226 protein-coding genes, 3 tRNA genes, 2 pseudogenes and 1 riboswitch (2 of these 232 cut by a window edge) are annotated in these 228006 nt (G+C 52.6%); of the genes and pseudogenes, 108 read left to right on the top strand and 123 right to left on the bottom strand.

Going from position 1 to position 228006, the window contains the following annotated elements; translation table 11 throughout:
• The 4 genes in view from HUN04_05480 to HUN04_05465 are tightly spaced (at most 13 nt apart) and all read right to left on the bottom strand, a layout consistent with a single transcriptional unit that may run on beyond the window.
• Positions 1–211 carry the start of an ABC transporter ATP-binding protein gene (locus HUN04_05480; protein WDP89209.1) on the bottom strand. Its footprint begins 578 nt before the window's first position, so the window shows 211 of its 789 coding nt (coding positions 1–211); it begins with the start codon at positions 209–211; the stop codon falls past the left edge of the window.
• Positions 208–1161 (bottom strand): branched-chain amino acid ABC transporter permease, encoded by a 954-nt coding sequence (locus HUN04_05475; protein ID WDP89208.1) that lies wholly within the window; start codon positions 1159–1161, stop codon positions 208–210. The genes HUN04_05480 and HUN04_05475 overlap by 4 nt, the downstream gene beginning before the upstream one ends.
• Positions 1162–1174: 13 nt before the next feature.
• On the bottom strand, positions 1175–2050 hold the full coding sequence (locus HUN04_05470) for a branched-chain amino acid ABC transporter permease (GenBank protein WDP89207.1): 876 nt from the start codon (positions 2048–2050) through the stop codon (positions 1175–1177).
• Positions 2051–2059: 9 nt separating this feature from the next.
• Positions 2060–3199 (bottom strand): ABC transporter substrate-binding protein, encoded by a 1140-nt coding sequence (locus tag HUN04_05465; GenBank protein WDP89206.1) that lies wholly within the window; start codon positions 3197–3199, stop codon positions 2060–2062.
• 460 nt (positions 3200–3659) lie between these two features.
• Here HUN04_05465 and HUN04_05460 point away from each other — a divergent pair, with 460 nt between their 5' ends.
• The 11 genes from HUN04_05460 to HUN04_05410 all read left to right on the top strand — a co-directional run bounded on the left by HUN04_05460 (position 3660) and on the right by HUN04_05410 (position 11574).
• Complete coding sequence (locus HUN04_05460; protein WDP89205.1) at positions 3660–4448, top strand: carbon-nitrogen family hydrolase; 789 nt, start codon at positions 3660–3662, stop codon at positions 4446–4448.
• On the top strand, positions 4441–4929 hold the full coding sequence (gene rfaE2, locus HUN04_05455) for a D-glycero-beta-D-manno-heptose 1-phosphate adenylyltransferase (protein WDP89204.1): 489 nt from the start codon (positions 4441–4443) through the stop codon (positions 4927–4929). Before HUN04_05460 ends, rfaE2 begins: the two co-directional genes overlap by 8 nt.
• Positions 4916–5704 carry a peptidoglycan editing factor PgeF gene (gene pgeF / locus HUN04_05450; protein ID WDP89203.1) on the top strand — a complete coding sequence of 263 codons (789 nt, stop codon included), beginning with the start codon at positions 4916–4918 and terminating at the stop codon, positions 5702–5704. The genes rfaE2 and pgeF overlap by 14 nt, the downstream gene beginning before the upstream one ends.
• 173 nt (positions 5705–5877) lie before the next feature.
• Positions 5878–6126 (top strand): AtpZ/AtpI family protein, encoded by a 249-nt coding sequence (locus tag HUN04_05445; GenBank protein WDP89202.1) that lies wholly within the window; start codon positions 5878–5880, stop codon positions 6124–6126.
• A 14-nt stretch (positions 6127–6140) separates the two neighbouring features.
• Positions 6141–6542, top strand: a complete 402-nt coding sequence (locus HUN04_05440; protein ID WDP89201.1) for an ATP synthase subunit I — start codon at positions 6141–6143, stop codon at positions 6540–6542.
• A 1-nt stretch (position 6543) separates the two neighbouring features.
• Positions 6544–7239, top strand: a complete 696-nt coding sequence (gene atpB / locus HUN04_05435; GenBank protein ID WDP89200.1) for a F0F1 ATP synthase subunit A — start codon at positions 6544–6546, stop codon at positions 7237–7239.
• An 82-nt stretch (positions 7240–7321) separates the two neighbouring features.
• Positions 7322–7591 (top strand): ATP synthase F0 subunit C, encoded by a 270-nt coding sequence (gene atpE / locus HUN04_05430; GenBank protein ID WDP89199.1) that lies wholly within the window; start codon positions 7322–7324, stop codon positions 7589–7591.
• 179 nt (positions 7592–7770) lie between these two features.
• Complete coding sequence (locus tag HUN04_05425) at positions 7771–8169, top strand: PilZ domain-containing protein (GenBank protein WDP89198.1); 399 nt, start codon at positions 7771–7773, stop codon at positions 8167–8169.
• Between the two features lie 39 nt (positions 8170–8208).
• Entirely contained in the window at positions 8209–8526 is a 318-nt protein-coding gene (locus HUN04_05420) for a hypothetical protein (GenBank protein ID WDP89197.1), read from the top strand.
• Positions 8523–9482: an AAA family ATPase gene (locus HUN04_05415; GenBank protein ID WDP89196.1), complete on the top strand. Its 960-nt coding sequence runs from the start codon at positions 8523–8525 to the stop codon at positions 9480–9482. Before HUN04_05420 ends, HUN04_05415 begins: the two co-directional genes overlap by 4 nt.
• A gap of 64 nt (positions 9483–9546) precedes the next feature.
• On the top strand, positions 9547–11574 hold the full coding sequence (locus tag HUN04_05410) for a HAMP domain-containing protein (protein ID WDP89195.1): 2028 nt from the start codon (positions 9547–9549) through the stop codon (positions 11572–11574).
• A 123-nt stretch (positions 11575–11697) separates the two neighbouring features.
• On the opposite strand, the gene HUN04_05405 is transcribed toward HUN04_05410, so the two are convergent.
• From HUN04_05405 to HUN04_05360, 10 genes are all read right to left on the bottom strand, one after another.
• The gene (locus tag HUN04_05405) at positions 11698–12129 is read right to left on the bottom strand and encodes an amino acid-binding protein (GenBank protein WDP93171.1); all 432 of its coding nucleotides are present in this window, start codon (positions 12127–12129) and stop codon (positions 11698–11700) included.
• A gap of 10 nt (positions 12130–12139) precedes the next feature.
• The gene (locus HUN04_05400) at positions 12140–13444 is read right to left on the bottom strand and encodes a phenylacetate--CoA ligase (protein WDP89194.1); all 1305 of its coding nucleotides are present in this window, start codon (positions 13442–13444) and stop codon (positions 12140–12142) included.
• 87 nt (positions 13445–13531) lie between these two features.
• Positions 13532–14320, bottom strand: a complete 789-nt coding sequence (locus HUN04_05395; protein ID WDP89193.1) for an enoyl-CoA hydratase/isomerase family protein — start codon at positions 14318–14320, stop codon at positions 13532–13534.
• A gap of 19 nt (positions 14321–14339) precedes the next feature.
• The gene (locus HUN04_05390) at positions 14340–16151 is read right to left on the bottom strand and encodes an N-acetylmuramoyl-L-alanine amidase (protein WDP89192.1); all 1812 of its coding nucleotides are present in this window, start codon (positions 16149–16151) and stop codon (positions 14340–14342) included.
• Positions 16148–18823, bottom strand: a complete 2676-nt coding sequence (gene mutS / locus HUN04_05385) for a DNA mismatch repair protein MutS (GenBank protein ID WDP89191.1) — start codon at positions 18821–18823, stop codon at positions 16148–16150. The genes HUN04_05390 and mutS overlap by 4 nt, the downstream gene beginning before the upstream one ends.
• Before the next feature lie 15 nt (positions 18824–18838).
• Complete coding sequence (locus tag HUN04_05380) at positions 18839–19306, bottom strand: hypothetical protein (protein WDP89190.1); 468 nt, start codon at positions 19304–19306, stop codon at positions 18839–18841.
• 112 nt (positions 19307–19418) lie between these two features.
• On the bottom strand, positions 19419–19985 hold the full coding sequence (locus HUN04_05375) for a hypothetical protein (protein ID WDP89189.1): 567 nt from the start codon (positions 19983–19985) through the stop codon (positions 19419–19421).
• Positions 19985–20176, bottom strand: coding sequence for a CooT family nickel-binding protein (locus tag HUN04_05370; protein ID WDP89188.1), 192 nt, complete (start codon positions 20174–20176; stop codon positions 19985–19987). The genes HUN04_05375 and HUN04_05370 overlap by 1 nt, the downstream gene beginning before the upstream one ends.
• Positions 20177–20224: 48 nt before the next feature.
• A complete protein-coding gene (locus tag HUN04_05365; GenBank protein ID WDP89187.1) occupies positions 20225–20878 on the bottom strand; it encodes a metallophosphoesterase family protein in 654 nt (217 codons plus the stop codon).
• 37 nt (positions 20879–20915) lie between these two features.
• Positions 20916–22157 (bottom strand): imidazolonepropionase, encoded by a 1242-nt coding sequence (locus HUN04_05360; GenBank protein WDP89186.1) that lies wholly within the window; start codon positions 22155–22157, stop codon positions 20916–20918.
• Positions 22158–22265: 108 nt separating this feature from the next.
• Between HUN04_05360 and hutC the strand changes: the two genes are divergently transcribed.
• The gene (hutC, locus tag HUN04_05355; GenBank protein ID WDP89185.1) at positions 22266–22985 is read left to right on the top strand and encodes a histidine utilization repressor; all 720 of its coding nucleotides are present in this window, start codon (positions 22266–22268) and stop codon (positions 22983–22985) included.
• A 22-nt stretch (positions 22986–23007) separates the two neighbouring features.
• Positions 23008–24540, top strand: a complete 1533-nt coding sequence (gene hutH, locus HUN04_05350) for a histidine ammonia-lyase (protein ID WDP89184.1) — start codon at positions 23008–23010, stop codon at positions 24538–24540.
• A 39-nt stretch (positions 24541–24579) separates the two neighbouring features.
• On the opposite strand, the gene HUN04_05345 is transcribed toward hutH, so the two are convergent.
• The 6 genes from HUN04_05345 to HUN04_05320 are packed head-to-tail and all read right to left on the bottom strand — an operon-like array spanning position 24580 to position 30951.
• A complete protein-coding gene (locus HUN04_05345) occupies positions 24580–25305 on the bottom strand; it encodes a UPF0280 family protein (protein ID WDP89183.1) in 726 nt (241 codons plus the stop codon).
• A gap of 5 nt (positions 25306–25310) precedes the next feature.
• Entirely contained in the window at positions 25311–26486 is a 1176-nt protein-coding gene (locus tag HUN04_05340) for an HD domain-containing protein (GenBank protein ID WDP89182.1), read from the bottom strand.
• 9 nt (positions 26487–26495) lie between these two features.
• Positions 26496–27374: an Mrp/NBP35 family ATP-binding protein gene (locus HUN04_05335; protein ID WDP89181.1), complete on the bottom strand. Its 879-nt coding sequence runs from the start codon at positions 27372–27374 to the stop codon at positions 26496–26498.
• 57 nt (positions 27375–27431) lie between these two features.
• The gene (locus HUN04_05330; protein WDP89180.1) at positions 27432–28220 is read right to left on the bottom strand and encodes a hypothetical protein; all 789 of its coding nucleotides are present in this window, start codon (positions 28218–28220) and stop codon (positions 27432–27434) included.
• Positions 28207–29970 carry a tetratricopeptide repeat protein gene (locus HUN04_05325; protein ID WDP89179.1) on the bottom strand — a complete coding sequence of 588 codons (1764 nt, stop codon included), beginning with the start codon at positions 29968–29970 and terminating at the stop codon, positions 28207–28209. The genes HUN04_05330 and HUN04_05325 overlap by 14 nt, the downstream gene beginning before the upstream one ends.
• 18 nt (positions 29971–29988) lie before the next feature.
• Positions 29989–30951 carry an RNA polymerase factor sigma-32 gene (locus HUN04_05320; GenBank protein ID WDP89178.1) on the bottom strand — a complete coding sequence of 321 codons (963 nt, stop codon included), beginning with the start codon at positions 30949–30951 and terminating at the stop codon, positions 29989–29991.
• A 141-nt stretch (positions 30952–31092) separates the two neighbouring features.
• On the opposite strand from HUN04_05320, the gene HUN04_05315 reads away from it, so the two are divergent.
• Positions 31093–31169: transfer RNA gene (locus HUN04_05315), tRNA-Arg, on the top strand.
• Between the two features lie 167 nt (positions 31170–31336).
• On the opposite strand, the gene HUN04_05310 is transcribed toward HUN04_05315, so the two are convergent.
• The 3 genes from HUN04_05310 to HUN04_05300 are packed head-to-tail and all read right to left on the bottom strand — an operon-like array spanning position 31337 to position 32489.
• Positions 31337–31783, bottom strand: coding sequence for a YaiI/YqxD family protein (locus HUN04_05310; GenBank protein ID WDP89177.1), 447 nt, complete (start codon positions 31781–31783; stop codon positions 31337–31339).
• 27 nt (positions 31784–31810) lie between these two features.
• Positions 31811–32164, bottom strand: coding sequence for a TraR/DksA family transcriptional regulator (locus HUN04_05305; protein ID WDP89176.1), 354 nt, complete (start codon positions 32162–32164; stop codon positions 31811–31813).
• Positions 32165–32180: 16 nt separating this feature from the next.
• Positions 32181–32489 carry a hypothetical protein gene (locus HUN04_05300; GenBank protein WDP89175.1) on the bottom strand — a complete coding sequence of 103 codons (309 nt, stop codon included), beginning with the start codon at positions 32487–32489 and terminating at the stop codon, positions 32181–32183.
• A 577-nt stretch (positions 32490–33066) separates the two neighbouring features.
• On the opposite strand from HUN04_05300, the gene HUN04_05295 reads away from it, so the two are divergent.
• Entirely contained in the window at positions 33067–33525 is a 459-nt protein-coding gene (locus HUN04_05295) for a DUF1499 domain-containing protein (GenBank protein WDP89174.1), read from the top strand.
• An 85-nt stretch (positions 33526–33610) separates the two neighbouring features.
• Here HUN04_05295 and HUN04_05290 read toward each other — a convergent pair whose 3' ends face one another.
• The 3 genes from HUN04_05290 to HUN04_05280 all read right to left on the bottom strand — a co-directional run bounded on the left by HUN04_05290 (position 33611) and on the right by HUN04_05280 (position 35674).
• A complete protein-coding gene (locus tag HUN04_05290; protein ID WDP93170.1) occupies positions 33611–34426 on the bottom strand; it encodes an alpha/beta hydrolase in 816 nt (271 codons plus the stop codon).
• A 139-nt stretch (positions 34427–34565) separates the two neighbouring features.
• Entirely contained in the window at positions 34566–34928 is a 363-nt protein-coding gene (locus HUN04_05285) for a DUF721 domain-containing protein (GenBank protein ID WDP89173.1), read from the bottom strand.
• Positions 34929–35098: 170 nt separating this feature from the next.
• Positions 35099–35674, bottom strand: a complete 576-nt coding sequence (locus tag HUN04_05280; protein WDP89172.1) for a flavodoxin family protein — start codon at positions 35672–35674, stop codon at positions 35099–35101.
• 152 nt (positions 35675–35826) lie between these two features.
• Here HUN04_05280 and HUN04_05275 point away from each other — a divergent pair, with 152 nt between their 5' ends.
• Positions 35827–36834 carry an AraC family transcriptional regulator gene (locus HUN04_05275; GenBank protein WDP89171.1) on the top strand — a complete coding sequence of 336 codons (1008 nt, stop codon included), beginning with the start codon at positions 35827–35829 and terminating at the stop codon, positions 36832–36834.
• Between the two features lie 674 nt (positions 36835–37508).
• A complete protein-coding gene (locus HUN04_05270; GenBank protein ID WDP89170.1) occupies positions 37509–38048 on the top strand; it encodes a hypothetical protein in 540 nt (179 codons plus the stop codon).
• Positions 38049–38102: 54 nt separating this feature from the next.
• On the opposite strand, the gene HUN04_05265 is transcribed toward HUN04_05270, so the two are convergent.
• Positions 38103–38789: a DUF2293 domain-containing protein gene (locus HUN04_05265; GenBank protein ID WDP89169.1), complete on the bottom strand. Its 687-nt coding sequence runs from the start codon at positions 38787–38789 to the stop codon at positions 38103–38105.
• A 407-nt stretch (positions 38790–39196) separates the two neighbouring features.
• On the opposite strand from HUN04_05265, the gene HUN04_05260 reads away from it, so the two are divergent.
• Entirely contained in the window at positions 39197–39412 is a 216-nt protein-coding gene (locus HUN04_05260) for a hypothetical protein (GenBank protein WDP89168.1), read from the top strand.
• Between the two features lie 181 nt (positions 39413–39593).
• Here HUN04_05260 and HUN04_05255 read toward each other — a convergent pair whose 3' ends face one another.
• Positions 39594–40556, bottom strand: coding sequence for a hypothetical protein (locus HUN04_05255; GenBank protein ID WDP89167.1), 963 nt, complete (start codon positions 40554–40556; stop codon positions 39594–39596).
• Between the two features lie 119 nt (positions 40557–40675).
• Complete coding sequence (locus HUN04_05250) at positions 40676–42346, bottom strand: D-aminoacylase (GenBank protein ID WDP89166.1); 1671 nt, start codon at positions 42344–42346, stop codon at positions 40676–40678.
• Between the two features lie 208 nt (positions 42347–42554).
• Here HUN04_05250 and HUN04_05245 point away from each other — a divergent pair, with 208 nt between their 5' ends.
• Positions 42555–42899 carry a hypothetical protein gene (locus HUN04_05245; protein WDP89165.1) on the top strand — a complete coding sequence of 115 codons (345 nt, stop codon included), beginning with the start codon at positions 42555–42557 and terminating at the stop codon, positions 42897–42899.
• A gap of 45 nt (positions 42900–42944) precedes the next feature.
• On the opposite strand, the gene HUN04_05240 is transcribed toward HUN04_05245, so the two are convergent.
• Complete coding sequence (locus HUN04_05240) at positions 42945–44132, bottom strand: cystathionine gamma-synthase family protein (protein WDP89164.1); 1188 nt, start codon at positions 44130–44132, stop codon at positions 42945–42947.
• Positions 44129–44632 (bottom strand): Lrp/AsnC family transcriptional regulator, encoded by a 504-nt coding sequence (locus tag HUN04_05235; protein ID WDP89163.1) that lies wholly within the window; start codon positions 44630–44632, stop codon positions 44129–44131. The genes HUN04_05240 and HUN04_05235 overlap by 4 nt, the downstream gene beginning before the upstream one ends.
• Before the next feature lie 262 nt (positions 44633–44894).
• Between HUN04_05235 and HUN04_05230 the strand changes: the two genes are divergently transcribed.
• A complete protein-coding gene (locus HUN04_05230) occupies positions 44895–45587 on the top strand; it encodes an AzlC family ABC transporter permease (GenBank protein WDP89162.1) in 693 nt (230 codons plus the stop codon).
• Entirely contained in the window at positions 45571–45882 is a 312-nt protein-coding gene (locus tag HUN04_05225) for an AzlD domain-containing protein (protein WDP89161.1), read from the top strand. The genes HUN04_05230 and HUN04_05225 overlap by 17 nt, the downstream gene beginning before the upstream one ends.
• A gap of 58 nt (positions 45883–45940) precedes the next feature.
• Here HUN04_05225 and HUN04_05220 read toward each other — a convergent pair whose 3' ends face one another.
• The 4 genes from HUN04_05220 to HUN04_05205 form a co-directional block, all read right to left on the bottom strand.
• Positions 45941–47695, bottom strand: a complete 1755-nt coding sequence (locus tag HUN04_05220; GenBank protein ID WDP89160.1) for a penicillin-binding protein activator — start codon at positions 47693–47695, stop codon at positions 45941–45943.
• Between the two features lie 20 nt (positions 47696–47715).
• Positions 47716–48432, bottom strand: coding sequence for a PAS domain-containing protein (locus tag HUN04_05215; GenBank protein WDP89159.1), 717 nt, complete (start codon positions 48430–48432; stop codon positions 47716–47718).
• Positions 48433–48578: 146 nt separating this feature from the next.
• Positions 48579–49280, bottom strand: coding sequence for a ribonuclease HI (gene rnhA, locus HUN04_05210; GenBank protein ID WDP89158.1), 702 nt, complete (start codon positions 49278–49280; stop codon positions 48579–48581).
• Between the two features lie 182 nt (positions 49281–49462).
• Positions 49463–50458 (bottom strand): aldo/keto reductase, encoded by a 996-nt coding sequence (locus tag HUN04_05205; GenBank protein ID WDP89157.1) that lies wholly within the window; start codon positions 50456–50458, stop codon positions 49463–49465.
• 289 nt (positions 50459–50747) lie between these two features.
• Between HUN04_05205 and ybaK the strand changes: the two genes are divergently transcribed.
• Together ybaK and HUN04_05195 are read left to right on the top strand one after the other, a co-directional pair.
• Entirely contained in the window at positions 50748–51221 is a 474-nt protein-coding gene (ybaK, locus tag HUN04_05200) for a Cys-tRNA(Pro) deacylase (GenBank protein ID WDP89156.1), read from the top strand.
• A 209-nt stretch (positions 51222–51430) separates the two neighbouring features.
• Entirely contained in the window at positions 51431–51982 is a 552-nt protein-coding gene (locus HUN04_05195) for a hypothetical protein (GenBank protein ID WDP89155.1), read from the top strand.
• Positions 51983–51986: 4 nt separating this feature from the next.
• On the opposite strand, the gene HUN04_05190 is transcribed toward HUN04_05195, so the two are convergent.
• Positions 51987–52400 carry an ATP-binding protein gene (locus HUN04_05190; protein WDP89154.1) on the bottom strand — a complete coding sequence of 138 codons (414 nt, stop codon included), beginning with the start codon at positions 52398–52400 and terminating at the stop codon, positions 51987–51989.
• A gap of 142 nt (positions 52401–52542) precedes the next feature.
• On the opposite strand from HUN04_05190, the gene HUN04_05185 reads away from it, so the two are divergent.
• The 14 genes from HUN04_05185 to xth all read left to right on the top strand — a co-directional run bounded on the left by HUN04_05185 (position 52543) and on the right by xth (position 65925).
• Entirely contained in the window at positions 52543–53349 is an 807-nt protein-coding gene (locus HUN04_05185; GenBank protein WDP89153.1) for an ABC transporter ATP-binding protein, read from the top strand.
• Positions 53336–54112, top strand: a complete 777-nt coding sequence (locus HUN04_05180) for an ABC transporter permease (protein WDP89152.1) — start codon at positions 53336–53338, stop codon at positions 54110–54112. The genes HUN04_05185 and HUN04_05180 overlap by 14 nt, the downstream gene beginning before the upstream one ends.
• A gap of 18 nt (positions 54113–54130) precedes the next feature.
• Positions 54131–54568, top strand: coding sequence for an outer membrane lipid asymmetry maintenance protein MlaD (mlaD, locus tag HUN04_05175; protein WDP89151.1), 438 nt, complete (start codon positions 54131–54133; stop codon positions 54566–54568).
• A 4-nt stretch (positions 54569–54572) separates the two neighbouring features.
• Complete coding sequence (locus tag HUN04_05170) at positions 54573–54923, top strand: STAS domain-containing protein (protein ID WDP89150.1); 351 nt, start codon at positions 54573–54575, stop codon at positions 54921–54923.
• Positions 54924–54929: 6 nt separating this feature from the next.
• Positions 54930–55562, top strand: coding sequence for an ABC transporter substrate-binding protein (locus HUN04_05165; GenBank protein ID WDP89149.1), 633 nt, complete (start codon positions 54930–54932; stop codon positions 55560–55562).
• 186 nt (positions 55563–55748) lie between these two features.
• Complete coding sequence (locus HUN04_05160) at positions 55749–57665, top strand: hypothetical protein (GenBank protein WDP89148.1); 1917 nt, start codon at positions 55749–55751, stop codon at positions 57663–57665.
• An 85-nt stretch (positions 57666–57750) separates the two neighbouring features.
• A complete protein-coding gene (pstC, locus tag HUN04_05155; GenBank protein ID WDP89147.1) occupies positions 57751–59139 on the top strand; it encodes a phosphate ABC transporter permease subunit PstC in 1389 nt (462 codons plus the stop codon).
• Positions 59132–60448 carry a phosphate ABC transporter permease PstA gene (pstA, locus tag HUN04_05150; protein ID WDP89146.1) on the top strand — a complete coding sequence of 439 codons (1317 nt, stop codon included), beginning with the start codon at positions 59132–59134 and terminating at the stop codon, positions 60446–60448. Before pstC ends, pstA begins: the two co-directional genes overlap by 8 nt.
• 61 nt (positions 60449–60509) lie before the next feature.
• Complete coding sequence (locus tag HUN04_05145) at positions 60510–61571, top strand: PstS family phosphate ABC transporter substrate-binding protein (protein ID WDP89145.1); 1062 nt, start codon at positions 60510–60512, stop codon at positions 61569–61571.
• 87 nt (positions 61572–61658) lie between these two features.
• Positions 61659–62558, top strand: a complete 900-nt coding sequence (locus tag HUN04_05140; GenBank protein ID WDP89144.1) for a phosphate ABC transporter ATP-binding protein — start codon at positions 61659–61661, stop codon at positions 62556–62558.
• Positions 62559–62570: 12 nt separating this feature from the next.
• Positions 62571–63248, top strand: a complete 678-nt coding sequence (gene phoU, locus HUN04_05135; GenBank protein ID WDP89143.1) for a phosphate signaling complex protein PhoU — start codon at positions 62571–62573, stop codon at positions 63246–63248.
• Positions 63249–63351: 103 nt separating this feature from the next.
• The gene (locus HUN04_05130; protein ID WDP89142.1) at positions 63352–64293 is read left to right on the top strand and encodes a TIGR01777 family protein; all 942 of its coding nucleotides are present in this window, start codon (positions 63352–63354) and stop codon (positions 64291–64293) included.
• A gap of 165 nt (positions 64294–64458) precedes the next feature.
• Positions 64459–64920 carry a ferritin family protein gene (locus tag HUN04_05125; protein ID WDP89141.1) on the top strand — a complete coding sequence of 154 codons (462 nt, stop codon included), beginning with the start codon at positions 64459–64461 and terminating at the stop codon, positions 64918–64920.
• Between the two features lie 213 nt (positions 64921–65133).
• Positions 65134–65925, top strand: a complete 792-nt coding sequence (gene xth, locus HUN04_05120) for an exodeoxyribonuclease III (protein WDP89140.1) — start codon at positions 65134–65136, stop codon at positions 65923–65925.
• 63 nt (positions 65926–65988) lie between these two features.
• On the opposite strand, the gene HUN04_05115 is transcribed toward xth, so the two are convergent.
• From HUN04_05115 to HUN04_05100, 4 genes are read right to left on the bottom strand one after another with little or no spacing between them, the layout of a single operon-like run.
• Positions 65989–66642, bottom strand: a complete 654-nt coding sequence (locus tag HUN04_05115; protein ID WDP89139.1) for a rubredoxin — start codon at positions 66640–66642, stop codon at positions 65989–65991.
• Between the two features lie 43 nt (positions 66643–66685).
• The gene (locus HUN04_05110) at positions 66686–67870 is read right to left on the bottom strand and encodes a citrate (Si)-synthase (protein ID WDP89138.1); all 1185 of its coding nucleotides are present in this window, start codon (positions 67868–67870) and stop codon (positions 66686–66688) included.
• Positions 67871–67896: 26 nt separating this feature from the next.
• Positions 67897–68226, bottom strand: coding sequence for a ferredoxin:thioredoxin reductase (locus HUN04_05105; GenBank protein WDP89137.1), 330 nt, complete (start codon positions 68224–68226; stop codon positions 67897–67899).
• Positions 68216–68482, bottom strand: a complete 267-nt coding sequence (locus tag HUN04_05100) for a glutaredoxin family protein (protein ID WDP89136.1) — start codon at positions 68480–68482, stop codon at positions 68216–68218. Before HUN04_05100 ends, HUN04_05105 begins: the two co-directional genes overlap by 11 nt.
• 283 nt (positions 68483–68765) lie before the next feature.
• On the opposite strand from HUN04_05100, the gene HUN04_05095 reads away from it, so the two are divergent.
• From HUN04_05095 to HUN04_05075, 5 genes are all read left to right on the top strand, one after another.
• Entirely contained in the window at positions 68766–69917 is a 1152-nt protein-coding gene (locus HUN04_05095; GenBank protein ID WDP89135.1) for an alpha-hydroxy-acid oxidizing protein, read from the top strand.
• A 10-nt stretch (positions 69918–69927) separates the two neighbouring features.
• The gene (locus HUN04_05090; protein WDP89134.1) at positions 69928–70362 is read left to right on the top strand and encodes an FprA family A-type flavoprotein; all 435 of its coding nucleotides are present in this window, start codon (positions 69928–69930) and stop codon (positions 70360–70362) included.
• A 12-nt stretch (positions 70363–70374) separates the two neighbouring features.
• The gene (locus HUN04_05085) at positions 70375–71355 is read left to right on the top strand and encodes an aminoglycoside phosphotransferase family protein (GenBank protein ID WDP89133.1); all 981 of its coding nucleotides are present in this window, start codon (positions 70375–70377) and stop codon (positions 71353–71355) included.
• Between the two features lie 325 nt (positions 71356–71680).
• Positions 71681–71893 (top strand): hypothetical protein, encoded by a 213-nt coding sequence (locus tag HUN04_05080; GenBank protein WDP89132.1) that lies wholly within the window; start codon positions 71681–71683, stop codon positions 71891–71893.
• A gap of 78 nt (positions 71894–71971) precedes the next feature.
• The gene (locus tag HUN04_05075; protein WDP89131.1) at positions 71972–72352 is read left to right on the top strand and encodes a desulfoferrodoxin; all 381 of its coding nucleotides are present in this window, start codon (positions 71972–71974) and stop codon (positions 72350–72352) included.
• 105 nt (positions 72353–72457) lie between these two features.
• Here HUN04_05075 and HUN04_05070 read toward each other — a convergent pair whose 3' ends face one another.
• Genes HUN04_05070 through HUN04_05060 form a run of 3 tightly spaced genes read right to left on the bottom strand, consistent with a single transcriptional unit; the run spans position 72458 to position 74322 of the window.
• Positions 72458–72931: a ferritin family protein gene (locus tag HUN04_05070; GenBank protein ID WDP89130.1), complete on the bottom strand. Its 474-nt coding sequence runs from the start codon at positions 72929–72931 to the stop codon at positions 72458–72460.
• An 11-nt stretch (positions 72932–72942) separates the two neighbouring features.
• Positions 72943–74142, bottom strand: a complete 1200-nt coding sequence (locus tag HUN04_05065; protein WDP89129.1) for an FprA family A-type flavoprotein — start codon at positions 74140–74142, stop codon at positions 72943–72945.
• An 18-nt stretch (positions 74143–74160) separates the two neighbouring features.
• Positions 74161–74322 carry a rubredoxin gene (locus HUN04_05060; GenBank protein ID WDP89128.1) on the bottom strand — a complete coding sequence of 54 codons (162 nt, stop codon included), beginning with the start codon at positions 74320–74322 and terminating at the stop codon, positions 74161–74163.
• Between the two features lie 212 nt (positions 74323–74534).
• On the opposite strand from HUN04_05060, the gene HUN04_05055 reads away from it, so the two are divergent.
• Genes HUN04_05055 through HUN04_05045 form a run of 3 tightly spaced genes read left to right on the top strand, consistent with a single transcriptional unit; the run spans position 74535 to position 78024 of the window.
• Positions 74535–75917 (top strand): TIGR01777 family protein, encoded by a 1383-nt coding sequence (locus tag HUN04_05055; GenBank protein WDP89127.1) that lies wholly within the window; start codon positions 74535–74537, stop codon positions 75915–75917.
• 21 nt (positions 75918–75938) lie between these two features.
• On the top strand, positions 75939–77042 hold the full coding sequence (locus HUN04_05050; GenBank protein ID WDP89126.1) for a hypothetical protein: 1104 nt from the start codon (positions 75939–75941) through the stop codon (positions 77040–77042).
• A complete protein-coding gene (locus HUN04_05045; GenBank protein ID WDP89125.1) occupies positions 77032–78024 on the top strand; it encodes a DHH family phosphoesterase in 993 nt (330 codons plus the stop codon). Before HUN04_05050 ends, HUN04_05045 begins: the two co-directional genes overlap by 11 nt.
• 251 nt (positions 78025–78275) lie before the next feature.
• Here the strand turns inward: HUN04_05045 and HUN04_05040 are convergent.
• The 10 genes and pseudogenes from HUN04_05040 to HUN04_04995 form a co-directional block, all read right to left on the bottom strand.
• Positions 78276–79090, bottom strand: a pseudogene (locus HUN04_05040) (DUF3786 domain-containing protein).
• Positions 79091–79166: 76 nt separating this feature from the next.
• On the bottom strand, positions 79167–79325 hold the full coding sequence (locus HUN04_05035; protein ID WDP89124.1) for a rubredoxin: 159 nt from the start codon (positions 79323–79325) through the stop codon (positions 79167–79169).
• 94 nt (positions 79326–79419) lie between these two features.
• Positions 79420–80448, bottom strand: coding sequence for a cytochrome d ubiquinol oxidase subunit II (gene cydB, locus HUN04_05030; protein WDP89123.1), 1029 nt, complete (start codon positions 80446–80448; stop codon positions 79420–79422).
• A gap of 14 nt (positions 80449–80462) precedes the next feature.
• Positions 80463–81773, bottom strand: a complete 1311-nt coding sequence (locus HUN04_05025; GenBank protein WDP89122.1) for a cytochrome ubiquinol oxidase subunit I — start codon at positions 81771–81773, stop codon at positions 80463–80465.
• 80 nt (positions 81774–81853) lie between these two features.
• Complete coding sequence (locus tag HUN04_05020) at positions 81854–82024, bottom strand: HTH domain-containing protein (protein ID WDP89121.1); 171 nt, start codon at positions 82022–82024, stop codon at positions 81854–81856.
• 251 nt (positions 82025–82275) lie between these two features.
• Positions 82276–83493 (bottom strand): transporter substrate-binding domain-containing protein, encoded by a 1218-nt coding sequence (locus HUN04_05015; GenBank protein ID WDP89120.1) that lies wholly within the window; start codon positions 83491–83493, stop codon positions 82276–82278.
• Positions 83494–83690: 197 nt separating this feature from the next.
• Positions 83691–84335, bottom strand: coding sequence for a cytochrome b/b6 domain-containing protein (locus HUN04_05010; GenBank protein ID WDP89119.1), 645 nt, complete (start codon positions 84333–84335; stop codon positions 83691–83693).
• A 3-nt stretch (positions 84336–84338) separates the two neighbouring features.
• Positions 84339–85976, bottom strand: coding sequence for a tetrathionate reductase family octaheme c-type cytochrome (locus HUN04_05005; protein WDP89118.1), 1638 nt, complete (start codon positions 85974–85976; stop codon positions 84339–84341).
• A gap of 64 nt (positions 85977–86040) precedes the next feature.
• Entirely contained in the window at positions 86041–86391 is a 351-nt protein-coding gene (locus tag HUN04_05000; protein WDP89117.1) for a cytochrome c family protein, read from the bottom strand.
• A 45-nt stretch (positions 86392–86436) separates the two neighbouring features.
• Complete coding sequence (locus HUN04_04995; GenBank protein ID WDP89116.1) at positions 86437–87537, bottom strand: sulfurtransferase; 1101 nt, start codon at positions 87535–87537, stop codon at positions 86437–86439.
• Positions 87538–87816: 279 nt separating this feature from the next.
• Here HUN04_04995 and HUN04_04990 point away from each other — a divergent pair, with 279 nt between their 5' ends.
• Positions 87817–89232, top strand: a complete 1416-nt coding sequence (locus HUN04_04990) for a sigma 54-interacting transcriptional regulator (GenBank protein ID WDP89115.1) — start codon at positions 87817–87819, stop codon at positions 89230–89232.
• A gap of 46 nt (positions 89233–89278) precedes the next feature.
• On the opposite strand, the gene HUN04_04985 is transcribed toward HUN04_04990, so the two are convergent.
• Complete coding sequence (locus tag HUN04_04985) at positions 89279–89638, bottom strand: DsrE family protein (protein WDP89114.1); 360 nt, start codon at positions 89636–89638, stop codon at positions 89279–89281.
• 251 nt (positions 89639–89889) lie between these two features.
• Here HUN04_04985 and HUN04_04980 point away from each other — a divergent pair, with 251 nt between their 5' ends.
• From HUN04_04980 to recD, 10 genes are all read left to right on the top strand, one after another.
• Positions 89890–90450 carry a thioredoxin fold domain-containing protein gene (locus HUN04_04980; protein ID WDP89113.1) on the top strand — a complete coding sequence of 187 codons (561 nt, stop codon included), beginning with the start codon at positions 89890–89892 and terminating at the stop codon, positions 90448–90450.
• 28 nt (positions 90451–90478) lie between these two features.
• Positions 90479–91441 (top strand): 4Fe-4S dicluster domain-containing protein, encoded by a 963-nt coding sequence (locus HUN04_04975; GenBank protein ID WDP89112.1) that lies wholly within the window; start codon positions 90479–90481, stop codon positions 91439–91441.
• A gap of 35 nt (positions 91442–91476) precedes the next feature.
• On the top strand, positions 91477–91896 hold the full coding sequence (locus HUN04_04970) for a hypothetical protein (protein ID WDP93169.1): 420 nt from the start codon (positions 91477–91479) through the stop codon (positions 91894–91896).
• A 12-nt stretch (positions 91897–91908) separates the two neighbouring features.
• A complete protein-coding gene (locus tag HUN04_04965; GenBank protein ID WDP89111.1) occupies positions 91909–92703 on the top strand; it encodes an SAM-dependent chlorinase/fluorinase in 795 nt (264 codons plus the stop codon).
• Between the two features lie 352 nt (positions 92704–93055).
• Positions 93056–93802, top strand: a complete 747-nt coding sequence (gene mtnP / locus HUN04_04960; protein WDP93168.1) for an S-methyl-5'-thioadenosine phosphorylase — start codon at positions 93056–93058, stop codon at positions 93800–93802.
• 66 nt (positions 93803–93868) lie between these two features.
• Positions 93869–94390, top strand: a complete 522-nt coding sequence (locus HUN04_04955; protein WDP89110.1) for an adenine phosphoribosyltransferase — start codon at positions 93869–93871, stop codon at positions 94388–94390.
• A 102-nt stretch (positions 94391–94492) separates the two neighbouring features.
• Entirely contained in the window at positions 94493–94954 is a 462-nt protein-coding gene (locus HUN04_04950) for a hypothetical protein (GenBank protein ID WDP89109.1), read from the top strand.
• Positions 94955–95037: 83 nt separating this feature from the next.
• Complete coding sequence (gene recC, locus HUN04_04945; protein WDP89108.1) at positions 95038–98523, top strand: exodeoxyribonuclease V subunit gamma; 3486 nt, start codon at positions 95038–95040, stop codon at positions 98521–98523.
• 33 nt (positions 98524–98556) lie between these two features.
• Positions 98557–102255, top strand: coding sequence for an exodeoxyribonuclease V subunit beta (gene recB / locus HUN04_04940; GenBank protein ID WDP89107.1), 3699 nt, complete (start codon positions 98557–98559; stop codon positions 102253–102255).
• The gene (recD, locus tag HUN04_04935; GenBank protein WDP89106.1) at positions 102252–104255 is read left to right on the top strand and encodes an exodeoxyribonuclease V subunit alpha; all 2004 of its coding nucleotides are present in this window, start codon (positions 102252–102254) and stop codon (positions 104253–104255) included. The genes recB and recD overlap by 4 nt, the downstream gene beginning before the upstream one ends.
• A gap of 47 nt (positions 104256–104302) precedes the next feature.
• On the opposite strand, the gene HUN04_04930 is transcribed toward recD, so the two are convergent.
• The 12 genes from HUN04_04930 to HUN04_04875 form a co-directional block, all read right to left on the bottom strand.
• On the bottom strand, positions 104303–105607 hold the full coding sequence (locus HUN04_04930) for an AarF/ABC1/UbiB kinase family protein (GenBank protein ID WDP89105.1): 1305 nt from the start codon (positions 105605–105607) through the stop codon (positions 104303–104305).
• Positions 105600–106337, bottom strand: a complete 738-nt coding sequence (locus HUN04_04925) for a TetR family transcriptional regulator (GenBank protein ID WDP89104.1) — start codon at positions 106335–106337, stop codon at positions 105600–105602. The genes HUN04_04930 and HUN04_04925 overlap by 8 nt, the downstream gene beginning before the upstream one ends.
• A gap of 166 nt (positions 106338–106503) precedes the next feature.
• The gene (locus HUN04_04920; GenBank protein ID WDP89103.1) at positions 106504–106926 is read right to left on the bottom strand and encodes a hypothetical protein; all 423 of its coding nucleotides are present in this window, start codon (positions 106924–106926) and stop codon (positions 106504–106506) included.
• A 78-nt stretch (positions 106927–107004) separates the two neighbouring features.
• On the bottom strand, positions 107005–107661 hold the full coding sequence (locus tag HUN04_04915; GenBank protein ID WDP89102.1) for a penicillin-insensitive murein endopeptidase: 657 nt from the start codon (positions 107659–107661) through the stop codon (positions 107005–107007).
• Positions 107662–107798: 137 nt separating this feature from the next.
• Entirely contained in the window at positions 107799–108251 is a 453-nt protein-coding gene (locus tag HUN04_04910; GenBank protein WDP89101.1) for a GNAT family acetyltransferase, read from the bottom strand.
• Positions 108252–108383: 132 nt separating this feature from the next.
• Positions 108384–108950 carry a helix-turn-helix transcriptional regulator gene (locus tag HUN04_04905; protein WDP89100.1) on the bottom strand — a complete coding sequence of 189 codons (567 nt, stop codon included), beginning with the start codon at positions 108948–108950 and terminating at the stop codon, positions 108384–108386.
• Between the two features lie 13 nt (positions 108951–108963).
• Entirely contained in the window at positions 108964–110232 is a 1269-nt protein-coding gene (larA, locus tag HUN04_04900) for a nickel-dependent lactate racemase (protein WDP89099.1), read from the bottom strand.
• Positions 110229–111497: a (Fe-S)-binding protein gene (locus HUN04_04895; GenBank protein WDP89098.1), complete on the bottom strand. Its 1269-nt coding sequence runs from the start codon at positions 111495–111497 to the stop codon at positions 110229–110231. Before HUN04_04895 ends, larA begins: the two co-directional genes overlap by 4 nt.
• Positions 111494–112873, bottom strand: coding sequence for an FAD-binding protein (locus HUN04_04890; protein ID WDP89097.1), 1380 nt, complete (start codon positions 112871–112873; stop codon positions 111494–111496). The genes HUN04_04895 and HUN04_04890 overlap by 4 nt, the downstream gene beginning before the upstream one ends.
• Before the next feature lie 8 nt (positions 112874–112881).
• Positions 112882–114159 carry a TRAP transporter large permease subunit gene (locus HUN04_04885; GenBank protein ID WDP89096.1) on the bottom strand — a complete coding sequence of 426 codons (1278 nt, stop codon included), beginning with the start codon at positions 114157–114159 and terminating at the stop codon, positions 112882–112884.
• A complete protein-coding gene (locus tag HUN04_04880; GenBank protein ID WDP89095.1) occupies positions 114156–114647 on the bottom strand; it encodes a TRAP transporter small permease in 492 nt (163 codons plus the stop codon). The genes HUN04_04885 and HUN04_04880 overlap by 4 nt, the downstream gene beginning before the upstream one ends.
• Before the next feature lie 68 nt (positions 114648–114715).
• Positions 114716–115747: a DctP family TRAP transporter solute-binding subunit gene (locus tag HUN04_04875; protein ID WDP89094.1), complete on the bottom strand. Its 1032-nt coding sequence runs from the start codon at positions 115745–115747 to the stop codon at positions 114716–114718.
• 373 nt (positions 115748–116120) lie between these two features.
• Here HUN04_04875 and HUN04_04870 point away from each other — a divergent pair, with 373 nt between their 5' ends.
• Genes HUN04_04870 through HUN04_04855 form a run of 4 tightly spaced genes read left to right on the top strand, consistent with a single transcriptional unit; the run spans position 116121 to position 119387 of the window.
• Positions 116121–116951 carry a phosphate ABC transporter substrate-binding protein gene (locus HUN04_04870; protein WDP89093.1) on the top strand — a complete coding sequence of 277 codons (831 nt, stop codon included), beginning with the start codon at positions 116121–116123 and terminating at the stop codon, positions 116949–116951.
• Entirely contained in the window at positions 116951–117799 is an 849-nt protein-coding gene (locus HUN04_04865) for an ABC transporter permease subunit (protein WDP93167.1), read from the top strand. Before HUN04_04870 ends, HUN04_04865 begins: the two co-directional genes overlap by 1 nt.
• On the top strand, positions 117778–118683 hold the full coding sequence (locus HUN04_04860; protein ID WDP89092.1) for an ABC transporter permease subunit: 906 nt from the start codon (positions 117778–117780) through the stop codon (positions 118681–118683). Before HUN04_04865 ends, HUN04_04860 begins: the two co-directional genes overlap by 22 nt.
• Positions 118684–118685: 2 nt before the next feature.
• Complete coding sequence (locus HUN04_04855; GenBank protein ID WDP89091.1) at positions 118686–119387, top strand: ATP-binding cassette domain-containing protein; 702 nt, start codon at positions 118686–118688, stop codon at positions 119385–119387.
• Here HUN04_04855 and HUN04_04850 read toward each other — a convergent pair.
• The gene (locus HUN04_04850) at positions 119345–122593 is read right to left on the bottom strand and encodes a PAS domain S-box protein (GenBank protein ID WDP89090.1); all 3249 of its coding nucleotides are present in this window, start codon (positions 122591–122593) and stop codon (positions 119345–119347) included. The genes HUN04_04855 and HUN04_04850 overlap by 43 nt on opposite strands.
• A gap of 395 nt (positions 122594–122988) precedes the next feature.
• Here HUN04_04850 and HUN04_04845 point away from each other — a divergent pair, with 395 nt between their 5' ends.
• On the top strand, positions 122989–123375 hold the full coding sequence (locus HUN04_04845) for a YccF domain-containing protein (GenBank protein ID WDP89089.1): 387 nt from the start codon (positions 122989–122991) through the stop codon (positions 123373–123375).
• Positions 123376–123484: 109 nt separating this feature from the next.
• Here HUN04_04845 and HUN04_04840 read toward each other — a convergent pair whose 3' ends face one another.
• On the bottom strand, positions 123485–124810 hold the full coding sequence (locus HUN04_04840; protein WDP89088.1) for a (Fe-S)-binding protein: 1326 nt from the start codon (positions 124808–124810) through the stop codon (positions 123485–123487).
• A 52-nt stretch (positions 124811–124862) separates the two neighbouring features.
• On the bottom strand, positions 124863–125207 hold the full coding sequence (locus tag HUN04_04835) for a CGGC domain-containing protein (GenBank protein WDP89087.1): 345 nt from the start codon (positions 125205–125207) through the stop codon (positions 124863–124865).
• Between the two features lie 332 nt (positions 125208–125539).
• On the opposite strand from HUN04_04835, the gene HUN04_04830 reads away from it, so the two are divergent.
• The 4 genes from HUN04_04830 (at position 125540) to HUN04_04815 (ending at position 129275) form a co-directional block, all read left to right on the top strand.
• A complete protein-coding gene (locus HUN04_04830; protein ID WDP93166.1) occupies positions 125540–126400 on the top strand; it encodes a D-alanyl-D-alanine carboxypeptidase family protein in 861 nt (286 codons plus the stop codon).
• A 34-nt stretch (positions 126401–126434) separates the two neighbouring features.
• Positions 126435–127826: a succinylglutamate desuccinylase/aspartoacylase family protein gene (locus HUN04_04825; GenBank protein ID WDP89086.1), complete on the top strand. Its 1392-nt coding sequence runs from the start codon at positions 126435–126437 to the stop codon at positions 127824–127826.
• Between the two features lie 100 nt (positions 127827–127926).
• Entirely contained in the window at positions 127927–128556 is a 630-nt protein-coding gene (locus tag HUN04_04820) for a tetratricopeptide repeat protein (protein WDP89085.1), read from the top strand.
• Entirely contained in the window at positions 128556–129275 is a 720-nt protein-coding gene (locus HUN04_04815) for a M48 family metallopeptidase (protein WDP89084.1), read from the top strand. The genes HUN04_04820 and HUN04_04815 overlap by 1 nt, the downstream gene beginning before the upstream one ends.
• Positions 129276–129289: 14 nt before the next feature.
• On the opposite strand, the gene HUN04_04810 is transcribed toward HUN04_04815, so the two are convergent.
• The 4 genes from HUN04_04810 to HUN04_04795 form a co-directional block, all read right to left on the bottom strand.
• Entirely contained in the window at positions 129290–130129 is an 840-nt protein-coding gene (locus tag HUN04_04810) for a lysophospholipase (protein WDP89083.1), read from the bottom strand.
• 11 nt (positions 130130–130140) lie between these two features.
• A complete protein-coding gene (locus tag HUN04_04805; protein ID WDP89082.1) occupies positions 130141–132549 on the bottom strand; it encodes an HDOD domain-containing protein in 2409 nt (802 codons plus the stop codon).
• A 91-nt stretch (positions 132550–132640) separates the two neighbouring features.
• On the bottom strand, positions 132641–133888 hold the full coding sequence (locus HUN04_04800) for a 2-hydroxyacyl-CoA dehydratase (protein ID WDP89081.1): 1248 nt from the start codon (positions 133886–133888) through the stop codon (positions 132641–132643).
• Positions 133889–133901: 13 nt separating this feature from the next.
• Positions 133902–135023, bottom strand: a complete 1122-nt coding sequence (locus tag HUN04_04795; protein WDP93165.1) for a 2-hydroxyacyl-CoA dehydratase — start codon at positions 135021–135023, stop codon at positions 133902–133904.
• Between the two features lie 156 nt (positions 135024–135179).
• Between HUN04_04795 and HUN04_04790 the strand changes: the two genes are divergently transcribed.
• From HUN04_04790 to amt, 5 genes are all read left to right on the top strand, one after another.
• Positions 135180–135803: a TetR/AcrR family transcriptional regulator gene (locus tag HUN04_04790; GenBank protein ID WDP89080.1), complete on the top strand. Its 624-nt coding sequence runs from the start codon at positions 135180–135182 to the stop codon at positions 135801–135803.
• 36 nt (positions 135804–135839) lie between these two features.
• Entirely contained in the window at positions 135840–136280 is a 441-nt protein-coding gene (locus HUN04_04785) for a hypothetical protein (protein WDP89079.1), read from the top strand.
• Between the two features lie 2 nt (positions 136281–136282).
• Positions 136283–137386, top strand: a complete 1104-nt coding sequence (locus tag HUN04_04780; protein WDP89078.1) for a geranylgeranyl reductase family protein — start codon at positions 136283–136285, stop codon at positions 137384–137386.
• Positions 137387–137630: 244 nt separating this feature from the next.
• Positions 137631–137969 carry a P-II family nitrogen regulator gene (locus tag HUN04_04775; GenBank protein WDP89077.1) on the top strand — a complete coding sequence of 113 codons (339 nt, stop codon included), beginning with the start codon at positions 137631–137633 and terminating at the stop codon, positions 137967–137969.
• A 29-nt stretch (positions 137970–137998) separates the two neighbouring features.
• Complete coding sequence (amt, locus tag HUN04_04770) at positions 137999–139402, top strand: ammonium transporter (GenBank protein WDP89076.1); 1404 nt, start codon at positions 137999–138001, stop codon at positions 139400–139402.
• A gap of 288 nt (positions 139403–139690) precedes the next feature.
• Here the strand turns inward: amt and HUN04_04765 are convergent, their stop codons facing one another.
• Complete coding sequence (locus HUN04_04765) at positions 139691–140359, bottom strand: TetR/AcrR family transcriptional regulator (protein ID WDP89075.1); 669 nt, start codon at positions 140357–140359, stop codon at positions 139691–139693.
• A gap of 112 nt (positions 140360–140471) precedes the next feature.
• Here HUN04_04765 and HUN04_04760 point away from each other — a divergent pair, with 112 nt between their 5' ends.
• The 3 genes from HUN04_04760 (at position 140472) to HUN04_04750 (ending at position 144136) form a co-directional block, all read left to right on the top strand.
• Positions 140472–141233: a sulfite exporter TauE/SafE family protein gene (locus HUN04_04760; protein ID WDP89074.1), complete on the top strand. Its 762-nt coding sequence runs from the start codon at positions 140472–140474 to the stop codon at positions 141231–141233.
• Positions 141234–141258: 25 nt separating this feature from the next.
• Positions 141259–142695, top strand: coding sequence for an aspartate aminotransferase family protein (locus tag HUN04_04755; GenBank protein WDP89073.1), 1437 nt, complete (start codon positions 141259–141261; stop codon positions 142693–142695).
• Positions 142696–142765: 70 nt separating this feature from the next.
• Complete coding sequence (locus HUN04_04750; protein ID WDP89072.1) at positions 142766–144136, top strand: hypothetical protein; 1371 nt, start codon at positions 142766–142768, stop codon at positions 144134–144136.
• Positions 144137–144341: 205 nt separating this feature from the next.
• Here the strand turns inward: HUN04_04750 and HUN04_04745 are convergent, their stop codons facing one another.
• The 3 genes from HUN04_04745 to HUN04_04735 all read right to left on the bottom strand — a co-directional run bounded on the left by HUN04_04745 (position 144342) and on the right by HUN04_04735 (position 149869).
• A complete protein-coding gene (locus tag HUN04_04745) occupies positions 144342–144935 on the bottom strand; it encodes a DUF1573 domain-containing protein (GenBank protein WDP89071.1) in 594 nt (197 codons plus the stop codon).
• 213 nt (positions 144936–145148) lie between these two features.
• Entirely contained in the window at positions 145149–147908 is a 2760-nt protein-coding gene (gene fdhF, locus HUN04_04740) for a formate dehydrogenase subunit alpha (protein WDP89070.1), read from the bottom strand.
• 41 nt (positions 147909–147949) lie between these two features.
• Positions 147950–149869, bottom strand: a complete 1920-nt coding sequence (locus HUN04_04735) for an FAD-dependent oxidoreductase (GenBank protein ID WDP89069.1) — start codon at positions 149867–149869, stop codon at positions 147950–147952.
• 737 nt (positions 149870–150606) lie between these two features.
• On the opposite strand from HUN04_04735, the gene HUN04_04730 reads away from it, so the two are divergent.
• From HUN04_04730 to HUN04_04705, 6 genes are all read left to right on the top strand, one after another.
• Complete coding sequence (locus HUN04_04730) at positions 150607–151377, top strand: amino acid ABC transporter permease (GenBank protein WDP89068.1); 771 nt, start codon at positions 150607–150609, stop codon at positions 151375–151377.
• A 34-nt stretch (positions 151378–151411) separates the two neighbouring features.
• Positions 151412–152227 carry a transporter substrate-binding domain-containing protein gene (locus tag HUN04_04725; GenBank protein ID WDP89067.1) on the top strand — a complete coding sequence of 272 codons (816 nt, stop codon included), beginning with the start codon at positions 151412–151414 and terminating at the stop codon, positions 152225–152227.
• Positions 152217–153101, top strand: a complete 885-nt coding sequence (locus tag HUN04_04720; protein WDP89066.1) for an amino acid ABC transporter permease — start codon at positions 152217–152219, stop codon at positions 153099–153101. Before HUN04_04725 ends, HUN04_04720 begins: the two co-directional genes overlap by 11 nt.
• 4 nt (positions 153102–153105) lie before the next feature.
• Positions 153106–153435, top strand: a complete 330-nt coding sequence (locus HUN04_04715) for an MGMT family protein (protein ID WDP93164.1) — start codon at positions 153106–153108, stop codon at positions 153433–153435.
• Between the two features lie 262 nt (positions 153436–153697).
• Positions 153698–154462 carry a hypothetical protein gene (locus tag HUN04_04710; protein WDP89065.1) on the top strand — a complete coding sequence of 255 codons (765 nt, stop codon included), beginning with the start codon at positions 153698–153700 and terminating at the stop codon, positions 154460–154462.
• 41 nt (positions 154463–154503) lie between these two features.
• A complete protein-coding gene (locus HUN04_04705; GenBank protein WDP89064.1) occupies positions 154504–156474 on the top strand; it encodes a cyclic nucleotide-binding domain-containing protein in 1971 nt (656 codons plus the stop codon).
• A gap of 10 nt (positions 156475–156484) precedes the next feature.
• On the opposite strand, the gene HUN04_04700 is transcribed toward HUN04_04705, so the two are convergent.
• The 9 genes from HUN04_04700 to HUN04_04660 all read right to left on the bottom strand — a co-directional run bounded on the left by HUN04_04700 (position 156485) and on the right by HUN04_04660 (position 165668).
• The gene (locus HUN04_04700) at positions 156485–157219 is read right to left on the bottom strand and encodes a PEP-CTERM/exosortase system-associated acyltransferase (protein WDP89063.1); all 735 of its coding nucleotides are present in this window, start codon (positions 157217–157219) and stop codon (positions 156485–156487) included.
• 124 nt (positions 157220–157343) lie between these two features.
• Entirely contained in the window at positions 157344–158945 is a 1602-nt protein-coding gene (locus HUN04_04695; protein WDP89062.1) for an FAD-binding oxidoreductase, read from the bottom strand.
• A gap of 121 nt (positions 158946–159066) precedes the next feature.
• A complete protein-coding gene (gene zupT / locus HUN04_04690; protein WDP89061.1) occupies positions 159067–159888 on the bottom strand; it encodes a zinc transporter ZupT in 822 nt (273 codons plus the stop codon).
• A gap of 148 nt (positions 159889–160036) precedes the next feature.
• The gene (locus HUN04_04685; GenBank protein ID WDP89060.1) at positions 160037–160399 is read right to left on the bottom strand and encodes a dinitrogenase iron-molybdenum cofactor biosynthesis domain-containing protein; all 363 of its coding nucleotides are present in this window, start codon (positions 160397–160399) and stop codon (positions 160037–160039) included.
• Between the two features lie 259 nt (positions 160400–160658).
• Entirely contained in the window at positions 160659–162002 is a 1344-nt protein-coding gene (locus HUN04_04680) for a sigma 54-interacting transcriptional regulator (GenBank protein ID WDP89059.1), read from the bottom strand.
• Positions 162003–162280: 278 nt separating this feature from the next.
• Entirely contained in the window at positions 162281–163177 is an 897-nt protein-coding gene (locus HUN04_04675) for a 1,4-dihydroxy-2-naphthoate polyprenyltransferase (GenBank protein WDP89058.1), read from the bottom strand.
• Between the two features lie 3 nt (positions 163178–163180).
• Positions 163181–163933: an ABC transporter permease subunit gene (locus tag HUN04_04670; GenBank protein WDP89057.1), complete on the bottom strand. Its 753-nt coding sequence runs from the start codon at positions 163931–163933 to the stop codon at positions 163181–163183.
• Positions 163930–164709 carry an ATP-binding cassette domain-containing protein gene (locus tag HUN04_04665; protein WDP89056.1) on the bottom strand — a complete coding sequence of 260 codons (780 nt, stop codon included), beginning with the start codon at positions 164707–164709 and terminating at the stop codon, positions 163930–163932. The genes HUN04_04670 and HUN04_04665 overlap by 4 nt, the downstream gene beginning before the upstream one ends.
• Positions 164706–165668, bottom strand: coding sequence for an ABC transporter substrate-binding protein (locus tag HUN04_04660; protein ID WDP89055.1), 963 nt, complete (start codon positions 165666–165668; stop codon positions 164706–164708). The genes HUN04_04665 and HUN04_04660 overlap by 4 nt, the downstream gene beginning before the upstream one ends.
• Before the next feature lie 668 nt (positions 165669–166336).
• Between HUN04_04660 and HUN04_04655 the strand changes: the two genes are divergently transcribed.
• The 4 genes and pseudogenes from HUN04_04655 (at position 166337) to HUN04_04640 (ending at position 168196) form a co-directional block, all read left to right on the top strand.
• A complete protein-coding gene (locus HUN04_04655; GenBank protein ID WDP89054.1) occupies positions 166337–166711 on the top strand; it encodes a GNAT family N-acetyltransferase in 375 nt (124 codons plus the stop codon).
• Between the two features lie 106 nt (positions 166712–166817).
• A complete protein-coding gene (locus HUN04_04650) occupies positions 166818–167315 on the top strand; it encodes a protein tyrosine phosphatase family protein (protein ID WDP89053.1) in 498 nt (165 codons plus the stop codon).
• 190 nt (positions 167316–167505) lie between these two features.
• Positions 167506–167628: pseudogene (locus HUN04_04645) on the top strand (tRNA-binding protein).
• A gap of 19 nt (positions 167629–167647) precedes the next feature.
• Positions 167648–168196 (top strand): hypothetical protein, encoded by a 549-nt coding sequence (locus HUN04_04640; protein WDP89052.1) that lies wholly within the window; start codon positions 167648–167650, stop codon positions 168194–168196.
• A 70-nt stretch (positions 168197–168266) separates the two neighbouring features.
• On the opposite strand, the gene HUN04_04635 is transcribed toward HUN04_04640, so the two are convergent.
• A complete protein-coding gene (locus HUN04_04635) occupies positions 168267–169991 on the bottom strand; it encodes an NAD-dependent malic enzyme (GenBank protein ID WDP89051.1) in 1725 nt (574 codons plus the stop codon).
• Between the two features lie 389 nt (positions 169992–170380).
• Positions 170381–173035: an aconitate hydratase AcnA gene (acnA, locus tag HUN04_04630; protein WDP89050.1), complete on the bottom strand. Its 2655-nt coding sequence runs from the start codon at positions 173033–173035 to the stop codon at positions 170381–170383.
• A 198-nt stretch (positions 173036–173233) separates the two neighbouring features.
• Between acnA and HUN04_04625 the strand changes: the two genes are divergently transcribed.
• Positions 173234–174904, top strand: a complete 1671-nt coding sequence (locus HUN04_04625) for a response regulator (protein ID WDP89049.1) — start codon at positions 173234–173236, stop codon at positions 174902–174904.
• A 16-nt stretch (positions 174905–174920) separates the two neighbouring features.
• Here the strand turns inward: HUN04_04625 and HUN04_04620 are convergent, their stop codons facing one another.
• Positions 174921–176609 (bottom strand): long-chain fatty acid--CoA ligase, encoded by a 1689-nt coding sequence (locus tag HUN04_04620; GenBank protein WDP89048.1) that lies wholly within the window; start codon positions 176607–176609, stop codon positions 174921–174923.
• Positions 176610–176822: 213 nt separating this feature from the next.
• Between HUN04_04620 and HUN04_04615 the strand changes: the two genes are divergently transcribed.
• Positions 176823–178193, top strand: a complete 1371-nt coding sequence (locus HUN04_04615; protein WDP93163.1) for an aspartate kinase — start codon at positions 176823–176825, stop codon at positions 178191–178193.
• Between the two features lie 74 nt (positions 178194–178267).
• Here HUN04_04615 and HUN04_04610 read toward each other — a convergent pair whose 3' ends face one another.
• Entirely contained in the window at positions 178268–178954 is a 687-nt protein-coding gene (locus HUN04_04610; GenBank protein ID WDP93162.1) for a TIGR04211 family SH3 domain-containing protein, read from the bottom strand.
• A gap of 204 nt (positions 178955–179158) precedes the next feature.
• Here HUN04_04610 and HUN04_04605 point away from each other — a divergent pair, with 204 nt between their 5' ends.
• The 3 genes from HUN04_04605 (at position 179159) to nagZ (ending at position 181930) form a co-directional block, all read left to right on the top strand.
• A complete protein-coding gene (locus tag HUN04_04605) occupies positions 179159–180604 on the top strand; it encodes a DNA integrity scanning protein DisA nucleotide-binding domain protein (GenBank protein ID WDP89047.1) in 1446 nt (481 codons plus the stop codon).
• Positions 180601–180900, top strand: a complete 300-nt coding sequence (locus HUN04_04600; protein ID WDP89046.1) for a zinc transporter — start codon at positions 180601–180603, stop codon at positions 180898–180900. The genes HUN04_04605 and HUN04_04600 overlap by 4 nt, the downstream gene beginning before the upstream one ends.
• Before the next feature lie 64 nt (positions 180901–180964).
• Positions 180965–181930 carry a beta-N-acetylhexosaminidase gene (nagZ, locus tag HUN04_04595; protein WDP93161.1) on the top strand — a complete coding sequence of 322 codons (966 nt, stop codon included), beginning with the start codon at positions 180965–180967 and terminating at the stop codon, positions 181928–181930.
• A 1-nt stretch (position 181931) separates the two neighbouring features.
• On the opposite strand, the gene tsaD is transcribed toward nagZ, so the two are convergent.
• Positions 181932–182930 (bottom strand): tRNA (adenosine(37)-N6)-threonylcarbamoyltransferase complex transferase subunit TsaD, encoded by a 999-nt coding sequence (gene tsaD, locus HUN04_04590; GenBank protein WDP89045.1) that lies wholly within the window; start codon positions 182928–182930, stop codon positions 181932–181934.
• A 15-nt stretch (positions 182931–182945) separates the two neighbouring features.
• Positions 182946–183989, bottom strand: a complete 1044-nt coding sequence (locus HUN04_04585) for a phosphoribosylformylglycinamidine cyclo-ligase (protein ID WDP89044.1) — start codon at positions 183987–183989, stop codon at positions 182946–182948.
• Positions 183990–184163: 174 nt separating this feature from the next.
• Here HUN04_04585 and HUN04_04580 point away from each other — a divergent pair, with 174 nt between their 5' ends.
• The 4 genes from HUN04_04580 to HUN04_04565 all read left to right on the top strand — a co-directional run bounded on the left by HUN04_04580 (position 184164) and on the right by HUN04_04565 (position 187248).
• Positions 184164–185477: a homoserine dehydrogenase gene (locus tag HUN04_04580; GenBank protein WDP89043.1), complete on the top strand. Its 1314-nt coding sequence runs from the start codon at positions 184164–184166 to the stop codon at positions 185475–185477.
• A 31-nt stretch (positions 185478–185508) separates the two neighbouring features.
• Positions 185509–186117, top strand: a complete 609-nt coding sequence (gene thrH / locus HUN04_04575) for a bifunctional phosphoserine phosphatase/homoserine phosphotransferase ThrH (protein ID WDP89042.1) — start codon at positions 185509–185511, stop codon at positions 186115–186117.
• Between the two features lie 29 nt (positions 186118–186146).
• Entirely contained in the window at positions 186147–187112 is a 966-nt protein-coding gene (rfaE1, locus tag HUN04_04570; protein ID WDP89041.1) for a D-glycero-beta-D-manno-heptose-7-phosphate kinase, read from the top strand.
• Between the two features lie 59 nt (positions 187113–187171).
• A tRNA-Met gene (locus HUN04_04565) sits at positions 187172–187248 on the top strand.
• Positions 187249–187332: 84 nt separating this feature from the next.
• On the opposite strand, the gene HUN04_04560 is transcribed toward HUN04_04565, so the two are convergent.
• The 3 genes from HUN04_04560 to HUN04_04550 all read right to left on the bottom strand — a co-directional run bounded on the left by HUN04_04560 (position 187333) and on the right by HUN04_04550 (position 189368).
• Entirely contained in the window at positions 187333–188460 is a 1128-nt protein-coding gene (locus HUN04_04560) for a site-specific integrase (protein ID WDP89040.1), read from the bottom strand.
• A gap of 1 nt (position 188461) precedes the next feature.
• Positions 188462–188734: a helix-turn-helix domain-containing protein gene (locus tag HUN04_04555; GenBank protein ID WDP89039.1), complete on the bottom strand. Its 273-nt coding sequence runs from the start codon at positions 188732–188734 to the stop codon at positions 188462–188464.
• A 127-nt stretch (positions 188735–188861) separates the two neighbouring features.
• The gene (locus tag HUN04_04550) at positions 188862–189368 is read right to left on the bottom strand and encodes a hypothetical protein (protein ID WDP89038.1); all 507 of its coding nucleotides are present in this window, start codon (positions 189366–189368) and stop codon (positions 188862–188864) included.
• 116 nt (positions 189369–189484) lie between these two features.
• Between HUN04_04550 and HUN04_04545 the strand changes: the two genes are divergently transcribed.
• Complete coding sequence (locus HUN04_04545; protein WDP89037.1) at positions 189485–190159, top strand: CGNR zinc finger domain-containing protein; 675 nt, start codon at positions 189485–189487, stop codon at positions 190157–190159.
• 1 nt (position 190160) lies between these two features.
• On the opposite strand, the gene HUN04_04540 is transcribed toward HUN04_04545, so the two are convergent.
• Positions 190161–190742, bottom strand: a complete 582-nt coding sequence (locus tag HUN04_04540) for a tyrosine-type recombinase/integrase (protein WDP89036.1) — start codon at positions 190740–190742, stop codon at positions 190161–190163.
• A 321-nt stretch (positions 190743–191063) separates the two neighbouring features.
• Between HUN04_04540 and HUN04_04535 the strand changes: the two genes are divergently transcribed.
• Complete coding sequence (locus tag HUN04_04535) at positions 191064–192260, top strand: DUF3365 domain-containing protein (protein ID WDP89035.1); 1197 nt, start codon at positions 191064–191066, stop codon at positions 192258–192260.
• A 125-nt stretch (positions 192261–192385) separates the two neighbouring features.
• Positions 192386–192661: an integration host factor subunit beta gene (locus tag HUN04_04530; GenBank protein WDP89034.1), complete on the top strand. Its 276-nt coding sequence runs from the start codon at positions 192386–192388 to the stop codon at positions 192659–192661.
• Between the two features lie 148 nt (positions 192662–192809).
• On the opposite strand, the gene HUN04_04525 is transcribed toward HUN04_04530, so the two are convergent.
• Both HUN04_04525 and HUN04_04520 read right to left on the bottom strand, forming a co-directional pair.
• Positions 192810–193181 carry a hypothetical protein gene (locus HUN04_04525; GenBank protein ID WDP89033.1) on the bottom strand — a complete coding sequence of 124 codons (372 nt, stop codon included), beginning with the start codon at positions 193179–193181 and terminating at the stop codon, positions 192810–192812.
• Positions 193182–193662: 481 nt separating this feature from the next.
• Positions 193663–194226 carry a hypothetical protein gene (locus HUN04_04520; protein ID WDP89032.1) on the bottom strand — a complete coding sequence of 188 codons (564 nt, stop codon included), beginning with the start codon at positions 194224–194226 and terminating at the stop codon, positions 193663–193665.
• 392 nt (positions 194227–194618) lie between these two features.
• Between HUN04_04520 and HUN04_04515 the strand changes: the two genes are divergently transcribed.
• Positions 194619–195224: a hypothetical protein gene (locus HUN04_04515; protein ID WDP93160.1), complete on the top strand. Its 606-nt coding sequence runs from the start codon at positions 194619–194621 to the stop codon at positions 195222–195224.
• Positions 195225–195625: 401 nt separating this feature from the next.
• On the opposite strand, the gene HUN04_04510 is transcribed toward HUN04_04515, so the two are convergent.
• The 14 genes from HUN04_04510 to HUN04_04445 form a co-directional block, all read right to left on the bottom strand.
• Complete coding sequence (locus HUN04_04510) at positions 195626–196573, bottom strand: hypothetical protein (GenBank protein WDP89031.1); 948 nt, start codon at positions 196571–196573, stop codon at positions 195626–195628.
• Between the two features lie 11 nt (positions 196574–196584).
• On the bottom strand, positions 196585–196902 hold the full coding sequence (locus HUN04_04505) for a hypothetical protein (GenBank protein ID WDP89030.1): 318 nt from the start codon (positions 196900–196902) through the stop codon (positions 196585–196587).
• A gap of 557 nt (positions 196903–197459) precedes the next feature.
• Positions 197460–197726: a MerR family transcriptional regulator gene (locus tag HUN04_04500; protein WDP89029.1), complete on the bottom strand. Its 267-nt coding sequence runs from the start codon at positions 197724–197726 to the stop codon at positions 197460–197462.
• Positions 197727–197854: 128 nt separating this feature from the next.
• Positions 197855–197998 carry a hypothetical protein gene (locus HUN04_04495; protein WDP89028.1) on the bottom strand — a complete coding sequence of 48 codons (144 nt, stop codon included), beginning with the start codon at positions 197996–197998 and terminating at the stop codon, positions 197855–197857.
• A 10-nt stretch (positions 197999–198008) separates the two neighbouring features.
• Positions 198009–198392, bottom strand: coding sequence for a hypothetical protein (locus tag HUN04_04490; GenBank protein WDP93159.1), 384 nt, complete (start codon positions 198390–198392; stop codon positions 198009–198011).
• Entirely contained in the window at positions 198385–198573 is a 189-nt protein-coding gene (locus HUN04_04485; protein ID WDP89027.1) for a hypothetical protein, read from the bottom strand. The genes HUN04_04490 and HUN04_04485 overlap by 8 nt, the downstream gene beginning before the upstream one ends.
• A gap of 69 nt (positions 198574–198642) precedes the next feature.
• Positions 198643–199593 carry a DUF932 domain-containing protein gene (locus HUN04_04480; protein WDP89026.1) on the bottom strand — a complete coding sequence of 317 codons (951 nt, stop codon included), beginning with the start codon at positions 199591–199593 and terminating at the stop codon, positions 198643–198645.
• 56 nt (positions 199594–199649) lie between these two features.
• Positions 199650–199838 (bottom strand): hypothetical protein, encoded by a 189-nt coding sequence (locus HUN04_04475; GenBank protein ID WDP89025.1) that lies wholly within the window; start codon positions 199836–199838, stop codon positions 199650–199652.
• A 79-nt stretch (positions 199839–199917) separates the two neighbouring features.
• Positions 199918–200289: a hypothetical protein gene (locus HUN04_04470; protein ID WDP89024.1), complete on the bottom strand. Its 372-nt coding sequence runs from the start codon at positions 200287–200289 to the stop codon at positions 199918–199920.
• Positions 200290–200383: 94 nt separating this feature from the next.
• Entirely contained in the window at positions 200384–200731 is a 348-nt protein-coding gene (locus HUN04_04465; protein ID WDP93158.1) for a hypothetical protein, read from the bottom strand.
• Positions 200724–201053, bottom strand: coding sequence for a DUF2958 domain-containing protein (locus HUN04_04460; protein WDP89023.1), 330 nt, complete (start codon positions 201051–201053; stop codon positions 200724–200726). The genes HUN04_04465 and HUN04_04460 overlap by 8 nt, the downstream gene beginning before the upstream one ends.
• A 29-nt stretch (positions 201054–201082) precedes the next feature.
• A complete protein-coding gene (locus tag HUN04_04455) occupies positions 201083–201940 on the bottom strand; it encodes a hypothetical protein (GenBank protein WDP89022.1) in 858 nt (285 codons plus the stop codon).
• A gap of 526 nt (positions 201941–202466) precedes the next feature.
• On the bottom strand, positions 202467–203261 hold the full coding sequence (locus tag HUN04_04450; protein WDP89021.1) for a transporter substrate-binding domain-containing protein: 795 nt from the start codon (positions 203259–203261) through the stop codon (positions 202467–202469).
• A 291-nt stretch (positions 203262–203552) separates the two neighbouring features.
• On the bottom strand, positions 203553–205700 hold the full coding sequence (locus HUN04_04445; protein WDP89020.1) for a HAMP domain-containing protein: 2148 nt from the start codon (positions 205698–205700) through the stop codon (positions 203553–203555).
• Positions 205701–206179: 479 nt separating this feature from the next.
• Between HUN04_04445 and HUN04_04440 the strand changes: the two genes are divergently transcribed.
• Positions 206180–206512, top strand: a complete 333-nt coding sequence (locus tag HUN04_04440; GenBank protein ID WDP93157.1) for a M48 family metallopeptidase — start codon at positions 206180–206182, stop codon at positions 206510–206512.
• On the opposite strand, the gene HUN04_04435 is transcribed toward HUN04_04440, so the two are convergent.
• The 6 genes from HUN04_04435 to HUN04_04410 all read right to left on the bottom strand — a co-directional run bounded on the left by HUN04_04435 (position 206507) and on the right by HUN04_04410 (position 212632).
• On the bottom strand, positions 206507–207769 hold the full coding sequence (locus HUN04_04435) for a pentapeptide repeat-containing protein (protein ID WDP89019.1): 1263 nt from the start codon (positions 207767–207769) through the stop codon (positions 206507–206509). The genes HUN04_04440 and HUN04_04435 overlap by 6 nt on opposite strands.
• Before the next feature lie 165 nt (positions 207770–207934).
• The gene (locus tag HUN04_04430) at positions 207935–208381 is read right to left on the bottom strand and encodes a hypothetical protein (GenBank protein ID WDP89018.1); all 447 of its coding nucleotides are present in this window, start codon (positions 208379–208381) and stop codon (positions 207935–207937) included.
• A gap of 399 nt (positions 208382–208780) precedes the next feature.
• A complete protein-coding gene (locus HUN04_04425; GenBank protein ID WDP89017.1) occupies positions 208781–208999 on the bottom strand; it encodes a hypothetical protein in 219 nt (72 codons plus the stop codon).
• Complete coding sequence (locus tag HUN04_04420; GenBank protein ID WDP89016.1) at positions 208999–209748, bottom strand: ATP-binding protein; 750 nt, start codon at positions 209746–209748, stop codon at positions 208999–209001. The genes HUN04_04425 and HUN04_04420 overlap by 1 nt, the downstream gene beginning before the upstream one ends.
• Positions 209745–211184 carry an IS21 family transposase gene (locus HUN04_04415; GenBank protein ID WDP93156.1) on the bottom strand — a complete coding sequence of 480 codons (1440 nt, stop codon included), beginning with the start codon at positions 211182–211184 and terminating at the stop codon, positions 209745–209747. The genes HUN04_04420 and HUN04_04415 overlap by 4 nt, the downstream gene beginning before the upstream one ends.
• A gap of 128 nt (positions 211185–211312) precedes the next feature.
• Positions 211313–212632: a hypothetical protein gene (locus tag HUN04_04410; protein WDP89015.1), complete on the bottom strand. Its 1320-nt coding sequence runs from the start codon at positions 212630–212632 to the stop codon at positions 211313–211315.
• 606 nt (positions 212633–213238) lie between these two features.
• Here HUN04_04410 and HUN04_04405 point away from each other — a divergent pair.
• Positions 213239–213315, top strand: a tRNA-Met gene (locus HUN04_04405).
• Between the two features lie 120 nt (positions 213316–213435).
• On the opposite strand, the gene HUN04_04400 is transcribed toward HUN04_04405, so the two are convergent.
• The 3 genes from HUN04_04400 to HUN04_04390 all read right to left on the bottom strand — a co-directional run bounded on the left by HUN04_04400 (position 213436) and on the right by HUN04_04390 (position 216912).
• Complete coding sequence (locus tag HUN04_04400; protein ID WDP89014.1) at positions 213436–214188, bottom strand: transporter substrate-binding domain-containing protein; 753 nt, start codon at positions 214186–214188, stop codon at positions 213436–213438.
• 206 nt (positions 214189–214394) lie between these two features.
• Positions 214395–215282, bottom strand: coding sequence for a sirohydrochlorin cobaltochelatase (locus HUN04_04395; protein ID WDP89013.1), 888 nt, complete (start codon positions 215280–215282; stop codon positions 214395–214397).
• A 126-nt stretch (positions 215283–215408) separates the two neighbouring features.
• A riboswitch (cobalamin riboswitch) is annotated at positions 215409–215599 on the bottom strand.
• Between the two features lie 29 nt (positions 215600–215628).
• Positions 215629–216912: a 3-deoxy-D-manno-octulosonic acid transferase gene (locus HUN04_04390; protein ID WDP89012.1), complete on the bottom strand. Its 1284-nt coding sequence runs from the start codon at positions 216910–216912 to the stop codon at positions 215629–215631.
• Between the two features lie 60 nt (positions 216913–216972).
• On the opposite strand from HUN04_04390, the gene HUN04_04385 reads away from it, so the two are divergent.
• From HUN04_04385 to HUN04_04340, 10 genes are all read left to right on the top strand, one after another.
• A complete protein-coding gene (locus tag HUN04_04385) occupies positions 216973–218739 on the top strand; it encodes an ABC transporter ATP-binding protein (protein WDP89011.1) in 1767 nt (588 codons plus the stop codon).
• A 15-nt stretch (positions 218740–218754) separates the two neighbouring features.
• Positions 218755–218922 (top strand): Trm112 family protein, encoded by a 168-nt coding sequence (locus HUN04_04380; GenBank protein ID WDP89010.1) that lies wholly within the window; start codon positions 218755–218757, stop codon positions 218920–218922.
• 2 nt (positions 218923–218924) lie between these two features.
• Positions 218925–219458 carry a DUF4416 family protein gene (locus HUN04_04375; protein WDP89009.1) on the top strand — a complete coding sequence of 178 codons (534 nt, stop codon included), beginning with the start codon at positions 218925–218927 and terminating at the stop codon, positions 219456–219458.
• A 37-nt stretch (positions 219459–219495) separates the two neighbouring features.
• Complete coding sequence (locus tag HUN04_04370; GenBank protein ID WDP89008.1) at positions 219496–220377, top strand: YicC family protein; 882 nt, start codon at positions 219496–219498, stop codon at positions 220375–220377.
• Positions 220378–220386: 9 nt separating this feature from the next.
• Positions 220387–220683: a DUF370 domain-containing protein gene (locus HUN04_04365; protein ID WDP89007.1), complete on the top strand. Its 297-nt coding sequence runs from the start codon at positions 220387–220389 to the stop codon at positions 220681–220683.
• 50 nt (positions 220684–220733) lie between these two features.
• The gene (gene gmk / locus HUN04_04360; protein WDP89006.1) at positions 220734–221303 is read left to right on the top strand and encodes a guanylate kinase; all 570 of its coding nucleotides are present in this window, start codon (positions 220734–220736) and stop codon (positions 221301–221303) included.
• Complete coding sequence (rlmB, locus tag HUN04_04355) at positions 221303–222112, top strand: 23S rRNA (guanosine(2251)-2'-O)-methyltransferase RlmB (protein ID WDP89005.1); 810 nt, start codon at positions 221303–221305, stop codon at positions 222110–222112. The genes gmk and rlmB overlap by 1 nt, the downstream gene beginning before the upstream one ends.
• 218 nt (positions 222113–222330) lie before the next feature.
• Positions 222331–223254, top strand: a complete 924-nt coding sequence (locus HUN04_04350) for a phosphate/phosphite/phosphonate ABC transporter substrate-binding protein (protein WDP89004.1) — start codon at positions 222331–222333, stop codon at positions 223252–223254.
• On the top strand, positions 223251–225245 hold the full coding sequence (locus HUN04_04345; protein ID WDP89003.1) for a PAS domain-containing protein: 1995 nt from the start codon (positions 223251–223253) through the stop codon (positions 225243–225245). The genes HUN04_04350 and HUN04_04345 overlap by 4 nt, the downstream gene beginning before the upstream one ends.
• Positions 225246–225259: 14 nt before the next feature.
• Complete coding sequence (locus HUN04_04340) at positions 225260–225619, top strand: response regulator (protein WDP89002.1); 360 nt, start codon at positions 225260–225262, stop codon at positions 225617–225619.
• An 18-nt stretch (positions 225620–225637) separates the two neighbouring features.
• Here the strand turns inward: HUN04_04340 and HUN04_04335 are convergent, their stop codons facing one another.
• Together HUN04_04335 and HUN04_04330 are read right to left on the bottom strand one after the other, a co-directional pair.
• Positions 225638–226624, bottom strand: a complete 987-nt coding sequence (locus HUN04_04335; GenBank protein ID WDP89001.1) for a dual specificity protein phosphatase family protein — start codon at positions 226622–226624, stop codon at positions 225638–225640.
• Positions 226625–226633: 9 nt separating this feature from the next.
• Positions 226634–228006: the 3' portion of a hypothetical protein gene (locus HUN04_04330; protein WDP89000.1), read on the bottom strand. It continues 1189 nt past the right edge of the window; only the last 1373 of its 2562 coding nucleotides appear in the window; its start codon lies off the right edge, out of view; the stop codon is at positions 226634–226636.

Genomic DNA, 228006 nt, shown 5'->3' with positions numbered 1-228006 from the left:
CCACACGCCCCCTGTCGGGGGGGTAGATGCCCGTGATCATGTTGAACAAAGTGGTCTTGCCCGCCCCGTTGGGGCCGATGAGGCCGCAGACGATTCCAGGTTCAATGGAGAAGGAAATATCGTCCTGGGCCCGGACCCCGCCGAACATCTTGGTCAGGGAGTCCACCGCCAGCAGGGCATGGATGTCAGGGTTCAGTTCAGGCCGTTTCATTGTTTTTTCCTTGCTGCCTGGTACATATCCAGAAATCCCCGGGTAAGGCCCTGGGGCAGAAATATCATGACCACCATGAGAATGAGGCCGAAGATGATCATCTCATATTCGGCAAACCCGTGGAGGACCTCGGGGAGCAGGGTGAGCAGGGAGGCGCCCAACAATGCCCCCCAGACGCTGGCCATGCCTCCGATGACCACCATGGTCACCATCTTCACCGATACCATGAATCCAAAGGACTCCGGGCTGATGAACAGCACAAAATGGGCATAAAGAAATCCCGCCACCGCCCCCAGGGCCGCTGAAAACATGAAAATCTGGAGTTTGAGAAAATGGGTGTTCACCCCCACGGCCAGGGCTGCCTTTTCACCGTCGTGGATGGAACGCAACGCCCGTCCCATGCGGGAGGAGAGAATCCTGCGACAGATGAGCAGGGCAATGAGCACCGTTCCCCAGACCAGGAAGTAATAATTTCTGCCCGACATAAAGGAGACAGGGCCCGCTTCAAGAACGGGAATGCCGACGAATCCGGAGGCGCCGCCGGTCACCGAACTCCATTCACGGAATAGTATGGTGATGATCATGCCAAAGCCCAGGGTGCCCATGCCCAGGTAGTACCCCTCCAGGCGGAGGGTGGGCAGGCCCACCACAAAGGCCACGGCCACGGCAAGGCCCACGGAAAGGCACAGCGCCGTCCATGGGGAAAACCCGTAGGTGGTGGAGAGGATGGCCGTGGTGTAGGCGCCGATACCGTAAAATGCCGCATGGCCCAGGGAAATCTGGCCGGCATAGCCCATGAGCATGTTTAATCCCAAGGTCAGCAGGGTGTTGATGCCGATGAAGGTCATGATCTGCAGGTAGTAGGTGTTGTCCGTAAGCAGTCCCAGGGCCAGAACCACGGCGATGAAAATGCCGTTTTCCAACCGGATTTTATTTTTATTGTCATCCATAATTTCTTACCGGTTAAAACCGTTTTGCCTCTTTTGCGGAAAAAAGTCCGCCCGGGCGGACGTAGAGAATCAGCAGCAGTAAAATAAATGCAATGGCATCTTTCAGTCCCGAAGAGATCAGGCCCGCACCTAGGGATTCCAGAACGCCCAGAAGAATGCCGCCGGCAAAGGCGCCCCACAGGCTGCCCAGGCCGCCGATCATGGCGGCACAGAATCCCTTGAGCCCCAGGATGGTGCCCATGTCGTAGGAGCTCATGGTGATGGGGGCGATGAAAATACCGGCAACCGCCCCGCAGCCCGTGCTGATGGCAAAGGCCAGTACCGCCATTCTTTCCGATGGGATACCCGTAAGCCAGGCCGCTTTTTTGTTCACGGCGCAGGCCACCATGGCCTTGCCCGTAAGGCTTTTTTTCAGGAAAAAATGGATTCCCCCTGCCAAAGCAACGGCCGCCGCTACGATCCACAGCGACTGGGGCAGCAGTGCAGCACCCAGGATCTCAATGGAGTCATGGCTGGAAAAGGGGGGGACGCTGAAAGGGTCCTTGCCCCAGGCAATCATGCCTAGACCCCGCAGAAATATGGAGGCGCCCACTGTGATGATCACCAGCACAATGGGCTGGGGGCTTCTGGCGGTGCGGATGGCAAAGCGCTCAAAGAGCAGGCCCAGGGCGCAGCCCAGGGCGATGGTGCCGGCAATGGCCAGGGGCAGGGGCCAGGCCAGGTGGACCCAGAGGGTGACCAGGCCCATGGCCCCGACCATGACGAACTCCCCGTGGGCAAAGTTGATGAGCTCCGTGGAGCTGTACAGCATGGACAGCCCCACGGCGATCACCGCATAAATGGCCCCGGTGGTAATGCCGGAAAAGAGGTATTGGATGATTTCCTCCATGGATTCCCTTTACTTAATCAGTTTCCAGGTACCGTCTTTGATTTCAACCATAACAAAGGCTTCCGGGGAGAGGCCGTTGTGGTCCTTGTCCGAGAAGTTGAATTCGCCGGTGGCGCCCACATGGCTCTGGGTGGCTTCCAGGGCGGCCCGGATCTTGTTTTTGTCTCCGCCGCTGCCTTTCAACGCCCCGGCCAGGATATTCACGGCATCATAGGCATAACCGCCGAAGCCGGATACATTGCCCTTGTATTTGCCCTGGTAGTCGGCCTGGTAGCCTTCCAGGATACCCTTCTGGGCGTCGGAATCATCCAGCAGCCCGGTCACCAGGATTTTGCCGGTGGGCAGGATAATGCCTTCGGCCGCATCGCCGGCCAGTTCGATGAATTTTGGAGAGGCCACTCCGTGGCTCTGGTAGAGGGGGATATCAATTTTAAGCTGCTTGGCGTTTTTGGCCACAACAGCCGGGCCGGGGTTGGTGCCCCAGCAGACAATGGCATCGGGGCCGGCCGCCTTGATTTTAGTGAGCTGGGCGGTCATGTCCGTGTCCTTGGCGCCGAAGCTTTCCGCCTTTACGACCTCAATGCCGTTTTCCTTTGCCTGGGTCAGCAACTGGTTTTTGCCGCTCTCTCCAAAGGAATTGGCCACGGTGAGGATACCGATTTTTTTAATGCCGGCGGCCTTTATGTGCTGGTAGACGGCGGCTACGGCCAGAAGATCGCTCTGGGCGGTTTTAAATACCCAGGGCTTGACCGGCGAGGTGATCTTCACGCCGGCAGCGCAGGAGATCAGGGGAACCTGGGCCCGTTCCACAAAGTTGACAATGGCCAGGGTGGTGGGGGTGGTTGAGGGGCCGATGATGGCCAGAACCTTATCCTTGTGCAACAGCTTGTTCACGGCGGAGACCGCCTTGGCCGGATCCCCTTCGGAATCGTAAATCACTGCTTCGAGCATGTGGCCGTCAATGCCGCCGGCGGCGTTGATTTTGTCCACCATCATTTCCATTGTCTTTTTTTCAGGGTCGCCCAGGAAAGAGGCCCTGCCCGTGGATGAGAAAATCCCGCCGATCTTATAGACGGGCGCCGCCACGGCGCCGGTGGCCGGCAATAGGGCGAGAGTAAGGATCAACAATGCGATTGTCATTTTTTTCATGATTTGTTCTCCTTTATAAAAATTTAAAGTGGCCCATGAAGCCGGCCGGCTGCCCGCCTAAAAAAAGGGCTGGGGGGTGGCCCACAGTCCTTAAAATATAAAAAACCATGGGTCCCTGTGTCGGTCTGCCCATGGTTTTGAGTCTGCGTTGTCTTTTCCGTTGATTTACATCGACTCTTCCCGGGCAGACTTCATAAAAAAGAAGCCGCGGAAGCATCTAAATATAAAAAAATAACGGAAGTACATTGCACCCTCAAATTAATTGTTCACGATAATCATCTTACCTAATGGAGGCGGATAGCGGTGTCAAGGCTTTTTAAAAACAGCGGGTTAGGGGGGATCCTGGGTTTCATAGGCCAGGAGGTTGAAACGCTTCTTATTGTTTTGCGAAACTATTTTTTTGTGCTACAAAATTAACGGATTAAGGAAAACCACCTAATTAAAAAAAAGTCGGATAACCATGGAAAAGAGAGGATTTCGGGCGGCAGCCGTCCAGTTTGACATTGTCAACGGAAATATTGAGGCCAATCTGGGTACGGCCTTTTCCTATCTTGAAGAACTGGCAGACCGGGGAGCGGACCTGGCGGTGCTGCCGGAACTGTTTTCCTGCGGGTTTGACAATGAAAATATCGCAGTCCATGCCCGTCGTACCCCGCAGACCCTGGCGCGGATGGCACAATTTGCCGGCTCGCGGTCCATGGCACTGGCCGGCACCCTGCCCGAGGCGGAAGGTGACCGGGTATACAATACCTTATATTACATTGACCGGGACGGGCAGGTTAAGGGCGGCTACCGAAAGCTTCACCTGTTCCGGCTGACCGCTGAGCATGAGTTCTATGCCCCGGGAGATGAGGTTGTATTTGTTGACACCGGTTTCGGCCGCATTGGGCTGATGATCTGTTACGACCTGCGGTTTCCTGAGCTTGCCCGGCAGCTTTTCCTTGACGGGGCAAGGCTTTTCATTGTATCTGCCCAGTGGCCTGCTCCCAGGGTGGCCCACTGGCAGACCCTGCTCCGGGCCCGGGCCATTGAAAACCAGAGTTATATGCTCTGCTGCAACCGGACCGGAAGTGACGGGGCGCTTGAATTCCCGGGATCTTCCGCCATTGTGGGGCCTTCCGGGGAAACAATGGGCCAGGCCGGTTCCGATGCCGGTTTTATTACCGCTGACATAGATACGGATGCGCCGGCCCGGGCCGCAGCCCAGATCCCGGTCGCAGAAGACAGACGAAAGGATATATATGGATAATAAAATAGTCACCCTGGACGATATGTGCAGGCTTTCCAGCGATTACCGGACTGCCGGCAAAACTGTGGTCTTTACCAACGGCTGCTTTGATATCCTCCATGCCGGCCATGTTTCTTACCTGGCCCGGGCCAAGGCCTGCGGGGATGTCCTGGTGCTCGGGCTGAATTCCGATGCCTCCGTCCGGAAGATAAAGGGAGAGGACCGCCCGGTGGTGCCGGAGGGACAGCGGGCCTGTGTGGTGGCGGCCCTTGAATGCGTGGACCATGTGGTGCTCTTTGATGCCCCCGACCCCGGGGACATGATCCGTATCATCGTCCCCCATGTTCTGGTCAAGGGAGCCGATTGGCCGGAAGACAAGATTATCGGCGGGGATTTTGTAAAATCCGCCGGCGGCCGTGTGGAACGGATTCCCTTTGAACAGGAGGTTTCCACCACAAAAATCATTGAGCGGATCGGAAAACGGTTTTATGGCGCCTCCTGATGTGCTGACATTTGATCATTTGTCCGCCTGTCCCGGCCTGGTACACGGCGTTTTTTCCCGGGCCGGTGGAAACAGCACCGGCCCTTTTGCCGCCATGAATATCGGCATGGGCTGCGGCGACCGCCGGGAGATTGTGGCTGAAAACCGTTCCAGGATGCTGGACAGGCTGGGCCTGGACCGGGCGGTATTCCTTAATCAGGTCCACGGGGATGAGATTCTGGTGGTTAAACAGGGAATGGATTTCCGGGAATGGGTTTGGGACAGAGAAACCCGGGAGACCCTGAGGCCGGCTGCGGCCGATGCCGTGGTCACGGACGTGGCGGATCTCGGGCTGGTGATCCAGACCGCCGACTGCCAGGCCGTGGTTCTTTTTGATCCGGTGAACCGGGTCCTTGCCAATGTCCATGCCGGATGGCGGGGCAGCGTTGCAAATATTCTCGGCAAGTGCATCTCCGCCATGTCAGCTAATTTTGGCTGCCGGCCGGAAAATGTCTTGGCCGGCATATCCCCGTCCCTGGGGCCCTGCTGCGCCGAATTTGTCAATTACCGGACAGAGATTCCCAGGCCGCTGTGGCAGTACCGGACAAATAGGCCCCATTATTTTGATTTCTGGGCAATTTCCAGGGCGCAACTGGTTGAAATGGGAGTGAAACCCTCCCATATCCTTGCCATGGAGATCTGTACAAAATGCAATGCAAACCGTTTTTTTTCCTACCGTGCCCAAAAAGAGACCGGCAGGTTCGGGACGGTAATCGGATTCAAAAAAGATGAGTAAAACAAGGTGGTTCCGGATATGGGAGAGGCGGGTTAAAGCTATGAATGGCAAGGGATTTCATCTTAGATCCCAAAGTTTTTTTTCACGTTGACTTCACCCTGCGCATATGGTATTTGCTCTCAAGATATTTGATAATTTAAGAGCAAAACACGTTAAGGAGAGATAGACCTGATATGAATGAGGATAAAGGCAAAACCTTTCGGGAACTGGGGTATTTTGCAAGCCTCGGCATCTCGGTGGCCCTGTCCATCGTCATCGGTCTGGCCTTGGGGTGGTGGCTCGACAAGCAATTCGACACACAGCCTGTTCTACTGCTGGTTGGCCTGGCATTCGGCATTGCCGCCGGTTTTTCCAATATCATCCGGGCGGGGCAGAAGGGCAGGGAGATCGATAAGCGTGAAGAAGAAAAGAAAAATAAGTAATTAAAGATAAATAAATGGCGGATCTTGAAAAGATAATAAATTTCATCACACGGACCAACTGGCTGCTCTTTTTTGCAAGCAGCCTGGTTGCCCTGTTCCTGGCCTCCCAGAAAATGTATCTGGGGGTCTTTCTGGGCGGTCTGGTAGTCACGGTGAATTTCCATCTCCTCAAGAAGACCGTCAGCAACAATATCAACAGGGAAGCTGTGATGGAAAAGGGGAAATCCTTGGTGGGGAGTCTCCTTTTTAAGTATTACATCCGGTTTACGGTGACGGGTGCCATTATCTTCCTCTTGATATCAACCCATAGTGTTCATCCGTTAGGGCTACTGGCGGGCCTTTCGGTTGTTGTTGCAAGTACCTTTATTGCAGCGGGGATCGAATTGACAAGGATCTTATTCAAGGAGGCGGTTTAAGGTGGAACATCCATATTTGTTTCTTACTTCAGTGTTCGGTTTGTTCGGAAAAAATGCGGAAGCGTGGGCTGCTGCGCATCCCCATGTTACTTACATGTGGCTGGCCATGATTGTTTTAGTTGTTCTGGGCTGGCTCGGCGGCAAAGGGGTTGCAATGGTCCCCAAAACCGCTCAGAATGTTTTTGAGGTCATTATCTCAGGTCTTGAAGAGTTTATGGTGGGCATCACCGGTGAAGAGGGCAGAAAGTCCTTTCCCCTGCTGCTGACCGTTTTCCTTTTTGTTCTACTGGGCAACCTGTTCGGCCTGGTTCCCACCCTTTATCCGCCCACTGCAAATATTAATACCACTGTGGCGCTGGCCATTATCGTTGTTTCCTGGAGCCATGTTATCGGTATCCAGAAACACGGCGCCAAATATATCAAACATTTTCTGGGACCTGTACCTGCCCTGATGCCCCTGTTCTTCGTCATTGAAGTCATCGGCCACCTGGCAAGGGTACTCTCCCTCACCCTCCGTCTCTTCGGCAACATGATGGGCCACGAACTGGTTGTGGGTATTCTGCTGATGCTGGCAGGACCTTTCCTGGTTCCCCTTCCCATCATGGCAATGGGCATCCTGGTATCCCTGATCCAGGCCATTGTATTTTTCCTCCTGCCCACCATGTACATCGCCGGTGCCATTGAGGAAGCTCATTAAGCGGAACTTTATTTAAGCGTATACGGGATTTTTGGAAGAAGCCCCGTTAGTATTAATCATATATAATTTTAAGGAGTAAAACATGGAATTTCTAGTTGGTAGTGTATGGGCTGCAGGTCTGGCAATCGGTATTGCTGCATTCGGTTGCGGTATTGGTCAGGGTCTTGGTTTGAACGGCGCAATGGCCGGTATCTCCAGAAACCCCGAAGCCGCCGGTAAAATCCAGGTTAACATGCTCATCGGTCTGGCACTGATCGAATCTCTGTGTATCTACGCACTGGTTGTTGCTATGATCCTGCTGTTCGTTCATCCTGCAATCGCTCCCGCAGTTCAGGCCCTTGGCGGACATTAAGCCGTACAGCTTGAATTAGAAGTGTTTTAAAAAGGGTATCCCCCACAAGGGGGATACCCTTTTTATATGCAGGGAAAGCGTTTTTTCTTGCATGGTTTACGGGGACCTGCTATGTTTTTCAGATCAGATAGTAATGAATATAAAATTTCTCGATTTAAATTGCTGGCAGGAGGATGCGAATGACTGATAACTCACTGGAATTTCAGCCCATGCCCGGCATTGATTCCGGGGAAGACAAGGTCCGAAATTCATTCAGGGTGCCGGCGTCGGACAAGGACAATGTGCTGGCAGTTTTCTATCAAAAAACCTTCACGGTAGTTAATATATCCAGCATCGGGATCGCAATTCGTGCGGACAGTTGTCTCGAATTCGAAGCCGGCCAAATCATTGAAGATGCCGAACTTGTGCTGGGCAGCCAGCGTATGGAAGGGCTTACTGCCAAAGTTGTCCATTGTTCCGTCCATGATACCGGAGACCTTCAGTTCGGGCTGGCCTGGGTCAACATGACCGCAGAAGAAAAAGAACGTATTGATGGCGTGATTGAACGGATCAAGGCAAGATTTTTAAGTAAAGAATGATTTTCTGAACATATGGCGTACGAAACCAGGAGCGGCATAGTGGGAAAGAAAAAAGACGTAATCGAAGAAATCCTTGACACCGACGACAAGGAATTTGAATCAGACACCCGTGAATTGGACTGCCTGATATATAAGGCAAGCACCCTTGAAGAGTTGGAAGGCGAATCCGGCGGGAAGCATCCGGCGAAATGGAAAGCCTCCGTGGAAAACGTTTCCGTGGAAATTTGGGAAAGTAGAGCGAAAATTAAAGTTAAGGTCGGTTCCAGGGGCGCCGCAACCCGGGTTTCTATGCGGAAACTGGCCAATATTGCAGTCGATGCCATTGTGGCGGAGTTAAAAAAGGAGGGGGCAAAGTGATTATCACCTGTCCGAAATGCGCCAGAAAACACAAGGTCAAACCTGATAGCTTTAAAGCATTTGTTGAGAGCAAAAAAAAGAACATTCTGGCTACATGCCGGTCCTGCAAATTTAAGTTTCCAGTGGCCATTGACAGCTTGACCGGGGCAACCGAGGAAGAAAAAACCGCTGGCGGGAAAGAAACCTTTACCCCTCCGGAGGCAAGGAAAATCTGTATCACCCTGAGCAAGGGCGGTGTCGGTAAAACCACCACCAGCGTCAATCTCGGGGCCGGACTTGCGCTGGCCGGCTATAAGGTACTTCTGGTGGATACAGACACCCAGGGCCAGTCTTCCTATATTCTGGGCAAACGGCCCAGTGCCGGGCTTACGGAATTGCTGACCAAGGAACTGCCCATGGAAGAGTGCCTGGTGGAGGCCCGTAAAGACCTATGGCTGCTGGGCGGCGGCAGATCCCTTGCCGGGGTAAAGCGGATCATTGACCGTAAAAGCTTTGGTGCCGAATATACCCTGGCCGAGGTACTCAAGCCCCTGGACCAGCAGTTTGATTTTATTCTCATCGATACCGCACCCGGTTGGGATCAGCTCATTGTAAACGTGCTTTTTTACGCAACGGAAGTGCTGGTGCCTGTGGCCCTTGAGGTCATGCCCCTCCAAGGCCTTTCCGAGTTTATCAAGAGCCTGGGTGCCATCCAGAAATACAGAAAAGAGATCCAGCTCAAATATATCGTGCCAACATTTATGGATGCCCGGATAAAGGGACCTCAGACCCTGTATGAGCAGCTTCAAAAGCTATATCCAAAGCATCTGTGTTTCCCCATCCGATATAACGAAAGCCTGGCAGAGGCCCCGTCCTACGGAAAGACCATATTTGAATATGCCCCTGGGTCAAACGGATCCGAGGATTATAGGAAGCTGGTAAAGCGGATTACCATGGAGCAGACTTCCCTTGTTTAATGCAGGGAACTGTGAGACTATGAAGGTCAATCGCTGACATTTCATTTCACAGGAAAGAATAAAGATGGGTCTGAGATCGCGAATTATCACGGTTGTGGTTATTGCTTCAAGTATAATCAGCCTTTTCCTCTGTTTTTATATTACCGAACAGGTCAGAAAACTTGAATTGACCAGTTTGAGGATGAAAATCGACAAAGCCGCCTATGTGATGCGGCTGGTAAATACCAGGCCCCTGTACAATGTCGATCTTGAGACCCTTAAAGTCAATATGGAGACCTTTTTCGACGACGAGAATATGAAGAGCATCGCCATTCTTGAGTCTGACATTGATATTGACATTCATCTCCAGCGGGAGTTCGATCCCGGCGGGATGGACATTCACAAGAATTTTTACATCTATTACAACGGCCTGAAACTGGGCAAAATCGCGGTGGTATATTCCACCAGCCTCATTGAGAAAAAACTGGCCGGATTCAGAACCAAAATGCTCTGGTTCACATTCTCCGTTATCCTGATCATGACCATCGTCCTCGTTTTCCTGATCAATACCCTGATGCGGCCGGTCACAAAGCTGGCCGATGTGGCGTCGGAAATTGCCGCAGGCAATCTGGACAAGGATATAGAGGAAAACGGGGTCGGGGAAGTCGGGATTCTGTCCAGGAATTTTGCCATCATGCGCGATGCCATCAAGGATAAGATCGAAGATCTTGCCCATACCAATGAAAACCTGGAAGGGGAGATCCGCCAGAAAATTCTAAAGGAGAAAAAGATTCTCCACCAGAGCATGGTTATTTCTTCGGTCAACACGTTTTTCCAGCGTTCAATGGTGGCCGGTTCCTATCAGAAAATTGCTGAATTATTCATTCCCATTGCCCAGAATGTGATCCCAAGCACCTATTGCTTTGTGGCTGAACTCAATGAGCAAAAGAACGGCATGGACATTCTGGCCGTCTCCAGGCTGGTTCAAACCGGCTGTCCCGCAGGCGAAGGCGATATGACGGCCATGGGCGAATGCCTGCGGGGGGTACGGGCCCGGGTGCTTATCGATAAGGAGGTGGTCATTACCAACGATCCCGCCTCCCATCCTGATTTTTCCCTGTTGCCTGAAGTCCATTTCCCCATTAAGAACTTCATGGGAATTCCCCTGGTTTTAGGATCGGATGTGCTGGGTATGGTCGCCTTTGCGGACAAGGACAAGGGGTTTTTCTCGGAAGATAAAGATGCCGCACAGATGCTCTCCGTGGCCCTGGTTGAAGCCCTGAGCCTGAAAAGACAGCAGGACGAGAAATCCAGGCTGGAGGAGATGATTGTCCAGTCGGAAAAAATGGTCTCTTTAGGTGGGCTTGCCGCTGGTATGGCCCATGAAATCAATAATCCCCTGGCCGGGATACTCCAGAATACCCAGGTCATCCGCAACCGGATCGAAAAACCCATTCCAGCCAACCTTAAGGCCGCAGAAGAACTTGGGATTGATTTTTCAAGCATGGATGCCTATATGCAGCACCGGGGCATCCATAAAATGCTGGATTCGGTCATGGATGCCGGGAAACGGGCCGCCGCCATTGTTTCCAACATGCTTTCTTTTTCCAGGAAGAGTGCCTCGGGCTTTGTACCAGAAGACCTTTCCCTGCTCCTGGACCAGACCCTGGAGCTGGCGGCCAGCGACTACAACCTTAAAAAGAAGTTTGATTTCAAGCAGATTCATATCAACCGGGAATACGATCCTGAGCTTCCCAAGGTGAAATGCAAGTCCAGTGAAATCCAGCAGGTCTTTTTCAATATTCTCTCCAACGGTGCCCAGGCCATGTTCGGGCTCGGCGAAGACCAGCATCCTGCCTTTACCATGCGCACCAGCATGGAAAAGGGCCAGGTGTGTGTTGAAATCAGTGATAATGGACCGGGTATGGAAGAAGAGGTCAGAAAACGGATTTTTGAGCCTTTTTTCACCACCAAGGCGGTGGGGGACGGCACCGGACTGGGCCTGGCCGTATCCTATTTTATCATTACGGAAAACCACAAGGGGCATATTGAGGTGGAGTCCGCTCCGGGGCGGGGGACAACATTCAGGGTCAGCCTGCCAGCCACGGATTAAACCATCTGAGATCCCAGATATAAGATCCCGAATAAAATAACCCCGGCCGGTTTTTTGGAGAACCGGTCCGGGGTTTTCTGCGTTTAGCCGATCAGTGCTGCTGTTTCTGGTTTCCTGGGAGGACTATAGATTGCAGATCTCCTGTCCGTCAATGACTTTAATGCTGTTTTCGGCCAGGATTTCCTTTGCCTTTTCAAGGTCGTCGAATCTGAAAATCATGATGGCATTTTTGCATTGGGGATTGGCAAATGCGTACATGTATTCCACATTGACATTCTGTTCGCTCAAGGGGTCCAGCACCCGGTTCAGCCCGCCGGGTTCATCGCTGACCTCAACGGCCAGGACCTGGGTTTTGCCCACGGTGAACCCCTGATTCTTCAGGGCAGCGGTGGCCTTGTCGTTGTCATTGACAATGAGGCGCAATACGCCGAAATCCGTTGTATCGGCCAGGGAGAGGGCCCTGATATTGACCTGGGCATCCCTTAAAATAGCCGTCACTTCAGCCAGTCGGCCTTCCTTGTTTTCAATGAATATGGATATCTGTTCAGCCATTATATATTCTCCTTTATAATTTGCGGTTATCCACTACCCGGACAGCCTTGCCCTGGCTTCGTGCAATGGTTTTGGGTTCAACGAGCGCCACTTTGGCGGAAACGCCCAGGTGCTCTTTGATGTCATGGGAGATTTTGGTTTCCATGGCCTGCAGCCCCTTGATGTCGTCGCTGAACATGGTGTCGTCGATCTCCACCTTGACGGTGAGGGTGTCCAGGTTGTCCACCCGGTCCACCTCAAGCTGGTAGTGGGGGGTAATCTGCCGGGTTTCCATGAGCACGCTTTCTATCTGTGAGGGGAAGACATTGACGCCCCTGATGATGAGCATGTCGTCGGTCCGCCCTGTAGGCTTGTTCATGCGGATATGGGTCCTGCCGCAGGTGCAGGGAACGGGATTCAGGGAGGTGATGTCCTTGGTCCTATACCGGATGACCGGAAAGGCCTCCTTGGTGAGGGAGGTGAATACCAGTTCCCCGGATTCGCCGTGGGGAACCGGTTCCAGGGTGTCGGGATCCACGACTTCCACGATGAAATGGTCTTCAAATACGTGGAGGCCGGCCTGTTCTTCGTAGCATTCCACAGAGACCCCAGGGCCGATGACTTCGGAGAGGCCGTAGATGTCGATGGCCTTGAGGTTGAGCTTTTCTTCCAGTTCCTGGCGCATTTCCTCGGTCCAAGGCTCGGCGCCGAAGATGCCGGATTTAAAATGGAGATCCCTGAAATCAACGCCCATCTCATCAGCCACTTCCGCCAGGTGCAGGATATAGGAAGGGGTGCCGCAGAGGATGGTGGGTTTAAAATCCTGCATGATGGTGATCTGCCGTTTGGTGTTGCCCCCGGAAACCGGGATCACCGATGCGCCAAGACGTTCGGCACCGTAGTGGGCGCCCAGGCCGCCGGTAAACAGGCCGTAGCCCCAGGCGTTATGGATAATATCCCCGTTGGTGGCGCCGGCGGCGGACATGGATCTTGCCATGAGGTCTGCCCAGGTGCTGATATCCCGTTTGGTATAGCCGACAACCGTGGGCTTGCCGGTGGTGCCGGAGCTGGCATGGATTCTGACAACCTGTTCCATGGGGACGGCAAACATATCATAGGGATAGTTGTCCCTCAAATCCTGTTTCGTGGTAAAGGGCAGCCGCCTTAAATCATCCAGGCTTTTGATGTCAGCAGGATTGATGCCGGCTTTTTTATAGGTTTCCTTATAAAAGGGAACCGTTGCATAAATCCGTTCAATGGTGGTCTGGAGCCTGCGGAGCTGGATGGCTTCCAGACCCTCCCTGGGCATGGTTTCAAAATCAATGTCGTAGATAGGCATGGTCGTTCTTCTCCCCTGATTGCTATTTAGCGTCTGGGCGAAAGACTCTGGGTTCTCAGATTTTCGCCCACACACTAATCCATTTGTTTATTTTAGCCTGCCTTTGAATTCAGGCTTGCGTTTTTCCATGAATGCGGTGGTGCCTTCCCTGGCATCTTCACTTGCCATGGTCATGCCGAAACCGTCGTTTTCAATAATGCAGCCGGTTTCGAGGTCTGCGGCGGTACCGGCCTGGATCACTTCTTTTGCAGCCCTCAGGGCCACACACCCTTTTGATGCGATCAATTTTGCGGTTTTCATCACCTCTTCCATGAGGGACTCATGGGGGCAGACCTGGTTTACCATACCATATTCCAGGGCTTTGTCAGCAGGAATATTTTTTCCTGTGAAAACCATTTCTTTGGCCCGGTTGTTCCCCACCAGACGTGCCAGGCGCTGGGTACCGCCGAAGCCCGGGATCAGGCCCAGGTTGATTTCCGGCAGCCCGAAAACGGCCTTTTCCGAGGCATAGATGAAATCGCAGGCCATGGCCGCTTCGCTGCCCCCTCCCAGCGCGAATCCGTTGACGGCGGCGATGGCCGGGATGGACAGGGATTCGATTTTGGAGAACACCTTCTGGCCTTTCCGGGAAAAGTTTTTGGCCTGGAGGGGATCCATTTTTGCCAGTTCAGAAATGTCGGCGCCGGCAACAAAGGCCTTGTTCCCTGTTCCCGTGAGGATGAGCACCCGGACATCGTCGTTGTCCATGATCTGGTCAAGGGCGGTATCCAGCTCGTCGAACAGGGCATTATTCAATGCGTTCAGCGCTTTGGGCCGGTTGAAAAAGATGGTGGCAATGCTGTTTTCAACTTCAAGAATAATGTTTTCAAAAGACATGTCTACTCCTTTCCTCGCGTTACAGATGTTTTGGGTTTGTGGCGTTGATGTATTTCTCAACCCCGTCGGCGATGGCGGTGCAGATGGCATCCCGATAGGATTTGGTCATGAGCCGGTTGCATTCTACCTTATTGGAGATAAACGAGGATTCAATGAGAATGGAGGGCATGCGGGCGCCCAGCAGCACGTAGAAGGGGGCCTGCTTTACTCCCAGGTCATTGACCTTCGGATATTTATGCTTCATGCCGGTGACCATTGACTTGTGAACATCGTTGGCCAGGCGGGTGGATTCCTCAATTTTGGCGTGTTTCATCAGATCGCTGAGGATATATTCCAGGTCTGAGATGTTTTTTTCCGAGGTGGCATTTTCCCGGGCGGCCACGGCAATGGCCTGGTCGTCGGTGGCCAGGTTCAATATATAGGTTTCGATGCCGGAAAGCCGTTTATTGCGTGCGGCATTGCAGTGCATGGAGATAAACAGGTCGGCCCGCTCCGTATTGGCAATGGCGGTCCGTTCCTCAAGGGAAAGCTTTTTATCGGTGGTACGGGTGAGCATCACCTCGCAGTTAAGACGGTCACGCAGCTTGTCCGCCAGGTTTTTGGACAATTTGAGAACGATATCCTTTTCCCATACCCCTTTGAGGTAACCTGGGGCACCCGGGTCTTTTCCGCCGTGTCCCGGGTCGATGACAATCTTTCTCACCCCAAGGGCCAACTGGCGGGCGATGTCCGAGGATTTGAGGTTATCCGTGGTGATCCGGTCTGTTTTTTCAGGTGTGCCAGAAGGCGCGCCTGCGCCTTTTTTATCCTTTTGATCCGGCCGGGCGGCAAGGGCCGCGGCCTTTCCGTTTTTGCCCCATACATCAATGACAATGCGGAACGGGTCTTTCAGGGAAAATATTTTATAGTTTTCAAAGGCCTTGATGTCCACCACAACCCTGACCGTGTGGGGCAGGTATTGTCCGGCCCTGGCCTGTTTTAAGAGATCATCGTTGATGGGGGTGTGTTCGGCCACCCCCTGGCCCAGCCGGGCCTTTTCAATGTCGATGTAGAGCCGCTGGAAGGGCACATTGAGTTTGGGGTCTTTTTTTAAAAGCCTGTGGGAATAGGGCCGCTCTCCGTCGGCATTGACCACGATCCGGGTGTATTCGGGATTCGACCAGAACCTGAGATCGGTGACCCGGGTGTCATCTCCAGGTATGGCGGGCTGGGGAAGAGGCGGAGCCGTTGTTTTCGCCGGGGCCGGTTCCGGGGGAAGTTCTTTTATGGTTTTGGCCGCTTTGGTCTGTATCCGCTGGCTTTTTTTCTCAAGCTTGTCCAGCTTATACCGGGCGATGGCGGCATCGTCCCTTGTTTCCGCCTTTTTAGCGGTAAGGGTTTTGACCGGTGCCGTTTCACGGCCGGCCGATGACTTTTTAATGGATTTGATCAGGATTTTGGCCCGGCCGCTGTATGCACTGCCGGGATACTTTCTGGTGATCCTGACGGCCAGGTCACGGGCCAGTTCGTTGTAATCACCGTTTCCGGCTCTTTTGTAGAGCTGGAAGTAGAGTTCCGCCGCCTTGAACATGCCTGCCGGCGCCCAGGAATCATCGGGGTAACGGCGGTAAACGGTTTTATACTTTTCAATGCAGGTCAGCCAGGCGGATATTTTCTGTTGCTGGACCGGGGATTTTTTCAGCTTCTGGTGAAAGGCATCTGCGGTCATATAAATGGATTTGGCCCTTCGCCCGGCCTGGGCCGTTCCGGCACAGGGCAGGGCCCAGGTCAGCACCGCCCCTGCAAGGAGCAGGCAGATCAAGGACAGGGCGTTTGGCCGGAACCGTTTCATGAACAGGCCTTCTGCTTGAGTTCGTTCAGGAAATTCAAGGCGTCAAGGGGGGTCATCAGGGCGATGTCCACCTTGTCCAGCATTTTTTTCAGCTCGGTGTCGGGCCCGGCAAAAAGATCCATCTGCCCGTCATCTCTGGCCTTTCTGGTTTTTTTCTTCTTTTTGGCGGGCTTGGAATCTACAGGGCCGGGCATTACCTCCGGCTGGGGGGCCTGGTGGGTTTCCACCGATGCCAATACCCCTTTTGCCATATCGATAATCCGGTCGGGGACACCGGCCAGCCGGGCCACCTGGATGCCGTAGCTTTTGTTGGTTCCCCCCTCAACCAGGCGGCGGAGGAAGACGATATTGTCGTTGAACTCCTTTACGGCAATATTGTAGTTTTTGATCCTTGGCTTGGTTGCCTCCAGCCGGGTCAGCTCATGGTAATGGGTGGCAAACAGGGTTTTCACCCCTTTGGCATTGAGGTCATGGAGGTATTCGGCCACGGCCCAGGCAATGCTCATGCCGTCGTAGGTTGAGGTGCCTCTGCCGATTTCATCTAAAATGACCAGGGAGTTTTCCGTGGCGTTGTTGACGATGTTGGCGGTTTCCTCCATCTCCACCATAAAGGTGGACTGGCCCGAGGAGAGGTTGTCCAGGGCGCCGACCCGGGTAAAGATCCGGTCGGTGATGCAGACCGAGGCTTTCACTGCCGGTACAAAGGAGCCCATCTGGGCCATGAGCACGGTCAGGGCCACCTGGCGCAGCACCGTTGACTTGCCGGCCATGTTGGGACCGGTGATGAGCATCTGCTGGCAGGTTGCATCGTCCATGGCAATGGAGTTGGGAACGTAACGTTCCCCCTGGATCAGTTTTTCAACAACGGGGTGGCGGCCCTCTTCAATGACAATGCAATGGTCGTCACGGATCTCAGGCTTTACATAATTGTTTTCCAGGGCCACCCGGGCCAGGCTCTGGAGGACATCGATACGGGCGATGAATCCGGCCATGGTAAGGATGTCCCGGGCCCGCTCGACTACCTGCTCGCGCACGGTGCAGAAAATTTCATATTCAAGGGCGTTGCGGCGGTCCTGGGCGTTGAAGATGGTGGTCTCCACCTCCTTCATCTCCTGGGTGATGAACCGTTCGGCATTGACCAGGGTCTGTTTTCGAATATAGTGTTCCGGCACCTGGGCGGACTGGGCCTTGGATACTTCAATGAAATAACCGAAGACCTTATTATATTTTATTTTCAGGGAGGAAAGCTTTGTCTTTTCCTTTTCCCTGGCCTCGGTCTTTGCGATCCATGATTTACCGTCCCGGGTGATGGCCAGCAGTTCGTCCAGTTCCTCGCTGTATCCGTCATTGATGATATTGCCCTCGTTGAGGGTGTGGACGGCATCTTCCCGGATGGCCCGGGTGATCAGGCCGGTAAGCCCGTCAAGACGCTCCATGATGTCCCGGCGGCCTTCCATCCGGCTGCCGTTGAGCATGGGGTGGGAGAAAGCTGAGAGGTCCTCAAAGAGCCGCGGCAGGTTGGACAGGGAATTTTTCAGGGAAATCATATCCCTGGCATTGCCCTGGCCCATGGAAATTTTGGATCCCAGCCGCTCCATGTCATAGACGGATTTAAGCCGGGTCCCGATGGACTGGTGGGCCTGGGGGGCGTTTATCAGTTCCTCCAGACAGTCCAGGCGCATCTGGATTTTGTCCGGATCCACCAGGGGATACCGGATCCACTGCTTGATCAGGCGCCCTCCCATGGCGGTGACGGTCCTGTCCAGCACATGGATGAGGGTTCCCTTTTTGTCCTGGGTCTGGATATTGGAAAGCAGTTCCAGGTTCTTACAGGATCTGTCGTCGATGACCAGGAAGTCCTCCAGGTCATAGGGGGCAATCTTGAAGATGTGCCGGGTGGCCTGCATCTGGGTCTCTTCCACATAGGCCATGACGGCGCCGGCTGCGGATATGGAGGCGGGCATCCGTTCGATGCCGAACCCTTCCAGGCTCCGGGTGGCGAATTTTTCCTTGAGCCGCTCCCTGGCATCTTCAAGGTGAAAGTCCCGGTTGGCCAGATAGGTGGTTTCAAGGTGGGAAAAGGCTTTTCTTATGCTTGCATAGGCCGGGTCTGTTCTGAAATTTTCCGGCAGCAGGATTTCCCTGGGGTCCAGTTTCCTGGCCTCGTCGATGAGGGCCGCAGGGATCGCCCCGGAGGTGCGCGCCTCCTGGCAGGTGGTGAAGGTGCCCGTTGAAATATCCAGGCAGGCCAGGCCTGCATACTCTTTTACCCTGGAAATGGCCACCAGGAAGTTGTTACTTCCCTTGTCCAGCAGGGATTCGTTGAGAATCATCCCCGGGGTGATGACCCGGACCACTTCCCGTTTCACCAGGCCCTTTGCCTGTGCCGGGTCTTCCACCTGCTCGCAGACGGCCACCTTGCATCCTTTTTCGATGAGCTTGGCGATATAGACGTCTGCCGCCTTGTAGGGCACCCCGCACATGGGGATGGGCTCGGTATCGTTCTTGTTCCTGGATGTCAGGGCGATTTCCAGGATGCCGGCCGCCTTAACCGCATCGTCCAGGAACATTTCATAGAAATCCCCCATGCGGTAAAAGAGTATGGCATCCCGGTATGTCTCTTTGATGGCCAGGTACTGGGCCATCATGGGCGTTTGCTTCTTGTTGCTCATGGATGGTAAAGGGTGTTACGCCTTGGCTTCCTCTGCCTCTTTTTCTTCTTCTTTTGTTTCTTCTATTTTTTCAGCCACAGGATTGTTGGCGGCTTCTTTAGCGGCCTCGGCTTCTGCAGCCTTGTTTGCCAGGTGTTTTTTGATATAGGGATCGTGGATATAAACGTCCAGCTCGGTTTTCAGGGTATTGATTTCTCCCTTGAGCTTGTCGATCCGAAGATTTTTGGCCTTTATTTCACGGCCCAGGCGGAAGGCTTTGACCATGCCGCGAATGGAGGCGATGAGCAGGCCCAGAACAAAGCAGATGCCCCAATAGGCCCAGTTGGGCAGTTCCCTGGCCGTGTACTGGAGGAATGTTTTTTTAAAAATGGTGATATCGATGTGCAGCCCCATGTTGGTCAGAAAATACTCCTGGTTCTGGTAGCCGATGGTTCCCAGGGTGCCCAGGATAATGAGAAAAAACAGAACTTTAATAATCTTCATTCATCCTCTCCGTGTTAGATTAGCTGGTGCGTTACAAATTGAAGGTGATCATAGATCAAATTTTCTTTTTTTTCAATTCTTCTTTTACCTAATAGACGCGCCTTTCAGCGGGTTAGAGAAATACGGGATTAATATAAGTCACCCGCTCTCTGTCCGCAAAAAGCCCCCAGTCCAGCGCTCCCTTATCCACAGCGGCGGGAATAAGCACGCAGGAAAGATGGAGGTGGGAGAGCAGCCGGGATTTTATGGTCCTGGCATCAAAGGTGGCGGCCAAGATATCTCCTTTTGAGATCCGGTCCCCCGGGGCAAGGCCCGGATCGGGGGAAAGATGGGAATAGACTAAAACGGGCTGGTCTTCGTCGCGGCCTGCCCCGCCTTCAGCAGCGTTATCCAGCGAGACCACAAGGCTTTTGCCCATGAGATCACTGGAAATGTTCAGAAGGGTGCCGGAGGCTGCGGCAGGCACCCGGGCACCGGGGGGCAGGGCGCTGGTGCCTTTGCCGTTTCTGTAGAAACAGATATCAATGCCTTCGTGGGCCGCATGGCGGGTGCCGAAGTCGGCCCACCACATTCCTGTGCTGTCCTGGAGCATACCCGGGTAAAAGAGCCAGTCCAAAGGCAGATTGCCCAGGCCGTTGGCCCGGGCAATACTGTCCAGATACTCTGAAAAAAAGGTCATTATACGGCTTTTAGAATGATTTTATGTCCCATGAGGTTGATGTCTTCGATGACGCCGGCAATTTCCTTTTGTTCTCCCAGCAGTCCCCTGAGGATGAATTTACTTTCCCCGGCAGGGGTGATGGTTGCCACGTTTTCCATGACCAGGGTTTCCTGGTCCCCATCCTTTAAATATACATTGGATTCACACATATTTGCTTCCTTTACCTTATGGGTTGCGCATGCCTTATTTCTTTAACACTACAGGTCGCCCCGGTGCAAGAAATTTACATGGGGGGAACGTCCTTTTTCCATGTCAATGAGGGCGCCGATACCGGACCGGCCCATGGCGCAGTTCACCACTATGGTTCTGCCGATGCGGCCCTTGCCGGGCTGTTCATGGATATGGCCGCAGAGCGCCAGGGCGGGCTGTGCCGTCCGGATGAATCCGGCCAGGTTTTTGCTGCCCACGGAAAATTTTCCGGCCACCCGGTCGCAGATTCCCTTGGGCGGGGGGTGGGCCACCAGCACTGAGTCTTCGTCCATGGGGCAGGGCAGGGTGGTGAGCAGTTTGTTCTCCCCCAGGCAGATCCTGGAGGCCAGGGGCAGGACCAGGGTGCCTGAGACACCGGAAAAGGAAAGGCCCCCCGCATGGTAGGGGGCCGGGGTGAGCAGGTGCAGGTTCCGGGCCTTTCCAATGCGGCTTTCAATGCGTTTGAGGTCGGTATTTCCCCGAACGGCAAGCACCGGAACCGGGAGGCAGTCCAGTTGGGAAAGGCAGGTGCGGTATTTGAGGTGACTGGTCAGGTCCCCGGCCGCCACAATGATATCGGGGGCATACTTATCCAATACCCCGTAGATGGCGGCCAGGTGTCTTTTTTTTCCGTGGATGTCGGCAACGGCGTAGATGCGCATGGTTCCTCCGCTAAAAAATAAATCACCCCCCAGCGTGTCAGTCCGCTTTAAATGCGGTGCGGCCCGAGATTACCACCCGGTCCACAGGGGTGTTATCCATCAGGTAGCAGAGATCGGCCGGGGAATCAATATCCCAGACCACGAAATCCGCATCTTTTCCGGCTTCAAGGCTTCCTTTGCGCCGGGAAAGTCCCAGGGCATTGGCGCCGTTGACGGTGGCACCGGCCAGGGCCTCTTCACAGGTCATGCCAAAGAGCAGGCATCCCATGTTCAGCACCGGAGTCATGCCGAATACCGGGCTGGTGCCCGGGTTCAGGTCCGTGGCAAGGGCCATGGGGATTCCTAAATCCCGCATCAGGCCCATGGGCGGCTTCTGGGTCTCTTTGAGCATGTGAAAGGCACCGGGCAGAAGCACTGCCGTTACCCCATGGGTGGCCATGGCCCGGGCCCCTTTTTCAGACAGGTATTCCAGGTGGTCGCAGGAGAGGGCGTCAAATTCAGAGGCCAGGCCGGCCCCGTCGGAGTCGGAAAGCTGCTCCGCATGGAGTTTGACCTTGAACCCCAGGTCTGCGGCCGCCCGAAACAACGATTCGGTCTGGTCCCTGGGAAAGGCAATGGTTTCGCAGAAGGCGTCCACGGCGGTTGCAATCCCCTGGTCCTTTACCCGGGGCAGCATTTCTTGGATGACCAGGTCCATATACTCCCCGGACCTGCCGGAAAATTCCGGGGGCAGGGCATGGGCGCCCAGAAAGGTGGCTTCAATATGAACGGGCAGTTCAGCATTGAGTCGGCCGGCCACGGAAAGCATTTTCAGTTCGTTTTCAATATCCAGACCGTAGCCGGACTTGATTTCCACACAGGTGATGCCCCGGGAAATAAAATGGCGGATGCGCCGGGCGGCAATTTCGAACAGTTCATTTTCAGAGGCCTCCCGCACGGCCCGGACCGTTGAGAATATGCCCCCGCCCTGTCTGGAAATCTCTTCGTAGGTGGCGCCTGCCAGGCGCATTTCAAATTCTCTGGCCCGGGAACCGGCCCAGATCAGATGCGTATGGCAGTCCACAAAGCCGGGAAGGAGCCATTTGCCTTGGCAGTCAATGACCTGTTCCGCCAGTGTGTCTGCCGGGCCTGTCAGGTCTGCCATGGCACCTGTCCATGCAATTTTACCGTCGGCCACGGCCAGTGCTCCGCTGGGAACGGCGCCGTATCCCGGACCGGCCATGGTGGCCAGGTGAGCGTTAATATAAAGGGTGTTCCAGGAAGAGATGGTATCAGCCACGTTTTTTCTCCTTATATTGACATTTGGACATAAATTATATACTACTTGTCTATACAAGTATAGATATGAAGTCAACCGATTAAATTTAAACTGGAACCCGATACCTCCATGGAAAAAAAACAAGACCAGCCCCTTGCTTTGTACCAGAGAATCAAACTCAGCGTAATCCGGGATATTGAATCGGGAAAACTCAAGCCCGATGACCGGGTGCCCTCGGAAACAAGGCTTGCCAAAGAGTTCAATGCCTCAAGAATGACGGCCAACCGTGCCCTGAAGGAACTTACCGAGGAACACCGCATCGTCCGCATCCAGGGGGTGGGGACCTTTGTTGCCCGGCCCAAGCCCGAGGCCGCCCTTCTGGAGATTAAAAGTATATCAAAGGAAATAACGGCCTGGGGCGGGATTCCGGGGTCCCGTGTGCTGCTGCTTCAAGAGGAAGCGGCCCACCCGGAGATTGCAGCAAAGCTGAAACTATCCGCCGGGGACAGGATATTTCACTCTATTCTTCTGCACCTGGACCGGGAGGTTCCGGTACAGTATTCGGAGCGGTTTATCAATCCGGCCATTGCCCCAAAATATCTGGAGCAGGATTTCACCCGGATGACCCCGAGCGATTATCTTCTGGACACGGCGCCGGTGCAGGAGGCGGAACATGAGATCGAAGCTATGTGTCCAAACGGAGAAATTGCGACCCTTCTGGAAATTGAACCGGATACCCCCTGCCTCTGTCTGACACGGCGGACCTGGTCCTTTGACCGGGTGGCCACTTACTCCAGGCTTATTTCTCCGGGCAGCCGTTATGCGCTCAAGGGTCGGTTTAAACGATAACAGATAAACGGAAAGGGACGATATGAAAAAGACCATTAAATTAAACGGGGAAAATTTTCAGTTGGAAGAACTGGTATCCATTGCCAGGGAGGGGGTCAATGCCGCCATTTCCGTTGAATCCGTGGCCAGGATCAATAAGGCCCGGGCCCTGGTGGACAAATGGGTGAGGGAAGGGGAACGAATCTACGGGGTGACCACTGGATTCGGGGCCCTCTCCGATGTGACGATTTCCTTTGAGGATACCCGGGCGCTCCAGAAAAAAATTCTGCTTTCCCATGCTGCCGGAATGGGAAAGCCCATGGCAGAGGATGTGGTCCGGGCCATGATCGCCCTGCGTATCAATGATTTTTGCCGGGGGAATTCCGGACTGCGCCTGGAAACCATTCAAAAGCTGGCCGACCTGCTTAACACCGGTATCGTCCCTGTGGTGCCGGAGAAGGGCTCCGTGGGGGCCAGCGGTGACCTGGTGCCCATGGCCCACCTGGCATTGGTGCTCATCGGCGAAGGCGAGGCCTTTGTGGATGGTGTGCGGATGTCCGGGGCCAAAGCCCTGGAAACAAAAGGGATCGCTCCCCTGGAACTGGCCGCCGGGGAGGGGCTGGCCCTGATCAACGGCACCCAGTTCATGATCGCCCTGGGATGCCTGGCCCTCCATGACGCTTTGAATCTATGCAAGCATGCGGACATTGCCGCATCCATGAGCCTTGAAACCCTGATGGGCACCCGGGCGGCCTTTGATCCCCGGATTCACCGGGCCCGGCCCCACACCGGCCAGATGAAGGCGGCCCAGAATATGCTCAACATCACCGAGGATTCGGAAATCATTTCCTCCCACAGGGACTGTTCACGGGTTCAGGATGCCTATACCCTCCGTTGTTCCCCCCAGGTCCACGGGGCTTCCTGGGATGCCTTCGGCTATGTGGACCGGGTGATACGGGTGGAGATGAATGCCTCCACTGAAAACCCCCTTATTTTTCCGGAGTCCGGCGAGTTTCTATCCGGGGGGAATTTCCACGGCCAGCCCCTGGCCCTGGCCTGTGATTTCCTGGGCATTGCCATCGCCGAACTGGCCAATATTTCAGAGCGGCGCATCGAACGCCTGGTGAACCCCCAGCTATCCGGTTTACCCGCCTTTCTGGTGGAGGACGGGGGACTCAATTCAGGGTTTATGATCGCCCAGTATGCGGCGGCCTCCCTGGTGTCGGAAAACAAGGTCATTGCCCATCCCGCCTCGGTGGATTCCATTCCCACCTCGGCCAACAAGGAAGATCATGTCTCCATGGGGGCGGTGGCCGCCCGGAAGTGCCGGGACATTGTGGAAAATGTGGAGGAGGTCATTGCCATTGAACTGCTCTGCGGGGCTCAGGCCATCGACCTGTTCACCAATCTAAAGGCCGGGAAAGGCACCATGGCCGCCTATGAAATCATCCGCAGGGAGGTGGATTACATGACCGAAGACCGGTTCTTGTCTGCGGATATTGCCAAGGTCAAGGCGCTGCTGCGCAGCGGTGCCATCGTCGGGGCGGTGGAAGCAAAAATCGGGGAGTTGTACTAGAACCAGGGATGCTGCCGGCTGCCCGGCGCTGGAAATGCATTAAAGCCGGACCAGCTGGAGATCCCCCCAGAGGCCGATCTGTTTGCCGACAATGATCACGATGCCCCGGATGCCGTTCATGGCACGGCCTGCGGCAATGGCCGGTTCGATGTCCTGGGGGCCCTGTATCCGGTTGCCCAGGGCGGTGGCCGCGGCGTCGGCCAGGGCGCAGGAATCCGCCAGGACCGTGGCGGCGTCGGCTTGGCCGAAACTTTTGGAATGGCCCAGGGTGCCCGAAGAGGTGCACATGGCAAAGGGGTGGTCCTGACGGGCCACCTGTATGCCGGCCTTCATGCTCAGGGGGGAGTCGCCGGCATAGATGGTGAAGACCATATCGGTATGGGAGCTTACAAAAATATCCCCCCCGTTTTCCACCACCACTTCCGTGGAGTATTCAAGGAGTTCTCGGCCTGTAAATTCAGCCATTGCCCCGGCCACGGCGGCCATGGGGCCCACGCCTGCAACCCGTCCGGCACCAATCATCTCCGTGATAATGGCCGGTGCCGGACCCGGATCGGGCAGGGGGGCCAGGCTGGCGGCAAATTCCGGGTGGGCGGAAATATGGGCTTCGATGTGCTGCCTGTAGGTAAGGATGGCCCTCACCGCCTCCCTGGACAGGTCGGTTGCGGCCTGGATGTTTAGATTGGTTTCCTTTACCGTGGCATTAAAGGCGGTCAGCCCTTGTTTATTGTGGCGGCTGCGGTAGGTCTCCCGGTTGTCAAACATGGGGCTCACCTGACTTGATCAATGGTTTTGGGCCTGAGGCGGGGCGGGGCCTGTCTGATAAAATAGGAGTCGGTCATACCCGCGATGAAATCCCGGACAATTTCACCGGCACTGTGGTTATTCCTGTAGCCCTGGTCCAACCCTTCCAGAAATTCAGTAAAAATAACCGATTCCCGGTTCTCTTTTTCAAGGTCGGTCAGATACCTGTCAAATAGATATTTAAAGATATCTTCAATGCCGGTGAGATGTCCCTTGATCACCGGATTTTGATAAATGAATTCATAGTTGAATCGCTTCAGCTTTTCAAGGGCCGTTGAAATTTTCGGGGAGAATCCGATAAATTCACGATCCAGGCTGGTCCGGATGATATCCGTGACCAGGTTGAAGACAATGGTACCCTGGGTGGTGCCCAGCAGCTCAGCACAGGGGCGGGGCACCTGGTCGCGGGTGACCAGCTTTAAGCGGACGGCGTCCTCCAGGTCACGGCCGATATAGGAGATGGTGTCGGCCATGCGCACCACGCAGCCTTCCAGGGTCATGGGCAGGGCATCCTTTTTTTTTCCTGATTTCAGGGCAGCGGTCAGGTCGTCCAGCGCTTGAAATCCACTGCGGGATTCGGGCCGTATCTGCCTGGCGTGGACTTCGCCGTTGTGGCAGAGGATGGCGTCCATGGTCTGCAGGGTGAGGTTCCAGCCCTTTCCGCCCCGTTCAATCCGGTCCAGGAACTGGAGGCTCTGTATATTGTGGTGAAAACTACCGGCTCCGTTGGCCTGGGTGAGCCTGGATAAAAACCGTTCTCCGTCATGTCCGAAGGGGGGATGGCCGATGTCGTGGCCCAGGCTGGCCGCCTCAATGAGGTCGGTGTTCAGCCCCAGGTAGCGGCCGATGGTTCTGGCCACCCGGGAGACCATCTGGACGTGGAGGACCCGGTGGGTGAGGTGGTCATTGTTGATCAGGGAAAAGACCTGGGTTTTATCCGGATACCGGCTGAAGGCCATGGAGTTGAGGATGCGGTCGGCATCGGCGGAAAAAGCCAGGCGGTAGTCGGTATGGGATCTGGGTTCGGCGTGCCGTCTGACGGCGGTGTGGGAAAAACAGGCCGGGGCACTGAAGCAGGCCTTTTCCCTTGAGGAAAGGCGGGCCTTCAGTGCCCCGGCTAGGATATTTGAATCAGGCGTCATGCCCGGGGGTTACACCCCTTCGAGGATATTGTCCACCACCTTGGCAAAGGCCAGGGTGAATGCGCTGTCTTCCTCGCCCATGGTTACGGGAACCCCTTCGTCGCCGGAAGCAACCACCCGGGTGTCAAAGGGAATGGCTCCGAGGAAGTTCAGTCCCTGGGCCTTGGCGGTCTTTTCGCCGCCGCCGTTTTTGAACAGGTCGATGTGCTCATTGCAGTGGGGGCAGGTGAAGCCGGACATGTTTTCAACAATGCCAAGGGTTTTCATCTTCACGGTTTTGCAGAATGAGATGGACTTTCTGATATCAGCCAGTGCCACTTCCTGGGGGGTGGTCACAATGATGCCCTGGGCTTCGGGGATGGTCTGGATGACGGTGAGGGGCTCGTCGCCGGTGCCCGGAGGGGCGTCAATCACCAGGAAATCCAGTTCGCCCCATTCCACGGAACCCACAAACTGCTGGATCATGCCGGTTTTGGCGGGGCCGCGCCAGATAATGGCCTGGTCCTTGTCCTGCATCAGGGCCTGAACGGAAACCACTTTCAGGTTTTCATTGATCTGCTTGGGCATGAGCAGTTTCTGGTCCGGGCTCAGATCCAGCAGTTCGGTCATGCCGAACATTCCTGCAATGGAGGGACCGTGAACGTCCACATCCATGAGGCCGGTCTTGTAGCCTTTTTTGGCCAGGCTGGCGGCCAGGTTGGCGGAAACAGAGCTTTTGCCCACCCCGCCCTTGCCGGAGAGAACGAATAATTTATGTTTGATCTTGGCCAGGTTGGCCTTGATCATGGCCTGCTGTTCCTGCTGTTTTCTTGCTGCATCATTGCCGCCCTGCTGGGAAGGGCAGCCCTGGCTTTTCTTTTTTGCCTGCTCTACATTGTCGTGGATCATGATATGTATGTCTCCCTATGAGATAATGGTATTAATAAAAATCCACATACATAATGGTCATGATCCCGGGCCTGTCAATATGAACATTGATTCTTTTACCGGCGCATTGGGAATCATTCCGGAGAGGGAAATATAAAGGGTGCGGCCGGTGGCGTCATATACGGACAGGGAGGCGGGGATACGGAATCCTGTTTTTTGGGTCCAGGCCTCAATGTCCATGCCGAAGATCTCTGCCCTGTGGGCATCAAGACGCCTGAAACAGGTGAGCTGCCCATTGCTGTCCGTTGTGAGTTCCTGGATCTGAGTTGAATAGTTTTTATTGGCATGAATGGCCCCGGTGCGTCCCGGCACCATCCAGGCCCGGTCAAATTCCCTTACCGGTATTTGGCCCAGCAGAATGGCAACCATTTCCGAGAGGCGGACCGGTACGCCGATATAGGTGTCCAGGTCAGGGTCTGCGGACGGGGTGGTATGGGGGCGGTGCCTGCCGGTGTGGGAGACGAATGTCACCTGTTTCCCATTGGCTGCAATGGTTTCAACGGGGTGGCCGGAGACCATCAGAGTCAGGCGGAGTCGGTTTGGGGTCCGGGCAGCCCAGGCCATTTTAAAGGACTCTCTCTGGCCGCCGCCGGTGACCACCAGCCTGCCAACGCCCTTGGAACTGGTAATGGACCGGTTGAATTCCCGGATTTTGAGGACGGCGGCCCGGGCCTCTTTGTCCTGTGCCGGGTCTGTTACCGGTTTTTTTAAGGTACAGCCGGCCAGCCCGCCTGCGATCAGGGCAGCGGCAATCAAGAGCCGGGCGGACCGGAACAGGGACGACGGAAGGCTGTTATTGGGTTTCATCTGGTCGTTGTTCAAGCGCTTTGACTTTGGCCTTGATCTTTTTGATCAGGTCCTGCTGGTCTTCTTGGGCATTGGCCAGGGCTTTTTTGTATGTGGCCAGGGCCTTTTGGGGCTGTCCGTTTTTGGCATAGGCATCTGCCAGGTGATCGGCGATGATGGTTTCGTATTTTGAGATTTCGGCTGCCTTTTCAAGGTGAAGGATGGCCTGGTCGTATGCCTCTTTTTTAAAAAAGATCCAGCCCAGGCTGTCGGTGATATAGCCGTCTCCGGGCTTGATTTTAAGGGCCCGCTGCACCAGGTCCAGGGCCTCGTCCAGGAAGATGCCCATCTCGGCATAGGTATAGCCGAGATAGTTCAGGGCCCCGGCATGGTCCGGGTCAACCCGGAGCAGGGCCTTCATCGTTTTGATACAGTCATCCCTGAGGCCGGCCTTGTCCTGGGTCGCCCCCAGCTTGAACATCAGCGCCGTGTTTTCCGGGCTCTGCTTGAGGCCGGTCTGGAGCAGTGTCATGGCTTCTTCATAACGCTGCTCTTCGTCGTAAAACGAGGCCAGGTAGGAGAGGATGTCAATGTCCGCCGGGTTCTGGCTGTGGTGGTATTCAAGGAATTTCACCGCTTCATCCATGCGGTCCTGATCCCGGTGCAGGAATGCGATGCTGAGCATGGCCTTTTTGTACTGGGGGTGCTCCGGGGGAACCTTGAGGTAGTATTCAATGGCTTCATCCCTGTGATCCAGGGCCTCGTGGGCCATGGCCAGGAAAAAATTCAGACCGGTGTTGGCAGGGGCTGCCTCCCGGAGCCGGGAAAAGACGATTACAGCATCTTCATACCGTTTCCGGCTGATGAAGGCGTCCACGGCGGCCATGGCCAGCCTGGGATTCTCTTTAAGTTCCTGTCCCAGCCGGCCAAAGAGTTCGTCCGCCTTTTTTTTCGCCTTGTTTTTATAGTGGAACAGGGCCAGTTCCAGCAGTGCCCTGTCGTTGCCCGGTTCCATTTTCAGGATTTCCGTGTACTGGGCTAGTATTTTTTTTCGTGCTTTTTTAGTATTCCCTTCCCGGTAAATGTCAATGAGCCTGAACCTGGGTTCTACCAGTTCCGGTTCCAGCTCCAGGGTTTTGAGAAAAGAGGTTTGGGCCTGTTTTTTGGCGCCGGTGAGAAGTTGTGCCTCCCCCAGGTAAAAATGGGCGACATAATAATCGGGGAACACATTCACCATCTTGGTGAACAGTTCCAGGGCCTCTGAGGGCTTCTCCCCGTCCATATAGATTTTGCCCAGGCGCAAATAGGTTTCCCTGTTGTCCGGAGCCAGCTTGAGTATCTGCTTGAAAAGGGCGGTCAGCTCGCTGTCGCTGCCTTTTTTCAGCCGGGCCAGGAGCAGCAGGTTGTCCACATTGTCCGGAAACTGCTCAGCCAGTTTTTCGGCCATATCAAGGGCCATGTCCGTTTTCTTCTGGCCTTGGAGCAGGCGGATCATTTCCCGTTTCAGGAAAGATGATTCCTGGTCTTTTTCAATGGCAGCCCCCAGGGCGGCTTCAGCCAGTTCCAGTTCGCCCTTATTTAAATGGCGGCGGGCCGCCAGGTAATAATATGGGGCTGCCAGAACCGTGTCATCGGCCGGTGCAGCGTCGTCGGGCTCCGGAGCCCGGGTGTTCAGGTTCTGGGGGTGGGTGGTTGCCGTGCCCTGGACGCATCCGTTAATAAAAGAAAGGGGCAACAGGGTGAGCAGGGCCCAGAGAATGGCTTTTTTCATGGAGTGGTCACCTTGGTATTATTGGGTGTGGTCGTACATGTCAAAGTCCGGCATATCCTTTTTAAAATAAGCCTTCATTTTTTTGAGAATATTATTTTCAATCTGTCTGACACGCTCCCTGGAAATGGAATAGACTTCCCCGATTTCCTGAAGGGTCTGGGGGCTGTCAGAAAAAATCCTGCGCTCGAAGATATCCAGTTCCCGTTCGTTCAGGGTGGTCTTGAATTCCGCCACCTTTTTATGAAGAATGTCTTCGATCTCCTTTTTGGCCACCTGGTCTTCCGAGGAGTCCGATTCCACATTAATGAATTCGATGCGCTCGGTGTTGGAATCGTTTTTCAGGGGTTCGTCCAGTGAAAGATCCCAGTTGGCCAGGCGTTGGTCCATGTCCACAACTTCTTTCTCAGAAACCCCCAGCCGCTCGGACAACAGTTTGGGCTTGGGATCGAATCCCTGTTCAATGAGGCGCTGTTTTTCCTTTTTCAGTCTGAAAAAGAGTTTGCGCTGGCCCTGGGTGGTGCCGATTTTCACCATTCGCCAGTTGTCCATGATGAATTTCAGAATATAGGCCTTGATCCAAAAGGAGGCGTAATAGGAGAATTTAACATTTTTATATGGGTTGAATTTTTTCACGGCCTGGACAAGGCCGATATTTCCTTCCTGGATCAGGTCCAGGAGATTCTGCATCCATATCCGCTGGAACTCCAGTGCTATTTTTACCACCAGCCTGAGATTGGAGGTGGTCATGATATAGGCGGCCTCCTGGTCATTTTCTTCCTGGATCCGCTTGCCCAGTTCAACCTCCTGTTCGCGGGTCAACAGTTTGTAGCGGTTTATTTCATTGAGATAACTCTGGATGGGATCGGACTTGACCAGGGCCTTGCTGTTACTTGCCCTTGCTTTGCCTGCGGGTACCAGAAAGTCTTTTTTGGTCAGTCGCTTTTTATCTTTGGAATCCGTCTTATCGTCAGTATTTTTCATTCAATGAGCCTTAGGTTGAATTAAAAAGTAAGTATATCATTATCATACTTTCCACGAAAGCAATATATTTTGAAAATTATCACTTGATCATCATTTTTTACTGGACAAAGAGGGAGAGTTTTGGTAAAAGATCCTCCTGTTGCGCCCGTAGCTCAGCTGGATAGAGCAACGGACTTCTAATCCGTAGGCCGCGTGTTCGAATCGCGCCGGGCGCGCCACTGACTATCAAGGCTTTCAGCGTTTTTGCTGAGAGCCTTTTTTAGTTTGGTCTTGCGCCCAAGTCTTGCGCTTTTGATTCTATCCGATTTAAACGGCTCAATGACAGTTCCGAGAAGTAAGTGGAACTGAAAAAATGATTTGAAAATTTAACAGATGTTTCCCCAATTTATCTTTTGGCAAATAAAAATCTATCCAGACTGTTGGAAAAATTCTGGCAATCCTTTGGGGTCATAGGCGGTGGGCCTTTGGTTTCCATTCCACTGGATCGCAAGTTTTCCATGAGATCCCTAACATAGAGCCGAGAGGTGATATTATCCTGAGTGTAAAGTTCTCCCCTTGGATTCAGTGCTGTCCCGCCTTTGGCAATGACCTCTGAGGCCAGAGGGATGTCTGCGGTTATCACCAGATCCCCTGGCTTCATCCTTTTGATAATTTCATTGTCGGCAATATCAAACCCGGAGGCCACCTGTAGAAATTTTACATAAGGGGATTTGGGAATCCGTAAATTCTGGTTGGCCACCAATGTCACCTGAATTTTTGTCCGGTTCGCCGCCCTGTACAGCAAATCCTTTATCCTTACCGGACAAGCATCCGCATCTACCCAGATCGCCATTGAATTTCCTATGGAACCCTCCACCATTTAAGCTTGGCCTTTACTGAGTTTCTCAGCACATTCCACGCAAAGTGAGGCTTCAGGCATGATCACAAGTCGTTTAATGGCAATCGGTTCTTCGCAGTGCAGACATAATCCAAAATCAGGAGTCTCAATGGAATCAAGAGCCTTTTTAAGAGCGTTGAGGGTCTGTTTTGATTTTGCCAGTGACGCCTCATTAATACTTCTGCTGTTAATGGCTTCCATTCTTGTCAGCCTGCCAATAGCACTATCCGGGGACACAGGCTTGGATAGACCGTGAAAGGTTTCAATATTCTTTTCCAGGGTGTTTATTTTTTTAACGATTGCCTGTTTGATTTTTTGTTTTTGGCTTGGATTCATAGGTGTTCAGTAGCTCCTATTCTTCCCTTGATTCGTATGCAGCAATTTCATCCCAGATAACCTCGTGACTTGCTTCAGCTTCCTTTGCCAGGCTGTCATACAAAGCCTGGTCTTCTCCAATGGCCCAGGGGCTTTGTTCATAAGGCGCTATGAACTCTATGGCGTTCAGCCTCAGGTCCTCTTCTTCAAGTGATTCTTGAATTTTTGGAATCGCATCCAGAACATCTCCGGCCTTAAAAAACATATAAACAAAACCGCCCACACAATTTTCGTAGGCAGCCGGATTTTTAATATCAAACTCAACGTTTGCCCAATAAACTTCCATTTCCCCCCCCCCTCTCTTTCGGTAATAAAATAAAGGCCGGACCGAACTATTTATTTTCTTTTCCCATTGGTGGTCCTTTGGATGATGCCTGGCATTCAGATGATCAATCCCCTATAAACCACAATACCGGAGTATTTTTACCATGCTTATTAAAAAAAGTCCCGTACCAGACCTTATGAAAGGTTATTGATTGCCACTTTTATATCACCAGTGGATGTTTCGGTACATGTTTCTGATCGAGACAAACATGGTATGTCTCCGGTGTTTTTTGAACTCAAACCCGACGAGTAAAAACAGATCAAAGGAATACCCTGTAGAAAAAATATAGGAATTCAAATCCCCCTTGCTATCTATGCTACAGTCTGCTTATTCTTCAATAATTTTATGAATCAACTGTGAAAAATGCCTAAGGATATTCAGAAAACAACGGTCATGATTCAACTGGCTGCATCATTTGCTATAGGGTGTTATCCATGAATGGCGCATTTTGGAGTTGCGAAGGAAAATGGACTCACTGATGGAGAAATTGATTACAGCTTTTTTCTAATCGGAACCAAGAAAAAGGAAGGGGGAGGGAATGAATAATTTTTCAGTTGTTATGTTGAGTTTGATAGTGCTGGCAGGTTGCTCGGGCACCCGACCGGATTTGGGGATAAGCAACGGTAGATTGATGCCATGCCCGAAAACTCCAAATTGTGTGAGTAGTCAGGCCGTTGATGAGAAACATCATATAGAACCGATTCGGTTTATGGGAACACAAGAAAAAGCCCAAAACCGTCTCCTGAAAATTCTTGAATCTGAACCAAGAGCAAAAGTCGTTGAAATTAGAGATGACTATATTCGGGCAGAGTTTACATCTGCTTTGTTTGGATTTACAGATGACCTTGAATTTTATTTTCCTGAAAAGCAGAGAGGTGAAATGCTCATTCATATCCGTTCAGCTTCCCGTCTCGGATACTCCGATCTTGGTGTGAATCAAGAGAGAGTTGAACAGATCCGGAATAAGTTTAAAAACATCCCTAACCCGGAAATTTAGAAACTTATAGTCGAGTAAACATGGATTATTTTTTTTAGAACCAGATAATAAGCTCGCCCATTCCTGTATCATACATGGCTCAAAATCAAAAATAATATTGGTCAATAAATAATTTAATAGCAGCCTCATATCCAGGCGCCTGGCTCGAATTGCTATGCCCGGCATCCTTTGCGATATACAGGGACACAGCATCGTGTTTAAAGCTATTTTTTAATTCCTTGGCAAAATCAAGTGGAAACCGCCGGTCCTTTTCGCCGTGGATCATCATTACAGGCATATTAATGTTCTGAGCAATTCGAGCTGGGCTGTAATGATCCAATTTCCCTTTATAATAAATATTTAGCCAGAAGAGTATTGTCGGGCCGAATAAATATCCGAAAAGCTTATTTGCCCATCTGTAGAGGCTGAGCAGTGCTTTTTGGGTTCGGGCATATGATGCTTCAAGAAAAAGTAATTTGATTTTTTCAGCATGGTTGGCGGCTGCCATGATTGCTCCTGCCGATCCGGCAGAATGCCCATAGAGGGAAACCGGTTCTCCCACCCAGTTTATAACGGTTTCAATATCTTCAGCAAATCGGACGGCGTTCATCATACGTTTCGGGCTCGAATTCCCATGATCTCTTGCACTGTGAATCACAGTGCTGAAGCCCCACTTGGCGAATATCCTTGCTCTTCCCACCATCCTGTCCCGATTTCTCCCCCATCCGTGAGCAAATACAATAATCCCTTTTGGAGTCTCTGGCGGATCTATTCTCCACACCTCAATAAAACCACCGTCAACAGCAGGGATAGTGATGTCGGTAATTTTACCCCAGTCCGGCGGATCTTCCACAGGATTTCGAGGAAACTGACTTACAGCATAGGCGAACATAATTGACAAAAGCAGATAGATAAAAACCATTGCGCAGACAGTGATAAACACAGGCCGGTTCCTTTTTAAATATTTTCAAAAACCAATAACAGACACCATAAAATTAAGCTGTTTTAAACATGCGTTATAGTTGCAAACAAGGTCGTATGTGCATGAAACGTTTGTCAGATCAGTCCACCCTTCCCACTTTCATATTTATTTTCCGTATCTGAACACTATCCAGGATGGCGTTCAAATTTTTTATCATCTCAGCTTCTAAAAATCGGAACTGCATCATGTGACTTGAACTGGCGACCCGGACGATCAGAACACCGTCTTTATAGGCCTGGGGTTTGGCAGAATCGGCAATGAACGGCCCTACAGCATCTTTCCAGCAACTCCATATTTGATCCATGGCTTGATTCTGTTTCGGGCGCATTTTGGGAAGAAGCCTATTTAAGATGTCTCCTACAGACCTTGGAGCTAAGGTGCTTTCTTTTCTCAAATCCCGGCCCAAATGATAGCGCATTTCTTTGCGGTATTTGTTGCTCATTTTAGATGCCTGCTTTTCCTTTTAAAAACTTGATCCTCATGTCATCCCAAAAATTATTTCCCGGATAATACTCCATGGCTTGGGGGCGCCGCAACTCTATTTCCATGAAAACCCACTAAGTATTTATCAGAACAATTTAAAAATGATAGTGAAAGCTGTCAGCCACAGGTTTAATGGCTTAAAATCAACTCAGCGGTGCGGGCCGCTTTTTCAAATGCCCTTGTCTCATTTTTGATATCTCCTTCATCCATCACACCACAGGCCCGGACCAGGTGATTGTCCGTGAAATTGTGGCGTCTGAAAAAGGCGTCATACTTGGGAAAGATGTCGCTGAACAGCGCTTCGTCCGGATGGGCCTGGGTAAGCACCATGATCAGCTTTTTTCCGGGAGTGAGCCGGGTGATCAATGGATTGGTGATAAAATCGGGACGGTAATACGAATAGGTTCGGTCAATGAATGCCTTGGCCTGGGAGGTGACATCTCCGTAGTAGACAGGGGATGAGATGACGAGCACATCGGTCTGTCTAACCGTTTCAAGGACCGTGGCCATATCATCTTTGAGGATGCATTTGTCCGAAAGGGTGAGACATTTTCGACAGCCCTGGCATCCCCGGTAGTTCAGCGTGTTTAAATAATAGGTCGCGATCGAGTTTTCAGGTGTTGCAAGTTTTTGTAACAGGTGATCGGCAAGGGTTGAGCTGTTGCCGTTTTTTCTCGGGCTTCCTTTTAAACAGGTGATTTTCATTTTTTCTTCTCCTTGTTCATCACAATGTTTGGGTATATCTGCTGTTGGGCTCTATGGTATGATGAATCCGTTTTTAGCCCAATGACCGGAGATGTGGATTAATTGATAAATCACGCAGCAATGGGGATGGTGTGAAATCAAAAGGAGGAAGAATGGACTTTGAAGTGTCCATGTCGATAGTGATTCAGTTGTTGCGGTATGCCTCGGCTAAAGGGATCGATTCAGCAGAGATTCTCAGGGCTGCCGGTCTTAACCCCGGCCTGGCAGAATCTCCGGATCAAATGATAGGTATCCGTGATTACAACCGGATCCAGGAGGCGGCAGCCGGGATGACGGCTGATGATTATTTCGGTCTGCATATGGGCGAATATGCAGTGCCGGCCAGTTGGAATATGGTGGGGTATATCATGATGAATTGCCCAACCCTGGGCAGGGCAATTGAAAAATCATCCGAATATCATGAAATAGTGGGGAGCATGATCCGGGTGGACTGCCGGGTGAAGGATGGCCTGTGTTTTCTGGATATCGTTCCCACTCAGGGCGCTTATGGTCATACGCAACATTGCTATGAGGCGATCATGTCAAGCACGGTCAGAATTATCCGATCCCTGATCGGAGACCGCTTTTCGCTGGACCGCGCCGGTTTTGGCATTGAACGGCCGGAGGATACCAGCGAATACAGCAGGGTATTCGACTGTGATCTGGAATTTGGCGCTTTGGTTTACTATTTAGCCTTTGATAAAGCGTTTCTTGAACAACCGGTGATCCAGTCGAATTCGGGAATACTGTCCATTCTGGAACAGCATGCCGGACGGTATCTGGGTGAATTGAAGCAGTCAAATGCCGTGACCCGGAAAGTCAGCCGGCTGATCGTTGAGAAGATGCAGGGCTCAGATTTTGGGATCGATTCCGTAGCCGGAGAGCTTGCCATGAGCGTACGAAGCCTGCAGGAAAAACTTAAGGCGGAAAACACGACTTATTCCGGGATCTTACGGGATGTTCGTGAAACTCTTTCAAAAGAGTATCTCAGCCACAGTCCCTGTTCGGTTTCCGAAATTGCTTATATGATGGGGTTTTCCGAGCCCGGTGTTTTTGTCCGCAGTTTTAAGAAGTGGACCGGCACTACTCCCGGGGCTTACCGAAATTCTTTTCGCTCTTAAGACGGCTGAGGTTCAACCCTGTGTTTGGTGGGGCGGGGTTGACCCACTGGTTGAATTAAGTGGGAATCACTTTTGAAAAGATTCCATTTTTTGCCTGTATGTCCCAAAAGAGCGATATAGAAAAGAAAACGAAAAATAAACCAGCCTGCCGCTCAGATTAAAACTCAATACATGAGGATATCAACTCCCTAAAGCCGATCAGGCTATATAATAAAATCGTCGTAATTGCCCCGTATCAGCTTTGTTCTGTTTTCCTGAAAGGGAAATTTTAGAACCCTCTCGACTAGCTAATTGACATTAATTAATAATGTCGTATTTTCTGATTAGGGCCTCTTACTTTCCACCACCTGAAAGTTCGAGTCCCCCCGCCAGTACTGCCCCTTTTGTGTAACATCAGGGGCGGTATCCTGTTGTACCGATGTTAATTTGCTTTCAGGCATAGAGGACGGCCCATAATTAGACAGACCTTTCTTGCATCCCGGGCGCAATAATTCCATTATGTTTTTCATTGTCTGGATTCAGCCCGTATGCGAAGGCCCGGTTGTTGATACCACAAGTTTGAGAAAAATAGGGTAACACTCCCTAAACCCGTTGATATTTCCGGTCTGCTTTTTTATTTTGTACCGCGGATATTGCTGGTCGTTGAATTTGTCGGAGAAGGAGGGGAAAAAATTATGACCCATGAAATATATTTTCTTTCCATCCATGATCAGTATCTCACAAAGATAATAGAGGGGACTAAACTATGGGAATTCAGGGTGAATCCCCGGTTCGGCGTGCTGACAGAAGGGGAGCTTCAAAAGGGGGACCTGGTGTTTTGTCTCGGGACCTTTCCCGGGAATGTGCCGGCCCCGAAGATCAGGTGCCTTTGCCGGGTGCTGGATATTTTGCGAAATGAGGAAGTAAAGGCCTACTTTGGAGAGGAGCACTCTGGTAATTGGAGGGCGTCCGGTTGCCAGGGGGGATGGGAATATTTTAAGGAGAATATTCTGGGAATCTATTCGACAGCGATCCGGGTTGAGGCATTTGAAATTCGGCCTGCTTTGGATGTATCTATTATCCGCCATCGAATCAAGCAACAACGGGTCTGGAAGGGCAGGGGGGTTACGCCTGCCAGGGCGTTATACCGATATGCAGTGGACGGAGTTTGTGTCCAGGAGTATTTTCGGGCCATTGCAGACGGGGTACTGAAAACGGGGCGGGACGCCCCGTAGCCGTTCTATTGACTCCGCCTTGAAGGCCGAACCCGGGCCGGTTGGCGTTTGAGCTTACACACAGTGATTTTTATCCAATGCCTGTTTCAGTGGGCAGTTTGCGTCAAGGGCCTGTCCCCGGCGGTATACTTTCAAAATTTCCATTGATTTTTCAGCCAGATGTTTTCTTATTTCCCGCCTTTTCCCCTTTACCCGCGGCACTTTCATTGAATCATAGGCGGTTGTCTTGTGGCGCATCCAGGCAATGACGGCCGCCCGGGCCCGTTTTTCAATGGGGATGCGCTGGGTTCTGGCAACTGTTCCGCTGCCCACAGGAGTTGCATGGGCCGTGATGATTTCCCCAAGGTGTTTTGCCTCTTTTTCATACCTGGGATGGAAATCCAAAAATTTGACAACCTGGTCGTAAAAGTCACGTACATAGGCCTCCTGTCTGGCCTGGCGCCGGGATAGAGCCCGTTCCCGTTCCTTGGCATATGCCGGTGCTGCCCTCCGGGCTTCAACTTCCCGTTGTGATGACAGGATGTGGTCTGCGGGGGCCCATACCCCTTTTGATATCAGTCGTCTGCGCTGTTTTATCTGGACCACCCACACCGGTCCCTTTGATTTTACCCGTCTGGTGACAGCGGCATCTCCTGCGGGCAGAAACGCCCACCCCTCAGGTGGTGTCAGTTTTTCCCCGGACGCTGACTGCAGCGTTCCCTCTGCCTGACCCGGTGAAACATTTATATGGTCATGCGCCATGGCATCTGCCTTTCCCTTCAATTCGATCTCTTTAATACTGGTCCCCGCTGGACTCGCTAAAACCAGCTTACCATGTCAGTATCTTCCTGTTTGGTCAACCCTGCGGGGTCTATGACCTTGACTCTTTATGTCCATTGCCTCGGTCGTTTGGTGCAAAATGAATCCATTGTTTTTAACCGGGAAAATTTTGCCCGGGTGGTAATACATACTTGGGATGTCATAAAACTGACGGTTATTTGCTCTGAAAAATAAAGAATAATATCTTCTTTCCTTTCCTTATAATTGTTGTGATTCCAATGGGTTGCGGCGGCCGTCTGGGTGTTGATGATGCAGGCCCATTATAATGGCACCTTTCATGCAGCTTATATTCTTATTTTATTTATCAGGAATCAATAAACGGGGGAAAATTGGGAACAATATCCAAGGCATTAGAAAAATCTGGGCAGCATTTTGAGTCGGGCTATACAGCCATGGATGGCAAGAACACAGTAGATGATATGCCACATCATGATTGCACTCTTGTCATTGAAACGGGCCTTGGGTATCTATCGGGTGGCGCAGAACAGTCCCCGTCCTTTAGCGGCTTTTATTTCCCAGAGGAATACCAGAAGAAAATTTCCTAGAAATCACAGCACAAAGCGTCTGCGAAAAGGGCATTGCAGACCAAGAAAACGGCCTGAGATGCACCTATGAGGTTCCAGCCGCTTGAAGCACGACTGTCCCCCATGAAATAAAGAAAGTGTGCGCGCCGCCTGCTTTGGCGCACACGGCCGGGATAGAAGGGGTGAACCGGATTATTATTTGCTAATAAATTTTTGTCCTGACAATGAGTTTGGGAAATATTTTTTTCTTGAAAAAGGTTCTGACTTCCTTGGCGCTCTCTTGAAACAAATACCATTCAGACTGCTCAAATTTTCCGGGATTAAGTTTTATATATTTGTTTTCCTTGGAGTGGACAGGCCTCAGTGTTAATTCCTTCCAATGTTTATAGGAAAGGTCTGCTGCAGGATTCGCTGTTCTGGAAATGGCATCAAAATCGTCCCCGTGCCCTTTTTCCTTTGCTAGTATGGCCTTGTATTTTGCCGCTTTTTCATCATCAATCTGTCCCGCATCAATCCCCAGCTGGCCAAGGATCCTGGGGATTTGCCTGATGGCGGTCAGAAAAACTTTTTGATTGTTCCGTGCCACATTTTTATCCTGGGCATCCGTATAACTCCAGGTGCGCCACATGTCATCCGGATAGGTTAAGGCCTCTCCATGGCCGATCGCAGGCAGGACATTGGCCAATACCCCCAAGTCGAATTCGTTTTTGCTATCAAGATCTGAGATGTCGTTATGCCTGCAATAAAGCCCCATGAACCCTTCATGGGTGTAGGTGTCAACGAGGATGTGCAGAAGAATGCCAACCAGAATATTCTTTTTTGTTTCAGAGCAGTCAGGGGCTTTAATCTGTCTGCCTACAAATTTGATCAGTGCATTAACATTGTCTGTTTCCGGTCTGCACACCCCATCGTCATCCGGGAAAAAGTGAAACGGCATCCAGATATTTGACGCATCCCTGCTGTCAATATTGTCCGGGTCTAAATGTTCGTGTGCCGTGACAATGGGGTAAAAGAGGCGGCCATCATCAAAAACGATCAGCTTATCTTCCTTGAAATCGTCGACTGCTTGGGAGGCGGTGGCGATCATGTTCGCCTGGCCTGAAGGGATGCCAATATCGGTTAGTACTGCCTGAACACCGTTAAAGTGGAAAGATTTCCCAGCCATGATCGCCTCCTTGCCTTAATGTTGAAAATAGATTCTTACTCCATACCAGACAGAAATAGATGATGTAAATCAGGGAATCCCTGATTTTTCAGCATTTTTTATATTGGTAATTTAAAAAATCAGGATCTAATGGTCCTCCCTGACCGGTCTCCTGTAAATTCATTATCCTTCAGGGCAAATTTGCCGTTGACCATGACGTGGGTGATGCCGGCAGCATATTGGTGAGGGGCAAGGTAGGTTGCCCTGTCCATCACCTTCTCCATGTCAATCGTCACAAGGTCCGCATAAAAACCGGATTTAATCTCCCCCCTGTCTTTCATGCAGAAGGTTTTGGCCGGCAGCGATGTCATGGACCGGATACAGGCGGAGGCATCAATGAGTTTGTCTTCCCGGCAGAATTTCCCCAATTTTCTTGGAAAGGTGCCATAGGTCCTGGGGTGGGGGGTGGTCATGCCCTTGGGCACTGTCCAGCCGTCTGATCCGGTCAATATATAGTCCCTGGTCATAATCTCTTTAACCACGCTCATATCCTGCGCAAAGAACACCCCTATGGGCACGCTGTCCCCACTTACCAGATCGGTATAGATATCGGCCGGGGATTTGTTTTCCATTTCGCCGATTTCAGCCAGGGTTTTTCCTTCATAGGCCTGATTCTCATTGCACATGGTGATCAGTATTTTATCCGCTCCCATATACGAGAAGACCTCCAGAATGGCTTTTTTTACCTGACTCCTGCCTTGTCTGGTTTTGTATTGATCTTTTATCCCCTGGGCCGCCCTAAAGGCCGGGGGCATGAGAATGGAAATAATGGTTGAGCCCGCAGCATAAGGATATTGGTCCGCCGTTATTTTCAGTCCCTGGGCCCTGGCCCTTTCGATGGGATCCAGGATCAGGGCGGCTGAGTTGCCGTTGAAGGGGGCTGCCAGTTTAAGGTGGGAGATTTCGACCCGTACGCCGGTTTGCCGCCCGACCTCTATTGCCTCCTCAATGGCCTGTTCGACCCAGATTCTGCCTGTAGCAGGGTTCAGGGCACCGGATTCATTCCGGATATGGGTGGCATATACCCTTCCGTACCTGGCCACGATCCGGTTGAGTTCGATCAGTTCTTCGGGCGGGGTTAGCAGGCCCGGCGCATATTCGAGGCCGGTGGACACCCCTATGGCCCCTTTTTCCAGTTCCGCTTCAATTCGTTTCTTCATCAATGCCATCTGGGACCGGTTCAGTTCGGCGGGCTGGTTCGGGCCGAAGAGTGCCTCCCGGATGACGCCGTGGGGGGCCAGGTGGTAGACATTGGTGCCAAACCCGAGGCGGTCGAGACTGCCATACCATTGGTCGATATCCCCGAATCCCCAGCCGCAGTTGCCTGTGACCACCGTGGTTACGCCTTGCCCTATATAGTTGCGGTTGCCCTTCCAGCTTGGCATGATCCAGGACAGGTGGCGCTTCCATCCGGATTTGATGAATGTAAGATCACAGTGGGTGTGGACATCAATGAAGCCCGGCATGACAGCCAGTCCCTCTGCGTCAATGACCTGGCCGGCGGGGGCGTCAATGGATCCTGTTTGAATAATTTTGTCCCCCTTTATGCCGATATCGGTGATCACCGGCGCGTTGCCGGTACCGTCGAATACCAGTCCCCCTTTTAACACCGTGTCGTAGGGGAAGCTGCCGGATTCCCCGCAGCCGGACAGGCCTGTCGATAGAAGCGGAGCCGTAGCAATGCCAACAGAGGTTTTAATTGATGTTTCAAGAAATTGCCGCCTGTTTATCCGCTTTCTGACATCCGTCATTGAATTGCTCCTTTCGCTGACCGGTTAATAGGGAATTCTTTACGTTTTCCATCTTTCTTGCTATGCTTTTTCCGCCCCCTTTGATGGCCTCCTTTACCCAATCGGCCTGGGTTTGAGTCCTCAGGATCATTGAAAAAGGGCGGCTTTTTTATGGTAGTCTGAAATCCTCAGTGCAGGGTCCGGGCCGCCGCTACGCAGGAGATTAAAAATGAAGATGGTGTATGTCAATAAAAAACATCAATGCCGAAGGGTGACGTTAGATGAAACCGAGAACCGGTTCTGGGTAAAGCCGAATCTCAGAGAGCGGTTGATAGAGAAACGGATGGTTGGTTTTGATTTAAATCAGCTTGAATCCATAAAAGAAATGCCGGCCATTGCCGGTAAAATTTCTTCACCCCTTCCCCTGGTTTATCTGTTAATGGTGTTCAAAGATAAGCGTCAGGTGGCCATCGGCGTGGATGAAAAGGGGCTCGGCGCCATTACAGCGGCGTTGGAACTCGCCGGGCAAAGAGGGGATGACGCTTCGAATTCTTTGGTTTACACACCGCTGTAAAGGAGGGCGGGTAACCCCCTTTTGCTGCCGATGGAACCGAGCCGGTTATAGTTTGCCCAGGGCCTGATCCAGATCTGCAATCAGGTCTTGTGCATCCTCTATGCCGGTGGAATAACGGATCAGACTCTCGGGAATTCCCATGGCTGCCCGCTCTTTTTGGGAGCATTCCACGTGGCTGGTGGTTGCCGGGGGGCCGACAATGGTTTCAACCGCCCCCAGGTTGGCGGCCGCATGAGCAAAATTCAAATTGGGCAAAAAACGTTTAACCGCATCGAAATCATTTTTTCTAAGCATGAAACTGAGCATGCCTCCGAAGCCTTTCATCTGCTTTTTAGCGATGTCATGGCCGGGGAAGGATTCAAGGCCGGGGTAAAAGACCTGTTCTACTTTGGGATGGGAAGATAGGAATTGTGCGATTTCCATGGCATTGGCGTTTTGGCGTTCCACCCGCAGTGCCAGGGTTTTCAACCCCCGGATCATGAGATAGGCGGCCATGGGGTGGAGGGTGGCCCCGTTAATTTCCCTGAAATGGTAGATCTGTTTTACCAGGTCTTTTCTGCCGCAGGCCACGCCGCCTAAGGCATCGGCATGGCCGCCGATGAATTTGGTGGCCGAGTGGAGGACCAGATCTGCGCCAAGGGCGATGGGGTTCTGGTTAATTGGGGTGGCGAAGGTGTTGTCCACCATCACAATGGCCCCGGCTGCCTTACCTGCCGCTGACAGTCGGGCAATATCGACAATTTTCACCGTGGGGTTGGTGGGGCTTTCAAGGTAGAGAATCTTGCAGCCCCTGGCCACTTCCCGTTCAACCGCTTCATGGTCCGTGGTGTCGCAAAGGGAGACCTCGATATTGAACCGGGGTAAAAATTCCTGGAAAATTCGGTTTGTCCCCCCGTAGGTGTCTTTCACGGACACGACGCGGTCCCCGGGGGAGAGCAGGCCAAACAGGGTTGAACTGATGATGCCCATACCCGTGGCTGCCGAGGTGGCGGCCTCGGCTCCCTCAAGCTGCCGCATTTTTTCCTCAAATACGGCCACCGTGGGATTGGTATTCCGCCCGTAAATATGGCCGGGTTTCTTCTCAAGGGCCACCTGCTGCCATTCATCCACATCCCTGTAGCCGAAGGATACGCTGTGAACGACGGGCACCTGGGTGGCACCCTGCATGAGGTATTCTTCTTCTCCGGCCCATATGCATTGGGTGGATTTTTTTATCTTGTTTTTATCTGTCATTTGTCATCTCCTTTTCTATCATGGGTCAGTGAAAGCGCGTTACCGGTTTTGATTTCGGAGAGCACCAGGCTGGTGACAATCTGGGCCACCCCCGGGATGGCGGACAGCCGGTTCCGCATGAAATGCTCAAGGGCCCTCCGGCTCTGGAATACGGCCTTGATCAGGTAGTCCCATTCCCCGGTCAGGTAATGGCATTCCATGACGTCCGGGAACGCGGCCACCTTTTTTTCAAATCCTTCGATATCCGATTCTGCATGGTCCCGCAGGCGGATATGGAAAAAGCAGGCGAGTTCATATCCCAGTTCCTCATAATCCAGCCGCACGGTAAATCCCTGGATCACACCGGCCGACTGCAGCCGCCTGAGCCGGGCATGGGCCGCCGGCTGGGAAAGATTGATCCGCCTTGCCAGCTCATTGTTGCTGATCCGGCCGTCCTGGAGGACTTCCCTGAGGATCGCCCGATCTGTCTCGTCTAATTTGTTTAATTTTTTTTTCAGCATGGCCACCTCAAATTTTATATACTATATTTTATATATACTTAAATATTTTTTGTATATCATATTAAATTAAGAATAATTCAAATTTATTTTTAGAAAGTTATTAAATTATTCATAATGGTGCCCGGGCGGGCAAAAAAAATGGAAATTTTACAATCCAACGGCGTCGGGAGCAGGCTGTTTTAATGAAACGTTCAATTTTACTAGAGTGAAAGCAGGCAGTTGTGGTATGGTATTTTCCCTGTAACCTTGAAAGGAATGGAAAATGAAAAAAGAAATTCTTGCCGGATGGACAGCAAACCTGCCCGTGGCGGTGAGCGTCATGTCATACGGCAGCGTGTTGGGGGTGCTGGCGGCCCAGAAGGGCATTCTCTGGACCCAGCTGCTTTTCATGAATATCACCGTATTTGCCGGCTCTGCCCAGTTTGTCATGGTGGACATGTGGACCGCTTCCCTGCCCGTGGCGGAGATTACGGCAGCGGTTCTGATCATGAACCTGCGGTATCTGCTTATCGGGGCGTCCCTGCGGCCTGTATTTTCCGGGCACCGTCTGTTCCATAAAATGGCGGTGATGCATTTTGTGGCAGATGAGAACTGGGCCGTGACCATGGCGGCCCATCGGAAAGGGGGGACCAATACCCTGTTCCTTTTTGGGGGCGGTATCTGCCTGATGGCGGCCTGGTCTGCCGGCACCCTTCTGGGGCACAGGCTGGGCGCCACGATACAGAACCCCGAAGTCTACGCCCTGGACTTCGCCTTTATTGCTGTGTTCACGGCCCTGGCGTTTTCCATGTGGCAGGGCCGGCGCAATCTTCTGCCCTGGCTGGCTGCGGCCGGTCTGGCCGTTGGCGCTGAAGCCTGGCTGCCCGGCAAATGGTATATTCTCATCGGGGGGATGGGCGGCGCTTTGGTACAGGCATTGATGTACAGGGAGGCGGACCATGGATGCACTGAATAGGGAAACCCTGGTATTTATCACCATTGTCTGCGCCGCCCTGGTGACTTACGGCCTTCGCATCGGCGGGCTGCTGCTCTCCGAGCGCCTTCCTTCCACCGGCCGGTTCAAGATTTTTATGGATGCCCTGCCCGGAACCCTGCTGCTCTCTCTGATCGCCCCGGGCATTGCCGCAGCGGGCATGCTTGGCGGAATAGCCGCCCTGGCCACGGCAGTATGCACCCACAGGACAGGGAATGTTTTTCTGTCCATGGTGGTGGGAATGGGCATTGTGGCAGGGGGGCGGGCCCTGTTCTGAATCCATGGCCGCCTAAACGTTTTTAGGGTGGCCGTAACGCCCGGATTACACCGGGCATTCACCTGTGGGTGCATGGACGGACAAGGGTGATGGCCCCACCCCTGATTTGGAAAATATCAAGGGAATCCAGCGGTTCCCCCCGGGGGTCAAATCCGGTGGTGCACGTCAGGGCGGAGAAGCGGTTGACGCGGCTGATTTCTTCGGCCAGCTGCCTGCCTGAGGCCTTGCTCTCGGCAATGATCGGGGCAATGGACGATACGGCTTCGTATGCGGCGGCCTGGATGTAGCCGGGAGGAGAGCCGGTCTCTTCCGTGAATTGCCTGATGAATTCCGCCGTCTTTTCCTTTTCCGGGTGGAAACCGTCTGTGAACACCGCATTTTTCAGGTAGGCGGCAGCCTGGAGCAGCTTGTCCGTATGCCAGAGGTTGGTGCCCATGAGAATGACATCTGAAATGCCGTGATACTTCAGCTGTGGGGCGATCATGGCAGCGGTGTCCGGACTGTCCGGAATGAATAATACATTGAAATCTGTTTTGGCCCGGTATATTTTGTTCCGCTCTTTTCTGGGGCGGGAGGAGATGTCCCTGAACCGGCCGTCCTTTCCCTTTGCCCGGTAGCCTTTGATCAGCGATTTGATTTGGGGTGAAAAATCCGTCTGGCCGGGGCTGTACCGCTGGATATCCGTTATACGGCCGCCCATGTCCGGGATCTGTTTTTTGAGCGCGGAGACAAAGGCGCTGCCGTAATCGTCATCGGGGTAGAGGGCGGCAAATTCACGGCGGCCGTATTTTTCCATGATAAAGGCGGCACTGCTTCTGATCTGCTGCTCGGGAAAAAGAAAATGCCGGAAGATCATGGGCGAAATTTCCGGGATATCAGGGGCCTGGGAGAGGAGAATCATTGGGATTTCCAGGTCCCGTGCCTGTTCCGCCGCCGCCCTGGCGGTGACCATGGGGCCGATGATGCAGGCAGCGCCTTTTATTTTTAATTCTTTCACGGCCCTGGCCGCCTGACCGGGATCCGATGCCGTGTCCATGATGATGAACCTGAGATCATCCCTGCCGCTGATTTGCCTGTAATAATTGATTCCGCCTAGGGCCCTGCTGCCGCCGGTTTTATAATATCCGGTCAGGGGCAGCAGGATACCGACGGCCGGGGTCAGGGTCTCCGGCCGGCGGTTCAGGTCCGCCGTGATGGATCTGGCCGCTGGCGTATATGTGTCCTCGGGGAATTTCTTGATAAAGGATTGGTACAGGGCTCGGGCCTCCCTGGGGTTGCCTGCGTTGGCCTTTGCCGCTGCAGACTGAAAGAGAAGTGCCTTTTGTATACGGGGCGGGGCTGTTTTTTCCAAGATAAAGATAATATTGTCGGCGGACATATGGGCCACAGATGATACGGCTTTTGAAAGAATCCGGGAAAAATCTTTGCGGGGGCCGGCTTTTTCGCCTGCCCGGACAAAGAAATAAAAGGCGTTCACTTCTTTACCTTCCGCCATATATATATCGCCGATCAGTTCCAGGGCCTTTGATTGCCGGTCCCGGGAGCAGGGAAACTCGGCGATGTGTGACGCAATGGCCAGGGCGGCGCTGAATCGTTTTTTCAAGACCAGGGCCTCTGCCCGGTCAAATTTTCGGTCCTGGAGGGCGCAAGGGGCGCTTGATGGAACAATTGCCGGGGCGGGGGGCGTGTGGTGTTCCGGCGGCCGGTGGGCGGGGCGGATGCCTGAACTGCAGGAGGCCACGATAAATGCCAGAAAAATTAAGGCGGTACCTGCGGCTGTCCGGGGGGGCAGGAGAGGGCAGGTACAGTGCATGGGCTCCGGTTCCGGACGGGTTAAACGCTCCCGTCCGAAGACTCCTTTATATCTAAAATCTGTTTTTTCAGATAGGGCTTGGTCCGGTATTCGGTCAGGGTCATCAGCTGTTTGGTAATGTCCCCCAAACGGTCCGCCTGGATTTTGATTTCAGTCAACTGGGCATGCCGGGGATCGTCACTCGGGATATCTTCCAATAGGATTTCAGCCATGCCCATGATGACCATCAGCGGCTGGTTTATTTCGTGGCAGACGGCGCCGGCGGTTTGAACGGCCGCCGCCATTTTTTCTTTCTCCATCCGGGTCTGCTCATGGGCCTTGATATCGGTGATATCTTCAATGGAAAGAAGGACGACATCTTCCTGGTTCAATACCAGGGGCAGGGTGGAAATCCTCAGGTGGCATTCGTTGCCGCCCTTAAATGCCATGGTTGTTTCCACCATGCTCAGGGGTTCTTTTGTTTCCAGTGTGGTTTCTAGGGATTGCCTCAGCCGGCACTTGACGCAATCGGGGCCGAAACCGCAGCCCAGGGGAGAATCATCTTTGTGGATACAGCCCAGGGCCTCTCCTCCCACCTTCCCCAGCAGTTCTTCATTTTTTTTGTTGGTTAACCGGGCGATGGCCCTGTTGGCCAGTACGACTCTCCGGTTTCCGTTAATGACGGAAACGGCCACGGGCAGGGTGTCTATGACCTTGAGCAGGCCTTGTATTGTGTTTATGTCGGAAACCATATCCATATGAGTATGTTAAATAAATCCGATGGATTGAACGCGTGTTAAGAGATGTACCAGTTCCGGGCCTGATTTGCAATCCGTCTTTAATATATCCGGGGGGCGGTTGATGGGGCGCCCCGGGTCCGTTCACAGACGGTTCTTTTCATGGGCTACCCCCGTGAGGTCGCTTTGAGGTATTCTGTATCGTCTGGCAGGCCGGATTTCCGGGCCGTGGAATTGGCCAGGTGGTCGCAGGCTTCATTCAGGGGGTTGCCTGCATGGCCCTTCACCCATTTGAATTTGATATCCAGTCCGGGCAGAAGATCCAGGAGCCTGGCCCAGAGATCCGGGTTCAGCGCCGGTTCTCCGTTGGATTTTTTCCATCCCCGTTTTTTCCATCCCCTGGCCCAGCCTTTGGTGATGCCGTTTATGACATATCTGGAATCGGAATGGAGTACAATGGGGGCAATGGTCCCTTCCAGGGCCTCCAGGGCTTTGATGACGGCCAAGAGTTCCATGCGGTTGTTGGTGGTTCTGTTGAATCCGCCGCATAATTCTTTCCCGTCTTTAAACACCACACCGTAGCCCCCCGGGCCGGGGTTGCCGATGGCGCCGCCGTCGGTGTAGACCACAATGGTGTCATCGGAATAGGTTTCCGGGGCGGCCGGCGCTTTCGGTTTGGCCGGCTTTTGGGGCTGCCCGGCTTTCCTGCCCCCGCCGTAAACGGGGTTGTCCAGAAAGGCCAGGGCCTCTTTTTCGGTTTTAAAACTTTTGAACCTTGCGCCTGCAAAGCCCTTTACCTGGCGCTCGGCTTCGGCCCAGGTGGTGAATATTCCGGTTTGTCTTCCTTTGGCAACAGCATAAAATTTCATGGGGGAAATATACGTTGAAACCGGCCTTCTGTAAACGCCATAAATTGAATTGTCCGGGGCCAACACATGTGGCCATCAAGGCAGCAGGAAGAATGCAAATACCCCTGCCCCGTCCCCGGGCAGGGGGGACCCGGTTCGGTGGAATACTGCGGCCCCCAGGCAGGGCATGGGGGCCGCAGGGACTATTGGTTGACAGCCGCCATTTCCCCAGGCAGGTACCGATCCCCGAGCACCTGATCTGCCAGTTCATTGAGCCGGGCCCGGTTCTCCGCTGTGAGGCGGCAGTCGAGTGACCCCAGGTTGGTTTGTAGGTGGGCTGGCTTGGTCGTGCCCGGAATGGCTAGAATATGATCGCCCTGGCCCAGCACCCAGGCCAAAGCAACCTGGGCTGCCACGCATCCCGTTTGGGCGGCAATCTCCTTGATGGCCTCCACCAGTTTGAGGTTGGACTCGATATTCCCCGGCTGGAACCTTGGCTGCATCTGTGTCCTGAAATCAGTCTCGCTGGTGGGGCGGTCGCTGGTTGAGGTGTATCGGCCGGTCAGCATTCCCCTGCCCAGGGGGGAGTAGGCCACCAGGCTGACGCCGAGTTTCACGCATGCGGGGAGTATTTCCTTTTCAATATCACGGCTGAATATAGAGTACTCGGTCTGAAGGGCGGCAATGGGATGAACAGCATGTGCCCGTTCAATGGTCCTGGCTGAAGCCTCTGACAGGCCAACGGCCCCTATCTTGCCTTCCTGGACCAGCTTGGCCATCTCTCCCACAGTTTCCTCGATCTGCGTCGCCGGATCAATACGGTGGAGATAATACAGGTCAATCCTTTCGGCCCCCAGACGCTTCAGGCTCTTCTCGCAGGAGTGCCGGACATTGGCCGGAGAGCCGTCCACCCCCACAAAGGCGCCCGTGGCCGGGTCCCGCTGGGGGCCAAACTTGGTGGCAATAACAATTTGGTCCCAACGTCCGGCAAAAGCCCTGCCCAGCAACTGCTCATTCTGCCCCTGGCCGTAGAGTTCCGCCGTATCAAAATGGGTGATACCCAGATCGACGGCCCGGTGGAGCAGATGAATGGCCTCCGACTCTTGTGTGGGTTCCCCGTAAAATTCGGAAAGCCCCATACATCCAAGCCCGATTGCCGATACTGACAGTCCTGACTGGCCGATATTCCGTGATAACATACCCCCTCCTTTTTCCTATGTTTTCCAGCCCCTTATTCAGTATCAGGAATTGACTCGGTTGCCTGTTGATCCTTCCGTTTTTAAGGGCGAACCGCAGATTTTTAATGCGCAGCAAATAGACAGGTTGGGCTGTAAGTGAGAATTAGTTTAATGGAGAATAAACTGACTCCGGGAATTTTGGCAAGTCATTTTCCTCATCCTTTTTTCAAAGGCCTCCTGTTTGGAAATACCTGCCCCTTGAATGGCCAGGCCTGTTGCCTGCCGGCGCCGGCAGTGTTATAAGGAGTGCATGACACCTGCAGTTGCAACAGCCAAAAAGGCCAAAATCAAGTTTAGTCTCCATGAATACGATCATGATCCCGCCGTCCGGTCCTACGGCATGGAAGCGGCCCAGAAACTGGGCGTGGCGCCGGACCACCTGTTTAAAACCCTTGTGGTTTCCCTGGGGGGACGGGATCTTGCCGTGGCCGTCGTACCGGTGGCCTGCCATCTGGACCTCAAAGCCTTTGCCAAGGCCCTGGGGGTGAAAAAAACGGCCATGGCCGATAAAAAGGTGGTGGAAAAGACCACCGGCTACCTCACCGGCGGGGTGAGTCCCATGGGGCAGAAAAAGGCCTTGCCCACCCTTATCGACTATTCAGCCCGGGATCTGGCCCAGGTCTATGTCAGCGCCGGAAGGCGGGGACTACAGATATGTCTGTCTCCCGGGGACCTGGCCCGGCTGGCCCGGGCAGAATTTGCCCCCATCGCCCGTGCCGATTGACGGCCCGGGCTCCATTTTTTTCTTGGCCTTGAAATAAAGGTTCAGGCAGTGTAGGATTCTTTGAATGATTAAGGATGTTTAACTGCAGCAATTAAATCACGGGAGATCATTGCCGACTGCCCAGATGCTTGTTTCTTTAGATCCGGCCTTCCCATTCTTCTGCCTGGTGGTTTAAAGGTGTGCGTGACCGATAAGCAGAAGGAGGAATAATGGAACCCAACAAATTCCGCGAATCCAGACAGGCCATCAACCGGATGTGCGAACATATTGATCTACTCATTGAAAAGAAAGCGGTGGAGGAATCCAAGACCAGTTTTGAGGAGGTCAACTCAGAGCTGGAGAATCTTAGGCCCCAGGCCGAGGGGGAGATTCAGGAGCGTTCGGTAAAAAATCTGGGCATGAAACTGAATATACTGGCCGGCAGGATTTCCAAACTCAAAGAGAAAAAAGCCACCCGTCAGCGGTCTTCCGGCGGTAAACAGAATATCCAATGGGACGAGAACCGGGTGGGGCAGCTTGCCGAGGCCTTTCTGGTGAAACTCACGGACAATATGGCCGGCGACAAGGAGGCCAAGGTCTTTTTCGGTACAACGGGAAAGGGCATCCGGCCCAACTACCGCATTGAGTTCGGTGACGGCCGGGTTGTCGGCTTTACAGGCTCCGGGCACAAGCCCCAGGATCCCCTCCCGGCTACGGGGGCGGGCAACCTGTCTGACCCTTTCCCTTTTGAGGTAATTCAGTCCATCCTGGAAAATAAATAACGCCTTACAGATATTTAACCATACGGATGATATTCTTGCCGCTGTTTGCGCGGCTGAAATCTATCCGGTCCATGACCCGGCGGATGATGAGCAAACCTAATCCGCCGGGTTTTAGTTTGTTTAGGCTTTCCTTATTAAGGTCTTTGGCCGGAGGATTCCATTTTTTCCCGCTGTCCGAGATGGCGATGGTCAGAGCCGCTTTCCCCAATGTAATGGAAAACTCTATGGTTTTGTCAACGCGTCCCATATAGCTGTGGCGGATGATATTTGAGCAGGCCTCGTCAACGGCCAGGATGATTCCGTCGGCCCGGTCGCCTGTAATCCCCAGGGACTTTGCCGCATTCCTCATTACGTCCCGCACCAGCTTCAGGAATTTGGGATGGGATGGAACGGCCAATTCGATTGTGGGATCTGCCACGTTTGCCTGCCTTTGGAATTTTTATATTTATTATTATTTTCATATTAGATCCCCGGCCCCTTTGTCAATCTCTGATTATCGTTGACAGGGCTCAAGGCCATGGGGTATCAATGATGGTCAACCTGATTGGGGCGTTATATCCATGATCATTGTAAAAGACCTCGAAAAAAAATACGGTGATGTGACTGCGTCAAACCACATCAACTGTCGGTTTCAAAAGAATAAAGTGACCGTGATCCTGGGCGGTTCCGGATCCGGGAAAAGCACCCTGCTGCGCCAGGTGACGGGACTGGAACGGCCCGATGCCGGCCAGGTCCTCTTCGACGGCCTTGACCTGGCAGCGGCAACCCGGTCACAGCTTTTTGAAGAACGCAAAAAAATGGGAATGCTCTTCCAGGGGTCCGCCCTGTTCAACTATATGAATATCTACGAAAACATTGCATTCCCCCTGCGTGAGAACACCCGGATTGCAGAGAATGTCATCAAAACCCTGGTCACCATGAAACTGGAGATGGTGGGGTTGCGGGGGACAGAGAAAATGATGCCCTCCCAGCTCTCCGGTGGGATGATGAAACGGGTGGGGCTGGCCCGGGCCATTGTCATGGATCCCAAGATAATTTTTTACGACGAGCCCACCTCGGGCCTGGATCCCATTTCAACCGGGGTCATCGATAAGCTGATCCGGGATTTGAATCAAAAGCTGAGCATCACCTCGGTGGTGGTCTCCCACGATATTGAATCCTGTTTCAGGATCGCCGACCATATTATCATCCTTTATTACGGGGAAATCATTGCCGAAGGCAGTGTGGATGAAATACGCAACAGCAAAGATCCCCGGGTGGTGCAGTTCGTAACGGGAAATCCGGAGGGGCCCATCCCCTTCACCCGGACCCATAAGGATTATCTGGAGGATATCCTTATGGAAGGAGGGACCTATGCCAGGCCTTGATTTTGCCGCTGCATTGGGGCGGGCCACTTTGGACCGGGTGCGGATACTGGGGCGGGGCGGGATTTTTCTATTCCTGGCCATGTTGCGGTTTTTTCTTCCCCCGTTCCGGTTGTTCCGGCTGGTCAAGGAAATGGAATTCATCGGGTCAAAATCCATCCTTATTATATTTGTCACCGGCCTGTTCACCGGCATGGTCCTCGGGCTGCAGGGCCACCATACCCTGGTCCAGTTCGGGGCCGAGGCCCTGCTGGGGTCGGCGGTTGCCCTGTCCATAATCCGGGAGCTGGGGCCGGTGCTTTGCGCCCTCATGGTGACGGGCCGGGCCGGTTCGGCCATCACCGCCGAGATCGGCATCATGAAAATCACGGACCAGTTCCCGGCCCTGGAGATGATGGCCGTGGACCCCCTCAAGTATGTGGTCAGCCCCAAGGTGGTGGCCGGTATTTTGTCGCTGCCGCTGCTCACCGGCTTTTTCGATGTGGTGGGGATCTTCGGCGGGTATCTTGTGGGGGTGAAGCTGCTGGGCGTGAACGAGGGGGCCTATTTCGGCAAGATGGCGGCGTCTGTCACGTTTACGGATATCTGGGGAGGGGTGGTGAAATCCCTGTGCTTCGGCCTGCTCATCGCCTGGATTTCTTCCTTTATGGGATATACGGCAAGGGCGGATACAGAAGGGGTGAGCCGGGCCACCACCCGGGCTGTGGTCATTTGTTCCCTGACCATTCTTATCATGGATTATATATTGACATCTTTACTGCTATAGGATTTAAATTAGAAAACCATGTATTCAAAAACAACGGAAATTTCAGTGGGCCTTTTCATGATCATGGGCATGGCCTGCCTGGTCTACCTGTCGGTGAACCTGGGATCTGTTGAATTCTTCGGTTCCGGCAATTATACCATTACGGCGGTATTCGGATCCGTGGAGGGGCTTGAGCCGGGGGCATCGGTGGAAATCGCAGGGGTGCCCGTGGGCAAGGTGGCCGCCATCACCCTGGAGGAAAACAACGCCATGGTGAAAATGGAAATCAAAAAGGGAACTGAAATCACCGACGATACCATTGCCTCCATCCGGACCAAGGGGGTGATCGGCGACAAGTTCGTCAAGCTTTCCCCGGGCGGTTCAGAAGACTTTCTCGAAGACAAGGGGGAGTTGATGGATACGGAATCGGCCATCAGCCTGGAAGAGCTGATCAGCAAGTATATATTTGAGAAGTAAGCCCATGGAATTCAGTATTAAAAAGAAAATCAACGGCAATGCCGCCCTGATCCGGGTGGAAGGGGAGGTGGACATGTTTACCTCACCGAATCTTCGGGATGCACTTTTGCCCTGCTTTAACGCCGCCACCGTCGGTATTGTGGTGGATCTTTCCGGCGTTTCTTTTATGGACAGTTCCGGGATCGCCACCCTGGTGGAAGGGCTGCAGTGGAGCAGACAGCAAGACCGGCAGTTTATTTTAAGCGGCTTGGGAAAGACGGTTTTCAACGCCCTCAGCCTGACCAAGCTGGATAATGTCTTTTCCATTGAACCCGACCCGGATGCGGCACTGGCCGGCCTTCTGGAAAAAGGATGATGACGGATGATACGGCACAATAGGATGATTTACAAAAGAATAATGATGGCCTTGCTGGCCGCCGGCCTGGTGCTGGCGGCCCTTTCCCCCTGCACGGCCGGCACTGAATCGGCAACGGACCAGCTTAAGGCCAGTATTGACCAAATCCTTGACGTGCTAAGGGACCAGGCACTCAAGGCCCAGGAACAAAAGGAGATCCGCCGTGCAAAACTTCGCCGTATAGCCGGGGAGCGGTTCGACTACCGGCGCATGTCCCAGCTGAGTCTGGCCAGGCACTGGCGGGGCAGAAGCGATGAGGAAAAGGATGAGTTTACCCGGCTGTTCAGCACCCTGCTTGAGGATTCATATATGTCAAAGATTGAATCCTACACCGATGAAAAGGTGGTGTACCTGACGGAACGGATCAAAAAGAAAAAATCCAAGGAATACGCAAAAATTAATACCAAAATCATCACACAGACCGCTGAAATCCCCATCAATTATATGATGTACAGGGCTGGCGCCGGTCCGTGGCGGGTGTATGACATGGTCATCGAAGGGGTGAGCATGGTGAATAATTACAGGTCACAGTTCGGACAGATTCTTGAGAAAAAATCCTTTGGGGAACTGATAGAACAATTGAAAGAAAAAAAAGAATAGCCACCCTTCCCACCCAAATAAACATCTGAAATTCACAACGCCCTGGCGGTCAAAAAAAGACCGCCAGGGCGTTGTGGGTTTTAGGCGGTTTGCTCATATTTCTCTAATCAAAGCCTAATAATGGGTTGTTAATCTTGCCCCTCTTTTTGGGGAACCTAGTAAAACAACTAAGTTAGGATCTGATGAATGAAATTGAATTATTTTTCCGGGAGAACCAAAGGACCGGCCTTTCCTCCCCGGAGAAAATCAGGCAGTACAGACCGCCCGGTGAGCAGCGCCCGGCATGTCCCGCCAGTTGAAAGGCCGCTTGAAAACAAGGTGCCCGCGACGTGGCTGACCGTGGGGATGAAACTTATTCTAGGTGTCGGTCTGGTGTCCAACCTCTGTATGGGGGTATTGGTTTTTTCCGGCTTCACTGCCTCCGGGGAAATGGCCCGGCAGACGGATCAGCTCTTGGCCCTCCATGGAGAGATGAATGCCGATCTGAGGTCCCGCATCTCCGTACTTCTGGAAAAATACCTTAAAATACCTGAATTCCTGGATGTGAAACCGGCCGGAAAAATTGAGAATGCCATCCGGTCCGGGTTTACGGTGGCACGCGAGGAAGTGCTCACGGGCAGGGCGGCCTACGGCTCTTTTTTTAAACGGAAACAGCGCAGGGACCTGTCAAAGGGGCGGTTTGTTGTCCTGGGCGGAAACGGGGGCCTTGTCCTTGCCCGGGGCATTATTGAGGATGATACCTTTACCGATGCTGTCCGTATGATCCACCTGGCAACTACCGATCCCCTGGGGGACAAAGAGAAGATAACAGCGATCATCCGTGAAAATGAATCCGGAGCCGGGGGAGAAGCTGCGTTAAAGCAGAAGATTGCCGAACTGGGCGCGCTGCTTGCCGACGAGGGCATTGCCGCAGAAAAGGATCGTACGGAGATCCTTTACCATGTGGACCGGATCAGCGCCGAGGAAAAGGCGCTGGCCGATACCCGGGCGGTGAGGAATAAGAATATGCTGTTCATTGCAGGCGGTACTATTGCACTGAATCTTCTGGTGCTCTATGTGATGACATTCCTGAATGTGGAGCGGCCGTTAAAACGTTTGACGCGTACGGTTTCACTTATCAATTCCGGCGAATCCATAAAAATTCCCTATCAGAGGCGCAGGGATAAAATAGGCGCCCTGGCAGGCACCTTGGGGGCCTTTCAGCAGGCCCTGCAAAATCTGAGGGCAGCAGACCTGAGAAAACAGCAGGAACGGGAACTGGTTCAGGAACTGATCCGGACCACCACCGGACTGATTGAGGATTTGATCATAAAATCCCAGGCCATGAGGGCGGCCAGCTTTGAGTTGAACGAGCTTGCCGGAGAGACGCGTGACCAGAGCGATACCGCAGCCACGGCCATCGGCCGGACCGGTGAAAACACCGACGGGGTCACCCGGGCCGCCGCCAGCCTCAAGGAGGGGGTCCAGGATATCGGCGACCAGGTGAAAAGACAGGGGGGCGTGGTTTCGGATATGAATAAGACCACAGGCCGGTCCCTGGAAAATATCGAAAAACTGAACGCGGCCTCACAGGAAATTGAAGAGATTACAAAAATTGTAAGCCACATCGCCGGTCAGACCAAGCTGCTTGCCCTGAATGCCAGGATTGAGGCCAGCCGGGCCGGAACGGCGGGGAAGGGGTTTGCCGTGGTCGCCAATGAGGTCCGGGATCTTTCCCTGCAGACCGAAGCGGCCAACCAGGAGATTGCCGCCAAAATTTCGGCCATCCAGGGTGCCTGCCTGCAGATGGCTGAATCCACCCAGGGGATGGAGGCACTGATGCAGAACCTGTCGGAATCGGGGGGACGCATAGGAAAATCCATCCGGAATCAGCAGGGGTTATCCGATCGTATTGCCTTGAATGCCGATGCCACCAGCCAGGACGTCAGCGACCTTTCCACGGTGGTCTCAAACGTGAAAACAGCGGCAGGGGAGACCCGGAATTTATCGGAGCGTGTCAGGAACCATTCAAAGGAGATGGAATCCTCCCTGAAGGCCCTTTTAACAGGGGTTCAGGATAAATTGGAACAGATTAGCGAAAATACAAATCTAACAATTACCTAATATTAGATTAAATTAAATCTAATAAAAGAGGCGTATTTTCCAGACAACGTAAATTTGACGCCTTTAATACTTTTAGGGAAATAGAATGTCTCCTACAAATCTGCTTTTAACCCTGCTCATGCTCACCGCCTGCGGGTACTATCTGGGCCGGAAACGGGCATTTGCCGTGTCCGCGCCATCGGGCGGGCCCAAGGCGCTGCACTCAAGGCCGGCCTATTACGGATCGCTTACGGCCCTGTGGTGTGCGGTGCCGGCGCTTTTGGTCTTTTCTTTCTGGCTGGCCTTTGAGTCTTCTGTGCTTACGGACATGATGGTTGCAGGGCTGCCCGAGGAAATCAGGACCCTGCCGGCGGACCGGCTTAATCTGGTGATCAATGATATCAGGAATCTGGTAAGCGGAAATATCGTCGGCGGTGAAATCAGCCCGGCCATCCAGGCGGCGGCCGACCATTACAGCAGCCTTAGCAGCATAAGTCATGCGGCCTTAAGTGTACTGGTGGCGGCCATGGCAATTGCCGCCTTACTCTGGGTGCGAAGCAGGATTACGCCGCAACTGAGGGCCAGGAACCATGTTGAAACCGTGATCAAGATTTTGCTCATTGCCTGTTCAACCATTGCGATTTTCACCACCATTGGCATTGTGCTTTCCGTATTGTACGAAGCCATCCGGTTTTTCAAGGTGATTCCCTTAACCGAGTTTTTGTTCGGCCTGGAGTGGAGTCCGCAGATGGCCATCCGCTCGGACCAGGTGGGGTCATCCGGGGCCTTCGGTGCCATACCGGTTGTTCTGGGCACCATGCTGGTGTCAGCCATTGCCATGTGTGTGGCCGTGCCCATCGGTCTCATGTCAGCCATTTATCTGTCGGAATATGCCAATAAACAGTTCCGGAACATTGCCAAACCCCTGCTTGAAATCCTGGCAGGCATTCCCACGGTGGTTTATGGCTTTTTTGCAGCCCTGATTGTGGCGCCGGCCATCCGTAATGCCGGGGCGTCCCTGGGAATGGAGGTGTCATCTGAGAGTGCCCTGGCCGCCGGCCTGGTCATGGGGATCATGATCATCCCCTTTGTCTCTTCATTATCCGACGATGTGATCAATGCCGTTCCCCAGTCCCTGAGGGACGGTGCCTACGGTCTGGGATCCACCCAATCGGAGACCATTACAAAGGTGGTCCTGCCCGCTGCCCTTCCCGGCATCGTGGGCGGGGTGCTTCTGGCCGTATCCCGGGCCATCGGCGAGACCATGATTGTGGTCATGGCCGCCGGCCTTTCGGCCAACCTTACGGTGAATCCTTTGAAAACCGTCACCACGGTGACGGTGCAGATCGTCACCCTGCTGGTGGGGGACCAGGAATTTGACAGCCCAAAGACCCTGGCGGCATTCGCCTTGGGGCTCATGCTGTTCATCGTTACCTTGATCCTGAACGTGATCGCCCTGGTGGTGGTCCGCAAATACAGGGAGCAATATGAATAATTCATCCTCTGCCCAGGGCGCGGCACCGGAAAATACACGCCGGCCCCGTAAAATCCGGACCATGGATATTGTTAGCCAGGGGCTGGCCAAACGGTATAAAAAAGAGCGGCTCTTCCGCCGCTGCGGTCTGGCTGCCATCGTGATGAGCCTGGCGTTTCTCTCCATCCTTTTTGTCAGTATCTTTGCCAACGGATATTCGGCATTCCAGCGGACGGTGGTGCAGCTGGATGTCTTCCTGGATCCCCAGGAAATCGACAAGGAAAATCTGGCCGCCGCCAATTACCTGGGCATGGTGCGCAGGTCGCTGAAAAATACTTTCCCGGAGGTGACAAACCGGCGGGACAAGCGGAAACTCTATAATCTTGTCAGTACCGGCGCCTCTTATATGCTCCAGGATTTTGTGGCCAGAAACCGTCATGAAATCGGGAATACCATCCGCATCTGGGTGCCTGCGGACGACGATGTGGACATGCTCATGAAAGGGCATATCCAGCGGGATGTGCCGGAAAGCGAACGGCGGATGAATGACATGCAGCTTTCCTGGGTGGACCTGCTCATTGAAAAGGGACAGATAAAAAAACAGTTCAATACCACCTTTTTCACGGCGGGGGATTCCAGGGAGCCGGAGCTTGCCGGCATCTGGGGCGCGGCCTGCGGGTCATTCTATACCCTGCTGGTGACCCTGGCCCTTTCCTTTCCCATCGGGGTGGCTGCGGCCGTCTACCTTGAGGAGTTTGCCCCCACCAATAGATGGACGGATGTCATCGAGGTGAACATCAACAATCTGGCCGCTGTGCCCTCCATCGTATTCGGACTGTTGGGCCTGGCCGTGTTCCTGAACTTTTTCGGTCTGCCCCGGTCCGCTCCCCTGGTGGGCGGTCTGGTCCTGACCCTGATGACCCTGCCCACCATTATCATCGCCAGCCGGGCGGCACTGAAGTCTGTTCCGCCCTCCATCCGGGAGGCGGCCTTGGGGGTCGGCGCTTCCAAAACCCAGATGGTCACCCACCATGTCCTGCCCCTGGCCCTGCCGGGTATGCTCACCGGCACCATTATCGGCATGGCCCAGGCCCTGGGGGAAACAGCGCCCCTGCTCATGATCGGCATGGTGGCCTTTATTGTGGATATCCCCGGGGGATTCACCGACCCGTCCACGGTGCTTCCGGTACAGATCTTTTTATGGGCGGACAGCCCTGAAAGAGCCTTTCTAGAGAAAACGTCCGCTGCCATCATGGTGCTCCTTGCCTTTCTGGTCACCATGAACGCCCTGGCTGTTTTCCTGAGGAAAAAATTCGAAAGAAGATGGTAAGTTTTAACCCTTTAACCTTAGATAAATGCAGTAAATTTTAACCTTATCAGGAGTAAGCGAAATGAAAAAATTTTTTGTTACCTTGACCGCCCTGGCCGCCGTTGTGACCCTGGGACTTTCCACCGCCAATGCCGGTTCCTCCCGGGATTACATCTCCATCGTAGGTTCTTCTACGGTATACCCCTTTGCAACGGTTGTTGCCGAGCAGTTCGGTAAAACCACCTCTTTTAAAACCCCGAAAATCGAATCCACCGGTTCCGGCGGGGGGCACAAGCTTTTCGGTGCAGGTGTGGGCGTTCAGCATCCCGACATCACCAACTCCTCCAGACGGATTAAAAAGAGCGAACTTGAAAAGGCCATGAAAAACGGTGTGAAAGACATCGTTGAAGTGAAGATCGGCTATGACGGCATCGTTGTGGCCAATTCCAAAAAAGCCGTTTCCATGAAATTGTCCAGAAAGGACCTGTTCCTGGCCCTGGCCAAAGATGTGCCTGCAGGCAACGTGGCCGGCAAACTTCAGCCCAACCCCTATAAAACCTGGAAAGACGTGAATCCTTCTTTGCCCGCCATCAAAATCGAAGTGCTTGGCCCCCCGCCCACCTCAGGTACCCGTGACGCCTTTGTTGAACTGGCCATGGAAGGCGGCGCCAAAAAATTCGACTGGATCAAGGCCCTGAAGAAAAAAGACAAAAAAGCCTACAAAGCCCTCTGCCATACCATCCGTGAAGATGGTGCCTACATCGAAGCCGGTGAAAATGATAACCTCATCGTGCAGAAACTGGAAGCCAACCCCAATGCACTGGGCATCTTCGGCTTTTCTTTCCTCGACCAGAATACCGATAAAATCCAGGGCTCCTTCATCGACGGCGTACAGCCCACCTTTGAAGCCATTGCCGACGGTTCCTACCCGGTTTCCCGTCCCCTGTTCTTCTACGTGAAAAAAGCCCACGTGGACACCATCCCCGGTATGAAAGAATACCTGGCCGAGTTCACCAGCGAAAAAGCCTGGGGTGACGAAGGATACCTGACTGACAAAGGACTGATTCCCATGCCTGCCGCTGAAAGAAAGCTTTTCAAAGAAGCTGTTAAAAACCTGAAACCGCTGACGCTTGCTGACCTCTAATCCTCACCCGACACTCTCAAGCCGGACCGTTTCCGGTCCGGCTTGAGATGTGTTTTACAGGTTGCGTCAAAAGGGGGAAAAATGCAAATGACAGCAGTTAAAGAAACCCATACAGATATGACACAGGAAAATAACACAAGGGTCAGTCCTCAGCCCCATAGATCCGGCAAACGCCAGCTGGTAGACCGTGAAAACCGTTCGACGGTGGGGGAAATGGCGGTTGAAAATCCACGGATGAGCTGCCGGAATGTGGATGTGTATTATAATTTCGGCGAGAAAAAAGCCATCAATAATATCTCCCTTGATATCGGCTGCAATGAGGTCATTGCCATGATCGGGCCTTCGGGATGCGGGAAATCCACATTTCTGCGCTGCCTGAACCGGATGAACGATACCATTGAAGGTTGCCAGGTCAGGGGCGAAATTTCCATGGACGGGAAAAACATCTATGACAAGGACGTGGATGTGGTGCCCCTGAGGGCCCAGGTGGGCATGGTCTTCCAGAAACCCAACCCCTTTCCCAAATCCATTTATGACAATATTGCCTATGGCCCGAAAATCCACGGCCTGGTACGGCATAGGGATGAAACCGACGAGCTGGTGGAAAAATCCCTGAAACGGGCCGGCCTTTGGAATGAGGTCAAGGACCGTCTGGACCAGCCCGGTACGGGCCTTTCCGGGGGGCAGCAGCAGCGGCTGTGCATTGCCAGAACCATTGCCGTGAATCCTGAGGTCATCCTGATGGACGAACCCTGTTCCGCCCTGGATCCCATTGCCACGGCCATTATCGAAGATCTTATTGATGAACTTAAACAGGAATACACCATTGCCATTGTAACGCATTCCATGCAGCAGGCCTCCCGGGTATCCCAGCGCACCGCGTATTTTCATCTGGGCGACCTCATTGAAATAGGCCCCACGGACCAGATCTTTTTAAATCCGCTTCACCAGCTCACCGAAGATTATATCACCGGCCGGTTCGGTTAATACGGAGACCCCATGGAAAAGCATATTGTTAAATCTTTTGACGAAGACATTGAATCCTTAAATTCATGGATTTCCGCCATGGGCACCAGTTGTGAATGGCAGTTGTCAAAGGCGATAAAAGCCCTGGAAACAAAAGATGTCCGTCTTGCCGAAGAGGTGGTGAAAGAGGACCGGAATCTCAATATCCTGTACCGGGAGATTGAGGAAAACGGTGTGAAATATATCGCCAAACGGACCCCCCTGGCCGGGGATTTGAGATTTATTATCACAGCCATGCGCACCGGTTCCGAACTGGAGCGGGTCGGGGATTATGCTGCGGGTATTGCCCGGCGGGTGATCGAACTGAACGGAGAAAATAAGGGGCTCCAGGCCCCGGTCCAATTAATCGGAGAAATCGGCAAGATCTGCCGGAAAATGATTGCCGATATCGTGACCGCGTTTATCCAACAGAATATTGATGATGCCATTGAGGTCTGGCACAGGGACGACGTGGTGGACCGGAAATTTGCCCGGCTGATGACCGGTCTCAGGGAACGGATGCAGAAGGACAGCGGTATGATTGACAGCTGCACCCAGCTGATTTTCATTGGCCGGTGCCTGGAGCGCATTGGGGACCACATCACCAATATATCCGAAGGTATCTATTATATCGAAACAGGGGAAACCTATATCGGTGTCCTGGAATCTTAATCCGGTCGTTTTCAACATTCCCTGCCTATAGTCCTATTTGTGGAATTCCATATCGTGATTATATATGAATATATTCCTTCACCGATACTAGAGGAGACTTTCCATGGACAAAATTATGATCACCGGCGCCTCGGGTTTTGTGGGCAGATACCTGGCCCTGGCGCTCCTGGAACAGGGCCATCACGTTACAGGCCTGGGCACCTCATCCCGCCATCCTTTTGAGCAAAAATACGACGAATTTAAATGGGTTTGTGCCGATACCTCCCTGCCCGGACCGTGGCAGGAGGGGGTTGCCGGCGCTGATATTATTATCAATCTTGCGGGCAGAAGCATTTTTCACCCCTGGACAAAGGCCTATAAACAGGCCATCTACGATTCCCGGGTGCTGACCACCCGGAATTTGGTTTCCGCCATGGGAGAAGAATGGTCCGGTCTCCTGCTTTCTGCCTCTGCCGCAGGGTTTTACGGAGACAGGGGCGATACACTTGTGTCTGAGACAGAACCGTGCGGAGAAGATTTTCTGGCACGGGTGTGCAGGGATTGGGAGGCAGCGGCAGCCCGGGCAGAAAAAAAAGGTGCAAAGGTGGCCCTGATGCGCTTCGGCGTTGTTCTGGGCCGGGGAGGGGCCCTGAATGTCATGGGCAAAGCCTTTAAATTCTTTGTGGGCGGCCCCCTGGGATCAGGCCGGCAGTGGTTTCCCTGGATTCATATTGAGGATCTTGGCCGGGCCGTGGCCTTTTTGATGGCCGAAGGGGCTGGCGGAACCTTCAATTTTACCGGTCCGCAGCCGCTGCGGCAGAAGGAGTTTGCCAGGGCTTTGGGGCGCGCCATGAACCGGCCCGCCTTTATGCCCGCCCCTTCCTTTATGGTCAAACTGGTGATGGGGGAACTTGGCGCCTCCCTGCTCCAGAGTCAGAAAGTCCTTCCCACCGCACTTGAATCGGCCGGGTTTTCATTTCGTTACCATGCGGCAGAAAAGGCCTTGGGCCGGATCTACCAGGCCGGTGGCCCATCCGTCCCCAAAAAAGGACCGGAGAATGAATAGGGTGTCTATATTCTCATTAATCTGGTATACAAATTGCTGATAATAACAGGAGAATAAGGATAAATTCCCGATTGGATATTGATATTTAGGGTAAAAATGGTATAGCAGGTAGTACTATAGATATCAGTCAGAATATAAAAACTCATTAAAAGGAGGTAGACGAATATGAATTTCGGATCCGTAGATGAAATACTGCAATTTGCCATTGACAGAGAAAAAGAAGCGGTTGCCTTTTATGCGTCCCTGGCAAAAGAAGCCACCCGGGAATCTTTGAAAGAGACCTTTGTGAATTTTTCAAAGGAAGAAGAAAAGCATGTGGCGCTTCTTTCGGATATCTCCGGCAACAAGGAAAAGATTGAGTCCTATGAGTTTAAACCGGTTACCGATCTGAAGATCAGCGATTATATGGTAGAGACCGAGTATGAAGAAGGCATGCCCATGCCCGAAATCCTCAAACTGGCCATGAAACGGGAAGAAAAGGCCGTCAAGCTCTACAGCTCACTGGCGGGCCAGACCGACAATGCCGATGCCAAAAAGGTTTTTGAAATCCTGGTCCAGGAGGAATCCAAGCATAAGCTGGCCCTGGAATCCATGTATGACGACTATCTGGCAGACCAGGACGGCTAATTTTTGTAATGAAGGTTCACCCATCTGCTTTGTTGGGCCACAATTGTAAACTCCCCGCGTACGTTGGTACGCTCCGGGTTTAAAATTGCTTGCGCCTTGCATCCGGGCGAACCTTCATTCAAGAATAAAAATAATAAGTTCGGATTGCGGGGGAATTGATGCACCATCAATTCCCCCGCAGTTTTTTTGCGATAAACTGACAGGCAGGTGGGTATGGCAGATAAAAAGAGACTCAGGCTGGTATCATGGAATGTCAACGGCTTCAGGGCGGTCCTGAAAAAGGATTTTTTTGATTCAGTGGAACGGATGGACCCGGATATTCTCATGCTCCAGGAGACCAAACTCCAGGAAAACCAGAGAACCGAAGAAATGATCCGGTTTTCTCCCTATGAGGATTTCTGGGCCTATTCAACGGTGAAAAAGGGGTACTCCGGGGTGGCGGCCTATTGCAAGCCCAAACCCAATGGGGTAAAGACCGAGTTCGGCGTTCCTGAATATGATGGGGAAGGGCGGGTCATCCAGATGGATTTTGACGGGTTTACCCTGTTCAATATCTATTTCCCCAACGGGCAGATGAGCGAGGAGCGGCTGGCGTACAAGCTGAATTTCTACGACTGGTTTCTGGATTACGCCCAGGGTCTCCGGGATGAGGGTAAGAGCCTGATCGTCACCGGGGATTTCAATACGGCCCACAATGAAATCGACCTGAAGAATCCCAAACCCAATTCCAAGCGCTCCGGATTCCTCCGCATTGAACGGGATGTGCTGGACCGGATGGTGGACATGGGGTATGTGGATACCTTCCGCCATTTTCATCCCGAAGCGGTGAAGTATTCCTGGTGGTCCTATCGGTTCAACGCCCGGAAAAACAATGCAGGATGGCGCATTGATTATTTTTTCGTGACAGAGGATCTCATTGAAAAGGGTGTTGTGAAAGAGGCCTTTATTGACAATGACATTTTCGGGTCTGACCATTGCCCCGTGGGGCTGGTGATCGAGATATGATAAAACAAAGGGCCGGAACGCCATAACTTCCGGCCCCCATGTTCTCATGCCCCTGGTGGCGCATTAATCCTTAAATACCAGTTTCCCTCCGATATGGCCGGCAATGCCTGCGGCGGCCAGCATGACCAGGTTCAGGAGGATGAAGACCCAGGCCTTGGGGGATTCCAGCACCTTTGGGTCAGCCAGGTACCAGATCACGGATATGGCGCAGGAGGTGGCCGTGACGGCGGCTGCCAGTATTTTTGTTTTAAACAGGCTGCTCATGGCGCCCATGTACTTTTTCTGCCATTCCAGAATGCCTGTAAAAAGGACGACGGGCAGGGCCAGGATCACAAAGATGAGATTGATGAATCCCGCCTTGACCAGCAGGGTGGAGTCAAAGAGCCAGGCCAGGATAAAGAGGATCACGGCTGCCGGCAGAATCCCGTTGGGGGTGTGGACGGTGACGGGGTGGGCATGGTGTTTGACCATCAGGGCCGTCAGTTTCCCGTAAAGGGTGGCCGGTTCCGGCTCGCTCTCCGGTTCAGGGACAGGTTGTTCCGGCCCGGGTTCCGGTGCCGCCTTCTTGGGTTCCGGGGGCTTTTCTTCAGCTTTTGCCTCCTCCGGATCTTCCAGGAGGACGAATTTACTTGCCGGCACGCCGCAGACCGGGCATTTTTCAGGGGGTTCATCCCCTTCATGGATGTATTTACATACCGAACACTGCCATTTTTTCATGTTTTGTCCTTATTGATTTCTCTGTTTGCAGGTTATTTTCAAGTTATCTGTCATCAATCTCAGTGTATGAACATTCATCCGGGCCGCAGTAATCGCCCACATATGCGGCGCCGGGCCGGTAAAGGGAGGGCTTGGGGGCTGCCATGGCAAACTGCTCCTCAATCACGTGGGCAGTCCATCCGCTGACCCGGGATACGGCAAAGAGCGGGGTAAACAGGTCCATGGCAATACCCATGGAATAAAAGAGGGAGGCGGAATAAAAATCCACATTGCAGAAGATCTCCCGCTGCTTTCTTTCCTTAAAAGCGGCCTTGCCCCTGACTTCCAGGGCCTTTGACAATTCGTACCATTTGGTATCCCCGGCCAGTTCGCCCATCCGTCTGCTCATGGGGGCCAGGATAATGGCCCGGGGATCATCGGTCTGGTACACGGCATGGCCCAGACCCATGATCAGGCCGCCGGAGTCCAAAACGCCGTTGATATAATTGTCTATATTATCCACTGATCCGATTTCCTTGAGCATTTTCATCACCCTGACGTTTGCCCCGCCGTGCAGCGGCCCTGACAAGGAACCCAGGGCTGCAGTGATGGCCGCATAAATATGGGCCTTGGTAGAAGCCACCTGGCGGGCCGTAAAGGTGGAGGCGTTGAAAGAGTGCTCGGCATGGAGCACAAGTCCTGTATCAAAGAAATGGGCGGACTCGTCGTCGGGTTTTTCCCCATTGAGCATATAGAGAAAATTGGCGGCATGGGAGAGGGACGGGTCCGGGGCCACCGGTTCTTTTCTGTTTCGGATCCGGTCCCAGGCTGCCGTTGCCGTTGCCATGCCCGCGATGAGGTTCTCCGCGCTGTACAGTGTGTTCTCCATCCCTTCTTTTCCGGCATTGGGGTCGTTTTGCAGCAGCATGGGCGTAACGGTCTGGAGGACGTCCATGGGGGTCATATCCGCCGGCAGTGACGCCATGAGGGTGAAAATATTCTCGGGAATATTTCGCTTGGCTGCCAGGCTTCGGGTAAAATCGGCCAGTTCCTCCTTTGAAGGGAGGCGCTCATAGAGCAGCAGAAAGCAGGTTTCCTCAAAATTGGCCTTTTCCGCCAGGTCCTGGATCAGGTATCCCCTGTAAATGAGTTTGCCTTCCTTGCCCTGGACATCGCAGATTTTTGAGCTTGCGACATCCACACCCCTCAAGCCGGTGTTTAATACAGGTGTGCATTCATTCTCATTCATGGTCGTCTCCTTTGTTGGTGTACCCCTTAAAAGATCTTTTCAGGCGGCCGCCGCTCAGGAACATACTCGGATTCGATTTCGTTATTGTGCAGGGCGGTGGAAATATACAGCCCGCAGAAGCAGGCGCCGAATTCTTCAAGGTCCGGTGCCCGGTAATCACAGGGGCAGATGATGTCCTTGTCGTGATCCCTGTCCCCGCAGGCCAGCCGGCAGGGGCAGGCCATGTATCCGTATCTTTCCTTGTTCAGGAGCAGGGCCTCCAGCAGTTCAAAGACCAGGTCCCTGTCTTTGTTAAAATAGATGCCTTTGGCTTCCTGTGATTTTTTCAGTGCCTCGTAAAGCTGTTCAACCTTCATCTTTAATCCCCAGTGCCTCCTTGATTTGTTTTTCCTTGTACCCCACAATAACGGTGTCGTTTATTTTAATGGTGGGAAAAGAGCAGCGGGGATTCAATTCTTTAATGTCCGCCAGTATGGCTTTCCGTTCCTCCCCTTCCAGATCGTCCACCTCCACATAATCGTATTCAACCTTACACTGGCTGAATAGTTTTTTGGTTGATTTGCAATGACTGCAGGTACTCAATGCGTATAATTTGGGTTTTTCCGTGTCCATGGAATTGTCTCCTTGACAGGTTTTGATGTGGCTTGATCATTAGATACTGTTCAACTTTGTTGCATATTTCGTGCCTTTTTGGCAAGGTAAAACTCATAAAATGGCTTGGCCTGTTTATTGCAAAAATCTGTATCGATTTATTTTGATGGCAATGCGCGGGCATTGCAAGGATGTGGTTAATACTTGTGTTTCGAGCTGGAATCAGGGTAAGGTGGTGTTAACATTCCAAGATTCAAAGATCCGAACCGCCGGCGTTATCGTTAATAAATAAGGAGATATGTCCATGAGTTCCTGGTATTGTTCTGTGTGCCATCGTGAATATAACGAACCTGAAAAGCCTGCCGTATGCAGCAACTGCCGGTCTGACCAGCGCATGATCCTTTTAAAGGATGAGCTGCCGGGCACCCTGGAAGAGGTCCGGGACCTGGCCAGGAAAAAGATGAAGGGGATCTGTGCGGCTTACCCGTCCTGCGACGGAAGCGGCGATAAGATTTGCCAGCGTGAGAGCTACGGCAAACCCATCGGACTGGGCGGGGCCGGAAAGGGGCTTTCCTTCAGGAATAATGTCTTTGCCCTAGACAATATCCGGTTTAATATGTCCGTGGTCGGAGCGCACTTCCAACCGGATACCCGAACCCGGTTTCTGGGTATGGACCTGGATTTTCCCATTCTCCCTTCGTCTACGGCCGGGGCGGAAAAATACAACAACGCCCTGGATGAAACCGATTTTTGCAAAGCCGTACTCATGGGGGCCAGGGATGCCGGCACCATTGCCTTGAGGGGCGATACCTGGTTTTACACCCCGCAGAAAAATCCCAGCCTTGATGCCATGGACGCCTGCAATGGACAGGGGATCGCTATTTTTAAACCCCGGTCCCAGGATGTTCTTAAAGCGCTGATTGAACGGGCGGAAGGTTCGGGGTGCCGGGCCGTGGGCGTTGACCTGGACGGCGCCGGCTCCACCATCATGGCCCGCCACGGACAGCCGGTATTCAGAAAGAGCGTCAAGGATTTACGGGAGCTGGTGGGATTTTCTTCCCTGCCGTTCATTGCCAAAGGGGTGATGCGGCCGGATGAGGCGGAAAAGTGCGCTGAAGCCGGAGTGGCCGCCGTTGGCGTTTCCAACCACGGGGGGCGGGTTCTGGACAGCACCCCGGGAACCGCCGAGGTCCTGCCACTGATCCGGGCCCGTGTGGGAGACCGGGTGGCCCTGACCGTGGACGGCGGGGTGAGGACGGGGTACGATGTGCTTAAAATGCTTGCCCTGGGAGCGGATGCTGTGCTCCTGGGCCGGGATATTATCCGGGCGGCAGTGGGCGGCGGCGCCTACGGGGTCCGCCTTCACCTTGAACATGTGGCCAAAATTCTGAAAAAGGCCATGTTCATGACCGGTGTTAAATCCATTGAAGAGATTAATTCAACCATTCTATTCTAAGGAGGGAACGATGGGAAGCGTATTGATCGTCTATGCCACAAGGTCCGAAGAGACAAAGGGAATTGCCGACCTCATTGCCGAGGGCGTAAGGATTTCCGGCCATGACGCGGTGATCCGGCGGGTCAGCGAAATTAAAAGCGAAGAGGATCTTAACGGTTATGACGCCTATATTTTCGGCTCCCCCACCTACCACGGGGAAATGATCACTTCCATGAAGCAATTGCTTTTTATCGCCGAGCGGGCGGAGATGGAAGGGAAACCCGGCGGGGCCTTTGGCTCCTACGGCTGGAGCGGCGAGGCTGCCGGCAGGATATTTGATACCATGGAGCATATCTTCAAGATGAAGATGGCTTCCGGCGGCCCCCTGATGCTCAAGGCCGGCTGGGTGGGCGGCGGGATTCAGGCGGCCCAGGAATACGGCAAGGCCCTTTGTGCCATGATTTAGGCGGTGCCGGATTTGGAAATCATAACAGCGCTGGCCCGGCAGGAATTCCAGGACCGGGTCAGCCAACTCTGGGACATGGGCATCAAATCGGTGTGCAGCGATGCACAGATAGAAGGCAGCCCTGAAAGGTCTTTGTCCAGGGCCGTGTTTGAAGACTTCTCCGGCAGGCGCTTTCTCATTGAAATGTTTGCCGGTGCAAAGTACCGGCAACGGGACCGGGTGGCCCGGACCCTGGCCCTGTTGAACCGCAGTGGCCTGGGGGCCGCCCTGGCGCCGGAACCGGCAGTCACCGGTGAATATCTGCCCTTTATCGGGGAAGACTGCTTTCAGATTACCCGGTATCTGTATTCCACGGGGATTGACCGGCCCGGATGGCTTTCTTCCCCGGATATGGGGGCGGCCATGGCCGGATTCCTCGTTGATATGCACCGGGCTGCCCCAGGCCTTTCAACCTCTATTTCCTTCCCCTTTTTTTCCATTAAAGACTATATTTATAAGCTATTCCGGGACATGGAGATTCGTCATCCGGATTATTTTAATCAATACCTGCCCGTCCTTAAATTCCTTGAGAAGGGCTTTATGGCCGCCCACGACGGCCTGCCTGCAGGCTTTTGCCACGGAGATTTCCACCCCCTGAATGTGATCTGGAGAGACCATGGACTCAAAGCGGTGATCGACTGGGAATTTTCAGGGCTTAAGCCGGATTGTTATGATGCGGCAAACCTTGTCGGGTGTGCAGGTATCGAACATCCTGAAGGGCTGGCCATGCCCATGGTCACCACCTTTTTATCCCGTCTCAAAGATGCCGGGATCATGGGGGCTGCATCTTTAAACTGGTTTCCCGAATATGTCCTGGCACTGAGGTTTGCCTGGCTGTCCGAATGGCTGCGCAAAGAGGACCGGGAGATGCTGGAAACAGAATTGGCCTTTATGAACATCCTGATGGGCCACATGGATGAGTTAAAGGATATCTGGGGATTGATTAATAAATAGTAATTTTTTTCTTGATTTTTTCCCGGTGGCTTTGATAAGGTTGACCATACCCCTTAAATTTACCATTGAATTCCCGCGATATTAACCTGCCGACTGAGATGTTTTTGTCTTGGCGATTGATACGATAATAGAGACATTCTTGTTTCCTGTCATGGGTTGTATTGTATCGAGGGGACAGTCCGTTTGAATATACAACGGAGTGCCGGCCCGGATTTTGGAACAGAATCCGTTCTGGTACGGACTTTGCTAAAACCATTAATGTACAACGAGGTAAGAAATGTAAAAGCAAGTAAATAAAACAACCAACTTCCAGGAGGGATTGAGAATGGCTGAATCAACGAAGCACCGGAAGAAAAAAAGAACCGGCGTCCCTTTTTACGTTGCCGTAAAATCCAAAAACGAAGTCTATTACCAGATGGCCTCCCTGTTTCAGGAAGCCACCCGGGGCAAGGGTGAACTTTCGGGGAAATGGATGGATTGGATACTCAGGTCACGCGGCGTAAATAACCCTGGAAAAAAATTTGTCGATAACATATAAAACAACAGTCCGGCCTATCTTTTCCAGGCCGGGTCACAGGTTCTGAAAACGATCATCACATCCTTAAGGAGGAAATCAATGGCTGAGCAACTAGGTATCTATAAATGCGAAAAATGCGGTAATATTGTGCAGGTTCTTCATGGGGAGAAACCGCCGGTGACCTGCTGCGGAAAACCCATGGAACGACTGGTGGAGAACACGGTTGACGCGGCCGTTGAGAAACATGTGCCCGTGATTGAAAAGATTGACGGCGGCTATAAAGTCTGTGTGGGGTCAGTCGCCCATCCCATGACCCCGGACCATTGGATCGAATGGATCGAACTGGTCTCCTGCGACGGTAAATATGTGCAGCGCATGATGCTGGAACCCTCCAATATTCCCGAAGCGACCTTTAAATGTGATGCTGACAAGGTGACGGCCCTGGCTTACTGCAACCTCCATGGATTGTGGAAGTCCTAGGATTTTTGAAATAAAAAACTCACTGTCCGTCAAGACAGTGAGTTTTTTTATGCGCTAAATCTAAAGGCCGGCGGGAGAAAGATTTCTTCCGCCGGCTTTTATTTTTTATTTGAAGTCGACCAGTTTGGCGGCCAGCATCTTGATATGGCTCATCTCTTCTTTGATGATATCGTTCAGCCTGGCTTTGCCGGCTTTTTCGGATACCAGTTCCTTCATGCCCAGGTAAAATGCAATGGAATCCTTTTCAGCGGCAATGGCCGAGGTCAGGATGCCTTTCATGGATGCTTCGGGCTGATCCTTTTCAAAGAATACCCGGGTGTCGGCCAGGGCTTTGAGATAGAGGGCATTTTCATCTTCAGGATCAAATGCGGTGGCTGCGGTTTCGGTGTCGCCCAGTTCCTTTTGCATGCCGGCAAAAATCTGCTCATGGCTGTCTTCCATTTCTGCAAGGCCGGTCAGGAACTGCTTGTGGGCATCCTCGTCCACCCGGTTGGCGGCATCTCTGTAGAATTTGGCGCCGTTGATTTCTATCTGCTTGGCAATTTCAAAAATATCATTTGCATTAAAGTCGTTGCCCATTATCTCCTCCGTTAGTTTGAGAGTTTATCTTTCAACGCTGAGGCCAGTTTTACGCCCAGTTCAAAGCATCTGTCAAGGTCTGCATCATCCGGTACATATTGTACCTTCACACCGGGGTCGATGATCTCCAGTTTCATTTCCTCAAATTCCTTGTTGAGGATCTTTACCGCCTCACCGCTCCAGCCATAGGAGCCGAAGGCAACAGCAAGCTTGTTCTGGGGGCGCAGCCCCTTGATATAGGTCATCACGTCCGCGATCACCGGAAATATACTATTGTTCAGGGTGGGGGAACCGACGGCAATGGCGCCGGCATCAATGATTTCGGTCATGATGTCCGACCTGTGGCATTTCCGGGTGTTCATCAGCCGCACATTGACATCTTCCGATTCAATGCCGTTGGTAATGGCCCGGGCCATCTTGGTGGTGCTTTCCCACATAGAATCGAACATCACCACAACTTTTTTCTGGGGTTCCTGCCTGGACCACCTGTCATAGGCCTCGATGATCTTTGAGGGATTGTCCCGCCAGATGATGCCGTGGTCCGGACAGATCATGTCTATCTTCAGGTTCATCTTGGCCACATCCTTGAGCAGGGCCTGTACCCTTGGAGAAAAGTGGAGCAGGATGTTGGCATAGTATTTCCGGGCATGGGGCATGATTTCATCCCCGATTTCATCATCAAAAAACATGTCGCCGGCATAGTGCTGGCCAAAGGCATCGCTGGAAAAGAGGATGGCCTCGTCGGGCAGGTAGGTGAACATGGAGTCCGGCCAGTGGAGCATTCTTGTCTCAAGGAATGAGAAGGTTCTGTTTCCCAGTGTCAGAGTGTCTCCGGTACCCACCACCTGAAAATTAAAGTCCCGGTTGAAATGGCTTTTCAGGTTTTTGGCCCCCATTTTGGAGCAATAGACCGGCTTGTCCCGTCCGATTTTGTGGAGTACTTTGGGAATGGCGCCGGAATGGTCCATTTCCGTATGGTTGGAGATGATGGCGTCGATTTTTTTGGGATCAATGATCCTGGAAATGTTTGCCAGAAGCTCATCACCGAATTTTTCTTTGACCGTGTCTATGAGGATGTTCTGTTCCCCCAGCACCAGAAAGGCGTTGTAGGTGGTGCCCTCGTAGGTGGAATAGCCGTGGAAATCTCGAATATCCCAGTCCCGGCATCCCACGGAATAGATATTTTCTGCTATTTCAATGGGTTTGTACATGGGTGTGTCTCCTAAGATCTAATCCTCAAGTTTCTCAAAGTCTTCCTGGGCGGCGCCGCAGAGGGGGCATACCCAGTCCTCGGGAAGGGCGTCCCAGGCAGTACCGGGTTCCACGCCGTTTTCAGGGTCGCCATTGGCAGGGTCATATACATATCCGCAGGGGCATTCATATTTATCCATTTTTTATCCTCCGTATATTGAAATTTGGGTCTGATTCCCGTGCTTCCGGGAACGTTTGTCTCTGCAAAGATAAAGCAAGGGGCGTGCCATCCTTTCAAATTGAAAAGGGCAGGAAAGCACAGATAAAGGTTTAAACTTGATTGACATTCATATAATATAACCCCTGTAAAATCAATAAATCATTTAACCTGCAGGCAGGAACGGCGAAAAATATGGCGGAAAAGATATTCAGCAAAAAGACCCGGATCAATGTTCCTGTGGCGGATCTTTTTGCCTGGCACGCCCGGGAGGGGGCCATCAACCGGCTGACTCCGCCCTGGGCGCCCCTGAGCCTGATTTCCCGAAGGGGAAAGGGGATCGACAAGGGCGTACAGGTCAAATTTAAAATGAAGGTCTTCGGCATTCCCATGATCTGGGAGGCCGAGCATATTGACTACGAGGAGAACAGGCTGTTCCGCGACCGGCAGGTGAAGGGGCCCTTCGGCCTCTGGGAGCACACCCATCTTTTCCACGAAGGCGGCTCAAATACCGCTGTCATGGAGGACCGGGTGAAATTCAAACTGCCCCTGGAGCCTTTGAGCGCTCCCTTCTGCGGCCATGCCATGAAGGAGCTGGATCGGATTTTTACCTACCGCCACAGGGTGCTGAAGGCTGACATGGAAAGCCGTGTGGGGAAAATAAAGAAACAGCGGATTCTCGTTTCCGGGGCCTCCGGCACCATCGGTCAGGCCCTGGTGCCTTTCCTGCGGACCTGCGGCCATGAGGTGGTCCGACTGGTCAGGGATCCGGACTCCGATGCGCCGGATGCCCTGTACTGGGATCCCTATAAAAATGTCCTGGATATGGAGGCGGCAGGCCCCATTGATGCGGTGATCAGCCTCAACGGGGTGGATATCTCCCGGGGCAAGTGGACGGAGAACCAGAAAAAGCTGATCATGGACTCCAGGGTCATCCCCACCCGGGTGCTTGTGGAGAAGATGCGGGCCATGGACCGCCCGCCGTCAACCTTTATTTCCTCATCGGCCATCGGGCTTTACGGTGAAGGCGGGGACAGGGTCCTCACCGAAGGGAGCCCCATGGGGAACTCTTTTATATCCGAGGTCTGCAACCGGTGGGAAACCGCTTCCCTGGGAGCTGCCCGGGGCGGTATCCGCACGGTTCAGCTTCGGATCGGCGTGGTATTGACCCCTGCAGGGGGTGCCCTTGAACGGATGTTTATCCCCTTTGCCCTGGGGCTGGGGACAAGGCTCTCCCACGGGGGGCAGTATATGAGCTGGATCAGCATGGATGATGCCCTGGGCGGCATCCTCCACCTCCTTGAAAACGAGACCGTCCACGGGCCTGTGAACCTGACGGCCCCTGAGCCCGTAACCAACAAGGCCTTTACCAAAACCCTGGGCCGGGTATTGTCACGGCCTGCTTTTTTTGCAATGCCTGCACCAGTGGCCGGATTCCTCTGGGGGGATATGGGTAGAGAGACCCTGCTGACCTCGGCCCGGGTCATGCCGGAAAAACTGCTGGACAGCGGATATATGTTTACCCATACCGGCCTGGAGCCGGCCCTGCGCCACCTGCTTGGGCGGGAATCCAATTGACATCCCTTTTAGGAAAGATAAATGAATAACAAGCTGAAGTTCCTGTTTTCCTTTCTCATGATCACCGCCCTGATTTTCGGGTTTGTTCATATTTATTTTCCGGCAAACCATTACAGCTTTGAACGGCTGCATATTTTTTTGTTCAACTTATGCTCCGGCGGCACCATCCTGCTTTACTACACCCAGCGCAGGCCGCGTATGTCCGGAACGGTGCGGCTTTTTTTCTTTTTTTCACTGATCTATGCCTTTTCAGCATTTTTTGAGGCTTACCCGTTGACCCTGGCCATCTCAGTCATCCTCTGGTTCCTGGTGGAAAAGGTAAGGGTTGAAAAGTTTTCCCTGGTGCCCCTGCAGTTTTTGCAGGCACGGGTGCCGGTGACGGAAAAATTCCACCAGGCCAGCCTATGGTGCCTTTCCATCGGTATTGCCATGGCCTCCCTGGTCATTATCAACAACCAGTACACCCATTGGGTCCATATGGAAAAGCTGACCCTGAACACCTTTTTTCTGGGATATTCATTTCCCCTCTCCCTGGTGACCTTGTCCCTGATTTTCGGGATGCTCAGGAAAATTGAGGGCAGGGAACGGAAAACCATCATGGAAGCCTGCTTCTGGACCATTACCCTGGGGGTGATCATCTTTTTCATCTTTATCCTTTTTGAGCGGTTCATTCCCCAGGTTTTTGTCACGGCAGCCCTGTTCACGGCCGTGGTCATGGTTTTTCTTCTTTATTATACCTTTGCGGACAGGGTTCAACAGAAACTCTTTTTGACCTCGGGCATCGGCTTTCTTATTGTCACGGCTGTCACCGGCATCGCCTATATCTCCTTTCAGATGCAGGAGGGGTACGATCCCATGCAGACCAAGTGGCTGCTCCACATCCATGTTTTTGCCTCCCTTTACGGATGGAACCTCTGCGGGCTCTCCGTGATCTGCCGGTTTGACGATTTCCCCATACGCCTTCATTCCCCCACGGTGATTGCCGCCCACTGGCTGACGGCCCTGGTTCTGGCACCCCTGGGGGTATTTTACGGCTGGGCCGCTGTCCTGGCCATTGCCGGATATGCCTTTATCACCCTGACCCTCTTTTTTTCAGGCAACACCCGGGTGACCCATGGCCAGTAACAGGGAAAGAGTCAAACAGATGCTGGCCCTGTTTTCAGGGGCGGACAGGGTATTGGTGGTGATCAATGCGGATCCGGATGCCATTGGTTCGGCCATGGCGGTGAAGCGGATTCTCTGGCGCAGGGTCTCAGAGGTGGTCATCACCTATTTCAACCGGATTACCCGGCCGGACAACCTGGCCATGATCGAATACACAGATTCGGGCCTGGTGCCCCTTGCCGATGTGGACCGGTCTCAGTTTGATAAGTTTATCATTGTGGATTCCCAGCCCGACCATAATGAATGCTTCAAGGGGTTTGACTTTGACCTGGTCATCGACCACCATCCCGTTTCATGCCCGGATGCCCCTTTTTCCGATGTGCGGCCGGAATACGGGGCCTGCTCCACCATGCTCACCGAATATATGAAGAGCATGAAGATACGCCCTTCGGCCAAGCTGGCTGCCGCATTGATGCTGGGCATCAAGACCGATACGGCGGATTTCACCCGCCAGGCCACATTAAAGGATATCCGGGCCTTTCAGCATCTCTACCAGTTTGCCGACATGAATATTGTCACCAAGGTGGAGCGGGCCCTGATGACGGAGTCGGACCTTGATTTTCTGGGGCAGGCCATAAAAAAAAGGCGGATTGTAAATAACCGGGCCTTTTACCATGCCGGCAATATGTCAAAGCCGGACGAGCTGGTGGTGGCCGCGGATTTCTTTCTGGCCATTAACCGGGTGAATTGGAGCATCCTTTCCGGGGTGGTGGATGGGAAGCTCATCGTTGTCCTGCGCAACGACGGGTTGCGAAAAGGGGCGGGAAAGACTGCGGCAGAGGCTTTCGGAAAATTCGGTTCAGCAGGCGGCCACAAGACCATGGCCCGGGCGGAACTGGACCTGAAACTGATCCGCAGGGAGATCAAACGCGTCAGCCAGAAGGCCCTGGCGGCCTGGGTCCTGGAACGGATAACCCTGACCGCCGGAAAGAAAATAGAATAACACCCCCTTCAGGGGCAAAGGAGATGAAATGAAATCAACTGTCAGTTTTCTTGTAATCGCCTTGATGCTGGGAACCATTGCCATTGCCGTGGGAGAACTATTCTTCCGTTAGTGTTTGAGCAAAAATTGACCCATCTGCCGCCTTGCTTCAAAAATTTGAAAGCCTCAGGTACTTTAGTACGCTCCGGTTTCAAATTTTCGCGCCCTGGATATGTGTTAATTTTAATTTAAACACCGGCGGCGGGAGTTACTTATTGTTCTTCAATAAGCAGGTTCGCCAGATGCTCACTCATGAACATGACGGCTTCAATGTCCATGTGATCCATGACCGTTTCGTCAAACATGAGTTTGGCATCGGGTTCAAACCCCTCCTCCGCATCCCAGAAGAGCAGGGTGATATATACCTTGGGAAAAACCCTGAACTGGAAGGCCAGGTCCGGTGAGTCGTATCTGCCGCTGACATCTGTGCCGCCGCAGGCCCGGCATTTTTGCTTCAATGCGTCAGCATTGCCGGCAAACCTTTTTTTTATGGGGGCCTCCACATGGTCGTTCATGGATACGATTTTGGAGACCGTGTTGGGAAATTCCTTCAGGCTTTTCATGTTGCCGGTGGGTGAAGAGGTGCCGCCGGATGCCATGTGGATGAATACAAAGGTTTGTTCGTTCCGGGTCAGCTCCCCCCCGGTTTCATCGGTAACCTGATCCAGGGTCACCAGGAGGTTTTTGTCAAAATAGGGCAGGCGGATATGGGGAGTGCCTGCAAGGGGGCGATCCCCCCGGTCCTTGCGGCCATCTCTTTTAGATTCATGGATGCGGCCTTTTCCCTGGCCAGTGACAGTGCTTCGGCCGCCATATCCTTTTTCAGCCATTTCCCTGCCTTGTACTGCTCCTCCAGTTCGGCCTGGGCCGGCCCCAGAATATCAGGATCAATGTGGGGGCAGTTCTTCAACGGCAGTTTTTCAGAAACCACTTTTCCGGCAAAGGCAATGCAGGTGGGAAACCCGCAGTCCTTGCAATTGGTCCGGGGCAGTACTTTTGCATAAAGGTCCACAACCGAGAGCGCCATCTCCTTGTCCTCCATAAAAAATGCCGGCCGGGACATAAGGATCCCAGCCGGCATGTCATGATTCGGGTTTCCTAGGTTACTCTTTTTCGAATTCGTCCTTTGCTGCACCGCAGATGGGGCAACACCAGTCTTCGGGAAGATCTTCGAATGCAGTGCCGGGATCAATACCGTTGTCCGGATCACCTTCCGCCGGATCGTACACATAGCCGCAGGGGCCGCAAACATATTTGTCCATGAATTATTCTCCTTAATTTACTTGGGTTAATTTAAATTCTACATTCATCCGCCTTCCGGCCGGGGCAGGGCCTGCCCGGGAGGCGGTAATTCGGCTAATAGGCTTCGTCCATGCCCAGCTCTTCGTCTGTGACGGGATCTTTAAACAGGGTGTATGCCCAGATCTGGTACCCAATGACGATGGGGATGAATACCAGGACCACCCCCAGCATGATTTTCAGGGTCAGGGGGCTTGAGGAGGCATTGAATGCCGTCAGATGCCATTCCGGATCCAGGCTTGAGGGGAACAGCGCCGGAAACAGCCCGATCACCCCGTAAAATGTGCAGAGCACAATGGTCAGCCCGGAAGCAAACCAGGCCTTGAACCATGCCTTTTTAGACAGGAACAGCTTGATAGCAAACAGGGCGGCCACATCCAGGATAATGACCAGGAAGAGGATGGGATATTTAAAATAGTTGGCATAGAGGTCGGTTGCAAAATAGGATGCAATCAGGAAAATCACGGCCACGGGCACCAGGATTTTCCAGGTGGTCCCCGCGATGCCGGCGGCTCTTTCCCGCAGGTCTCCGGTGGATTTCACGGCGGTCCAGTTGGCGCCGTGGAGGATAAAAAGCAGCACAAAGAGCAGGCCGCCCAGCAGTCCGTAAGGGTTGAGCAGCTTTAAGGTGTTGCCGTGGTAGATGCCGTCTCCGTCAAAGGGGATGCCCTGGAAAATATTGGCAAAGGCCACGCCGAAGAGCAGGGCCGGCAGGAAGGAACCGATGAAGATCAGGCCGTCCCATACCGCTTTCCAGGCAGGCGTATCGATTTTGCCCCTGAAATGGAGGGCAACCCCCCTCAGGATCAGGGCAAAGAGGATCAGCATCAGCGGGGTGTACAGGGAGGAGAACATGGTGGCATAGACCTGGGGGAATGCAGCAAAAGTCACACCGCCGGCGGTGATCAGCCAGACCTCGTTGCCGTCCCACAGGGGCCCCATGGCGTTGAGCATCACCCGTTTGTCCCGTTCCGTTTTTCCGGCAAAGGGGTAGATGGTCCCCACACCGAAGTCAAATCCGTCGGTGAGAAAAAATACGGCCCAGAGCAGCCCCCACAGGAAAAACCATATTGATTGAAGTAGCATAATTTTTAGTCTCCTTAGTTGGTGTCGGCCTCAGGGCCTTCTTTTACGGATTTTGCGATGAGGAAGAATCCCACGGCACCCAGGATGCCGTATACCAGGATAAAACCGATGAGGGAAATGGCCACCTGCTCGAATCCCACGGGGGAGCCGGCATCATTGGTTCTCATCAGGCCGTAGACAATCCAGGGCTGGCGTCCCACTTCCGTCACCATCCAGCCCGCTTCCATGGCGATGTAAGGCAGGGGGATGGCAAACATCATGATTTTCAGGAATAGCGGATTTTCCATGAGCTGGTTCCGTTTCAGCCATCCGTATACCATGAGCAGGATCATCAGCGTCCCGATGCCCACCATGGTCCTGAATCCCACAAAGGTAAGGAAAACCGGGGGCCGGTCATCCTCGGGGATATCTTTGAGCCCGGTCACTTCTGCGTTGAAGTCGTGGAATCCTAAAAAGCTGAGGATTCCGGGAATGGACCCGATTTCAATAATATTTTCCTCCCGGTGTGCCGCGGGCAGGGCAAAAAGAACGATGGGAGCCTGTTTCTGGGTCTCCCAATGGGCTTCCATGGCCGCCAGTTTTGCCGGCTGGGTCTTGGCCACGTTCACCCCGTGCATGTCGCCGGTGAGGGCGACGGTGAGGGAGCAGACCAGGCCCACGGTGAGGGCGATTTTAAATGACCGCTGGAATACCTCAAGGTGCTGTTTTTTCAGCAGGTGGTAGGCAGATATGCCCATGATGAAGAAGGATCCCAGAAGCAGGGATGCGGGAACTACATGGATAATCTCAAGAAGGCCGTGCTTGTTGAACATGACGGCAAAAAAGTTCTCAAGCTCCGCTCTTCCGTTTACCAGGGTATAGCCCACGGGGTGCTGCATGAACCCGTTGGCCAGAAGAATCCAGATGGCGGAAAAATTGCCGGCAAGGGCCACCAGCCACATCACTGTGGCATGGGCCTTGGCGGATAGTTTTTTCCAGCCGAAAATCCAGATTCCGATGAAGGTGGATTCCAGGAAAAAGGCCACAGAGGCTTCGATGGCCAGAAGGGAACCGAAGATATCGCCGACATATTCAGAATACCTGGACCAGTTGGTGCCGAACTGGAATTCCAGGGTGATGCCGGTGACAACTCCCAGTGCAAAGTTGATCAAAAACAGTTTGCCCCAGAACTTGGTCATTCTCAGGTAAACCCTGTCGCCGGTTCTGGCGTACCTGGTTTCCATGTAGGCAATGAGAATGGACAAGCCCAGTGTGAGGGGAACAAACAGAAAATGGAACATGGTGGCTGCTGCAAACTGCAGTCTGGATAGAAAAACCGGATCCATAAACTCCTCCTGCATTTAGGTGTTAAGCAATTATAAGGATTAAACCTGTTTATTTAGGTCGTAATTAGCTTGCTTCTTTTTTACGGAAGTGAATAATAACAGCGTTTGGGAGAAATGACTTTTCCTTTTTCCTTTAGGGTTTTGATGGCTTTGGAGACGTCTTTGCTTTCAACATCCAGCACCTTTGCTATTTCTCCTGGACGAACCGGTTTTCCTGCTTCCTTCATGGCGTTTAATACTTTTTCTTCCATTTTTTACTCCTTTTAAATTCATTGGTTGATTGTATCTTTTAAATGGAGTCAGCAACTAATGTGCCACAGGTTGATTCGATACGGTTGAAAAATATAGGTACTGCGAAATCAGGGTCAGCATATCGAATTGCCACGGGGTTTTCAAGGCTGTTTTGAGTCGGGGGAGGCCGGAGCGGGGGAAAACAGCTGTATCGGGAAAATGGATGTGATACAAGAGTGTGTTGGTTGTTTTGATACAACTTTGTGAAAAACTATTGTCCCGCGCCTTTTTTTTCTGCAGTCCTCCGTTTGATATACCAGTCTTCCTTCCCGTAGGCCTTTTGGGTACATTCCGGGCACATGCTGTGGCTGAACGAGGCTTGGGAATGTTTTTCAATATAAGCCTCCAGGCGGTTCCAATATCCTTTGTCATCCCTGATTTTCTTACAGGATGAGCAGATGGGGACAATGCCCTCCAGGGTTTTGATTTCAGCAGCAGCCTCCTCCAATTCCGCCATGGCCTTTTTCCTTGCCCCAATTTCCTTTTTAAGTTTGGCATTTGCACTCAGGATCACCGCCAGGATGGCACCGCAGACCGCGGTTACCGCCAATATCCATTTTATGATATCGGCAGGCCTCAGGCCGTGTTCATATCTGAGAGAGAGCCACTTGTTCCGGATTGTTATCTTTTGTTCCGGCGTAATCTGTTCCATCACCTTGTTGATGATGCCCAGCAGTTCGGGCCTGTTCTTGCCCACGGCCATGTAAAGGTTGTAGTTGCCGTAGGGGGTGGGGGCGGCAATTTTAATATTGGTCAGCCCGTATCTCTGGATGATGTAGGTCGCTGCAGCCAGGTTTTCGATACCGGCTTCGGCCCGGCCCAGGGAAACGGCTTCCAGGCGCTGCCGGGGGGATGCTACGGGATAGGGGATATAATCAACGCTGTCCCGCTTCAGCCAGGTCTGGGTGACGTTTTTTTCTATCACTGCCAGGGTCCGGCCGTGGAGGTCCTCGATCCCGCCGATGAAGGGGGCGTCTTTTAGGCTGAAAATCACCAGGGGAAAGGAGAGAAAGGGATGGGAAAAATCCAGATAGCTCTTTCGGTCTTCGGATATGGCGATACAGGGGATCAGATCGATTTCATCGGATTTTGCCTTTTCCAGCACCTGGTCCCAGGGGATGGGACCGGTGGCCGTGGACCGGATACCCAGCCGGTCCATGATGGTGAAAAGGTAATCTGCGGCGATTCCTTTTAGCTTGCCCTGTTCGTCATAGTAGTGAAACGGAGGAAATGCCTTGGGTCCGGCGACGATTATTTTTTCATGGGATTTCACCCAGGCCATCTCCCCGGGGGTGAGATGCAGACTGTCAGGGAACAGCGTTAAGGACTGGCTTTCCCCTTTGCATGGAAATACCGCGATACCCAGTGTAACCAGGGCCAGGCACAGGGCCCGATGTATGGTGCTCAGCGATTTGTATAAATCATGCATCTTTGTATGGAAATATTGGTGGTTTTAAACGCGTTAACAGGAACTGCAACCTTTGATTTGAATAATTATAGAATAAATACAGGTGTTCTACAAATTAATTGTTCTTTTATTTCCAATATGAAAAAACCGCCGCCTCCCATGCGGGAGACAGCGGTTTTAAAACGTAATTTTCGGAGGATGCTAATAGGATGCAGTGCTCAGTTTTTTTTGGTGGCTTTGTTTTCCCATTCCTGAATCTTGGTGGTTTCGTAAATTTCTTCCCACCCTGTTATCATCCCTGAAATATGGCTGAACAGGGAATGGCCGGTTGTGGTCATGTACAGGTGGATGATCAGAAAATTGACCAACAGGAAGGCCACAAGGGTATGGACCACGGCCAGGATGGAAAGGTCCAGGCCGCCGGGTACCACATTATACAGATAGTAAAGCAGGCCCGTGGCCATCTGCACCGGGAGAAGCATGGCCGAAATCCCAAGATAGGCAATGCGCTGCAGGGGGTTGTGTTTTGCCCCCTTGGATTTTTGCACCGGGTGGCTCTGCCCCTTGAAAATGCCGTAGGCATAGTAGAGGACCACATCAAACAGCTTTTTGGTGGTGGGAATATACTGTTTCCATTCGCCGGTGGTCAAAAGCCAGAATACAAAGAAGGCAAAGAGAATCAGCCAGGAAAGCCCCACAAAGTTGTGGACGGTTACCGCGGTTTTAAACCCAAGGAGGGTGTATGTCCCGTGAACCTCAAAGCCTGTGATGAGCAAAATGAAGATCATCAGGGCCTGGAACCAGTGCCAGAGACGCTCAAACCGGGTATAAAGGTATACTTTTATCAGGTTGCGGTCGTTCATGTTTTAATCCTCCTTTCCGTTCCGGGTGAAAAACCGCCCCAGGCCGTGGAGGGCCACTCCGCCGAAGGCGCCGAGAACGGCGATGATACCGATGCCGTCAATGAAATTGTTTTTATCCCTTCCCGGCAGGTAGATACCTGTGATTTTGGCCAGCCGCGAGTTGTCACGGATGTGGCACTCCTTGCAGGCCATGGCCTTTTCGGCAGGGGCCACCATGTGGGTGATGGGAAAGGCATAGGTGGTTTCCACATAATCGAACTCTCCTGAAAAGGGAACATCCAATGCCTTGTTGCCCCGGGTGATGGCATCTTTCATGTCAAAGGTGGTCCAGAATCCATTGGGCCCTGATAGCATAGGGGCCACAAGCTGTTTGTTGATCTTGTCGTAGGGCTGTTTGCCCCGGTGGACCTTGAATGGGTGGATTCTGGAATCGGGATCCAGCCGGCTGCCCATGGGCTGGCTGACTTTGACGATCTGGGCCGGATCGATTTTATCCTTGATGCCGGTGTTGGAAAAGGACCCGTTGTACCAGAAGTATTCTGGCTTGACGTTCTTTTCCCATTTGAATTCGCCCTTGATGGATTTATAGGTGGGCTTGCCGAATTCTCCCTTTACCACGTAAGGCTTCCCGTCCCTGAGGTCTCCGGCCTTGGTCCAGTCCCACCACATTTTGGTGGGGTTGACCCGGGCGTATTCGGGGATATGGCAGGACTGGCAGGCCACCTTGTCCACGTGGTCATTCATTTTTGATTCGGTTTTGTGGGGCAGGGTGCCGTGGCAGGACTCGCAGGTGATTTTGGTGGCCATGTCATCCTGGATCAGGCTTTTGCGTTCCGCCGAGGCCGGCCGGGTGTAAAGTCGGCCGGCAATGTTGTGCCTCACCGTGGTGTGGCATCTGGCGCAGGTGAAATCCGCCCCTTCGGCCGCCATGTGGACATCCAGCATCTTATTGGGTTTGGCCAGTGAGGTGTCCAGGTCGCCGTGTTTGACCCCGTCGCCGCCGCCGCCTTTGAAATGGCACTCCCCGCAATGGTTCCGCTGGGGCATGGTGATGTTTTTGACAGCATTTTTAATCTCGCCCTGGAGCTCCTTGACAATTTCCTGGGTTTCAGGATCGTCATCTTCCATAAACGCCTGGATGTCGGAGAAGGCTTCCTTGTAGTTGAATTTTTCTCCGCCGTGGCAGTTCAGGCAGTTCACCTCTTCTTTTATGCCGTTCCAGCCGACGTGGCAGCCCAGGCAGCCCTTGTCTTCCATTGCGTTGCCTGAAATGCAGAAGTTGTTTACGGCATGGCCGGCCTTGCCGTTCATTATCCCCGGCTTTTCCGACTCCACCTTCCAGGTCCAGTGGATGGTTTTTTCAAACTGCATGGATGCATCGGTGTGACAGGACAAGCAGGCCTGGGTGATCTGGCTGCCCGAGGTGAAGTCCTGGTCCAGTGCTTTAATTTTGGAATGATCCGTGGTCGTCCAGTGCTTGTTGGCCTTTACGGCCTGTTTTGCCAGTTTTGCCAATTTGATGCCCAGCGCCTCATCCTTGGTCCGGGGCTGGTTTGCCGCCGGGGCGACGGTGGCCTGGCCCATGACCAGAGCAAGGCCCGTAATCAGTGCCAGGAATAATCCGGCTGTCTTGTTTCCCATTGCGCCTTCCTTATAGATAATCGCCGCCCTGTGCTGCGGTGCAGCACAGGGCAATTAATCCAGTTTATTTACACGTCGCCGGGGTGGGGGAGTCTGCCGCAAAGGAGTAAAAATAGGAGTAGATATCCAGAATATCCTTGTCAGAGGCATTGGCCCATTCTTCATCGCAGCCGAAGGCGGAAAAGTCTTTGCCTTCAAAAATGGTTTTCCATTCGGCCATTTTTTTATCGGCCGGGCTCACCTTGGGGGAAGCCGAATCTACGGCCCCACGCTCAAAGCAGGCCTTGACCAGTTTCCGGTAGGTATATTTCCCTTTTCTTTTATTCCCCCCCGGCCCCTCACCGGCAAAGGTTAGGGCAACAGACCCAAGGGTGAAAAATACCAGAGCGGCAGTGATAATCGTTTTCTTAAACATTTAAGTTCTCCTTATGGTTGATTCAGTATGGTTTATTCAATTGCTTTAATTTTTCTTGATGGTGTATGATCCGTCTTTTTTGAAATCAATGGTGGCCTCCACATAGTAGACTTCCAGTTCAGGCCGGACATCTTTCACCATGTAGTAGGCTTCCCCGCTTCTGGCACCGGTGGAGCAGACAAATACAATGGGTTTGTCAGAGGGAAGGTCCTTGATTTTGGGCTCCAGTTTTTCCGTGGGAATGTTGACGGCGGTTTTAAACCTGCCCTTGGCGAATTCATCCGGGTCCCGGGCGTCTATGAGAAGGATGGAGGAGGGGGACTCGGCAATGATTTTTTTAAACCGGTCAAGGTCAATGGAGCCTTCCACGTCTCCGGCCTTGACTGCCACGGCAGCGGCATCCTGGCCGAACATCTTTTTCCAGTTGGGATACCCCCGGGTGAATACGGCAACGTTTTTATAGCCCATGACCTTGGCCTTGGCCGCTGATTTGTGGCTCAGTTTGCATTTGAGGCCGCCGCAGTAGAAAATAATGGGGGTTTCAAGATCCCTGGGCAGCTTTCCTTTGAGTTCTTCAAACTGGGACCAGGGAATATTGATGGCCGTGGGAATATGGCCTTTATTGAATTTTGCCTTCTGGGGCCGGGCATCAACGATCAGGGTTTTGTTTTCTGCAATTTGGGCGGCCACATATTCTGCGGTCACCGCCGGATACGCACCGGGCTGCTTTTTATATTCAGGAAACCCCTTGGCAAAGACTTTTACATTTGTATAACCCAGGGCCACCGCTTTTTTCGCTGATTTGTGGCTCAGTTTGCACTTGAGGCCGCCGCAGTAGAAAATAAGCAGGGCATTTTTGTTTTCAGGCAGCATGTCCTTTTTTTTATCGAATTCTGAAAAGGGGATGCTCACGGCACCGGGAATGAAGCCTTTGACGTATTTCGGCTTATAGGGCCTGGCGTCAATGATCATCACATCCTCGTCCATGGGCACTGAGATTTTCGAGATGAGGAAATCCACCTCTACGATATCGTCGAACATCCAGGGTTCCTTGGCCTGGGCCGGGGGCGCCGTAAGCATCCAGGCCAGGGCGAAAACAAGCGCAGCCAGGGCTAAGGCCAATGATCTGTTTTTTTTCGTTTCCATGTTAACTCCTTAATATAGGGTTTATTATGTGCAGGGATATGCGCCATCCCTTTTAACCGCAATTATATCCGGCCGTTTTCAGCAGCCGGCTATTAGATAATAGCAAGGGGTATGCCAAGTGAATGTAAGATAACGGGGTTGAAGATAACGCGCTTATATTAAAGGATATATGCTTGTTGCGCAATCTTTTTCTGGGGCGGGAAGGGGGGATGAGTTGCTTTTGTGTTAACCATGTGTTAAATTCTTGTATACTTAGGTTAACTACAGGGAAACAGAATTATGGATATCGGTTCACAATGGCGGGAGATAATTGATTCGGTCCAGGAGGGAATCATTATTGTGGATGCCCACGGTGATTTTATCGCGGCAAACCATTCGGCCCAGTTGCTCACCGGGTATTCCGAGGAGGAACTGCGGGGGCGGTCCTGCCGCCTGCTCAATTGCACGGGGTGTAACATTGTGGGGCTGGGCCCGGGTAAAAACTGGTGCGGGCTCTTTTCAGCCGGCCGGGTCAGGGATAAAAAATGTGTTATCACCTCGGCTTCCAACCGAACCATTCCCATTGTGAAAACCGCCAGGGTCCTTTACGGGGCGGACGGGGAGATTCTAGGGGCCGTGGAAACCCTTAAGGATATTTCCGAGAACATCAATTATAAAAACGAGCTGGCCTCCATCCGCCGGATGTACCATGTTGACGACGGATTCCACGGGATCGTGGGGCGGACCCAGGTGATGATGAATCTCCACGAACACATTGAGAGCGTGGCTGTTCTGGATACCCCGGTGATGATTTTAGGGGAGAGCGGAACGGGCAAGGAGATGGTTGCCAAAGCCCTCCACGAAACCGGAAAGCGGGCCGGAAAACCCTTTATAAAGGTGAACTGCGCGGCCCTGAGCGAAAGTATTCTGGAAAGCGAGCTTTTCGGCCATGTCAAGGGAGCCTATACCGGTGCGGAGAGCGACCGTGCCGGCCGGTTTGAAGCGGCACACCGGGGGACGATTTTTCTTGATGAAATCGGCGACATACCCCTGGCCGTTCAGGTGAAGCTGCTCAGGGTGTTGGAGGACCGGACCATACAGCGGGTGGGAGAGAACCGGTCCATTCCCATTGATGTCCGGATCATCACCGCCACCAATAAAAATCTGGAACAGATGATTGACCAGGGACGGTTCAGGGAGGACCTGTTTTTCAGGATCAACGTTTTTCCCCTGACCTGTCCGCCGTTGCGAAAGCGCCGGGACGATATCACCCTGCTGATTCAGCACTTTATAACCATCCATGCCGAAAAAACAGGAAAGGATATCCTGGGGTTCACCCCAGAGGCCATGCGTCTCATGGTTTCCTATCCCTGGCCGGGCAATATCCGGGAATTGAGGAATACGGTTGAATATGCCTTTGTCCTTGCCCGGGGAAAGGGAGTCCGGCCGGAACACCTTCCGGAAAAGATCCTCAACCATGGCAGGGGGGATGCCGGGCCGGGAACACAGGGAGGCATGGAACCCGCCGTCCCTGCAGCCATGGCAGATCAAAGCAGCACCACCGTGGTCATCCGGGACAGCCGGCGCAGCGAACTTATTGCCGCCCTCCAGCAGGCCGGGGGGAATCAGACCCGGGCGGCGAAATTGCTGGGGGTCTCAAGGATTACGGTGTGGAAGCGGATGAAGAAGTATAACGTTACCATTCAACCCGGGTAACGGCGGCGGGAACGGTTCCGCCGCCGTTCAAAGGGGACCGCCGGGATTACAGGCTGATGCAGGTGGCCTCGCAGGCCGCATCAATGAGTTCGGCTGCCGTGGCCATGCGGCAGGAGTCGGCCAGGTCTTCTTCCTCAATGAACCTGGCCTTGGCGCAGGGGGTGCAGACCAGGATGGGAACCCCGTGGGCCTGGAGGTGGGCCAGGGAATCGTCTGCAGAATCGCCGGTGGCCGCCCTGATAAATTCGCAGGCGCCCTGCCTGGCCAGGTACACCCCGTCATCCAGGAGAAATACGGTTACGTTTTTCCCCTTTTTTTGGGCAACGGCGGCCAGGAAAAGGCCGCGGGTGGCCCGGTTGGGGTTGTCGGTTCCGCAGGCAATGGTAATGACTACATTGTCGCTCATGGTTTTCTCCTTTTTTGTAGGGCCGCGGAAAGCGGCGGTTTGGGAAACGTCCTACCCTCATAAGACAGTTTTGATCAATCTGTAAATCCACATTGTGGTACTCTCTTTTTAAACGGATGGTTTTATGATAATCTATAACCTGTTTTGGATATTGGCATCTTTTTTGCTGCCTATGTCATTGATGCTGTTTAGCATGCCCATGGTTGCGTTCCCCGGGGAACGGTTTGAAAGGAAGGATTAAAGGAAAGATAATGAGAAAAGAAAATGTGCTGGTTGCCGTATTGATTGTGATGATTGCGGGTGGGATTTACGGTTACAACGCTAACAAATCAAAAGAAACGGCCCGGCCAGAACATGCGTCACAGACCCGGCAGGCTGTTTTTGAAGGCTCTGCCCCGGTCCAGGCGGCAACCGGCCAGGAAATCCAGACGGGGGGCATCCAGTGGAAGGATTTTACCCCGGGAATGGCCAGGGCCAGGGAGGAGAACAAAAGCATCTTCCTTTATTTCCATGCCCCCTGGTGTACCTATTGCACCAAGCTGAAAAAGACCACCTTCAGGGATGCAAAGGTTCAATCCTATCTGAATGAAAACTTTGTCAGCATCAGTGTCAATACCGATGTAAACCAGGCCCTTGCCCAGGAATGGCGGGTGCGCGGGCTGCCCACCATGTGGTTCCTGGCGCCCGACGGCAAAAAGATCAACCAGATGCCGGGGTTTGTGGAGGCCGGGCAGCTGCTCAAGATCCTGGAATACATCCACACCAAAAGCTATACCACCATGGACTTTAGAGAATTTATGAAAAACGGGTAATTTCCCAAACAAAAAAGGCCAAGAAAAAATGTCCAAAACAATGTCACGGCGTGCCTTTTTAAAGGGTTCGCTTTCGGCAGCCGGTGTTGCCGCCGGCTCCCTTCCCCTGGCAAAAGCCGCACAGGCGGCCGCAGCCGATGCTGTTGAGCCCCTGGTCACGGTGATTGATATCAGCAAATGCGTTGGATGCGAGGAGTGTGTATATGCCTGCAGGGAATCCAATGCAGAAAAATTCCCCGAACCTGAGAAACCCTTTCCCAGAATGTATCCGGATCGGGTGCCGGTTCAGGACTGGTCGGACCGCAGGGAGGTCACGGACCGGCTCACCCCCTATAACTGGCTCTTCATCCAGCATGCCTCAGCAGAGGTGGACGGCGAAGAGATGGAGTTGACCATCCCCAGAAGATGCATGCACTGCAATAATCCCCCCTGCGTCAAGCTCTGCCCCTGGGGGGCGGCCAAGCAGGAAGCCAACGGCCTTTCCAGGATTGATTCGGATATCTGCCTGGGCGGTTCCAAATGCAAGGCGGTCTGCCCCTGGGATGTGCCCCAGCGCCAGACCGGGGTGGGCCTCTATCTGGATATCCTGCCCAGCCTGGCCGGCAACGGCGTCATGTACAAGTGCGACCGCTGTTACCAGAAACTGGAGAAGGGGGAGCAACCCGCCTGTATCGAGGCCTGCCCCGAAGAGGTCCAGACCATCGGCCCCAGATCCGAGATGGTTGAACTGGCAAAAAAACGGGCCAAGGAAATGAACGGATATTTGTACGGGTTGGCAGAAAACGGGGGGACAAACACCATTTATATCTCTCCGGTGCCCTTTGACCGGTTGACATTTGAAACCGGCAAGGGCAAACCCCATATGAAGCCGGTGAAAGACAAGATGGCCCAGGGGAGCAATCTGGCCCGGGCCATGGTTATCGCCCCCATTGCCGGGGCCGCCGCTGCCTTTGGAAAGTACTATAAGCGGATCAAGGAGGACCGGTCATGAAAAAGGAAAGGGCCGCAGCATCCAGGCTGCCGGGGATGATTTACGGACTGACCCTGCTCTTTATCACCTTGAGCGGATTTGCCCAGATGCCCATATTCAAACGCTATTATATCGCCGATATCCCGGGGCTGGGCTGGCTTGCCAAATTTTACATCACCCACAGTCTCCATTATATCATGGCTTCGGTGCTCCTGGCCCTGGGGGGATATGCCGTTACCCGGCTGGCCGTTAGTGGAAAGGGCCTGTCAAGCCTGACTTTCTGGGGCCGGGCAAAGGGGGCGATTATCCTGGGGCTGGTCATATCCGGCGCCATCATGGTGGTCCGGAATCTGCCCGGCATCCATTTTTCCCATATGGCCATTTATGTGATGAACCTTACCCATCTGGGATTGTGCATGGCGCTGCTGGCCGTATCTGCATTCACCCTGGTGGCCCGGAAACCTTGGATGCATTAACAGGGCAGGGTAATGGATAACCAACGGCCTCCCATTGTCCTGCTCACCGATTTCGGATACCGGGACCCTTTTGTGGGCATCATGAAGGGGGTGGTAGCGGGGATTGCACCCAATGCCCACATCATTGACCTGACCCATGAGCTCCGCCCCCAGGATGTTTTCCAGGGTGCCTTTGCCCTGTATCGGTCCGCGGCCTATTTCCCCAGGGGCACGGTGTTCTGCGCCGTGGTGGACCCGGGGGTGGGAACGGACCGAAGCCCCTTGGCCATCAGCACCCGTGATTTTTATTTTGTGGGCCCGGACAACGGCCTGCTCTGGCCGTCTGCTGCGGCCAGCGGCATTGAGAACTGCGTCTGCCTTGACAATCCGGATTATCATCTGCCCCGGGTTTCTCAAACCTTCCATGCCAGGGATATTTTTGCCCCTGCCGCCGCCCATTTGTGGCGGGGCCGTTCCATGGCCGACATGGGCACTACCCTGTCCCGGCCGGCGGCCCTGGAGATTCCCCGGGTCGAACCGGAAAAAGGCGGGCTCAGGCTTACGGTGCTGGATGAAGACCGCTTCGGCAACCTCACCCTGAACCTGACCCCCGAGGAATTCAAGGCCTTCTGCAAAAAGGGGTTTTTCCTTGAAGCAGGGGGGATCTGCATCACCGATGCCTATCCGGCCTATGGTGAGGCGCCGGACGATGCCCCTTTCCTTCTCGCCGGTTCTTCGGGATACATGGAAGTTGCCGTGAAAAACGGCAGTGCGGCCCGCTCTCTGGATGCCGGCGTCATGGACCGGTTTCTGCTGTGCCGGGAGTGATACTGCCCGGCCGTCCGAATCATCCGTGAATTCCTTGTTTCTTCCGTTTTTTTCTCAGGTGCCGCCGGGCGGATTTTTGTGTTCATGGAATATGAGTTTGATTCGTATATCCTTGGCGTCGAACCCTTTTCAGGTATTGGGAGGTCAGAAGGTCTGAAACGGGCAGGATCCGGTACGAAGGGGGATATACCAACATGGTCGAGCCTGAAAACGATTTCCACATGGGGGGATTCGCCTCTATATAAAATTTTGGACTGCCATCTTATGCTTGATAAGCGTGATGGTTTGTGGTAGCGGATGGAATTTAGTATAAAGATGTGCTGTTTATAGTATATAAATGCAAGGAGATAAGATAATGCGGGTCGGTATCATCGGCGGATCGGGACTGGATGATCCTGATATTCTGAAGAATCCAAAGGAAGTAGAGGTCAATACGCCCTATGGGCCTCCCTCGTCAACATTGATGACGGGCAGCATCGGGGAGACCGAAGTGCTGCTTTTGGCAAGGCACGGCCGCAGCCATCAGTACAGCCCCACCCAGGTGAACAACCGGGCCAATATTCAAGCCCTGAAAGCGGCCGGCGCCACCCATATTCTGGCGACAACGGCCTGCGGAAGCCTTCGGCGCAAAATCGACCGGGGCCATTTTGTCATTCTGGACCAGTTCATTGATTTTACAAGGTTCAGGAAAAATACCTTTGCCGACACCTTTGAAAACGGTGCCGTGCACACGGCCATGGCCCATCCCTTTGACAATGATCTGAGGATGAACCTCTATGAATCGGCCCAGGCGCTAGAACTGGTTGCCCATAAAACAGGCTGTGTGGTCACCATTGAAGGCCCGAGGTTTTCCACGGTGGCTGAATCCAAGATGTTCCGGCTCTGGGGGGCGGATGTGATCAATATGTCCACGGCCCCGGAGGCCATGCTGGCCAATGAGGCGGGCATTCCCTACGCTGCCGTGGCCATGTCCACGGACTACGACTGCTGGAAGGAAGATGAGGCCCCGGTGACCTGGGACGAAATCCTCGAGGTTTTTAACAAGAACGCCGACAATGTAAAGGATCTGCTTGTCAGGACCGTTAAATATTTAAAGTAGACCAGATTGTGAGCCGCGTTTTTAAGAACAGAGCGGCTAATTTTTTACAGGAGACGAGTATAATTCATGGATTTAAAAGAAACCATCAGAAGCATTCCGGGCTGGCCCATAGAAGGGGTGATTTTCAGGGATCTAACCACATTAATGCAGGATGCCGACGCCTTCAGGGAGGCCTGCGACATCCTTTTTGACCGTTACAGGACCTCGGGCCTGGACAAGATCGTGGGTATTGACGCCCGGGGTTTTGTATTCGGTGCGGTGCTGGCCTATCAACTGGGTATCGGGTTTGTGCCGGTGCGCAAGAAGGGCAAACTGCCCCACAAGACCATCCAGGAAGGCTACAGCCTGGAATACGGGGAAGATATCCTGGAGATCCATGAAGACGCCCTCCGGGAAGGAGATAAGGTGGTAATCGTGGATGATCTCATTGCCACCGGCGGCACCGTTGGGGCTACGGTGAAACTGGTTGAAAAACTGGGGGCCGACCTGGTGGAGTGCGCCTTTATCGTGGAACTCCCCGATCTCAACGGGCGTGAAAGAATTCCCGGAGTACCGGTGTTCAGCATCACCGAATTCGACGGGGAGTAATCAATCGTCCCATGCCTGAGGGGCGGAGATGATCCGGCCCTCATCCGTTTGCAACCGAATCAGACCCGGCTGGGACAGAATCGCGCGTATGGGGGGGGAGCAATGTTGAAAATAATGATGCACAGATGGATTGCTGTTGCTGTCCTCTGTCTGTGCCTGGCAGGCTGCTTCGCTGCCGGCTGGGGGCGCCTGGTCCACAGCAACCGCCTCATGGACCTGTACCGGGACGGCAATCTGGCCGGAAACCACGCCTATTATTATTGCGGCCGGGAAGGACTTCCCTATGCCGTGGTGGGCATTGACCCGTCCTATACCTTTACCGGCCGGTTCTGGTTCAGAATAGAATCCCGGGAAGAGCTTTACCGCAAGATAGGGCACTTGAGCAATCTTGAGCCCTGGCACACCGCCATGCACGCCAAGGAGATCATCAGTGCCTCGGGCCGGGTGGTGGGCACCTGGTTTTCCTACTACAATACCACTTCGATTGAAATCGATGAGGCCGCCCGAAAGGTGAATGTCCATAACCCTTATAAGCCGGAAACCCGATTCCCATTAGGCGGGTAACCGCCGGGTGGACAGCCGCCGGGGATGGTTTCCGGGGGCCTTTCCCGTTACAATTCCAATTAGACGCTTTTCAGGAGAGCACCATGGCATCCAGGAATACAGGGCAGCGTCCGGGGCTCACTCCCGGCCTGTCCATCATCCATTCCAATCATCTTGAGCACCTGCGCCAGGTGGTGGTGGAATGGATAAAATCACATCCCCTTGATGTGCTGGAGACAGAGCAGTTCCTCGTCCAGAGTAACGGCATGGCCCAATGGCTCAAGCTGGCCCTGGCCGACGACAGCGGCTGCGGCATCAGTGCCGGGCTGGAGGTGAACCTGCCGGGACGGTACGTGTGGACCGCCTACCGGGCGGTGCTGGGGGATAATATCCCGGAAAATTCCCCCTATGACAAGGAGCGGATCAAATGGCGGCTGTTCCGCCTGCTGCCCGGTTTAAGGGATGAACCGGTTTTTGCCCCCCTGAACCGGTTTCTTGAAGGGGATAAGGGCCGGGAGAGCGATCGGCGCCTCAGCCAGCTGGCCGCCCACCTGGCCGATCTTTTTGACCAGTACCAGGTCTACCGGGCGGACTGGCTGGAGGACTGGGGAAAAGGCCGGGACCAGCTGGCCCGCATCGCAGGCCCGCCCATGGCCCTGCCCCGGGACCAGCTCTGGCAGGCGGAACTGTGGCGGCGGATCAGGACGGATATCCCTGAACATCTCAGGCAGATCAGCCGTTCCGATCTCCACCAGAATTTTATGAAGGCGGCCCTGGCCCTTGGGGACGCACGGCCCTCCCCACTGCCCCCCCGGGTGATGGTATTCGGCATCTCCTCCCTTCCCCGGCAGGTCATTGAGACCCTCCACGCCGTTTCCGGCCTCTGCCAGGTGCTGCTTTTTGTCCAGAATCCCTGCCGCCATTTCTGGGCCGATATTATTGAAGACCGGGACCTGCTGCGCATTTCCAATGCCCGCCACCCGGCCAAGGCCGACATGCCGGACCCCCTGAGCCCGGACCAGCTCCACCAGCACGCCAATCCCCTGCTGGCGGCCTGGGGCAAGCAGGGCAGGGATTATATCGGCCTGCTTTACGGCTATGACGCCCCTGAAACCTATGAAAAGGAATTTCCCCAGATCGATCTGTTTGAGGATTTTGTACGGGATGGCGAGCAGGCCCCGCTCCTCAACCAGGTCCAGCAGGCGGTCCTGGATTTGACCCCTCTGCCGCCGGCCCCCGACCATCGGCCCATGGTGGCGGCCGATGACCCGTCCATCCGGTTTGCCGCAGCCCACAGCCGCCAGCGGGAGGTGGAAATCCTCCAGGATATGCTGTTGCACTATTTTGAAACCCTTGAGGGCCTGAAACCCGGTGATATCATGGTCATGGCTGCGGATATAGATGCCTACGCCCCCCATATTGAGGCGGTATTCGGCAATATGCCCGCCGATGACGATAGGTTTATTCCCTTTACCATTGCGGACAAGCCTGACCGGGAAAGCCTGCCCCTGGTTACGGCCGTTGAAAAACTGTTTTTTATTCCCGATTCCCGCATGGGGGTAAGCGAAATTATTGACCTGCTTGAGGTGCCGGCCTTCAGGGCCGGTTTCGGGCTTGGTGCCGAGGACCTGCCCCGCCTTGTCCGCTGGATTGAGGGGGCCGGGATTTCCTGGGGGCTGACCCCGGACCAGCGGGAGGATTTCGGCATGCCCCGGGGGCTGGACCAGAACACCTGGGCCTTCGGCCTGGACCGGATGCTGCTGGGCTATGCCGTGGGGCAGGGCGAGGCCTGGGCGGACATTGAACCCTACGATGAGGTGGGGGGGCTGGACGCGGCCCTGGTGGGGCCCCTATCCGACCTGGTCCGGGAAATGGAGCACCTGAGGCAGATTCTGGGAAGGCCGGCGGCACCGGCACAATGGTGCACCCGTATCAGGGAAATGGTGCAGACCTGTTTTAGGGCGTCCGAGGACCGGGATTTGATTACCCTCAACCGCCTGGAAGAGGTGCTGGATGACTGGCTGGACGCCTGCACCCAGGCTGAACTGGACCAGGATATCTCCCTTGAAGTGGTCCGGGAACTGGTCATGGAAAAGATGGCGGCAGCAGGGGTGTCCCAACGGTTTCTGGCCGGCATGGTCAATTTCGGGACCCTGATGCCCATGCGGGCCATTCCATTCCGGGTGGTCTGCCTTTTGGGAATGAACGACGGTGAGTTCCCCAGAAGCCATCCCCCCCTTGATTTCGACCTCATGGCCGGCAGGGGAATGTACCGGCCCGGAGACCGGTCCCGGCGGGAAGACGACCGCTACCTGTTTCTTGAGGCATTGCTTTCGGCCCGGGACCGGCTCTATATTTCCTATGTGGGCCGGAATATCCGGGACAACAGCGAGCGAATGCCCTCTGTGCTGGTGGGGCAGCTTCGGGATTACCTGGAAGCGGGCTGGCAGATGGCGGGGGACCCGGCGGTGCCCCTTGGGGACAGCCTTACCACCATCTATCCCCTCCAGCCGTTCGGCAAGGAATATTTCAACGGGGCGGCACCGCAGGTGTTTACCTATGCCCATGAGTGGCGCAAGGCCCTGGATACCGGGGGGGAGCAAAAATCACCTGTTGTCCCCCTGGAAGCGCCGGGCGAAATTGCCGGCCCGGGGCTTGCCGACCTGGTCCGGTTCATGAAAAATCCCGTCCGTTATTTTTTTGGCCGCCGGCTTTCCGTCCGGTTTGATGAGGGCGGTGACCGCTGCAGCGATCTGGAACCCTTTGCCCTGGACGGCCTTGCCCCCTTTAATCTGGGGGAACGGCTGCTGCGCGCTGGCCTGGCCGTCCCGGACAGGGATGCCCGGGAGGCTATGGCAGGGGCGGCCCGGCGCATGATGCGTACGGGGGAACTGCCCATGGCCGGGTTCGGCAGGCTGGCGGCAAAGGAACTGCTGCGGCCGGTAAACCGGATGCTCGACCACCACCATGAACTCAGGGACCAATGGCCCCATGCCTGCGACCCCTTGGAGATTTCACTGGCCCTGGCGACCGGGGACGGCCGGACCGTGGCCCTGGACGACTGGCTGGACCGGATTCATGGTGCCGGCGACAAGATATGCCGGGGCCGGTGGGAATTTTACCCCAAACCCGTTTCGGGCCGGGGAATGAAACCGGAGCAACTCCACACCCTGGTGGGGCTGTGGATCAGGCACCTGGCGGGCTCTGCCGCGGGTGCCCCCCTGGAAAGCGTTCTGGTCACCCCGGAGGACAGGATTGTGCTGCCGCCCCTGCCGGGGCCCGAGGCCCTGGGCTATCTTAGCGATATTGCCCGGGAATGGCTCCGGGGGCTGACACTGCCCCTCCCCATTACCGCCAAAACCGGGCTGGCCTATGCCGCCCGCCTGGACGCGGACGGGGAAAAGGCCCGTATGGCCGCCCTCAAAGCCTATGAGGGGGACGGGTTTAATTTTTCCGGGGAACTGGGGTATGATCCGTGTCTTCGGCGGGTATACCCGGGATTTGAGGAACTTTGGGCGGCATTTGATAATGAGTTTACTCGTCTTTGCAGGGTCCTTTACGCCCCCCTGGCCCGGGCGGTGAGCAATTGAATAACGATTTTTGTTGAGGCAGGAGCGCTGAACATGGTCCATCCCCTGAATCCCATGACCTTTCCCCTACACGGCACCCGGCTCATCGAAGCCAGTGCCGGCACCGGTAAAACCTATACCATTGCCGCCCTTTACCTGCGCCTGGTCCTGGGCCACGGCACAGATGAAAACCGGTTTCCCCGTGCCCTGACCCCGCCCGAGATCCTGGTGGTGACCTTTACCAATGCCGCCACCGAGGAGCTGCGGGAGCGGATCCGCAGCCGCCTCACCCAGGCCGCCGCCTTTTTTAGGGGAGTAGGGCAGGGCGATCCCTTTCTTGAGGCCTTGCGCGGCGACTATGGGCCTGAAAGCCGTCCGGCCATGGCCCTGCGCCTGGAGCGGGCCGCCCAGTGGATGGACGAGGCCGCCGTCCACACCATCCACGGCTGGTGCCAGCGCATGCTCCGCCAGCATGCCTTTGACAGCCTCTGCCTCTTTGACCTGGAATTGGCCCCGGGCGACGATGACCTTCTGGAGTCCGCGGCATGCGATTATTGGCGGTCACATTTTTATCCGCTGGATGGCCGGACGCTTTCCGAATTCATGTCCGTGGCAGGCATTTCTACCCCCCAGGACCTTCTGGCACGGGTACGCCCCCTGGTCAATGATGAGGGAGGCGGGCAGGCCGGGGAGGGGCAACGACATTTGGGGGCGGACCCCTTCGGGATGATGGAACAACGCTGCGCCGCCATTGACCGGGCCAGGCAGGCATGGGCAGAGGATTTTGAAAGGGCGGCCGCCCAGGTGGAGGCGGCCAGGGCGAAAAAGGAGTTAAATAACAACAAGTACCGGAAGCCCTCCCTGGAAAAGTGGACTCGTGCCATGGAACTGTGGGTGAATGACAACGGCCCATTGCCCGAGGCCCAGGCCCTGGAAAAGTTTTCCTCGGCTGGGCTGGCTGCCGGGGCCGCCAAGGGAAAGGTGCCGCCGGCCCATCCGGCCTATGATGCCCTGGATCTGCTGATTGAAACCCTTGGGGGCCTGGATATCAGGACGGCCCTGGTCTGCCATGCCGCGGCAGGCATCCGGCGCCGGGTGGATGAACAAAAAGAACGGCTGTCCCGGATGGGATTCAACGATCTGCTCACCCGCCTGGACCAGGCCCTTTCCCTGGGCGGCTCCCAGGGACTTGCCCGGGTGATCCGGGAGCAGTTCCCAGTGGCCATGATCGATGAATTCCAGGATACCGATCCGGTCCAATATCATACCTTTTCCACGGTTTATCCAAACCAGCCGGAAACCGGCCTTTTCATGATCGGGGATCCCAAGCAGGCCATCTACGCCTTCAGGGGGGCGGATATCCATACCTATCTCACAGCCAGGACAGATACCCGGGGCCGCCGGTTTACCCTGGATACCAATTACCGGTCAGCCACGGGCATGGTGGGGGCGGTGAACCGGCTGTTCCGGCGGGCCACCGGATTCGAGGACGGTGCCTTTTTATTTAAGGATCAGATTCCCTTTGAACAGGTGGCGGTACAGGGCCGGTCCGAGGTCTTTGTGGCCCGGGACACCGTCCAGACGCCCATGACCCTGTGGCTGATGGACCAGGACGGGCCTGTGGCCAAGACCGGGCCCGAGGGGTATGTGACACGGATGGCCCGGGCCGCCGCTATCGAAATTTCAGGGCTGATCCGCCAGGGGGCCCAGCAGCCCTGCCGCACCGGGTTCCGTCAGGCGGACGGCACCGTGGCGCCCCTCCGGCCTTCGGATATTGCCGTACTGGTCCGGGACGGGCGTGAGGCGGCGGCGGTCCGGACGGCCCTGGCCGCCTGCACGGTTCGGTCTGTCTATCTGTCTGACAGCGAGTCGGTGTTCGCCACTTCCGAGGCGCTGTCGCTGCTCCATTTGCTCCGGGCCTGTGCCCGGCCGGGGGATGACCGGCTGCTGCGGGCGGCCCTGGCCGTTCCCCTGCTCAATCTCCCCCTTGAGCGGCTGGACCTGCTGAACCGGGATGAAACCGTATGGGAGGAGGAGCTTGACCGGTTCAAAACCTTAAGCCATATCTGGCACACCCGGGGGGTACTGCCCATGGTCCGGGCCCTGCTGGCCGGTTTCAATGTGGGTATCCATTCCCGGGGCGGCAGTTCCGGGGAACGGCAGATGACCAATGTCCTCCACCTGGCCGAACTGCTCCAGGCCGCAGCCGCCACCCTGGACGGTGAGCAGGGGCTGCTCCGCTGGCTTGCCGATAGGATTGAGACCCCCACGGCCGGTGCAGACGAACAGATCATTCGCCTGGAAAGCGACGAAGAACTGGTGCAGGTGGTGACCATCCACAAATCCAAGGGCCTGGAATATCCCCTGGTCTTTCTTCCCTTTATCTGCAGCTTCAGGAAAACCACCGCCCGGAACACGGCCGTGGCAAGGTTTCATGACGATGGGGGACGGCTGCAGAAAATGGTGAATCCCGACGGCGATGCCCTGGCCCGGGCCGACCGGGAACGGCTGGCCGAAGATTTAAGAATGCTGTATGTGGCCCTGACCCGTGCCTGCCACGCCTGCTGGCTGGGGATGGGTGTCATGGGCAAAACCACCAAAAAAGGGGAAACCACCGACCTTCACCAGTCCGCCGTGGGCCACCTGCTGGCCGGCGGCCAGATGATAAAAACAGATGATCTTGCCGGCCTGCTGGCCGATGCCAGGGGGGAGTGCCGGGATATCGAGGTGTCGCCCTTGCCCGATGTCCCGGATGATATTGCCGGCGGAGGGGGACCGGAGCCGGTGCCCGGACCGGCCAGGAAATTTACCGGCCGGATTCCCCGTAACTGGCGGATTACCTCCTATTCCGGAATCCTTGCCGGGGCGGCCATGGAAAGCCATGGCCCGGCGCCCGTGGCCGGGGACGCCCCTTCCCCGGATACCCCTTCCCAGGACCAGCTCATGGAAACCGGCGGTGAGGCCGGGACGGCCGTGGCCGTGGCCGCCGGCGCCCGGTCCATCCACACCTTTCCCAGGGGGCCGGAACCGGGGACATTTCTCCATGATATTCTGGAATGGGCGGCGGCAAGCGGCTTTGACAGGGTGTCCCGGGACCGGCCCATGGTGCTGGATGAAATTACCCGCCGCTGCACCCGGCGGGGCTGGGAAGACTGGTCCGGGGTACTCACGGACTGGTTCATGGCGCTGCTGGATTTTGACATGGGAGAAGGATTTCCCGCCGGAGAAGGGGGCGGGGCCGGTATCCGCCTGGCGGATTTCACCCGGGCGCTGTGCCGGGCGGAAATGGAGTTCATGTTCCCGGCCCACGGGGTGGAGATCCACAGACTGGACCGGCTGGTTACCGGCACCGTGCTGCCCGGCATTCCGCGGCCGGCCCTGAGGCGGGACCGGGTAAACGGTATGCTCAAAGGGTTTATTGACCTGGTCTTCTGTTCCCAGGGCCGTTATTTTGTCCTGGATTACAAATCCAATCACCTGGGAGATACCGGGGCCGCCTATGACGGTCCTGCCATGGCCCATGCCATGGCGGGGCACCGGTACGACCTGCAGTATCTGCTGTATATCCTGGCCCTTCACCGGCTGCTGACTGCCCGGCTGCCGGATTACGATTATGACCGGGATGTGGGCGGGGCTGTCTACCTGTTTCTCCGGGGCGTGGGAAGGGGAGGCCAGGGCATTTACGCCCACAAGCCGCCGAAGGATGCGATAATTGAGCTGGACCGGATGTTCAGAAAAGGGGTGAGGCCATGATTGAGGTGGATGCATTGACAGAATTGATCCGGACCTGGACGGCCAGGGGATGGCTGAGGCCCCTGGACCGGGCCTTTGCCGGTTTTTTGCACCGGCAGGAGCCCGGGGCCTGCGCCCTGGTACTCATGGCCGCGGCCCTGGCCAGCCACCAGCTGGGCCGGGGCCATATCTGCCTGGATATAGAGGTGGCCCTGGCCGACCCCGACGGCACCCTTTCCCTTCCCCCGGAGGGAGAGACCGGGGAGCAGATGCCGCCCAAGCCCTCCCAGATCCTGGCCGGGGTGACCCGAAGGCAATGGGTCAGGGCCCTCGAGGACTCGGCCCTGGTGGGCAAAGACGGGGATGCCGCCCCCCTGGTGCTGAACCGGGACCGGCTCTATCTGCGCCGGTTCTGGGGGTACACCCGGCAGGTGTCCGAAGCTGTCCTGGCCCGTATCTGCAACCGCCTGCCCCTTCCCGACGATATGGCGGGCCGTTTGGACCGGCTCTTTTCAGGGCTGAGAACAAAGGCTGAAAAAGAAAAAGCAGAGATCCACTGGCAGACCATTGCCGCTGCCGTGGCCGCATCCTCCACCTTCTGCGTCATCTCCGGGGGGCCGGGGACGGGCAAAACCACCACCGTGGTTCAGATTCTGGCCCTGCTTCAGTCCATGGCTTTAGAGGAAATGCGGCCCCTGCGTATCCGTCTGGCCGCCCCCACGGGAAAGGCCGCCGCAAGGCTCACCGAATCCATGGGCGCTGCCCTGGACCGGCTGCCGGCGGATATCCGGGGACAGATGACCTCGGAGGTTTCCACCCTCCACCGCCTGCTGGGGGCCCGGCCCGATTCCAGGCATTTCATCCATAATAGGGAAAATCCCCTGCATCTGGACCTGCTGGTGGTGGACGAGGCCTCCATGATTGACCTTGAAATGATGGACGCCCTGCTGGGGGCACTGCCCCGGGGCGCCCGCCTCATCCTCCTGGGTGACAAGGACCAGCTGGCCTCGGTGGAGGCGGGATCGGTGCTGGGGGATATTTGCGCCACGGCGGGGAAACCGGGGTACAGGAAGGAAACAACGGCGCTGGTTAAAAAGGCCACCGGATATGATATTTCGGGCTTTTCCGGGCCCGGCACAGGCCTTGACCAGCATATCGTACTCTTGAGAAAAAGCCACCGTTTCCATGATGACAGCGGCATCGGGGCCCTGGCCCGGGCCGTGAACCGGGGCGACGAAACCGGGGTGGACCGGACCTGGGAGAAGGGATTTGAAGATATTTCAAAGCTGGCAATGCCCTCATCCGGGGCTGCGGTTTTCAGCCGTCTGGTACTGGACGGCAACCCCGGGGCCTTTGCCAGCCAATCGCCGGGGCCGGCCGGATACCGGGCCTATCTTGACACCATGGCCAAAGGGCCGGCCGGGTTTGATTCTCAAACGGACTGGCTCAACGCCGTGCTGGACCAATTTAACCGCTTCAGGCTGCTCACCCCCCTTCGAAAAGGAGAGTTTGGGGTGGACGGGCTGAACCGTGCAACTGCGGATATCCTTTTTGAAGCCGGCGGTATCCCGGCTGTACGGGGCTGGTACCCCGGTCGCCCGGTGATGGTAACCCGCAACGATTACAGCCTGGGCTTGATGAACGGGGATATCGGCATTGCCCTTGAGGTAAAGGATGAACGGTATCCCGGTGCCCGGGTGCTGCGGGTGGTCTTTCCCACGGCCGGCAGCGAACCAAAACTTGTGCTTCCCTCCCGGCTTGAAGCGGTGGAAACGGTATTTGCCATGACCGTGCACAAGTCCCAGGGCTCGGAGTTTGACCATACCGCCCTGGTGCTGCCCGGCAGCATGGGCCCGGTGATGACACGGGAGCTGGTCTATACCGGCATTACCCGGGCCCGCTCCTTTTTCACCCTGGCCGGGCCAAATCCTGAGATCCTCTCCCGGGCCGTGGCCCAGCGGACCCACCGGGCCTCGGGGCTGGGGGATCTGCTCAGGGCAGGTGCACCGGCCCCACAATAGACGGGGCACCGCCAAGGCGCATCAGCCGGGAAGGCTGCGGCATCGGATTAAGCGCAGAATTCATGGGGGTTCTGCATTTTCAGGCAGACCCCCATTTTTTCGAACAGCCGGATCAGTCCGTAGCGGGTCCGGTCCAGGAAGATGAATTCAGGGTTGATCCGGTGGATGTGCTTGGAAAAATGGTGCATGCGCAGGCCCAGTTTCTTCCCCTTTTCCATGAAGTCCGGGTGGGCCCCGAAATCAAAGGTTTCTTCCATGAACAACCGGCCGTACCAGCCGGCCATGTCCCGGAAGAGGCCGGCCATTTCATCCTGGATGGCCCGGTCCAGATCCGGAGAGATGAAATTCAGCTCCATGAGCAGGCTGCGGAAGGTTTCCAAGTCCTTGTGGCCGGCCATGCGCACCAGTTTTTTGTACAGGCGGATGAACCGCGGTTCAAAGGCCCGGACACACCCGAAATCCAGCAGCCCGATCGCAAGGTCGTCCGTGATCAGGAAATTCCCCGGATTGGGATCGGCATGGATGAGGTTCAACTCGTAAAATCCTTTGACAAAGATATTGTTGAGGGTCTGGCCCACCCGGGTTTTGCTCTCCCTGTCAGGGCCGGTTTCCAGCCAGTCGCTGAGAACCCGTCCCTGAAGCCGTGACATGGTCAGCACCTGGTCGGTGGAAAGGGACGGGTAGACTTTGGGGATACGCACCCCCGGAATGTCCAGGTGCTGCCTGAAAAATTCCAGGTGTTCCGCCTCCTGTGTATAATCGGTTTCCCGTACCAATACGGTTTCGATCTCATCCAGGGCGGTTTTCAGGATTTCATATTCCGTCATGGGGTAGACCAGGGTTTTCAGCATCCGGATGTCATTGGAAATGGTATCCCGGATCCCCGGGTACTGGATTTTTACGGCCAGGGCGCTGCCTTCACCGGCGGCCCGGGCGCTGTGCACCTGGCCCAGGCTGGCCGCTGCAAAGGCGGTTGAATCAAAGGAATCAAACAGGGCTTCCGGGGGCCGGCCGAAATTGTTCTGGATGATTTTCCGTGCCAGGGCCCGGTTGATGGGGGGGACCTGGTGATAGGATTTTTCCAGTTCCTTTTGAAATTCTTTGGGGAAAAACTCAGTTTCCAGGCTGAGCATCTGGGCGGCCTTCAGGGCCGTTCCCCTGAGCATGGCCAGGCCGTCAAAAAGGGTTCTGGCGTTGTCCGCCGCCAGGTCCTGTTTGGCCCTGTCCGTATCCGTCCCGTTGAGGAAGGGTTTTTTCAGCCAGTACTTCACCTGGTTTTTTCCCATTTTTGCGGCGATCCTGCCCGAGGAGAGGGTCCGGGAGAGCTTGCCCCGGGGGATGTCGCTATTCACGGCTCTTCTCCATGAATTTGCGTTTAATGCCGTGGAGGGCCTCCACCCGGTCTCCGAACCGGTCCATGCGGGAGAGCACATGGTTTTTGAACAGGAAAAGACCGATGTCAAAGACCTTGTTGGCGATCCCGGCCCGGATGGCGGAACAGGAGAGGTCAAGGCTCTTGTCCATGAGGACGCTGGTCCGGTGGAACCCGTCTGAGTCATCCCCCAGCCAGTAGATGATAAGCCCCAGGTAAAACTCCCAGTAAACCTGGATGATGATGTCCATGAAGACCTGGTCCGGGATCTCATCTGCCTCCACGGCGGCCTCGAAAATATCCCTGACCACGGCCGTATACTTGTCCTTCACCGGGCGGAGCCGTTTTTGCTGCTGGCTCAGGGTGAAAAAGGCGGATTTAAAGGTTTTATCCAGAAATTCCCGGTCCGCTGTATAGAGGGTGAGCAGGGTTTCGAAAAAGGTCTGGAGCTGCTCCTGGAAGGTGAATTCATTGAAATCCGGGATGGCCTTCAACCCTGAAACGGCTTCTTCCAGTTTATCTTCGTAATACCCGTAGACGATGGCCTCTTTCGTGGGGAAGTAATTATAAATGGTGGCGTCCCCCAGGCCGGCCTTCCGGGCCGCATCCCTCATGGTTGCGGTTTTCAGGTCCTTTTCTATGACCAGGTCGGCAAAGGCCTGGATGATATTGCTCCTGTTTTCCTGTTTCTTGGCTTTTGAAATCTTCATGGCCGCCCTCCCTGAGTTAATGGGATTATATATCTATAAAATAAAGATATTTTTAATTTAAAGTATAGTCGTTATGTATAAAAGTCAAATAAAAAAATCCCATTGGGTAGTTCCAGGGACAGCGTCGTTAAGGGGGCGGCCGGTCTTCGTCCAAATAACGGCCGGGTCAGTGATCTGTACCTGGCTTTTTGGGGGGCTTTTGACGATGTTTCGCGATGAAATAGAAGGATGCCATGGCTGACAGGCAAATGGGGACAAATATACCGAGAATAAATGCCTCATGGATAATTGAGGGTTTATTGCCCAACAAGCCGGTGTAGTACGCTGTGACGGTCATGATGACTGCCATGGCAATGGATGATGCAGTTCCGGCTGCCGGACTCGGTGTCAGCCGGGTTAATCCCATACATAGGGGAACAATGATAATGGCATTTGCCAGGCCGTAAGCCAGATAGCCCACGCCGAAAAAGAGAAGTTCAAAAAGAACAGGGATATAGATCATATCCGGCCGGTGCAGCATATGGTAAGACTCGTAAAGTGTGAATACGACTGCCGGAAGTATGGGTGATAAAAAAATGGCATTTAACATATCTCCCCCCTTATTTACTACACTTATTTACTACACTTATTGGCAACCCATTGGTGGCCCAATTACCCCGCCCAATCATTATTTGGCCATGGGGTTGCACGGGATGTCAAAATCGACATGGTAATGGTCATCATGCCGGACCCAGGACCGTTTTTTTGAAAAAGATACCTTTCCCTTTATCAATGCCCAGCCCTTTGCCTTTTGAAGGTGGGGCTGGAGATCCGGGGCAAAAATTACCCGCCATATTCTGACCTTATGTGAATCGGCTACCTGTTTTAATGATAAAATGTGGGCGTTAACTGCGTCAAAATCAATGGAGAGTCCAAGTTCTTTGCAAAACCCATTTGCGTTGAAATCAATGCCGTAACCGTATTTGTTCAGGGCATGGGTGGGCAGCGGCACGGATTTTCCGGATTTATTTTTGACCGGCACCATAAAATCAACGGATAATCCGTTTTGGTGGGTCTTGTGCGGCTTGAACCGGCCCCCGGAGGCCCACCCCGTTTCTCCGTATACAAAAACCGTTTCCGGATGCTTCCGGCTTAATGACTTGTAGGAGGCCAGGATAATTTCCGATACCTTGCAGTGAACGTATGTCCGTCCCAGGACTGGGCCGATCCGGCTGTAAGCCTTAAAATTCTGTCCCGAATAGGGCAGCCTGCATCCGTTTTCAAGCCTGCCATTTGAGGTCGTGCCAAAGCAGGTTGACTCTTCTGCAATTATTGCAGGCGGCATTGAAAGGACCAGGAAAAGCGTTGTGATAAATAGTGCTTTTAATGGGTTTACCAAATTCTTATTTGCATCCGGCTCCTGGTTTACGGAAGTGGTGCGCCAGATGTTTTCAAAAAAACGCAACCTAACCCAAGCCCCTTTCAAACCTTTGGTTCTGTGGTTTTTATATTTTGCGGCAACCGCTTTCCCATACTGATTCTCTTTTCGGTTTGATAACCATTGGAAAGGTAGAATTTTTCCACAGATTCATTGCCTTCCATGATCTGCAGATTAATTTTCATGCAGCCCTTTTTTAAGAGCATTTTTTCCGCATGGGAGAGCAGTGCAGACCCCAAACCTTTATTTTGATGGGCCGGCGACACTGCAATGGAATATATCCAGCCCCGGTGCCCGTCATAGCCGGCCATAACGGTGCCGATCACATCCCGGCCATCCCCTGCAACAAAGAACAGGCCGTCACCAAAATTTATTTTTTTGTCGATTACCAGATCCGGTGCATTATGGGCGGCTTCGTAGCCAAACACCTCTTTCCACAAAGAAATGACCTGATCCCTGTGTTTTGAATTATCGAATTCTGTGATTTCGTATTTCATCTTTTAATCCCTGATCGGAATGCTGCACATGACTGGTTAGCGGGTATTCACTATAAAAAATGATAATATGAAAAATAAAATAAAATCAAGGTGTTTAAAAACGCCACTCTAAAGTTGGTTCTATGTCATTGTTCAATGGTGGCGTTTGTAAAAATAGATGACCACCAGGAGTTTTGCCTTCGTTTTGCCGACGCTTTTTCCCACATGGGGGACGATGGAGTCGAAGTAGATATTGTCCCCGGCATTGAGAACTATCACCTCCTCCCCGTAGTGGAATTCCAACTGGCCTTCCATGACGTAGATGGTCTCCTCTCCCTCGTGGGTGTATGTCCGGGTGATCTCCCAGGGGGCGTGGATGATGAAGGGCTCCATGTTTTTGCCGGCCTTGCCTTCGGCCAGGATTTCGTAGTCGTATCCGGCGAACTGGTCGGTTTCCCGGATGATTTCCCGGTCGGATTTCCGGCTTAAAAAGAGCCGGACATCTCTGGGCGGGGCGCCGCCGGCCAGAAGGGTGGTGATTTCCACGCCTAGGCCGGTGGCAATTTTGGTCAGGGTGGAATAGGGGGGGGCTTTTTGGGCCCGCTCCACCTTGGAGAGGTAGCCCTTGGTCAGCCCGGTTCGGTCGGCCAGGTCCTGGAGGGTCATCCCTTTTTGGGTTCTCAATTTTTTAATGTTCCGGGAAATGCTTTTTTCATCCATGGGGCGGCCTTCCTTATTGGGGTGGCATTACTTTTGGGAGGATATTTTCCGCAAAGGGGATGATATAGCCCCTGCCCTCCAGGCGGTGGACCAGTTTGTTCACATCATGGGCATGGGAGAAGCCCAGCTCCCGGGTAGCGGCTTGGTCCAGGTCCGATACCAGCACCACATTGAACCGGTGGAGCATGTCCATGACCCGCAGGGCCACATAGGCGGGCATGTTAAACTCTGCGGCCAGTTTTCTGCCCAGTTCCCCGGGGCAGGTTTTATAATGGTTCAGGGCGTCTGCAAAATCCCCATTGCCCACGCCGGCGGCGCAGCCGGCCACAAAGACCAGGGTGGCCCCCTCCTTTGCCGCGGCCACGGCGTTGAACAGGGCCTTGGTGGCCTGGTAAAGCTGGGCATCGGTGCGGTGGCCCCCGGCGGAGAAGATGATAAAATCCGCTTTTTGGTCAATATCCACGCAGCAGGCCCGGTCCACCTCCCGGCAGCCCCGGTCAAATACCTCGCCGAGGCCGCCGGCCTCTGCATGGAAAATCTCTCCCCGGCCGTTGGCGGCCACCGCCGCATAGGTGCAGGTTCTGCCCTTTAAAAAAAGGTTGGCCCCGGCGGCCATGTCCTCGCTGACCGGGTTCCCCCGGCAGATTCCCTGGGCAACCCGGGGGTGGGGGATGCCTTTGCCGTCCATGGCCAGGGAATGGTTGGCCTGGATGGCGTCGTTGCCGGCGATCCCCGGCAGGATATATTTACGGCCCCCGCCGAATCCGGCCAGCATGTGGTGGAGGACGCCCCCGAAAATAACGATGTGATCGGCCTGTGCCGCCTCACAGGTGACGGTGAGGGGGGTGCCGGCCGGGGTGGTCCCCATGGCGGCCAGGCGGCCGGGGTCCAGGCCGGCGGCGTTGACCACCTTCACCCGTTCCTTTGTATCCTTCCCGCAGAGGAGATCAAACTGGGATTCAGGAATGGCTTTGTGGGTGCCCAGGGCAATGATCACGGTGATTTTTTCAAGATTTGCCCCGGCATCTGCCAAAGCATCGATGATCACCGGCACAAAGCGGTCCCCCCTGGCCCAGAGACGGGTGTCGTCGGGAATGATGAGGGCGATCCGTTTGCCGGCCAGGTCTTGGGGGGCATGGGAGCGGATGCCATCGCCAATGATCCGGGCGACCCGGTCATGGCCCAGGGCCGGTATATCCTTTCCTTCAAGGATGCCTAGGATCTTTTCGTCGGCAATCTCCAGGTCCAGGGCGGTATGGCCGGTTTCCAGGGAAAATTTCATTGGGCGTCCTTTTTCATGGCGCTGAAGATGGGAACTGCCGGGTGGCAGACCGCCACCCGCTCCTGGCTGCCGGCCAGGTTGATACGGCAGACCGGGCAGTCCGTTAGCCAGAGGTCCGCCCGGGTGCCGGTGATCTGTGTCATTTTCTTTTCCATCATCTGACCGGCAACGTCGGGGTGTTCGTAGAAAAAGGTGCCCCCGCCCCCGCAGCATTGGTCTTCTTCGGGGGTGGGAATGTATTCCAGGTTGGGCAGGCGGGTGAGCAGGTCCCGGACCATTTCATGGGTTGAAAAGCTGTTCCTGGAATGGCAGGGGGCGTGGTAGACGGCACGGCCGAGTCCCGGCGCTTCATTATCGAGGTTGAGATCATGACCGGACAGAAAGCTTAAAATATCTTTTGTCTTTAGGGCTATTTCTTCGGCCTTGGCGGCCAGGGCGGGGTCCTGACGGCTCTGCCGGGCCAAAAAGGCAGGGTATTCGTCCTTGAGGGCGGCCCCGCAGGTGGTGCAGTCCACGATGATATGATGGCAGTCCAGGTCTGAAAAGGCCTCGATATTGGTCCGGATATTGGCTGCGGCCCGGTCTGCGGCTCCGTGGTAGAGCAGTGGGATGGCGCAGCATGTCTGGGATTTGGGGATAACCACCTCATAGCCCAGCCGGGTGAGGATGCCGGTCACGGCCTGGCCCGTATCTTCAAACATATAATTGGTGGCGCAGCCGGTGAAATAAAGGATGCGCCCTCTGGATTCACGTCCCGTCGACGGGGGCAGTTTTTCCGGCACCGACTCTCTGAAGGGCCGGTGGTTAAGTTTGGGAAAGCGGGATACCGGGATATTGCCGAGCCTGTATTTGTCCGCCAGAAATTTCGGAGTGAGGCGCTGGCCGATTCGTCCCATGCCGGCCCCGGCCCGGAGCCGGTACTCTTTGGAGAGCAGGTAGATCAGTCCCCGGATGGCCGGGGTTTCCCCCAGTTCCTCCACCATTTTCTGGCGCATGGCCATGAACCGTTCATAGTGGTTGATGCCCGAGGGGCAGGTGACGGCGCAGGCTCCGCACATCAGGCATTTGGAAATGATCTCCTTGAGCAGGGGGGAGGATTCAAGACTGTTGTGCTCGTGGGCCTTGATGAGCTGGAGCCGTGCCCGGGGCGAGGCCTGTTCTTCCTTGAGGGTCTGGTACACCGGGCAGACCGAGAGGCAGAGCCCGCATTTTCCGCAATTGGCCAACACCTTATTGCCTTGGTTTAATCGGTGTGAATCGCTCATAGGATTTTCCCCGGATTGAGGATGCCGGCCGGGTCAAGGGCCTGTTTGACCCGGGCCATGACCTCCATGGAATCCTGGTTCATGACCAGGGGCATGTATTTGGTCTTGGCCAGGCCGATGCCGTGCTCTCCGGAGAGGGTGCCCCCCAGGTCTGCAGCGGCCTCAAATATTTCGTCAAAGGCCTTGACCACCCGTTCCCACTCTTCCTTATTGTTACGGTCCGCCGGAATCATGGGGTGCATGTTGCCGTCCCCGGCATGGGCCAGTACCCCTGTGGTGAGCCTGTATTTTTTTCCGATGGCCACAATGCGCCGGGTCATCTCCGGGACCTGGCTGACGGGCACGGTGACATCCTCGGAGAGGATATCCGGGGCCAGTTTGGCAAATACCCCGTAGGCCGACCGCCGGGCCGCCCATAGCCTTGCCTGGTCCCGGGGGGTGGCGGCCTCCTCGATGTGGGCGGCATGGTTGGCCTTGAGGTGGGTGATGATCTTTTGAACCTCCTTCTCGCAGGCTTCGGCCACCCCGTCCACTTCAATGAGCAGGGAGCCCGCCGCCTCCCGGTCCAGTCCCAGGTGGGCGCTGTCCTCGATGCAGTTGAGGGTGAACTGGTCCATGAGTTCCATGGCCGCCGGGAGGATGCCGGAGCCGATGATGTCGGAAACGGCTTTGGCCGAATCGTCCAGATCCGAGAAATTGACCAGCAGGGTCCGTGTGGTTTCCGGCTTGGGCACAACCTTGACTATGGCCTCTGTGACCAGGCCAAGAGTCCCTTCTGAACCGCAGAGAAGTGCCGCCATCTTATAGCCGGTGACATCCTTCACGTTTTTGGAGCCGAACCGGACGATGCGGCCGTCGGCCATGACCGCCTCCATGCCCAGGATATAATCCATGGTCACCCCGTATTTAAGGCAGCGGGGGCCGCCGGCATTCTGGGCGATATTGCCCCCCAGGGTGGCGGTGGCCATGGATCCGGGGTCTGGGGGATAGAAAAAGCCATGTGGGGCCAGGGCCTTTTGGAGATCCCCGTTGACCACCCCGGGCTGGACCACGGCGTACCGGTCCCGGGTGTTGATTTCCAGGATTTTGTCCATCTTGGTAAAGCAGAGCACAATGCCCCCCTGCAGGGGAATGGGGGCCCCGCAGACCGAGGTGCCCGCCCCCCGGGCCGTGACCGGAATTTTGCGGGCATGGGCGATCTCCATTACATGGGAGACCTCCTGGGCGGTTTTGGGGAAGAGGACCAGCTCGGGCAGGGCCTCTTCCAGAAAGGCGTCATAGGCATGGGCGGCCAGTTCCTCGGGCTGGTCCAGGACCCGGTCAGGCCCGAGGATTTTTGTTAGATTTGCTTTTATTTCCGGGGTGATTCGATTCATAGTTAACCTTAATTTAAGAGCCAGTTGGGCAGGGCCAGGGATATCCAGGGGATATAGGTGACCAGCATGAGGCAGATGAGCATGATCCCTAAAAAGGGCAATACGCCCCGGGCGATTTTTACCAGGGGAGCCCGGGTGATCCCCGAGGCCACGAAAAGGTTGAGGCCGAAGGGCGGGGTGAGCATGCCCATCTGGATGTTCAGCACCATGACCACCCCGAAGTGGACCAGGTCGATGCCGTAGCGGTTCAGGGTCTCCAGAAAGATGGGGGCCAGGATGAGCATGGCCGAAACATCGTCCATGAAGCAGCCCAGGATGAGAAAGAGCAGGTTCACCGTGAGCAGGAACATCCATGGGCTGTGGATATGTTCGATGATGATGTCCGCCAGCTGGTGGGGGATCTGCTCCGCCGTGAGCAGCCAGATAAAGGTCATGGCCGTGGACAGGATAAAGAGCAGGCAGGCCGAAAGCACGGCCGCCTCCTTGCAGATTGAGGTGATCTCCCGGATTTTGAATTCCCTGTAGATGAAGATTTCCACGAACAGGGCGTAGACCACGGAGACGGCGGCGGCTTCCGTGGGGGTAAACATCCCCGAATAGATGCCCCCCAGCACGATAAACGGCAGGAGCAGGGCCCAGATCCCCTCCCTGGCCGTCCGGGCCAGTTCGGCCAGGGAGGCCTTTGTTTCCACCCGCCAGTCGTTCTTTTTGGCCACAAAAAAGGTGTAGGCCATGAGGGCCGCGCCGATGAGCAGCCCCGGCAGGATGCCTGCCATGAATATTTTTGTCACCGAGACATTCATCACCAGACAATAGAGGATCATGGGGATGGATGGGGGGATGACGATGCCCAGGGAGCCGGAGACGGTGATCAGGCCCAGGGAGAATTTTTCCCCGTACCCGGCCTTGATCAGGGCCGGGATCATGATGGAGCCGATGGCCACCACCGTGGCCGGGGAAGATCCCGAGATGGCGGCAAAAAAGATGCAGGCCAGAATCCCTGCCATGGCCAGGCCCCCGGGGAACCAGCCCACCAGTGCGTTGACAAAGGCCACCAGTTTCCGGGCGATGCCCCCCCGGGTCATGATGGCCCCGGCCAGGATAAAAAAGGGGATGGCCAGGAGAACGAATTTATCCAGGGCGTTGAAGAGCTGCTGGGTGATGATGTGCAACGGGGTGGCCGTAAAAAAGACCAGGCAGACCAGGGTGGTGATGCCCAGGATCACGGCGATGGGCACCCCCAGCAGCAGGAGGGCTCCAAAGCAGATGCAGATGGTGAGAATCATTGTGCCCCTCCCTGGGAAAGCGGCTGTTTAACCGATTCCACCGCCTTGATAATAAACCGGATGCCGATGATCACCGAAAAAAAGGGGATGGGCAGGTAGACCAGGTACATGGGAATTTCCATGGTGGGGGAGGTGGTCTCGTATCCGTACATCCGGGTGACGATCTTCCATGAATAGACGGCCACGGTGAAAAAAAAGAGGGCGGACAGGGTGTTGGTAAAGGCCTTAACCCGGCCCTGCCAGGGGTTTTTAAGCTTTGACACCATGAGGTCCATGGTAAAATGGCTGCCGGTTTTCACTCCGGTGGCCGCCCCGAGAAAGGCGATGAACACCCCCAGGTAGCGGCCCAGTTCCTCAAACCAGGTAAAGGAATAGTTGAATACATACCGGGTGATCACCTGGATAAAGCCGATGAGGGCCAGACCCAGGATGGTCCAGACCAGGGTGAAATTTTCCACCCGGTCCAGGAAGTTGATGATCTGCTTCACGATTGGTCTCCGAAAGAAAAATGCCCGTCCCCGGCGGGCTGCCGGGGACGGGCCTGGATAGGGTCGTTTTATTGCTGGTGGGCGTTTATTTTGTCCAGCATAAAGTCGAAAATATCGTCACCGATTTTTTTGCGGTATTTATTCCATACCGGCACCATGGCCTGTCTGAATGCTTCCCGTTCCTGGGTGGTCAGGTCTATGATTTCGATATTATTCTGTTTGGCAAAGTCGGCAATGGAGATATTGAGCTTGGGCAGGGACTCATGGATCTTTGCATTCTGGGTGCGGTTGGTCTCAATGGCCAGCTTGGCCGCTTCCCGGAAGATCTGCTGTTCGGCCTTGGACAGGCTTTCCCAGTAGTCCACCCCCACCACGATGATGCACTCGGTGAGGCAGTGCTGGGTCCGGGTCACATATTTGGTCACCTCGGTGAATTTCATGAGCACCGTGGTCATGAGGGGGTTTTCCTGGGCGTCAATCACCCCGGTCTGCAGGGCGTTGTAGATCTCCGGAAAGGGGATGCCCACCGGGGAGGCCCCCAGCTGCTTGAAGGTGTCCAGGTAGGCCGGGGAATTCATCACCCGGACCTTGAGGCCCTTGACGTCTTCGGGGGTGCGGACGGGCCGTTTGTTGTTGGTGAAATCACGGATTTCATTTTCCGTCCATCCGATGGCGATAAACCCTTTTTTGGGGAAATAGGAGAAGATCTTTTCCTGAACCCCGGCATCGTCCAGGGTGGCGTAGGCAGTGGCCCGGTCGGGAAAGATAAAGGGCATGTCCAGTATGGCGCACTGGGGCACAAAGTTCTGCAGCACGGCCGTGGTCAGTGCGGCCATCTGGAGGGTGCCGGACTGTACCTGCTCGGCCATGGACCGTTCCCCGCCCAGCTGGCCGGAGGGAAAGGTGGCGATGTCGATTTTTCCATTGGTCTTTTCCTTTACATAGGCGGCAAAGGCGTCAACGCCCTTGGCCTGGCCGTGGAAGGGCGGGGCCACATGGCCGAATTTAACTTTCCCGGCAAAGGCGGGAAGGGCCGCCCCTGTGGTGATCAATGCGGTGATGCCCAGAATCAGGCCGGCTTTGAGGATGATATGTTTCATTGTCAGCTCCTTAAAATAGATTTAGGTACTGATGTACCAGAACAATTCTGGGAGGATTTAGCCTGAAAGTTTTCTGGTTGTCAACTTGAATATGGGCATGACCGGTGCGGTGATTTGAGGGTGTTTTTAATAAGATTTTGTATATCGTTTTGTTGGCCTGTGTATTTTAGGGTGTTTTTGAGATATGCCCAATTTTCTTAAGTTATTGGAGAGTTTTGCTTAATTTGAATTTTTTTCATTTCAGGAAACTTTTCGTATCGATATTTTCTATTTTTATCCTGGTGTTGAATAGGAAAAATCAATTTGATAGGTTGCGCCCTATGGATTACAAATTCTCCCAGTAGAATAATCCCCCAAAAATAAGGAGAAAAAAATGAAATCGAGAATCAAGGTATGGCTGGTTCTGTTTGTCCTGGCAGCGGTTTTTCCCGGGATGGCATTGGCCTCTGGTCTTGCCCCCTTTAAAGGCGACAGCGGGGTGCTCAGGATCGCCGGGGGCACCGCCCATATTCCGGTGATGAAGGCAGCGGCCAAGCAGGTCATGTCCTTTAATCCTGACATTCAGATCACCATTGCCGGAGGCGGTTCCGGTGCAGGGATCAAACAGGTCGGAGAAGGCCTTGTCAATATCGGCAATTCCGGCCGGAAACCCAGTGACCAGGAGGTCGAAAAATACAATCTCTCCATGTATAAATGGGCCATTGACGGGGTCTGCCCCGTGGTGAGCCCCGGTAACCCAGTAAAAGCCCTGACTGCCGGCCAACTGAAGGATATCTATGCCGGAAAAATTGAAAACTGGAAAACCCTGGGCGGACCGGACCGGGACATCAACCTTTATACCCGTGATGCCTCCTCGGGCACCCGGGCCGTGTTCTGGAAAAAGGCATTGGCCAAGGGGGATATCTCCGGAAAGGCCAATTTCGTTTCCTCCAACGGGGCCATGAAGTCTGCCATTGCCGGCGATCCTTACGGCATCGGCTATATCTCTGTGGGATACCTGGATGACGGGGTGGCACCGGTGGCACTGGACGGGGTGATGCCCAGCCTTGAAACCGTTAAAAGCGGTGCGTACAAAGTGGCCCGGGGGCTCTATTCCAATACCAAGGGCGAGGCCCAGGGGCTGGCCAAAAAATTCATCGAGTATATCATGGGGCCTGAAGGCCAGAAAATCGCAGCAGATAAGGGATTCATTCCCGTTAATTGATGGCGGGACGGATTAAACCGGCCCCGGCCGTCTTTGCCGGGGCCGCTGTTCTCAGTGCCGGGGTAACCCTGGCCGTCATGGGATTCATGCTGTCGCTCAGCCTGCCTGTGATCCGGTCCGGCCAGCTTTGGTCCATTCTTTCGGGGCCCTGGGCCCCCGGCAGCGGCCAGTTCGGCATTACAGCCATGATCGTGGGGACGGTATATATCGCCGGACTCAGCCTCATCTTCAGCATTCCCTTAAGTTTGGGGTGCGCCTTTTTCACTGACATTGTAAAGCCTAAGGGGGCACGGAAGGTTCTGGCCGTTCTGGTCCGGATCATGACGGCGGTGCCCACAGTGATTTACGGGTTCGTGGGGGTATTCCTCCTGGTGCCCCAGATGCGGGCCATCGCCGGCCGGGGATCCGGAATGACTATCCTTACGGCGGCCCTCATGCTGGCCCTCCTCATCGCCCCCACCATGATCCTCTTTTTTTCCCAGAGTTTTGCCAGGGTGCCCAAGGCCGATGTCCTCGGGGCAGAGGCGCTGGGGGCCACCCCTTTCCAGAAACTGATCTATGTGATCCTGCCCGGTGCCTGGCCCGGAATGCTCACCGGGATCATCCTGGCCTTCGGCCGGGCCATGGGGGACACCCTCATCGCCCTGATGCTCAGCGGGAATTCGGTGATGGTGCCTGCAATGCCCCTGGACCCGGGCAGGAGCCTGACGGCCCATATCGCTTTAATCCTGGCGGCTGATTTTGACAGTTTGGAGTTCAGAACCATTTTTGTCTGCGGCAGCCTGCTCTATCTGGCCACGGGCACGGCAGTGCTGGCGGCGCGGGTATGGGAAAGGCGGCAGCCGTGAACGGGCAGGGATGGGGGGACAGGTTTCTGACGGCCTTTTCCTGGGCCTGCGCCGCCGTACTGGTGACGGCCCTGACCCTGATTATCGGGTTTCTGGTGGTCAAGGGGGGCGGGCGGCTGAACGGGGAACTGGTCTTCGGCTCCACCCCGGTGGTTGATGCCCTTTTGCTCAGGCGGCAGGTATTTGACGGGCTTTTTCCGGCCATGGCCGGCACCCTGATGCTGGTCTGCCTGGCCATGGCAGTGGCGCTGCCCCTGGGGCTTGCCACGGGGATTTACCTGGCCGAGTATGCCCGGGGAACTGTAAAGCTGATATTCAGCCTCATGGTGGACATATTGGCCGGCATCCCCTCCATTGTAGTCGGGCTGTTCGGGTTTTCCATTACCATATCCCTCCACCATTTTTTCAATGCCCGGATTTTTCCCTGCCTGATGATCTCCGGGCTTGCCCTGGGGTTCCTGGTGCTGCCCTATATTGTGAAAACCACCCAGGCCGCCCTTGAGGGACTGCCGCTCCAGGTCCGCCTCACGGCACCGGGACTAGGGGCCTCCCGCCTGGAAAATCTGTTTTATGTGCTGCTGCCCGCCGCCCTTTCCGATATCGTATCCGGAATTGTCCTGGCCCTGGGGCGGTGTGCCGAAGATACGGCGGTGATTATGCTCACGGGGGTGGTGGCCACGGCCGGTGTCCCCAAATCCCTGTTTTCAGGTTTTGAGGCCCTGCCCTTTTACATCTACTATATCGCATCGGAATATACGGATCCTTCGGAACTTGGGACCGGATACGGGGCTGCTTTAATACTGCTGATTCTATGTACGGGATTATTCGTGCTGGCCCACTGGATCCGTTACCATATCGAACAAAAGATGAAATACCGGTATTAATTATGACCGACAGAATAAAAATTCAAATCAGAAGTTTGGAGTTCCACTACCGGAAGATGCCGGTGCTGGAAGATATCAGCCTGGATATTCCCGACCGGGCCGTCACCTCTGTCACCGGACCATCGGGGCAGGGCAAGTCCACCTTTCTCATCTGCCTTAACCGGCTCTGGCAGGAGATTGAGGGGGCCCGTGCGAAAGGGTCGGTCTGCATCGATTTCGGACAGGGCTTTGAAGAGATCAACCGGCCGGACTATCCCCTTTCCCTGCTGCGCCGCCGGGTGGGCATGGTCTTCCAGACCCCCAACCCGCTTCCCATGAGTATCTATAATAATATGGCCTTCCCCTTGAAACTGGTCCGGGAAAAGGACAGGGAACGCATCGCCCGGAAGGTGGAAACCGCACTCCGGCAGGCCTTTTTATGGGATGAGGTGAAAGATCGGCTCAATGAGGATGCCCGGCTGCTGTCCGGCGGTCAGCAGCAGCGGCTCTGTATTGCCCGGGCCCTGGTCCTGGCCCCCCAGGTCCTGCTTCTGGACGAGCCCACCTCATCTTTGGATCCGGCTTCGGTGGCGGTGATTGAAGAACTGCTGGTTTCCCTGAAACAGGACCGCAGTATCATCCTGGTCTCCCATTACGCCGACCAGGTAAAGCGCATCGCCGATCATGAGCTGGCCATGTCCGGACGGGCCCTGGTGCCCGTGTGAGCCGCAGCCTCATCCAGAATTTTTCTGACCATTTTCATCATATCCGATATTACAACGGGTTTCATTAAAAAGCCTTTTATCCCCATTTCCCTTGCCTGGTCTTCGTTTATCCGTTCACTGAACCCGGTGCAGGTAATCACCGGCATATCCGGCCTGATGGATATGATTTTTTGGGCGAGCTGGTCTCCTGTCATCTCCGGCATGGTCATGTCCGTTATCACAAGATCAAAGGCGTCGGGATCTTTGCGGAATGTGTCAAGGGCCGTCATGCTCCCGGTGAAGGCGGTAACGGCATATCCCGCCCGTTCAAGCATGAGGGTTTCAAGTTTTACAATGGCCTTTTCGTCATCAATTAACAAAAGCCTTTCATCCCCTTTGGGCAGAATACCATGATCGGCACTTGTGGTGCTGCCGGAAATCTGGTGGATCAGAGGGAAATATATCCGGAAGGTTGTGCCCCGGCCCGCAGTGGTGTCCAGGATGATCTCACCGCCGTGTTCCTTAACGATCCCGTAGACCACGGCAAGGCCGAGGCCGGTTCCCTTTCCCTTTTCCTTGGTTGTAAAATAGGGTTCAAATATTTTCTCCTTGATGGCAGGATCAATGCCGCAGCCGGTATCGGAAATTTCCAGCAGGGCATATTTGCCGGGGCGGATGGGGTGACCGTCAATGTCTTTTTGGGAGACAGTCTCTTCTCCAAGAAAAATGCCGATATTTCCGCCGGATTGTTCCATGGAATGGTAGGCATTGGTGATCAGGTTCATGGCAATTTGTTGGATCTGGGTCGCATCCCCCAGAATCATTCCGCAATTTTGCTGGATATCGTGGCTGATCTCTATATCCGCTGGTATGGCTGAACGGCTCAGATGGATGGCATCCTTTAATACCGATTGAATCCGCAGGGGTTCTTTTTTTATTTCCGACTGGCGGCTGAATGCCAGAATCTGCTTCACCAGGTCCGCTCCCCTCAATCCGGCTTTCAGGATTTCCTTGAGGTTTTGATGTTCCGGGCTATTGTCCGGCAGGTCCTCCATCATCAGTTCAGACATCCCGATGATGGGGAAGAGCAGATTGTTAAAATCATGGGCAATGCCGCCGGCCAGGTTACCGATGGATTCCATTTTCTGGGCTTTATGGAGCTGGGCCTCCAGCTTTCTTTTTTCCGTTATGTCTTCTCCGGCGCTGAGTACGCTGACAATGGCTCCTTTTTCATCCGTGAGGTAGGTGTTGTGCCAGGCCACGGTTTTTTCCCTGCCGGTTTTCGTCAATACATTATTTTCATAGTACTCCACCGGTTCAATGACCCCGTTCACCAATTGGTTAAACACATGGCGGACCTCATCCCTGACGGCTTCCGGAATAAAATTGTCGAACCAGTTCCGGTGGACCAGATCTTTTTCTTCACATTCAAGAACATTGCAGGCATGCTGGTTGGCAAGGTTGACCCTGCCCTTGAGGTCGATGCCGATAAACATCACCCCTGCCAGGTTCAGATACCGTTCCGCCTTTTGTTTCTGCTCGATAATTTCTTTTTCTGCCCGCTTCCGTTCGGTGATATCCATATGGGTGCCCAGCATTCGCAGCGCTTTCCCATTTGCGTCTTTTTCAACGGTTTTGCCCCTGGCCAGGATCCATTTCCATTGATTCTGCTTGGTGCGCATCCGGAATTCAATTTCAAATGCACGGCCCGATTTAAGGTGATTAAAAACGGTTTTTTCCGATAGGGGCAGGTCATCGGGATGAAGAAGATTTCTCCATGTTTCAAAGGTCTGGGGCAGCTCGCAGGGGGGATAACCCAACATGCTATACCATTTGGTGCTGAAATAGACCTGGTCTTTGTCTATCCGCCAGTCCCATACGGCATCGGATACTGAGTCCAGTGCGAGTTTCAGGCGTTCTTCGCTTCTTGCCACTGCCTGTTCCGCCGCTTTGCTTTCTGAGATGTCCTTGGTTATGCCGACAAGCTCGACGATTTTTCCGCCGGCGTTCTTGATGGTCATCAGGGAGAGGAGAATGTAAACATCTCTGCCGTCTTTATTAACGCAAACCACTTCAATGTTGGGGATATCATTTCCGTTGAGCAGTTCGCTGATCATACCGTTCAGAACATGGAGGTCTTCTTCTTTGTATAAAAGGGTGATGGATCTGCCAAGCACCTCCTTTCTATTGTACCCGTATATCCTCTGGGCCCCTTTGTTCCAGAACAGAATGGTGCCGTTTACATCGGTGGTAATCACTGCATCTGAGGTGGAATCGATAATGAAAGCGGCCTTGTTGAGCTCTTTTTGGATTTTTAACCGATTCAGAATACTGGCAATGGATATGAGAAAGGCCAGGGATAGAACCGCGATGGTGGTCGCAATGGCCCAGATTATTTTTTTATTCTTTTTATAAAAGGAATCCGGTTCATTGACAATGATGCGCTCTTTGGGGAGTCGTGAAAAATCAATCTTGTTTCTTTTTAATTCGGCATAATCAAAGACGTATTTATTGGGGCTGATATGTTTAACGGCTATTTTAGAAACAGGGGTGCCCGATAGGATCTCCAGGGTGATACCGGCTGCGGTTTTCCCCTGTTCAAAGTGGCTGATCACCTTTCCACCGAAAAGCCCCTCACCGATACCATGGTACCACAAATGGAAAATCGGCAGTTGTAATACGGTTTTTATTTTTCTTAAGCTTTCTTCAAACAGATAGGCTTTATTGTTTTTGTCATTATAGGCAGAAAGAAGCAGCACGGCATCCTCTGGTTCAATTGTCCCCAGAGCGGACAAAAAGTGCGGCCAATCCATTTGGGCAAGAGAAATCTCTTCAAAGCGATGGGAGGTAAACCGGTCGGCCATCCCATAAAATTTTTTTAAATCGGCCTGCCCGGATTTGGTGTTATCGACAATGGCAACAATCCGTTTTGACTTTGGGCGGAGTTTAATCATCAATTCAATGGTTTCTGCCATGGAAACGGCTTCAACGACCCCCGTGATCTGTGGGGTGTCATTCTGGGCAAGGGCTTTTTCAATATTGTTAACCCCCATGAAAATAAGGGGTATATGTTTAAATAACCGGTTCTGCTGTTCAATGGCAAAGCTGAGGGCATTGTCATCGGCAACAATGATTGCATCATATGGGGCCAATCTGCCCAATTTATAGCTTAAATCGTTCTCAAACCGGGTCCACTGCGCCTTTCCGGGAAATCTTTTGGTATCCATATACTCTATATCAAGCCGTATTTTTTCCCTTTTAAAAACGGAATTGATACCATTGATTTGCTGGAAAAATGTCGGGAAACCCGGATGGTAGGAACTGATATACAATACTTTTTTCTGTTCGCCTGCAAAAGAGGAGGCCGCAAGAAGGAGCATTCCCCATAAGATGATTGCCCGGGCATATCCTTTCCATGATAGAAGCTTGGCCATAATAATGTGAATTCTCTAAATCATGTTTTTGCCCGTTTTCAGACCGGACAATTCGTTGGATTTAATTTTAATACGATTAGATTGATTATAGACGACTCTTAAATATTAAAGAAAAGAATTTAAAAATCAAGCTAGATGATGGTATTAGAGTTCAGATTGCTTTATTTAAACTTGAAATGGAGGACGCTATGGCGTTTTTGTTGAACATTCTCTGGTTCGTTCTGGGCGGCGGATGGGCTGCCGGGCTGTTGTGGCTTCTGACCGGTTGCCTTCTTATGATTACTGTGGTGGGGATTCCCTTTGGATGGGCGGCATTCAGGATTGCCGGTTTTGCGGCCTTTCCCTTTGGCAAGGAGCTGGTGGATGCAAGGGAGCTGGGCGAGGAGCGGCTGGCGGGAACAGGGCTGGCCAATATTCTCTGGATTGTCCTGGCCGGCATCTGGCTGGCCATTTCCCATGTGCTGGCCGGGGTCAGCCTTTGTGTGACCATCATCGGCATCCCCTTCGGGTTTGCCCATTTCAGGCTGGCATCTGTATGTTTTGCCCCCCTGGGAAAGCGAACCGTGGATAAATAGGATGTGGATAAATAGGATTTAGATAAGAATAGAAAAACAGCCGGGAGATGCTTTGAGCATCTCCCGGCTGCTTTTATGGCACTAAGTAAAAATAGCTGATTTAATTTACTTAGAGAGCTGTCTCCGGATGGAAAACATTGACCTCTTTGAGGTCGTCGCCCAGGTACTCCCGTTCATTGGGACCGAGGATACCCAGAGAGAGGCAGATCAGGGTCCACAGGTGGACCACCCCGTACTCCCCGCCGTAGTGCTCGGAAAGTTCATGGATCTGGGCGTGGCAGTTATGACAGGCGGCGATGCAGTAATCTGCGCCTGTGGCCTGGACCTGCTGGTCCTTGATCTTGCCGTACTGCAGCCGTTCCTCCTTGAAGCCTGACTGCAGGAAACCACCGCCGCCGCCGCAGCAGTAGTTGTTGGATTTGTTGGGCTGCATGTCGATGAAGTTCTCTTCGCCGACGATGGACTTGACAACAAACCTCAGATCGTCGGCAATGGGGTCCCCATAGCTTTTTCTGACGATCTGGCAGGGATCCTGTACGGTGAATTTGATGCCCAGGTCCTTATTCCAGTCGGAATTGACCTTGAGCCGCCCTTCACGGATCCATTTTGCATAATATTCGTAAATGTTTTTGATTTCCAAGTTTTCAGTGTCGATACCAAATTTTTTCGCTCCGGCCCGGACCGAGAAAGTGACGTGCCCTCACTCGGTGTTGAGGTAGGTTTTACACCCCAGTTTCCTGGCCTGGCCGATGGTGGTGGATGCCAGATGTTCCCAGGACTTGTCGTCCGCCAGGAACATGCAATAGTTTTCTCCGCCCCATCCCTTGGATCCGTATGTCCAGTTGATTCCGGCCGTGTGGAGAATTTTCCACAGGGGGACCATTTCATCAGGTTCTGTAACCGGTTCCCTGGAGTTCTGGTTGAGGAAGAATTCCGCCCCTTCCTTATCAATGGGTGCTTCCATTTCGGCAAATTCCGGCTGGGATTCCTGATACTCTTCCAGGACGTCTTCAACAACAAATTCAAAGTCTTCTTCGGAGGCCGCCATGGCTGATCCGGTATCGTGTTTCAGGGCTGCGTCACAGGAGCCCAGAATACCCCTGGGCCGCTCTTCTCTGGGCCGTAGAGTCCGGGCGTTGAATACGAGCTGGGGAATATCTATTTTCATGGGGCAGACATAGATGCAGCGCATGCACATGGTGCACATCCAGGGCCAGTCTGAAGCAGCAATTTCTTCATCCATGCCCAGGGCAGCCATGCGGAGGAATTTTCTGGGGTCCATATCTGCCAGGCCTGTTGCCGGACACCCGGATGAACAGGCGCCACAGGTGAGGCAGGCATTCAGATTTCCGCCCTCGGGCAGGATTTCTTTTACCTTGTCTAAAAATGTTGAGGCCTTTTTCTTGCGGCCCAGTTTGATGACAGCTTCTGCCATGTTGATTCCTTTCCTGATATTAAAGGTCCTGGTATTAAAAAGCTCGGGTCGTTTAGTGGTAATCGTGGGTTCCCATTACGACTTCGATCCCCGTTTTTTCCTTGATAATGCCGGCCAGATCTTCGGGGCTGGTATAGGGACATTTGGGAACTGCATTGGCCAGGCAGGAACTCAGATAAATTTTATCCGGTTTGATTTCGGATAATTTGGCCGCCATGCCAATGCTGGGTACAACCGTTCTGCCCGGACACTGGCATTTGACAAAAGAGACTACTGCGGAGGGGGATTCGAATTTTCCTTCCCCGGTGGCAGCAGCTTTAAGGCAACGCCATTCCCCGGGACAGCCGTATCCCTGGTCGATGTATGCGCCGCAACCTACAATTGCAACTTTTTCCATGGTGCTCTCCTTAAAATCCTAAAGGTCCTATCTAAAAGGGCCTGTTCCCCTTATTATACGCGGGTATAAGCTCACCCTGTGATAATGCAGCATAATGCATGCCAGAGTTAGGCGTTTCAATGGTTTGTTTAAAAAACAACTTTTAATTCAGTAGATTATCCCGGCGGCCGATTTTACGGAAGATTAACAGGCGGTTGCAAATATGCTACTTTGGCCCGGTTTTTAGTTTCAATACTGCGACTATCGTGGCGCCGGTGGAAAAAACACTTTTCATCGGTCCTGTGATCGGGTTACAATGCCGGATCTTTAGTTGAACTGTGCAAAAAGAAATGATGAATCGACGGGAATTCCTTAAATCGGCGGGCAGTGCAGCCGCATTTGGACTGGCGGCCAGAATGCTGGCCTTTCCGGCAGGTACGGCCCATGCCCTGGAGGACCATCCGGACATCCGCCGGCATAAAATACCGGACCCGGCCATTAAGGACCGGCTCATGAAAAGCCGGCTCTATGACCGGCATTTCAAGGACGATATTTTGCTGGCGCCAGCTGAACTGCCGGTGTTCAAATCCAGCCTGGGACGGCTGAACCGGATCCAGAGACTGGTGGGCTATGGCAACTTCTGCCTGCTGGGGTTTGACGAGGCCATGGCCTGCGGCAAATCCTATGCCCGTGTGGGAAGGTTTACCAGGGAGGAACTGCAATTCCTGGAAAAGATATTCCACAGTTCTGCCGCCTGTTACGGTTTCATGGGAGAAAAACCCATAACAGCCCTCACCGCCGTCATCAACCGCAAAAAAGTGCGCAAGATTCCCAGGACCGGCAATTACCTGTTCAAGGGTAAGCCGGAAAAGATGTACAGCGACATCCGCAAACAGGTCGGGAAGGATGTGGTGCTGACATCCGGGGTACGCGGGGTGATGAAACAATTTGTGCTGTTCCTCAATAAAACCGCTGCCAGCGGCGGCAACCTCTCTATGGCCTCCAGGTCCCTGGCTCCCCCCGGATATTCATTCCACGGCGTCGGGGATTTCGATGTGGGCAAAAGGGGGTTCGGCGTGGATAATTTTACAGAAAAATTTACCCGGACCCGGATCTATAGCCGGCTGTCGGACCTGGGATACATAAAATTCAGATATGACCGGAAAAATGAACTTGGTGTACGATTTGAGCCCTGGCATGTTGAAGTGGTGTGACAGGGGCGGGCGGGGCGCCCGCCTGGGAAACTTGGTGGCTGCCTTTTGTATCTTCCTGGCGGGAATGGGGGGGATTCCGTCTGTCCGGGCGGCCGCACCGGACCCCCGGCTTGATTTTTCCGTACATACGCTGTCTTCAAACGCGTCCGGCCCCACCGCATTGGTGGTCGGCGGCATCCAGGGGGACGAGCCCGGCGGCTTCAATGCCGCGGCCCTCATTGTCACGGATTATACAATTTTATCCGGCCGGGTGATTGTGGTGCCCAACCTCAATTTTTCCAGCATTGTCAGACGGTCCAGGGGAATTCACGGGGACATGAACAGGAAGTTCGACCGCCTGAGCGCCGGTGACCCGGAGCGGCAGGCCGTCGACCGGATAAAGAAACTGATCCTGGACCCCCAGGTGGATTTTATTTTGAACCTCCATGACGGCAGCGGGTTTTATTCCCCTGCCCGGGTGGACGCCCAGCGCCGGCCGCAACGGTGGGGCCAGAGCATTATCGTGGATCAGGCCAGGATGCCCGCCGGCGGCGGTGACTTCCCGGTTTTTAACGACCTTGCCGGGACCGCGGCCCAATGCGTCGGAACCGTCAATACCCGGCTGCTGGATCCCGGTCATGCCATGCATGTGAAAAATACCCGTACGGCAGAGGGCAACCGGGAGATGGCAAAAACCCTGACCTATTTTGCCCTGAAACACCATAAACCCGCCTTCGGCATAGAGGCCAGCAAAGCCTTTTTAACCCCGGCACGGGTTTATTACCACCTGCTGGCCATTGAGGCCTTTTTGGACCGGGCCGGCATCCGCTTTAAGCGGGGCTTTTTAATGGACCGGGCTGGTATTGCGGCCGCCATTAAAAAGGATATCGCCTTTAGCCTGGGCCGCCGCCGGATTTTGCTTTATGCGGAAAATATCCGGAACAGAATCAATTATCTTCCCATGGAAAAGGATAAAGGAATTGATTTTAACGCCAACCATCCTTTGCTGGCCCTTGTGCCCTCGGGTGATGTCTACAGCCTGTTCCATGGCAACCGCAGACTGGCCCGCCTTTCTCCCCAGTATTTTGAATATGATTACGGGCTAGACAGGATCGGGATGCTGGTGGACGGGGTGCAGCGGTTTGCTCCTTTTGGCTCCCTGGTCCGGGTAAAGGGACGGTTTCTGGTCCAGGATATTCCCGGCCACCGGGTTAATGTCATCGGGTTTTCCTCCCCTGACCGTCACAGTGAATCCGGAATTGAAATTCGTAAACAGAGTTTTGTCCGGAAGTTTTCCATTGACCGGGAAGGGGATATCTACAGAATCGAGGTCTACAAAGGGGATAAGTTCAGCGGGATGGTCCTGGTGGATTTCAGTGAACCGGCAAATGATTTTAAGCTGGCTGGTGCCGGCACAGACGGCATGACGCCGCCCCCGGGAAAATAAACTGCCCGTGGGAAATGGTGTCCATTGGCATGCCATTGATCCGCCCCGGAGGGTGATTATATTGGCTGGACTTGAATAATGAAAATAAAAGGCGGGTAAAATGGCAAAAGAAAAAGAGGTCACCCATGTGGTTCAGAAACAGACATTGTATATCGCTGTGCTGGTGGCCGTTACATTGGGGTTTTTGGCCGGTGCGTCATATACATCCTTTAAACTGGCAGGGGCGGGCGGCCGGGGTCAGGCCGCAGTGAAAGATCCCCATGCCGGCAGCCAGGCGGATGCCCAGGCCAGAGCCGAAGCCAGCGTCGGGGCTGAGATTTTGAAGCTGGAGACCTTTTTAAAGGAAAATCCGGAAAATGCCGGGGCCTGGGTCCGGCTGGGCAACCTGTTTTTCGACACCAACCGGTTCGGCGATGCCATTGATGCCTATGAGAAATCCCTGACCATTGCCCCGGGGGATCCCAACGTGCTGACGGACCTGGGGGTGATGTATCGTCGGAATAAATTGCCGGAAAAGGCCGTCGGGGCATTTGACAGGGCCATTGCCGCCCGGCCGGATTTCGAAACGGCCCGGTTCAACAAGGGGATTGTGCTCATGCACGATCTCAACGACCTGCCCGGTGCAACCCAGGCCTGGAAAGAACTGGTAAAGATTAATCCCCTGGCCCAGGCCCCGGGCGGCAGGATGGTCGCCGACCTGGTCCGGGATCTGGAACGCAAAGCCAAGTGATGGCAGAGCTGAAATCCGTGGTTGCCGGGGCGCCCCGGGACTGGCGCCTGGAGATTGTCCGCAAAGCTGTCCGCCATATCTATTTCAGGGTTTATCCGGAACAGAAGCTGGTAAAGATCAGTGCGCCGCGCAGGGTCAGCCGTGATGATCTGGATACCGCCATCCGGGATCGGTCTCCCTGGATGCTGAAACAGATCAAGAAATCCCGGCCGGCCCCCCGGCCTGGCGCATTATTGCCGGACCATGGAAAACTTCGTTTCCGGGGGCGGCAGTATCCCCTTAATTTTATTGACGGCCAACCGCCCCGGGTGGGGTTTGATCCGGACAAGGGCGTTGTGGTGCAGACCCGCCCCGGCGCAGCCCGGGATAAAAAGGCGGCGGTGCTGGAGGGCTGGCTGCGGCAATGCCTCAAGGGGGATATCAGGGAACTGCTGGATAAGTGGGAACCGGTAATGGGGGTGAGGGCCTCCGATTTCGGGGTGAAGAAGATGAAAACCCGGTGGGGCAGCTGCAATACCCGGGTGGGCCGCATCTGGATCAATTTCGCCCTGATCCGCCTGGCTCCCTGGCTGCTGGAATATGTGCTGGTCCACGAATTGTCCCACCTGCTGGAACCCTCCCACAACCGGAGGTTCTATGGGATTATGGACCAATTCCTTCCTGGTTGGAAGAACTGCAGGGCAGAACTGGATCAATATTCCCCAAGGGCCATGGGCTGAAAGGCTGCGGCCGTTTATCCCTCAAGTCTTTTTTCCAGCCAGTCCGCCATATCCTTAAAGACGGTTTCATGGTCCGGATCATTGAAAATTTCGTGGAATCTATCCGGATAGAGGATGAATTTTTTATCTGTAGACCCTGCGGCTTCGTGGAATTCTGCCGTGCCGTCGGGGTCAACCAATGCATCTCCTCCCCCCTGGAGTACCAGCAGGGGCAGGGAAATGCCGCCGGCACCCTCCATTGCCCGGTCACATGCGTCAAGCATCTGGGAGGCCAGGCGGGCCGTGATTTTGCCCGTGGATACCAGGGGGTCGTTGATATAGGCCGCGACCACCTCGGGATCCCGGCTGATATCGGTGGCGTCCAGGCGTCGGATTCCCAGGGTTGGCGCCACCCGTGAGAATAGACCGGCGGCTGTCCGGGTAAGGGGGGTGACATGGCCGGGGACTTTGACAGCCGGGCCTGAGAGTAATGCCCCGTCCACCTTGTGCTGGCGGGCCTGGAGATAGGCCGCAACGATCAGCCCGCCCATGGAATGGCCCACCAGAAAGACCGGCCTGCCTGGTTCCCAGTCCTTTACCTTGTCCACAAACAGATCAAGCGCCTGGGTGAATACATTGAAATCCGGAACAAAAAGCCGTCTGCCCCCTGACTTGCCGTGGCCGTAGTGGTCCGGGGCATAGACGGCAAAGCCCCTGGGCACCATGCTGTTTACCAGGTTCATATACCTTCCGCCGTGTTCGGCCAGGCCGTGGACCACGATAAGTGCTGCCCGGGGCGATGATTCCGGCAGCCAGCACTGGTAGAAATAATCAATGCCTTCCGGGCCTTTGAAATATCCGTTTTCCGCGGCCATCGGGCCTCCTTTCAGCTGAAAATGTAGAATCCCAGGTTTTTGGCATAGGGGGGCGGATTGTAAAAATCCGCGTAAATATAGTTGCCTTTTATTTCCCTGACCACGATGCGCCGTTTGATCAGGGAGCGTTTGATGTCGTCCAGGTTGAACTGGATATCCAGAAAATCATTGACCCGTATACGGTGGGATTTTGAAATCCTGAAGCCGATGGCGGACAAAGATACCTGTTCCACACGGATCCGGCCGAACTCCCCTGTTTTCAGCCGCTTGAAGCTGCCGCCCAAAGAGACCATCTTGCCGAAGTTCCCGGTACTGCCCGGGGTCTGGCTTTTCATCCGGTCTTCCTCCTCTTTGGCCTTGGTCTGTTCCTCTTCCAACAGGGGCTGGAGGTTTTCCTGGAGGTCCATGATCTCTTCGGCCTGGCCGGGGGTTGACTTGGATTTTGCAAGGGCTTCGGCCACCAGGGCCTTGAGATTGACTGCATCCTCGCTGTCCAGGGTATGGGGCTGGATGATCATGGGCAGGGGGTGGAGTTTTTCTTCCGCAAACCCAAGGTTCAGGGCCTTTTCAATCCGCTGTTTGGCATGTTCCGCACCGTCGGAGTATGTCATGGGCAGCATGGCGATGAAACTGTCGTCCCCGTATCGGTAGAGGGTGTCGTCCCGCCGCTTTGTCTGCTTAAGAATACCGGCCAGGAGCATGATGCCTTTTTCGCAGGTCTCCTCCCCCTGTTCGGCTTTGATCCGGTCCAGGCCGTTGATGACGATGATCAGCATGGAAAAAACATTGCCGAATTTGGCCTTGAAATCCCGTTTGCCGGAAACGGCGCGTTCAAAGCTCCAGCGGTTTTTCAGGCCGGTGACTGCATCCTTGGTGGCCAGGTTGGTCAGGGCCTGGGTATAGTATGAGCGCTCAATGGCAATGGCCGCGTATTCTGCAATATCAGAGAGGAGCCTGAGATCCTGGTCTGAAAAATTATTGTTGTCAATACGGTTGATAAGTTCGATGACACCGAAAATTTTTCCCTCGGTTTTCAGGGGGGTGCCGATGATGGACTGGGTCTTGAACCGCGTGTGTTTGTCCACCCGGTCGCTGAACCGGCTGTCCCTTGACACATCTTCTATGATCAGGGCTTCCCCGGTTTCCATGATGTGCCCTGCGATGCCTTCGCCCCTGTTGAGTTTCACCCCCTGGAGCTTATCCTTGTTCGCCCCCACCACCACTGAAAAGACAAGGTCATCGCTTTTGGAATCCTTGAGCAGTATGGACCAGTGGCAGGGCTGGAAAATACATCCCACCTGGAACATAACGATATCCAGGACTTCTTTTATGTTTTTGGCCCTGGCCAGGGCCTTTCCCATTTCAAGTCCCAGATCCTGGACCATGGATTCGGCGGAGCCGGGGTGGTTTTCCTGGGGGAGGGACTGAAGGGATGACTGGGGATCGGCCTGGAAATAGTATTTGGTGTTGGCCTTGGAGAGCTTGATGTTGGCCCAGAGCAGGTTTTCCTTGAGTTCGTTCACCGAAGGAAATACAAATTTGTAGAATTCGGAAATATTCTCCACCTCTTTATTCATGGCCAGGATGCACTGGATCACATCCACTTTTTCGGGATCCACGGCCACTTCGACCTCCGGGGCCAGGATGGGGGGACGGATGAAATCAAAGGAGCCAATGCCCTGGGTCCAGCAGAGGAAGTCGGCCATGGAAACAATGGCGATGAGGTGTTTTTCATCATCTGAAAGTTTCTGGTGCTCAAAGGGCTGGTGGTGGTATTTCACGGCCAGCACCAGCTTTTCCGGCAACTGCCACTGGGCGCAGAAATAGGCGCCGATATCGTCGTGTCCCAGGCCGATGACGCTGCGTTCCTTTTCAATAACCAGATCCGTGGAGGCGGACAATTGTTGTATAAAATTGCCATAGTCGGTCCTGCCCTGGAGGTCCAGAAATATTTTGCCCACATCGTGGAGCAGACCTGCGATATAGGCTTCCTCTGGGTCCGCATTCTTGGTGGCTTTTGCCAGTTCCATGCTCAAAACAGCCACGGCCAGGCTGTGGCGCCAGAAGAGCAGCCGGTTGAATTCGTCGGACTTTCCCTTTTTGAACATGTTTTCAAAGATGGTCATGCCCAGGGCCACTTTTTTTATTTCATCCAGGCCCAGTATGACCACGGCCTCAGAAAGGGTGGTTATTTTCCTGGACAGACCGTAATAGGCTGAGTTGACGATCTCCAGAATCCTTGCGGAAATGCCGGGATCGGTTTCAATGATTTTCGATACGTCTTCCAGGGCGATGCTTTCGTCCCTGGACGCCTCTATGAGTTTTGCCGCCACCTGGGGGAAGGAGGGCAGATTTTTACGATCTAACTTCAGAATATTTTTTATATCTGATTCGGACGGTAGATTCAGCCTGTCTGTCATCTTTTATTGTCCCATTCTTTAATTGCGTCCTGGTTCAAATTCCTATTGAATACATAAGAATGGGCTTTTGTCAATTTTTGAAAAAGGAGAATTATTGTTTTACGATCTCCATGAAGGCATCGATCCGGGTTTCTGCCTGGGAAGTTGAGAAATTTCTGGGATCCACCATGTCCGCTTCCAGCAGCAATACCGGAATACCGGCCTTTTTCCGGACAATATTCATAATATCCAGCTGGCCGAAGGAATATGGCTTGCAGGAGCGGTTAGAATGCATGACAAATCCGTGGGCACCGTAGAATTCTATCATTTCCAGTACCTGGGCGGCCATCTGGTCCACACCGATGTTCAGGTATATCCGGGTGTAGGCTTCGGCCATGGAATCCAGGAAATGATCCGGGTCAACGTACCGGGTGGATGAACACCAGGCCGAGGTATAGGTGTCCGCCACCAGACAGGCCTGGTGGCCGGCAAATGTATCGGAAAGCCATTTGAGGCTGTACCAGACCGGGAGATTGTCCCAGAGCAGCCGGTATTTCTCTCCCGGGACAATGCCAATCCCCCGGTTGACCCGGTCTTCCATCTCTGCGGCCAGTTCTTTATAAAAGTCCACGGCGGTCTGGGTGCCCCTTAGGGTAACGATGAGGGCCAGGAAGAAAAATGCGTCGAATGCGCTCATGGGGGCCGGCTTGGCAGCGGTTGTGTTGAGCACCTTCTGCCAGAGCAGCTGTCCTTCCAAAGAGAGTTTGCCCACTTCTTTCATTTTGTCGCGGTCAAAGGCCCGGCCGGTGGCCTTCTCTAAAAAAAGGATATACTCCTGGATCTGCGCTTTTACATAGTCGGCGATTTCCCGGGTGTATCCGGTATGGCAGATGGGGGTGTCCAGGATGAATAGGGGGACATTAAAGCGGCGGGCCTGGATTTCATACCATTTGAGCACGGTGCCGCAGATATTGTTGCAGCAGATCAGCATGTCCGGTCTGGGCAGGCCGCCCAGGGGGCCGCCCCCGGCAACGGCACAGGCGATGTCCGACCGGGCATAGGAGCAGAGGTCGGGGCTGTAGCCCATTTCCTCGGCCTTGGTACACAGGTCTTCCCCCATCTTTGAGGCACCGATCATGGCCCCGTGGTTTTCCGGGTAGACCGGGATGATATCCATGGCAATGAGGGGTTCCACCGGACCGCCCGATGTGATCCAGGCCACGGTTTCTTTGTTGTCCCGGGCCGTGAGGGCATCCATATAATAAGTGGTCATGATATCCCGCATCTTCCGGGCGCATTTTATCTTCCGGTTTTTCTTATCATTTAGATTAGAGGTCTTGTCGGATGGTTTTTCGGTCATGGCGCAGTCCTGGTTAAATCATTTGAATAAAGGTTTCCAGCCGGGTGGCCGCCTGTCCCGCGTTGATCTGCTGGTCGTCCATCTCCAGGCGGAGGGAGGGGATGTTTTCACGGTCCAGGAAGTCTTTGAGATAGGGGTAGTCAAAGGCATGGGGGTCGCAGAATTTAAGGTGAACGAAGACAACCCCGTCGGCCTGTCTCTCCCGGACCAGGTTCACCAGGGCCTTTCCCCGGGCAGTTGTGCCGCTGTGCTTGGCCGGGCAGACAATGCGGTCCGTGTACCGTGCGGTGAGGCCGTCCATGGGAGGGAGGTCCTCGGGGATGCCGCCATCAAACCATCGTTCTCCTGTGCACAGGTCATCACCGGCCAGGGTGGCGCCCGCCCCTTCAATCAGTGTATACAGGTCCGGCATGTCGCATACCGAGCCTGAGAGGATGAGCCGCACTGATTTTTTATCTGAGATGGGGCCGTCCTGTTCCGAAGCCAGGGCCTTTGTCAGGTCGTCCAGTGCCCCGGCCAGAAGCTCCCGGTCCATGACCATGGCGGCTTTGACGATGGTGAAAAGATCTTTTCCTGAAATCATGTCCGGGCGGCTTGACTTGGCGGCATAGATCTGTCCCAGGCCGGACCTTATCCGGTTGAACAGCGCGATGGCGTTTTCAAGGTCTCTACCGGTGATCTCCCTGTCCGTATACGCTTCAAGATCGGCCTTGAATTTCATAAGGACATCTTTCATATAGGTTCTGGCCGAATCGGTTGTGAGTTTGACGGGCATGGTGACATCTGCAAAAAATGCCTGGTCCATGTTTATCCGCCAGATGTCGGATAGCCGCTGGATGGAATCGCAGGTATGGGGGAAAACAATGCCGTCCAGGTAATCCAGGCGGCCGGCAAGACCGTCCTCCAGGATTCCCCGGACAAGGGAGCAGCAATAGGCCTGTAGATGATTGTCGGCAAGGCTGACTCCGGTCTTTGAGGAAAAAAGCCGCATGGGATGGCAGCCGGCCGCATAAATCAATTCCTCGGGTGCATAGGAGCAAAGGTAGCCAATTACCGCCCTGTTTTTCGATTTGGCTGCTCCGGCTGCCCTTGCCGGGGTGCTGGCAGCCTCGTAAAAGGGGCGCAGTTGGGGGATCATTCACGGCCTCCTAAAATTGTCGTCAAACGGAAGATGGGTTTCTGTCTATCGGTTTCTATATCGAACAGCGGTCGGCTTGTCAACCGGTGCTTGTCGATTTCCATAAAATATGGTACCAATAAGGAGTGCAAGGATATAACCGGACGGAAAAACATGGAGAAAAAAGATACACTCAGCCGCCTCAAGGCGGAAGAACGCAAGCTGCGCCGCCGGATCATCATAGATGCCGCCAGGGAGGTGTTCGGCAGGAAAACCTATGACACGGTCAGTATGGCGGAAATTGCAAAAACTGCAGGTATTGCCAAATCTTCTATTTATACCTATTTCAGGTCCCAGGAAGAGCTGTATGCCGAAATCGCCTATACCGATGCCTGCGGGTTTATAGAAGATCTCAAGGCCGGTATTGAGGAACGGCCCGATGACGCGCTGGAGACCTGCATCGCCTGTTTTCTGGATTATTATATCGTCCAGGTGGCCCAGTGGCGGATGATCACCCATTTTGCCCTCCACGGCAACAAGGAGATGGGAGCGGTTGAGCAGCTCAACGAGATTGGCCGCCGGCTGATGGATGTGTTTGAATCTGTTTTTCGCAGCCTTGGCTGCCAAGAGGAGTCCAGGCTCCTGGCCCATACACTTTTTGCCGGCCTTTCCGGAATCCTCATTGCCTTTAGAAACTATCCCGGCAGAAGCGAAGAGGAACGGATTGAGCACATGAAACGGATCGGCAATGTCATTGAATCCATGGTTCTGGCCCTGGTGGATCAAAAAATAAAGTGATGGAATCTATCAGATGGCGCCATCGAGGGGGGATGAATGGAAATGCCCAATAAAAAAGGCTGGCTGGCGGTTTTATTTATTTTGATCTGTCTGGCCATTCCCTTTGGCATGACCTATTACGTCTCCACGGACGGATTCAAGGACGACTACGCCCATTGGCGGGGGGAGGTGCCGCAGGCGCCTGCCGATGCCTCCGTTGAAAATATCCGACGGGTTGACGGCCGGGTGACCCTGGTACTGGGCGAGCGCATCTCCATCCACAATACCAGCCTGGTCTACAAGGGGGTTGAAAACGGCCGGGTGAATGTGGATCTTTACCTGGAGGAGTTGGACCCGGCCCGGGCCTATCCCCAGTCTTTTCCAGAGTCCGGGGGGCAGGACAGGGTGGTCCGTTTCGGGGATGTCTCTTATAGGGTTAAGGGCCTTGGCAAGAACTCCCTGGTTTTGGAAATCCTTGAAACCATGGGGGCCAACTAACGGTGGGCCTTGATTTTGATGTGATCATTGCCGGGGCCGGCCCGGCCGGTACGGCTGCCGGTTTTGATCTGGTATCGGCCGGGATGTCCGTCCTCATCATGGACCGCCGGGATTTTCCCCGTAAAAAGGCCTGTGCCGGCGGCATTACCCCCAAAGCAATGGGCCTTTTCCCCTACGATATCTCCCATCTGATTGTCCGGACCTGCAGGAAAATAGTCTTCCGCCCCCCCGGCGGACGGGCATTTCCAATCACGGCAGGCGGCAGCCCGCTTTGCTATATGACCCAGCGGCAGGATCTGGATGCCTATGCCCTGGACAGGTTAACCGCTGCCGGAGGGCGTTTTTTGAAAATTGAAAAAATCATATCCCTGGATCAGGACAACCGGGGCGTCGGGGGGCAGGTGATATGCGGCGGCCGCAGGAGGCGGTTCAGGGCCCGGTATCTCATCGGCGCCGACGGGGCCAATTCAAGGGTCAGGGAGCTGCTGGGACGATCTCTGGGAAATATTGCCCGGTATCCGGCCCTGGAGGCGGATGTCCGTGTCGACCGCCCAGGGGCCTTTGCCCCGGAGTTTGATTTTTCACGGGGGATTGCCGGGTATTACTGGATATTTCCCAAAGGGGACCATGTGAACATCGGCATCTACGGGGCGAGCCCCAACGTGTCGGTGAACCGCCGGCTTCTGGTCGATTATGCCCGGGAGCGCCTGGGAAGTGAGACCCTGGAAAATATTAAGGGCTACCCCATTGCCGTGGGCGGCGGAAGGGCCTGTGCCGGTATCAAAAGGATATTGCTGGCCGGGGATGCCGCCGGCCTTGCCGAACCCCTTTTCGGTGAAGGTATTTATTTTGCCCTGAAATCCGGAAAGACGGCAGCGGCGGCCATTGTCCGCAGCAAAGAGGGCAGGGCCGGGAGCGGGTACCGCAGAAGGCTTTCCAGGCTGTTTATGGATTTGTATCTCCACCGCCTCGGGGCAGCGCTGCTCTACCGTTTTCCGGGGACATGCCTTGGGATTGGCGGATATCCGCCGGTGAAAGCCTATTTTGCAAAAGGGGTGGCCCGGGGCAGAACTATTTCGCAATTACTCACGCCGCATTCATTTTAATACAAAAATGTAGGAAAAAGACGGGAAGTTTCGGGATTAAATTCATGAAAATACAATTTTGTCTAAAATAATATTACATTTTTGTAAGTTGCTATAAATATCTAAAAAATCATCCTACCCAAGAATATCCTTTATAATCAGTATGTTGTAATTATAATTCCTGTTTTTTTCTCCCTGGCACCCCTTTTGCTCTTATAGGAAAGCAAGTTGTTGCTGAACAAAACCGTAACCGAAGGGAGAAAAGATGAAAAAAATTCTGGCAATAATCAAGCCGTTTAAAGTGGATGAGGTCAAGGACGCCCTGGCCAAGATTAACGTCAACGGAATGACCATTTCCGAGGTCAAGGGCTTTGGCCGGCAGAAGGGCCATAAAGAGGTGTACCGGGGAGCGGAGTACCAGACCGACTTTGTGCCCAAGGTGGAACTCAAAATCTGTGTGGACGACGACCGGGCCCAGGCCGTGGTGGATACCATTGTGGATACGGCTAAAACCGGCAAAATCGGGGACGGCAAGATTTTTATCCTCCCCGTTGAAGAGGTGATCCGCATCCGAACCAGTGAAACCGGCAATTCCGCATTGTAAAACTGAAATTAAATAAAGGAGAACAAGAAATGAAATATATCCCCATGATCCTAATGGCACTTGCGGCAAGCATCTCATCGGCCTGGGCCGGTGATGAGACCCCAACGGTTCTAACCAATAAAGCAGCCATCGGCCTGGTGCAGTCCCATGCCGATTATGTGTGGACCCTGGTCTGTGCCGTCCTTGTATTCTTTATGCAGGCCGGGTTCGCCATGGTGGAAGCCGGATTCACCCGGGCCAAAAACGCAATCAATATTATGATGAAAAACCTCATGGATTTTTCCATGGGCTCCATTTTCTTCTGGGCCATCGGGTTCGGCCTGATGTTCGGAACGTCAAAAACCGGGTTTTTCGGTACTTCCGGCTTTTTCCTCAGCGATTTTGAGATCGGCGGGGATCCCTGGGTCCTGGCCTTCTGGATGTTCCAGGTCGTATTTGCCGCCACCGCCGCCACCATCGTTTCCGGTGCCATGGCCGAGCGGACCAAGTTTACCGGTTATCTCGTGTACACCGCCGTTGTCTCAGCCTTTATCTATCCCATCTTCGGTTCCTGGGCCTGGGGATCGCTTTTCAACGGTTCCGGCTGGCTTGAAGGCTTAGGGTTCATTGACTTTGCAGGATCAACTGTTGTCCATTCCGTGGGCGGTTGGGCAGCCCTTGCCGGCGCCTTAGTGCTGGGACCCCGGCTGGGTAAATACACCAAAGACGGTGCCGTTAAACCCATCCTGGGCCACAACATCCCCCTGGCTGCCCTGGGCGTATTTATCCTCTGGGTGGGCTGGTTCGGATTCAACCCCGGGTCCACCACTGCTGCGACCAAAGATATTGCCATGATTTTTGTAAATACCAATCTGGCGGCCGCTGCCGGTGCTGTAATGGCCATGATCGTCTCCTGGATGAAGTTTGGAAAGCCTGAAGTCGGCATGAGCCTGAACGGTGCCCTTGCCGGGCTTGTGGGGATTACCGCCGGATGTGCCAACGTCACCCCGGGCAGCGCTGTCATCATCGGTGCCGTGGCCGGTATCCTGGTGGTTTTCTCTGTCCTTTTCTTTGACAAGATTAAAATCGACGACCCCGTTGGCGCCGTTTCCGTTCACGGCGTCTGCGGTGCCTGGGGTACCCTTGGGGCCGGTATCTTTAACATCGGCGGCACCACATTCAAGATTCTTTCCGTACAGTGCATCGGCATCCTGGCCTGCTTTGTCTGGACATTTACCACTGCATACGTCCTCTTTAGGGTGGTGGATGCGGTCATGGGCCTGAGGGTCTCCCCGGAAGAGGAACTGGAAGGGCTGGACTCCACGGAACACGGCGGCAATGCCTACCCGGATTTCTCCACCATCAACCATGCTTCCGGTTACACCGGCGGCGGTTCCGGCGGCCTCAAAGAAACCTCTCCCGCCTATGCCGGCGATCTGGCAAGCCAGAGCTGAAGCTAATCCCACCGGCCCTGTACTCTGATTCAGGCCAATACAAGAACCCTGCTTTTTTCCGCCATGGGGAAAAAGCAGGGTTCTTCATTTTGGCCCCAGTGACAGAACATGTATAATCCTGGCATTTCCAAAGACAGAGTGCCCCACAAGATGTCCTGTTAGGGCCTTTATTGAAAAATTGACAGAGAATAGATAAATTGAACATCATTTACTTTTGAACCTGAAACCCCTTCAAAAAGACCGTTTAACCCGACTTCCGATTCTTCGAAGCAAGATCACATGCCGATATCATTCCTTGACCAGGGACGTTTCCATCATGCGGAGAAAATGGTTGAACAGGTCCTCCTGTGTCATGCCGAAAACAGCGTCAAAATGCTTCTCCCGGATTCGAAGTATCTGGGTAACACCGAGGATCTGCCCCCATAGCAGCAGCATCAGTGGCCTCGGGGCAAGGTCTGTTCTAAGAGCGCCGCGTTGAATGGCATTTTCAAGGGTAGCGGTCACCAGGTCGGAGAGCTCCTGAGAGACGGCCTGGCAGGCAGCCTGGCGTTCACTTAAGGGCCGGTTCCGTTCTGATTCATGGTAGACAAAATGTCTTGATTCATAAACCATTATCAGGTCCATAAATGCCGGGTGTTCCTGGGCAAAGGCAAAAAAGGCGCGGGCAACACCCGAAAGCCCGGTTCCCTCTGAACGTATTTTTTCAGCCGCATCGGCCATGCGGTCCCGAAGCATGGTCATGCAATGGAGGACCACGGCCATGAAAAGTTCCTCCTTGTCCCTGAAATAGAGGTAGATGGTGCGTCTGTTGTAACCGGCCGCTTCCGCGACCGCAGGGATGCCAGTTTTTTCAAATCCCTTTTCGACAAACACCTCCCGTGCGATGTCAATGATCCGCTTTTCCTTCTGGGCTTTCTCCCACTCTTTCCTGCTGGCGCCCGGCCTGTCTTTTCCCATATATGATTTTTCCTATTGACATTGCACAAAAACGAATGATAATTCACACCTGTGAAATCTATAGCACTTGATGTATACTACTGATCAATCCTTATGGGAGTCAAGTGAGAATATGGCCGGTGCACCTGTTTATTTCATTTTTTTTGTCGGCATTATCCTGATTGCCGCCTATGTGCGGGGATACAGTGGATTCGGTTTTTCCATGATCACCGTGGCCGGACTCTCCCTTATCTACCCGCCGGCAACCGTTGTCCCTGCCGTGCTGATGCTTGAAGTCGCTGCCTCGGGATACCTGATCCCCGGCGTCTGGAAAAAAATCAACTGGCATACCCTGGGCTGGCTGTCCATTGGGGTGACTGCCGGATCCCCTGCCGGGGTATGGCTGCTCAAGTTCCTGCCCGAGAGCCTGCTCAAAATTGGTATTGCCATTGTGGTGGCCGGGCTGGCCGGGCTGCTGTGGACAGGGGGGGAATACCGACGGCAAATCGGCAGGATCGGCGCAATAGGAGCCGGTTGGGTCTCCGGGGTTTTGACCGGCAGTGCTGCCGTGGGAGGACCGCCGGTGATCCTTTTTTTCTTCTCATCCCCAACCCACACTGAGGTATCCCGGGCCACCCTGATCGCTTTTTTTTTCGGATCCGATCTGATTGCCGCCGCAGTATGCGGCGCATCAGGATTGATCACGCCCCCCACCGTCAAAATATTCCTTACGGCGCTTGTCCCCCTGGTCATTGGCATTGTCGCCGGGAACAGGGGGTTTTTAAAAACCGACCCCGTCCGTTTCAGAAAGCGGGTACTGATATACCTGATACTATTGTCCGGACTGCTGCTGGCAAAGAGCATGTGGGAAATCTGTCAACCCTGGTCAACATGAACCAAGCATAAAGGAGGGATAGAAAATGGAAATTCCAAAAACCGGGAGAAGCGAATCACAGATATTTGCCGCTTTGGAAGATTTTAGAAAAGATGACCTAAAATGGCGGGAAGGCCGCGCATTCGGGTATGTTTTCGATCCCGGCCAAAAGATAATGGATGTGGCCAAAAAGGCATACAATGCCTTCTTATCCGAAAACGGTCTTGATTTTACCGTATTCAAAAGCCTCCAGAAACTGGAACGGGAACTGGCCGCCTTTGGGGCCCGCCACCTCGGCGGTGATGACCAGGTGGTGGGTAATTTTTCCAGTGGCGGCACTGAAAGCATCATCCTGGCCGTTAAAGCGGCCCGGGACTGCTATCGGGCCAAACGGCCGGATATCCTGAAGCCGGAAATCATTCTCCCGGCAACAGCTCATGCGGCATTTCACAAAGCCGCCCACTATCTCGGCCTGGAAGTTGTCCTGGTCTCTGTGGATCCCCACACCTTTAAGGTGGACCCTGAAGCTGTGCGCAAGAAGGTGACGGACAATACCATTATGCTGGTGGGATCTGCCCCGTCCTATGCCCAGGGGATCATCGACCCCATTGCCGAACTGGGGGAAATTGCCCTTGAAAAGGACCTGTGGCTTCATACCGACGCCTGCATGGGCGGCTTCCTCCTGCCCTTTTTTAAACGGCTGGGAGAGCCGGTGCCGGATTTTGACTTCAGTGTGCCGGGTGTTTCTTCCATGTCCATGGATCTTCACAAGTATGCATACTGCCCCAAGGGGGCCTCACTGGTACTTTACCGGAATAAGGCGCTGCGCAAGCATCAAATATTTGCCTGCTCCGGGTGGATCGGCTATACCATCGTCAACAACGCCGTTCAGAGCAGCAAGTCCGGTGGCCCCATGGCCGCTGCCTGGGCCGTTCTCAACTACGTGGGGGAGAATGGCTATCTCGAGATTGCTCAAAAAAAACTTGCCGCCGTAAAGAAACTGACCCGGGGCATCCAGGAAATTGACGGCCTCAGGCTGCTGGCAGATCCCCAGATGACCCTCATCGCTTTTACCGCTGACAGCATTAATGTCTTTCATATCATCGATGAAATGAACGCCAGGGGGTGGTATATTCAGCCAGCCCTTTCCTTTGATAACGCTCCGGCCCATATCCACCTCTCTGTCAATGCCTCCAACGTAGGATGGGAAGACGATCTGCTTAAAGACCTGGCCGACGCAGTGAAAAAGGCGGCGCAACTGCCGGACGGAGACCTGGTCGGTGCGGTGAAAAATGATCTTAAGGGGCTCAACCTGGACGATGTCTCGGATGGGGACATGAAGAACCTGCTGGCCATGGCCGGCATTGACGGTGAGGGACTGCCGGACCGCATGGCGGACATCAACGGAATTCTTGATGTCCTGGATGCGGGAGCCCGGGAAAAGATCCTGACCTCATTTGTCAACGATCTCTTTGTCCAGTAAAAAAACATTGCGTTCATAAACGGATCAATGAAATAAAAGATCAGGGCAACCCACAAACCAGGAGGTGAAGATGACCAGTCCGTTCCCCTTTGATTCCATGCTCGTGTTTGCCTTTTTATCGGCCATGCTGCTTTTGGGCATCGTCCTCCGGGCAAAACTTGGCATCTTGCAGAGATTTCTATTCCCCAGTTGCCTGGTGGGCGGGGCCATGGGCCTGCTTCTGCTCCAGACCGGGGTCGTCCAGATCCCGGCTGAGACCCTGGAAACATTTGCGTATCACTTTTTCAACATCTCCTTTATTTCCGTCGGCCTGACCCGTGATGGGGAACAGGGCCGGCCGGCCGCGGATGGGAAATGGTACCGGGGCCCCGGCTGGATGGCACTGATGCAGGGGCTGACCTTTCCCATGCAGGCGGTCATTGGCGGTCTATTCGTAATTGCCCTGGGCATTGTTGGGATGGACTTGTTTCCCACCTTCGGATTCCTTTCCCCCCTGGGTTTTAATGAAGGACCAGGCCAGGCCCTGTCCATGGGAAAGGCCTGGGAAGCATTGGGGTTTGACAGCGGTGCCACCATCGGCGTCACTTTTGCGGCGACGGGATACTTTTTTGCCTTTTTCGTAGGGGTCCCCCTGGTCAATTACGGAATTCGAAAAGGGTGGGCTTTCTGCGGATCAGGGCGCCTGTCACGGGAATTCATCACCGGACTGACCTCCCGTGGCCAACAGACCGAATCGGCAGGTCATCTCACGATCCAGTCCGGAAACGCTGAAACCCTTGCTTTCCAGGCCGCCCTGGTGGGTGTTGTCTATGGTATCACCTACGGCCTGGTAACCCTGCTGGGGACATTCTTACCGGCGGATGTGGTCACCATTCTCTGGGGATTTTTCTTTTTTTTCGGACTGGGGGTCGCCTATATTTTCCGGTGGCTGATGGAAAAGACCCAGACCGCCTACCTGGTGGACAGCGGTATCCAGCGGAGAATTACGGGATGGGCCGTCGATTTTCTGATCGTGGCCACCGTCTGCGCCATTCAGTTTGCGGTGGTCCGGGCATACCTGCTTCCCATCAGCCTTATCGCCCTGGCAAACGGCATCTTTACCAGCGTGCTGGTGGTCTATCTTGGCAAACGTCTGGATCGCTTTGGCTTAGAGCGGTCAGCCGCTATCTTTGGGACGGTCACCGGCACTGTTTCCTGCGGATTGCTGCTGCTGCGCATGGTCGATCCTGAATTCAAGACACCCGTCGCCTTTGAGATTGCCGTCATGAACATCCTGGTGCTGCCCCTCGTCGGCGGTTGCACCCTGCTGGTCAACGGGCCTCTGTGGTGGAACTGGAGCGTCGGGTTTTCCACCCTGGTTTTCGCCGGTATTTTCATTGCGGTGCTGTTACTGATGAAGGGATTCGGTTATATCGGCCCGTCCCAAACCCGGAATACATAGAAAGGGCTTTTTACGGTATAACCTTCCCGAAAGCAAGACAGGAATGCAATTCGGGTTTCCCTGCCAATTTTGTAAATAGTTGACCCATTGATCCATTTTCTTAGGAGATTTTTAAAATTTTCGACAAGGAGACTCTCTATTGGATTGAGGGTGTTTTCAAATCCGAAGTGGATTTGTAAAATTCCAATCCCCAACAATAGAAACGCTAGTGCTTATGCGGTTTTTTCGGAACAATAGCGATTTTGGTTTTATCCAAATAAATGGCGTATACCCTGACCTTCAGTTCGGGTTTGAGCGGATTGTCCGTTTTGAGTGTAAGAATGTCGTAAAAATCATCGGCCTTGTCTGAATAGGTCCTAATTTTAACATGCCAGTCCCGGTTGCCCTGCTCGGGCGCCGCCAGTTCCGCCTTAATTCTGGTATGGATTTTTTGGGTCATTTCCAAAATCTTAATATTAAAGTCTTTGGCCGGGCTGATGGTCACCAGCGCCTCCAGACTCTGACCCGGATTGCCGCTCAGGCTGACCACAGCCGGTTTGATTGTTACGCTCTGGGTTACCTTGCCCGTTACGGTCAGGTATATTTTTTTATTATTCGGATCATTTGTCTTGACCAGGATACTCCTGTGAAGGTGTTGCCCCCCGTATCCGCCGGTCTCTATTCCTATTTTTATCCCTCCTTCCCCGCCCGGAGGAATCGTCCTGTCAAAGGAATGGCTGACGCAACTGCAAGATGGAATAACACGGAGTATGCTGAGTTCCGAATTCCCCTGGTTCCTGACAATAAATTCATGGATCAACTTTTGTCCTTCAGGTGTCGGCGGGAACTCATATCTGGGATTGACTGGAATGGCCTTGGGAGCGGCAAGGGCCAAGCCAGCCCAAAAAAACAGCGCTCCTGCCGTAAATAATTGAAAAATTCTTGCTTTCACTTTCTGCCCTCTGTTTATGTTGTCCTTGTGAATTTCAGGCCGCTCCCATTTCGGAAGCGACCTGAATCTGCAGTTTGTACGTTAGGATGCGATTTTTTCTATGTTCACGGCACAGGCCTTGAATTCCGCTGTCTTGGAAACCGGGTCAGCCGCAGAGTTGGTAAGAAAGTTGGCACATCCCTCCCTGAAGTGGAATGCCATCCACACAAGTCCTTCCGGCACCTGTGGCGTAATCTTGGCCCTCACCTCCACCGATCCCCTCCGGGAAAAGACCCGGATTTTTTCGCCCTGGGCAATGCCCAGGCGTTGGGCGTCCTGAGCAGAAATGTCGGCGGTTTCCTCGCCCAGCAGATCGTTGAGACCGCCACACCGTCCGGTCTGGGTCCGGGTATGGTAATGGTAGAGGCGGCGCCCGGTGCTCAGGACAAAGGGATACGCCTTATCAGGCACTTCGGCGGGCGGCGTCCACTCAATGGCCTTAAGGTTGCCCTTGCCGCAGGTATAGGCCCCGTCCGGATGCATAACCTTTGTCCCGGGATGGTCTAATGAGGGACAGGGCCACTGCAGGCCGTCATTTTCGATCCGTGAGAAGCGGATCCCATGGAAAAGCGGGCAAAGCTCGGCCAGCTCGTTGTCCCAGATTTCCTGGCCGCTGTTTGACGCCCACACTTTGCCCATCCGGCGGGCGATCTCCTTGAAAATCCACCAGTTGGGCCTTGATTCACCCGGAGGGGTCACAGCCTTTCGCACCCGGCTGACCCGCCGTTCACTGTTGGTAAAGGTGCCGTCGTCCTCACTCCAGGCCGTGGCCGGAAACACCACATGGGCAAACCGTGTGGTCTCGGTGACAAAGATATCGTTGCACACCAGAAATTCGGCAGAGGCCAGGCATTTTTCCACATGATGGATATCAGGCTCGGTATTGGCGATATTTTCTCCAAAAACGTAAAGGGCCTTGATTTTCCCGTTGGCAAGGCCGTCGATCATATCCGGAATCATCAGGCCGGGCTTCTCGGAAAGGTTCGCGTCCCATGCCATGGAAAATTTTTCACGGGATGCCGTATCCGTCACCTTCTGGTAACCGGGGAGATCTGCAGGCAGGGCCCCCATGTCACAGGCACCCTGGACGTTGTTCTGGCCCCTGAGGGGGTTCACCCCGCCCATGGCATAGCCCACGTTGCCCAGAAGCATCTGAAGATTGGCGCAGGACATGACGTTGTTGACCCCGCAGGTGTGCTCGGTGATCCCAAGGGTGTACATCAGGGAAGCCGGTTTGATTGAGGCCAGCTTTCTGGCCACGGTCCGGATCTCGTCCGCCGTAACCCCGCAGATCTGGGCCGCCCTCTCCGGCGGCCATGACAATGCCATCTCTTTGAGGGCATCAAAACCTGTGGTATGGGCATCCACATATTCTTTGTCATAAAGATTTTCAGTGATCAGAACCTGCATCATGGCGTTCAGCAGGGCCACATCCGACCCCACCTTGATCTGCAGATGGGTGTGGGCGTGGGCCGCAATACCGTTGTACCTGGGGTCGGCCACGATGAGATGGGCACCGTTGCGAACGGCCTGCTTGATCCAGGTGGCGGCCACGGGATGGGCCTCTGTCATGTTGGAGCCGATGACAAAAAAGAGTTTGCCATGCTTGAATTCATCAAAGGAGTTGGTCATGGCGCCGGAACCAAAGGACTGGGCCAGCCCGGCCACGGTGGGGGCATGGCAGGTCCGGGCGCAGTGGTCGATGTTGTTGGTCCCGATCACTGCCCTAAAAAGTTTCTGCATGTTATAGGAGTCTTCATTGATGGAGCGGGCACAGGAGATGCCGGCCAGGGCGTCGGGACCGTGATCTTTGATGATCTGGGTGAATTTGCCGGCCACAAGATCCAGGGCCTCATCCCATGAGGCCTTGCGGAAGGTTTCCCCTTCCCGGATCAATGGATGGGTCAGCCGCTCTTGGGAATGGATAAAATCATATCCAAACCGCCCCTTGACGCAGAGGCGGCCCTTATTTGGTGCGCCGTCCTCCACACCGGTCACTTTGATGATCCGGTCATCCTTGACATGGAGCAACTGCTGGCAGCCCACTCCGCAGTACGGGCAGGTGGTCCGGATCTTTTCGGCCTCATTGTTGTTTGCCATGCCAAATGCCTTTTTTTCAAACAAGGCGCCCGTGGGGCAGACCTGAACACACTGCCCGCAATGGGTGCAGGCCTCATAATCCACAACCGGGTACCATCCGTCCGGATGATCGGCCCGCCGGCCGAAGTTTTCCGGTATGGCCAGGTTGACCTGGATTTCGTTACAGGCCTGAATGCAGCGGCCGCAGCCGATGCACCGGGAATAATCCCTGACAATCAGCGGGGTTTCATCGTCCAGGGGATGGTTCTGCCAGTTCAGGCTGGTTTCCTGCACCTTTACGCCGTATTCAATGGCCAGGTCCTGGAGACGGCAATCTCCGTATGCCGGGCAGGTGGTATCATGCCAGGGCTGGTCCATGATCCCGGTCTGTTTTTCGCTCCAGGTTTCGGCGGGTGCCTCCATGAGCAGGCAATTGTGGGCCCCGGAGGTGATGAGCATCTCAATGATGGTTTTTCTCGCCTCTTTTACGGACGGGCTGTGGGTGAGGACGGTCATGCCGTCACCTGCCGGGGTCTCGCAGGCGGGCAAAAGGTCTGCGCTACCTGCCACCTCCACCACACAAATCCGGCATTGTCCTGTGGGCATGCATTCAGACAGGTAGCAAAGGGTTGGGATCTCAATATTGTTTTTCCGGGCGACCTCCAGAATGGTCTGCCCCGTTTCAAAAGTTATCTGGTTGTTATTGATGATAAGAGTCGGCATTATTTTTCCTTTCTGTTCAATCGTCAGATTCTCAAACCCGCCTAAAACGCTGCCATGACCATGCGGTAGCAGCGGAGGCACCGGGCGGCTTCGATTCTCGCCTGAAAAGGAGCAAATCCTTTTTCCACTTCATCGAAATTTTCCACCCGGATCTCAGGCGGCAGGATTGGCGCTTCAGCCCGCTGGGTGCATCCGGGATAAGAGAAGGTCGTCTCTGATTGGAAAAGGGTCGGCGCATGGGTGAGTATCCGGACCATTTCATCATTCTCATCCGGACATGTCCCGGTTTCAAGGTATCCGGCAATGGCAAGCGCCCCTTTTTTCCCGGCAGCCAGTGCTGCGATGAGGGTGCTTGGTCCTGTGGCGCAGTCCCCGCCGCCAAAAATATGGGGGATGGGTGACTGACCGGTGATTGAATCCACCTCCAGCGTGTTCCACCGGCTTAAAACCCCGTCCTCTTTGGGCAGGAAATTATCCAAAGTACAGGTTTGGCCGATGGCAGGGATAATGGCATCGCATTCCATGATGAACTGGGAATTTTCCACAGGAACCGGTCTTCTCCGGCCGCTGCTGTCCGGTTCTCCCAGTATCATCTTCATACATTCCAGTCCGGTGACCCGGTGCTGGTCATCGGCAACTATTCTGACCGGCGCCACAAGAAAATGAAACTTTACCCCTTCTTCTCTGGCTTCCCTGATTTCATGGGGATCTGCCGGCATTTGGGCCTCGGTGCGGCGGTAAATCAGGTTGATATTGGAAAATCCCAGCCGCCGGGATGTTCTCACACAGTCCATGGCCACGTTACCTCCGCCGATGACAGCCACACGCCTTCCGGAAAGGGGTGTTTCCCCCCTGGCGGCCCTTGCCAGAAACTCAACGCCGGGAATGAAATTCTCATACCCCTCATCTTCTCCGTCACAGCGCATCTTGGCCGGTGCCGGCGCACCGGCTCCGACAAAAACGGCCTTATACCCCTGGGTGGTCAACTCTTCCAGGGAGATATTTTTTCCGATGGCCGTATTATAACGAATTTCAGCGCCGACAGATTCCACCATCCGCACTTCATGGGCAATCACATCCCTTGGCAGGCGGTAGGATGGGATGCCGTATGCCGCCATGCCGCCCGGCCCTTCCTGGGCTTCAAATACCGTGGCCTTTATCCCCTGTTTTCCAAGATAGTAGGCGCAGGAGAGGCCTGCCGGGCCTGCGCCCACAACAGCCACCTTTTCGGGACGCGTGTTTGAATCTGAAGAAAGGGGGGCCAGTTCACCGCCCATCTCCAGATCACCCAGGAAACGTTTCACCGCCCGGACAGATAAGGGCGCATCCAGTTCTCCCCTCCGGCAGGCAGACTCACAGGGCCTGACACAGACCCGGCCGATGGTTCCGGGCATGGGGCACCCCTGGCGGACCGTGTCCATGGCTTTGGACCATTGCCCCATACGGACATTTTCCAGGTAGGCCGGAATATCCACATGGGCCGGGCAGGCCTGGATGCAGGGAGCGGTGAGGGTCGCCGCATAGGTTGCCGATTTTTGAATTCTCCGTTTCCCCCTAACCGCAGCAGTAAACTCGTTTCTGAACTGATCCATCAGGTCCAGCACTGGTTTGGCCAGGGTCCGCCCCAGGTCACACCGTGCCGTATGACCAATCTGGCGGACCAGATGACGGATCTGATCCAGATCACCCGCCTTACCCTCTCCTTTGCTCAACCCTTGGGCAAGCGTTGCCATCCTGGCCGTGCCCAGACGGCAGGGGGTACACTGGCCGCAGGATTCTTCTGAAGCTTTGCTCAGGTAGGCCGCCAACATGTCCACCGGGTCGACACTTTTATCCCATATTTTTAACCCTTTCCAACCCATAACCGCTCTGGGCATCTTTTCCCAATGCCCCGCATCAAGGCATGACAGGTCCAACTCCTGTTCATCACCGATCCAGGTATCGATTACTGGATGATTCATAGAAACTCCTTTGTCTTTACAATGCTTATGAGTTCATTATTCGGACAGATGCCAGCCCGGTACAGCCCGTCAGAAAAGAACCTCCCGAAAAGGCGCAAAACGTCCGATCACCTTTTGCAGGCACAGAGAAGCCGGCCTTGAAATGTTGCCGGAAAGGTTAACTGGAATGGAGAAAGATGATATCCATTATCTTAAAGCCTATTTACCCCACGGGTAGATCTCTGTACTCGCTCAGGTAAAGCCGAAAAGATAATGCATTATAGAAAAATTCCTTAATTCGTGGACAAATTAGCTTTTGAATAGTGCAAAAACTATTTTTTGTCAAACCGAAATCCGATATCGTACCGCTGGCGGTGACACGAACAATTATTCAAATATAACGATTTCCTCCCCAGAAAAGAATTGCTCGCTATGTCTGCTGTCGATACTCTTACCTGCCTTTTTTCATGAATTTTTCTTTTTTTTGAAACGTGTGAAAAAGGGTGCCGTGGACCCGGCCAAGGCCTGGGCAGCGATGCATCTTTTATTTCAATGGAAGGAGGGGTACTTGTCCATAGGAAAAAATAAAGAGCGGCCGGCTGGGGACAAGTTGACACTGCTGAACATTTGCCCTGTCCCTGCCGGGTAAACCCGAATCCTGAACGTGATAGTCCTGGCAAATTGGGGTTTGGGGTTTTAGATTGCCTTCGTTCATGGTATGGTTACCTTTTTTAAAGACCGACCTGCAAAGGAAAAGGATGTATCCGCCCCGCAATCTGATCAAATCCCTGCTCTTCGTCGCGCTTATGGCCGCTGTTCTTTTTACCGGATACCGGGGGCTTGAATACAATTGGCAGTGGTATCGCATCCCCCATTATTTCTTTACTTCCGGATCCGGCGGACCGGTGCCGGGAATATTGATGCAGGGGCTTTTTGTTACCGTGCAAATTTCCGGTATCAGCCTGCTGCTCTCCCTGTTTCTGGGATGCTTCTCCGCCATGGCCAGGCTCTCTCCTTTTCCGGTTGTGCGGGCCCTGGCATGGATCTATGTGGAAACCATCCGGAATACCCCCCTGCTGATTCAGATTTTTATGATCTATTTTGTCATTTCCCCGGTGCTGGATATTTCGGCCTTCTGGTCGGCCGTCTGGGCCCTGAGTCTCTTTGAGGGGGCATATGCCTCGGAAATTATCCGGTCGGGGATTCTGGGGGTTCCCAAGGGCCAGGTTGAGGCGGCCATGGGGCTGGGACTTTCCCGGCCGGTGATCTATTACAAGGTCATATTCCCGCAGATGCTGAGGACCACCCTGCCCATGCTGGCCGGGCAGAGCGTTTCCCTGATCAAGGATTCAGCCCTGGTCTCCACCATTTCCATTTATGATCTGACCATGCAGGCCCAGAAAATCGTATCCGAAACCTTTTTAACTTTTGAAATATGGTTTGCCGTGGCATTATGCTATCTTGCCATAACGGCGAGCCTCTCTTTTCTGATCAGAAAACTGGAAATCCGGATGAAGTTTATCCTTTAATCATAAATTAATAAATCCACCAAAGGAGAACAGGATGAAAAAGTTATTGCTGGTATGTATTGCACTCATGCTGGCCGCCGGCACTGCCTTTGCCGGACAGACCGGTGCGGCCCTTTCCCAGGAAAGCATCATTGAAAAGATTCAGAAACAAGGGGTGCTGAGGGTGGGGATGTCCACCTTTGTGCCCTGGGCCATGAAAGATAAACAGGGCCGCCTCATCGGGTTTGAGATCGACGTGGCCAAAAAACTGGCCGCAGACATGGGGGTGACGGTGGAGTTCGTGCCCACGGCCTGGTCCGGCATTATCCCGGCCCTGCTGACCGGAAAGTTCGACGTGATCATCGGGGGGATGGGGATCACCCCGGAGCGGAATCTCAAGGTGAATTTTACCATACCCTACGAGTACTCGGGCATGTCCATGGTCGCCCACCGCAAAAAGGCCGCAGGTTTCTCACGCATTGAAGATTTTAATAAAAAAGAGGTGGCCATTGCCGTGCGCATGGGCACTACGGCCGAGCAGGCCGCCAGGAAATATATGCCCAATGCCAGTTTCAAGCTCTTTGAAAATGAGAGCCAGGCCCTGCAGGAACTGAATCTGGGCCGGGTGCATGCCGTGGTCTCCTCGGCCCCCATGCCCGCCTTCCATGCCCTGAAGTTTTCCAAGAAACTCTTTGTTCCCCTTAAGGATAATTTTACCAGGGAACCCATCGGATTTGCCCTCCGGAAGGGGGACTACGATGCCCTGAACTATTTTAACAACTGGATTCTCATCAACCACGAGTCCGGATTCCTCAAGGAAAGGGAAGACTATTGGTTCAAGACCAGGGACTGGGAAAGCCTTGTTCAGTAAACCGTCCAATAAAATAACACTTGTGGATGCGGCGGCATTGGCCCTGGTCATTGCCGCCATATCCTTTTTTGTATCCAGAATGGGGTCGGTGCTGGCCTATGAATGGGACTGGGGGGCCATCCCCCGGTATTTCTTTTTCAGGGATCCGGAGACCGGGGCGCTGGTGCCCAATATCCTGGTCAGGGGATTTTTCACCACAGTCAAGCTGAGTCTCTGGGCCACGGTCCTGGCCTTTGTTCTGGGAACCGCCACCGGCATCATGGGGGCCCGCGGGGACGGGTTCCAGCGCTTTGTCAGCCGGACCTATGTGGAGGTGGTCAGGAATATCCCTTCGCTGGTGCTGCTGATTATTTTTTATTATTTTGTTTCCAGCCGATTTCTGGATGTGCTGGAGCTGGATGTCTGGCTGAGGGGCCAGTCCGCCGGGGTGCAGAAAACCGTTTCGCTGCTCATGGCCGAGCCCGGCCGTTTCAATGCATTTCTTTCCGCCGTGGCAGCCCTGGGGCTGTACGAAGGGGCCTATATTTGTGAAATCGTCCGCGGGGGAATCCTGGGCCTGCCTGGGGGGCAGTGGGAGGCGGCCTATTCCGTAGGCCTGTCCGGACCCCAGACCTTCAGGCTGGTTATTCTGCCCCAGGCGTTCAGAAAAGTGGCCTTTCCCCTTGCCGGGCAGTTTATTTCCACCATCAAGGACTCGGCCATTGTCTCTGTGATTTCCATCCAGGAACTGACCTTCCAGGGCATGGAGGTGATGGCGGCAACATTCCTCACATTTGAGGTATGGGTGACGGTGACCCTGCTTTATTTTATCCTCACCTTTCCTTTGTCCATGTCCATCAATTACCTTGATAAAAAATTTTCTCCAAGGGGGTGAGCCCATCAGTCCCTTTACCCGAAAAGTGCTGGATGTGATTTCGGCCATTCCCGAGGGCCGGGTGCTCTCCTACGGCAGGGCGGCGGCCCTGGCCGGCAATCCCCGGGGGGCCAGGCAGGTGTCGAGACTCCTCCATTCCATGTCGCAAAAGCACGACCTGCCCTGGCACCGGGTGGTCAATGCCGCAGGAAAGATCTCCCTGCCCCGGGGGAGGGGCTACGAACTCCAGAAGGCATTGCTGGAATCGGAAGGGATCTATTTTTCTCCCACCCATACCATTGACCTTTCCGTCTATCTATGGGCCCCTGCTGATGACGGGCCTGAATTATCCTAGATTATCGTCCGGCCCGTTTGGCGGCAAAATTTCAACCTTGTTTTTTTTCTTTTGACAGGTATATAAGTTAGGGACTCCCTATTGCGATCTCCCCGCTCAGATACCGGAACCGGCCCCGGGCAGAATCATAGATCAAAATTATTCGTGTAAAAGCCGCCAGGGAGGCTTGTCTTTTTATTGTTCATGGCTCACCCGGACCTCACTGGATCCATGAGGTTTTCAAAGAAGGCTGTAAAAACCATAAACAAACAAGGAGCTGCCCATGACACCCCTGAAAAAAACGTGGTTCTTATTGATTCTTTTTTTATTGATGTTCACCCTTGATTCAAGGATTGCAACGGCATCGGATGCCGGAGATATTTCCTTCCCCGGTAATGGGTATGTGGGTGTCAGCCTGCATACCGAAATGCCTGTTGATCTAAACTGGCTGATTGTGGGCGTTACCCAATGTGATATCAATCACAACTGGGTAACCGCAACCATTGGCGGTGTTAAGGGGGTGATCCATTCCGATGGATACGGGGGCGGTGTCCATTTTCTTTCCTGGCCTTCTTTTCTGGAAATCTGCGCTGCCGGCTCCATCCGGCTGTTCAAGCCGCATAAGAGAGCCATCGGGTTTGCAGAACTTGAAGGGCTCGGAATTGATCTGTCATATATTCACCCTGCCATACGGAATTTCTTTGCCTTTAGTCTCGGCGATTTTCTGATCCATATATGGATACATAAGATGTACGAATACAACGGGGTCGGCTACGATTACTTTTTCATGCCCTCGGAGGATCAAATATACTGCTCGGAACTGATGGCACACGGATGGACCAACACCGGCGCATCTTTTGACCTGTTTCCATCCCAGGAGGCCCGGACGTTGGCCGGGTGGGATGTGGATGCCCAGCTCCCCGATGCGCCGGGGATGACCTTTGGCATGCTGTTCATGTCATCGGGTATGGCTGAGGATACAGCGGTCTATGATATATCGTATATTATGCGAAGCCCTTATTTCAGAGAAGTCACGCTGAAAGATTGACAATTTTTAATCCGCCTGAAGACAGGTGTCGTGGTGAGACCATGGAAACAGATTTCCAGGACCTTGTGGATTTTTTGTCCAGCGCCCCCCTTTTTTCATCTGTACCTAAAACCCAGGTGAAAGAGATCGCAGGGCTGTTCACAAAAGAAGTGTTCCAGAAGGGCGATATCATTTGCAGGCAGGGAGACCCCGGGGATGCCATGTATGTGATCCGGTCCGGGGTGGTGTCGCTGCTCAAGGAAATAGACGGCCGTGAAGTGTATTTATCAGAGTTGAAGCGTGGTGATTTTTTCGGAGAGATTGCCCTGTTGTCCGGGGAACCCCGGAACGCGACGGCCAGGGTCTCACTGGATGCGGTGCTCTTTTGCCTGACCCGGAGGCATTTTGAGACCCTGATAAAAAAAAATAAAAGCATCGGACTCTATCTGAGCCGGCATTATGCAAAGCGGATGGTTTTCAAGGAACAGGGGGGGCGGGGCGCCGGGAAGAAAAAAGCACCGGTTTTTCATGCCGTGTCCGCCACAGGGCCGGACCTTGGCGTTTCCCATTTTCTGTATTCGGTTTCCTTCCATATTTCAGATGAATCCTGGAAACGGGTGCTGGTGATTGAGCCCCACCTTGAGGCGGAACGTATCATGGAAAAATACGGCCTGGGCCGGGTTGAATGCTCGGTGCCCGGCCTTTTTGACCTGCTTCCGGAAAACAGCTACAGGGCCAGGGATATCCAGTGGTTTGCACATGGATCCGGGTTTGAAGTGCTTCAGCTGACCACCGGTTTTTCAGATCGGCTTTCGGAAGTGATGCCGGTATTGATGGAAGGGATCCAGGAAAGCTATGATGTGGTTTTTTTTAACCTCACCCATCACCTGAATGAGATGGAACGGCTGTTTGTCCGGCTTTGTGACCGGACACTGCTGTTGATTCACAATACCCTTGAAAAGATTGGGGCGGTCCGGGAACGGCTTTCAGAGTTGGAGGAAATTTGCGGGGCCAGTGCCTTTCTGGGGCGCATCTGGGTGGGAGTCAGCCATTTATACGGCGAAAAAGGGGTGGTCCGCCGGGAACTCAAAGACCGGCTGGGGCTGTCGGAAACCCCTTCAATCTGGGTGGACCGTTCCGACCTGGCCTTCAGGGACCGGATTGATACCAGCAAATGCTTTCCGGTAAAAGGGCCCCGGGCCGTTGCCAGAGAGATCGCCGGCATCCGGCTGGGATTGGCGCTTGGCGCCGGCGCCGCCAGGGGATGGGCCCATATCGGGGTGCTGAAGGTTCTTGAAGAGGCCGGGATCCATATTGACATGATTTCAGGGACGAGCATGGGGGCCCTGGTGGGCGGTGTTTATGCGGCCACCGCATCTGTTGAGGCCTTAAAGCGGTTCACCATAGATCTTTTTCCCACCCGGGCCGAGGCAAAGAAAAAAATTTTTGACTATACCCTGTCCCGGAAAGGGCTGTTAAAGGGGAGCAAGGCGGCCGGGCTTGTACGGCGGGCCGTGGGCAATGCCGATTTTCTTGATCTTCAGATCCCTGCCTTTATTATTGCGGTGGATATCTTAAATGGTGAGGAAGTGATTTTTGAAACCGGGGACGTAACCGATGCCATCCGGTCCAGTATTGCCATTCCTGCTGTTTTCTACCCCTTCAGGCACCAGGGCCGCTGGATGGTAGACGGCGGTTTGTTAAACCCGGTGCCGGTGGATGTCCTGCTCCGGAAGGGGGCGGACATGGTGGTTGCCGTGAGCATAGAACCCAGGGGAAGCTCAGCACGGCATCAGGATAAATCCCCGGGAATCAAACAGATCGTATCCCAGACCATCAGTATCGTACACGGAAGGGCCACAGGGGATTTTGTCAAAAGCGTCGACCTGGTGCTATACCCCGATGTGGCGGCCTTTGCCTGGGATGATTTCCACAGGGGAATCTCCCTGATGCGCATTGGGATGGAAGAATGTTTGAGCCGGCTTGAGGATATAAAAAAACTGATTTTGGAAAAAGGGGCCAGAAGCGGATAAAGCGGGATGATCAGGCCGGGAATTCGGGGCGAGCCCTTTTATCAAGCCCCAACGTCAGGAATTGCAGCAGGTCCGGATGTTGTTCGTGCATATGGGTTTCAATTGTGTGCCAGGAGGTGGCATAGGGGGTCCGTTTGCCGTGGTATTCAATGGAGGGGCCTATCTGGATGAACACAAAGCCGAATTTGTACAGGGCATGATACAGCTTGTCTTCTGTAATCATGTACATATGGGATATTCCCAGTTCTTTGCATTTGAGATACACAATTTTGTACAGCCCCAGAATAATCGCAGGCTTTTTCCGTTTTTCCACACCCGGGTTGCTTGTCAAGGAAAGATCGGATACGCCGCCTTGGGATCTGGGGATATACGATTCCACCCCGTGAATACCGTCTTCTGGTCTGCGGCGCATGTTTTTCGATACGGCCAGTCGTGATATTTCGGTGAGGTGTCTGGGGGCGGGCTTATCCTTGAACCGGGTTATTTCAGATGCGTGTTCGACGGGGAATCCTTTTTCGGAATCAAGGATCATCCTTACCGTGCCGATGACTTCGTCGTATTCATTTATGGACACAAAATGAATGGAGTGGCTGTCGTAGGCATCCTTTTCCAGCTTATCCGGGAAATCGTAGGGATTTTCAAACCCGAACTCCAGGGCATAGACTTCATATCTCAATCGAAAAACCTGTCTGAGAAGGTCCTCAGAATCGACTTCCTTGAAACGGAACGTTCCATATTCAAACATTTTAAACTCTCTGAATTATACGATAATATGATAAAATCTGACGTATTTATCTAGATATATTTATAGGCCCCAGGAAGTCAAGTTAAAATATAGACTTATATTCTTTTGATTCGTGCGCGGTTCGCTAAAAATCAAAGGGCTGGTATCGACCCGGTGCGATCACTGCATTGGGATCAAGGGCTGTTTTTATATCTTTTGTCACCTTCCAGAAAATCTGTGAATTGCCTGCAAGTTTTTCCATCGTATGAATATTGGTTCTGTAGGGCGGGTAGCCTTCCTCCATAATTAATCTGAAAAGGTCATCATAGCATTCTTCTGCCCTGGCAATTCCCTTGGGGTCCTCCCTGTCAAAGGAGATGGTAATGACACTTACCATGGCGCGTTCGGTGATCAGTGAGACCGTTATCAGGGGTTCAAAACCGTAATGTTTAAAAACAGGGTTTACCATGCGGATTAGATTTGTCGCTGTGGCCCCGGTCATGGGCATGATCGGCGAAATCCATAGCAGGCCTGCATTATGATCCAGCGGATCAATGGACGCTGTCTTCAGCGCCCCTTTAACCCGCCATAATGTACCGAATAAAAAGGCATCTGTGGGCGTTCCCTGAATCAATCCATATACTTTTTCCAGCGCCTTCAGCTTGGTATTAAACTCAGGCATCAGATGTGACCGTTCAAGTACCTGGGATATCCTTTTTCCAATGGAGATGGTTTTATCCCCGATGAACTGGAGCTTTCCGAGTCCTTTCAGTGCTTTTTTCAACTCTTTTTTGTTGTGTTTAACTTGACTCTTTGATCCATAAATCGCCCCGCTTATATTCCAGGCGCCGAACTTGCCGCGCCGGCAGAAAAGATTTCGCAGGTCATCGCTTAACGGCGTTTTATTTTCTGCCATTTCCCAGGGGTACCGGTTGAATGAGGAGATCACCCTTAAGTCGTTTCCAATATGTATCAGGCTTTTAATTTGCCCGCTCAATTTAAGGGGGCGAAGGGTTTCAATGACAGCAGACAGGTCCTCGTCTCTGGGGACAGAACAAAAAAACATCTTGCAGCATTCTGGTTCCGGCATGAGCCAGATACCGAGCTTTGTCACAATACCATAGTTTGATTGGGTGAAAATTCCGTCAAGATAGGGGCCGATTCCATACCGAAACACATGTGCTGCCTTCGCATTTTTATAATGGCCGAAACCGGTATTCACCTTCCGCCCGTCTCCGAGAATCACTTCCATTCCGCAGGAATACAGAAAATGATCCCCATAGGGGGTGTGGCCGAAACCCCGTTCAAGGGTGTTGCCCAGGATACTTGCCTCAGGCCCTGACCCCGTGCAGTCCAGCCAAAGGGGGAGATTTCTATTTTTTAAGTAATTATGAAGCTGAATCTGGGTCACACCAGGTTCGATAACGGCATAGGCAAGCGCTTGGTTTACCTCCAGTATCCTATCCATCCTTGAAAGGTCGACAATTATCTGGCCTTCATGGACGGCACAGGCTGATCCGTACCCCCAGTTTTTCCCTTTGCTTATCGGGTAAAGTTCCGCTTTATACCGATTGGCTATACTCACGATTTCCTGAATTTCAGCGCTGGTTTTGGGGGTGACCACAGCTTTGGGGATTACATTTTTTGACAATGTCGTTCTGGAATAACGGAGGCGGGTGGCCTGATCCTCCAGAACAAATTCATCGCCGATGGCATCCTTTATTAACTGCAGGGCGTTAGGCTGCATGATGGTTTCCCTTCAGTATAGATGGACAAATGCTGGACCTGATTAAAGATAAACAAAGTAAAGATAGCCGCGTCCCTTATGACTCATCCTTATTTTTTAACATATCCTTTCGGAATAATTTTTAAGCAAAGAGGACCAGGCTGGCCGCCATCACGACCATACCCGCCACCACCCCGTACATGGCAATATGGTGCTCCCCGTATTTTTCCGCCGTGGGCAGCAGCTCATCCAGGGAGATGAAGACCATGATGCCGGCCACCACGGCAAAGAGAAGGCCGAAAACATAACCATTGAAAAATTTAAAAAAGAGAAAATATCCCACCAGGGCCCCCACGGGTTCCGAGAGCCCGGAAAGAAAAGAGAGGCCAAAGGCCTTTTTCCGGCTGCCCGTGGCATAGTAAAGGGGGACGGATACCGCGATGCCCTCGGGGATATTGTGGATGGCTATGGCAACGGCAATGCTGATGCCCATTGCCGGGTCATGCAGACCGCCCACAAAGGTGGCCAGCCCTTCGGGAAAATTGTGGATGGCAATGGCCAGGGCGGAAAAAAGTCCCATCCGTTCCAGGTTCTTCTTTTTACGGGCAGCCTCGCCGGCCAGGGACATATCCTCTATGCCCCTGGCCTCGTGCGGGTTTTCAAAACTGGGCACCAGCTTATCAATGAGGGCGATTAACAGGATGCCGCCGAAAAAGGCTGCGGTGGTCAGCAAATATCCCTGGGAGGGGCCAACGGCTTCACTCAGGGCATCCCTGGCCTTGACGAAGATTTCAATCATGGAGACATAGATCATCACCCCGGCGGAAAAACCCAGGGAGGCGGTGAGAAAAACAGTATTGGTCTGGCGCGCGAAAAATGCCAGGGCCGATCCCACACCCGTGGAGAGTCCGGCAAAAAGGGTAAGGGAAAAGGCAAAGAGAACAGTGGAGGTGTCCGGTGTCATTATACATTGCTCCTGCATTGGGGTGAACGGACTGCGGCAACGGTTGCGAAATTATTTCCGGGCAGATCCCTCGGCCCGTGGGCACCTATGATATGAAAAATCCCCAGACCTTGTCAAGGCTGCAAACCGGATTAAAACGACAGCGGAATCAGATGGAGGGACGCCGGGAATAATCCAGGCTGCACCCGGGCATCATAAAGGTTTGGTCGATGGTGTTTCTGGAGGCGAAAGAGTTGAGCACTTCCAGGGCATTCCCCGAAACAAAGGATATCAGACGGATATGGTTTTCCACGATACGGGTGGCAGGCTTGGTTGAAATGGCGCCGCAGATCAGTGTGGAGACCTGCTCACGGTGCATCAGGGCCGCCAGTTCTTTAATGTCGTCCGGCTCAAATGCATGGTAGGTTTTCTTTTTAATGGTGTGGTTTTCGATTTGGGCGACAAGCAGGGTGCCGGCTGCATCAAAAACAGGAGAGACCCGGTTGCCCCATGCAGTAATTGCAATTTTCAATGGTTGTCTCCTTATTTTAATGGTCTGGAAAATAATTGCCAATAATCTGCCGGAAGATATTTGCAAAGGGTGTGCCCAGAAGGTGGGTTTATCGGTTCAGAGAGGCTAATCCTTAGGGATACAAGGGTTTTGCCTGAAAAATACCGGAAGCCGCAGGGGAAGGGCCATGCCAAGAGGTGTTGCAAAAATGAGACCCTCCCGGGGCGGACTGCTGCAATTGCGCTATCAGGCCCCTGCGGCCGGTATCCGGGCCGCCGGCCTATAATTTGATGCCCAATTTTTTAATCCGCCGGAACAGGGTGCTTTTATGGATGCCAAGATCCCGGGCCGCTGCATTCCGGTTGTAATTGTTGCGGGCCAGGGCGTCTGAGATCATTTTGATCTGGGCCGCCTTTACCGGATCCGCATCCTCCCTGGGGCCTGCTTCTCTGGTTGCGGGCAGGAAACCGGGCAGGTGGACGGTCTTGATATAGCCTTCCGGGCAGAGGACAAAGGCATGTTCGATGATATTTTCCAGTTCCCGGATATTGCCCGGGAAATCATGGGACATGAAGGCGCCCAGCACCTCCGGGTCAATGCCTTCAATATATTTATTCTGGCGCAGGTTCAGCCGGGAGATGAACCGGTCCACCAGAAGGGGGATGTCCTCCATCCGCTGGCGCAGGGGGGGCAGGGCAATGCGGATGACGTTGATCCGGTAGTAGAGATCCTGGCGGAATTCGTTTTTTTCCACCTGAACGGCCAGGTTTTTATTGGTGGCGGCAATGATCCGGACGTTGGCCTTTTCCTTTGAGATCCCGCCCAGGGGGGTGTATTCGTGTTCCTGAAGCACCCTGAGCAGCCGGACCTGAAAGGCCGGGCTGGTATCCCCGATTTCATCCAGAAAAACCGTTCCGCCTTCGGCCAGGGCGAACTGGCCGGGTTTGTCCTTGACCGCATGGGTGAAGGCCCCCTTTTTGTATCCGAAGAGTTCGGATTCCAGGAGGGTGTCGGGCAGGGCGCCGCAGTTGATGGCGATAAATGGATTGTCTTTTCTGTGGCTCATGTTGTGGATGGCCCGGGCCATGAGTTCCTTGCCCGTTCCGGTTTCCCCTTCGATGAGCACCGATGCGTCGGAATCGGCAATCTGGGGCAGAATGGTGAAGATATTTTTCATGGCGTCTGAGTTGCTGACAATATCTTCCACCTTGACGCTCCGGGTCAGTTCCTTTCTCAGCGCCTCCACCAGGGAGTGGTCCCTGAAGGTCTCAACCCCGCCGATAACCTCATTGTCCTTGTCGATGAGCAGGGCGGTGGAGGCGGTGATGGGGATTCTTTTCTGGTCGCTGTTGATGATATAGGCGGAGGTGGAAATAAAAGGCTTTCCCTGTTCCATGGTTTTTTTCAGGGCGCAGTCCTGTTCGCACATATTGGAGCGGAAAACTTCCCAGCAATGGCGGCCCACGGCTTCCTCCCTGGGAATGCCGGTGATTTCTTCGGCCGCCCGGTTAAAAGAGGTGATTTTCCAATTGTAATCGACGGTGAATACGCCGTCTGAAATGGAGTCAAGGATAATCTTGGTGGTGTCTTCGGTCAGGGGACCCGGGGTATTGTTTTGTTTCATGGCCTTACCTTTGTTTTTTTTCGGTTAAACCATGTTTTTTGCATGATTGCAACCCTTTTGTTGAAGGGCCCTAAGAATGGGGGTGCAATATTGCTGCTGTCTATAATTGTAAGTTTTTGGTTGTTATTTTAGTGTGTTGTAGGTGAAGGGTCTCGTGGTTGCAACCCTTTGTTTTTGATCCTATACCCAGTTAAGGTGCGAAAAGGGGACAGCGGGTGGCCCCCTGTGTTATTCCGGGATTTGAATGCGAATTGAGTTTGGAACTGGTGACTTATTTATCATCCTGTGCCCAGAATGATGCCCAGGGAAAAGAGGATGCTGTAAACCAGGGCAAGCCTGGCGGTCCCGGCCAGGGTCTCATTGAGAATGGGGCCTTTTTTTTCGGAAATTACGGCCAGCAGGGGAAAGGCCTGGGGCATGGAAACAAGGGGCAGAAGGATAAAGAATGAATATACCTTAAAGGCAAAGAGGCAGGCCGGGATGAGATACGCGCCCAGCACCAGGATAAAATACTCTGTTTTTGTCCCTGCTTTTCCCAGGATGACGGCCAGGGTCCTTTTACCCGCTTTGGCATCGGTGTCAATGTCCCTGAGATTATTGACAACCATGACGGCTGTTATCAGAAATCCCACGGGCAGTGATGCGGCAACGGCCTTGAATGACAGGGTGTGGGTGAGCAGGTAATAGGTGCCGCAGACGGCGACCGGCCCGAAGAAAATAAAGACAAACAACTCCCCCAGGCCGTTGGAGGCAATCGGATAGGGGCCGCCGCTGTATCCAAGGGCGCAGATCAGTGAAACAATGACAATGATGAGGATGGGCATGCCCCCTGATTTTATGAGCCACAGGCCCAGTATAAACGCCAAAAATAGGGTCAGGATCATGGCGTTGCGCACCGCCCCGGGCTTAATGAGTCCGCTTTGGGTCACCCGCAGCGGTCCCAGGCGGTCTTCGGTGTCGATGTGGTTTTTGAAATCAAAGTAATCATTGGCCAGATTTACCGATATTTGGAGCAGAAAGGCGCCAAGCAGGGCAGCAAGGAAAATCAGAAAAGAAAAACTGCCGTCGTGGATTGCACAGGCCGCGCCTGTAATAACAGGTGCGGCTGCGGCCGGAAGGGTTTTGGGACGGGCAGCCAGCTGCCATTTTTTGAAGTTTGTGATATCTTGTTCCATTTTTTACTCAACATAAAGATGTTTATTGACCTTGAGCTCAATTGCATAGATGGCAAAATAAAGGGCGGCGCCAAGGACGCCCATGGCCATGATTCCCGTGTACATTTCCTTGTACATGAGCACCTGGTAGGTTTCCACAACAATATAGTACCCGAGCCCGTATTCAGTGAGGGATTGTTCTGCGATGAACAGCACCGCAATGGCCGTTCCCGTGGAAATGCGCAGGGCCGTCAGCACCGCCGGGATGGATGCCGGCAGGTAGACGTATCTGAACAGGGCCCGCTGCCCCGCCCCAAGGGATTTTACCGAGAGGATCAGTTCTTTTTTCAATCCTGCGGCCTCATCCCGGACAACCACCAGGATCTGGAAAAAAATGATCATGGCGATGAGGGTGACCTTTGACAGGTCGGTGATTCCCATGAGCACATAGATGACCGGCAGAAAAATAATTTTGGGGATGGGATAGACAATGGCGATAAAGGGGCCTGCAATCCTGTCCAGGGCGGGTATCTGGCCCAGGGCCAGCCCGGCGGGGGCGGCAAAAAGGGTGGCCAGGGTGACGGCGGCCAGGACCCTGGCCGCACTGGCCATAAAATGAAGGCCCAGTTCTCCTGTGATGGCGGAAAAGAAGAGGGGAACCACGGTAAAAGGGGAGGGCAGGATGGGCCGGTTTACAACCAGCGCCCCCATCCACCAGAGCAATAGCAGCATGGCAAGCCCCATCAGGGCCGATCCGAATGTGATCCTTTTTTTCATGGCATATCCCCCATGGCATGGTGCAGTTGCCGGCAGACATCCATGAATTCCGGAGACTCTGTGTCCTCCGTTTTTCCTGCCAGTTTATTGTCTATGATAAGCGGGACGCTGTTTACCCCGGATGCCAGCACCAGGATTTTTGATCCCAGAAGAACCGCCTCTTCAATGTTATGGGTGACGGTGATGCTGGTCAGGCCTGTTTCATTGTGGAACCGGTTCATCACCTTTTGCAGCTCTTTTCTGATGGGGGCGTCCAGGGCGGAGAATGGTTCATCCATGAGCAACAGATCCGGCTCCAATACCAGGGTCCTTGCGATGGCCGCCCGCTGCCGCTGCCCCCGGGAGAGCTGTCCCGGATATTTTTCCGCCAGGTGGCCGATGCCCAGCCAGGAGAGCCAGTGGTCCGCCAGCTCTTTTTCCCGGTTGTCGTCGGCGGTGACATGGGTGGGGCAGTGTTTGCCGTCGGGCCCGTAGAGATGCCTGATTTTAAACCCAAGGACCGTGTTTTCACGTACCGTTGACCAGGGCAGAAGGCCGTGGTCCTGGAGGACAAGGCCGGTGGAGGGCCTGGGGGCTGTCAAGGGGTTGCCGGCGATGTGTATTTGACCGGATGAGGGACGCTTCAGCCCGGCGATGAGGTATAGCAGGGTGGTTTTGCCGCACCCTGAGGGCCCGATGATGGACCAGGATTCACCGGTTTGGATCCTGAGGCTGAATTGACTGAAGATCTCAGTGGCATCCCTGTAGGTGAAATTCAGGTTGGTAATTTCGATCATTTTAAAAATGCGCCGTTGACGGATTCATTGTACTTGACTGCCCCTGCCAGCAGTTTTTTCTGGATCATCCATTCCATGACGTCATTCCACTGGGCCTCCGAAGGCAACTGTTTGACGGGGAAGGGGGGGATCTTAACGTCGTTTTTCAGGTTTTTGGGCACCCTGATTCTTTTGAGCATGAGGGGCCTGTATGCCTCAGGCGCTTCATTCAGGTCCCTGGCCCCTTTCATCCAAGCCTTTACATAGCATTCAACCGCCTCTGTTTTTTCGGTCAGGGATGTGAGGCTGAAACTGAGCACACTGAGGCTTCTTTCCGGCAGGCTGAGATCGTCTATGATCAGTTTTGCCCCGGCCTTTAGGGCACTGGCACCCAGGGGATCCGGCAGGGTTGCCGCCTTGATCTGCCCTGAGAGCAGCAGTTGCATCCGTTCGGGCAGTACCGGAACCGAGCGGGTATTGATTTCATCCGTGGAAAAGCCCGAGCTGGTCAGGAGCCGGTTGGTGATATATTCAATGATTGTGTTTTTTGAAACTGCGATGGGGACATGCTTAAGCTGGGAGATGGTCTGGATACCGCTTTGGGGGGCGGACAGCACCCTGAACAACGGTGCGTCTCCCAAGGGGCAGCGGGCCGAAGCCACAACCTGCATGCGAACCTTATCCCGGTTAAAGTTAGCCGTGCCGGCCAGTTCGTTAACCATCCCGTCAATTTTACCTGCCTGCATCAGCTGGTCCCGCTCAAGGGCACTGGCCACGGGCAGGGCGTTCACCTTGATGCCATATTCCTTAAAATATCCATTTTCCTGGGCCACATAGGAGGGGAGGACATCGGGAATGGGCAGCAGGGCCATGGTCAGGGTTCTCGACGGGGCATCCGCCAGGGCATGGACGGTTATTGCCAGTAAGAGTGCAGCCGACAGCAGAGCTGTTTTAGAGCATTTTCCGCAAAACGGTTTCATTATAAGATACTCCTGTTTTAAGCATTGTCAGGGACGTGGTCGCCCAGACAGGTGTCATATCATAATCGGGGATTAAAATCATGGGGTTAAAATGAGCTGTTCCGGGGAATTGCATCCCGCATCAAGATGGGTACGGGGTGGGGGGAACCAGGGCTTACACATTCAGAACGAATGGAAACAGGAGGGGCCGGCTGGACACCCAGGTAAATCCTCCGCATTATTGGGTCAGGCGTATCCCATTATTCCACCGGTACAGGGATTCCACCGGTACAGGAAAATTTCCGTCCGGGAGTAGATAAAATTGGGGTAAACCCGGTTCCTGGGCCAGGACCGGAAGTCTTCCCTGTTCAAGGCCGGATTCGTGGCCTTCGTTTTCAAACATTGCCCCAGGAAGGCAATTTCGATAGAAAGGGCTTGCCAAAACTCCCAGAGTACGTTTATTCTCCAGTTGATCTTAAAGCAAGGCCAGTCTGCTCTATAATTACTGAGGAACTTTATAAAATAATAGAAGATATCGGCTAACAGCCGTTCAGTCTGATTCGCTATAGCCCGCCGGTGAATTCAACGGTATAAACGCTTATAAGATGGAAACAAATAAAACCAATTTTAAATTAAGAAATGCAACCCTAGATGATATCGAGTTTATTTTCCGGCTCAGAGTGCAGACCATGAAAAAAGATTTTGGCAACACATTTGGCTGGTTTGAAGATGAGCAGCGGAAGAGTGCCGCGGATGAAATACAAAATGCCAAAATAATTATGGTGGAACAAAAGGATATTGGCGTCATCAAGATAATTCCAAAAAGCAGTGAATTGCATTTACATCAAATGCAGATTTTGCCTGAACACCAAGGGAGGGGCATTGGCACTGAACTTGTCAAAAGAGCAATTGACCGTGCGGAGAAACTGAATATACCGGTGACCCTCCTGGTGCTCAAAGGCGCCGCTGCGAAGCGCATATACGACAGACTTGGTTTTTATGTTACAGATGAATACGAAAACAATTACAAGATGTGCTGGCAGCCAAAAAATATTCAGGTTTAACAACCCGCCACTGGGGCTCGTTTGGATTCGCTGAGGCTCACAGGTGAACTTGATGTTGGATGCTTAAAACGGGAAGATCAATGCTGAATGATAAGGGATAATACGCGTGGATATAGAAACCAGTTATAATTTTAGAAAAATACACGATAGACTCACTACGTCAGGCGTTGTCAGTCGAGATTGCCTCAAAACGCTTGCGGTTCAGGGGTATGAAGTCCTGGTTAACCTAATGCCAGATGAGAGTGAATACGCAGTTTCCGATGAGCAAAGGATTGTCATGGCCCAGAATCTGGAATATATTTATATCCCCGTTGATTTTGAACAGCCGGAAGATTCTGATTTCATAAGGTTTTCAGCTGAATTGGAGCGCGTGCTGGATAAGGACAGGAAAGTCCACATACACTGTGCCGCTAATTACCGTGTTAGTGCATTCTGTGCCTTGTATGCGGTACATAATGACATCTGGAGTATTGATAAAGCGTGGTCGTTTATTCATGATGTATGGCAGCCGGCAGACCACCGGGGGTGGTCAGAATTCATTATTCATACTTTAACTAATAAATCCGGCACCCAACAAACCGCTCCAGCCGCCCCCGTGAAATAGCAGATTCAAAGTTTTTGATTTTTGAAAAACCAAGCAGTTTACAACCTGCCCGGCAACCTGCTCCGGTCGGCTGAGCGTGTCATCGGATCCAATGGCCCTTTGGGAAATAAATTGTGCCATTTCAAATAGAATCCCCATTGTTGGTGTGGATATCGGTAAAAATGCTGAAAATTATATACCCAGGGGCCTTGAAAAGAAAATGGCCGGGGAGATTTCCCAGGGAATGCTCTTTGATATCGGATATGCAGATGGGGTCAAACCATGTCTTGCAATACCGGACACCACAATTCCAAATGGTACCAGGGCAGGATAAAACAGGGAGCCTTTAACCAATGAACAACCAAAGAAGGATAAAGGTCTTCATCATTCATCAATGGGTGATGGCCGATCTTCAGGAAAAGATCGTCAAAGAACTGGAAAACTGTCCCTTCTGCACCTTTGTCGATTTATCCTGTCCCAAGTCTGAACCGATCCCGGAGGGCAAAGTGGAATTCATTCAGGATATCGTCTGTGGGCGGATGATGGAATCTGACATTGTTGTTATTTTACCGGACACCCAAGAAGGTGTTGAAGTGAGAGACCCAGAAGCCGATTACCTGACCGATTTATCCGATCCATTCAGGAAAAATCGCGGGCTGCACCAGGACAGCGTCTATGCCGTGGAGGTAAAAACGTTGATGTTCGACGCCTGTGATACAAAGCCTGCATTAATACTTGGGTGGACGAAAGGCAGCGCCGGTTATCTCGCAGAGAAAGTTCGGAATCCAAGAATCGGAAGCCGCAGGTATCGCCGGGACCGGTTTTATTCGATGGGCCTGGATGAAGCGGGTAAAAAACACGCCATAGCGAAAAAAATCATTGAAATACTGGACGAAGGGTAAGGCCGGGATGGAAGGGGTGATCCGGCCGCAGGATGGCACCTGCGGCCGGAAAGATGGTCAGGCCGGAGGCTTAGAGGTATTCAGGCTTCCAGACCATTTTTTCGATGAGGGTGTTGAGCCGCTCTTCGTTGTTTTCGTGGTTGAATTCCGAGAAGGGGCAGTCTTCGGTGCAGACGCCGGCTTTGATGGCTTCAGAACCGACACGTTTGGCCACTTCAAGGGAAACTTCCTGCAACTGGTGCAGGGGCGGGCAGAGGATGCCGTCGGCAAGGTCTGCGTCACTGATGAATCCGGCCACGGCATGGGCGGCGGCAGAGAAAAATACCGGCAGCACCTCTGTGGCGCCTGAGGCCACGATCCCTAAGCCGACGCCCGGGAATACAAAGGCGTTGTTCATCTGGCCGATGCGGTAGGATTTACCGTTGTGCTCGACATCGGCAAAGGGGGAGCCGGTGGCCACCAGGGCTTTGCCGTCGGTCCATTCATAAAGGTCCGCGGGCAGGGCTTCGGTCTTGGTGGTGGGGTTGCTCAAGGGGAGAACCACGGGGCGGTCGGTGTTGGCGCCGACGGCGTCAACGATTTCCCGGGTAAAGCATCCGGGCTGGCCTGAGGTGCCGATGAGGACAGTGACTTTTTCGTTTTTAACGACGTTGAGCAGGGTGTTGTCCTCGGGGGTTTTGAGCCAGGGCATGGATTCCGGTGCCTTGGCGAATTTCAGCTTATAGGGTTCAATGTCCCTGTCCGAGGTGACCACCCCCCTGGAGTCCAGGGTGAATATGCGGGCCGCGGCTTGGGCTTGATCCATACCCTGTTCCATGAGTTCGGTCTGGATCTGTTCGGCAATGCCGACGCCCCCGGCACCGGCGCCGTGGACCAGGTAGACCTGGTCGGTCATTTTTTCATTTTTAACCTTCATGGCGGCCAGGATCCCGGCCAGGGCAATGGAACCGGTGCCCTGGATATCGTCGTTAAAGGAGATCACCTCTTTGAGGTATTTATCCCTGACGGAAAAGGCTGTCTGTTTTGAGAAATCTTCCCACTGGCACAGCGCTTGGGGGAAGACTTTTTTAAAGGCAGTGACAAATTTTTCCACGAACTTATCGTAGTCTTCACCTTTGAGCCGGCGTTCACGCCAGCCCAGGTAGTTGGGATCTTCCAGCAGGGTCAGGTTGTCCGTTCCCACGTCAAGGGAGATGGGCAGGCAGTGCCAGGGGGCGATTCCTGCGCCCTGGGTATAGAGCATGAGTTTGCCAAGGCAGATGGGGATGCCGCCGGCGCCCTGGTCACCGATCCCCAGGATGCCCTGGTTGTCCGTTACAACCGCCACCCGGATGTCCTGGTCCGTGTAGTTGCGCAGGATGTATTCGGCATAGTCGATATTGCCCGGGTAGAGGTGGATGCCGTTGGCCCGGCGGAACATTGTCGAATACTGCTGGCAGGCCTGGCCCACGGTGGGGGTATAAATGATGGGGAGAAAACGGGGCACGTCGGATGCAATCACGGCATGGGCCAGAACAACGTTTCTGTCGTAAAGGCTGCGAAGATAAATGAACTTTTCAATGTCGTTTTCTTTTTCTTCAACGATTCTCAGGCTGTTCTTCACCTGGTCTTCCAGGGTTTTGACCCTGGGAGGAAGATAGCCGCTGAGTTTGAATTTCCGCCGTTCATCAATGGTAAAGGCGGTACCTTTACTGATGTTGTTGTAGCGAAGGATGTCAAATCCCCTTAAATTGATGGTGACGCCTGTAGTTTCGCCGTATTCGCCGTACTCAAACTCGTAATGATTAATTTCCATGATACACACAATCCCTAAAAATTAAAATTATACACACCAATACAATAAAACAGCATGGGGACTATAGCATGGTTTTTTTAGAAAAATCCAAAGAAAAATGAATTATTTTCATTAGTTGAAGCTAATTTATTATCATGAAATAAGGTTTCATTAAATGAAACCTCTTTAGATTAAAAATGAACTATAGAAAGGTTTTTTCAAAAGAACAAGGGAAAAATCAGAGAATGGAATATTAGTAAGCGATGGTAAAAAAGCTTTAAATGACAGATAGTTAAATTAACTATTACTTAAAAAAACAATTGCGAATTTTACGGGCGGTGAATTTCGCGGATAAGGGCCGGCCCCCGGCTGCGGGGCCGGCCCTGGGAAGGATTGCAGATCTGTCCGGATCAGCTGTTTATCATCTGGCGGAGTACGTAGTGGAGGATACCGCTGTTTTTGATGTAGGCCACCTCAATATCCGTGTTCAGTTTGACCTCAACCTCAAAGGAAACGGTGCTGCCGCCTGTGGTTGCCTTTATCTCTATGCTGCCCCCCGGGGTGATATTTTCAAGGCCGGTGAGGGTGAAGGTCTCCTCCCCGGTGAGTCCTAAGCCGTCAAAGGAATCTCCGGGTTTGAAGACCAGGGGGATGACCCCCATGCCCACCAGGTTGGACCGGTGGATCCGCTCAAAGGATTCGGCAACCACTGCCCGGACACCCAGCAGGCAGGTTCCCTTGGCAGCCCAGTCCCTGGAAGAACCGGTGCCGTATTCTTTGCCCCCGAAAACCATAAGGTCGGTGCCGGTTTTCCCGTAGGCCTGGGAGGCGTCAAAAACATATTCTAGGGTTTTTTCAGGAAAAGCCGTGGTGAATCCCCCGGTTTTGTCCACCAGCCGGTTTTTGATGCGGATATTGGCAAAGGTGCCCCGCATCATCACCTCATGGTTGCCCCGCCTGGATCCGTAGGAGTTGAACTCCCAGGGTTTGACCCCGTTGTCCGTGAGGTATTTTCCTGCCGGGTAGTCCACGGGGATGGCGCCGGCAGGGGAGATGTGGTCGGTGGTGACAGAGTCTCCCAGAACCAGCAGGGGACGGGCGTCTTTTATATCTGCCAGCGGGGCGGTTTCCACGGAGAAGTCCGTAAAGAACGGCGGGTTCCTGATATAGGTGGAATCGGGATCAAATTCAAAGGTGGTGCTTTCTTCCACCTGAAGTTCCTGCCACAGGGTGTCTCCATTGAAGATTCCTGCATATTGGTCCCTGAAGAATTTTTGCTGGACATGGGCTTCGACAAATGCGTTGATCTCTTCAGCTTCGGGCCAGATATCCTTCATATATACCGGATTGCCGTCGGCGCCTGTTCCTAAGGGTTCTGTTTCGAAATCAATGTCAATGCGGCCGGCAATGGCGTAGATGACCACCAGAATGGGGGAGCACAGGAAATTGCCTTTAACATCCTGGTGGATCCGGGCCTCGAAATTCCGGTTGCCGGAAAGAACCGAGGTCACATCCAGATCCTTGGATTTGATGGCCTCTTCAATATAGGGATCCAGGGGGCCGGAATTGCCGATGCAGGTCATGCAGCCGAACCCGGTATTGTTGAATCCCAGGGCTTCAAAGGCGTCCATAAGGCCCGAGGCTTTAAGATAATCCAGAACCACCCGGGAACCCGGGGACAGAGAGGTCTTCACGTACCAGGGGACGGACAGCCCCTTTTCCACGGCGTGCTTGGCGGCCAGGCCCGCCCCGATCATGGTGTAGGGATTGGAGGTGTTGGTGCAGGACGTGATGGCGGCAATGACCACGGAACCGTTGGTCATTGCCGGGCCGTCTCCCTGTTCCGGTTTCACCTGGACCTCTTTTCTGTTGGCCAGGTCGTAGATGGCGGTGGTTTTTTCCTTGACCCGGGAAAGGGGAATTCTGTCCTGGGGGCGGGAAGGACCGGCCACCGAGGTTTCAATGGCGGAAAGGTCCACATCCACGGTCTTTGAAAATGTCAGGCTTTCCCCGTGTGTGTTGAAAAAGCCGCAGGCTTTGCAATAGCTCTCCGTCAAAGCGGCGGTCTCTTCCCGGTTGGTTTTTTTCAGGTAGGCCAGGGTCTGGTCGTCCACGGGGAAGAATCCGGAAGTGGCCCCGTATTCCGGGGACATGTTGGCAATGGTGGCCCGGTCCGTCAGGGTGAGGTGCTGAAGGCCTTCGCCGGTGTATTCCACAATTTTTTCCACTACATTTTCCTCCCTGAGAATATGGGTCACAAAGAGGGCGATGTCCGTGGAGGTGATGTTTTTACGGGGACGGCCTGTGAAATTAACCCCGATGATTTCCGGCAGGTTCATGTAGTAGGGCTGGCCCAGCATCACTGCCTCCGCCTCAATGCCGCCCACCCCCCATCCAAGCACGCCAAGGGCGTTGATCATGGTAGTATGGGAGTCCGTGCCCACCAGGGTGTCCGGAAAGATTTCAGGCAGGCCGCCGGTTTCCTTTACCGCTGCCACCGTGGCCAGGTATTCCAGGTTGACCTGGTGGCAGATGCCGGATTCCGGGGGCACCACCCTGAAGTTTTTAAAGCTTTTCTGGGCCCATTTTAGTAATTTATACCGTTCGGCATTCCGTTCATATTCCTTCTGGGCATTGAGGAAAAATGAATTTTTTTCTTTGAAATGGTCCACCTGGATGGAATGATCGATGACCAGGTCCACAGGGACCAGGGGATTTATTTTTTCCGGGTCAAGACCGGCCGCCTTTACCGCATCCCGCATGGCAGCGAAATCCACCACCGCAGGCACGCCTGTAAAATCCTGCATCAGCACCCGGGCGGGATAAAAGGGGATAAGAGAGGTTTCCTGCCCTGGGGTCCCGTAAAACCGGGCCGCCCGGAGAACGTCCTCCCAGTCTGCAACACCGTTGCCGGCGTGGCGGGCCAGGTTTTCAATGAGGACCCTTGCGGCAAAGGGGAGGCTGCTGACCCGTGCAAGCCCTTCTGTTTCCAGTCGGTTCAGATTCTGTACCGTATATTCCAAGCCGTTAAGGGCCATTTTTTCCTGAATGTGCGTTAAGGTCATTGTGCCTCCTTGGGGGTTGTAATGAATCTATTTGAAAATAAGTGACCAATAAGATATTATCAAAATTCCCATAGATCAAGCGGCAATTCTTTAAAACCGGTTAAAATCGTAACGATTATGGACAAAAAGGCGCTTCATTTTGCAGAAGAGACATCGCCGGCATCGTCCGGGCATCCGCCGGATCGGAGCGGGCAGACAATGCCCTGGAAGATTCTTGTGGTGGATGATGATGAATTTGTTCACAATATCACTGTACTGAGCTTAAAGGATTTCTGTTTTGAGGGCCGGGGCCTTGAATTTATCAATGCCTATAGTGCCGGGGAGGCGGTTGACTGTTTAACGGCACATCCCGGCATTGCCCTGATGCTGGTGGATGTGGTCATGGAATCGGAAACCGCCGGTCTGGATCTGGTCCGTCATGTCCGTCAAACACTGAAAAATGATATGGTACAGATTGTCATCCGCACCGGGCAGCCCGGCCATGCCCCGGAAGACCGGGTGATTTCAGAATACCGGATCAATTCCTATATTGCCAAAACCGAGGTCACAGCCCAGAGGCTTGTCAGCCTGGTGACCACCTCCCTTCGGACCTACGGGCTGACTCTGGCATTGAACCAGGAACTGGCAAAGCGGAGGGATGCGGAGCAGCGGCTCAGGGAGATGAACCAGACCCTGGAACAAAAGGTCCTGGCCCGGACCCGGGAACTGGCCCGGGCCAATGAGATGAAAAGCCTGTTTCTGGCCAATATGAGCCATGAAATCCGGACGCCCATGAACGGGATCCTGGGCATGGCCGACATGCTTGTGGAAGAGCCCCTTACCCCGGCCCAGCATGAATATGTATCCATTATCCGGTCTTCGGGCAATACCCTTTTGTCCCTGATTAATGATATCCTGGACCTGAGCAAGATCGAAGCCGGCCAGATCCGGTTTGAATACCGTGATTTTGACCTGTGCCGCCTGGTGGAGGAAACCCTGGGGGTGTTCAGGCTTAAGGCGAGCCAGAAAGGGCTGGCGCTTGGGGCGGAGGTTGACCCCAATCTTCCGGCGGTCCTCAGGGGGGACAGCCTGAGGATAAAACAGATTCTTGTTAATCTGTTGGGCAATGCCCTTAAATTCACCGAAGAGGGACGGGTGGGAGTCCAGGCCATCCAGGAGGGGTGCCAGGGGAAGGATATCATGCTGACACTGGCCGTACATGACACCGGTCCCGGTATTGATCCTGCATTTGAAAAAAAAATATTTGAGAGTTTTAGCCAGCAGGATGCCTCTTTCACCCGGAAATACGGGGGGACCGGACTGGGGCTGGCCATCACCCGGCAGCTGGCACTGCTCATGGGCGGCGGTATCCGGGTGAGGAACCGGCCCGGGGGCGGGGCGGAATTCAGGGTCAGCCTCCGGCTGGAAAAAGGGGCCGGCAGGATAAAAGTTCCTGAGCAAATGGCCGGCACTGGCGGGGGAGGAGGGCTTGAAGAGATGATATCCGGAAAGGCGCTTAAGGTGCTGGTGGCCGAAGATAATCCGGTGAACCAGAAGGTGCTTTCCCTGATGCTGGAAAAAGCAGGCATCGTGCCGGATCTGGCGGAAGACGGAGAGGCGGTGCTGGAAAAGCTGCGCAGGAGCAGCTACGATATTTTGATCATGGATGTACAGATGCCCCGGATGGACGGCCTTGAAACCACCCGCCGGATCCGGGACAGGGATTCGGATATTCCCCAGAAGGATATTTACATCATTGCCCTTACGGCCATGGCCATGAAGCAGGATGAGCAGGCCTGCAAAAAAGCGGGGATGGACCGGTTTTTAACCAAACCCGTCCATCCCCGGGAACTGATGCAGGCCATTGCCGGGGCGCCGGCCTGCATCTGAATCTGGCGGTGTTTTCCTAACGGCCTTCTTCCTGGGCCCTCAGGTCTTTTCTCAAAATTTTGCCCACGTTTGATTTGGGAAGCTCCTGCCTGAATTCCACGGAAACGGGGAGCTTGTATTTGGCCAGCTTGGTGGCGCAGTAATCGATCACCTCTTTTTCCGTCATGGTTTCCCCTTCCTTGAGAATGACAAAGGCCTTGACCGCTTCCCCCCTCTTGGGATGGGGGATGCCGATGCAGCAGGCTTCCAGGATTTTGGAATGCTCAAACAGGACTTCGTCGATATCCCTGGGGTAGACATTGTAGCCCCCGGAGATGATCATATCCTTAATCCGGTCCACGATGTAGAAATAACCGTCCTCATCCATGCGGGCCACGTCCCCGGTGCAAAGATAGCCGTCTTCGTTGATGGTTTTGGCGGTCTCCTCGGGTTTGTTTAAATAGCCTTTCATCACCTGGGGGCCCTTTATCAGCAGTTCGCCCGGTTCTCCAATGGGCATTTCACGGGTATTGTCTTCCAGGTCCACAATTTTGCATAGGGTGTCGGCAACGGGTACGCCGATGGAACCGGTTTTGCGGGTGCCCTGGAAGGGGTTGACATGGGTGACCGGGGTGGATTCGGTGAGGCCGAAGCCTTCAACGATGATGGAACCGGTCTTTTCCTGGAAATTATTGATTACCTCCAGGGGCAGGGGGGCGGAGCCGGAAAAGCATCCCTTGATGGAGGTCAAATCGGTGTCGGGCATATTGGGGTGGTCCAGAATGCCGATGTACATTGTGGGGACCATGGGGGCAAAGGTGACCTTGAATTTTGATATGGCTTCCAGCAGGGGCTCGGGCTGGGGTTTGGGGACCAGCACGTTGGCCCATCCCATGCGGATGGCAAAGTTCATTGAGGTGGACATGCCGAATACGTGGAAAATGGGCAGGGCGCCCAGCATGACCTCTTCCCCCTTTTTAAATGAGGGGAACCAGCCTTCCAACTGCTGGATCTGATAGGAGATATTCCTGTGGGTGAGCATCACCCCCTTTGAGACGCCGGTGGTGCCGCCGGTGTACTGGAACATGGCCACGTCATCCATGGAGACATCTGCCTGGGTGTCGTCCGGTTCGTATTTGGCGATAACATCTTTGAATTTATAAAGGTTCGGGGCCGGCTTCACGTCGGCGGCCAGTCCTTTTTTCTTGGCCACCAGCGGAAAGAGCAGCCGTTTGACAAAGGGGAGGAAATCTCCGATGGAGGTGTAAACGATGGTTTCTATCTTTGTTTTTTCCCGGAGTTTGACCATCCTGCCGGCCAGCAGGTCCAGGGTGATGAGGAATTTTGAATTGGAGTCGGTGAACTGGTGTTCCAGCTCCCTGTCAGAATACAAGGGGTTATTGAGCACCACTACGCCGCCGATTTTCAAAGTGGCGTAATAGGCCACCACGCAGGGAATGACGTTGGGCAGCAGAATGGCCACACTGTCTCCCTTTTTCAAGCCGTAGGCTTTCAATGCCGCTGCAAACCGTCCCACCATCTCGTTGAGTTCCCTGAAGGTCAGGGTGAATCCCTGGAAGATCAGGGCCGGATGGTCCGGAAAGTTTTTCACAGATTCCTCTAAATATTGGGGAACCAGAACGTCCTGGTAGTCCAGCTGAGGGGGGACGCCTTTTTCATAGGAGTCAATCCAGATTTTTTTCTCGTAGGTGCGTTGATCGGACAAGGCCATCTCCTTTCTGTTGAAGTTGTGAATCGAAAGATATACAGCTTTTAGCAGTTGATAGGAAGTTTTTTGATGGTCTGTCAAGAAAAAAATCAAAATCACTGAACAATGTTCACTTAATCAAATCGGATAATTAGTTTTATGAAGCGGTTTCAGTGGCCGCCCGGCTGCCGCCCCTTGAATCCGTCCCCCGGCTGTGCTAATTTGCCCCCCATGAAAGTCATTAAGATCGGCGGCGGCTGCCTTCGGGACGGCCTGGCCGCCAAAAAAATTGTTGAGTTGATCGCCGGGCGGGGACAGGGGGATATCTTTGTCCTTTCGGCTTTTTACGGGGTGACTGATATTCTTATATCCGGCATCGAACGGGCCCTGGAGGGCGAAGAGAACATCGCGGAAGTCATCACCAGGCTGAGGGAACTGCATCAGAACGTGATCCAGGATCTCATCGAAGACCCCGAAAAGAGAAAACAGCTTTCCACCTCCCTGGGGGATATTTTCAGCAAGCTGGAGCGCTATTATTTCGGGATTTCCTTTACCCGGGAAGCCACGCCGAGGATGCAGGATATGGTGGCCACCTTTGGCGAGCGGATTTCCGCCGTGATCATGTCCCGGGCGGTGGCCGCCCTGGGGCTGTCCGCCGATTACTGCCTGCCTGAGGATCTGGGCATCGTTTCAGACGGAAAATTTATGGATGCCTCGGCCCTGATGGAAAATACGGCCGGGAATATCAAATCCTGGCTGGGGGACAATATGACGCCCGGAAAGATCCTTTTTGTCCCCGGATTCTACGGCGTCAGCGAAACCGGTGAGATCACCACCTTCGGCCGGGGCGGTTCCGACTACTCTGCGGCGGTGGTCGCGGCCGGTGCCGGTGCGGATGTGCTTGAAATCTGGAAGGACACCGAAGGATTCATGACCGCGGATCCGGACAATATTCCCCATTGCCGGCTCATCCCCAAACTGACCTATGAAGAGGCGGCGGAACTCTCCTATACGGGGGCAGGGATCCTCCACCCCAGAACAGTGGAACCCGTGAAAAATGCGGGCATTGATATTGCCATCAAAAATACCTACAACCCCGATGCCCAGGGCAGCCTGATCACCCATGATGTGCCCGTGTCCGCCGGTATCATCAAAAGCGTTTCCTACACCAAGGATGTGGCCATCTTGAAGATCGACGCCCCGGGCGTGGGCGCCAGGTTCGGTTTTCTGGCCCAGGTACTTGGGCCCATCGGACGGGCCGGGATCAATGTGAAGTCTGTGGTTACCTCCCAGACCTGCATCAGTTTGATTCTTTCCCGAAAGGATATCAAGGCCGGGTACGACGCAGTCCTGTCCATGGAACCGGCCCCCTACAGACAGGTCCTGACCGTGACGGATGTGGCCCTGGTGTCTATTGTGGGCAAGGGGCTGCACAACAACCGGGGCATTGCGGCCAAATGCTTTTCTGCGGTATCCGGGGCCAATGTGAATATTGAGATGATATCCTCGGGCACCTCAGATGCCGCCCTGTACTTTCTGGTCAAAGAAGACTGCCTGGACGATACCATCCAGGCCCTGCACAATACTTTTTTCGGTGAATAATGGGTGAATAAAAGGGGCGGATCCCCCCGCAGGAAACCGTTCCTGCCGGGGGGATCTATATGACGGGTAGACGTTTAATCCAGAAGGGAGCCGCCCCCCCGTTTTTTCGAAGAGACGCTGCGGCCGATGACCCAGCCGAAGAGCAATACCCCGAATCCGGCCAGGAACCATTTGATCATGGCGCTTCGGAACACATTGCTGGTTTGGTTTTCCAGGCGGCTGATGGTGCTGGATAAGGTTTTGTTTTCCGCCTTGAGACGCGTGTTATCCTCCAGGGTTTCGGCGATGTTCTGGGTGGCGTTTTTCAGGGCGGTAAATTCAGATTTCTCCCGTGCCAGGCTCTGGCTGAGCGTCTTGTTTTCCTGCTTGAGCCGTGTCAGTTCCGCGGCCAGGCTGTCCGCCTTGTCCAGGGCACCGGCCTCCTTGGCCGCCGCTTCCTCTTTGGACCGGCCCGCACTTTCTTTTAATGTTGCGATCTGGCTTTCCAGTTTTTCTTTTTCACGGTTCAGCTTTTCTATAATAATGGATTTAGGCGGATCAAACATAATGAAATTTTTGTCCACCCACCCCTGTTCTCCGGTCTCCAACTGCGCCTTGTAAAAGCCGTTTTCTTCTTCGAGGATGGTCAGGGGCGTGTTGCTTTTCAGGGTTTTCATCACCGCGTGTTGGGTGCCCGGCCCCTCCCTGAAGGTGAGGATAAGCATGTCCGATACATATGCGGTTTTTGCCTGGCAAAGGGGGATTCCGGTTCCGGCCCCCATACCTGCGGACAGGGCCAGTATCAACAGGGCTTTCACAATAGATTTCATTTTTGTATTCTGCCTCCAGCTTTTTTGATTTTAGGTTTCAATATCAATCCTCGCCTCTTTTTACAACACTTAGGGAATGAAACCTTAAGAAAAAAGACTTGCCAAGGGCCCGGGACACGGGGTATCACTCAATGAAACCAAACTGCCCGGAGGGACATGAACCAAAGCGCTTATAAAAAGATCTGCATTGCCAACATCCTCAACGGGGTATCCGACGGACTCTATAAATTTTCAAAGCCCAGCCGGGTGCCCCTGGTTCTCGCTCCCTCCCCCGAAGACCCGGTCCAGGTCTTTGATCCCCAGGATCTTCTGGCGGGGCATGAATCCAAGCTAAAGGAGCTTTTTATCACCCGGGAGGCCCAGTGGCGCCAGCGGGTCGCAGCACTCATCTCCGGCCAGCCCAGGGGGTATATGATTCCGGAAAAGGATTTGGCGCTGTCCGGCCTGATCTCATTTGCCGGTGCTTCCAGCGAGTTTTTTTACCAGGTCTGGTTCACCGAGCACCACCCGGACATGTGTTCGGTTCGGCCCACGGAAAAATGGCTGGAGCAGGCTGCCACACTGCTGGCCCATGATTTTAACGCCACACGGAATACCCCCATCAATTCCTCGGATTATGTGGTGAAAAATTACGGTCTCCAGGCCATTGCCGATTACCTGGTGGACGAGTGGAGCCAGCATTTGGGGTTTGATACCCGGATTCCGGTTCCCAACCTGCTGAACCATATCCTGACCATATCCAAAACACGTGAAGAGGGGTCCTGGGCCAGGGGGGTGTTGTTTTTTACGGATCCGGTGAATATCGGCAGCATTGATTTTATTACCAAGCTGCAGCGCCACGAACGGCCTTTGATTTCCAACACCAAGCATATCCGAAAACTGCTCATCGGGGTGGAGCGGTCCGACCGCAAACTGGTTTCAGACGGAAACACCATCATCGGGATATCCGAAGGGCCGGTGCCGGAGTACGCCGTCGCCGCCGATTTCAGAGGGGACTACGGATTCCTGCGCCTGGGGGAGAAGAAAGTGGCTTCTTTTTCAGATGGGAATTTTTACTCATCCACCCGGGAGGCCCGACTGGTGGAACTGGAAGAACTGCTGCTGGACGCCAAACTGCCCTCAGAAAGCGCAGGAACATTGTTCAAGCTGATTATGGGGCTGGTGCATCGGGCCGGTCATGCCCGCCACGGCGCCACTCTGGTGGTGGATCTCAACGACACCCCAGTGACCCTGCCCGGTCACGTACTTGAGCCCTCTTTGAACCTGCTCGAACCCAAAAATTATGAACTGGCCGGGGCGCTTATGCGCATTGACGGAGCGGTTCACATTACCGCCGCCCAAACCATCCACGGATTTGCCTGTCTGCTGGACGGGAAAACCATTTCCTGGGAGAATATGGCCCGGGGGGCACGGTACAATTCCGCCCTCCGGTTTTCGGCGGCCACCCCCAATGTGATTGTGGTGGTGGTTTCGTCGGACCGGCCCGTGTCTATTATTTATAACGGCATTGAATTGAATGCCTTTTGTCGGTGGAAACCGGTGTATCAATATATGCCTGAAATTGTGACCCTAAACGATTACCTGAACGGAGTTGAACTATGAGCCACGATCATACCCATACCCACAGCCATTCCCATGACCACGATCACAGCCACGATCATGCCCATACCCACAGCCATGACCACAGCAGCGAGATGTCCATGGAAGATAAGCTCAAAACCCTCTTTGCTCACTGGATCGACCACAATGATTCCCACAAGGATAATTTTGTCTCCTGGGCCAAAAAGGCCAGGGAGGCGGGGCTGGATGCCGCGGCCGACGCCCTTGAAGAGGCCGGAAGCCTTTCCCAGGAGGTGACGGAAAAGCTCAGGCAGGCCCGTGCTTCCATTGAGGGATGAGAACCGGAAAACAAAAAACAGGAACACCTGAGACGGATAAATGAAAAAACTGTCCATTGCCGATATGGCCGGCCAGCGGCTGATGCTGGGATTCAACGGCACCGCCCTTAACGATGAACTCAAAGGGCTGCTCCGGGAGTGCCGGGCCGGGGGGATTATTCTTTTTAAGTATAATATAGAATCTCCGGACCAGCTCCAACGGCTATGCCAGGATGCAGCGGCCTATGCCCGGGACTGCGGCCTGCCGGAGCTTTTCATTGCCGTGGACCAGGAGGGGGGCGTGGTGGCAAGGCTCCGGGCCCCCTTTACCGAGTTTCCGGGCAACCCCCATATCCATAACCGGGAGGCGGCCGCAGAGTTTGCCCGGGTGACGGCAGATGAACTGGTCTCAATGGGCATCAATATGAATATGGCACCGGTGATGGATGTGGCGCCGCCCGGAGTGGATTCCATCATGAAAGACCGGGCCTTTCCGGGAGATGCCGACCTTGTGGCCGACCTTGGGTGCACCGTGATCCGGGGAATGCAGGAGCGGGGCGTCATGGCCGTTGCCAAGCATTTCCCGGGTATCGGCCGGACGGTGAAGGATTCCCATTTTTATCTGCCGGTGCTGGAGGCCGATGCCGATACCTTGAGAGCAAGCGATATCAAGCCATTTGAATCGGCCCGGGATGCCGGGGTTTCTGGTATTATGCTTTCACATATTTCCTACCCCCGGCTTGACCCCCGGTGGCAGGCCAGCCTCTCCCCAGCCATTGCCCGGGATCTGCTTCGACGGGAACTGGGCTACCGTGGGCTGGTCATGACCGACGATATGGATATGAAAGCCATTTCCCATGATATGGAAACCTGCGTCGGCCAGGTTATGGCGGCGGAAATCGACCTGATGCTGATCTGCCATGCCGGCCCCAATATTCTGAAGGCGAGGGATGAAATCGTCCGGCGGCTCGGGACGGATGAAGAAATGTTCAAGCTGGGAGAGACATCCGTACAGCGGATCCTGTCGGCTAAAGAGAGGTATTTAAAGTAAATTATATTTTTATTCTGGAATATACATCCTGATCCGGTGCGCAGAGCTCGTTGTTTCGGATCATGGTGTATCCCCTGGCCGCAATCATGGCGGCATTATCTCCGCACAGGGAGAGGGGCGGGGAAAATATCTTCATGTTGTATTTTTCTGCCCGTTCCGCCAGCGAGGTGATAAAGGTTTTATTGGCGGAGACCCCACCGGCAACGCCGATGCGCTTGCATCTTTTTTTCTTGGCTGCCTGGATCAGCTTTTTACTGAGCACGTCCACCACCGCCTCCTGGAAGGATGCGGCCACGTGGGCCTGCCCGGCCCCGTCCATATCAGGATTCAGGTGGAGGTGGCGGGCCACGGCGGATTTCAATCCGCTGAAACTGAAATCAAAACTCTCTTTTTCCAGCATGCTCCTGGGAAATTTTACGGCATCGGGATCGCCGCCCTTGGCCATGGACTCGATGACGGGGCCGCCGGGATAGCCCAGGCCCATCATTTTGGACACTTTGTCGAAGGCTTCGCCTGCGGCGTCGTCCCGGGTCCGGCCCATGAGTTCGAATTCATGGGGGGAGGCCACATGGTATATGTTGGTGTGTCCCCCTGAAACCACCAGAGCGATAAAGGGAAAGGCCGGCGCCTTGTCCAGGAGCAGCAGGGAATAGATGTGGGCCTCCAGGTGGTTGACTCCGGCAAAGGGGAGCTTTCTGGCCCAGGCAAAGGCCCTGCCAAAGGAAAACCCTACCAAAAGAGCACCGATGAGGCCCGGCCCCCGGGTGGCAGCCACCCCGTCGATCTGGTCCATGGTGATGCCCGCCTGTTCAATGGCCTCTTCCACCACCGGGCCAACGGCTTCGATGTGCATGCGGGAGGCCAGTTCAGGCACCACCCCGCCGTATTTGGCATGGGTGTCTATCTGTGAGGCGACAATGGATGAAAGAATCCGGCTGCCGTCTTCAACGACGGCAGCCGCGGTTTCATCGCAGGAAGATTCTATCCCGAGGATGATCATAAATGGTAGTGGAACTTAAATGTACAGGGTCTGGTCTTCGTTATTTTTCCGCTCCTGGATTTCACCGATGACATAGGCTTTGTCTCCGATGGCGGCCAGGCGGTCCATGACTTCCTGGGCGGATGAATCCGGCACCACAACCACCATGCCGATGCCGTTGTTGAATGTCCGCCGCATGTCGGCTTCAGGGACATTGCCTTCCCGCTGGAGGATGTTGAATATCTGGGGAACCTCCCAGGAATCTTTGTGGACAACGGCCTTGCAGGCATCGGGGATCACCCGGATGATGTTTTCATCAATGCCGCCGCCGGTGATGTGTACCAGGCCGTGGACGGGCAGGTCCCGCAGCAGGCTCAGGATGGTGTTGACGTAGATGAAAGTGGGCTTGAGCAGTTCTTCCCCCAGGGGGATGCCCAAATCCGGGATGACGGTGTTGACATCGTATTTGCACTTGTCAAAGAAGATTTTGCGTACCAGGGAGAACCCGTTGGAATGGATGCCGGAAGAGGCAATGCCGATGAGCTTGTGCCCGGGCCGGATGTAGGAGCCGTCAATGATTTTGTCGTTGTCGACGATGCCCACGGAGAATCCGGACAGATCATACTCCCCTTCCTGGTACATGCCGGGCATCTCCGCGGTCTCCCCGCCGATGAGGGCGCAGCCGGCCTGGGTGCAGCCGTCGGCAATTCCTTTGATGATCTGTTCGGCAACACTGTTGTCCAGAGCGCCTACGGCCAGATAATCAAGGAAGAATAAGGGTTTTGCCCCCTGGACAATGATGTCGTTGACGCACATGGCCACAAGGTCGATTCCGATGGTATCGTGCTTGTCCATCTGGAAAGCGATTTTCAGCTTGGTGCCCACCCCGTCGGTGGAGGAGACCAGTACCGGATTGGAAATATTGGAAAGGTTCAGGGAAAAAAGTCCGCCGAACCCGCCGATTTCACCCATGACGCCTGATCGGGGCGTGGATTTGGCAATGTCTTTTATCCGGTCGACCAGCTGGTTGGCCTTATCAATATCAACACCGGAATCCGCGTATGTCAAAGAATCATTCATCTAAACTCACCTTATGGCATGTGAAAAAATATGGAAATACGTTAATAACAATTCGTTTAAAATCCCTAAATGATAACCCAAAACCCCCCAAAAAGTCAAAAGTTTTTTGACATGAAGGGCCAGATGGAGTATCTATATCCTTTTTAATACGGACTATTTCGGAGACGACAAATCATGAGAACAATCAATATCGGAATACTGGGATTTGGCGTGGTCGGCGCCGGTGTCGCCAGGTTGCTCAAGCAGAAAAAACAATTGCTCGAAGCCCGGATCGGTGCATATTTAAATCTTAAAACCATTGCTGATATTGATACCGACACCGACCGGGGGGTGGCCCTGGGGGATACGGCGCTGGTCGCCGATGCCATGGCCGTGATCAATGATCCGGACATCGATATTGTTGTGGAACTCATCGGCGGAGAAACCGTGGCCCGAAAGTTCACCCTCAAGGCCCTGGAAAACAAAAAACATGTGGTCACCGCCAACAAGGCCCTGCTGGCCGGGTACGGCAACGACCTGGTGAAGACCGCACGGATCAACCAGGTGGACCTGGCCTTTGAGGCCTCATGCGGGGGATGCATGCCCATCATCAAGTCGCTGAGGGAAAGTCTGGTGGCCAACGATATCAATGCCATGTCCGCCATCCTCAACGGCACCTGCAACTATATCCTGACCAAGATTTCCCAGGATGGTTCCGAATTTGCCGATGCCCTGAAAAAGGCCCAGGAACTGGGGTTTGCCGAGGCAGAACCCTCTCTGGACGTGGACGGTCACGACACGGCCCACAAGCTGGCCATCCTCAGCGCCCTGGCCCACGGCATGGAGATCAACCTGGACGATATCCATGTGGAGGGTATCCGGAATATCACCCCGGTGGACATTGAGTTCGCACGGGAGTTCGGGTACACCATCAAGCTGCTGGCCATCGGCAAAAAGCATGAGGGCAATGTGGAGGCCCGTGTCCACCCCACCATGATTCCCAAATCTAACCCCCTTTCCCATGTGGATGGTTCCATGAACGCCATCGCCATTGATGCAGATGCCACCGGCCGGACCATGCTTTACGGCCACGGGGCCGGTATGATGCCCACGGCATCGGCGGTGCTCAGCGACATTGCCGACATTGCCAGGAATATCATTGCAGAAACCAAGCGCCGGGTCCCCATCCTGGGATATCCTGAAGACAATATCAAACCCATTCCCATCCTGCCCATGGCTGAATTGTTTACCCGGTACTACCTGAGGTTCGAGGCCCAGGACAACCCTGGGGTGCTCTCCAAAATTTCAGGTATTCTGGGCGAGAACGGCATCAGTATCAAATCCGTTCACCAGAAGGGACGCAAGGCCAACGGCAAGGTCCCCGTTGTCATGATCACCCACCAGGCCAAGGAACACTGGGTCCAGACCGCCCTTGACCAGATTTCCGCCACGGATACGGTGGTGGGGACACCTGTTGTGATCCGTATCGAAGATGATGAACAGGATTAGATGACCATATAAAGCCGGAGTAAAAAGACAAATGAAAATACTTGTTGCCGATCTGGAAGGGGTGTTTCTGCCTGAAATCTGGATCAATGTGGCCCTGAAAACAGGGATCGAGGAACTGAAACTGACCACCCGGGATATTTCCGATTATGATGTGCTCATGACCAAGCGCCTCTCCATACTTGAAGAGAACAATTTGACCCTGAAGGATATCCAGGATGTCATCGCTACGCTGGAGCCCCTGGAAGGTGCAAAGGAGATGATGGACTGGATCCGTTCCCGCACCCAGATCATCATTCTATCGGATACCTTTGAAGAATTTGCCGGGCCCTTGATGGCCAAGCTGGGATATCCGGCCCTGCTCTGCCACAACCTTACCGTGGACGGTGCCGGTAAGATCAGCGATTATAACCTGAGGATCGACAACCAGAAGGCTCGGGCCGTAAAGGCCCTCCAGACCCTTAACTACGAGGTTATTGCCTTTGGTGATTCCTACAATGACACCGGCATGATCCAGGCCGCGGACCAGGGATTTTTCTTCAGGCCCCCTGAATCCATTACCACGGATTTCCCGGATATTCCCATTACCCGGTCCTATGAAGAACTCAAGGCCATGCTTACCAAGCTTCTGGAAATTGCCTAGCAGAGGCGCCTAAAGGATTCAGCCCGTAAATGATCGATATCAGCAGATTTAAGAAGCTAAAGGCCCTGGTCATCGGTGATCTTATGATCGACGAGTATCTCTGGGGCAGTGTGGACCGGATTTCGCCGGAGGCCCCGGTACCGGTGGTGGCCGTGGAAAAGGAAAACCAGACCCTGGGAGGCGCCGGCAATGTGATCAACAACCTGGTGTCCATGGGCACCGCTGTGTTTGCCATCGGCACCGCCGGTACGGGAAAGGCCGGGCAGACCGTGTTCAAAAAGCTCAAGGCCCTGGGGGTGGAAACCTCGGGGATTGTGAGTGAACCGGAACGCCCCACCACAAGGAAAACCCGTATCATTGCCTCCAACCAGCAGGTGCTTCGCATCGACAAGGAAATAAAACGCCGGATCAACTCCGTCACCCTTGAAAAGCTGGTCTCCATCATCGAATCCCGGATCCGGGAGGTGGATCTGATCATTATCTCCGATTATGACAAGGGGCTGGTCACCCGGGAGCTTGTGGCCGCAACCACTGCCCTGGCCCGGGAACACAAGGTGTTGACCCTGGCCGATCCCAAGTCTCTGGATTTTTCCAAATACAAGGGCGTGACCCTGCTCACCCCCAATAAAAAGGAAGCCGGTCTGGCTGCCAATATGGTTCTGACCACCCGGGAGGAACTTGAAACGGCAGCAGAGAAGATTATGGCCCAGGCCGACCTGGAGAAGCTTATCATCACCTGCGGCAAGGACGGGATGGTGCTTTTTGAAAAGGACAAACCCAGCATTACAATCGCCTCTAAGGCCCGCCAGGTATTTGATGTGTCGGGGGCAGGGGATACGGTGATATCCCTCTTGGGCCTGGGGCTTGCCGCCGGATTTGGTTTTCAGGATGCCGCCGGCACAGCAAATGCCGCCGCCGGCATTGTGGTTGCCAAGGTGGGGACGGCAACGGCTTCTATTGATGAATTAAATCAGGCGCTTGGGAAAAAAGCCTGAGTTTTGTGAAAATAGTCCTTGACTTAAGGGCTGAATTCAAGCATATTACGCCCCGTTGTTGCGGGGTGGAGCAGTCTGGTAGCTCGTCGGGCTCATAACCCGAAGGTCATTGGTTCAAATCCTTTCCCCGCTACCAAGAATATCAAAGGCTTACGGCAAATGCGCTGTAAGCCTTTTTTAGTATTGTACCGTTTTTGTACCACTTTTTGCTACACATCCTCTAACTTCCGGTTTCTTGAACTCTTTCAGACAGGCTCACAATTTTGTTGCTCTCGTCCGATTTTTCTATAAAAGAATTCATAAACGCTGAACCATCCTTACGTGTCTTTTGAGGTATCCAGGCATAGTAATGATTAAAAATCATTTGCAGGGATGAATGCCCAAGCATTTTCTGAACCCAGCCTATATCTTCACCTGCTGTAATCATCATCGTGGCAAAGGTGTGTCTTGTTTGGATTGGTGGCCGATAATCAAACTTTGCTTTTATCAGTGCCTTTCTCCAAACAACTTCACGGAAATGGTCAGGGTTCATCAACTCACCCTTTTCGGTATAGAAAATGTTCTTTCTATCACCAGTTAAGGTTTTTTGATTTGAAAGAGCCTCTATGACCGGTGGAAGGCAATCGATATAGCGCTTTGATTTTTTAGTTTTCGGCTTCCCCTCAAATCCACAGACCAGGGTTTTATTGATGTAGAGTTTGGGAGACGGCTTCATTTTCAGCTTGTAATCTTCCCATTTTAATCCATCCAATTCACCAGACCTTGCCCCGGTAAAGAACCGTGCGGCAGTATAATTTCGGTAAGCTGGATTTATTACATCCAAAATCCTGACTACCTCTTCGTAGGTGAAGGGGTTTATCTCAGACTGTTCAAGGGTAAGGTTATCGACTTTCAACATAACGTTTTCTTCAATCATGCCTTCCTTGAAAGCCATTTTGAAAACAGACCGCATGGGAACCAGAATGTTATTCACTCTTTTCGGAGAGCAGGGCAGGGTTAGGATGAAATTTTCTACATCCATATACCCGATGTCCTCAATGGGAGTATCCCCGAAATATGGAAGAATATGCGCATTCATCGCTGAACGATAGTCTTTCCAGGTGGAGAACTTTACTTTGGCTGAGTGGATTTTTGCCCACTTCTTCGCTATGGAACCAAATACAACTGACTTTTCCTCTTCTGGTTCGTTTGTGTAGCGGCCAGTCATCCGATAGTTCTCAAGCATCTCATCTCTTAATCGAATGGCTTCAGTTTGGACCGTTGTTTCCAGACTCTTGGTATAATTCCCTTTTCTGAAATACCAGAATTTTCCTCGTTTTTTCAGGTGGTGCTTTTTCTTGTTTGCCATATTATATCCTCCATTCCTTTTCAGGGTTGGCTGATACAACTGGCTTTTCCCTTTTTATCGCTGGTTTTTTAGTCTGGATACCTCCTTTTCTGTTAAAAGTATTATTGTCTCTAAAATCTTTGATTTCATCCGCGAAGTAGAGGACCCTGGTTGAGCCCGGCGCTTGCCAGTATTTTATCAGACCTCTATCTCGCCAGTTTTTGATTGTGCTCGGTACAACTCTAAAATAATCTGCCACTTCCTGCTGTGTCCATAATTCTTTCTCTTCTGCCATAAAAATGTGCTCCATTTTTGTCAATTTCCCTGTGGCCCTTCCACAGGCTTGTGGAGTTTTCTTCTCCGCCCAGTTTTACGAGATGGGTGCTCAGTATGGAGCTTTGGTGGAGCTTCTGTATCAAAGCTTAGAATTCTTCTTCCACATCGGAACGAGCCCACTCCAATGCGAAATGAAGTTCCTCCTTGAATTGCCAAAAATTATCAAGATTATCAAATTTTTCATAAACTGTTTCCATGCCGTTATATACCCATTTTATTAACACGCATCCGCCTTCGCAGGATATGAAACCAGCATTTTCAGTCGTTAAAAAAGTACTTCTTTCAGGACAGACAGAGCTATCCTTGTTAAACGCTATAATTGAGCCATCTATTTCAGGGTCAAATTGTTTAATTGGGAAATTCTTCCTGTTGGTTATGGTGCCTTGATTTCTCCATTCACTCTCAATTTCGTCCAATGTATAAAGTAAATCTTGTAATCGTTCATCGTCATGGTCCCACTCATAACCCTTGTTATTTGGAGGATTAGTTTCTTCACTGAATGTCATGTCTACAACACCATTAAAGTTCTGAGAATGAACAGAACGTCCCGCTGTGGATTTGCTTTCTACTGCGGCAGCTTTTTTTTGATTCATATTACATCTCCTTTGTTTTTGATTGCTATATGTGTCTCAAATGTGATAATAAGAGTTAAATAACGCTTTGTCAATATTAAAGCGTTATAATTTAGATGAGACAATCAAGAGGTGTTATGATGAAAAGTAAAGAAAGTAAAGCCAGTAATCGGTTGGACTACTTTTTTGAGTTCGTAAATTTTAAGCTGGCGGACCTGGATTTTGACAATCTGATTTCCATAGCGATGTCCTATGTCAGGTTTGCCTATGCGCAGGATGGGGCTACCTCCAAATCAATATATGATAAGCTAACAGAATCAGCATTTGAACGGTCTGAAAATGAGTTAATTAAAACCAAAGAATTACTTGAAAGATTACAATCCTATTCAAAACAGTTTCTGGATAGAATTATTATCCCTTCCGATGCGGCTATATCCTCAGAGCATAAAACGGGATGGGAACTGTATATAAAGGATGGGAAATTTGTCATTTCATTTTCCACCGAGAACGACCGGGCTGACGAGTTAGATATTCATCAGGAAACACAAAATATAAAGGCTGTTTTTACGGACCTCCTTGTAAATACACCTCTGGTGCCAAATCAGTTCAAGACCTGTGAAGAGTGTGGTAATTATTTTTACCAGAAGACCAAACGGGAAATGAAATTTTGTTCAACTCGCTGTTCAAACAGGAACCGTCAAAGGGCATTTATCAGTACAAAAGGCAGTTGTGGGGTTGATGTTGGTGGTGGTATCGGGGTTAAAGGTTCTTCCATTAAAATCCCGAAACCCAAATTCAAAAAGAAGAAATAAGTCAGCCCACCTCGTTCATAAGCAACTCAACCACTTCCCGGTCTTCTATGCCCAGGTATCGCATCGTGATGGCAGGGGAGGAGTGGTTATACCGTTTACACAAGATTGCAAAGCCAGCACCATGGCGGGTACGCTGGATATAACCCCAAGTTTTCCTCAACGTATGTGCCCCATACCGGCCTTTGAGATTGATGGCAGATGCCCAGGACCGGACCAGGCGGCCAACACTCTGGCTGGTAATGTGGCCGTTGCCTTTCCGTGACTTGAATAGGAAGTCATTCGGTGCTGGCTCTATCACTGCCAGGTAGGCTTGTAATGCCTTGTGAACTGCCTTGTTTATGACCAGCACATTGGTTTTGCCGGTTTTAGATTCAACGATGTTGATGACAGTGCCGGGCTTGGCTCCCTCCACCTGACTGTATCTGATACGAACCAGGTCTTTGGCGCGGAGGCCGTTGTTTATTCCAATGGTCCAGAGCAGGTGGTCCCTTGGCCTGGATTTGAGCAACCGGGAAATGGCTTTAATGTCTTTGAGTTTACGGATGGGTTCGACGGTTAAATTGGTGGTGTTGATTCTGGGCATAGCTGTTCCTCCTTCAATGTTGGGTTTTATATCTGTGAGGCCACAAACTGGCCATTCAAAACTGGTGTGAATCGTTGAATGGGCTGAAAACCTTATTGGGCAAGGGTTTTGAATCGAATGTTCAGGTTTGTTCAGAAGTACACATTGGTGCTTCTAAACGTTTAGAAATAGATTTTTAATCATCGGGAAAGGGACGTTTCAATATGTGGAAAGTTTTGTTGTTGCTGGATGTAATTTGGATTTTATTGTAATTCAAAAATAAAAAGGGTATTCTTGTTTCTAAATAAAAATACACCTGACAATTCGACGTTACGAGATTTTATGCGGAAAAAAAGATTTCGAGCAAATTTTAGATTTATTCTCTCCATTTGTTTAATCGTATTTTTGCTCGGGTTAATTTCCATTTATACTATCAATTGGCGATTAAGGCAGCATGCGCTTGATGAGGCTAAAGAAAAAGCGATGATACTCCTTGATAGAAACATCGCCACCCACACTTATTTTTCACACCAACTTAAGCCCGCTATATTTGAGAAAATTGAAAGTATTTCCGATGAAAAATATTTTGACCCGAGATGGATGTCCTCAACCTATGCGGTCAGAGAAGTCGATAAATATTATCAATTGGCCTCCAAAAAAAGTTATTATTACAAAGAGGCGGCTATAAATGCTCGAAGTCCTGAAAATGAAGCGGATGACTTCGAAAGGGAATTTATTTCGAATCTAAATCAATCTTCAGATATCATGGAACCTTCTGAGGTCAAGTACATAGATGACGCACCTTTTTTGGTGGTTCTCCGCCGTGGCGAATCAATGGGAAAAAGCTGCCTGCGTTGCCATAGTGACCCAGAGGTTGCTCCTGATGATTTGATAAAATATTACGGCGCTGAAAGAAGTTTTGGGCGCTATGAAGGTGAGGTCGTATCGGCGATTTCGATTAGAGTGCCTCTCGCTTCGGCTTTTTCCAACGTAAATAAAACTATTATATTTTTGGCTTTCGGCTCAGTTGTCATCCTGCTTTTAACAGGTGCATTAGCAACATACTTTGGCAAACGATGGCTTTATGACCCAATTGCCAACCTTAGCCTTAAAGCGGATAGTATATCCAAGAATCCAGAAAAAATTGGCATTCAAATCGAATTACCACTGAGCGAGGAATTGGCTGAATTGTGCAGCGCCTTTAATTCTATGTCATTACAATTAAAAGAAGAACGAGACCAATTAGAAATAAAAATATTGGAAAGAACTCAAGAGTTAAACAAGTCGAATAAGGCCCTTGAACAAGAAATAATGTTAAAGGAAAAATCAATAAAAGATTTAAAAAAGGCGATGTCGGAAATCAAAACTCTTAGCGGACTATTACCGATTTGTGCTCACTGTAAAAAAATTAGAGATGACCAAGGATATTGGAACTCACTTGAGCTTTACCTCCAAGAACACTCTGATGCCACATTTAGTCATGGGATTTGTCAGGATTGTTTAAAATTACATTATCCAGATTATACACCTAAATCATAATTCATCAGGTCCTTGCGGGCACCTCCACTGATGCCGTATGATTTAGTTAAGGCAGGACTTCGGTTCTGCCTTAACTTTTGGTTGAAACCTTGACTTGATGAATCGTAGGAAGTACATAACCGGCTATGAATAAATCGGAACTGACGCAAACAATAATGACCCGCTGTAAATTATCAAAAGTCGACGCTCAGCAGATCATGAAGATATTCTTTGACGGAATATCCCAGGCTCTAATTGACGGTGAAAGAGTTGAAATCAGGGGACTGTTTTCTTTTTATAACAAGGAATACGCTGGTTACACTGGCAGGAATCCCAAAACAGGAAAGAAGGTTCAGGTGCCTGCCAAGAAGCTTCCCTTTTTCAAGCCCGGTAAGGATTTGAAAGAACGGGTGGATTATTAAGATAAGCTTCCAAACAGAATCTACCGGTTATGATAAGACCATCCTATCAGACCTTCAGGGGGCCTGGGCAAACTTTCGTCAATCAGTCGCTGATAATCCTGGCTTCCCTGGCTGGGAGAAGGTGCTCTTTCATACCGATGAGGGTCTTTCATGAACAAAGGAATTCTATCGCATCGTTTGGTTCAGTGAAAACTCGATATTTAAATGGAAGCACATTGCTCATTTTAACGAACATCTCTGCCATAGCTGATGTCAGTGTGCCAGGTACTACCAGAGCTGATTTGTCTGCGAAGTTTTTTGTTCCCGGTTTGTATAATTTCAACACTCCAGCTATTTCGTTCAAATCACTTATGGTAAGCCCCATACTGGCGTTTGTGAAATCCCAGTAAGAGTGTTTGTCTGTATACTCTGGATGGTTCATCAACTGGGATATTGCTGAAATGAGGGTGGCTTTTTCGATAACACCGGAAACTTTGATTTTGATATATTTATCATGGGGCGAATCTAATTCGAAAGCCATGCTAAACCTCTTTATTTATTTTGTCCGATATTATCAAAATATTTCACCCGTGCCTCCGTATTTTGACGTCCAAATATAATTGAAATTAAATGTAAAAGCCATTTTTTTATGTAAAAAAGTATAAAGTCTTTCTACGAGAAAAGAGCTTCAATGTATGAGGTATCGATATTAGGCTGGAAACTGCCCCATATTATTGACTTTGCTTGCTGCTTTCTCTAACATTTCCACTCATGGAATCAGCGACGGAAATAAGACTGGTCTTTCTGGAACTCTGTCTCAGTTGTGGTTGGGATTATGAAGAAGCCAAAGCAGATTGCGTTCGACATCTTGACAGGCCAGAATATTTTGACCCCTTTTTCGATGTTGAATTTTTCTGGTTGCCTGAGGCTGCTCAACAAGAGCGAATGAGGATTTTGATAGAGGTGTTCTTGTCATAATCGTCTGATCGATTCCCCCCTCCTAAAGCCAATTGAATTTGCAATTAGAGCCAACCCATCTCTTTTTTCATCGTCTTGTATTGGGACTTAAAGTATTTGGTAAGATGAGGGTGCTGGTTCAGTAATGATTTTACAAACCGATGGTATTTATCGTTGGCTGCATTGTAATCCTCTAAGCGCCGGTTGACCATTACCAGGTATCGGTCGTAATTCCTGCGGTGGGAGGCGCTACCCTCTTTTAACCGGATGTAGTGGGTTGTTGAATAATCAAGCCAGTTATCCATGGCCGATAAATAGTTTTTTACACTGTTTCGTTTTTTTGTCAGGTCATCATTAAAGAGCCCAACTATATCAATGTAGTGGTTTAGCTTCTCCTGCTTCAGCTTATTGGAGTTTTTGACAATGTAAACACGGTAATCCCGAACATCTTCATCGGCTTGACTTAATTTTTTTTGAACTTCCCTGATTGAGCTTTGAGCGGATTTCAATCTGTCTGTGGTATTGAGGCGTTTGAAGTGTGAAATTTTTTCCAGAGCTTGTTCAAGGGCGATGGCAGATTTTTCCATCTTCCCCAGGTGATGGGCTGCTATTCGTTCGGTTTTACTCATTTGACGCTGTTCTGAGCAGCCAGATAAAAAAGCAAAAGAAACCAGAAGAACTGTCGCATACAATAAGAGTCGAGACCGATGGTTGAATCTATATTTGTCAGGGCACATACAACACCTTGCTTTTGATTTGATTATATTTTTAATAAAATATGCTAAACATATACTGCTGAGGCCTATGTGTAAATAGTTAGAATTGAATAAATTCTGAAATAGGGGCGAGTATGTAATTTCATGATATCCGCACTATGAGCACAGTATGATAACGTTTTACGACCTCCGTTAAATTTGTCTTGAATCCAGTATTTTGTAAAACTCGATATTTTCATTGACTGCCCAGTGCCAAATGCCATAACTTCCTAAAATCTGTTTAATCGTCATAGGAGATGCTCGTGTTGCCCACAAATTACGTCCTGATTGATTTGGAAAATGTTCAACCGAAAAATCTGGAAGTACTGTCCCAACACTCGTTCAAGATTATTGTTTTTGTAGGGGAAAACCAAACCAAGCTGCCTTTTGACTTGGTTGCTGGTGTTCAGGAATTCGGTAACGATGCCAAGTACATTAAAATTGCCGGGAACGGTAAAAATGCCCTGGATTTTCATGTTGCTTATTACATTGGCAAACTGGCAGCAGAAGAGCCCGATGCCTATTTTCATATTATCTCCAAGGATACCGGTTTTGACCCCCTGATTAAGCATTTGCGGGCGAATAGGGTGAAAGCACACAGGGAAACGGACCTGGCTGAGATACCCGTTTTAAGGATTTCTAACGCAACAAGCAAGGATGAGACTATCAACGCCATCGTTAAAAATCTTGCTGGTAGAGGGCAGTCCAGGCCGCGCAAGGTCAAGACCCTAATCAACACCATCAACTCTTTGTTCACGGAAAAATTGAATGATAAAGAAATGATGGCTCTGCTTCAAAGCCTGCGGGACCGGAAGTATATCGTGGTAAACGACACCAAGGTTTCGTACCAACTCCCGAAGCAGGTGGCGTAATCATCCGATCCAGCCAGTGCCCCAGAATCAGCATAACTGCCCCAGGACGAGAACCGGCTCAACCATCCATCCCTGTGTCAGGTTAAAGGCTCTCATCGGATCTGGTGCTTACGACGGTACTGGGATTTTTAATACCCCGAGAAAACTGATGGAATTTGTACCTTCGGAATACTTACGCAATGAATGGTTTTTAAGATATCTGTGCGTCAGTGTTTTTTCAGTTTCAATCAAAGCAGCCTATCTTATTCACAATAATCTTCTTTAGATTCATCTTCTTTAAAAATTCATCTACTTATACATACTAATTTTTGGACGCTTTTTTGCTAAATCGTCCATTTTTTGAACACTCATCGGTCAAATTATGAACGCTTATTTTTAAACCGGTCAATTTTTGGACTCTTTTACGCATGACCTTCTTTACCAGGCATCATGAAAATGATTTCACGGTAGTAGGTTTCATCCGGTTTACCGGTAGATGGATTCAGTTTCCATTCACCGAGTATGAAAACGCTTTGCCCTTGTTTTTTACCTTTAGGTTTGAGATTTTCAACTCGTACAATACCAGCATCGACAAAAGAGTTGATATATTTAATGACTGTGGATTTTGCCATGCCACAATGTTTTGCAATTTGACTGTAAGTGGTGCAGTAAACGAGATACCCGCGGTCATAGTATTTTTCCTTGATAGGATACTCTTTGGTATCCTTCCATTGCCCACGAGCGATATTAGACCAGAGCCATTCGTAAACCGTGCCTGGCCCTTTGAATAATTCTCTGTATTTTTCATTTCGTACCATGCCCCTGCGGGTTTTCAAAAAGTATGTGTCACCTTGAGATGATTTCTGAGGAATGCTTTCATAATCTATTTTAGGTTCCTCTTTTTTAAGCGTTGATGTCGGTTTCTCTTTTTCAATAATTCTAAGGCCTGGGTTAAATCCAGGAATATCCGACTTCCCCCTTCTTTTGCTTCTGTCATCCACCATTTTTTTCATCCGATGATAAAGCTCAGGGGAAACATGATTTTCATTTCGCTCACACCCAGGCAATAAGCTTTCTTTTTGCTCTTTTTTTAGCTGGGCCAAAATGTCTTTACCGTAAAACCTTTCGACATGCCCAACGGTCATAACTTTTCCAAAGCCAGGGTCGTAGATTTCCTCATACTCGCCTATTTTGAAATGCTGCCGGTCCTGAATATCCATCCCACCCATGATAGTAGATGCACTTTGTCTTTTATCAGCTAAAATTTTCCGTATTTCATCTGGGCTTTTTCCTTCTTTGTTTAATCTCATGTATTCAACCATGTCTCCAAGCTCAATATCCGCAGGTATTTCATTTCGATTCAAATCCATAGCAGTCTCCTTTAATTCTTTTCAGTTATTCTTACGGTCAGGCCCACAGTATTATGAACAGGGCTACTATTCACGGATACGAATTCTGCCACAAGGTTCTGGCCACCATCCATTATCGGTGAAATTACCCGTGCGTGCTCTTTCGGAACATAACCGAAATTGATAGTGCCAAGGCCAACACGAATCGCATTGGGGTCGAATGGATTTTCCGGCTCCCGAATCAAATCGTATTCATCTATTCCCATCATTGTGGGGTTGGCGTAGTTTTTAATGTTTTCCTGGCAATCCCCATGAGATACACCCGCCAGTCTTACTTTCAGTGGCAACATAGTTTTGCCCTCCTGTAATTTAATGTTCATAAAAATCAGGCATTAGGCTGATATAAGTCGCCTGTTGAATGTGAACCTTGCACATTGCCTGGGGCAGGCATTAAACCTGCTAACTTTTGAGCACGGTGGTGCTCTGGGATACTCCGGTTGTCGGGGATGTATCTTTTATGGATAGCGCCTGATGAATAAATCACGCATAATAACGCATAAAGTAAGCATAAATATGCCTTTGTCAAGACCCTATGTGTAAGTATGCGATTTGGGTTTATGTCTAAATAACGCTTAAATATGGCCTCACAGGGGCTATATTGGATAACCTGCCCCGCGAACGGAGCAGGCATCCTGATTTTACATTTTACCGTTGCCCAGGATATGGCGGAAACGACTTGGGCAGTTCTGGTGCCTGTATCTCTGCCATCTGTTTCAAAGACAAGTCCAGTTTGTAGAGATTGTAAGCAAGCACGCTGATTACGCAATTATTTAAGCGCTTGTCATACAACATACAAGCATGGGTCACGCACTCAGACTGTGAAAATGGGCACTGGTGGTTTTCCATGTTATTCATTGTTTGGCTCCTCCTTTCCCAGTTCTATTTCCTCATAAGCCTTACTGGCCGCGATACGCAATAGAAAGCCCTGGTTTTTGTACTTGGTGAAAATCTTGATTTGTCTGATGTGTTCTGGAGTGAATCTTCGATAGCAAATACTTCCGCACCTGATTTTGATTGGCTCTCGAATATAACCCTTCGCCTCGTACTCCCGTAATTGCTTTTGACTCAGTCCGGTTTCGGCACTGGCATCTGAAATTGACAATGAATCCTTCATAATTGTGTCCTCCTATTGTTAGTAAATGGGGAAAAATTATTAACCCCCTTACTTTATAAGGGTTACATTAATACCAGGGAGGGGATGTGATGCTCAGATAGGGAAAGGTTGGATTAGAAGGGGTTTGGTTAAATTGAATCGTCGTTAGGCTCTTGGTCGGCCTCGTACTCGGCTTCAATGCGACGACGTTCCAGTTCATCTTCGGCCAGTTCCTCGCTGAGGCCCCCGAGAACACCTATTTCGAACCAGTCTGGAAAAATATCCTCGAACATGAACACCTCCTTAAAATGGAATGCCATTAGCATCAGGGGAATGGGCTGGCTCATCATCTACTGGCAGGAACACTGCATTGTCACGGAGCATAGCCCTAAATCGCCTCGGGATTGAGCCCTGATGCCAGAGATTGTTGGTATTAGTGATGCGGCCATCAAAAAATTGAATCTTGAATCTCCTCCCACCGCTTCCCCGAATAATTCCATCGGTTTCGGCATAGGCCATATAATGCTGGCCGTTGACGATGACCTGATGGGATTTCATATAATTGGGATAGTCATCCTTCACAAGCCAGAAACTGCAATCATAGCAATTATTCCGCAGATACACTTCAGAGGCCAGGTGCCGGGTATAAGATTTACCGCAGCTCTCGCAGGTATAAGTTTTAGCCATTTTCATTACCTCCCTGATTCAGTCCGTATTTAATTTTGATTGCCTCTTTACATTTGGAACAGATTGCATGCGAAACTACGGGAACCCCTTTTTCCTTTAATGCCAACGCAAATTTTGTTTCCTTTCCTTCTTTGGTTCCCATGTGCTGACCGCACCAACTGCATTTGATTTCATAAACCATTTGTTCCTCCTTGAATTAGGAAATGAAAAGCCCTGCAATACTGACAATCACAGGGCTACTTAATTGAATTTAGGACTTGACCAGGGAGAGAATTTGCCCCCCAGCTTTCTCGTATTTGTATACATCCGACGTGCTTAATCCATCTGCTTTGGCTGCGGCGGTGAATGCATTGATAATATGGAAAAGAGTATCCCCAGGTTCCTGCTCAAAAGATTTCTTGACGATATCAGCATCATTTTGAGAAAGGCCAAAACGCCTGCTGAATGTATCAATTGAAGCAATGGGGTGCTCAACATGAGACTGGCGGGATAATTTGAATTCCTCTTGATTCTGAATTGACCCGTCAATGACTCCAGACAGTGTTTCAGGGAAATTCTCCAATCCCCGGTTGCTGATGTGCTTGAATTTAGATACCTTCTGGGCAACAGAAATCAGGCCATTGGTGCAAATGAGCCGATAGAAGAACGCCTCAATGCTGAATGCAATCAAGCCGACCTCGCTGTTCGTAAATGCTATACCGGGAATAATTTCATCCAGTGGGCCGTGACCGGAATTAACACCGAAAGCACGTTCAAACTCTGGGATTTTCAGCAGGAACATCCCATGGTCCAAAGAGAACTGAACCTGCATATGAGGCTTAAACCCCTGTTCAAGTAGCTGTGCCAGGATTTCCATATTATCCAAGGGCTGGTATCTTTCGGTGAAAACGGCTCGCAGTGTGCCACCGTCAAACCGACAAAAGAATGTGTCCCGGCGCTGGCGCTCCTGCTCAATCCAGTAATTCAGATTGCGAGCCTGTAAATCTTCAGGGCACCGGGACAGATATGAATACGGCACTCGCAGGCGATTGGAAAAAAGGCGCTGGGCGGTAGGGGCAACATCAATTTGCTTGCCGGAAACCCACATTTTCCTCAGGCTATCGAACTCCATCTCATGCACTGGCATAACCTCATCGAAATGGTTGATGGACTCCTGATGAACAGTGTTGATTACGTTTTCGAGGGTTGTGGTATTGGTCATGGAAATTCTCCTTGTTTTAGATGATTTGATTTAATTTTTATGAGGTGAGCGGATGGTTAATACCCGCAAAGGGAACAGATAATTACGGGCTCTTTATCGTTGCGGATGGTAAGGTCATTCCCGAGAAAATGACCGAAGGTGACATGGTGTCCACAATCGAGTCGAAACTTCCTCCCTTTCAGACTGCGGATAATTTTCTTGAGCTCTTCCACGTCTTGATATGCTTCTTTTTGTTGTTTGGTCATGGATGCCTCCAAAATAGAAAAAGCCACCAAAGGGCTGATGCCCCCTGATGGCTTCTGGATTGATTTTATGATTGAAGTTTCAGGTGTAGATGACCCGGCACCGATCGAATGAAATTTCCCACGGTCCCAGTTCATTGCTGGAAGAAAATCCGGTGCTGACCCAGAGTCCGCCCTTGAAAACTTTAGGATGATGGCGCTGGTCAAAGTCGATGAACAGGTTCGCAATGTACCGCCACATGTGCCGTCCTACGACCGGATGCCCCTCCAATCGTTCTATCCGCTCCCAGTTGGGAAAAATCATCTTGTAAAGGCCGATAAGTGCCGCCTGCTGGTGTTCTGCCTGTTCAAATATCTGCTGGAGTTGGTGCTGAAGTTTTTCCTTGCTGGTAATGCCTTGATTGCTCATGTGTTTTTGACACTCACGTTCGAATGATTTTGTTGTGGTTTCCATTGTGTTCCTCCTTGATTTTAGGCATAAAAAAAAGACCTTAACTGGAATACCCAGCAAGGCCTCTAATGCTTGATTTATGGGTCGTTTAATTGGATTAAATGATGTGCCTACGCAACCGTCTGATGATTGTGTACGGGGCTAAATCATCGCGTCTCAACGTTTCTTTGACCTGTTGCTCATCCAGAAATATTTCACCGGTTTTATCGGGTCCCTCAAATACCTCCAGGCCAACATATCCGTGTCTGTGGTTGCGGGACAGGACATACGTTTCCGGTCCTTCTCGATAAACATCCACGGTATCGCCATACCCTGCTGACAGTTTGTGGGTGTATTTGCCGGAGCGGTCTCTGTAGGTGATTTCAAGACAATGATGATGACGTTTGGCATGAAGCATCTCCCAGAAATTTTCTTTGGCGACGGTATAGCTGTGAACCCTACGCATAACGCCGCCCTTTCTGGATAAGTTCAACCTCCTTGGCAGACCTGGGCATCCAATGAACATCATATTCAACCTGGAACATGCCCAGGATATTTATGGATTTCAGCTCTTCCAGGCCTACATAACCCCACTCTGCCATTTCCATATCTCCATTTAGGATACAGAAGCCGAACATCAAATCTACCTGGTCAAATTCTGTGATGAACCAGTGGGAATCCCTGAGGAAAAAGTGAGCATGGATGACCTTATCCTCGATTGGAACATGCTCCGTGGAATACAGGGTTGGAATGGTTGCCAGTTGTGATGCTGATGGTGTGTAAATCATGAAAAATATCCTTATGTTGTGGCTGGTTTTCAGCCGTTGATATGCTGGATTAACTGATGGGCCTCTATACGGCTCAAATCCTTCATTGATTTGCTGAAATGCTCTTGAACCAGACGTTCCAGGCTTTCTGTCGTTAATCCTTTACGTCCGGCAAGCCGTATAATCAGGCTCTTTTGCTTTTCGGTGATTGGTTTGGCATCGGTGTAGGTAGAATGATGACAAGGCTCCCCACTGGGAAGGTTGTAAGAATGAACGCCGTCATAGGGAAGGTTGTTCCTGGCAGTATGCCGATTTGTTTTGATGAAAATACCTGTAAGGCCCGCCACTCGTATGGTTGCGTCAATCATTGCTGATTTCTGAGCCATCTTGATGGAGGTGTTCAAGTTCCACCCATCCTGGCGTATGTGCCTTGCACCGGAGCCCTCTGCCACCACAGTCCCGTTGTGCGTCTTCAGCTCGCATTTCAGAAGTACCTGGGTAATCTCTTGTTTATGTAGGCAAGCCATTTCCCATTGATAGAGGTTCGGAAAGTGCGCCGTCAGTCCCATAACGCCCAGTATCTTTTCGGCACCGGCCTTGAACAGTGTCAGCCCTGAATAATGACCGAAATCCCGGCACTGGTGAGCGATGCCCGCCCTGGCATAAGAGCAGTCTTCAGCAATGTGTATCCGGCCATAATGGACATCTGGTTCAAGATTCTTCCTTATCCATTGAATGAGCTTGCGATGGTTCTCCTCCCGCCGTTTCAATGAACTCTCGAACGTTGCTGACGGCATATCCAGAGGGGATGTTGGGAAGGTTGAAATGCTTCCGGTTTCGGCCTGGCTCTTGCCATCTGGTGGCCGGGTGAACTGCTTAATGATGCTGGTGTCGCTAATGGACTTCATGATGACCTCCTTGGTTAAAATGTGAAAGGGTCTGCCCTGGATGGACAAGCCCTCGTTGTTGTTATGGTGGTGGATGGATTCTCCGCGCTGATTCACAGGACCAGGGGGAGGGGGATGGATGCTTACTTTGCTGGGTTGGGTTGGGGTACTTCGGGTGGGGATGCTGGGTGTTGTGCTGATCGGTTAAAGCCTGAAATGCCTATGGATAAAGGGGTACCCCTATAATATACCAGATGGGTAAAGGACCTCACTCATAGATAATGGGAGGTAGAGCCCCAATTTTTTTGAATTTTTAAGTTTTCGACTATGATGCTACGGGAAGATTTTGGTTGGTAGCTTTTGCCCTTTAATGCTCGAGAAGGGTTCAAGATAATATGGTGGGGCGGCAATGGCAAAGGGCGACCATGATACTGCAAGTTGGCTATAAATGAATTAAATGTACACCTCAACAGGAAGGCTCAGCCTCAGGATGTAGTGGTTGGGTGGACATTTGAGTTCTCATATCATTTGTATATAAATTTTGCCCCTATGGTCGAAAGTCCAAAACCCCTTTATCAAAACGGTAATTAATTCCATATTGTTTAAATACCTTCTCCCACTTTACCACTATGCTTTGGAAGGTTCCATCTTCTTTCATCTGATCAGCAGCTATACGCCATTTCCTTATTATCTCCATAGACGTTTGACTGGGCATCATTATATATACTTCTGAAGAATGAGTGTCTAACATTACTCTGAGTTCTGTTTTAGGTATTTTTAATTTATTTAATAGAATAGATACTCCTTGTGGTTCGTAAAAGAATAATTGTATTCTATTTTTTAAGAGCATTTTTAGTGCAAGTTCATGGGTCGATACTTCAACAATGTTTTTAAAATCCCGTTGTTTTAGATAGTTCTCTCGAATATCTCCCCGTACTACACCGATTCCTTTAACCTTTTTTGCATCCTCAAGATTACTAATTTCAAAATCAGCATTGTTTTTAGAATACAGTATCCATGACTTACGAAAGAGAAGCGTAATCCAATGATACTTAGTTTCTCGCGATGGTGTTTTTGAAAAGCCTATTAACACCTTATTCTCACATTCTTTTTTGCATAAAAGAGCTCGAATCTCGGGAACAATTCTTATTTTATCAAAATTATTAATACGCCGCTGAATTTCGTGAACAATATCAATTGAAAATCCCTCAGGTTCACCATGGTCGTTTAAAAAACTACTGGGAGGCTCATCAACTGCAAAAATTGTCAATTTTTCCGCATAGGTATTCGTATTTAAAATAAATGCAAACAAAAAAAATGTTAACAGGGATAATTTTTTCAACGCTCATCCTCCTGTGGAATTCCATAAGCTTTTTTAATTTGAAAAACACCTTTTTTGTATGAACATTGGAATTTGCCCTAATTCGCTGACCCTACCATATACACTGCAGTAACGTTTGAAAATTTGTGTCAGCAATCAATTTATTGGAAATTAAACTTACTTTGCACCATATCGCAAATCCACCGATTTGAAAAATAGATGTAAAATTTTTCCTTTAAAGAATAAGGCCCAACCGCAATCTTGTGGTGGGCCTTAAATCCAAACCGATATCCGCAAATGAACCCTATCAGGTTACACTTTAAACCGGCCAACCATTTCATCAAGTTTGGAAGCAAGTTTCGAAAGGTCTTCAGCACTCAGTTTGACCTGACTGCTCCTTTCTGCAATTTCTCTTGATGACTCATTCACACCAGTAATATCCTGTGAAATTTCCGCTGAAACAGCTGAACTCTGGTTAACATTTGAGTTGACTTCTTCAATACCGGTGGATGCCTGGTTAATATTCTGGGCGATTTCACTTGTTGCTGAGGATTGTTCCTCAACTGCCGTGGCAATTGTAGAAACAATATCGTTTACATCTGTAATTACTTCGGAAATTTCTTCAATACTGTTTAGAGAGCTTGCTGAGCTTTGCTGAATATCCTCAATCCTGTTTTTGATATCCAGAGATGCCTCGGATGTTTGCTTAGCAAGATCTTTGATTTCGTTTGCAACAACAGCAAACCCCTTACCGGCTTCTCCTGCTCTTGCAGCTTCAATGGTTGCATTTAAAGAGAGAAGGTTTACCTGTTCCGATATATCGGTAATCGTCTCTACCACCTTACCGATGGCGTTGGCAGATCCGCTTAATCCGTCCATGATGGTTCTGGATTCATCTGCCTTAGACACGGCATTCAAAGTTACGCTTCGTGCTTTTTCTGCATTCCCGGCTATTTCGTTTATGGTTGAATTCATCTCTTCGGCAGCACTGGCAACAGTATTCAGGTTAATACTGGATTCTTCCATTGCCGCTGCCACAGAACTCATGTTTGAGTTCATTTCCTCTGATGCGGCGGCAACGGCATCTGCCCGCTGTGATGTTTGATCTGAACTGTTTGACATGTCATCAGCAATTGAAGCCATCTCTGTTGATGATGATGAAAGGGTTTCCACACCCTGTTTTATATCTGTTATCATTTGGTGTAGTTTTTCAATAAATTTATTAAAACTTTCTGACAACAGACCGACCTCATCTTTGGTTGAGACTGTCAAGCGAGTGGTCAAATCCCCTTCTCCTTCTGAAATATCTCTAAGGCCGTCAGCCGCATTATTTATTGGTTTGACTAGGGCCCCGACCACAACAGCAGATACAGCTACAAGAACCAATAAAACTGCAATGAAGAATATGATGGATACCTTTATCATTGAAGATACCGTATCTTTAGATTCTTTGGCCAGCCGGTTAACCTTTTCAGCTTCCTTCTGTGCTAACGAAATATAACTCTGCGACAACTCATCACTTTGAGTCCCAATGGTATCTATAACGTCACGAGTTTCACCGAACTTGCCCAAAGAAGCAGTTTCAACTTTGGACAACATGGTGCGGTTTTTCATTAAAGTGCCGCTAAGCTTAATGGCTTCACGACTGGCAGTTTTCCAGGTTTCATAAAACCCTTTAAACTGATTGTATTTATCCATCATTGCCTTATCATATTCTGCGGAAGCCTCCTCCATCCGTTCGCTAACCTGTTCAATGTTTTCTGCGTTATCGGAGTCATAAGAATCAAGGGCTTTTAAATCCTCCGCAATCATTGCCCGTATTCTTGCCTCCATCGCCTGGTAGGCATCCCGATCCGCGTTGACCACAAAATTAACCGCTGTTGCGTAGTTCAGATTGTTTTCAGGGGAAGAGGCTATTTTCGCTTCAAACATCTCTGTGATATCATTCATCAATGTTCGCATTGACGAAAATGCTTTTTCGGCAGTCTTTATAACTTCCTCACGGCTACGATAGGTTTCACTGTATTCATGGCACAGAGCAATCGTTTTTCGACTCAATTCCTGCCATTGGGGAAACAATTTTTGGAATTTATCATAGGTGTTAAGCATTTCTTTGCTAAAGGTTGCTGAAGCGCTTTTAATCCGGTCATGAACCTGCTGGATATTTTCCAGATTACCTGCATCCGCTTTGTTTATACCCTCGGCATCGTGTGTCCCTTTTGCCTCTAATTGGGCAACATATGCCTGATAAGCATCTCTATCTGCATTTAGAGTAAGAGAAACATTTTTCCCTGAGTCCTGCAATTTGGGAATCATACCATTCACTTTTCCAAAAGCAGACACAATCTTATCTGAACTATCAGCTACCGATGATATAACCCAAAAGGCACCTCCACCAATAATCAACATTGTTAGAATTGACAACGCCATCAACATTCCGATTTTCAATTTAATTCCCATGGGCTCTCCTTGAATTTTTGTTTTCTATATACCGGTCTTCAAAACCATATAATACCTTATGTATTCTGGAGACATCGCATGACTAAATTTTAGGTCGGATTACTTATAGGGCATTTAGATTCAATTTGAATCTAATATAAGCATTAAACTACATGATATTCTTTTTTTCTACAAGCGATAAACATTCTGAAAATAACCCCTTAGAAGCTAAAAGTATCCAAAATGCCTAATTTATAGCCTCGACCACCCTTTCTTTTCAGTACCCTTATTCACATATACAGACAATTCTTTATAGGGTGCCTTTTTTATCCAGATTCCCTGTCATTAAAGCAGAAACCAAACATTGTTTTTTACCATCGATTATGGCTGAGCCAGATAAAGCAGACCAAATGCCCTCCCCTTGGGCATCCATTTTAACCATAACAAACAGGAGTAGAACCAATGCTAAAGCACGTTAGTCAGACGCATGTCATGCGTCAATTTACCAATGGTACCCACAGTCATCACCAGCCAGCATATATAGAGCCAGGCTGGAAGGACCGCTTAATCACCAAACGACAATTCTGGTATATCCTTCTGCTGTGAAGTTCCGTAGATTAACCAAACGCTGGGGAAGCTGTACCAGGGACAATGAAATCATCCTGAATTATGATGCCGTAAAACTACCCTTTACCCTGATAGATTATATCGTTGTCCATGAGCTGGTTCATATCAAGCATAAGGACCATTCCAAGGCTTTTTATCAGGAACTCGCCAAATACATGCCTGACTGGGAACTGCTTGAAGAAAAACTTTGTGGGATGAAGTTATGATGTCGATTCCTGTTGTAGTTGTCCCTTTTCTTCTTTTTCCCATTGTTCAATTAGGTTTTGACGATGCTTTTTGAATTCATCAGACCATTCATCAGGTCTTTTTTTGAGCATTTCTTCACAGCCTAATTCTATAATTTTTTCAAGTATTTCAGGGGGGCAGTTTATTATATTTTTAATATTTGCAGCTTTAATTAATTGTTCTGCTTTTAAAAATTTTACACTACCGAAATTAGCTCCTTCAAGTTGGGCACTATAGAAATCAACACTTCGAAGCTTTGAGTCAAAAAAAACAGCCCCCTTAAGCTTCGCAGAAAAGAAATAAGCTTTTTCAAGCTGTGCTCCATAAAAATCAACTTCTTCAAGTTGTGCGCCAAAAAAATAAGCCCTTTCAAGCATGGCGGCAGTAAAACGCGCCCTATCAAGTTGTGTACCACCGAAATCCGCCCTTTTAAGTTGTGCTCCCTCAAAAACAGACCCTGTAAGTTTTGCCTCCTCAAAATTAGCCATCTCAAGTTGTGCTCCCCTAAAATCAGCATTTTCAAGTTGTGCTCTGAAAAAATTAGCCTTTTCAAGTTGTGCTCCTTTGAAACTGGCCATTTCAATTTGTGCTCCCTCAAAATTAGCTTTATTTAATTTTTCTATCCATTGAGAAATAATTTCGTGCCGAAATGCAGAAGCACTTTTATAGTCATATGAGTGAAAAAATTTTTCAGAAAAACCGTATTTGCTATCTGGCTTACTCCTCAGGTAAAAGGATTTGAATATGCTGTATGGGTCAAATATATCAGGTTTGACAGGAATATCGCTGTCCAAAATCTTCATTAGTCTTTGATTGTTAAATGATGCTCCAGCAGCCACCTGTGTGGTAAAAGTGTTGTACCGAAATTCAACTTTCTCAAGTTTGCTTTCATAACGCTGCGAGGTGAACGCATAGGCGGCAAAATATATACCAAGTAACCACACCCATCCTGTTGGTAAGTGCCTGTCCTTTTTGGCTGGAAAAAATTTTCGCCATATAAATCTAATTCCAGAGTAATGAACCAGCCTTTCAGGAAAGGAGATATACCATTTGTATTTGGTTTCCTCTGGGAAAAATTTTTGAAAGAAATACTCTAAGCCTGAAAAGTAACAGAGTCGTTCAAGGTAGTGCCAATACCACTTCTTTTTGTTTTCTTCTGATTCGGTCCGGTAGAGGAAGGGAAGGAGACAGGAAAAAAGGATGACAAAGAATAAAATCAAATTCCAATTTGATTCCATAGCGGCCTCCTTTACTTTGGCAAAGCTTGATTGTGGTTATACTCCTATTTTAGATATCTATCCCAGGTGCTGATGACAGTAGGCCAATTCTGGCTAAATTGGATTTAAGTTGGGTGGGATGAAGTTATGTAAGCCATCCCACCTTACAAGTCATGCCTGCTTTTTTTAATCCTCCTCACGCACCTCTCGGATGGCATTTTCAAGATTGAAAATAAAGGAGTCTAATTCATCTACATTATTAAATGTCTCGAAAACCGTATCTTTTCCATTCAAAGAAAGCTTAATTTCGGCTTTTCCATCTCCTATCACCATATAAATACCTTTGCCTTGTTCAGCTTTTTCAAATGGTGAGATGATAATTTCTTTGGGGGTTTTCATTTCATCAAAACTGATATTCTGTAAATCTGGAACAAAATCATCAAGAAAATCTGGCTCAATAACAGAAATCATTTCACCTGTTTCAGATGGTGCCTCGTAATATTTCTCTTCATCAGGCCTAACTGGAAGTGTCACATAGCAGATTTTTTTGTCGTCATCCCAGAGGCGCATAACAACGGACTTGTCATCAGAATAAACATCCACAAACCTTTTTCCCTGTTCATTTTCGCTCATGATTTTTTCCTTTTATTTTTTTCATTCAAAGCTTGCTCAATCAGGTCTAAATTACCTTGGTACCTGGTTAATTCTTCCTGGGCTTTGGTTTCCTGATCAACGACAAATATTTTTTTCCTTCAACGACAATTAAAACTCCCGTTCCCCAACCTGCGTAACCATTTAATTTCATTAAAAAATACTTGCAAAACAATTCTGATTATGTTTTTTAAGACCATCCTTCCGGAGGATAAGGCTATGCTGGAGAGCAACCTGAGCGCCGAGAAGGTGACTGAAGTATGAGGGGCCGTATTTTCCACGTACGGCCTTTCGCTTTTTGCTCTCATACTTTGGTCTATAATGCGCTAAACTCCGGGGGTTTGGGGGCTGGCCCCCATTATAATCCGGTAAAAAGTCCTTTTAATTACCATCACAAAACCCGGTTCTTCCATGGGTTAAGCCCTCTATCGATAGTATCCGTCCGATAGTGCTTGCTGACGGCATTGGTTCAATATTTTCCGCTTCCATCTCCTTGCTGATAGCACCGGCACCGCAGTTCAGGCCTCGATTGTATAAATCCAGTCGGATCATTTTAATAATCTCAACAATCTCCTGCCTGGTATATCTGGTCTCGATCATTATTCGGCCTCCATTTTAGCCTGTTCCATGCGATAGCTTTCCACATTCAATTCAAGGATGATACTGTGATGAACGAGTCTGTCGATGGCTGCTGCCGTTGTCATAGGGTCCTTAAAAATCTGTTCCCACTTAGAGAACGGAAGATTGCTCGTGATCATCAGGCTGCCCTGTTCATACCGTTCCGCCAAAAAGGTAAACAGCACTTCCATTTCTCCCCGGCTTTGTTGGACATACCCAATGTCATCTATAATCACAGCATCAAACCTGGAGAGGGATTTGAGTTTTTTGGTTAGCTCAAGATCCCTTTTGGCAATCAGCAGATCCTGGACGAGCTGACTGCATGAGATAAAAAGAACCTGCTTACCCTTTGCAATTAATTCATGGCCAATGGCACAGAGCAGATGGGTTTTCCCGCTACCCGGATTACCAAAGGCCAGGATGTTTTCACAGCGCTCTAAAAAAGCGCCGTTGACCAGGACACTTAAATGATTGGCAACCTTTAAGGGGAGGCGCTTTTTATCAAAATTCTCAAATGTCTTGGAAGATGGCAACTTGGATGCCCTCAGGTTACGTGATATCCGGTTCTGCCAGCGGACTTCGCATTCGAGACTCAACAATTGTAAGAGGTACTTTTCATATCCCCATGCCTCCGCCCTGGCCTGATCCGCCATTTCTTCATAACTGCGGCGCATGGTCGGCATATGGAGGCTTTTAAGATTGGTGTCTATCTGATCCCGATCATTGATCATGCCGCCACCCCCTTGAGCAATTGGTCATAACGAGTCAAATCAACTGCCTGGATATGAACATCATCCGGCCTGCTGACAGAGGCGTTGGACTCAATAAGGCGTTTAACAGCCTCTTTGCTGATTTCCTGATCCTCGTTTATTAGAACCATCAGGGCGCTGTCTACTGCCACCTCGCTTGTCTTTGCTGCCAGGTATAATATTTTCAGATACCTTGCTGCTGAGCTTTTAACGGTATAACGCTTTCTTAAATGATCGTAGGCAATCCGGAACCGGCTGGTGGGGAACATGGCATTACGATAACGATAATTTTCAAATGCCCCCGGTTTTTTGACCAGGCTGTCAATGATATGCCGGTAATTGATTTTATATTTGCCCTCACCCCGCAACCTTGGCAAAGTATCGACCTTTCTCTGGCCGTACCAGACCTCCAGGCATTCCATGTAGAGGCGGACCTGGATATTTTCTCCTATGAGCCTGCTGTCTACAGAGTAAACGTTGTGATTGACCCGAATGGTACTGCTGGGACCAACCTTTAAATCCATCTTTTTACATGCATCAAGCCGGCGTTTGGGCAACCGGTGTAGGAGATCCAGTTCTTGTGTAAACCGTTTCCTACGACCGGCATTTAGCTGTGCGAACAGTTTGGCCAGGAACAAGTCATATTCTTCCCGGTCTTTAAAATCCCGGTGTCCTCTCAGCATCAGGGCCTGGTCAACGGCTTTTTTGAACCGATAATTGCGCTGCTCCACGTCTCCATTTTCATTGGGGCTGGCAGGGTTAGTTTTGCAAGGAATGATACCGTAATGGTCAACAAGATCCTGATACCTGCTGGTGAACTCCTCAGGGTGACTTACCTTGTTAACAGCGGATGTCAGACAATCGGTGCGATGTTGCTGCGGCACACCACCAAGTTCCCATAGGGCATTTTGCAGGCCCTGGCTCAGGCTTTCGAAACTCTCTGAAAAACAGACTGTACCTGTCTCCCAATTGGAATAGGTCAAAACAAAATGGTAGATCAGGTGGTCAAAAGGGACGCCGCCTATAGTGACGCCCAGTTTATCCATGTGGGTGAAGTCTGACTGGCATAATTCGCCAGGCTTATGAATTTGAGCAAAAAAGATTTCTTTGGGCGGCCCCTCTGTAGCACGCCATTGCTTTATTCTCCGTTGCAGGGTCCGTAATTGTCCATCGGCGAACCGGCCGGGGTGTCTGCGTTGCAAATCCTCAAACAGTGTCTTGGCCTCCAGACCTGGATTTATGGTCAACATGCCTTTGATACCATCCCAGGTCTCCTCAAACGGATCTTTGCGTGTGCGCCATGTATGATCCGTTTTGAGTTCACTCGGCAACTTCCCGTGTTCACGGTACTTTCGAGCTGTTTTTTCATCCATTCCAGCTTTCATTGCTGCTATCCCGAAACTCTTCTCTGACTGAATCAACTTGAACAACCTCCTCACTTGCTGGTCCGTTACCATCCAAATCTCTCCTTCTGTTCAATTTGGATGTTTCTACCATTTTTTTTGATTCTTAAATTTCGGGAATTTTAATTGTCGTTTGGCGGGAATTATAAATGACGCTGATCAGTTTCCATTGCTATGGTTTTTGTTTTAATTTTCTCCAACTGCTTCGGGGTGAGTCTCATTAGCCAGTCAATTGACATAATTTCTTTCAAGGAAATGTGGGTGGAATTCAGTTTCTGCTTTTCTTCCCTAATGCGCTCTCGGAGCCGGGCGACGGAATGTTTCTCCCTGACAGTCTCTTCCACAAGGGCTTTTTTGACGTCCTCATTCGGAGCACTGGTAAGATTAACTTTATGGCTGTGGCCCAACTGTCCGTATACGGATGGTAGGATTTTTTGTTCATAAAGGTGGTTGTCGATGGCAAGATTGACAGCATCATAAAGCCAGGTACGGGAAGGCGCATCTCCTTTTTCCTGTGAATCTTCCTGTATCCGTTTTATCAATTTGGATAGGGATTTGTTGCCCGTGAATTTCTTTTCCTGGGCCAGGATATAATCCCCACCATAGAAGGCCTCGATGAGGTATTGCCCACATTCCAGCATGGCATTTTGGAAGTGTTTGACGAATATCGTTTTCAGGTGCTCGTATGCTTTTTCAACTTTTTCATCGTCCACACCGTCCATGGCAACCAATTCTTTGGCAGGTCCTTCATCGACAACTTCCGGTTCGGTGGAGGGGGCGAGAAGGGCTGATATGGCGGCGGCAATTTTTTTTGATGCGGGTTGGAGAGAGCCTCCGCTACGAACACCCTTGTGTCGGAATTCCAACTGAATTGACTGGACTTGCTCCAAGGTATAACTTTCAAGCCTGAACCACTGATTCATATAGGTTGTCTTCCAACCCCGGTATTTGCTGTCTTCTGGGGCATGTATCGTCCGTATTCCTTGGTTGTTCAGGTGGGTTAAAATCCCATCCCTGATTTTCTTTTTAGCGGTGTACCTTTCTTCTGTCTCAGTTTTTATTTTTGATTTGGTGTCAGGCTGACCACATCCGATATAGCAATCAATACCTTTTTTAATATGGTCGTTATGAATGCCGTGTATCCAGAAAACGTAGGTGGTTCCATCCTTTTCAACTACATCTTTAATTTCCTGAATGAAAGTTGGATGCTGCTTTGCCTGGTGAACCTTGTTGAGGTCCAGAACTTTGGCCTTAACACTGGGGATGCGATTGTTTCTCTTTTCTTTTTTTGACCCTGTTGGTTTGCGGTACTCCATATTGATTATGGCATCACATCCCAGGTGGTCCTTAATGTAGCAGGTTAATTGTGCTGTATTAATATCATCTAATGGAGGGTCCTCTACTCCGTGAGGGGCAATTAGAAGGATGTTTATTGGATTTTGAGCTGGTACTTCATCTGCCATATCAACAACTCCTGAGCCTGTACCGATATTGAAAATGATACACAAAGATAGAACATAACCATGGCCAGTTCAATGCTTTTAAGGATTTTTACCAGGATTTAAGATGTTGATAAAACCTGAGGGCATGAAATTTTAGGGCTCCGCCTGTTACAACCGGAGGGGTAGGGGAGGAACAACCATTACACTTGTCCAATAAGGGTTCAAGGTACTTTTGTGGTGTTATGGTGACAACGGAACCTATGGGACAGATATCGGGTGTAGGGTAGGGTGGATGGACACTCAGTGGGTTTTAGGATTTTGAGGTTCTGGTGGATTAAAAATTGTACCACCTTTGTACCGTTTTTGTACCACTTTTTCCTTTCATCAATGAATATAATGAATGAATTGAACGTATTGAAAATGGTGTTTTGTTGTTGAACAATGTTAGGCAGGGAAAAGCCATTGTACCATAATTTTAAGATTGTGTTAAAAAGTTGCTTTGCTTATTTGTCTTATAAAAACAGTCCATTATAGTGAGATGTGGTGTTTCTGTGGTACAGCTCGTCGGGTTTTTGTGATAAAAAGCTTGACTCAAAATCCCTTTTCCCCTATATTAAATTCCGTTGTTGCGGGGTGGAGCAGTCTGGTAGCTCGTCGGGCTCATAACCCGAAGGTCATTGGTTCAAATCCTTTCCCCGCTACCAAAAAATTAAAAGCTCTGTTCTTATGGCAGAGCTTTTTTAATACAAGGCCCCTGTTTCCCAGCCATACGAGTCATATGCTCAGTGCTGGGAAACAGGGGTTTTATGGTTCTGGGCGGCGGGTTACATTTTTTCAAAATGATGTGCGGCCAGAATTTTCCTTAGGGTACCTTCCTTGATCAATGCGGCCAGCCCCTTGTTGAAGGCTTCCAGCTTTAAATTGCTGTTCTCTGTTTTTTTGGATATGGCCAGGTAATGCATCCGTTTTTCGATGACCGGTTCCAGAAATCTGAATTTGTTTTTGCTATCAGGAAATTTTTTATGCAGGAAATAAGCCCCCTGATGCTTTTCCATTACGGCCAGCTCAATTTTTCCGCTGACCAGCGCCTTCATAAGGTCAAAGGGGGAGTAAAAATATATGGCAGCAAAATCAGGCAGGTTGTCGTAAAATGTCCGATCATAGGCATATCCCATGACATATCCGATATGATAGGGCCTCAGGTCCCTGTATGTTTTTATAACAGCGGTGGTGCCGGACGGCGCATACATGCCGATAAGACTTGGGGTATGCAGGCGGTCTGAATAGTTGAGCCATTGGGTTCTTTTTTCTGTAAACCAGATTGGCGTAATGCCGTCGCAAAGTCCTTTTCTGGTCATTTGAAGCGCTCTTTTCCATGGGAAAAAGCGTATTTGGACCTTATATCCGCTTTTCTTGAAGGCTTGTTTTACAATTTCAATGGAGACCCCCTGGTTTTTGAGGCTTGTGCCGGAATAGGGGGGTGCCTCATTGGTGGTGATGAGTAGGGTATCTTCTCCGGCAAGGGCCGTTAAAGCCGGCAGAAGAAGACAAAGACAAAGAGAGAAAACTTTTTTCATGGCACCATGGCAGTGAAAGGTTATGCTGGTAGAGCATTATTAAGTTTCCGGGTCCATTGATATGCAGTTCAGGGTAGCAGAGTTTAAGAGAGGGTGACAAGAAAAATATGAACTCCGCTGTTTTAGCAGTGGTGCAGGGGAATAAAAAAGGCAGCGGACGTCTAAACTCCGCTGCCTTTGGTGTGGTTGAATCTTATGCGATGATACTAAAAGTGGCCGAGGGGGCCGTTGATGTGGTCCACCCAGATGTCGACAAAATCATCGTATTCTGCAGTACCTTTGAGTACGGTTTCGCATTTGATGCCGGCGGCAGTAAGGATGGATTTCCAGGAGTCTTCTTCCTCGCCGGCCATATCGTTTTTGGCATGGTCTCCGGCCACGGACATGAAGGGCATGAGCCAGGCCTTTTTAATGTTTTTGGCCTGGAGCCAGCCGGTGATATCTTCGACTGTGGGGTAGCCCTCAACCGTGCCCACAAAGATGTTGGGGTCGGAAAGCTGGAGCTGGAACATCATGGCGGCGTAAAAGGCATTGGCCGGATGATGGGTGCCGTGGCCCATGAGAACAACGGCCTCGTTGGCTTTTCTGGCTTTGGGGATGGACTTGAGAATGGCTGCTTTCACCCGTTCCATATCAGCCTGGGTGGCCATGAGGGGGTAGCCTAACATGATCTTTTCAAAGGCTCCCATGTCCTTGAAGCCGCCGACGATTTTTTTAAGGTCATCGTATTCGGCACCGACGATGGTGTGAAGGCTTTGTACCGCCACATGGGTGAATCCCTGGTCGGCCATTTTGGCCAGGGCCACTTCCGGGGAGTCAAGGCGTTTGCCTGCTTTGGCCAGTTTGTGGCGGATGATGTGGGAAGTGTAAGCCCAGAAGATCGGGGTGTCGGGGTAGGCGGCTTTGGCCCTTTTGCCGATGTTTTCAAAGGATACCTGGGCACTGGCTTCACTGGAGCCGAAGGCCACCAGGAGGATGCCTGTTTTTTTTTCTTTTGCTTCGCCGTGGTGGCCGGCAAAGGCATTTCCGGCATAGGCAAGGGCCAGAGCGGCGACAAGTGTGAGCAGTGCTGCGTGTTTAAATCGTTTGATCATGATACATAACCTCTCTTGATAATTTGCATTAAAAAAACAAAACCCCGGATCGATTGATTGCTCAATCGATCCGGGGTATCCCTTTTCTTAACCTGGATCTCTGCCTGCCCTGGTACCACCCACAGCAAGCCATATAGTTTTCCAGGCAGGTCTTCTGACTGATGGATCATCCTAATGGCTGCGCCTTCCCATAGGTCTTAAAAACAAATAGTGGCTGGTTGCAGCGGTCGTCCCCATTTACAGCGGCGGGTCCGTTCCGGGATCTCACCGGATTCCCTTTTGAGCCGTATATCGGCACCTGGATAGGAGCTTAATAGGAAATGTGAGGTTAAAAATCAAGGTAAAATTACAGGGGGGCCCCTCTTTTGGCTGCCAGTGCGCTGGCAATGGCCCTGCAGGCGTTTTTTGACCCTCCCCGCCGGGTCCGGATATAGGCGGATGTTTTTTGTTTAAGCAGGGTTCTGTCCGGTGGCGATTTCAGCTGATCGGCCATTGTCTCAGCGACCACCGCCCAGTTTTTGCAGCGGGTGACACCACCGGTTTTAAAGATATCTTCCCCCACCCAGGCAAAATCCTCCCAGTGGGGCCCGATCACCGTGGGGACGCCAAGCACCGCCGGTTCAAGGAAATTCTGGCCCCCAAGGGGACGCAGGCTGCCCCCGACGAAAACCGAGGATGCCCGGCCGTATGCGGCCCGTAATTCCCCGAACCGGTCCCAGAGAATGATGCCGGGGCCGGTGAGGGGGGCGGTGAGTTTGGAACCGAGAACCGGTGCCAGTCCCTGTTTTTTCATCTGTTTGAACAGGGGGGCGATGCGGTGCATATGCCTGGGAAAAACGGCAATGACCTGGTCTGGGTAGTGGTCTTTTAGCCGCAGGATCATTCTGAGCAGCTCCGGTTCTTCCTGCCTTCTCACCGAGGCCAGAATGGAGAGGGGCATGTCACCGGGGAGCAACCGGTCCATAGCTGACGGGGGCTGTTCCGGTGTTTCCATGATGTCGAATTTAATATTGTCCATGGCCGCCGAAGGGGTGTGGGGAAATACCTGTGCGTAGCGGGCCGTGTCCCGGGCCGAGGTGGCCAATACCAGGTCCGGGGCCAGGGGGCGCCACAGCTTTTTTGTAAGCCCGTAATTGCGCATGCTTTTTGCCGACATCCTTGCGTTGAGGACCAGGATCCGGGTTTGGTTCTTTTTGAGGGCATAGAGCAGGGCCGGCCAGAGTTCGGTTTCCAGCAAGACCATAACGCAGGGGTTCACCCTGCGGACCGCCAAGTTGACGGTTTGGGGCATATCAAAGGGAAACACCTCCAGGACCGTCCGGATGTGGGGATGGAGAGGGGGCTCTGCCAGCCCCTGTTTAAGGATGGCAAGGCCCTGGTCCGTGGTGCTGGTCAAGAGTACCGTCACCCTGCAGGCGGGCGCCATCTGGCGTAAAATTGACAATGCCAGAAAGGATTCCCCTGCGGAAGCGGCCTGTATCCAGATATCCGCAGGGGGAAGGTGATCCGTCCCTGTCCGCCGGTCAAAGGTGGGGGCAAGCCGCTTGTTATACCTTAAAAAAGGCAGGGCGGCCTGCCAGAGGATATTGTAAAATCTCAAAAAATTGAGTATATAATGGTTCTTTTTCATGGGGGCTTATGCTCTCATGTTTTTCTGAAATTGACAATAGAAAGAAAGCGAGTCCCACGGATGAAAACACCCTCTGCCGGATTGTCCCAGTCCCGCCGGAAAAAAATAACCGACATGGTCATCTGTCATTGGAAACGGCTGGTGCTGGCGGCCCTGTGCATGGTGGTGGTGGCCGGTGCCAACGGCGCCATGGCCCTATTGGTAAAGCCGGTAATGGATGATATATTCATTGCCAGGGACCGGGAGATGCTGCTGCTTATCCCCGGGCTGGCCGTCCTTGTTTTTTTCCTTAAAGGGGCCGGGTCCTACGGGTCTGAATATCTGATGAATTTCATCGGGGAACGGATCATCCGCCAGTTCAGGGACAGCCTATATGAAAAGATAACCGACCTGCCCATCAGTTACATCCACAAGGAAAAAACAGGGGCGCTCATGTCCAGGATCACCAATGACGTGAACATCGTCAAGGGGATGGTCTCCACGGCCGTGATCAGCCTGTTCCGGGATTCTTTCTCAGTGGTTGCCTTTTTATGCGTGATTTTCTACCGGGACTGGAAGCTGGCCTGCGGGGCCTTTATTGTCCTGCCCCTGGCATTTTATCCCATTGTGGTATTCGGCCGGCGAATCCGCCGTTTTTCCACCGGCTCCCAGGAGACCATGGCCGACCTCAATGCGTTCCTCCACGAAACCTTTTCCGGGGCCAAGATCATTAAGATATTCAACCTCCAGGGGTTTGAAAAGGGACGGTTCCATGAAAAGACCGCCGAGCTTTTCCGCCTTGAAATGAAAAAGGTCATGACACGGGCCCTGTCTTCTCCGGTGATGGAGTTCTTGGGCGGGCTGGGGATCGCCTTTATCATCTGGTTCGGCGGAATGCGGGTGATCAACGGCACCTCCACCCCCGGTGTGTTCTTTTCCTTTCTCACCGCCGTAATGATGCTCTACGATCCCGTGAAAAAATTGTCCAACCTTAACAATACCATCCAGGAAGGCATTGCCGCAGCCACACGGATATTCGATGTGCTGGAAGAGGAGGATGTTATCCCGGAAAAACCCGGGGCCCGCGTGCTGGACGCCGGTGTCTGCGAAGTGGCCTTTGAGGAGGTGACCTTTTCCTACAACCCGGCGGAGCCGCCTGCCCTGGACCGTATCAGCCTCAAGGCGGCACCGGGTGAGGTGCTGGCCCTGGTGGGCATGAGCGGGGGGGGCAAGACCAGCCTGGTGAACCTCATCCCCAGGCTTTATGATGTGACTTCGGGGCGGGTGACCATTGCCGGAGAGGATGTCAGGGATTTGACCGTGGCCTCCCTGCGGGACCATATTTCCATTGTGACCCAGGAGCCCATCCTTTTCAACGAGACCGTCCGGGAAAATATCCGGTATGGAAAGATGGACGCCACGGACCCGGACATCGAGGCGGCGGCAAAGGCCGCCTATGCCCATGAGTTTATCATGGGATTTCCCAAGGGATACGACACGGTGATCGGGGAACTGGGCTCCCGGCTTTCCGGCGGCGAAAAGCAGCGGCTCTGCATTGCCCGGGCCTTGATCAAGAATGCCCCTGTGCTGATCCTGGACGAGGCCACCTCGGCCCTGGATTCAGAGGCCGAAAAAGTGGTGCAAAAGGCCCTGGAAAATTTGATGAAGGGGCGGACCTCATTTGTCATTGCCCACCGTCTGTCCACCATTGATTATGCCTCCCGGATCATCCTGCTGAAAAACGGCAGTATCGCCGAGGAGGGGACCCATGACGAACTTATGGCCCGGAAAGGGGCCTATTATAAATTACAATCCATGCAGACGGGAAAACCCGTTTTTGCAGAGTAACTAAGGAGAATTGCCATGGCCGTTTCAAAGGAATTGCTTGAAATACTGGTCTGCCCCAAATGCAAGGGGGAAGTTGAACTCACGGAGAAAGAAGACGGCCTGGTGTGCCATGCCTGTTCCCTCGTGTATGAGATTAAGGATGATATCCCCATCATGCTCATTGAAGAGGCCAAGCCGGTGTAAGGATGAGTACGCCCAAACCGCCGGATCCGGCCAAGTTAGTGGTCTCTGTCTTTATGAAGGACAAAGCCTTGTTCGGCCGTATTTTTGACAGCCTGGAAGCGATCGGCGGGCCCGTGGACCTCATGTCCAGGTGGCTTGATTTTGATTTTACCGACTATTATTATAAAGAAATGGGGACGCCCCTGTACCGGCGGCTGGTTGCTTTCAAGCCCTTGATGGCCCAGGAGGACCTGTCCGGGGTCAAACTGGCCACCAATGCCCTGGAACAGCAGTTCCTCAGTGGCGGTACCCTCCGGCAGATCAATATTGATCCGGGATACCTGCTGCCCTCGCGGTTCATTCTGGCAACGGGTAAAGATTACTCCCACAGGATTTATATCGGAAAACAGATATATGCGGACCTGACCCTGATGTATACCAAGGAGGGGTTTAAATCCCTGGAGTGGACCTATCCGGATTATGCCTCCCAAGCTGTTTTTCAATTTCTGGGCCAGGTGCGGCAAAAATACCTGCTGGATCTCAAGGCCGTTAAATAACGATGTACAAAAGATCCGTAAATTTAAGGATTCATAAATGATAAAAAGCATGACCGCCTTTGCAAAGGCTTCCGCCCAGGTGGGTACACTGACGGCGGATTTGACCATACGTTCATATAATTCCAGATATCTGGATTTTGCCGTCCATTTGCCTGAATCCTGCCAGCCTTTTGAGGAGGATATCAAACGGGAAATCGGCAGGCACCACGCCCGGGGCCGCATGGAAGTGCGGGTGAATCTGGCGGATACCGCAGAAGACCAGGATCTCTTTGAGGTGGATGAGATCAAGGCCCGTGCCTATTACAAGGCATTGTCCCAGGTCCAGTCTGCCCTGGGGCTGTCATCGGATATCCCCCTGGATACGGTGCTGGGGGCAAGACAGGTGATTACGGCGGCCAAACGGGAAGTGGATCAGGATGCCCTAAAGCAGGTATTGGTCCAGGCTGTGGGCACGGCTGCAAAGGAACTGGATACCATGCGCCGGCGGGAGGGGGAAAACCTCTACCAGGACCTCAGCGCCCGTCTGGCGGATATTGAGGGCCGGATGGAGACCATTGAAAAACTGGCCGCCTCGGTGCCTGAAACCTATAAAGCCAGGCTCAATGAACGGCTGGCCGCTTTGACCGAAGATGCGGACCAGATCGACCCGGTCCGCCTGGCCCAGGAAGTGGCCATCCTGGCGGATAAAAGCGATGTTTCCGAGGAAATCGTCCGGATCCACAGCCATGTTAAATTGTTCCGGGAAATTATGGATGCAGAAGCGTCCCAGGGCAGGAAGCTCAATTTTCTGATCCAGGAGTTCAACCGGGAATTCAACACCATCGGCTCAAAGGCGGGGAATCCCCAGCTTTCCCATGCCGTTGTGGATCTTAAATCAGAACTTGAAAAAATCCGTGAACAGGTACAGAACATAGAATAGGGGAGGGATATGGAGCAGGTACTCTTAAATATAGGGTTCGGTAACACCGTGGTGGCGGAGCGGGTGGTGGCTATTTTGTCCCCCAATTCATCCCCCATGAAACGGGTGAAGGACGAGGCAAGGGATGACCGCCGGCTGGTGGATGTGACCCACGGCCGGAAGACCCGTGCCATTATCATTACCGATTCAAACCACGTGATTCTCTCCGCCATTCAGGCGGAAACCATTTCATCCCGGTTCGAAGCGCTGTCCCATCAGGAGGCCGAGGATGAGGCCCCCAGGGGCAAGGGGAAAGAACAAGGCTGATCCGGACCGGCGGGATCAGGCAACACCCAGGCAGTTAAGGATATATTTTCATGGTAGCCAGAGGCAGGTTATTTATCGTCTCCGCCCCCTCGGGGGCGGGAAAAACCACATTGGTCCGGCAGATCCTCAAGCGGTTCAGCCGGCTCTCCTATTCCGTCTCCCACACCACCCGTCCCCCCCGGGAAGGGGAGGTTCACGGAACCGATTATTTTTTTACGGATAAGACCACATTCAAGGCCCTCATCGACAGCGGCCAGATGCTGGAATGGGCCAAGGTCCATGACAATTACTACGGCACCTCCAAGCCCTTTGTTCAGGAGCAGCTGGACGCGGGCAACAGTATTCTTCTGGATATCGATGTCCAGGGGGGGCAGCAGATAATGGAAACCGATTTAGATCCGGTTTCCATATTCATTATGCCCCCTTCCCTGGAGGCATTGGAAGAGCGGCTGCTGAGACGGGGCACGGACAGCCCCGAAGTCATCCGCAGGCGTCTGGACAATGCCGTGGGGGAGATGGAACAGAGGAATGGGTACGACCATGTCCTGGTCAATGACCGTCTGGAAGACGCCGTGGATGCCTTGAGCGATATCTTTGCCCAGGCCCTTGGGGAGGCATAATGGTGCGCAATAGGAAAAGCGATAAAGGGAAGGGACCGGGAAAGGCCGGCCGCGCCGGGCGGCCCCATAAAGGCGAAATCCTCTACGGGTTTCATTCCGTATACGAGGCGCTCCAGGCCGGCCGCCGCCGTTTTGACGCCCTCATTTTTTCAAACCGGCGGTCCGATCCGCGGATGGAGAAAACCGCAAAACTGGCCCGCAGCAAAAACATACCCATCCGGACCCTTTCTCCGGAGGAACTGGATGAAATTGCCGGGGGCGGCAACCACCAGGGCATCTGTGCAAAGGTTTCCAATTTTCCGGTAAAGCCGGCCGGGGACATATGGGGAGCCCTCAGGGCGCGTTCCCAGGACGATCCGTTTTTTATTCTGATTCTGGAGAGCATTGAAGATCCCCACAATATGGGGGCACTGGTGCGTACGGCCCTGTGCGCCGGGGCCGATTACATCGTGATTCCCAAGGACCGGTCAGCCCAGCCTTCCCCGGGGGTTTCCAGAAGTTCCGCCGGGGCCATGGAACATGCCCGGATCTATGTGGCCACCAATCTGGCTGCCTTTATGAGGGATTTGAAGGAAAAAGGGGCCTGGATTTCCGGCCTGGATGCCGGAGGCGACAGGGGGCTGTTTGAGGCCGATCTCACCGGCGACCTGGCATTGGTGGTGGGCGGCGAGCACAAGGGGCTGCGCCCCGGTGTCCGGAAGGAGTGCGATTTTATCCTCTCCATTCCCATTGCCGGAGCGGTCAATTCTCTGAATGCATCCGTTGCCGGGGGAATTGCCATGTACGAGGCCCGGCGCCAGCGGGGGTAAAACCGTCATCCATTCGACTGAACCCGTCACCACCTTTATTCTGTTCCAGCCTGGCCGGTGGGATGAGCCCGGCCGCAAGGCGATCCGGAATGAAAAAAAATGAAAAAAGTGATATACAATAAAAAGTTGCGCCATGTTCCATCATATTAATGTAAATTGATATAAGGACGGAGGAACATTCCGGATGCCGGTATGGCCCGTCCCCTGAAAGGCGGACAATGGATTTAAGGACATTTTTTCTTTTATGCATGGCTTTAATCCTGGCTGGATGTGATGATAACGAACACGCGATTTCTGTTGATTTAAGCCGGACCGAGCAGGTCATTTTCAGGGAAACCCCTGATGTCATCACCTACGCCTACCTTCCCCAGTATTCCCACAGGGTCTCTTATACCCGGCATCAGGCCCTGGTCAGGTACCTGAGAAAGGAAACCGGCCTGAACATCCGGCAGATTTTTCCGGACAATTTTGATCAGCATATGAAAATGGTGGGAGACAATAAAATACACATCTCCTTTTCCAATCCGTTTATCTATGTCAAAATCGCCCGCCGGTACGGTGCCCATGCCTTTGCCCGAATCGTCGAGGCCACAAAAAAAGAGACCTTCAGGGGGCAGGTGATCACCCGGACGGACAACACGGCCATACAGACCCTCGGGGACTGCCGGGGCAAAACCTGGATCGCCGTGGATCCCACATCGGCCGGCGGCTATCTCTTTCCCCTGGGACATTTTTTCAGCCATGGCATCACCAAGGCTGATTTTAAAGAAATCGCATTTGCGCCGGGGCCGGGTGGAAAGCAGGAAAAAGTCATTCTTTCCGTATTTGCAGGCAAGTACGACCTGGGCACCATACGTGAAGGCGCACTGGATGTGGTGGCGGGTAAAATAGATGTGGCAAAAATCCGGATAGTGTCCCGCACCCCGACCTATCCCGGATGGGTATATGCCGCGGTGAAAACCTTAGATAACAAAAGCCTGGATAAAATCCGTACGGCCCTGGTCAAACTTGATTTCAACCAGAAAGACCACAGGGAGATCCTGGAAGCGGCCAATTTTGTAAATGTGATTCCCGCCATGGACGCTGATTTTGACTCCGTCCGGCAATTGACCGGCCGCTTGGGAATGGAGATGGATCAATGAAGCCCGGATTCAGGGAAAAACTGCTCATGGGATTTTTCGGCCTTCTCCTGGTCCAGGGCCTGGTCATCTTTCTGTGGTTCAGCCACGCCATGAAAGCCTCGGTTCTTGATGAAATCAAAAACCGGGGGGTTTCCACGGGCACCAGCCTGGCCGTGGGGCTGGTAGAGCCCATGCTGGCCATGGACTATCTGCGGATGAAGGTGCTCATGGACGAAACCACCAGGCTCGGCAATGATATATTTTACACCTTTGTACTGGATCCCGACCAAAACATTCTTGCCCACACCTTTAATAGCGGATTCCCGGTCGAACTCAAACGGGTCAATCCCCTGAACGGCGCCGGCCCGTCATCGCTGAAATTATTAGATACCGGCAGGCAGATGGTCTATGACTACGCCATTCCCATCACGGTCAACAACGATTTCCTGGGCACCCTGCGCCTGGGGCTGTCCCAGACCCGGGCGGAAAAAGTGGTCAACCAGGTGCTGGTGTCCACCATCATCATCATCCTGCTGGCCATTTTTCTGGCAGGGCTGGTGGGGACATTGCTGGTCAACCCGTTGATCCGCAGCGTTAAAAAGCTTCATGATTCTTCGGAGCAGGCCTTAAAAGGCAACCTGGATGTGCACACCGCCCCGACCCTGGACAGAAACTGCTGGGATATCATGGCCTGCAACAGGGAAGAATGCCCGGCCTACAAAAATTACCACCACCGGTGCTGGTACCTGGCCGGCACCCTCTGCCCCACCTGTGTGGAGGGCGAGTATGCCAAAAAAATCCAATCCTGCCAGCACTGCCGGGTCTACCGCAAGTGTTCAGGGGACGAAATCCAGAGCCTGGCCGAAAGTTTCGATGCCATGACCCTTTCCCTGCGGGGAAATTTGTCCGACCTGAAAGCGGCGGAAAAAATCCTCAATGAGCAGAAGGCCAGGCTCCAGACCATTCTGGATGCCATCCCCGATTTTATATCCCTCCAGGACCAGGACGGCAGGTATGTCTCCGTGAACAAGGCGTTTTGTCAGATACTTGGCAAGCCCCGTAACGAGATTATCGGGCGGTTCAACCAGGACCTGTTTCCGCCGGACGCGGCCGCCCTGTATAACGAGGAAGACCGCCGTATTCTATCCACCGGCACCCCCCTTGAAAAAGAAAATCAGATCAAAGGCCCCAATGGGATCAAATGGCTTCATGTGGTCAAAATTTCCGTTTCGCAGAAAACAGACCGTCCCAAGGGGCTGGTCTGCAGCGGCAGGGACATCTCCATGCTCAAGGCGGTCCAGGACCAGCTCACCCATGCCCAGAAAATGGAATCCGTGGGAAGCCTGGCCGCAGGCGTGGCCCATGAAATAAATACGCCCCTGGGGATTATTCTCGGATACGGCCAGCTTCTGCTCGAAGATGTGAACAGTGAGGGGCAGGTCTATAAAGATGTTGAGGTCATTGTAAAGCAGACCAAAATCTGCTCGAAAATTGTTAAAGACCTGTTGAGCTTTTCCCGTTCCAATAAATCCGTTGTTACGGATTTTGACGTCCACGGCGCCCTTGAGGAGGTGATCGCCGTTGTGGAGCATACCTTCAGCCTGAATCATGTTTCCATCCACCGCGGTTTTCATGGGGCCCCCCTGTCCATGAAGGGGGATAAGGAAAAAATCAAGCAGGTGTTTATCAACCTGCTCAATAACGCCTTTGATGCCATAGACACCCACGGAAAGATATATGTGACAACCGGTTCTGTAAAGTCCGGCAGGGAGATCCGCATATCTTTCATTGATACGGGGTGCGGCATAAAGAAAGACAATCTGGTGAAAATTTTTGAACCCTTTTATACCACTAAAGGGCCGGACAAAGGGACCGGCCTGGGCCTCTCCGTAACCTTTGGCATCATCAAGGAGCACAGGGGGAGAATAAAGGCATATTCCCCGCCGAAAACGGATAAAACACTTGCCAGGGGCACTCAGTTTGTCGTATTTCTGCCCACAGATTCTAATTGAGAAAGGAGCATAGCATGGCTAAGATTATGGTCTTGGACGATGTAAAGGATGCAGGCGATTTAATCCAAAGAATTCTCGAGCGCAAAGGCCATAGCGTCACTCCCTTTACCGAAGAGGAGGAGGCCATTTTTCATGTGGCCAAAAAAGGGACCGACCTGGCCATTCTGGACATCAAACTCAAAAAGATGAACGGCGTGGAAGTGCTGGAGGAACTGAAAAAAAAAGATCCCGGTATCAAAGTGATCATGCTCACCGGCTATCCCACCATTGAAACCGCCCGGGAAAGTTTGCGCATGGGGGCCTCGGCCTATTGTGTCAAACCCATTGACAAGGATGAACTGGAGGAAAAAGTGGAAGAGGTCCTCAAGGAATGATCCGGCCGCTTCCCGGGCTCATTTCATTTGGGCCGCCATGTGATTGAAATAGGCCTGGACGAATTTCCCGGACACCGTTTCCGCAACGGAAAACTGAAATTGTCCGGTTTCCAGAAATTCCCCTGAAAAGGCCAGGAAAACGCTTCTGGACAATTCCTGGAGCAGGGGACTGATCTGCGCGCTGTCCTGCTTAAAATCCTTTGCACCAAAGGCCCGGCACCTGACCGGCCTGAATTTGAATATTTCGCATCCCTTCCCCTGATTAAAAGGACAGCCGGCATCGGCCTGCCTTGCCGCGGCCCTGGCCCGGTGTATGACGGTTTCCCGCCGGGCTGAACTCAGATACCAGCCCATTTTGGTGTGCAGATAGATCACCTCGATGAACGGAAGTTTAAAGGGACGGGCACAGCAGCAATGGGAACCCGAACCGCAGGGGTCCTCATCCTTGATCTCATGGCGTTCAATCTCCTGGTCGATTTTTTCCACCAGGGCTTCATAATCGCTGAAAAAGTGGCTGAGGTCCACCTGGTTTTTTATTTCCAGCGAGGGTTTTCGTATTTTGAGCATGCCCGATTGTTTATTGTACTTTTTTACAAGTTTCCACTGGCCGTAGGTTGACGGGTTGGCCAGTGTTCTTTTTAATTTTTTGGAGGCCGCTTTCAGCCCCAGGCCTTTCCGGATCAGGTAGGCGGTGACAAAGGTGCCGGTTCGGCCAATACCGTGCCTGCAGTGGACCAGGACTTTTTTGCCCAGATAAATGGCCTCGTCCATCCAGGCCAGCGCCTCTTCCATATTGGCCATTTCAGGGACATCCTCATCCCAGATGGGCAGGTAGCAGACCTCAAACCCCGCCTTTTCCTCGATTTCGTGGAGATCGCTGAATTCTGCACATAGATTCACAATGGCGTTGACGCCGGCATCCCTGATGAGCTCAAGCTGGGCATGGGACATGGGGGCATGTCCCACAGCCAGCCGTTCCGTAATCCAGGTCAATTCATAGTCCATGTTCTGTCCTTAGTCTTTGAATGATCTGAAATCATACCGGCCCTTCATAAATTCCTCCACATAGCGGGAGACATCACCCTTATTTTTCAGATACATGTCCATCAGCTTGGTGGCCCCTAAAAGCCGCCCGGTCAGCTCAAGGGTGGTTTGGATGGTTTGTTCATCCTTCTCCATGAGCCGGGCGTCAATGAGATCGCAGGTGATTTGGGTGACAAATCCCAGCCGGTCCAGGACGGCACCGATAAAGTCGGCCCTGAGCCATCGGCCGTTCTCATTTCCCCCGCCTCCGGAAAACCGGAAGAGGATATAATTTTCCTCTATTGACGGGGTACACCTGCTGTCCAGTATCACAAAATGATAGCCGAACCTCAAGTTTACATTCATATAGGTCCTTGCGACAACGGCATAACTGCCGAACTGGGGAGAATCCGCAGAGATGATGCCCCCGGCCATGACAATTTTATCGTAGGCGTCCCAGTCAAAGTGGGTGGTTTCATCCCAGCAGATATCCGGATGGGAAAGCCCCCTGAGCAGGGCCTTCATGGGGATGGATGCCAGGTGGTCCATCCGTAAGGCGGTTTCATTGGCAGCGGACAGGCCGCCGTCGTTTTCCCTGCCCACATCCAGTATGTACAACAGCATGGGCAGGCCCGATATCAGCTGCTTGGCCCCTTTTTTCCTGCTCCCCTTCCTGCGGCCTGTAAAGAACATTTCCCGCATGGCCGTTTCATGGGCAAACCGGATGATATCGTGCAGGGAGCGGCAGTGATCCGGGCCGAATTCATGGGAATCCGGATCCGTCAGTTTCAGGTCGGCGCAGAACCGGATGGTAAATCGAAGCTTATCCATGAAACTGCTTTGGGAAAACTCGTCCTCCTGGAAACGTTGCTGTGAATGGGAAAGCAGGCCATCAATTTTTCCTTTAAACACCCGGCCTGCATCTGCATCCAGGGTCACGGTATTGCCGGGTTCAAGGGCGTCGAATCCGTCAGCACAGACCATGGCCGGGAGGCCGAACTCCCGGGCAATGGAGGCAAAATGCCCGGCCGTGCTGCCGGTATGAAGGATGATCCCGGCCATTTTGTGAATAGCGGTAACGTATTGGGGCAGGCCGAATGGGGCGGCAACAATGCTGTTTTCCGGGATATCCCCCATCTGGCCGGGATGCTTCAGATAGAATACCGGTCCGGCAGCCCTCCCCCTGCAGATGGTCCGGCCGCCGCTGCAGACCGGCTTAAGGCCTTCCCCCGGATCAATGGATGCATTTTTCTGCCTGGTTTGTTGGGGGTTGCGCAGGGGCCTGGATTGGAGCAGAAACAACAGCCCGTCCCGGTTCAGGCACCATTCAATATCCTGGGGGGCGTGAAAATGTTCCTCCAGCT

Source organism: Desulfobacter sp. (genome assembly GCA_028768525.1).
Classification (GTDB): Bacteria; Desulfobacterota; Desulfobacteria; order Desulfobacterales; family Desulfobacteraceae; genus Desulfobacter.
Note: the sequence above shows the minus strand (reverse complement) of the source record. Positions and strands in the feature narration are given on the sequence as shown.

What these genes read in the sequence shown, in the direction of transcription:
- HUN04_05475 (WDP89208.1), bottom strand. Translation starts at nt 1,161, where the DNA reads ATGGATGACAATAAAAATAAAATCCGGTTGGAAAACGGCATTTTCATC.
- HUN04_05470 (WDP89207.1), bottom strand. Translation starts at nt 2,050, where the DNA reads ATGGAGGAAATCATCCAATACCTCTTTTCCGGCATTACCACCGGGGCC.
- HUN04_05465 (WDP89206.1), bottom strand. Translation starts at nt 3,199, where the DNA reads ATGAAAAAAATGACAATCGCATTGTTGATCCTTACTCTCGCCCTATTG.
- HUN04_05460 (WDP89205.1), top strand. Translation starts at nt 3,660, where the DNA reads ATGGAAAAGAGAGGATTTCGGGCGGCAGCCGTCCAGTTTGACATTGTC.
- rfaE2 (WDP89204.1), top strand. Translation starts at nt 4,441, where the DNA reads ATGGATAATAAAATAGTCACCCTGGACGATATGTGCAGGCTTTCCAGC.
- pgeF (WDP89203.1), top strand. Translation starts at nt 4,916, where the DNA reads ATGGCGCCTCCTGATGTGCTGACATTTGATCATTTGTCCGCCTGTCCC.
- HUN04_05445 (WDP89202.1), top strand. Translation starts at nt 5,878, where the DNA reads ATGAATGAGGATAAAGGCAAAACCTTTCGGGAACTGGGGTATTTTGCA.
- HUN04_05440 (WDP89201.1), top strand. Translation starts at nt 6,141, where the DNA reads ATGGCGGATCTTGAAAAGATAATAAATTTCATCACACGGACCAACTGG.
- atpE (WDP89199.1), top strand. Translation starts at nt 7,322, where the DNA reads ATGGAATTTCTAGTTGGTAGTGTATGGGCTGCAGGTCTGGCAATCGGT.
- HUN04_05425 (WDP89198.1), top strand. Translation starts at nt 7,771, where the DNA reads ATGACTGATAACTCACTGGAATTTCAGCCCATGCCCGGCATTGATTCC.
- HUN04_05410 (WDP89195.1), top strand. Translation starts at nt 9,547, where the DNA reads ATGGGTCTGAGATCGCGAATTATCACGGTTGTGGTTATTGCTTCAAGT.
- HUN04_05400 (WDP89194.1), bottom strand. Translation starts at nt 13,444, where the DNA reads ATGCCTATCTACGACATTGATTTTGAAACCATGCCCAGGGAGGGTCTG.
- HUN04_05395 (WDP89193.1), bottom strand. Translation starts at nt 14,320, where the DNA reads ATGTCTTTTGAAAACATTATTCTTGAAGTTGAAAACAGCATTGCCACC.
- HUN04_05390 (WDP89192.1), bottom strand. Translation starts at nt 16,151, where the DNA reads ATGAAACGGTTCCGGCCAAACGCCCTGTCCTTGATCTGCCTGCTCCTT.
- mutS (WDP89191.1), bottom strand. Translation starts at nt 18,823, where the DNA reads ATGAGCAACAAGAAGCAAACGCCCATGATGGCCCAGTACCTGGCCATC.
- HUN04_05380 (WDP89190.1), bottom strand. Translation starts at nt 19,306, where the DNA reads ATGAAGATTATTAAAGTTCTGTTTTTTCTCATTATCCTGGGCACCCTG.
- HUN04_05375 (WDP89189.1), bottom strand. Translation starts at nt 19,985, where the DNA reads ATGACCTTTTTTTCAGAGTATCTGGACAGTATTGCCCGGGCCAACGGC.
- HUN04_05370 (WDP89188.1), bottom strand. Translation starts at nt 20,176, where the DNA reads ATGTGTGAATCCAATGTATATTTAAAGGATGGGGACCAGGAAACCCTG.
- HUN04_05365 (WDP89187.1), bottom strand. Translation starts at nt 20,878, where the DNA reads ATGCGCATCTACGCCGTTGCCGACATCCACGGAAAAAAAAGACACCTG.
- hutC (WDP89185.1), top strand. Translation starts at nt 22,266, where the DNA reads ATGGAAAAAAAACAAGACCAGCCCCTTGCTTTGTACCAGAGAATCAAA.
- hutH (WDP89184.1), top strand. Translation starts at nt 23,008, where the DNA reads ATGAAAAAGACCATTAAATTAAACGGGGAAAATTTTCAGTTGGAAGAA.
- HUN04_05345 (WDP89183.1), bottom strand. Translation starts at nt 25,305, where the DNA reads ATGTTTGACAACCGGGAGACCTACCGCAGCCGCCACAATAAACAAGGG.
- HUN04_05340 (WDP89182.1), bottom strand. Translation starts at nt 26,486, where the DNA reads ATGACGCCTGATTCAAATATCCTAGCCGGGGCACTGAAGGCCCGCCTT.
- HUN04_05335 (WDP89181.1), bottom strand. Translation starts at nt 27,374, where the DNA reads ATGATCCACGACAATGTAGAGCAGGCAAAAAAGAAAAGCCAGGGCTGC.
- HUN04_05330 (WDP89180.1), bottom strand. Translation starts at nt 28,220, where the DNA reads ATGAAACCCAATAACAGCCTTCCGTCGTCCCTGTTCCGGTCCGCCCGG.
- HUN04_05325 (WDP89179.1), bottom strand. Translation starts at nt 29,970, where the DNA reads ATGAAAAAAGCCATTCTCTGGGCCCTGCTCACCCTGTTGCCCCTTTCT.
- HUN04_05320 (WDP89178.1), bottom strand. Translation starts at nt 30,951, where the DNA reads ATGAAAAATACTGACGATAAGACGGATTCCAAAGATAAAAAGCGACTG.
- HUN04_05310 (WDP89177.1), bottom strand. Translation starts at nt 31,783, where the DNA reads ATGGCGATCTGGGTAGATGCGGATGCTTGTCCGGTAAGGATAAAGGAT.
- HUN04_05305 (WDP89176.1), bottom strand. Translation starts at nt 32,164, where the DNA reads ATGAATCCAAGCCAAAAACAAAAAATCAAACAGGCAATCGTTAAAAAA.
- HUN04_05300 (WDP89175.1), bottom strand. Translation starts at nt 32,489, where the DNA reads ATGGAAGTTTATTGGGCAAACGTTGAGTTTGATATTAAAAATCCGGCT.
- HUN04_05295 (WDP89174.1), top strand. Translation starts at nt 33,067, where the DNA reads ATGAATAATTTTTCAGTTGTTATGTTGAGTTTGATAGTGCTGGCAGGT.
- HUN04_05290 (WDP93170.1), bottom strand. Translation starts at nt 34,426, where the DNA reads ATGGTTTTTATCTATCTGCTTTTGTCAATTATGTTCGCCTATGCTGTA.
- HUN04_05285 (WDP89173.1), bottom strand. Translation starts at nt 34,928, where the DNA reads ATGAGCAACAAATACCGCAAAGAAATGCGCTATCATTTGGGCCGGGAT.
- HUN04_05280 (WDP89172.1), bottom strand. Translation starts at nt 35,674, where the DNA reads ATGAAAATCACCTGTTTAAAAGGAAGCCCGAGAAAAAACGGCAACAGC.
- HUN04_05275 (WDP89171.1), top strand. Translation starts at nt 35,827, where the DNA reads ATGGACTTTGAAGTGTCCATGTCGATAGTGATTCAGTTGTTGCGGTAT.
- HUN04_05270 (WDP89170.1), top strand. Translation starts at nt 37,509, where the DNA reads ATGACCCATGAAATATATTTTCTTTCCATCCATGATCAGTATCTCACA.
- HUN04_05265 (WDP89169.1), bottom strand. Translation starts at nt 38,789, where the DNA reads ATGGCGCATGACCATATAAATGTTTCACCGGGTCAGGCAGAGGGAACG.
- HUN04_05255 (WDP89167.1), bottom strand. Translation starts at nt 40,556, where the DNA reads ATGGCTGGGAAATCTTTCCACTTTAACGGTGTTCAGGCAGTACTAACC.
- HUN04_05250 (WDP89166.1), bottom strand. Translation starts at nt 42,346, where the DNA reads ATGACGGATGTCAGAAAGCGGATAAACAGGCGGCAATTTCTTGAAACA.
- HUN04_05245 (WDP89165.1), top strand. Translation starts at nt 42,555, where the DNA reads ATGAAGATGGTGTATGTCAATAAAAAACATCAATGCCGAAGGGTGACG.
- HUN04_05240 (WDP89164.1), bottom strand. Translation starts at nt 44,132, where the DNA reads ATGACAGATAAAAACAAGATAAAAAAATCCACCCAATGCATATGGGCC.
- HUN04_05235 (WDP89163.1), bottom strand. Translation starts at nt 44,632, where the DNA reads ATGCTGAAAAAAAAATTAAACAAATTAGACGAGACAGATCGGGCGATC.
- HUN04_05230 (WDP89162.1), top strand. Translation starts at nt 44,895, where the DNA reads ATGAAAAAAGAAATTCTTGCCGGATGGACAGCAAACCTGCCCGTGGCG.
- HUN04_05225 (WDP89161.1), top strand. Translation starts at nt 45,571, where the DNA reads ATGGATGCACTGAATAGGGAAACCCTGGTATTTATCACCATTGTCTGC.
- HUN04_05220 (WDP89160.1), bottom strand. Translation starts at nt 47,695, where the DNA reads ATGCACTGTACCTGCCCTCTCCTGCCCCCCCGGACAGCCGCAGGTACC.
- HUN04_05215 (WDP89159.1), bottom strand. Translation starts at nt 48,432, where the DNA reads ATGGATATGGTTTCCGACATAAACACAATACAAGGCCTGCTCAAGGTC.
- rnhA (WDP89158.1), bottom strand. Translation starts at nt 49,280, where the DNA reads ATGAAATTTTATGCTGTTGCCAAAGGAAGACAAACCGGAATATTCACC.
- HUN04_05205 (WDP89157.1), bottom strand. Translation starts at nt 50,458, where the DNA reads ATGTTATCACGGAATATCGGCCAGTCAGGACTGTCAGTATCGGCAATC.
- ybaK (WDP89156.1), top strand. Translation starts at nt 50,748, where the DNA reads ATGACACCTGCAGTTGCAACAGCCAAAAAGGCCAAAATCAAGTTTAGT.
- HUN04_05195 (WDP89155.1), top strand. Translation starts at nt 51,431, where the DNA reads ATGGAACCCAACAAATTCCGCGAATCCAGACAGGCCATCAACCGGATG.
- HUN04_05185 (WDP89153.1), top strand. Translation starts at nt 52,543, where the DNA reads ATGATCATTGTAAAAGACCTCGAAAAAAAATACGGTGATGTGACTGCG.
- HUN04_05180 (WDP89152.1), top strand. Translation starts at nt 53,336, where the DNA reads ATGCCAGGCCTTGATTTTGCCGCTGCATTGGGGCGGGCCACTTTGGAC.
- mlaD (WDP89151.1), top strand. Translation starts at nt 54,131, where the DNA reads ATGTATTCAAAAACAACGGAAATTTCAGTGGGCCTTTTCATGATCATG.
- HUN04_05170 (WDP89150.1), top strand. Translation starts at nt 54,573, where the DNA reads ATGGAATTCAGTATTAAAAAGAAAATCAACGGCAATGCCGCCCTGATC.
- HUN04_05165 (WDP89149.1), top strand. Translation starts at nt 54,930, where the DNA reads ATGATACGGCACAATAGGATGATTTACAAAAGAATAATGATGGCCTTG.
- HUN04_05160 (WDP89148.1), top strand. Translation starts at nt 55,749, where the DNA reads ATGAAATTGAATTATTTTTCCGGGAGAACCAAAGGACCGGCCTTTCCT.
- pstC (WDP89147.1), top strand. Translation starts at nt 57,751, where the DNA reads ATGTCTCCTACAAATCTGCTTTTAACCCTGCTCATGCTCACCGCCTGC.
- pstA (WDP89146.1), top strand. Translation starts at nt 59,132, where the DNA reads ATGAATAATTCATCCTCTGCCCAGGGCGCGGCACCGGAAAATACACGC.
- HUN04_05145 (WDP89145.1), top strand. Translation starts at nt 60,510, where the DNA reads ATGAAAAAATTTTTTGTTACCTTGACCGCCCTGGCCGCCGTTGTGACC.
- HUN04_05140 (WDP89144.1), top strand. Translation starts at nt 61,659, where the DNA reads ATGACAGCAGTTAAAGAAACCCATACAGATATGACACAGGAAAATAAC.
- phoU (WDP89143.1), top strand. Translation starts at nt 62,571, where the DNA reads ATGGAAAAGCATATTGTTAAATCTTTTGACGAAGACATTGAATCCTTA.
- HUN04_05130 (WDP89142.1), top strand. Translation starts at nt 63,352, where the DNA reads ATGGACAAAATTATGATCACCGGCGCCTCGGGTTTTGTGGGCAGATAC.
- HUN04_05125 (WDP89141.1), top strand. Translation starts at nt 64,459, where the DNA reads ATGAATTTCGGATCCGTAGATGAAATACTGCAATTTGCCATTGACAGA.
- xth (WDP89140.1), top strand. Translation starts at nt 65,134, where the DNA reads ATGGCAGATAAAAAGAGACTCAGGCTGGTATCATGGAATGTCAACGGC.
- HUN04_05115 (WDP89139.1), bottom strand. Translation starts at nt 66,642, where the DNA reads ATGAAAAAATGGCAGTGTTCGGTATGTAAATACATCCATGAAGGGGAT.
- HUN04_05110 (WDP89138.1), bottom strand. Translation starts at nt 67,870, where the DNA reads ATGAATGAGAATGAATGCACACCTGTATTAAACACCGGCTTGAGGGGT.
- HUN04_05105 (WDP89137.1), bottom strand. Translation starts at nt 68,226, where the DNA reads ATGAAGGTTGAACAGCTTTACGAGGCACTGAAAAAATCACAGGAAGCC.
- HUN04_05100 (WDP89136.1), bottom strand. Translation starts at nt 68,482, where the DNA reads ATGGACACGGAAAAACCCAAATTATACGCATTGAGTACCTGCAGTCAT.
- HUN04_05095 (WDP89135.1), top strand. Translation starts at nt 68,766, where the DNA reads ATGAGTTCCTGGTATTGTTCTGTGTGCCATCGTGAATATAACGAACCT.
- HUN04_05090 (WDP89134.1), top strand. Translation starts at nt 69,928, where the DNA reads ATGGGAAGCGTATTGATCGTCTATGCCACAAGGTCCGAAGAGACAAAG.
- HUN04_05080 (WDP89132.1), top strand. Translation starts at nt 71,681, where the DNA reads ATGGCTGAATCAACGAAGCACCGGAAGAAAAAAAGAACCGGCGTCCCT.
- HUN04_05075 (WDP89131.1), top strand. Translation starts at nt 71,972, where the DNA reads ATGGCTGAGCAACTAGGTATCTATAAATGCGAAAAATGCGGTAATATT.
- HUN04_05070 (WDP89130.1), bottom strand. Translation starts at nt 72,931, where the DNA reads ATGGGCAACGACTTTAATGCAAATGATATTTTTGAAATTGCCAAGCAG.
- HUN04_05065 (WDP89129.1), bottom strand. Translation starts at nt 74,142, where the DNA reads ATGTACAAACCCATTGAAATAGCAGAAAATATCTATTCCGTGGGATGC.
- HUN04_05060 (WDP89128.1), bottom strand. Translation starts at nt 74,322, where the DNA reads ATGGATAAATATGAATGCCCCTGCGGATATGTATATGACCCTGCCAAT.
- HUN04_05055 (WDP89127.1), top strand. Translation starts at nt 74,535, where the DNA reads ATGGCGGAAAAGATATTCAGCAAAAAGACCCGGATCAATGTTCCTGTG.
- HUN04_05050 (WDP89126.1), top strand. Translation starts at nt 75,939, where the DNA reads ATGAATAACAAGCTGAAGTTCCTGTTTTCCTTTCTCATGATCACCGCC.
- HUN04_05045 (WDP89125.1), top strand. Translation starts at nt 77,032, where the DNA reads ATGGCCAGTAACAGGGAAAGAGTCAAACAGATGCTGGCCCTGTTTTCA.
- HUN04_05035 (WDP89124.1), bottom strand. Translation starts at nt 79,325, where the DNA reads ATGGACAAATATGTTTGCGGCCCCTGCGGCTATGTGTACGATCCGGCG.
- cydB (WDP89123.1), bottom strand. Translation starts at nt 80,448, where the DNA reads ATGCTACTTCAATCAATATGGTTTTTCCTGTGGGGGCTGCTCTGGGCC.
- HUN04_05025 (WDP89122.1), bottom strand. Translation starts at nt 81,773, where the DNA reads ATGGATCCGGTTTTTCTATCCAGACTGCAGTTTGCAGCAGCCACCATG.
- HUN04_05020 (WDP89121.1), bottom strand. Translation starts at nt 82,024, where the DNA reads ATGGAAGAAAAAGTATTAAACGCCATGAAGGAAGCAGGAAAACCGGTT.
- HUN04_05015 (WDP89120.1), bottom strand. Translation starts at nt 83,493, where the DNA reads ATGCATGATTTATACAAATCGCTGAGCACCATACATCGGGCCCTGTGC.
- HUN04_05010 (WDP89119.1), bottom strand. Translation starts at nt 84,335, where the DNA reads ATGAACGACCGCAACCTGATAAAAGTATACCTTTATACCCGGTTTGAG.
- HUN04_05005 (WDP89118.1), bottom strand. Translation starts at nt 85,976, where the DNA reads ATGGGAAACAAGACAGCCGGATTATTCCTGGCACTGATTACGGGCCTT.
- HUN04_05000 (WDP89117.1), bottom strand. Translation starts at nt 86,391, where the DNA reads ATGTTTAAGAAAACGATTATCACTGCCGCTCTGGTATTTTTCACCCTT.
- HUN04_04995 (WDP89116.1), bottom strand. Translation starts at nt 87,537, where the DNA reads ATGGAAACGAAAAAAAACAGATCATTGGCCTTAGCCCTGGCTGCGCTT.
- HUN04_04990 (WDP89115.1), top strand. Translation starts at nt 87,817, where the DNA reads ATGGATATCGGTTCACAATGGCGGGAGATAATTGATTCGGTCCAGGAG.
- HUN04_04985 (WDP89114.1), bottom strand. Translation starts at nt 89,638, where the DNA reads ATGAGCGACAATGTAGTCATTACCATTGCCTGCGGAACCGACAACCCC.
- HUN04_04980 (WDP89113.1), top strand. Translation starts at nt 89,890, where the DNA reads ATGAGAAAAGAAAATGTGCTGGTTGCCGTATTGATTGTGATGATTGCG.
- HUN04_04975 (WDP89112.1), top strand. Translation starts at nt 90,479, where the DNA reads ATGTCCAAAACAATGTCACGGCGTGCCTTTTTAAAGGGTTCGCTTTCG.
- HUN04_04970 (WDP93169.1), top strand. Translation starts at nt 91,477, where the DNA reads ATGATTTACGGACTGACCCTGCTCTTTATCACCTTGAGCGGATTTGCC.
- HUN04_04965 (WDP89111.1), top strand. Translation starts at nt 91,909, where the DNA reads ATGGATAACCAACGGCCTCCCATTGTCCTGCTCACCGATTTCGGATAC.
- HUN04_04955 (WDP89110.1), top strand. Translation starts at nt 93,869, where the DNA reads ATGGATTTAAAAGAAACCATCAGAAGCATTCCGGGCTGGCCCATAGAA.
- HUN04_04950 (WDP89109.1), top strand. Translation starts at nt 94,493, where the DNA reads ATGTTGAAAATAATGATGCACAGATGGATTGCTGTTGCTGTCCTCTGT.
- recC (WDP89108.1), top strand. Translation starts at nt 95,038, where the DNA reads ATGGCATCCAGGAATACAGGGCAGCGTCCGGGGCTCACTCCCGGCCTG.
- recB (WDP89107.1), top strand. Translation starts at nt 98,557, where the DNA reads ATGGTCCATCCCCTGAATCCCATGACCTTTCCCCTACACGGCACCCGG.
- recD (WDP89106.1), top strand. Translation starts at nt 102,252, where the DNA reads ATGATTGAGGTGGATGCATTGACAGAATTGATCCGGACCTGGACGGCC.
- HUN04_04925 (WDP89104.1), bottom strand. Translation starts at nt 106,337, where the DNA reads ATGAAGATTTCAAAAGCCAAGAAACAGGAAAACAGGAGCAATATCATC.
- HUN04_04920 (WDP89103.1), bottom strand. Translation starts at nt 106,926, where the DNA reads ATGTTAAATGCCATTTTTTTATCACCCATACTTCCGGCAGTCGTATTC.
- HUN04_04915 (WDP89102.1), bottom strand. Translation starts at nt 107,661, where the DNA reads ATGCCGCCTGCAATAATTGCAGAAGAGTCAACCTGCTTTGGCACGACC.
- HUN04_04910 (WDP89101.1), bottom strand. Translation starts at nt 108,251, where the DNA reads ATGAAATACGAAATCACAGAATTCGATAATTCAAAACACAGGGATCAG.
- HUN04_04905 (WDP89100.1), bottom strand. Translation starts at nt 108,950, where the DNA reads ATGGATGAAAAAAGCATTTCCCGGAACATTAAAAAATTGAGAACCCAA.
- larA (WDP89099.1), bottom strand. Translation starts at nt 110,232, where the DNA reads ATGAAATTTTCCCTGGAAACCGGCCATACCGCCCTGGACCTGGAGATT.
- HUN04_04895 (WDP89098.1), bottom strand. Translation starts at nt 111,497, where the DNA reads ATGAGCGATTCACACCGATTAAACCAAGGCAATAAGGTGTTGGCCAAT.
- HUN04_04890 (WDP89097.1), bottom strand. Translation starts at nt 112,873, where the DNA reads ATGAATCGAATCACCCCGGAAATAAAAGCAAATCTAACAAAAATCCTC.
- HUN04_04885 (WDP89096.1), bottom strand. Translation starts at nt 114,159, where the DNA reads ATGATTCTCACCATCTGCATCTGCTTTGGAGCCCTCCTGCTGCTGGGG.
- HUN04_04875 (WDP89094.1), bottom strand. Translation starts at nt 115,747, where the DNA reads ATGAAACATATCATCCTCAAAGCCGGCCTGATTCTGGGCATCACCGCA.
- HUN04_04870 (WDP89093.1), top strand. Translation starts at nt 116,121, where the DNA reads ATGAAATCGAGAATCAAGGTATGGCTGGTTCTGTTTGTCCTGGCAGCG.
- HUN04_04865 (WDP93167.1), top strand. Translation starts at nt 116,951, where the DNA reads ATGGCGGGACGGATTAAACCGGCCCCGGCCGTCTTTGCCGGGGCCGCT.
- HUN04_04860 (WDP89092.1), top strand. Translation starts at nt 117,778, where the DNA reads ATGGGAAAGGCGGCAGCCGTGAACGGGCAGGGATGGGGGGACAGGTTT.
- HUN04_04855 (WDP89091.1), top strand. Translation starts at nt 118,686, where the DNA reads ATGACCGACAGAATAAAAATTCAAATCAGAAGTTTGGAGTTCCACTAC.
- HUN04_04850 (WDP89090.1), bottom strand. Translation starts at nt 122,593, where the DNA reads ATGGATACCAAAAGATTTCCCGGAAAGGCGCAGTGGACCCGGTTTGAG.
- HUN04_04845 (WDP89089.1), top strand. Translation starts at nt 122,989, where the DNA reads ATGGCGTTTTTGTTGAACATTCTCTGGTTCGTTCTGGGCGGCGGATGG.
- HUN04_04835 (WDP89087.1), bottom strand. Translation starts at nt 125,207, where the DNA reads ATGGAAAAAGTTGCAATTGTAGGTTGCGGCGCATACATCGACCAGGGA.
- HUN04_04830 (WDP93166.1), top strand. Translation starts at nt 125,540, where the DNA reads ATGAATCGACGGGAATTCCTTAAATCGGCGGGCAGTGCAGCCGCATTT.
- HUN04_04820 (WDP89085.1), top strand. Translation starts at nt 127,927, where the DNA reads ATGGCAAAAGAAAAAGAGGTCACCCATGTGGTTCAGAAACAGACATTG.
- HUN04_04815 (WDP89084.1), top strand. Translation starts at nt 128,556, where the DNA reads ATGGCAGAGCTGAAATCCGTGGTTGCCGGGGCGCCCCGGGACTGGCGC.
- HUN04_04810 (WDP89083.1), bottom strand. Translation starts at nt 130,129, where the DNA reads ATGGCCGCGGAAAACGGATATTTCAAAGGCCCGGAAGGCATTGATTAT.
- HUN04_04805 (WDP89082.1), bottom strand. Translation starts at nt 132,549, where the DNA reads ATGACAGACAGGCTGAATCTACCGTCCGAATCAGATATAAAAAATATT.
- HUN04_04800 (WDP89081.1), bottom strand. Translation starts at nt 133,888, where the DNA reads ATGACCGAAAAACCATCCGACAAGACCTCTAATCTAAATGATAAGAAA.
- HUN04_04790 (WDP89080.1), top strand. Translation starts at nt 135,180, where the DNA reads ATGGAGAAAAAAGATACACTCAGCCGCCTCAAGGCGGAAGAACGCAAG.
- HUN04_04785 (WDP89079.1), top strand. Translation starts at nt 135,840, where the DNA reads ATGGAAATGCCCAATAAAAAAGGCTGGCTGGCGGTTTTATTTATTTTG.
- HUN04_04775 (WDP89077.1), top strand. Translation starts at nt 137,631, where the DNA reads ATGAAAAAAATTCTGGCAATAATCAAGCCGTTTAAAGTGGATGAGGTC.
- amt (WDP89076.1), top strand. Translation starts at nt 137,999, where the DNA reads ATGAAATATATCCCCATGATCCTAATGGCACTTGCGGCAAGCATCTCA.
- HUN04_04765 (WDP89075.1), bottom strand. Translation starts at nt 140,359, where the DNA reads ATGGGAAAAGACAGGCCGGGCGCCAGCAGGAAAGAGTGGGAGAAAGCC.
- HUN04_04760 (WDP89074.1), top strand. Translation starts at nt 140,472, where the DNA reads ATGGCCGGTGCACCTGTTTATTTCATTTTTTTTGTCGGCATTATCCTG.
- HUN04_04755 (WDP89073.1), top strand. Translation starts at nt 141,259, where the DNA reads ATGGAAATTCCAAAAACCGGGAGAAGCGAATCACAGATATTTGCCGCT.
- HUN04_04750 (WDP89072.1), top strand. Translation starts at nt 142,766, where the DNA reads ATGACCAGTCCGTTCCCCTTTGATTCCATGCTCGTGTTTGCCTTTTTA.
- fdhF (WDP89070.1), bottom strand. Translation starts at nt 147,908, where the DNA reads ATGCCGACTCTTATCATCAATAACAACCAGATAACTTTTGAAACGGGG.
- HUN04_04735 (WDP89069.1), bottom strand. Translation starts at nt 149,869, where the DNA reads ATGAATCATCCAGTAATCGATACCTGGATCGGTGATGAACAGGAGTTG.
- HUN04_04730 (WDP89068.1), top strand. Translation starts at nt 150,607, where the DNA reads ATGTATCCGCCCCGCAATCTGATCAAATCCCTGCTCTTCGTCGCGCTT.
- HUN04_04725 (WDP89067.1), top strand. Translation starts at nt 151,412, where the DNA reads ATGAAAAAGTTATTGCTGGTATGTATTGCACTCATGCTGGCCGCCGGC.
- HUN04_04710 (WDP89065.1), top strand. Translation starts at nt 153,698, where the DNA reads ATGACACCCCTGAAAAAAACGTGGTTCTTATTGATTCTTTTTTTATTG.
- HUN04_04705 (WDP89064.1), top strand. Translation starts at nt 154,504, where the DNA reads ATGGAAACAGATTTCCAGGACCTTGTGGATTTTTTGTCCAGCGCCCCC.
- HUN04_04700 (WDP89063.1), bottom strand. Translation starts at nt 157,219, where the DNA reads ATGTTTGAATATGGAACGTTCCGTTTCAAGGAAGTCGATTCTGAGGAC.
- HUN04_04695 (WDP89062.1), bottom strand. Translation starts at nt 158,945, where the DNA reads ATGCAGCCTAACGCCCTGCAGTTAATAAAGGATGCCATCGGCGATGAA.
- zupT (WDP89061.1), bottom strand. Translation starts at nt 159,888, where the DNA reads ATGACACCGGACACCTCCACTGTTCTCTTTGCCTTTTCCCTTACCCTT.
- HUN04_04680 (WDP89059.1), bottom strand. Translation starts at nt 162,002, where the DNA reads ATGAAACAAAACAATACCCCGGGTCCCCTGACCGAAGACACCACCAAG.
- HUN04_04675 (WDP89058.1), bottom strand. Translation starts at nt 163,177, where the DNA reads ATGGAACAAGATATCACAAACTTCAAAAAATGGCAGCTGGCTGCCCGT.
- HUN04_04670 (WDP89057.1), bottom strand. Translation starts at nt 163,933, where the DNA reads ATGAAAAAAAGGATCACATTCGGATCGGCCCTGATGGGGCTTGCCATG.
- HUN04_04665 (WDP89056.1), bottom strand. Translation starts at nt 164,709, where the DNA reads ATGATCGAAATTACCAACCTGAATTTCACCTACAGGGATGCCACTGAG.
- HUN04_04660 (WDP89055.1), bottom strand. Translation starts at nt 165,668, where the DNA reads ATGAAACCGTTTTGCGGAAAATGCTCTAAAACAGCTCTGCTGTCGGCT.
- HUN04_04655 (WDP89054.1), top strand. Translation starts at nt 166,337, where the DNA reads ATGAAAAAAGATTTTGGCAACACATTTGGCTGGTTTGAAGATGAGCAG.
- HUN04_04640 (WDP89052.1), top strand. Translation starts at nt 167,648, where the DNA reads ATGAACAACCAAAGAAGGATAAAGGTCTTCATCATTCATCAATGGGTG.
- HUN04_04635 (WDP89051.1), bottom strand. Translation starts at nt 169,991, where the DNA reads ATGGAAATTAATCATTACGAGTTTGAGTACGGCGAATACGGCGAAACT.
- acnA (WDP89050.1), bottom strand. Translation starts at nt 173,035, where the DNA reads ATGACCTTAACGCACATTCAGGAAAAAATGGCCCTTAACGGCTTGGAA.
- HUN04_04625 (WDP89049.1), top strand. Translation starts at nt 173,234, where the DNA reads ATGCCCTGGAAGATTCTTGTGGTGGATGATGATGAATTTGTTCACAAT.
- HUN04_04615 (WDP93163.1), top strand. Translation starts at nt 176,823, where the DNA reads ATGAAAGTCATTAAGATCGGCGGCGGCTGCCTTCGGGACGGCCTGGCC.
- HUN04_04610 (WDP93162.1), bottom strand. Translation starts at nt 178,954, where the DNA reads ATGGGGGCCGGAACCGGAATCCCCCTTTGCCAGGCAAAAACCGCATAT.
- HUN04_04605 (WDP89047.1), top strand. Translation starts at nt 179,159, where the DNA reads ATGAACCAAAGCGCTTATAAAAAGATCTGCATTGCCAACATCCTCAAC.
- HUN04_04600 (WDP89046.1), top strand. Translation starts at nt 180,601, where the DNA reads ATGAGCCACGATCATACCCATACCCACAGCCATTCCCATGACCACGAT.
- nagZ (WDP93161.1), top strand. Translation starts at nt 180,965, where the DNA reads ATGGCCGGCCAGCGGCTGATGCTGGGATTCAACGGCACCGCCCTTAAC.
- tsaD (WDP89045.1), bottom strand. Translation starts at nt 182,930, where the DNA reads ATGATCATCCTCGGGATAGAATCTTCCTGCGATGAAACCGCGGCTGCC.
- HUN04_04585 (WDP89044.1), bottom strand. Translation starts at nt 183,989, where the DNA reads ATGAATGATTCTTTGACATACGCGGATTCCGGTGTTGATATTGATAAG.
- HUN04_04580 (WDP89043.1), top strand. Translation starts at nt 184,164, where the DNA reads ATGAGAACAATCAATATCGGAATACTGGGATTTGGCGTGGTCGGCGCC.
- thrH (WDP89042.1), top strand. Translation starts at nt 185,509, where the DNA reads ATGAAAATACTTGTTGCCGATCTGGAAGGGGTGTTTCTGCCTGAAATC.
- rfaE1 (WDP89041.1), top strand. Translation starts at nt 186,147, where the DNA reads ATGATCGATATCAGCAGATTTAAGAAGCTAAAGGCCCTGGTCATCGGT.
- HUN04_04560 (WDP89040.1), bottom strand. Translation starts at nt 188,460, where the DNA reads ATGGCAAACAAGAAAAAGCACCACCTGAAAAAACGAGGAAAATTCTGG.
- HUN04_04555 (WDP89039.1), bottom strand. Translation starts at nt 188,734, where the DNA reads ATGGCAGAAGAGAAAGAATTATGGACACAGCAGGAAGTGGCAGATTAT.
- HUN04_04550 (WDP89038.1), bottom strand. Translation starts at nt 189,368, where the DNA reads ATGAATCAAAAAAAAGCTGCCGCAGTAGAAAGCAAATCCACAGCGGGA.
- HUN04_04545 (WDP89037.1), top strand. Translation starts at nt 189,485, where the DNA reads ATGATGAAAAGTAAAGAAAGTAAAGCCAGTAATCGGTTGGACTACTTT.
- HUN04_04540 (WDP89036.1), bottom strand. Translation starts at nt 190,742, where the DNA reads ATGCCCAGAATCAACACCACCAATTTAACCGTCGAACCCATCCGTAAA.
- HUN04_04535 (WDP89035.1), top strand. Translation starts at nt 191,064, where the DNA reads ATGCGGAAAAAAAGATTTCGAGCAAATTTTAGATTTATTCTCTCCATT.
- HUN04_04530 (WDP89034.1), top strand. Translation starts at nt 192,386, where the DNA reads ATGAATAAATCGGAACTGACGCAAACAATAATGACCCGCTGTAAATTA.
- HUN04_04525 (WDP89033.1), bottom strand. Translation starts at nt 193,181, where the DNA reads ATGGCTTTCGAATTAGATTCGCCCCATGATAAATATATCAAAATCAAA.
- HUN04_04520 (WDP89032.1), bottom strand. Translation starts at nt 194,226, where the DNA reads ATGAGTAAAACCGAACGAATAGCAGCCCATCACCTGGGGAAGATGGAA.
- HUN04_04510 (WDP89031.1), bottom strand. Translation starts at nt 196,573, where the DNA reads ATGGATTTGAATCGAAATGAAATACCTGCGGATATTGAGCTTGGAGAC.
- HUN04_04505 (WDP89030.1), bottom strand. Translation starts at nt 196,902, where the DNA reads ATGTTGCCACTGAAAGTAAGACTGGCGGGTGTATCTCATGGGGATTGC.
- HUN04_04500 (WDP89029.1), bottom strand. Translation starts at nt 197,726, where the DNA reads ATGAAGGATTCATTGTCAATTTCAGATGCCAGTGCCGAAACCGGACTG.
- HUN04_04495 (WDP89028.1), bottom strand. Translation starts at nt 197,998, where the DNA reads ATGTTCGAGGATATTTTTCCAGACTGGTTCGAAATAGGTGTTCTCGGG.
- HUN04_04490 (WDP93159.1), bottom strand. Translation starts at nt 198,392, where the DNA reads ATGGCTAAAACTTATACCTGCGAGAGCTGCGGTAAATCTTATACCCGG.
- HUN04_04485 (WDP89027.1), bottom strand. Translation starts at nt 198,573, where the DNA reads ATGGTTTATGAAATCAAATGCAGTTGGTGCGGTCAGCACATGGGAACC.
- HUN04_04480 (WDP89026.1), bottom strand. Translation starts at nt 199,593, where the DNA reads ATGACCAATACCACAACCCTCGAAAACGTAATCAACACTGTTCATCAG.
- HUN04_04475 (WDP89025.1), bottom strand. Translation starts at nt 199,838, where the DNA reads ATGACCAAACAACAAAAAGAAGCATATCAAGACGTGGAAGAGCTCAAG.
- HUN04_04470 (WDP89024.1), bottom strand. Translation starts at nt 200,289, where the DNA reads ATGGAAACCACAACAAAATCATTCGAACGTGAGTGTCAAAAACACATG.
- HUN04_04465 (WDP93158.1), bottom strand. Translation starts at nt 200,731, where the DNA reads ATGCGTAGGGTTCACAGCTATACCGTCGCCAAAGAAAATTTCTGGGAG.
- HUN04_04460 (WDP89023.1), bottom strand. Translation starts at nt 201,053, where the DNA reads ATGATTTACACACCATCAGCATCACAACTGGCAACCATTCCAACCCTG.
- HUN04_04455 (WDP89022.1), bottom strand. Translation starts at nt 201,940, where the DNA reads ATGAAGTCCATTAGCGACACCAGCATCATTAAGCAGTTCACCCGGCCA.
- HUN04_04445 (WDP89020.1), bottom strand. Translation starts at nt 205,700, where the DNA reads ATGGGAATTAAATTGAAAATCGGAATGTTGATGGCGTTGTCAATTCTA.
- HUN04_04435 (WDP89019.1), bottom strand. Translation starts at nt 207,769, where the DNA reads ATGGAATCAAATTGGAATTTGATTTTATTCTTTGTCATCCTTTTTTCC.
- HUN04_04430 (WDP89018.1), bottom strand. Translation starts at nt 208,381, where the DNA reads ATGAGCGAAAATGAACAGGGAAAAAGGTTTGTGGATGTTTATTCTGAT.
- HUN04_04425 (WDP89017.1), bottom strand. Translation starts at nt 208,999, where the DNA reads ATGATCGAGACCAGATATACCAGGCAGGAGATTGTTGAGATTATTAAA.
- HUN04_04420 (WDP89016.1), bottom strand. Translation starts at nt 209,748, where the DNA reads ATGATCAATGATCGGGATCAGATAGACACCAATCTTAAAAGCCTCCAT.
- HUN04_04410 (WDP89015.1), bottom strand. Translation starts at nt 212,632, where the DNA reads ATGGCAGATGAAGTACCAGCTCAAAATCCAATAAACATCCTTCTAATT.
- HUN04_04400 (WDP89014.1), bottom strand. Translation starts at nt 214,188, where the DNA reads ATGAAAAAAGTTTTCTCTCTTTGTCTTTGTCTTCTTCTGCCGGCTTTA.
- HUN04_04395 (WDP89013.1), bottom strand. Translation starts at nt 215,282, where the DNA reads ATGATCAAACGATTTAAACACGCAGCACTGCTCACACTTGTCGCCGCT.
- HUN04_04390 (WDP89012.1), bottom strand. Translation starts at nt 216,912, where the DNA reads ATGAAAAAGAACCATTATATACTCAATTTTTTGAGATTTTACAATATC.
- HUN04_04385 (WDP89011.1), top strand. Translation starts at nt 216,973, where the DNA reads ATGAAAACACCCTCTGCCGGATTGTCCCAGTCCCGCCGGAAAAAAATA.
- HUN04_04380 (WDP89010.1), top strand. Translation starts at nt 218,755, where the DNA reads ATGGCCGTTTCAAAGGAATTGCTTGAAATACTGGTCTGCCCCAAATGC.
- HUN04_04375 (WDP89009.1), top strand. Translation starts at nt 218,925, where the DNA reads ATGAGTACGCCCAAACCGCCGGATCCGGCCAAGTTAGTGGTCTCTGTC.
- HUN04_04370 (WDP89008.1), top strand. Translation starts at nt 219,496, where the DNA reads ATGATAAAAAGCATGACCGCCTTTGCAAAGGCTTCCGCCCAGGTGGGT.
- HUN04_04365 (WDP89007.1), top strand. Translation starts at nt 220,387, where the DNA reads ATGGAGCAGGTACTCTTAAATATAGGGTTCGGTAACACCGTGGTGGCG.
- gmk (WDP89006.1), top strand. Translation starts at nt 220,734, where the DNA reads ATGGTAGCCAGAGGCAGGTTATTTATCGTCTCCGCCCCCTCGGGGGCG.
- rlmB (WDP89005.1), top strand. Translation starts at nt 221,303, where the DNA reads ATGGTGCGCAATAGGAAAAGCGATAAAGGGAAGGGACCGGGAAAGGCC.
- HUN04_04350 (WDP89004.1), top strand. Translation starts at nt 222,331, where the DNA reads ATGGATTTAAGGACATTTTTTCTTTTATGCATGGCTTTAATCCTGGCT.
- HUN04_04345 (WDP89003.1), top strand. Translation starts at nt 223,251, where the DNA reads ATGAAGCCCGGATTCAGGGAAAAACTGCTCATGGGATTTTTCGGCCTT.
- HUN04_04340 (WDP89002.1), top strand. Translation starts at nt 225,260, where the DNA reads ATGGCTAAGATTATGGTCTTGGACGATGTAAAGGATGCAGGCGATTTA.
- HUN04_04335 (WDP89001.1), bottom strand. Translation starts at nt 226,624, where the DNA reads ATGGACTATGAATTGACCTGGATTACGGAACGGCTGGCTGTGGGACAT.